At 60.5% G+C, this 227,488-nt stretch carries 204 protein-coding genes, 2 tRNA genes and 12 pseudogenes (2 of these 218 cut by a window edge); 133 read left to right on the top strand and 85 right to left on the bottom strand.

The annotated features are described in order from the left end of the window. The 11 genes from AB4N33_RS16405 to AB4N33_RS16355 all read left to right on the top strand — a co-directional run. A protein-coding gene (locus AB4N33_RS16405; protein WP_476457765.1) for a response regulator crosses the window boundary here: on the top strand, window positions 1–154 show its 3' end. The gene continues 2,147 nt to the left of window position 1, outside the view; only the last 154 of its 2,301 coding nucleotides appear in the window; the start codon falls outside the window, past its left edge; its stop codon occupies window positions 152–154. Then, the gene (cheB, locus tag AB4N33_RS16400; RefSeq protein ID WP_476457764.1) at window positions 151–1,161 is read left to right on the top strand and encodes a chemotaxis-specific protein-glutamate methyltransferase CheB; all 1,011 of its coding nucleotides are present in this window, start codon (window positions 151–153) and stop codon (window positions 1,159–1,161) included. Before AB4N33_RS16405 ends, cheB begins: the two co-directional genes overlap by 4 nt. A 45-nt stretch (window positions 1,162–1,206) precedes the next feature. Beyond that, window positions 1,207–2,211, top strand: a complete 1,005-nt coding sequence (locus tag AB4N33_RS16395) for a diguanylate cyclase domain-containing protein (RefSeq protein ID WP_476457763.1) — start codon at window positions 1,207–1,209, stop codon at window positions 2,209–2,211. Between the two features lie 133 nt (window positions 2,212–2,344). Continuing rightward, a protein-coding gene (gene prfB / locus AB4N33_RS16390) for a peptide chain release factor 2 (protein WP_099093329.1) occupies window positions 2,345–3,440 on the top strand; the annotation gives its coding sequence in 2 pieces (ribosomal slippage) (window positions 2,345–2,416 and window positions 2,418–3,440; 1,095 coding nt in all). 112 nt (window positions 3,441–3,552) lie between these two features. Continuing rightward, window positions 3,553–5,055: a lysine--tRNA ligase gene (gene lysS / locus AB4N33_RS16385; RefSeq protein WP_476457762.1), complete on the top strand. Its 1,503-nt coding sequence runs from the start codon at window positions 3,553–3,555 to the stop codon at window positions 5,053–5,055. A 122-nt stretch (window positions 5,056–5,177) separates the two neighbouring features. Next, entirely contained in the window at window positions 5,178–5,879 is a 702-nt protein-coding gene (locus tag AB4N33_RS16380) for a TetR/AcrR family transcriptional regulator (protein WP_460117637.1), read from the top strand. A gap of 22 nt (window positions 5,880–5,901) precedes the next feature. Then, window positions 5,902–6,036 (top strand): hypothetical protein, encoded by a 135-nt coding sequence (locus AB4N33_RS16375; protein ID WP_460140149.1) that lies wholly within the window; start codon window positions 5,902–5,904, stop codon window positions 6,034–6,036. Continuing rightward, window positions 6,033–6,587, top strand: coding sequence for a hypothetical protein (locus tag AB4N33_RS16370; RefSeq protein WP_476457761.1), 555 nt, complete (start codon window positions 6,033–6,035; stop codon window positions 6,585–6,587). The genes AB4N33_RS16375 and AB4N33_RS16370 overlap by 4 nt, the downstream gene beginning before the upstream one ends. A 33-nt stretch (window positions 6,588–6,620) precedes the next feature. Next, window positions 6,621–7,898 (top strand): flavohemoglobin expression-modulating QEGLA motif protein, encoded by a 1,278-nt coding sequence (locus tag AB4N33_RS16365; protein ID WP_460117631.1) that lies wholly within the window; start codon window positions 6,621–6,623, stop codon window positions 7,896–7,898. A 143-nt stretch (window positions 7,899–8,041) separates the two neighbouring features. After that, window positions 8,042–8,956 (top strand): alpha/beta hydrolase, encoded by a 915-nt coding sequence (locus tag AB4N33_RS16360; RefSeq protein ID WP_460117629.1) that lies wholly within the window; start codon window positions 8,042–8,044, stop codon window positions 8,954–8,956. After that, entirely contained in the window at window positions 8,953–9,282 is a 330-nt protein-coding gene (locus AB4N33_RS16355; protein WP_476457760.1) for a hypothetical protein, read from the top strand. Before AB4N33_RS16360 ends, AB4N33_RS16355 begins: the two co-directional genes overlap by 4 nt. A 55-nt stretch (window positions 9,283–9,337) precedes the next feature. Here the strand turns inward: AB4N33_RS16355 and AB4N33_RS16350 are convergent, their stop codons facing one another. The 4 genes from AB4N33_RS16350 to AB4N33_RS16335 form a co-directional block, all read right to left on the bottom strand. After that, complete coding sequence (locus AB4N33_RS16350; protein ID WP_476457759.1) at window positions 9,338–10,759, bottom strand: metallopeptidase domain-containing protein; 1,422 nt, start codon at window positions 10,757–10,759, stop codon at window positions 9,338–9,340. Between the two features lie 211 nt (window positions 10,760–10,970). Then, a complete protein-coding gene (gene lptF, locus AB4N33_RS16345; RefSeq protein ID WP_460117624.1) occupies window positions 10,971–11,765 on the bottom strand; it encodes a lipotoxin F family OmpA-related lipoprotein LptF in 795 nt (264 codons plus the stop codon). 45 nt (window positions 11,766–11,810) lie between these two features. Then, window positions 11,811–12,221 (bottom strand): DUF4398 domain-containing protein, encoded by a 411-nt coding sequence (locus tag AB4N33_RS16340; protein ID WP_476457758.1) that lies wholly within the window; start codon window positions 12,219–12,221, stop codon window positions 11,811–11,813. Between the two features lie 340 nt (window positions 12,222–12,561). Next, the gene (locus tag AB4N33_RS16335) at window positions 12,562–12,906 is read right to left on the bottom strand and encodes a pilin assembly protein (RefSeq protein ID WP_476457757.1); all 345 of its coding nucleotides are present in this window, start codon (window positions 12,904–12,906) and stop codon (window positions 12,562–12,564) included. 214 nt (window positions 12,907–13,120) lie between these two features. Between AB4N33_RS16335 and ppc the strand changes: the two genes are divergently transcribed. The 7 genes from ppc (at window position 13,121) to AB4N33_RS16300 (ending at window position 20,432) form a co-directional block, all read left to right on the top strand. Continuing rightward, window positions 13,121–15,751: a phosphoenolpyruvate carboxylase gene (gene ppc, locus AB4N33_RS16330; RefSeq protein ID WP_476457756.1), complete on the top strand. Its 2,631-nt coding sequence runs from the start codon at window positions 13,121–13,123 to the stop codon at window positions 15,749–15,751. Window positions 15,752–16,038: 287 nt separating this feature from the next. Next, complete coding sequence (gene adk, locus AB4N33_RS16325) at window positions 16,039–16,686, top strand: adenylate kinase (protein ID WP_460117616.1); 648 nt, start codon at window positions 16,039–16,041, stop codon at window positions 16,684–16,686. A 93-nt stretch (window positions 16,687–16,779) separates the two neighbouring features. Continuing rightward, the gene (tsaB, locus tag AB4N33_RS16320) at window positions 16,780–17,454 is read left to right on the top strand and encodes a tRNA (adenosine(37)-N6)-threonylcarbamoyltransferase complex dimerization subunit type 1 TsaB (protein WP_476457755.1); all 675 of its coding nucleotides are present in this window, start codon (window positions 16,780–16,782) and stop codon (window positions 17,452–17,454) included. 259 nt (window positions 17,455–17,713) lie between these two features. After that, window positions 17,714–18,019: a hypothetical protein gene (locus tag AB4N33_RS16315; protein ID WP_460117612.1), complete on the top strand. Its 306-nt coding sequence runs from the start codon at window positions 17,714–17,716 to the stop codon at window positions 18,017–18,019. After that, the gene (locus tag AB4N33_RS16310; protein ID WP_476457754.1) at window positions 18,019–18,879 is read left to right on the top strand and encodes a DUF72 domain-containing protein; all 861 of its coding nucleotides are present in this window, start codon (window positions 18,019–18,021) and stop codon (window positions 18,877–18,879) included. Before AB4N33_RS16315 ends, AB4N33_RS16310 begins: the two co-directional genes overlap by 1 nt. A 33-nt stretch (window positions 18,880–18,912) precedes the next feature. Further along, complete coding sequence (locus tag AB4N33_RS16305) at window positions 18,913–19,734, top strand: isocitrate lyase/PEP mutase family protein (RefSeq protein WP_476457753.1); 822 nt, start codon at window positions 18,913–18,915, stop codon at window positions 19,732–19,734. Between the two features lie 2 nt (window positions 19,735–19,736). Further along, window positions 19,737–20,432 carry an extensin-like domain-containing protein gene (locus tag AB4N33_RS16300; RefSeq protein ID WP_476457752.1) on the top strand — a complete coding sequence of 232 codons (696 nt, stop codon included), beginning with the start codon at window positions 19,737–19,739 and terminating at the stop codon, window positions 20,430–20,432. Window positions 20,433–20,435: 3 nt separating this feature from the next. Here AB4N33_RS16300 and AB4N33_RS16295 read toward each other — a convergent pair whose 3' ends face one another. After that, complete coding sequence (locus tag AB4N33_RS16295; protein ID WP_476457751.1) at window positions 20,436–21,056, bottom strand: energy transducer TonB; 621 nt, start codon at window positions 21,054–21,056, stop codon at window positions 20,436–20,438. Window positions 21,057–21,149: 93 nt separating this feature from the next. Between AB4N33_RS16295 and AB4N33_RS16290 the strand changes: the two genes are divergently transcribed. Further along, window positions 21,150–21,932, top strand: a complete 783-nt coding sequence (locus AB4N33_RS16290; protein WP_460117603.1) for a class I SAM-dependent methyltransferase — start codon at window positions 21,150–21,152, stop codon at window positions 21,930–21,932. Between the two features lie 74 nt (window positions 21,933–22,006). On the opposite strand, the gene AB4N33_RS16285 is transcribed toward AB4N33_RS16290, so the two are convergent. Continuing rightward, window positions 22,007–22,660 carry a TetR/AcrR family transcriptional regulator gene (locus tag AB4N33_RS16285; RefSeq protein ID WP_460117602.1) on the bottom strand — a complete coding sequence of 218 codons (654 nt, stop codon included), beginning with the start codon at window positions 22,658–22,660 and terminating at the stop codon, window positions 22,007–22,009. Between the two features lie 94 nt (window positions 22,661–22,754). On the opposite strand from AB4N33_RS16285, the gene AB4N33_RS16280 reads away from it, so the two are divergent. The 3 genes from AB4N33_RS16280 (at window position 22,755) to AB4N33_RS16270 (ending at window position 28,376) form a co-directional block, all read left to right on the top strand. Continuing rightward, window positions 22,755–23,855, top strand: coding sequence for an efflux RND transporter periplasmic adaptor subunit (locus AB4N33_RS16280; RefSeq protein ID WP_476457750.1), 1,101 nt, complete (start codon window positions 22,755–22,757; stop codon window positions 23,853–23,855). Between the two features lie 6 nt (window positions 23,856–23,861). Next, window positions 23,862–26,927 carry an efflux RND transporter permease subunit gene (locus AB4N33_RS16275; RefSeq protein WP_476457749.1) on the top strand — a complete coding sequence of 1,022 codons (3,066 nt, stop codon included), beginning with the start codon at window positions 23,862–23,864 and terminating at the stop codon, window positions 26,925–26,927. Between the two features lie 102 nt (window positions 26,928–27,029). Continuing rightward, entirely contained in the window at window positions 27,030–28,376 is a 1,347-nt protein-coding gene (locus AB4N33_RS16270; RefSeq protein ID WP_476457748.1) for a Fic family protein, read from the top strand. Window positions 28,377–28,420: 44 nt separating this feature from the next. Here the strand turns inward: AB4N33_RS16270 and AB4N33_RS16265 are convergent, their stop codons facing one another. Genes AB4N33_RS16265 through plsB form a run of 3 tightly spaced genes read right to left on the bottom strand, consistent with a single transcriptional unit; the run spans window position 28,421 to window position 32,091 of the window. Continuing rightward, complete coding sequence (locus tag AB4N33_RS16265; RefSeq protein WP_460117594.1) at window positions 28,421–29,110, bottom strand: DUF4197 domain-containing protein; 690 nt, start codon at window positions 29,108–29,110, stop codon at window positions 28,421–28,423. Between the two features lie 26 nt (window positions 29,111–29,136). Then, entirely contained in the window at window positions 29,137–29,535 is a 399-nt protein-coding gene (locus tag AB4N33_RS16260) for a YbaY family lipoprotein (RefSeq protein ID WP_476457747.1), read from the bottom strand. Between the two features lie 51 nt (window positions 29,536–29,586). After that, complete coding sequence (gene plsB / locus AB4N33_RS16255; RefSeq protein ID WP_476457746.1) at window positions 29,587–32,091, bottom strand: glycerol-3-phosphate 1-O-acyltransferase PlsB; 2,505 nt, start codon at window positions 32,089–32,091, stop codon at window positions 29,587–29,589. 234 nt (window positions 32,092–32,325) lie between these two features. Here plsB and AB4N33_RS16250 point away from each other — a divergent pair, with 234 nt between their 5' ends. Next, window positions 32,326–32,535, top strand: a complete 210-nt coding sequence (locus AB4N33_RS16250) for a cold shock domain-containing protein (protein ID WP_192302536.1) — start codon at window positions 32,326–32,328, stop codon at window positions 32,533–32,535. Between the two features lie 128 nt (window positions 32,536–32,663). Here the strand turns inward: AB4N33_RS16250 and AB4N33_RS16245 are convergent, their stop codons facing one another. The 4 genes from AB4N33_RS16245 to AB4N33_RS16230 all read right to left on the bottom strand — a co-directional run bounded on the left by AB4N33_RS16245 (window position 32,664) and on the right by AB4N33_RS16230 (window position 37,880). Then, the gene (locus AB4N33_RS16245) at window positions 32,664–33,041 is read right to left on the bottom strand and encodes a hypothetical protein (RefSeq protein WP_476457745.1); all 378 of its coding nucleotides are present in this window, start codon (window positions 33,039–33,041) and stop codon (window positions 32,664–32,666) included. A 75-nt stretch (window positions 33,042–33,116) separates the two neighbouring features. Then, complete coding sequence (locus tag AB4N33_RS16240) at window positions 33,117–33,926, bottom strand: putative RNA methyltransferase (RefSeq protein WP_460117586.1); 810 nt, start codon at window positions 33,924–33,926, stop codon at window positions 33,117–33,119. Beyond that, complete coding sequence (dapE, locus tag AB4N33_RS16235; RefSeq protein ID WP_460117584.1) at window positions 33,926–35,077, bottom strand: succinyl-diaminopimelate desuccinylase; 1,152 nt, start codon at window positions 35,075–35,077, stop codon at window positions 33,926–33,928. Before dapE ends, AB4N33_RS16240 begins: the two co-directional genes overlap by 1 nt. 211 nt (window positions 35,078–35,288) lie before the next feature. Further along, window positions 35,289–37,880, bottom strand: a complete 2,592-nt coding sequence (locus AB4N33_RS16230; protein ID WP_460117582.1) for a glycosyltransferase — start codon at window positions 37,878–37,880, stop codon at window positions 35,289–35,291. A gap of 218 nt (window positions 37,881–38,098) precedes the next feature. Here AB4N33_RS16230 and tcdA point away from each other — a divergent pair, with 218 nt between their 5' ends. Then, window positions 38,099–38,908: a tRNA cyclic N6-threonylcarbamoyladenosine(37) synthase TcdA gene (gene tcdA, locus AB4N33_RS16225; protein ID WP_460117580.1), complete on the top strand. Its 810-nt coding sequence runs from the start codon at window positions 38,099–38,101 to the stop codon at window positions 38,906–38,908. Between the two features lie 124 nt (window positions 38,909–39,032). On the opposite strand, the gene AB4N33_RS16220 is transcribed toward tcdA, so the two are convergent. The 4 genes from AB4N33_RS16220 to AB4N33_RS16205 form a co-directional block, all read right to left on the bottom strand. Then, on the bottom strand, window positions 39,033–39,437 hold the full coding sequence (locus tag AB4N33_RS16220) for a SufE family protein (RefSeq protein ID WP_476457744.1): 405 nt from the start codon (window positions 39,435–39,437) through the stop codon (window positions 39,033–39,035). Next, window positions 39,434–40,639, bottom strand: coding sequence for an aminotransferase class V-fold PLP-dependent enzyme (locus AB4N33_RS16215; protein WP_476457743.1), 1,206 nt, complete (start codon window positions 40,637–40,639; stop codon window positions 39,434–39,436). Before AB4N33_RS16215 ends, AB4N33_RS16220 begins: the two co-directional genes overlap by 4 nt. Window positions 40,640–40,795: 156 nt before the next feature. Continuing rightward, window positions 40,796–41,830: a 2,3,4,5-tetrahydropyridine-2,6-dicarboxylate N-succinyltransferase gene (dapD, locus tag AB4N33_RS16210; protein ID WP_476457742.1), complete on the bottom strand. Its 1,035-nt coding sequence runs from the start codon at window positions 41,828–41,830 to the stop codon at window positions 40,796–40,798. Between the two features lie 32 nt (window positions 41,831–41,862). Then, entirely contained in the window at window positions 41,863–42,225 is a 363-nt protein-coding gene (locus AB4N33_RS16205; RefSeq protein WP_282316696.1) for an ArsC family reductase, read from the bottom strand. 171 nt (window positions 42,226–42,396) lie between these two features. Between AB4N33_RS16205 and AB4N33_RS16200 the strand changes: the two genes are divergently transcribed. Further along, window positions 42,397–44,028, top strand: coding sequence for a Na+/H+ antiporter (locus tag AB4N33_RS16200; RefSeq protein WP_460140133.1), 1,632 nt, complete (start codon window positions 42,397–42,399; stop codon window positions 44,026–44,028). Window positions 44,029–44,140: 112 nt separating this feature from the next. Here AB4N33_RS16200 and dapC read toward each other — a convergent pair whose 3' ends face one another. From dapC to map, 3 genes are all read right to left on the bottom strand, one after another. Continuing rightward, a complete protein-coding gene (dapC, locus tag AB4N33_RS16195) occupies window positions 44,141–45,340 on the bottom strand; it encodes a succinyldiaminopimelate transaminase (protein ID WP_476457741.1) in 1,200 nt (399 codons plus the stop codon). Window positions 45,341–45,484: 144 nt separating this feature from the next. Beyond that, the gene (locus AB4N33_RS16190; RefSeq protein ID WP_460117567.1) at window positions 45,485–48,187 is read right to left on the bottom strand and encodes a [protein-PII] uridylyltransferase; all 2,703 of its coding nucleotides are present in this window, start codon (window positions 48,185–48,187) and stop codon (window positions 45,485–45,487) included. Between the two features lie 61 nt (window positions 48,188–48,248). Then, window positions 48,249–49,031, bottom strand: a complete 783-nt coding sequence (gene map / locus AB4N33_RS16185; protein WP_476457740.1) for a type I methionyl aminopeptidase — start codon at window positions 49,029–49,031, stop codon at window positions 48,249–48,251. A 372-nt stretch (window positions 49,032–49,403) separates the two neighbouring features. Here map and rpsB point away from each other — a divergent pair, with 372 nt between their 5' ends. The 23 genes and pseudogenes from rpsB to ispD all read left to right on the top strand — a co-directional run bounded on the left by rpsB (window position 49,404) and on the right by ispD (window position 75,510). Continuing rightward, window positions 49,404–50,141: a 30S ribosomal protein S2 gene (rpsB, locus tag AB4N33_RS16180; RefSeq protein ID WP_460117564.1), complete on the top strand. Its 738-nt coding sequence runs from the start codon at window positions 49,404–49,406 to the stop codon at window positions 50,139–50,141. Between the two features lie 188 nt (window positions 50,142–50,329). Next, window positions 50,330–51,193, top strand: coding sequence for a translation elongation factor Ts (tsf, locus tag AB4N33_RS16175; protein ID WP_460117562.1), 864 nt, complete (start codon window positions 50,330–50,332; stop codon window positions 51,191–51,193). A gap of 209 nt (window positions 51,194–51,402) precedes the next feature. Beyond that, window positions 51,403–52,146 (top strand): UMP kinase, encoded by a 744-nt coding sequence (pyrH, locus tag AB4N33_RS16170; RefSeq protein WP_024779012.1) that lies wholly within the window; start codon window positions 51,403–51,405, stop codon window positions 52,144–52,146. Further along, window positions 52,143–52,700, top strand: coding sequence for a ribosome recycling factor (frr, locus tag AB4N33_RS16165; RefSeq protein WP_460117561.1), 558 nt, complete (start codon window positions 52,143–52,145; stop codon window positions 52,698–52,700). The genes pyrH and frr overlap by 4 nt, the downstream gene beginning before the upstream one ends. A 13-nt stretch (window positions 52,701–52,713) precedes the next feature. Then, complete coding sequence (uppS, locus tag AB4N33_RS16160) at window positions 52,714–53,469, top strand: polyprenyl diphosphate synthase (RefSeq protein WP_460117559.1); 756 nt, start codon at window positions 52,714–52,716, stop codon at window positions 53,467–53,469. Next, window positions 53,469–54,275: a phosphatidate cytidylyltransferase gene (locus AB4N33_RS16155; RefSeq protein WP_460117557.1), complete on the top strand. Its 807-nt coding sequence runs from the start codon at window positions 53,469–53,471 to the stop codon at window positions 54,273–54,275. The genes uppS and AB4N33_RS16155 overlap by 1 nt, the downstream gene beginning before the upstream one ends. Next, window positions 54,272–55,462 carry a 1-deoxy-D-xylulose-5-phosphate reductoisomerase gene (gene ispC / locus AB4N33_RS16150; RefSeq protein WP_476457739.1) on the top strand — a complete coding sequence of 397 codons (1,191 nt, stop codon included), beginning with the start codon at window positions 54,272–54,274 and terminating at the stop codon, window positions 55,460–55,462. Before AB4N33_RS16155 ends, ispC begins: the two co-directional genes overlap by 4 nt. Before the next feature lie 53 nt (window positions 55,463–55,515). Next, window positions 55,516–56,868, top strand: coding sequence for a sigma E protease regulator RseP (gene rseP, locus AB4N33_RS16145; RefSeq protein WP_476457738.1), 1,353 nt, complete (start codon window positions 55,516–55,518; stop codon window positions 56,866–56,868). Window positions 56,869–56,942: 74 nt separating this feature from the next. Then, the gene (gene bamA / locus AB4N33_RS16140) at window positions 56,943–59,318 is read left to right on the top strand and encodes an outer membrane protein assembly factor BamA (protein WP_476457737.1); all 2,376 of its coding nucleotides are present in this window, start codon (window positions 56,943–56,945) and stop codon (window positions 59,316–59,318) included. Window positions 59,319–59,362: 44 nt separating this feature from the next. Further along, window positions 59,363–59,866, top strand: a complete 504-nt coding sequence (locus tag AB4N33_RS16135) for an OmpH/Skp family outer membrane protein (protein ID WP_368557317.1) — start codon at window positions 59,363–59,365, stop codon at window positions 59,864–59,866. Window positions 59,867–59,868: 2 nt separating this feature from the next. Next, window positions 59,869–60,924, top strand: coding sequence for a UDP-3-O-(3-hydroxymyristoyl)glucosamine N-acyltransferase (gene lpxD, locus AB4N33_RS16130; RefSeq protein WP_476457736.1), 1,056 nt, complete (start codon window positions 59,869–59,871; stop codon window positions 60,922–60,924). A 108-nt stretch (window positions 60,925–61,032) separates the two neighbouring features. Then, a complete protein-coding gene (fabZ, locus tag AB4N33_RS16125; RefSeq protein WP_110966659.1) occupies window positions 61,033–61,473 on the top strand; it encodes a 3-hydroxyacyl-ACP dehydratase FabZ in 441 nt (146 codons plus the stop codon). Further along, complete coding sequence (gene lpxA, locus AB4N33_RS16120) at window positions 61,470–62,246, top strand: acyl-ACP--UDP-N-acetylglucosamine O-acyltransferase (RefSeq protein WP_460117549.1); 777 nt, start codon at window positions 61,470–61,472, stop codon at window positions 62,244–62,246. Before fabZ ends, lpxA begins: the two co-directional genes overlap by 4 nt. A gap of 2 nt (window positions 62,247–62,248) precedes the next feature. Further along, window positions 62,249–63,379, top strand: a complete 1,131-nt coding sequence (gene lpxB / locus AB4N33_RS16115) for a lipid-A-disaccharide synthase (RefSeq protein ID WP_460117547.1) — start codon at window positions 62,249–62,251, stop codon at window positions 63,377–63,379. Window positions 63,380–63,390: 11 nt separating this feature from the next. After that, a complete protein-coding gene (gene rnhB, locus AB4N33_RS16110) occupies window positions 63,391–64,017 on the top strand; it encodes a ribonuclease HII (protein WP_460117546.1) in 627 nt (208 codons plus the stop codon). A gap of 77 nt (window positions 64,018–64,094) precedes the next feature. Further along, window positions 64,095–67,615 (top strand): annotated as a pseudogene (gene dnaE / locus AB4N33_RS16105) (DNA polymerase III subunit alpha). A gap of 137 nt (window positions 67,616–67,752) precedes the next feature. Continuing rightward, the gene (locus AB4N33_RS16100; protein WP_368557323.1) at window positions 67,753–68,700 is read left to right on the top strand and encodes an acetyl-CoA carboxylase carboxyltransferase subunit alpha; all 948 of its coding nucleotides are present in this window, start codon (window positions 67,753–67,755) and stop codon (window positions 68,698–68,700) included. Between the two features lie 134 nt (window positions 68,701–68,834). Then, window positions 68,835–70,163 (top strand): tRNA lysidine(34) synthetase TilS, encoded by a 1,329-nt coding sequence (tilS, locus tag AB4N33_RS16095; RefSeq protein WP_476457735.1) that lies wholly within the window; start codon window positions 68,835–68,837, stop codon window positions 70,161–70,163. Between the two features lie 274 nt (window positions 70,164–70,437). Next, on the top strand, window positions 70,438–72,069 hold the full coding sequence (locus AB4N33_RS16090; RefSeq protein WP_460117540.1) for a CTP synthase: 1,632 nt from the start codon (window positions 70,438–70,440) through the stop codon (window positions 72,067–72,069). 5 nt (window positions 72,070–72,074) lie between these two features. Then, window positions 72,075–72,920 carry a 3-deoxy-8-phosphooctulonate synthase gene (kdsA, locus tag AB4N33_RS16085; protein WP_460117538.1) on the top strand — a complete coding sequence of 282 codons (846 nt, stop codon included), beginning with the start codon at window positions 72,075–72,077 and terminating at the stop codon, window positions 72,918–72,920. A 157-nt stretch (window positions 72,921–73,077) separates the two neighbouring features. Further along, on the top strand, window positions 73,078–74,367 hold the full coding sequence (eno, locus tag AB4N33_RS16080; RefSeq protein WP_476457734.1) for a phosphopyruvate hydratase: 1,290 nt from the start codon (window positions 73,078–73,080) through the stop codon (window positions 74,365–74,367). 160 nt (window positions 74,368–74,527) lie between these two features. Then, entirely contained in the window at window positions 74,528–74,806 is a 279-nt protein-coding gene (ftsB, locus tag AB4N33_RS16075; RefSeq protein ID WP_008028992.1) for a cell division protein FtsB, read from the top strand. Further along, the gene (ispD, locus tag AB4N33_RS16070) at window positions 74,803–75,510 is read left to right on the top strand and encodes a 2-C-methyl-D-erythritol 4-phosphate cytidylyltransferase (RefSeq protein WP_476457733.1); all 708 of its coding nucleotides are present in this window, start codon (window positions 74,803–74,805) and stop codon (window positions 75,508–75,510) included. Before ftsB ends, ispD begins: the two co-directional genes overlap by 4 nt. Window positions 75,511–75,672: 162 nt before the next feature. Here ispD and AB4N33_RS16065 read toward each other — a convergent pair whose 3' ends face one another. Then, window positions 75,673–76,572: a LysR family transcriptional regulator gene (locus tag AB4N33_RS16065; RefSeq protein WP_460117532.1), complete on the bottom strand. Its 900-nt coding sequence runs from the start codon at window positions 76,570–76,572 to the stop codon at window positions 75,673–75,675. A gap of 107 nt (window positions 76,573–76,679) precedes the next feature. On the opposite strand from AB4N33_RS16065, the gene AB4N33_RS16060 reads away from it, so the two are divergent. From AB4N33_RS16060 to rpoS, 8 genes and pseudogenes are all read left to right on the top strand, one after another. Then, window positions 76,680–77,792, top strand: a complete 1,113-nt coding sequence (locus AB4N33_RS16060) for an S-(hydroxymethyl)glutathione dehydrogenase/class III alcohol dehydrogenase (protein ID WP_460117530.1) — start codon at window positions 76,680–76,682, stop codon at window positions 77,790–77,792. 91 nt (window positions 77,793–77,883) lie between these two features. Beyond that, on the top strand, window positions 77,884–78,729 hold the full coding sequence (gene fghA / locus AB4N33_RS16055; protein ID WP_460117528.1) for an S-formylglutathione hydrolase: 846 nt from the start codon (window positions 77,884–77,886) through the stop codon (window positions 78,727–78,729). A gap of 43 nt (window positions 78,730–78,772) precedes the next feature. Then, window positions 78,773–79,246, top strand: coding sequence for a 2-C-methyl-D-erythritol 2,4-cyclodiphosphate synthase (ispF, locus tag AB4N33_RS16050; protein ID WP_010462780.1), 474 nt, complete (start codon window positions 78,773–78,775; stop codon window positions 79,244–79,246). Next, window positions 79,243–80,301, top strand: a complete 1,059-nt coding sequence (gene truD, locus AB4N33_RS16045; RefSeq protein WP_476457732.1) for a tRNA pseudouridine(13) synthase TruD — start codon at window positions 79,243–79,245, stop codon at window positions 80,299–80,301. The genes ispF and truD overlap by 4 nt, the downstream gene beginning before the upstream one ends. Then, window positions 80,289–81,038 carry a 5'/3'-nucleotidase SurE gene (surE, locus tag AB4N33_RS16040; RefSeq protein WP_460117525.1) on the top strand — a complete coding sequence of 250 codons (750 nt, stop codon included), beginning with the start codon at window positions 80,289–80,291 and terminating at the stop codon, window positions 81,036–81,038. The genes truD and surE overlap by 13 nt, the downstream gene beginning before the upstream one ends. A 38-nt stretch (window positions 81,039–81,076) precedes the next feature. Then, on the top strand, window positions 81,077–81,712 hold the full coding sequence (locus AB4N33_RS16035; RefSeq protein WP_476458831.1) for a protein-L-isoaspartate(D-aspartate) O-methyltransferase: 636 nt from the start codon (window positions 81,077–81,079) through the stop codon (window positions 81,710–81,712). 211 nt (window positions 81,713–81,923) lie between these two features. Next, complete coding sequence (locus AB4N33_RS16030) at window positions 81,924–82,781, top strand: peptidoglycan DD-metalloendopeptidase family protein (RefSeq protein ID WP_476457731.1); 858 nt, start codon at window positions 81,924–81,926, stop codon at window positions 82,779–82,781. 105 nt (window positions 82,782–82,886) lie between these two features. Next, a pseudogene (gene rpoS / locus AB4N33_RS16025) lies at window positions 82,887–83,895 on the top strand (RNA polymerase sigma factor RpoS). Window positions 83,896–84,453: 558 nt separating this feature from the next. On the opposite strand, the gene fdxA reads toward rpoS, so the two are convergent. Next, entirely contained in the window at window positions 84,454–84,777 is a 324-nt protein-coding gene (gene fdxA, locus AB4N33_RS16020; RefSeq protein ID WP_123465120.1) for a ferredoxin FdxA, read from the bottom strand. A 142-nt stretch (window positions 84,778–84,919) separates the two neighbouring features. Beyond that, window positions 84,920–87,485: pseudogene (gene mutS, locus AB4N33_RS16015) on the bottom strand (DNA mismatch repair protein MutS). Between the two features lie 211 nt (window positions 87,486–87,696). Between mutS and AB4N33_RS16010 the strand changes: the two are divergent. The 22 genes and pseudogenes from AB4N33_RS16010 to recX all read left to right on the top strand — a co-directional run bounded on the left by AB4N33_RS16010 (window position 87,697) and on the right by recX (window position 104,458). Further along, window positions 87,697–88,431 (top strand): LexA family transcriptional regulator, encoded by a 735-nt coding sequence (locus AB4N33_RS16010; RefSeq protein ID WP_460126806.1) that lies wholly within the window; start codon window positions 87,697–87,699, stop codon window positions 88,429–88,431. 505 nt (window positions 88,432–88,936) lie between these two features. Continuing rightward, the gene (locus AB4N33_RS16005; protein ID WP_476457730.1) at window positions 88,937–89,284 is read left to right on the top strand and encodes a phage holin family protein; all 348 of its coding nucleotides are present in this window, start codon (window positions 88,937–88,939) and stop codon (window positions 89,282–89,284) included. A gap of 21 nt (window positions 89,285–89,305) precedes the next feature. Further along, the gene (locus tag AB4N33_RS16000) at window positions 89,306–89,830 is read left to right on the top strand and encodes a hypothetical protein (RefSeq protein WP_476457729.1); all 525 of its coding nucleotides are present in this window, start codon (window positions 89,306–89,308) and stop codon (window positions 89,828–89,830) included. A 3-nt stretch (window positions 89,831–89,833) separates the two neighbouring features. Then, complete coding sequence (locus AB4N33_RS15995) at window positions 89,834–90,445, top strand: phage baseplate assembly protein V (protein ID WP_460140125.1); 612 nt, start codon at window positions 89,834–89,836, stop codon at window positions 90,443–90,445. A 10-nt stretch (window positions 90,446–90,455) separates the two neighbouring features. Further along, on the top strand, window positions 90,456–90,788 hold the full coding sequence (locus tag AB4N33_RS15990; RefSeq protein ID WP_476457728.1) for a phage baseplate protein: 333 nt from the start codon (window positions 90,456–90,458) through the stop codon (window positions 90,786–90,788). Then, entirely contained in the window at window positions 90,785–91,780 is a 996-nt protein-coding gene (locus AB4N33_RS15985) for a baseplate J/gp47 family protein (RefSeq protein WP_476457727.1), read from the top strand. Before AB4N33_RS15990 ends, AB4N33_RS15985 begins: the two co-directional genes overlap by 4 nt. Continuing rightward, the gene (locus tag AB4N33_RS15980) at window positions 91,777–92,412 is read left to right on the top strand and encodes a phage tail protein I (protein WP_476457726.1); all 636 of its coding nucleotides are present in this window, start codon (window positions 91,777–91,779) and stop codon (window positions 92,410–92,412) included. The genes AB4N33_RS15985 and AB4N33_RS15980 overlap by 4 nt, the downstream gene beginning before the upstream one ends. After that, window positions 92,413–93,618 (top strand): annotated as a pseudogene (locus tag AB4N33_RS15975) (phage tail-collar fiber domain-containing protein); the annotation flags it as partial. Between the two features lie 284 nt (window positions 93,619–93,902). Further along, window positions 93,903–94,604 (top strand): tail fiber assembly protein, encoded by a 702-nt coding sequence (locus tag AB4N33_RS15970; protein WP_476457725.1) that lies wholly within the window; start codon window positions 93,903–93,905, stop codon window positions 94,602–94,604. A 95-nt stretch (window positions 94,605–94,699) separates the two neighbouring features. Next, window positions 94,700–94,909, top strand: a complete 210-nt coding sequence (locus AB4N33_RS15965) for a hypothetical protein (RefSeq protein WP_460140120.1) — start codon at window positions 94,700–94,702, stop codon at window positions 94,907–94,909. Between the two features lie 2 nt (window positions 94,910–94,911). Beyond that, window positions 94,912–96,078: a phage tail sheath protein gene (locus tag AB4N33_RS15960; RefSeq protein WP_460140119.1), complete on the top strand. Its 1,167-nt coding sequence runs from the start codon at window positions 94,912–94,914 to the stop codon at window positions 96,076–96,078. Next, window positions 96,078–96,584, top strand: a complete 507-nt coding sequence (locus AB4N33_RS15955; protein WP_460117499.1) for a phage major tail tube protein — start codon at window positions 96,078–96,080, stop codon at window positions 96,582–96,584. The genes AB4N33_RS15960 and AB4N33_RS15955 overlap by 1 nt, the downstream gene beginning before the upstream one ends. A 191-nt stretch (window positions 96,585–96,775) precedes the next feature. Next, window positions 96,776–97,345, top strand: a complete 570-nt coding sequence (locus tag AB4N33_RS15950; RefSeq protein WP_460117497.1) for a phage tail assembly protein — start codon at window positions 96,776–96,778, stop codon at window positions 97,343–97,345. A gap of 128 nt (window positions 97,346–97,473) precedes the next feature. Beyond that, window positions 97,474–99,531 (top strand): phage tail tape measure protein, encoded by a 2,058-nt coding sequence (locus tag AB4N33_RS15945; RefSeq protein ID WP_476457724.1) that lies wholly within the window; start codon window positions 97,474–97,476, stop codon window positions 99,529–99,531. Further along, window positions 99,531–99,914, top strand: coding sequence for a phage tail protein (locus tag AB4N33_RS15940; RefSeq protein WP_460117494.1), 384 nt, complete (start codon window positions 99,531–99,533; stop codon window positions 99,912–99,914). The genes AB4N33_RS15945 and AB4N33_RS15940 overlap by 1 nt, the downstream gene beginning before the upstream one ends. Then, complete coding sequence (locus tag AB4N33_RS15935) at window positions 99,907–100,119, top strand: tail protein X (RefSeq protein ID WP_460117492.1); 213 nt, start codon at window positions 99,907–99,909, stop codon at window positions 100,117–100,119. Before AB4N33_RS15940 ends, AB4N33_RS15935 begins: the two co-directional genes overlap by 8 nt. Before the next feature lie 9 nt (window positions 100,120–100,128). Beyond that, window positions 100,129–101,181 (top strand): phage late control D family protein, encoded by a 1,053-nt coding sequence (locus AB4N33_RS15930; RefSeq protein ID WP_476457723.1) that lies wholly within the window; start codon window positions 100,129–100,131, stop codon window positions 101,179–101,181. Beyond that, on the top strand, window positions 101,178–101,741 hold the full coding sequence (locus tag AB4N33_RS15925) for a glycoside hydrolase family 19 protein (protein WP_476457722.1): 564 nt from the start codon (window positions 101,178–101,180) through the stop codon (window positions 101,739–101,741). The genes AB4N33_RS15930 and AB4N33_RS15925 overlap by 4 nt, the downstream gene beginning before the upstream one ends. Beyond that, the gene (locus tag AB4N33_RS15920; protein ID WP_476457721.1) at window positions 101,723–102,259 is read left to right on the top strand and encodes a lysis system spanin subunit; all 537 of its coding nucleotides are present in this window, start codon (window positions 101,723–101,725) and stop codon (window positions 102,257–102,259) included. The genes AB4N33_RS15925 and AB4N33_RS15920 overlap by 19 nt, the downstream gene beginning before the upstream one ends. A gap of 80 nt (window positions 102,260–102,339) precedes the next feature. After that, window positions 102,340–102,840 carry a CinA family protein gene (locus AB4N33_RS15915; RefSeq protein WP_460117484.1) on the top strand — a complete coding sequence of 167 codons (501 nt, stop codon included), beginning with the start codon at window positions 102,340–102,342 and terminating at the stop codon, window positions 102,838–102,840. 83 nt (window positions 102,841–102,923) lie between these two features. Then, complete coding sequence (recA, locus tag AB4N33_RS15910) at window positions 102,924–103,982, top strand: recombinase RecA (RefSeq protein WP_460117482.1); 1,059 nt, start codon at window positions 102,924–102,926, stop codon at window positions 103,980–103,982. Window positions 103,983–103,990: 8 nt separating this feature from the next. After that, complete coding sequence (gene recX / locus AB4N33_RS15905) at window positions 103,991–104,458, top strand: recombination regulator RecX (protein ID WP_476457720.1); 468 nt, start codon at window positions 103,991–103,993, stop codon at window positions 104,456–104,458. 41 nt (window positions 104,459–104,499) lie between these two features. On the opposite strand, the gene AB4N33_RS15900 is transcribed toward recX, so the two are convergent. Further along, the gene (locus AB4N33_RS15900) at window positions 104,500–105,618 is read right to left on the bottom strand and encodes an LOG family protein (RefSeq protein ID WP_460117479.1); all 1,119 of its coding nucleotides are present in this window, start codon (window positions 105,616–105,618) and stop codon (window positions 104,500–104,502) included. Window positions 105,619–105,953: 335 nt separating this feature from the next. On the opposite strand from AB4N33_RS15900, the gene AB4N33_RS15895 reads away from it, so the two are divergent. After that, window positions 105,954–106,148, top strand: a complete 195-nt coding sequence (locus tag AB4N33_RS15895; RefSeq protein WP_460117477.1) for a hypothetical protein — start codon at window positions 105,954–105,956, stop codon at window positions 106,146–106,148. A 1-nt stretch (window position 106,149) separates the two neighbouring features. Here AB4N33_RS15895 and AB4N33_RS15890 read toward each other — a convergent pair whose 3' ends face one another. Next, window positions 106,150–106,575: a PA3611 family quorum-sensing-regulated virulence factor gene (locus AB4N33_RS15890; protein ID WP_460117475.1), complete on the bottom strand. Its 426-nt coding sequence runs from the start codon at window positions 106,573–106,575 to the stop codon at window positions 106,150–106,152. Between the two features lie 186 nt (window positions 106,576–106,761). Here AB4N33_RS15890 and AB4N33_RS15885 point away from each other — a divergent pair, with 186 nt between their 5' ends. From AB4N33_RS15885 to AB4N33_RS15875, 3 genes are all read left to right on the top strand, one after another. Further along, window positions 106,762–107,505: a tRNA-uridine aminocarboxypropyltransferase gene (locus AB4N33_RS15885; protein ID WP_460117473.1), complete on the top strand. Its 744-nt coding sequence runs from the start codon at window positions 106,762–106,764 to the stop codon at window positions 107,503–107,505. Between the two features lie 197 nt (window positions 107,506–107,702). Further along, the gene (gene erdR, locus AB4N33_RS15880) at window positions 107,703–108,353 is read left to right on the top strand and encodes a response regulator transcription factor ErdR (RefSeq protein WP_460117471.1); all 651 of its coding nucleotides are present in this window, start codon (window positions 107,703–107,705) and stop codon (window positions 108,351–108,353) included. Window positions 108,354–108,428: 75 nt separating this feature from the next. Continuing rightward, on the top strand, window positions 108,429–108,791 hold the full coding sequence (locus AB4N33_RS15875; RefSeq protein ID WP_460117469.1) for a diacylglycerol kinase: 363 nt from the start codon (window positions 108,429–108,431) through the stop codon (window positions 108,789–108,791). On the opposite strand, the gene AB4N33_RS15870 is transcribed toward AB4N33_RS15875, so the two are convergent. Further along, window positions 108,788–109,714: a LysR family transcriptional regulator gene (locus AB4N33_RS15870; protein ID WP_460117468.1), complete on the bottom strand. Its 927-nt coding sequence runs from the start codon at window positions 109,712–109,714 to the stop codon at window positions 108,788–108,790. The two genes, AB4N33_RS15875 and AB4N33_RS15870, sit on opposite strands and share 4 nt — an antisense overlap. Before the next feature lie 136 nt (window positions 109,715–109,850). On the opposite strand from AB4N33_RS15870, the gene fpr reads away from it, so the two are divergent. Continuing rightward, complete coding sequence (fpr, locus tag AB4N33_RS15865; RefSeq protein WP_003184787.1) at window positions 109,851–110,630, top strand: ferredoxin-NADP reductase; 780 nt, start codon at window positions 109,851–109,853, stop codon at window positions 110,628–110,630. Between the two features lie 175 nt (window positions 110,631–110,805). On the opposite strand, the gene tsaA is transcribed toward fpr, so the two are convergent. From tsaA to rimO, 6 genes are all read right to left on the bottom strand, one after another. Next, window positions 110,806–111,501, bottom strand: a complete 696-nt coding sequence (tsaA, locus tag AB4N33_RS15860) for a tRNA (N6-threonylcarbamoyladenosine(37)-N6)-methyltransferase TrmO (RefSeq protein ID WP_476457719.1) — start codon at window positions 111,499–111,501, stop codon at window positions 110,806–110,808. A 166-nt stretch (window positions 111,502–111,667) separates the two neighbouring features. Then, window positions 111,668–112,438, bottom strand: coding sequence for an SDR family oxidoreductase (locus tag AB4N33_RS15855; protein WP_460117463.1), 771 nt, complete (start codon window positions 112,436–112,438; stop codon window positions 111,668–111,670). Between the two features lie 158 nt (window positions 112,439–112,596). Then, on the bottom strand, window positions 112,597–113,064 hold the full coding sequence (locus tag AB4N33_RS15850) for a YehS family protein (protein WP_460117462.1): 468 nt from the start codon (window positions 113,062–113,064) through the stop codon (window positions 112,597–112,599). Window positions 113,065–113,137: 73 nt separating this feature from the next. Beyond that, window positions 113,138–113,848 (bottom strand): rRNA pseudouridine synthase, encoded by a 711-nt coding sequence (locus tag AB4N33_RS15845; protein WP_476457718.1) that lies wholly within the window; start codon window positions 113,846–113,848, stop codon window positions 113,138–113,140. A 148-nt stretch (window positions 113,849–113,996) separates the two neighbouring features. Further along, a complete protein-coding gene (locus AB4N33_RS15840; protein WP_476457717.1) occupies window positions 113,997–114,470 on the bottom strand; it encodes a GNAT family N-acetyltransferase in 474 nt (157 codons plus the stop codon). 111 nt (window positions 114,471–114,581) lie between these two features. Then, on the bottom strand, window positions 114,582–115,919 hold the full coding sequence (rimO, locus tag AB4N33_RS15835; RefSeq protein WP_460117456.1) for a 30S ribosomal protein S12 methylthiotransferase RimO: 1,338 nt from the start codon (window positions 115,917–115,919) through the stop codon (window positions 114,582–114,584). Between the two features lie 275 nt (window positions 115,920–116,194). Between rimO and AB4N33_RS15830 the strand changes: the two genes are divergently transcribed. After that, window positions 116,195–118,096 (top strand): potassium transporter Kup, encoded by a 1,902-nt coding sequence (locus tag AB4N33_RS15830; protein WP_476457716.1) that lies wholly within the window; start codon window positions 116,195–116,197, stop codon window positions 118,094–118,096. Between the two features lie 421 nt (window positions 118,097–118,517). After that, window positions 118,518–118,808 (top strand): type II toxin-antitoxin system Phd/YefM family antitoxin, encoded by a 291-nt coding sequence (locus tag AB4N33_RS15825; protein ID WP_460117452.1) that lies wholly within the window; start codon window positions 118,518–118,520, stop codon window positions 118,806–118,808. A gap of 187 nt (window positions 118,809–118,995) precedes the next feature. Here the strand turns inward: AB4N33_RS15825 and AB4N33_RS15820 are convergent, their stop codons facing one another. The 6 genes from AB4N33_RS15820 to AB4N33_RS15795 form a co-directional block, all read right to left on the bottom strand. After that, on the bottom strand, window positions 118,996–119,295 hold the full coding sequence (locus tag AB4N33_RS15820; RefSeq protein WP_476457715.1) for a DUF3077 domain-containing protein: 300 nt from the start codon (window positions 119,293–119,295) through the stop codon (window positions 118,996–118,998). Window positions 119,296–119,820: 525 nt separating this feature from the next. Then, complete coding sequence (locus tag AB4N33_RS15815; protein WP_460117448.1) at window positions 119,821–121,110, bottom strand: virulence factor family protein; 1,290 nt, start codon at window positions 121,108–121,110, stop codon at window positions 119,821–119,823. After that, complete coding sequence (gene mprF / locus AB4N33_RS15810) at window positions 121,110–123,752, bottom strand: bifunctional lysylphosphatidylglycerol flippase/synthetase MprF (RefSeq protein ID WP_476457714.1); 2,643 nt, start codon at window positions 123,750–123,752, stop codon at window positions 121,110–121,112. Before mprF ends, AB4N33_RS15815 begins: the two co-directional genes overlap by 1 nt. Then, window positions 123,733–123,993, bottom strand: a complete 261-nt coding sequence (locus tag AB4N33_RS15805; protein ID WP_476457713.1) for a hypothetical protein — start codon at window positions 123,991–123,993, stop codon at window positions 123,733–123,735. The genes mprF and AB4N33_RS15805 overlap by 20 nt, the downstream gene beginning before the upstream one ends. A gap of 35 nt (window positions 123,994–124,028) precedes the next feature. Further along, window positions 124,029–124,105: transfer RNA gene (locus tag AB4N33_RS15800), tRNA-Met, on the bottom strand. 194 nt (window positions 124,106–124,299) lie between these two features. Continuing rightward, window positions 124,300–124,376: transfer RNA gene (locus tag AB4N33_RS15795), tRNA-Met, on the bottom strand. Window positions 124,377–124,677: 301 nt separating this feature from the next. On the opposite strand from AB4N33_RS15795, the gene dinB reads away from it, so the two are divergent. Next, on the top strand, window positions 124,678–125,739 hold the full coding sequence (gene dinB / locus AB4N33_RS15790) for a DNA polymerase IV (RefSeq protein WP_476457712.1): 1,062 nt from the start codon (window positions 124,678–124,680) through the stop codon (window positions 125,737–125,739). Window positions 125,740–125,839: 100 nt separating this feature from the next. Here dinB and AB4N33_RS15785 read toward each other — a convergent pair whose 3' ends face one another. From AB4N33_RS15785 to AB4N33_RS15770, 4 genes and pseudogenes are all read right to left on the bottom strand, one after another. Continuing rightward, window positions 125,840–126,793 (bottom strand): hypothetical protein, encoded by a 954-nt coding sequence (locus AB4N33_RS15785; RefSeq protein ID WP_460117440.1) that lies wholly within the window; start codon window positions 126,791–126,793, stop codon window positions 125,840–125,842. Between the two features lie 17 nt (window positions 126,794–126,810). Continuing rightward, the gene (locus AB4N33_RS15780) at window positions 126,811–128,526 is read right to left on the bottom strand and encodes a proline--tRNA ligase (protein WP_476457711.1); all 1,716 of its coding nucleotides are present in this window, start codon (window positions 128,524–128,526) and stop codon (window positions 126,811–126,813) included. A 143-nt stretch (window positions 128,527–128,669) separates the two neighbouring features. After that, a pseudogene (locus AB4N33_RS15775) lies at window positions 128,670–130,230 on the bottom strand (AmpG family muropeptide MFS transporter). Window positions 130,231–130,272: 42 nt separating this feature from the next. Beyond that, window positions 130,273–130,626 (bottom strand): MGMT family protein, encoded by a 354-nt coding sequence (locus tag AB4N33_RS15770; protein WP_476457710.1) that lies wholly within the window; start codon window positions 130,624–130,626, stop codon window positions 130,273–130,275. Between the two features lie 163 nt (window positions 130,627–130,789). Between AB4N33_RS15770 and AB4N33_RS15765 the strand changes: the two genes are divergently transcribed. Further along, window positions 130,790–131,797, top strand: a complete 1,008-nt coding sequence (locus AB4N33_RS15765; RefSeq protein WP_460117432.1) for a DUF481 domain-containing protein — start codon at window positions 130,790–130,792, stop codon at window positions 131,795–131,797. Between the two features lie 118 nt (window positions 131,798–131,915). Here the strand turns inward: AB4N33_RS15765 and AB4N33_RS15760 are convergent, their stop codons facing one another. Beyond that, window positions 131,916–132,125: a cold-shock protein gene (locus AB4N33_RS15760; RefSeq protein WP_002554837.1), complete on the bottom strand. Its 210-nt coding sequence runs from the start codon at window positions 132,123–132,125 to the stop codon at window positions 131,916–131,918. A gap of 352 nt (window positions 132,126–132,477) precedes the next feature. On the opposite strand from AB4N33_RS15760, the gene dcd reads away from it, so the two are divergent. Next, complete coding sequence (dcd, locus tag AB4N33_RS15755; protein ID WP_192302454.1) at window positions 132,478–133,044, top strand: dCTP deaminase; 567 nt, start codon at window positions 132,478–132,480, stop codon at window positions 133,042–133,044. Between the two features lie 103 nt (window positions 133,045–133,147). Continuing rightward, on the top strand, window positions 133,148–133,357 hold the full coding sequence (locus AB4N33_RS15750) for a hypothetical protein (protein WP_017336784.1): 210 nt from the start codon (window positions 133,148–133,150) through the stop codon (window positions 133,355–133,357). A gap of 94 nt (window positions 133,358–133,451) precedes the next feature. On the opposite strand, the gene pdeM is transcribed toward AB4N33_RS15750, so the two are convergent. From pdeM to AB4N33_RS15700, 10 genes and pseudogenes are all read right to left on the bottom strand, one after another. Beyond that, window positions 133,452–134,117 carry a ligase-associated DNA damage response endonuclease PdeM gene (pdeM, locus tag AB4N33_RS15745; RefSeq protein ID WP_476457709.1) on the bottom strand — a complete coding sequence of 222 codons (666 nt, stop codon included), beginning with the start codon at window positions 134,115–134,117 and terminating at the stop codon, window positions 133,452–133,454. Next, a complete protein-coding gene (locus AB4N33_RS15740; RefSeq protein ID WP_476457708.1) occupies window positions 134,117–136,603 on the bottom strand; it encodes a ligase-associated DNA damage response DEXH box helicase in 2,487 nt (828 codons plus the stop codon). The genes pdeM and AB4N33_RS15740 overlap by 1 nt, the downstream gene beginning before the upstream one ends. Before the next feature lie 205 nt (window positions 136,604–136,808). Further along, window positions 136,809–137,573 (bottom strand): ABC transporter ATP-binding protein, encoded by a 765-nt coding sequence (locus AB4N33_RS15735; protein ID WP_368557388.1) that lies wholly within the window; start codon window positions 137,571–137,573, stop codon window positions 136,809–136,811. 13 nt (window positions 137,574–137,586) lie between these two features. Continuing rightward, entirely contained in the window at window positions 137,587–138,705 is a 1,119-nt protein-coding gene (locus AB4N33_RS15730) for a succinylglutamate desuccinylase/aspartoacylase family protein (RefSeq protein WP_476457707.1), read from the bottom strand. Window positions 138,706–138,714: 9 nt separating this feature from the next. Next, window positions 138,715–139,425: an ABC transporter permease gene (locus AB4N33_RS15725; RefSeq protein ID WP_460117424.1), complete on the bottom strand. Its 711-nt coding sequence runs from the start codon at window positions 139,423–139,425 to the stop codon at window positions 138,715–138,717. Beyond that, entirely contained in the window at window positions 139,422–140,150 is a 729-nt protein-coding gene (locus tag AB4N33_RS15720) for an ABC transporter permease (RefSeq protein WP_460117422.1), read from the bottom strand. Before AB4N33_RS15720 ends, AB4N33_RS15725 begins: the two co-directional genes overlap by 4 nt. 56 nt (window positions 140,151–140,206) lie before the next feature. Next, on the bottom strand, window positions 140,207–140,989 hold the full coding sequence (locus AB4N33_RS15715) for a transporter substrate-binding domain-containing protein (RefSeq protein ID WP_460117420.1): 783 nt from the start codon (window positions 140,987–140,989) through the stop codon (window positions 140,207–140,209). A 207-nt stretch (window positions 140,990–141,196) separates the two neighbouring features. Then, window positions 141,197–142,885, bottom strand: coding sequence for an ATP-dependent DNA ligase (locus AB4N33_RS15710; protein ID WP_476457706.1), 1,689 nt, complete (start codon window positions 142,883–142,885; stop codon window positions 141,197–141,199). After that, window positions 142,882–143,903, bottom strand: a pseudogene (locus AB4N33_RS15705) (ligase-associated DNA damage response exonuclease). The gene AB4N33_RS15710 and the pseudogene AB4N33_RS15705 overlap by 4 nt, the downstream one beginning before the upstream one ends. Before the next feature lie 193 nt (window positions 143,904–144,096). After that, a pseudogene (locus tag AB4N33_RS15700) lies at window positions 144,097–146,546 on the bottom strand (penicillin acylase family protein). Between the two features lie 170 nt (window positions 146,547–146,716). Between AB4N33_RS15700 and AB4N33_RS15695 the strand changes: the two are divergent. Further along, window positions 146,717–147,274: a cysteine hydrolase family protein gene (locus AB4N33_RS15695; RefSeq protein WP_476458830.1), complete on the top strand. Its 558-nt coding sequence runs from the start codon at window positions 146,717–146,719 to the stop codon at window positions 147,272–147,274. Window positions 147,275–147,458: 184 nt separating this feature from the next. On the opposite strand, the gene AB4N33_RS15690 is transcribed toward AB4N33_RS15695, so the two are convergent. From AB4N33_RS15690 to AB4N33_RS15675, 4 genes are read right to left on the bottom strand one after another with little or no spacing between them, the layout of a single operon-like run. Beyond that, a complete protein-coding gene (locus AB4N33_RS15690) occupies window positions 147,459–147,668 on the bottom strand; it encodes an SEC-C metal-binding domain-containing protein (RefSeq protein WP_476457705.1) in 210 nt (69 codons plus the stop codon). After that, window positions 147,665–148,159 (bottom strand): LEA/WHy family protein, encoded by a 495-nt coding sequence (locus tag AB4N33_RS15685; protein ID WP_460117411.1) that lies wholly within the window; start codon window positions 148,157–148,159, stop codon window positions 147,665–147,667. Before AB4N33_RS15685 ends, AB4N33_RS15690 begins: the two co-directional genes overlap by 4 nt. Window positions 148,160–148,205: 46 nt before the next feature. Continuing rightward, window positions 148,206–148,682, bottom strand: coding sequence for a YchJ family protein (locus tag AB4N33_RS15680; RefSeq protein WP_476457704.1), 477 nt, complete (start codon window positions 148,680–148,682; stop codon window positions 148,206–148,208). 4 nt (window positions 148,683–148,686) lie between these two features. Continuing rightward, a complete protein-coding gene (locus tag AB4N33_RS15675; protein ID WP_460117409.1) occupies window positions 148,687–149,184 on the bottom strand; it encodes a DUF6231 family protein in 498 nt (165 codons plus the stop codon). 189 nt (window positions 149,185–149,373) lie between these two features. Between AB4N33_RS15675 and AB4N33_RS15670 the strand changes: the two genes are divergently transcribed. The 4 genes from AB4N33_RS15670 to AB4N33_RS15655 all read left to right on the top strand — a co-directional run bounded on the left by AB4N33_RS15670 (window position 149,374) and on the right by AB4N33_RS15655 (window position 152,055). After that, on the top strand, window positions 149,374–150,069 hold the full coding sequence (locus AB4N33_RS15670) for a PA1041 family peptidoglycan-binding anchor lipoprotein (protein WP_460117408.1): 696 nt from the start codon (window positions 149,374–149,376) through the stop codon (window positions 150,067–150,069). A gap of 89 nt (window positions 150,070–150,158) precedes the next feature. Beyond that, on the top strand, window positions 150,159–150,878 hold the full coding sequence (locus AB4N33_RS15665; protein WP_476457703.1) for a PA1041 family peptidoglycan-binding anchor lipoprotein: 720 nt from the start codon (window positions 150,159–150,161) through the stop codon (window positions 150,876–150,878). Between the two features lie 147 nt (window positions 150,879–151,025). Further along, window positions 151,026–151,304 (top strand): DUF1145 domain-containing protein, encoded by a 279-nt coding sequence (locus AB4N33_RS15660; RefSeq protein ID WP_460117406.1) that lies wholly within the window; start codon window positions 151,026–151,028, stop codon window positions 151,302–151,304. Next, window positions 151,297–152,055: a collagen-like protein gene (locus AB4N33_RS15655; protein ID WP_460117405.1), complete on the top strand. Its 759-nt coding sequence runs from the start codon at window positions 151,297–151,299 to the stop codon at window positions 152,053–152,055. Before AB4N33_RS15660 ends, AB4N33_RS15655 begins: the two co-directional genes overlap by 8 nt. 288 nt (window positions 152,056–152,343) lie before the next feature. Here AB4N33_RS15655 and AB4N33_RS15650 read toward each other — a convergent pair whose 3' ends face one another. Continuing rightward, window positions 152,344–152,808 (bottom strand): CopD family protein, encoded by a 465-nt coding sequence (locus AB4N33_RS15650; protein ID WP_476457702.1) that lies wholly within the window; start codon window positions 152,806–152,808, stop codon window positions 152,344–152,346. A 366-nt stretch (window positions 152,809–153,174) separates the two neighbouring features. On the opposite strand from AB4N33_RS15650, the gene dinG reads away from it, so the two are divergent. From dinG to pdxH, 5 genes are all read left to right on the top strand, one after another. Then, window positions 153,175–155,319: an ATP-dependent DNA helicase DinG gene (gene dinG, locus AB4N33_RS15645; RefSeq protein ID WP_476457701.1), complete on the top strand. Its 2,145-nt coding sequence runs from the start codon at window positions 153,175–153,177 to the stop codon at window positions 155,317–155,319. A 95-nt stretch (window positions 155,320–155,414) separates the two neighbouring features. Next, a complete protein-coding gene (locus tag AB4N33_RS15640) occupies window positions 155,415–157,895 on the top strand; it encodes a beta-agarase (RefSeq protein WP_476457700.1) in 2,481 nt (826 codons plus the stop codon). A gap of 153 nt (window positions 157,896–158,048) precedes the next feature. Continuing rightward, window positions 158,049–159,194 carry a serine hydrolase domain-containing protein gene (locus tag AB4N33_RS15635; protein WP_460117400.1) on the top strand — a complete coding sequence of 382 codons (1,146 nt, stop codon included), beginning with the start codon at window positions 158,049–158,051 and terminating at the stop codon, window positions 159,192–159,194. Window positions 159,195–159,307: 113 nt separating this feature from the next. Continuing rightward, entirely contained in the window at window positions 159,308–160,411 is a 1,104-nt protein-coding gene (locus tag AB4N33_RS15630; RefSeq protein ID WP_460140101.1) for an OmpA family protein, read from the top strand. A gap of 24 nt (window positions 160,412–160,435) precedes the next feature. After that, the gene (gene pdxH, locus AB4N33_RS15625; protein WP_460117397.1) at window positions 160,436–161,083 is read left to right on the top strand and encodes a pyridoxamine 5'-phosphate oxidase; all 648 of its coding nucleotides are present in this window, start codon (window positions 160,436–160,438) and stop codon (window positions 161,081–161,083) included. Window positions 161,084–161,088: 5 nt separating this feature from the next. Here the strand turns inward: pdxH and AB4N33_RS15620 are convergent, their stop codons facing one another. Continuing rightward, a complete protein-coding gene (locus AB4N33_RS15620) occupies window positions 161,089–161,325 on the bottom strand; it encodes a hypothetical protein (RefSeq protein WP_460117396.1) in 237 nt (78 codons plus the stop codon). A 167-nt stretch (window positions 161,326–161,492) separates the two neighbouring features. Here AB4N33_RS15620 and AB4N33_RS15615 point away from each other — a divergent pair, with 167 nt between their 5' ends. After that, on the top strand, window positions 161,493–161,957 hold the full coding sequence (locus AB4N33_RS15615) for an outer membrane lipoprotein (RefSeq protein WP_460117395.1): 465 nt from the start codon (window positions 161,493–161,495) through the stop codon (window positions 161,955–161,957). 152 nt (window positions 161,958–162,109) lie between these two features. Here AB4N33_RS15615 and nhaA read toward each other — a convergent pair whose 3' ends face one another. Further along, window positions 162,110–163,300 carry a Na+/H+ antiporter NhaA gene (gene nhaA, locus AB4N33_RS15610; RefSeq protein WP_476457699.1) on the bottom strand — a complete coding sequence of 397 codons (1,191 nt, stop codon included), beginning with the start codon at window positions 163,298–163,300 and terminating at the stop codon, window positions 162,110–162,112. A 235-nt stretch (window positions 163,301–163,535) separates the two neighbouring features. On the opposite strand from nhaA, the gene AB4N33_RS15605 reads away from it, so the two are divergent. Next, the gene (locus tag AB4N33_RS15605; RefSeq protein WP_476458829.1) at window positions 163,536–164,633 is read left to right on the top strand and encodes a PLP-dependent cysteine synthase family protein; all 1,098 of its coding nucleotides are present in this window, start codon (window positions 163,536–163,538) and stop codon (window positions 164,631–164,633) included. Between the two features lie 116 nt (window positions 164,634–164,749). Here AB4N33_RS15605 and AB4N33_RS15600 read toward each other — a convergent pair. From AB4N33_RS15600 to AB4N33_RS15590, 3 genes and pseudogenes are all read right to left on the bottom strand, one after another. Continuing rightward, window positions 164,750–166,361, bottom strand: a pseudogene (locus AB4N33_RS15600) (NAD(P)/FAD-dependent oxidoreductase). Between the two features lie 95 nt (window positions 166,362–166,456). Further along, entirely contained in the window at window positions 166,457–167,122 is a 666-nt protein-coding gene (locus AB4N33_RS15595; protein WP_476457698.1) for a COG3650 family protein, read from the bottom strand. A 59-nt stretch (window positions 167,123–167,181) separates the two neighbouring features. After that, window positions 167,182–167,781, bottom strand: a complete 600-nt coding sequence (locus AB4N33_RS15590) for a short chain dehydrogenase (RefSeq protein ID WP_476457697.1) — start codon at window positions 167,779–167,781, stop codon at window positions 167,182–167,184. 105 nt (window positions 167,782–167,886) lie between these two features. On the opposite strand from AB4N33_RS15590, the gene AB4N33_RS15585 reads away from it, so the two are divergent. Next, window positions 167,887–168,795 carry a LysR family transcriptional regulator gene (locus AB4N33_RS15585; protein ID WP_476457696.1) on the top strand — a complete coding sequence of 303 codons (909 nt, stop codon included), beginning with the start codon at window positions 167,887–167,889 and terminating at the stop codon, window positions 168,793–168,795. Window positions 168,796–168,931: 136 nt separating this feature from the next. Here the strand turns inward: AB4N33_RS15585 and AB4N33_RS15580 are convergent, their stop codons facing one another. The 5 genes from AB4N33_RS15580 to AB4N33_RS15560 form a co-directional block, all read right to left on the bottom strand. Further along, a complete protein-coding gene (locus AB4N33_RS15580) occupies window positions 168,932–169,633 on the bottom strand; it encodes an ABC transporter ATP-binding protein (protein ID WP_460117389.1) in 702 nt (233 codons plus the stop codon). Next, entirely contained in the window at window positions 169,634–170,401 is a 768-nt protein-coding gene (gene livG, locus AB4N33_RS15575; RefSeq protein WP_460140096.1) for a high-affinity branched-chain amino acid ABC transporter ATP-binding protein LivG, read from the bottom strand. Next, window positions 170,398–171,651 carry a high-affinity branched-chain amino acid ABC transporter permease LivM gene (locus tag AB4N33_RS15570; protein WP_460117387.1) on the bottom strand — a complete coding sequence of 418 codons (1,254 nt, stop codon included), beginning with the start codon at window positions 171,649–171,651 and terminating at the stop codon, window positions 170,398–170,400. The genes livG and AB4N33_RS15570 overlap by 4 nt, the downstream gene beginning before the upstream one ends. Further along, entirely contained in the window at window positions 171,635–172,570 is a 936-nt protein-coding gene (livH, locus tag AB4N33_RS15565) for a high-affinity branched-chain amino acid ABC transporter permease LivH (RefSeq protein ID WP_476457695.1), read from the bottom strand. The genes AB4N33_RS15570 and livH overlap by 17 nt, the downstream gene beginning before the upstream one ends. 228 nt (window positions 172,571–172,798) lie before the next feature. Then, window positions 172,799–173,926 carry a branched-chain amino acid ABC transporter substrate-binding protein gene (locus AB4N33_RS15560; protein WP_476457694.1) on the bottom strand — a complete coding sequence of 376 codons (1,128 nt, stop codon included), beginning with the start codon at window positions 173,924–173,926 and terminating at the stop codon, window positions 172,799–172,801. A gap of 339 nt (window positions 173,927–174,265) precedes the next feature. Between AB4N33_RS15560 and AB4N33_RS15555 the strand changes: the two genes are divergently transcribed. Beyond that, window positions 174,266–174,571 (top strand): DUF2288 domain-containing protein, encoded by a 306-nt coding sequence (locus AB4N33_RS15555; protein WP_460140095.1) that lies wholly within the window; start codon window positions 174,266–174,268, stop codon window positions 174,569–174,571. Between the two features lie 274 nt (window positions 174,572–174,845). On the opposite strand, the gene AB4N33_RS15550 is transcribed toward AB4N33_RS15555, so the two are convergent. Beyond that, window positions 174,846–177,044 carry a hypothetical protein gene (locus AB4N33_RS15550; protein ID WP_460117384.1) on the bottom strand — a complete coding sequence of 733 codons (2,199 nt, stop codon included), beginning with the start codon at window positions 177,042–177,044 and terminating at the stop codon, window positions 174,846–174,848. Window positions 177,045–177,241: 197 nt separating this feature from the next. Here AB4N33_RS15550 and AB4N33_RS15545 point away from each other — a divergent pair. Continuing rightward, window positions 177,242–178,137: pseudogene (locus AB4N33_RS15545) on the top strand (NAD(P)-dependent oxidoreductase). Window positions 178,138–178,261: 124 nt separating this feature from the next. Here the strand turns inward: AB4N33_RS15545 and AB4N33_RS15540 are convergent. Together AB4N33_RS15540 and AB4N33_RS15535 are read right to left on the bottom strand one after the other, a co-directional pair. Further along, a pseudogene (locus tag AB4N33_RS15540) lies at window positions 178,262–180,061 on the bottom strand (putative bifunctional diguanylate cyclase/phosphodiesterase); the annotation flags it as partial. Between the two features lie 387 nt (window positions 180,062–180,448). Further along, complete coding sequence (locus AB4N33_RS15535) at window positions 180,449–180,814, bottom strand: YkgJ family cysteine cluster protein (RefSeq protein WP_460117381.1); 366 nt, start codon at window positions 180,812–180,814, stop codon at window positions 180,449–180,451. Between the two features lie 275 nt (window positions 180,815–181,089). Between AB4N33_RS15535 and AB4N33_RS15530 the strand changes: the two genes are divergently transcribed. After that, the gene (locus AB4N33_RS15530; protein ID WP_476457693.1) at window positions 181,090–182,439 is read left to right on the top strand and encodes a spinster family MFS transporter; all 1,350 of its coding nucleotides are present in this window, start codon (window positions 181,090–181,092) and stop codon (window positions 182,437–182,439) included. 153 nt (window positions 182,440–182,592) lie between these two features. Here the strand turns inward: AB4N33_RS15530 and rapA are convergent, their stop codons facing one another. Next, the gene (rapA, locus tag AB4N33_RS15525; protein WP_460117379.1) at window positions 182,593–185,439 is read right to left on the bottom strand and encodes an RNA polymerase-associated protein RapA; all 2,847 of its coding nucleotides are present in this window, start codon (window positions 185,437–185,439) and stop codon (window positions 182,593–182,595) included. A 220-nt stretch (window positions 185,440–185,659) separates the two neighbouring features. Here rapA and AB4N33_RS15520 point away from each other — a divergent pair, with 220 nt between their 5' ends. From AB4N33_RS15520 to ccoM, 3 genes are all read left to right on the top strand, one after another. Next, on the top strand, window positions 185,660–186,001 hold the full coding sequence (locus AB4N33_RS15520) for an aspartate-semialdehyde dehydrogenase (RefSeq protein ID WP_460140092.1): 342 nt from the start codon (window positions 185,660–185,662) through the stop codon (window positions 185,999–186,001). 118 nt (window positions 186,002–186,119) lie between these two features. After that, window positions 186,120–186,284, top strand: coding sequence for a hypothetical protein (locus AB4N33_RS15515; protein WP_460117377.1), 165 nt, complete (start codon window positions 186,120–186,122; stop codon window positions 186,282–186,284). Window positions 186,285–186,426: 142 nt separating this feature from the next. Further along, the gene (ccoM, locus tag AB4N33_RS15510) at window positions 186,427–186,543 is read left to right on the top strand and encodes a cytochrome c oxidase subunit CcoM (RefSeq protein ID WP_460117376.1); all 117 of its coding nucleotides are present in this window, start codon (window positions 186,427–186,429) and stop codon (window positions 186,541–186,543) included. A gap of 269 nt (window positions 186,544–186,812) precedes the next feature. Here the strand turns inward: ccoM and AB4N33_RS15505 are convergent, their stop codons facing one another. Both AB4N33_RS15505 and AB4N33_RS15500 read right to left on the bottom strand, forming a co-directional pair. After that, on the bottom strand, window positions 186,813–188,288 hold the full coding sequence (locus AB4N33_RS15505) for an inorganic phosphate transporter (protein WP_460117375.1): 1,476 nt from the start codon (window positions 188,286–188,288) through the stop codon (window positions 186,813–186,815). 375 nt (window positions 188,289–188,663) lie between these two features. Continuing rightward, window positions 188,664–188,864: a hypothetical protein gene (locus AB4N33_RS15500; RefSeq protein WP_476457692.1), complete on the bottom strand. Its 201-nt coding sequence runs from the start codon at window positions 188,862–188,864 to the stop codon at window positions 188,664–188,666. A gap of 669 nt (window positions 188,865–189,533) precedes the next feature. On the opposite strand from AB4N33_RS15500, the gene pcaR reads away from it, so the two are divergent. The 7 genes and pseudogenes from pcaR (at window position 189,534) to AB4N33_RS15465 (ending at window position 195,671) form a co-directional block, all read left to right on the top strand. Then, a complete protein-coding gene (pcaR, locus tag AB4N33_RS15495) occupies window positions 189,534–190,376 on the top strand; it encodes a pca regulon transcriptional regulator PcaR (RefSeq protein WP_368557436.1) in 843 nt (280 codons plus the stop codon). Between the two features lie 218 nt (window positions 190,377–190,594). Then, a complete protein-coding gene (locus AB4N33_RS15490; protein WP_476457691.1) occupies window positions 190,595–191,452 on the top strand; it encodes a CoA transferase subunit A in 858 nt (285 codons plus the stop codon). Continuing rightward, window positions 191,452–192,231 carry a CoA-transferase subunit beta gene (locus tag AB4N33_RS15485; RefSeq protein WP_460117372.1) on the top strand — a complete coding sequence of 260 codons (780 nt, stop codon included), beginning with the start codon at window positions 191,452–191,454 and terminating at the stop codon, window positions 192,229–192,231. The genes AB4N33_RS15490 and AB4N33_RS15485 overlap by 1 nt, the downstream gene beginning before the upstream one ends. Then, on the top strand, window positions 192,228–193,433 hold the full coding sequence (gene pcaF / locus AB4N33_RS15480; protein WP_460126802.1) for a 3-oxoadipyl-CoA thiolase: 1,206 nt from the start codon (window positions 192,228–192,230) through the stop codon (window positions 193,431–193,433). The genes AB4N33_RS15485 and pcaF overlap by 4 nt, the downstream gene beginning before the upstream one ends. Before the next feature lie 115 nt (window positions 193,434–193,548). After that, a complete protein-coding gene (locus AB4N33_RS15475; RefSeq protein ID WP_460117371.1) occupies window positions 193,549–194,853 on the top strand; it encodes an MFS family transporter in 1,305 nt (434 codons plus the stop codon). A 69-nt stretch (window positions 194,854–194,922) separates the two neighbouring features. Next, window positions 194,923–195,009, top strand: a pseudogene (locus tag AB4N33_RS15470) (hypothetical protein); the annotation flags it as partial. Window positions 195,010–195,020: 11 nt separating this feature from the next. Continuing rightward, complete coding sequence (locus AB4N33_RS15465) at window positions 195,021–195,671, top strand: alpha/beta fold hydrolase (protein WP_476457690.1); 651 nt, start codon at window positions 195,021–195,023, stop codon at window positions 195,669–195,671. A 269-nt stretch (window positions 195,672–195,940) separates the two neighbouring features. Here AB4N33_RS15465 and emhC read toward each other — a convergent pair whose 3' ends face one another. The 3 genes from emhC to emhA are packed head-to-tail and all read right to left on the bottom strand — an operon-like array spanning window position 195,941 to window position 201,723. Next, window positions 195,941–197,401 carry an efflux RND transporter outer membrane subunit EmhC gene (gene emhC, locus AB4N33_RS15460; protein ID WP_460117369.1) on the bottom strand — a complete coding sequence of 487 codons (1,461 nt, stop codon included), beginning with the start codon at window positions 197,399–197,401 and terminating at the stop codon, window positions 195,941–195,943. Then, complete coding sequence (gene emhB / locus AB4N33_RS15455) at window positions 197,398–200,562, bottom strand: efflux RND transporter permease subunit EmhB (RefSeq protein WP_460117368.1); 3,165 nt, start codon at window positions 200,560–200,562, stop codon at window positions 197,398–197,400. The genes emhC and emhB overlap by 4 nt, the downstream gene beginning before the upstream one ends. A gap of 3 nt (window positions 200,563–200,565) precedes the next feature. Beyond that, window positions 200,566–201,723: an efflux RND transporter periplasmic adaptor subunit EmhA gene (gene emhA, locus AB4N33_RS15450; RefSeq protein ID WP_460140087.1), complete on the bottom strand. Its 1,158-nt coding sequence runs from the start codon at window positions 201,721–201,723 to the stop codon at window positions 200,566–200,568. Window positions 201,724–201,988: 265 nt separating this feature from the next. Here emhA and emhR point away from each other — a divergent pair, with 265 nt between their 5' ends. Further along, entirely contained in the window at window positions 201,989–202,621 is a 633-nt protein-coding gene (gene emhR, locus AB4N33_RS15445) for an efflux system transcriptional repressor EmhR (protein ID WP_460117366.1), read from the top strand. 295 nt (window positions 202,622–202,916) lie between these two features. Here the strand turns inward: emhR and AB4N33_RS15440 are convergent, their stop codons facing one another. From AB4N33_RS15440 to AB4N33_RS15430, 3 genes are read right to left on the bottom strand one after another with little or no spacing between them, the layout of a single operon-like run. Beyond that, window positions 202,917–203,966: an alkene reductase gene (locus AB4N33_RS15440; protein ID WP_460117365.1), complete on the bottom strand. Its 1,050-nt coding sequence runs from the start codon at window positions 203,964–203,966 to the stop codon at window positions 202,917–202,919. 21 nt (window positions 203,967–203,987) lie between these two features. Next, window positions 203,988–205,151, bottom strand: coding sequence for an MFS transporter (locus tag AB4N33_RS15435; protein WP_476457689.1), 1,164 nt, complete (start codon window positions 205,149–205,151; stop codon window positions 203,988–203,990). Window positions 205,152–205,175: 24 nt separating this feature from the next. Further along, window positions 205,176–205,478 carry an ArsR/SmtB family transcription factor gene (locus tag AB4N33_RS15430; RefSeq protein ID WP_460117363.1) on the bottom strand — a complete coding sequence of 101 codons (303 nt, stop codon included), beginning with the start codon at window positions 205,476–205,478 and terminating at the stop codon, window positions 205,176–205,178. A 169-nt stretch (window positions 205,479–205,647) separates the two neighbouring features. Here AB4N33_RS15430 and AB4N33_RS15425 point away from each other — a divergent pair, with 169 nt between their 5' ends. After that, window positions 205,648–206,226, top strand: a complete 579-nt coding sequence (locus AB4N33_RS15425) for an acyl carrier protein phosphodiesterase (protein WP_476457688.1) — start codon at window positions 205,648–205,650, stop codon at window positions 206,224–206,226. Between the two features lie 117 nt (window positions 206,227–206,343). Here the strand turns inward: AB4N33_RS15425 and AB4N33_RS15420 are convergent, their stop codons facing one another. Both AB4N33_RS15420 and olsB read right to left on the bottom strand, forming a co-directional pair. Continuing rightward, a complete protein-coding gene (locus AB4N33_RS15420) occupies window positions 206,344–207,135 on the bottom strand; it encodes a lysophospholipid acyltransferase family protein (RefSeq protein WP_476457687.1) in 792 nt (263 codons plus the stop codon). Then, window positions 207,135–207,890 (bottom strand): L-ornithine N(alpha)-acyltransferase, encoded by a 756-nt coding sequence (olsB, locus tag AB4N33_RS15415; RefSeq protein ID WP_460117360.1) that lies wholly within the window; start codon window positions 207,888–207,890, stop codon window positions 207,135–207,137. The genes AB4N33_RS15420 and olsB overlap by 1 nt, the downstream gene beginning before the upstream one ends. 155 nt (window positions 207,891–208,045) lie before the next feature. On the opposite strand from olsB, the pseudogene AB4N33_RS15410 reads away from it, so the two are divergent. From AB4N33_RS15410 to AB4N33_RS15390, 5 genes and pseudogenes are all read left to right on the top strand, one after another. Further along, window positions 208,046–208,932: pseudogene (locus AB4N33_RS15410) on the top strand (acyl-CoA dehydrogenase middle domain-containing protein). A 181-nt stretch (window positions 208,933–209,113) separates the two neighbouring features. After that, the gene (locus AB4N33_RS15405; RefSeq protein ID WP_476457686.1) at window positions 209,114–210,208 is read left to right on the top strand and encodes a serine hydrolase domain-containing protein; all 1,095 of its coding nucleotides are present in this window, start codon (window positions 209,114–209,116) and stop codon (window positions 210,206–210,208) included. Beyond that, the gene (locus AB4N33_RS15400; protein ID WP_476457685.1) at window positions 210,205–210,534 is read left to right on the top strand and encodes an amidase; all 330 of its coding nucleotides are present in this window, start codon (window positions 210,205–210,207) and stop codon (window positions 210,532–210,534) included. Before AB4N33_RS15405 ends, AB4N33_RS15400 begins: the two co-directional genes overlap by 4 nt. A 57-nt stretch (window positions 210,535–210,591) precedes the next feature. Continuing rightward, the gene (locus AB4N33_RS15395; RefSeq protein WP_476457684.1) at window positions 210,592–211,191 is read left to right on the top strand and encodes a YceI family protein; all 600 of its coding nucleotides are present in this window, start codon (window positions 210,592–210,594) and stop codon (window positions 211,189–211,191) included. A 1-nt stretch (window position 211,192) separates the two neighbouring features. After that, window positions 211,193–212,350, top strand: a complete 1,158-nt coding sequence (locus AB4N33_RS15390; protein WP_476457683.1) for a phospholipase D-like domain-containing protein — start codon at window positions 211,193–211,195, stop codon at window positions 212,348–212,350. A 172-nt stretch (window positions 212,351–212,522) separates the two neighbouring features. Here the strand turns inward: AB4N33_RS15390 and bglX are convergent, their stop codons facing one another. Continuing rightward, window positions 212,523–214,814 carry a beta-glucosidase BglX gene (bglX, locus tag AB4N33_RS15385; RefSeq protein ID WP_476457682.1) on the bottom strand — a complete coding sequence of 764 codons (2,292 nt, stop codon included), beginning with the start codon at window positions 214,812–214,814 and terminating at the stop codon, window positions 212,523–212,525. A gap of 249 nt (window positions 214,815–215,063) precedes the next feature. Here bglX and AB4N33_RS15380 point away from each other — a divergent pair, with 249 nt between their 5' ends. From AB4N33_RS15380 to AB4N33_RS15365, 4 genes are all read left to right on the top strand, one after another. Continuing rightward, a complete protein-coding gene (locus AB4N33_RS15380) occupies window positions 215,064–215,672 on the top strand; it encodes a LemA family protein (RefSeq protein ID WP_460140078.1) in 609 nt (202 codons plus the stop codon). Between the two features lie 91 nt (window positions 215,673–215,763). Beyond that, entirely contained in the window at window positions 215,764–216,513 is a 750-nt protein-coding gene (locus tag AB4N33_RS15375) for a TPM domain-containing protein (protein WP_460117352.1), read from the top strand. A gap of 28 nt (window positions 216,514–216,541) precedes the next feature. After that, window positions 216,542–217,159 (top strand): TPM domain-containing protein, encoded by a 618-nt coding sequence (locus tag AB4N33_RS15370; protein ID WP_460117351.1) that lies wholly within the window; start codon window positions 216,542–216,544, stop codon window positions 217,157–217,159. A 227-nt stretch (window positions 217,160–217,386) separates the two neighbouring features. Further along, window positions 217,387–218,604: a class I SAM-dependent methyltransferase gene (locus AB4N33_RS15365; protein ID WP_476457681.1), complete on the top strand. Its 1,218-nt coding sequence runs from the start codon at window positions 217,387–217,389 to the stop codon at window positions 218,602–218,604. 145 nt (window positions 218,605–218,749) lie between these two features. Here AB4N33_RS15365 and AB4N33_RS15360 read toward each other — a convergent pair whose 3' ends face one another. Then, window positions 218,750–219,640, bottom strand: a complete 891-nt coding sequence (locus AB4N33_RS15360) for a DMT family transporter (RefSeq protein WP_476458828.1) — start codon at window positions 219,638–219,640, stop codon at window positions 218,750–218,752. A gap of 280 nt (window positions 219,641–219,920) precedes the next feature. On the opposite strand from AB4N33_RS15360, the gene AB4N33_RS15355 reads away from it, so the two are divergent. Continuing rightward, window positions 219,921–220,502: a DJ-1/PfpI family protein gene (locus tag AB4N33_RS15355; protein WP_476457680.1), complete on the top strand. Its 582-nt coding sequence runs from the start codon at window positions 219,921–219,923 to the stop codon at window positions 220,500–220,502. 13 nt (window positions 220,503–220,515) lie between these two features. Beyond that, window positions 220,516–220,821 (top strand): ribbon-helix-helix domain-containing protein, encoded by a 306-nt coding sequence (locus AB4N33_RS15350; protein ID WP_460117348.1) that lies wholly within the window; start codon window positions 220,516–220,518, stop codon window positions 220,819–220,821. A gap of 183 nt (window positions 220,822–221,004) precedes the next feature. Here the strand turns inward: AB4N33_RS15350 and AB4N33_RS15345 are convergent, their stop codons facing one another. Then, complete coding sequence (locus tag AB4N33_RS15345) at window positions 221,005–222,024, bottom strand: DUF4917 family protein (RefSeq protein ID WP_476457679.1); 1,020 nt, start codon at window positions 222,022–222,024, stop codon at window positions 221,005–221,007. 156 nt (window positions 222,025–222,180) lie between these two features. On the opposite strand from AB4N33_RS15345, the gene yiaY reads away from it, so the two are divergent. The 5 genes from yiaY to AB4N33_RS15320 form a co-directional block, all read left to right on the top strand. Further along, window positions 222,181–223,329 carry an L-threonine dehydrogenase gene (gene yiaY / locus AB4N33_RS15340; RefSeq protein WP_460117346.1) on the top strand — a complete coding sequence of 383 codons (1,149 nt, stop codon included), beginning with the start codon at window positions 222,181–222,183 and terminating at the stop codon, window positions 223,327–223,329. Window positions 223,330–223,399: 70 nt separating this feature from the next. Next, window positions 223,400–224,308, top strand: a complete 909-nt coding sequence (locus AB4N33_RS15335; RefSeq protein WP_476457678.1) for a LysR family transcriptional regulator — start codon at window positions 223,400–223,402, stop codon at window positions 224,306–224,308. A gap of 175 nt (window positions 224,309–224,483) precedes the next feature. Continuing rightward, the gene (locus AB4N33_RS15330; protein ID WP_476457677.1) at window positions 224,484–225,677 is read left to right on the top strand and encodes a CaiB/BaiF CoA transferase family protein; all 1,194 of its coding nucleotides are present in this window, start codon (window positions 224,484–224,486) and stop codon (window positions 225,675–225,677) included. Beyond that, window positions 225,674–226,600, top strand: coding sequence for a hydroxymethylglutaryl-CoA lyase (locus AB4N33_RS15325; RefSeq protein ID WP_476457676.1), 927 nt, complete (start codon window positions 225,674–225,676; stop codon window positions 226,598–226,600). The genes AB4N33_RS15330 and AB4N33_RS15325 overlap by 4 nt, the downstream gene beginning before the upstream one ends. A gap of 78 nt (window positions 226,601–226,678) precedes the next feature. Next, a protein-coding gene (locus AB4N33_RS15320; RefSeq protein ID WP_476457675.1) for an MFS transporter crosses the window boundary here: on the top strand, window positions 226,679–227,488 show its 5' portion. Its footprint extends 522 nt past the window's final position; only the first 810 of its 1,332 coding nucleotides appear in the window; its start codon is at window positions 226,679–226,681; its stop codon lies off the right edge, out of view.

Genomic DNA, 227,488 nt, shown 5'->3' with positions numbered 1-227,488 from the left:
GCTGCCGGTCATGGTGGTGTCGTACAAGGACAGGGAAGAGGACCGACGTCGTGGACTGGACGCTGGAGCCGACTATTATCTAGCCAAAGCCAGTTTTCATGACGATGCCCTGCTTGATGCAGTGGTTGAGCTCATCGGAGGAGCAAGGGCATGAGGATCGCAATCGTCAACGATATGCCCCTGGCGGTAGAGGCGCTGCGTCGCGCACTGGCGTTCGACCCCGCCCATGAAGTGGTCTGGGTGGCCGCCAATGGCGCCGAAGCGGTGCAACATTGTGCGCGAAATACCCCGGACCTGATCTTGATGGACCTGATCATGCCGGTCATGGACGGCGTCGAGGCCACTCGGCGGATCATGGCTGAGTCACCGTGCGCCATCGTGATCGTCACCGTCGACCGCCAGCAGAACGTGCATCGTGTGTTCGAGGCCATGGGGTATGGGGCTCTGGATGTGGTAGATACCCCCGCGCTGGGTGCCGGCAACCCTCAGGAGGCTGCCGCACCTCTACTGCGCAAGATCATGAACATCGGCTGGCTGATTGGCGACCGTGTCAATCGCGAACGCCAGACGCCAACCCCATCGCGCGGCAGCCCCTCGCGCCAGCGCCTGATTGCCATCGGCTCCTCTGCGGGCGGGCCGGCGGCGCTGGAAGTGCTGCTCAAGGGCTTGCCGCGGGATTTTTCGGCGGCGATCGTGCTGGTGCAACACGTCGACCAGGTGTTTGCTGCCGGCATGGCCGAATGGCTCAGCAGCGCCAGCGGCCTGAATGTGCGTCTGGCCCGCGAAGGTGAGCCGCCCCAGCCTGGTGCCGTACTGCTGGCAGGCACCAATCATCACATTCGCCTGCTGAAAAATGGCACGCTGGCCTACACAGCCGAGCCGGTCAACGAGATCTATCGGCCCTCGATCGATGTGTTTTTTGAAAGCGTCGCCAGTTACTGGAATGGTGACGCCGTGGGGGTTTTATTGACCGGAATGGGGCGCGATGGCGCCCAGGGGCTTAAACTCCTTCGTCAACAAGGTTACCTGACCATTGCTCAGGACCAACAAAGCAGTGCGGTGTATGGCATGCCGAAGGCGGCCGCGGCCATCGATGCCGCCGTGGAAATTCGCGCTCTGGACAAGATAGCGCCGCGTTTGCTGGAGATTTTCCCTAAATGACTACATTTCGCAGCACTTCTGGTCCAGATGATCAGGTGACCGCATATGAGTGATCTACAACTCGACGACTTCAAGACGGGTGACGAAAAAGCAGCGATGGTCCTGCTGGTGGATGATCAGGCCATGATCGGCGAAGCCGTTCGCCGGGGGTTGTCGAGCGAGGAAAACATCGATTTCCACTTTTGTGCCGACCCGCACCAGGCGATTGCCCAGGCGGTCCGCATCAAGCCAACCGTGATCCTTCAGGATCTGGTCATGCCCGGCCTTGATGGCCTGAGCCTTGTGCGCGAGTACCGCAATCATCCGGCCACCAAGGACATTCCCATCATCGTCCTGTCGACCAAGGAAGACCCGCTGATCAAGAGCGCGGCGTTCGCGGCCGGGGCCAACGATTACCTGGTCAAGCTGCCGGACAACATCGAACTGGTCGCGCGTATCCGCTATCATTCGCGCTCCTACCTCACCCTGCTGCAACGGGACGCGGCCTACCGTGCGTTGCGAGTCAGCCAGCAGCAATTGCTCGACACCAACCTGGTGCTGCAACGCCTGATGAATTCTGATGGCCTGACCGGGTTGTCCAACCGCCGTCACTTCGACGAGTATCTGGAACTGGAATGGCGGCGTTCACTGCGTGACCAGAGTCAGTTGTCGCTGCTGATGATCGACGTGGACTACTTCAAGTCCTACAACGACAACTTCGGCCACCTCGAGGGCGACGAAGCCCTGCGCAAGGTCGCCAACGCAATTCGCGACGCCAGCGCCCGCCCGTCTGATCTGCCGGCCCGTTATGGCGGAGAGGAGTTCGCGCTGGTCCTGCCCAACACCTCACCGGGCGGCGCCCGACTCGTGGCGGAAAAACTGCGTCAGACCGTGGCCGGGCTGAAAATTCCGCACATTGCGCCGAGCGAAGGGGCCAGCCTGACCATCAGCATTGGCCTGTCGACCCTGACGCCGCAGCCCGGCGACGATTGCCGGCAACTGATTTCGGCGGCGGACAAGGGGCTCTACCAGGCCAAGCACAATGGCCGTAATCAGGTCGGCATCGCCTGAACCTCACCTTTCTCCCCTCACACACTCTGTGGGGGGGAGAGGCGGGCGTTTTCGGCCAAGCGGACTGCCGCTGGCAGTCGTTTGGCGTTATACTCGCCGGCTTTCAAAAGTTCGCCTACGAGTGCTGCCCGCCATGGAAATCAACCCGATCCTGAACACTATCAAGGACTTGTCCGAGCGCTCCGAAACCATTCGGGGGTATCTTTGACTACGATCAAAAGCATGAGCGTCTGACCGAGGTCAATCGCGAGCTTGAAGATCCGAGTGTCTGGAACAAACCTGAATACGCCCAGGAGCTGGGCCGCGAGCGTTCAGCGCTGGCGCAGATCGTTGATACTCTCGACGAATTGAACGCGGGCCTGGCCGATTGCCGTGACCTGCTGGACATGGCTGTCGAGGAAAACGACGAAGGCGCGGTGGGTGATGTCGTCGCCGAGCTGGCCCGCCTTGAAGAAAGCCTCGCCAAGCTCGAATTCCGCCGTATGTTCAGCCACGAAATGGACCCGAACAACGCCTATCTGGACATCCAGGCCGGTTCCGGTGGCACCGAAGCCCAGGATTGGGCGAACATCTTGCTGCGCATGTACCTGCGCTGGGCCGACAAGCGCGGCTTCGACGCGACCATCATGGAACTGTCAGCGGGTGAAGTCGCCGGCATCAAGGGCGCGACCGTTCACATCAAGGGTGAATACGCCTTTGGCTGGCTGCGTACCGAGATCGGCGTGCACCGCCTGGTGCGCAAGAGCCCGTTCGATTCCGGCAACCGTCGCCATACGTCCTTTTCTGCGGTGTTCGTTTCCCCGGAAATCGACGACAAGGTGGAAATCGAGATCAACCCGGCAGACCTGCGCATCGATACCTATCGCTCGTCCGGTGCCGGCGGTCAGCACGTAAACACCACCGACTCGGCCGTACGTATCACCCACGTACCGACCAACACCGTGGTCAGTTGCCAGAACGAACGTTCCCAGCACGCCAACAAGGACACCGCCATGAAAATGCTGCGGGCCAAGTTGTACGAGCAGGAAATGCAGAAACGCAACGCCGCTTCCCAGGCGCTGGAAGACACCAAGTCGGATATCGGCTGGGGCCACCAGATCCGTTCCTACGTACTCGATGCTTCGCGGATCAAGGATCTGCGCACTAACATCGAACGCAGTGACTGCGACAAGGTGCTCGACGGCGACATCGACGAATACCTGGAAGCCAGCCTGAAGTCCGGGCTGTAAAGATGAGTAACGCTGGCTGCTGATTCACCGCAGCCCATGTGGGAGCGGGCCTTGCCCGCGATCCCCGGCCGCAGGCTGGGGACAATGAACCTGTGATGGAATTTCTAAAGACATGAGCGACCTTCAACTCGACCCGCAAGCCCTGCAACAGGAAGAAAACTCCCTGATCGCCCTGCGCAAGGAAAAGCTGGCTGCCGAGCGCGCCAAGGGCAACGCCTTCCCGAACGACTTCCGCCGTGACAACTACTGCGAAGATTTGCAGAAACAGTACGCGGACAAGACCAAGGAAGAGCTGGAGGAGGCTGCAATCCCGGTCAAGGTTGCCGGTCGCATCATGCTCAACCGTGGCTCGTTCATGGTGATCCAGGACATGTCCGGTCGCATTCAGGTCTACGTCAACCGCAAGACCCTGTCCGAAGAAACCCTGGCCGCCGTGAAAACCTGGGACCTGGGCGACATCATTGCCGCCGAAGGCACCCTGGCGCGTTCCGGCAAGGGTGACCTGTACGTTGAAATGACGAACGTACGTCTGCTGACCAAATCCCTGCGTCCGCTGCCGGACAAGCACCACGGCCTGTCCGACACCGAGCAACGCTACCGCCAGCGTTACGTTGACCTGATCGTCAACGAAGACGTGCGCCAGACGTTCCGCGTGCGTTCCCAGGTTATTGCGCATATCCGCAGCTTCCTGATGAAGCGTGACTTCCTGGAAGTCGAAACGCCGATGCTGCAAACGATTCCTGGCGGCGCGGCGGCCAAGCCGTTCGAAACCCACCACAACGCACTGGACATGGAAATGTTCTTGCGCATCGCGCCTGAGCTGTACCTCAAGCGCCTGGTGGTTGGCGGGTTCGAAAAAGTGTTCGAGATCAATCGCAACTTCCGTAACGAAGGCGTTTCGACTCGTCACAACCCGGAATTCACCATGTTGGAGTTCTATCAGGCGTACGCTGACTACGAAGACAACATGGACCTGACCGAAGAGCTGTTCCGTGAGCTCGCGCAATTGGTTCTGGGCACCACCGACGTACCGTATGGCGACAAGGTTTTCCACTTCGGCGAGCCGTTCGCGCGTCTGTCGGTGTTCGACTCGATCCTCAAGTACAACCCCGAGCTGACCGCTGACGACCTCAACGACATCGACAAGGCGCGTGCCATCGCCAAGAAAGCCGGTGCCAAGGTGCTGGGCTTCGAAGGCCTGGGCAAGCTGCAGGTCATGATTTTCGAAGAGTTGGTCGAGCACAAGCTGGAGCAGCCGCACTTCATCACCCAGTACCCGTTCGAAGTGTCGCCGCTGGCGCGTCGCAACGACGACAACCCGAACGTCACCGACCGTTTCGAGCTGTTCATCGGTGGTCGTGAAATCGCCAACGCCTATTCCGAGTTGAACGACGCGGAAGACCAGGCCGAGCGTTTCATGGCGCAGGTGGCCGACAAGGACGCCGGCGACGACGAAGCCATGCACTACGACGCCGACTTCGTTCGCGCGCTCGAGTACGGCATGCCGCCGACCGCGGGTGAAGGCATCGGTATCGACCGTCTGGTGATGCTGCTGACCAACTCCCCGTCGATCCGAGACGTGATCCTGTTCCCGCACATGCGGCCACAAGCGTAAATGGAAGCCGCCTCTGAACCAGGCGGCTTTTTTTGCTACGGACGGGCGGCAGCTGCAAGCTTCAAGCGCAAAGCTGCAAGCCAGCTCCGTGCGTTTTGAACTTGTAGCTTGGAGCTTGAAACTTGTCGCCTCGTTCTTCCGATATCGCCACTGCGGTCGCCGAAAGTGTTCAGTACCAGGGGCGCAAGGCCAGCCGCCAGGGCAGTGAGCAGCGTCGTCAGGACATTCTGGATGCGGCCATGCGCATTGTTGTGCGCGACGGCGTGCGTGCCGTGCGCCATCGTGCGGTTGCGGCGGAGGCCGCTGTACCGCTCTCGGCCACCACTTACTATTTCAAGGATATCGACGACCTGCTCACCGATACCTTTGCTCAATATGTGGAGCGCAGCGCGGCGTTCATGGCCAAGTTGTGGGTGAACAACGAAGGTTTGTTGCGAGAGATGGTGATCAGCGGCGACGGCAGCCCCGAGTCACGCTCGCAACTGGCGGACGATATTGCGCGGTTGATGGCCGACTACGTTCATCGTCAACTGATCAACCGACGTGAACATTTGATGGCTGAGCAGGCGTTCCGTCAGGAGGCGCTGTTGAACCCGCGCCTGGCCGAATTGGTGCGCTCCCATCAGCAGATTCTCCTGCAGGGTTCGTGTCAGCTATTTGAGGTATTGGGCTCCCGGGAACCACTGCAGGATGCCAAAGTGTTGACGGCGATTATCGGACGGATGGAATATCAGGGTCTGCTCAACGAAGCAGAGCCCGATGCCGAAACCGAAATGCTCGGCATACTCACGCGTTATATGCATTTGGTGCTCGCTTCGGTTTAATCCCTATTCTGTAGGAGCGAGCATGCTCGCGATGGACGTCAACGATTACGCGGGCAGCCTGACACCCAGCGGTGTCCAGTCGTCCATCGCGAGCATGCTCGCTCCTACAGATGGACGGGGGAGAGAGGCGTACATTCCACAATGGAGTATCGAATGAAAGCCTGGCGCGTGGTTGTGATTGCCTTGTCGTTCCTGCTGCTCAGTGGCTGCCTGGTGACCTTCAAGGAGCCACTGCCTGCGAACGACCCCGCGCCGAAGGGCATGCTTGGGAAATGGACCAGTACCAACGCCTGGGGAGAGCCGCTGAGTCTTGAGCTGGCGCGTGTCGGCGATAATCGCTATCAGGCAGTCAGCTACTTCAAGGCACGGCCCCGGGAACGCGAAGCCTATCCTTTCACCGTTTCGCGGCATGGCAGTCGCTGGTACCTGTCGGCGAAGGTGCCCGCGCAGTTCGGTGGCCACTTCACCATTGCCGGTTTCGAAATCACCGACAAAAATGAACTGGTGGTCTACAACCTCGACCTTGAGCAGATCAAACAGGCCCTGGGGCAGAAAGTCCTTAGCGGCGAAGGGTTCCAGACCGACGATGGTGACGGTGTGTTGATCACCACCGGCATGGACCAGGTCTTCGCCTACCTCGACGATCCGGCCAATTCCGATGTGTTCGTCGAGGCCGTGCGCTACCAGCGTCAAGCCAAAGCCAAATAACCCAGTACGCAACGGTTTCTACAGGAGTTTCGGGTGGACGATTACCAGCAAACGATCCGTGTTTTGTCCGATCGCATCGTTCTGGCGCAGACGCCGATCCGCGTCCTCGATGCGGTGAAGTGGGACGAGAACATCCGCAAGGGTTTCCTCAAGGCCAAGGGCAAGGAAATGCCGGCGGTGGACCGCGACTACTACCTCAATCGGCCGCTGTCCTTCGATTCGAGCAAAGTGAAACTGGAATTCCAGAACATTGAGCGCGACATTACTCGCCAGCTCGGCCAGTTCAACCCGGTCGGGCAGATCATGCGGCGTATGTGCAAGGAATACCGCATGGTGGTGCGCATGCTCGAGGCACGTGGCACCGAGGATTTCGGCCTGATTTCCCAGGAGCTGTACGGCGCGGCGTCCGATGCGTTTCATGCGGGTGACCCGACACTGTCCGACCTGGGCCTGATGCTCTCCGACTACCTCAACAACATCGATGGCCGGGGCGACTTGAAGGACGAACCGAAAGTCCTCACCGCCAAGGACGCCGTGAACCTGTTACAAACCCGTTTGAGCAGGGTGTTTGGCGAGGCCGAGGAAACCATCCGGGTGTTCGAGTCCGACGGCATTGTCGCGGACGCGGCGGCGGGCGCCGACTACATCAAGATCCGCACCGACGCCATGTTCAACGAGCGTGATGTGCGCGCCCTGGAAGTGCACGAAGGGCTGGTGCACGTCGGCACTACGCTCAACGGGCTGAACCAGCCGATCTGCACCTTCCTGTCCAAGGGCCCGCCCTCGTCGACGGTGACCCAGGAAGGCCTGGCGATCCTCATGGAAATCATCACGTTCGCCTCCTACCCGAGTCGCCTGCGCAAGCTGACCAACCGCACCAGGGCCATTCACATGGTGGAAGAGGGTGCGGATTTCCTGCAGGTTTTCGAGTTCTTCCGTGAGCAGGGCTTCGAGATGGCGGAAAGCTACGGCAACGCCAGTCGGGTTTTCCGTGGTTCGGTGCCCAATGGGCTGCCATTCACCAAAGACTTGTCCTACCTCAAGGGCTTCATCATGGTTTACAACTACATTCAGTTGGCCGTGCGTAAAGGTAAGCTGGAGCAAGTACCGCTGCTGTTCTGCGGCAAAACCACCCTGGAGGACATGCGGACCTTGCGTCAGCTGGTCGACGAAGGTCTGGTGGTGCCGCCCAAGTACCTGCCCGAACAGTTCCGCGACATGAACGCGTTATCAGCGTGGATGTGTTTCTCCAACTTCCTCAACCACCTCAGCCTGGACCGGATCGAGGCGGATTATTCGAACATTTTGTGATTTCTTCACACCCTGTAGGAGCGGGCTTGCCCGCGATGACTGACTAACATTCAGCACGCCACTTGGCTGATACATTGCGATCGCGAGCAAGCTCGCTCCTACAGGGAGCGGTTCCAACCCATTTCATTGCGAGGTTCCAACGGATGAGAATCCTCGGCATCATCTGCCTGCTCCTGACCCTCGGCGGTTGCAGTTCGCTGCTGTTCTATCCCGAACCCGGCCAGTTGTTCACCCCGGAAAAAGCCAAGCTCGAATTTCGTGACGTCACCTTGACCACCGCCGACGGCCTCAAGCTGCACGGCTGGTGGCTGCCGGCGAAAGAAGGCGTCGAGGTCAAGGGTACGGTGCTGCATCTTCACGGAAACGGCGGCAATTTGCCGATGCATTTGGGGGGCAGTTACTGGCTGCCGGAGGAGGGTTATCAGGTCCTGCTGATCGACTATCGCGGTTACGGATTGTCTGAAGGCCAGCCAAGCCTGCCGGCGATTTACCAGGATATCGATGCCGCGTTCAAGTGGCTGGACGAAGCGCCACAGGTTCGAGGAAAACCACTGGTCCTGCTCGGTCAAAGTCTCGGTGGCTCGATGGCAGTGCACTACCTGGTCCAGCACCCCGAACGACAAAAGCAGCTCAAGGCGTTCGTCCTCGACGGCGTGCCCGCCAGTTACCGCAGTGTCGGCCAGTTTGCGCTGAGTCATTCCTGGCTGACCTGGGCTTTCCAGGTGCCGTTATCGTGGCTGGTGCCTGACGGTGACAGCGCAATCAACTCCATGGCGCAACTCAATGGTGTGCCCAAGCTGATCTATCACAGTATCGACGATCCGATCGTGCCTCTTTCCAACGGCATTCGACTATATCAAGCTGCGCCGCCGCCACGCGTGCTGCAACTGACCCGAGGCGGGCATGTACAGACTTTCGCCGACCCGGTTTGGCGCAAAGTGATGCTTCGTTATCTCGACGATCCGCAACATTTCAACGGCCTGCGTCGGTTGGGGGAAATCCCCAACTACCCGGCCCCCGAACATTCAAAAGATGAACCACCAGAGAGTCCGCAATGAGTGAAGAACGTAACGCCATCCCGCTGATCATCACCGGCATCTGCACCATCCTCGGCACTGTCGCGGCGCTGTGGTGGTACGGCTACCTGCACTTTGCCAAGCCGGAGGATGCGTTGCTGCTCAGCGACTTCACCATGCTCAAGACCGTGCCGGGTGAAGACTACAAGGTCTCCCTGCAACCGGCCGCGCAAGTGGCGCAGTGCATCGATGGCGTGCTGGTGATGTTCGACACCGAACAGAAAGGCCTGACTGGCGTACTGGTCAATAACAAGAAACAGGCCGTGCGCTGCATGGGCCAGGAAACGCCGCAGAAGCTGGCGCCGTAAGGGCTGCTCTGCCCCTCTTGGGGGACGAAGAGGGGCAGGCGCGGTGGGTCGTTGGTCAGGGCACGACTTCAAAATTGCGGAAAGTGGCGAGCGACGCGCTGCTACCCATTGTTTGCCATGCCTGCGCATTGTATTTCCCGGATATCAACTCGGGCAGTGTGGCGGCCCAGTTGCCGTGGGCATCGGCGCTCACCTTGATGTCTTTCCAGTTGCTGCTCCCTGCCACTCTGTAGGAAAGGTTGATGAGTGCGCCGGGTCGACTTGTGCCTGAAAAAACAACAGGGCTGGACACCGGTGCCGCGCCCGCCGCCGGTACTCGTATGGTGGGCGCACTGAGGGCAGAAGCGCATCGAGTCAGCGTACTGCCCACGGACACTGCAACGACTGCGCCGCTGTTGGTGGCCGAGCAGACTTCAATGGTCGTGCCCGTTTCGTCATCGCGAAAACGCTTGCCGCCGACAAACGTTGGATCTGCCGTCGAGCTTGTTTCCGGTGTGCCATCAACCTGGGTGTTATCCACGCTAGCGGCCATTGTGGTGTATCTGATCCATACGCCGTTGACCCGGTTATCGTCCACCGGGAAATGGTCAAACGGGGTCGGGGCACGGAATTCCATCGCCAGTTGCGCGGGTTTCAGTCCAGGTCGATTGATGAGGTAGAGCTGCGCCCCTGGCGCGCCAAGTTTTGTCAGGCGATAAAGCCCACTCTGCGTAATCACTGCCGTTTGCGCTTTGTCCAGCCAAGCCGAATACCAGCGGTTATTGGCGGGGTATAACGTTCCTCCCCCGGAGACAGAGTCGCCCGTGTCACCGTAAGAAATGGGGGTACACCCCGTCGGCGCTGTAACTGTGTCTCCTGCTCTCGGGCATTGGGTAAACGTAGTTCCGTGGGAATAACCCAGGCTGTGCCCGAATTCGTGCTTGTACACGTGAGGGCTTCCCGGCTGACCGTATACGCCAATGAACCTGCCCGGCTTCCACGCAGATGCGTTACCACCGCATTGGATGACACTGATGACAAAATCGAATGTGTCGGCATCCAATCCGTTCGCCCTGGCGGCCTTGTGGCCTTCCTCGGCGGCAAGATTGATGGGCATGGGCGATCCAGTCTTGCAAATCTCCGGCATGGGCCCCGAGGTGTGCTGGATCACCTGTCCGGTGAGTGTCATTTTGCCGCCTGATGCAGCGCTGACGTAGGACTGCAATGAATCGGGGTCCGGGGATAGGGTGTGTTTTTTAACCAGCTCATAGTTCAGCAGGCTGCCGTCCTGCCAATGCGTAACGGTGACCAGCATGGTTTTCGTGCCGACATTTGGGCGCTGATTGACCTCCGGTTTCGGTAGCGGAACGTCGCTGGGAATGAAGTCCCTTTCGTCGTACGTAAACTCGGTTTCGGGAAGAGGCGGTCTGTCGACGTGTATGCAGCCAGTCAGGATCAACGTCGTATACAGGGTTGATAAAACGATCCGCGCTCGCATGGCTGAGCTCCTGGTTGCATGTCACCGATGGGAGTGTCAGTGATACGTCCAATAACCGGGTTCGCCTACTGTCACAAATGACAGGTGACGACCAGCGGTAGGTTCCGACCTGAATGTCAGCTCACCTCTGCACATAGACTCGTCGAGTGATATCAAACAAAAAGCCCCGCCTGATCAAGTCAGGCGGGGCTTTTTGATTTGCGCCGGTACGTTACTGAGCGTTGGCACTCACTGCCGAACGCGGCATCACCGGCTGGTTGTCGTTGGAAATGGTGACTTCCACGCGACGATTCATCGCACGGCCTGAAACGGTGGAGTTCTCCGCTACCGGGTATTCCTTGCCGTAACCCTGGGCGACGATGCGCGCAGGATCAACGCCCATCTTAACCAGCGCAGTGCGCACGGAAGCCGCGCGACGCTCGGACAGCGACTGGTTGTGCGATGCGGTACCGGTGCTGTCGGTGTAGCCTTCGACAATCACCTTGCGATCAGGGTTTTCCTGAAGGTACTGCGCCAGTTTGTTGATGTTCACCAGACCGCTGGATTTCAGGTCGGCGCGGTCGGTGGCAAACAGTACATCACCGAAGGTCACGAGCGTACCGCGATCGGTCTGCTTGGCGTTGAGGCTGTCCTGCAACTGTTTGATCTGCTGATCGCGCGCATCCAGGCGGGCTTGGGCGCGTTGGGCCGCAGCGTTTTTCAGATTGGCTTCAGCCGTGCGCAGGGCAATGGTCTGCTTGGCAACTTCGACACGCTGGTTGGTCAGGTAGGCCAACTGGTCGACCTTGCTCTCGTCTTCGCGGTCCAGATAAGCCTTGTCGGCCTTGTCCAGGTAGTCGCTGGCTTCCTTGGTTTCAAGCGCCGCCACTTTGCTTGCCTGGGGGTTGGCTTGCAGGCCGCTGTAATTGGTACGGGCCTGTTCAAGGTTGGCGTTCGGCGGGGTGGAGCAAGCGGCCAGTGCAACGCTGGCGGCCAGGAGGGCGGGGATCATCAATTGATTACGCATGGTTTCGTCCTTTTAAGTCGAGAAAGAAGTACGTCGAAGCGGCGCTTACTGCACAGTGCGCTGGCTTTCCTGACGCAGTTCCTGAACCCCTTTCTGAGAGTCCTTCACCGCCTGCTCGGCCTTGACAGCCTGGGCTTTGCGCTCGGCTACACGAGCGTCCCACTCGGCCTGTTCGGCGAGCATGCGAGCCTGGTCGTACTTCTTGTCGTGCATGGCGATTTCAGCTTGCTTGAGCTTGTCCTGCGCGTCCTTCATTTCCACCGCGGCGAACTCGGTGCCGCCGGCGCTGACGGCATTGTTTACCGCCGATTCGGTCACGGCGTATTGCTCGGTTGGCGGGTTACCGGCACAGCCGGCCAGGACCAGGCTGCTGCCGATGGCCAGTGCAGCCAGCTTGAAGCTGCGCAGAGGGTTGGATGAGGACTTGGCAGTGATTTTCATGGTCTTCAACTCCATTGGGATAACTCCTGAACAACTGAAAATCCATCCTGGGTGTGGAGCCGCAACCAACATTTCGAGGCGTTTTAAAACGGCCGTCCCAGGCGTGGTTACTGGTTACGACCGAAGGCATTTTTTAAAAGTTCAGAGAAGATGGCCCGTTGCCCAAAAAAACTTTGACCGAATGGACAAGGCTCTAAAACGGGAACTTTGGCGATGTGGCGGGGTATTGGGACTCTGTAGGAGCGAGCATGCTCGCGATGGAGGATCAGGCGACGCGGGCAATCTGAGGCCCTGCGTCATCGTTGACGACCATCGCGAGCATGCTCGCTCCTACAGGGAAGGGAGGGGTTAAAAATCAATGCTTCTGCTTGTCCTCTCCCGACGCCAGGTCATGCAGATGGCGACGTGAAAGGGCAAGAAAACGCGGCGTTGGCCCGACGTCTTCGTACAAAGGATCGCCTTCTTCATCGGTGGCGACCACGGTCGAGCCCTTGACGTACGGGAAGCTTTTTTCCAGCTCCTCAAGAGCGGCGCCGATCAGTTCGCCGAGCAATTCTTCGGGGTGCCGTTTGGGGTACATGTCTACGATTGCCGCCAGTCGCGCGGCGGCTTCCACATCCAGGTGAATCGAGTAGCGGGTGTCAGTCAGATGTCCCTTGCCAGTTTCTTCCCAATGTTGGGCCAGCTCGCGGATTTTCATAAATACCTCTATTGCGCGCCTGCTCGCAGCAGGCCAGTAAGTGTCCGGTCGTGACCGGCGAAAGCCGTGATACGGCTTACTCTTAAGACTAGCTGTTGCGCTTAAGGTTTAAAGTCCCTTCGTCGTCTGCTTGTAAGTCGCGCTTTGCGGCGGCACTCTTGATGCACAAAGCAGCTCATTGCAAGACCCTGGATCTTTCGCTGGAGAACGGCTGATGACTGATATTGATGCACGCTTGCGCGAAGACGTTCACCTGCTGGGCGAACTGTTGGGCAACACCATTCGTGAACAGTACGGGGATGGTTTTCTCGACAAGATCGAGCAAATCCGCAAAGGCGCCAAGGCCGATCGGCGTGGTTCCATGGACGAGGAACTGAGCGCAAGCCTCAACCAGTTGAGCGAAGACGAGTTGTTGCCGGTGGCGCGGGCGTTCAACCAGTTTCTCAACCTGGCGAACATCGCTGAGCAATATCAACTGATTCACCGTCGAGATGATTCGCAACCGGCACCGTTCGAGGCGCGAGTGTTGCCCGAGTTGCTCACCCGCCTGCTTGCCGAGGGCCATGGCGCCGAATCCCTGGCGCGGCAATTGGGACGACTGGAAATCGAGTTGGTGCTGACCGCCCACCCCACGGAAGTTGCGCGCCGCACACTGATCCAGAAGTACGATGCCATTGCTGCGCAACTCGCGGCCCAGGATCACCGCGACCTGACCAGCGCCGAACGTGAGCAGATTCAGTCAAGGCTGCAGCGACTGATCGCCGAAGCGTGGCACACCGAAGAAATTCGTCGCACCCGTCCGACGCCGGTGGACGAAGCCAAATGGGGCTTCGCAGTGATCGAGCATTCGCTGTGGCACGCGATCCCGAATTATCTGCGCAAGGCCGACAAAGCCCTGCAAGACGCGACCGGCCTGCGTCTACCGCTGGAGGCCGCGCCGATTCGATTTGCTTCATGGATGGGCGGTGACCGCGACGGCAACCCCAACGTCACCGCCGCCGTGACGCGCGAAGTGTTGCTGTTGGCACGGTGGATGGCCGCTGACTTGTACGTGCGCGATATCGACCAGCTCGCCGCCGAGCTGTCGATGCAACAGGCCAACGATGCGCTCAAGGCCAAGGCCGGCGACAGCGCAGAACCTTATCGGGCCGTGCTCAAGCAATTGCGCGAGCGGCTGCGCGCCACTCGCAACTGGGCGCATGCCGCCCTGACTAGCGCGACACCGCCGCCGGCTGATGTGTTGCAAAACAACCGCGACCTGCTCGAACCGCTGGAGCTTTGCTTCCAGTCGCTGCACGAGTGCGGCATGGGCGTGATCGCCGATGGTCCGTTGCTCGATTGCCTGCGCCGGGCGGTGACCTTCGGCCTGTTCCTGGTGCGTCTGGATGTGCGCCAGGATTCGTCGCGCCACTCGGCGGCGATGACCGAAATCACGGATTACCTGGGCCTGGGTCGCTTCGAGGACTGGAGCGAGGACGAGCGCATCGCCTTCCTGATGCGTGAGCTGAACAATCGTCGACCGTTGCTGCCCGCACATTTCAAACCGTCGGCCGACACTGCCGAAGTGCTTGCCACTTGCCGGGAAGTGGCTGCCGCGCCGGGTGCATCGTTGGGCTCCTACGTTATCTCCATGGCCGGCGCCGCTTCCGATGTGCTGGCCGTGCAATTGCTCCTCAAAGAAGCCGGTGTGTTGCGGCCGATGCGCGTAGTGCCGTTGTTCGAAACCTTGGCTGACCTCGACAACGCCGGTCCGGTGATAGAAAAACTGTTGCTGTTGCCGGGTTATCGCGCGCGCCTGCAAGGGCCGCAGGAAGTGATGATCGGTTACTCCGACTCGGCCAAGGACGCCGGCACCACGGCTGCCGCGTGGGCGCAGTACCGGGCCCAGGAGCGTCTGGTGGACATCTGCCGTGAACAACAGGTCGAGTTGCTGTTGTTCCACGGTCGCGGCGGCACCGTCGGCCGTGGCGGCGGACCGGCGCACGCGGCGATTCTGTCGCAGCCGCCCGGTTCGGTGGCCGGGCGTTTCCGCACCACAGAGCAAGGGGAAATGATTCGTTTCAAATTCGGCCTGCCGGACATCGCCGAACAGAACCTTAACCTGTACCTCGCCGCAGTGCTCGAGGCGACCTTGCTGCCGCCCCCACCTCCGGAGCCCGCCTGGCGCCACTTGATGGATGAATTGGCGGCAGACGGTGTCCGCGCATACCGGGCCGTGGTGCGGGAAAATCCGCAGTTCGTCGAGTATTTCCGTCAGTCCACCCCGGAGCAGGAATTGGGGCGCCTGCCGCTCGGCAGTCGTCCGGCCAAGCGGCGAGCGGGCGGGATCGAAAGCTTGCGGGCGATTCCATGGATCTTCGGCTGGACCCAGACCCGTTTGATGCTGCCGGCCTGGCTCGGCTGGGAAGCGGCGTTGAGCAAGGCGCTCGAGCGCGGTGAAGGCGAACTGCTGGGACAGATGCGCGAGCAATGGCCGTTCTTCCGCACACGCATCGACATGCTCGAGATGGTGCTGGCCAAGGCCGACACCGACATTGCCCGCTCCTATGACGAGCGGCTGGTCGAGCCGGACCTGTTGCCATTGGGTGCGCAGTTACGCGACCTATTGTCGCAGGCGTGCTCGGTCGTCCTCGGGTTGACCGGTCAGTCGCAACTACTGGCACATAGCCCAGACACCTTGGAATTCATCCGCTTGCGTAACACCTACCTCGACCCGCTTCATCTATTACAAGCCGAATTGCTGGCGCGCTCGCGGCGCCAGGAAGTGGCGCTGGACAGCCCGGTGGAACAGGCGCTGCTGGTGTCTGTGGCGGGGATTGCCGCCGGTTTGCGCAATACCGGCTAGAGTTTTTGCTGTGGGCACGGGTATCCGGCGCAGGCGTCGGATGCCCGTGTCTGGCTGCGCAAAAAATGCGGTCAGGCGACAGTTAATGATGGGGTTGCGACTTGGGGAACCGCGCCAAAAGGACGCAGCAGACAGCGGTTTCTCCGACTTTCGGCGGCTTTGTGGGCGCAGCCTGCTGTGTATCTTGATCAGCCTTTGGCCGTTTGGGCGGTCACGACCCTATTTTTGAGATTGGCCCCACGAGGCGAATCTGACGTTATCTATATAAAAAATTGAGGAGCACATCGATGCGCGTCATTCTGCTGGGAGCTCCCGGGGCCGGTAAAGGTACTCAGGCTAAGTTCATCACCGAGAAATTCGGCATTCCGCAAATCTCCACTGGCGATATGCTGCGTGCGGCGGTCAAGGCCGGCACCGAGCTGGGCATCAAGGCCAAGAGCATCATGGATGCCGGCGGCCTCGTCTCCGACGACCTCATCATCGCACTGGTCAAGGACCGCATCGCCCAGTCCGACTGCGCCAACGGTTTCCTGTTCGACGGTTTCCCGCGCACCATTCCCCAGGCTGAAGCCCTGGTGACGGCTGGTGTGGAACTGGATGCGGTGGTCGAAATCGCCGTTGAGGACGAAGAAATCGTCCAGCGTATCGCCGGTCGCCGTGTACACGAGGCAAGTGGCCGCGTGTACCACATCGTCTACAACCCGCCGAAAGTGGCTGGCAAGGACGACATCACCGGTGACGAACTGGTGCAGCGCAAGGACGACACCGAAGAAACCGTGCGTCATCGCCTGTCGGTCTACCATTCGCAGACCAAACCGCTGGTGGCGTTCTACCAGAACCTGTCGGCGGCCAATGGCAAGCCGAAGTACAGCCATATCGAAGGTGTGGGTTCGGTCGAAGCGATCACTGCCAAGGTGCTTGCGGCCCTTAGCTGAAAAGTCTGATCAGCTGCATCATCCACGGCCCGCTTGCGGGCCGTTGTTGTTTATACTGGCGCACTTTTTCTGACTCTCTTTACGGATACATCGATGAGTACCTTGCTGGCCCTGGACACCGCGACCGAAGCTTGCTCCGTTGCCTTGCTGCACGACGGCAAAGTGACGAGCCATTACGAGGTGATCCCGCGCCTGCATGCGCAGAAACTGCTGCCGATGATCCAGCAATTGCTCGCCGACGCCGGGACCACGTTGCTAGCGGTGGACGCCATCGCGTTCGGTCGTGGGCCTGGCGCCTTCACCGGGGTGCGCATCGCCATTGGTGTGGTGCAGGGGCTGGCGTTTGCCCTGGACCGGCCGGTGTTGCCGGTCTCCAATCTTGCGGTGCTGGCGCAGCGCGCCTATCGCGAACATGGCGTCAGCCAGGTTGCCGCTGCCATCGATGCGCGCATGGATGAAGTGTATTGGGGTTGCTACCGCGAAACGGCGGGGGAGATGCGCCTGGTGGGCGCTGAAGCCGTGTTGCCGCCGCAAGTCGCGGCGTTGCCGGCCGATGCCAGCGGCGACTGGTTTGGTGCGGGCACCGGTTGGGGTTATGCCGAGCGCATTGCCGTGGACCTCATTGGTCAGGATGCGGGCATGTTGCCCCATGCCCAAGACTTGCTGGCCCTGGCCCGATTCGCCTGGGAACGTGGGGAAGCAATCGTGGCGGATGAGGCACAGCCGGTTTATCTGCGGGACAAGGTGGCGACGCCCAAGGCGCGTTGATTCGCGGGTATCGAGGCGGCCTCATCGCGAACGAGCCCGCTCCCACAGGTTTTCAGTCGGGCACAGGATGTGTGTTCGCATCGATCCCTGTAGGAGCGGGCTTGCCCGCGATGGCTATCTAATGGCAAACGCGTCAATCGTCGTTTTATAACCTTGGTTTTAAACCTTTTGTCTTTTCTGTGTTCTAGTTATCACTCGGCTGTTTGCGAAGTGCACTAAGTGCCACTAGACTGCCATCATTGATACCGAGCATGACATTATGCGCATAGACGGCCTTTCCACTCCTTCGTATCCCATCAAGCGCAAGCCTCGCAAAGGGCGTGTGGTTGAGGACGAGTCCGTCGATATCGAAGGCGAGCTGGAAATCCCTTCCGAGGAGCAAATGGCTGCTCGCGCTGCCAAGGCTACCGCGCAACGTCTGAGCAACCTGCCGGCCCGTCAGCAAGACATGATCTACCACCGCGCCATGAGCAAAAGCGTGGCGATGGCCCTGGCCAGTTACCTCAGCACGGCGGGCTTCGTCGATTGGGATGCGGATGTGCTGGGGCTCGACCTGTACATCTGATGCCGCTGCCCTACTTCATCGGCTGCCCGTCCTGGAGTGAAAACGCCTGGCGTGATTACCTTTATCCCCAGGACGCCAGACCCGCCGATTTCCTCTGCCTCTACTCTCAAGTCTTCAATGCCGTGGAAGGCAACACGACGTTCTACGCGAGCCCGGCTGCCAGCACCGTGCAGCGCTGGGCCGAGACCATGCCGGAACACTTCCGCTTCACCGCCAAGTTCCCGGGCGACATCAGCCACGGCGGTGACCTGCGCGACCAATTGACCGCCACCGAGACCTTCCTGCAACTGCTCAGCCCCTTGGGTGACCGGGTCGCGCCGCTGTGGTTGCAGTTGTCGAAAAGCTTCACGCCGCAACGTTTGCATGAGCTGGCGGCGTTTATCGATGCGGTGGATCGGCCGTTGGCCATCGAAGTACGACATGACGCGTTCTTCGCCAAGGGCGATGCCGAGCGCAGCCTCAATCGCTTGTTGCTGGACCGTGGTGTCGAACGCATCTGCCTCGATCCGCGTGCCTTGTTCAGCTGCACCTCGACCGAGCCTGCGGTGATCCACGCGCAATCGAAGAAGCCCAGGGTTCCTCCGCGCCCGGCGGCTTTCACACAATGGCCGCAAGTGCGTTTCATCGGCCATCCGCAACTGGAAGCCAACGACCCGTTCCTGGTGCCTTGGGTCGAGAAAATCGCCCTGTGGATCGAAGAGGGGCGCACGCCCTATATCTTCCTGCACACCTCGGACAACGTGTTCGCGGCGAAACTGGCACAGCGGTTCCACGCACGGCTGATGGAGCGTTTGCCTGGCCTCCCGCCGCTGCCTGAGCTATACAGAGAACCCGCCGCCGAACAACTTGGCTTGCTCTGAGGCGGATCCGTTCCCCTTTCCAGGAGCCTGCCAATGGATGCGCAAACCCGTCGAGCCCAGGCGTTCAAAGCACTGCACGAACGCAACGAGGCTTTTGTCATCCCCAACCCGTGGGACGCCGGCTCGGCAAAAATGCTCGCTAGCCTGGGTTTCGAGGCGCTGGCAACCACCAGTGCCGGTTATGCCTTTTCCCGTGCCCGTCCCGATGGTGGGCTGACGCTCAAGCAGACCCTGGAGAATGTCCGAGCGATCGTCGCCGCTACCGAATTGCCGGTGGCGGTGGATCTGGAAAACGGTTTTGCCGACGACCCGGTCGAATGTGCGCAGAGCATCTTGCAGGCGGCCGCCGCTGGCGCGGTGGGAGGCTCGATCGAAGATGCTACAGGTCGCCCGGATACCCCCATCTACTGTTTCGATCATGCGGTGGCCCGGATCGAAGCCGCTGTGGCGGCGGCCCGCAGCCTGCCGTTTACGTTCATGGTGACTGCCCGGGCCGAGAATTTCCTGCGCGGCAATCCCGATCTGGACGATACGATCCGCCGCTTGCAGGCCTTTTCCGAAGCGGGCGCGGATGTGCTGTACGCGCCGGCGTTGCGCAGCCCTGAAGACGTGTTGGCCGTGGTGCGCGCCGTGGCGCCGAAGCCGGTTAACGTGTTGATGTCCGGCGGGTTGAAGCTCACGGTCCAGCAACTGAGCGAAATGGGCGTCAGGCGAGTCAGCGTCGGTTCGGCGCTCGCCCTGGCGGCGTTGGGTGAATTTTATCGTGCGGCTGAAGAGATCAAGACCTCGGGCACATTCACGTTTACCTCGCGGTCCATGCCCTACGCACAGGCCAATCAATTGTTCGAAGGCTGACGATGCGGTTCTTGCAGGTGCTGTTGGTGCTGGTGTTGATGGGAAGCGCTGCGTCGTTGAGTGTGTGGCGTGGCTGGATCGCGCTGCCGCCAGAGTGGAATCCTTGGGCACCACTGGACGTGAAGGCCGAACCGAACCTGCTGACCCGCTATAAGCTGATGCGCCTGCGAGACGATCCACAGCTTTGCGCCCAGGCCCTGGACAGTTCCGGCCTGCGCGTGGCGCCCCAGGCCGACAGCCCGGACGCCAAGTGTCCTCTGACCGATGCCTTGCGGGTGCAGGGTGGTGATGTGGCGCTGAGCAGCAGTTTCCTGGCCAGTTGCCGACTGGCGGTGTCGTTTGCCCTGTTCGAGCACCACGCACTGCAACCGGCGGCTCGGGCGGTCTATGGGCAAGCCGTCAACCGCGTCGATCACCTCGGCAGTTTTGCCTGTCGCAATGTCTATGGGCGCGAGAATGGCCGACTCAGCCAGCATGCCACCGCCAATGCCCTGGATATCGCCGGTTTTCGCCTGGCCGATGGCCGCACGATCAATGTACTCAAGGATTGGTCGAAGGATAATCAAGACGCACGCTTTCTACGCCAGGTCCGTGATGCGGCGTGCGACGTGTTCAGTGTGGTGTTGAGCCCCGATTACAACGCCGCCCATCGCAATCACTTTCATCTGGATGTCGGGCCGTGGTGGGTGTGTCGCTGAAATTTACGCGGCGATGCGCAGGTTCTGCAGGACGATCGGGCGTGCCCAACCGATATCAAAATCGAAGTTTTTCTGCTGCTCCGCCAGTTCTTCAGGCGGGTACGGCGGGAACGGTTTGTCCAGCAGGTCCAGTTCGAACTCGGCGATTGGCAAATGCAGCGGACGCGGTTGAGCGGCGGCGCCAGGAACCGGCAGTGCTTGACCGTTGGCCAGCACGATAGGGCGAACCCAACCGCTTTCGAAGTCCTGCTGTTTCTGTTGCGCGACGATTTCATCCGCCGGGAACGGTGGGAATGGTTTGTCGGCCAGGTCCATTTCGAACTCGGCAATCGGCAGGAACAATGGCTCGGGTGGCTTGACCTCGGTTTCCGTGACGTTGCATTCACGCTGGGCAATGATGTGTGCCAACAGCTCGCTGCCAACCGTGGGCTCCTCCGGGCTCTCAAGGTCGACCGGCGGAAAGTCGAGAGAAGCCGGCACCACATCGCCCGACTGCTCGGCCAGCGCCTGGGCAAAAAAATCTTGCCACAGGTGACTGACGCCGCTCAGTGCCTGGGAATTTCGCAGGCCAAAATCGCCGTAGGGCGAGATGTAGCCAATCGATGTGGGTTGAATGTTGGACATTTTTTTCTGTAGAGGCTCGGCTCTGGCAAAATGCTCGTTAGTGTTGTTATCGGCCGATTCTGCCGATCATTAATTTTTTGAGCGTGTTTTCCCATGATTGAGCAACCGGCGGCGTGCCGCATCCATGTCGAAGCCCTCGATACGGCGTTCCAGCCACAGGCCGAGCAATGGGCCGAGCGCCTGGGCTTGCCCCTGAAAGTCACTGAAGGTGAATTCGCCTTGCAGGTTGGCGAGCAGGGGTTGCAGTTGCAACAGCTCGGGCCGGATGCGCCAGGTCCGGTGCGGGTGGATTTCGTCGAGGGAGGCGCGGCCCACCGTCGCCTGTTCGGCGGCGGCACCGGGCAAATGATCGCCAAGGCGGTTGGCATCGCTCAAGGCGTGCGTCCGCGGGTGCTGGATGCGACGGCAGGTCTTGGCAAGGACGCATTCGTGCTGGCAAGCCTGGGTTGTGAAATGAGCCTGATCGAGCGTCAGCCGTTGATAGGCGCGTTGCTGGAGGATGGCCTGGCGCGGGGCGCGGAGGATTTCGACGTGGCGCCGATCGTGGCGCGCATGCGCCTGCTCAAGGGCAACTCCATCGACGTCATGCGCAACTGGGAAGGCGAGCCGCCGCAGGTGATCTACCTGGACCCGATGTTCCCTCACCGGGAGAAAACCGCGCTGGTGAAAAAGGAAATGCGCCTGTTCCGCCCCCTGGTGGGTGATGACCCGGACGCACCGGCCTTGCTCGAAGCGGCACTGGCCCTGGCCAGCCACCGGGTAGTGGTCAAGCGCCCACGAAAGGCGCCGTGCATTGCCGGGCCGAAGCCGAGTCATGCTTTGGATGGGAAATCCAGTCGGTATGATATTTATCCCAAGAAAGCGCTCAAGCTATAAGCTGCAAGCTGCAAGCTGCAAGCTGCAAGCTGCAAGCTGCAAGCTGCAAGCGGGCCTTAGCTTGCCGCTTGCAGCTAACCGCTCGCAGCTGCCTCCCTCCCATAAGCCCGCATGAACAACCCCACCACCTCCTGCACATGCGCCTCCGCTGCTTCCCCGGTCAGGGGTTCGCCACAGCCGTACAACAAGCGGAAATTCCCCGCTCCCTTGAGCAGGCAAAAGAAATGCTCGGCGGCATTGCGCGGTTTGTCGATGCGCAGGGCGCCGCTCTGATCCACTTTGGCCAGTAGGCGCTCCATGCCCAGCAGCATCCGCTCCGGGCCGGCTTCGAAGAAAATCTGCGAGAGTTTCGGGTCCTGGCTGCCCAGCGTCATCATCAAACGGTGCAGGTTTACTGACTCATCGCTGTTGATCAGGTGATGAAAGCCGCGGGCGATGTTCAACAGCACCGATTCCACGGCGATGCCGTCCGGTAATTCGAAAAACAGCGGCGGCAGCTGTTCTTCGCACTTGGCCACCACCGCAGCAGAGAACAGTGTCTCCTTGTCGTTGAAATGGCTGTAGACGGTGAGTTTTGACACGCCCGCTTCTCCCGCCACAGCATCCATGCTGGTGTTCGCATATCCATTGCTCAGAAACAGGGTTTTCGCCGCATCAAGGATCGCCTGGCGCTTGGCCAGATCCTTGGGACGGCCCGGACCGATGGATGCTGAGGGATTGTTCGACATTATTCGCTTTTATTACTGGACTGGTGAGTTTGCTATTAATAACATACTGGCCAGTATAATTATTCCAAGCACCATTGGCGAAAGGTCACTCACCATGTACCGCTATGTCGCATACCTCGCATTGCCAGCCAGCCTGGCGTTTTTATTGTCCGGATGCGGGCATGAGGAGGCGCCCCAGGTCACCGTCAGACCGGCCATGGTGGTTCAGCCAGAGCCTTCGGCGCAGGCTCTGGAGAGTTATCCCGGTGAAGTGCGGGCTCGCTATGAGCCAGAGTTGGCCTTCCGTATCGGCGGCAAAGTCAGCCGACGACTGGTCGAGGAAGGGCAGCGGGTCAAGGCCGATCAGCCGCTGGCGGAACTTGATCCCCAGGACGTTCGCCTGCAACTCGAAGCGACTCGCGCCCAGGTCGCTGCAGCCGAAGCTAACCTGAACATGGTGCGGGCCGAACGTGACCGTTACAAAACCCTCATGGATCGCCAGTTAGTCAGCCGTTCGCAGTATGACAATGCGGAAAACCTTTACCGATCCGGTGAAGCGCGCGTGAAGCAGATCAAGGCTGAATTCAACGTCTCGAACAATCAAGCCAGCTATGCGGTGCTGCGTGCGCCCCAGGATGGCGTGGTCGCCAAGCGTTCGGTGGAAGTGGGGCAGGTGGTCGCTGCCGGCCAGACCGTTTTCACCCTGGCCACCGATGGCGAGCGCGAAGTGCTGATCAGTTTGCCGGAACAGAATTTTGGTCGCTACAAGGTCGGACAACCCGTGTCGGTTGAGCTGTGGACCCAACCTGACCAACGCTTTAGCGGGCGTATTCGCGAGCTGTCACCAGCGGCCGATCCAAAATCCCGCACGTTTGCTGCGCGCATTGCTTTCACCGCTGGCAAAGTTCCGGCCGAGTTGGGCCAGAGCGCCAGGGTCTTCATCCAGACCGCCGATGTCGTGGCACTGTCGGTGCCGCTCTCTGCCCTGACCGCCGAAAACGGTGCCACCTACGTGTGGGTGCTCAGTGCCAATAACACCTTGAAGAAATCTCCGGTCCGGGTCGGTGCATTCGGCGAGAAAAGCGTGCCGGTGCTGGAAGGCCTGAATGCCAGTGATTGGGTGGTGGCGGCTGGTGTCCATGTGCTTCACGACGGGCAGCAGGTGCGTCCGGTGGATCGCTCCAACCGCGTGGTCAATCTGGCGGATAAGGAGTAATCCCCGATGGGCTTCAATCTTTCCGAATGGGCGCTGCGTAATCGCCAGATCGTACTGTTCCTGATGCTGCTGCTGGCGATAGTCGGCGCGCTTTCCTACACCAAGCTCGGTCAGAGCGAAGACCCGCCGTTCACCTTCAAAGCCATGGTGATCCGTACCATGTGGCCCGGCGCCACTGCCGAGGAAGTGTCTCGCCAGGTCAGTGAACGCATTGAAAAGAAACTGATGGAAACCGGTGAGTACGACCGGATCGTGTCGTTTTCCCGGCCGGGCGAATCGACTGTGACGTTCGTGGCCCGGGACTCCATGCACTCGGTGGATATCCCCGAACTCTGGTATCAGGCACGCAAGAAGATCAGCGACATTCGCCATACCTTGCCGCCGGGTATCCAGGGGCCGTTTTTCAACGACGAGTTCGGCACCACTTTTGGCAACATCTACGCGCTGACCGGTGAAGGATTCGATTACGCGGTGCTGAAGGACTACGCCGACCGCATCCAGATCCAGCTGCAACGGGTCAAGGATGTCGGCAAGGTCGAGCTGCTGGGGTTGCAGGACGAGAAAATCTGGATCGAACTCTCCAACGTCAAGCTCTCCACCCTGGGTCTGCCGTTGGCTGCGGTGCAGCAGGCGATCGAAGAGCAGAACGCGGTGTCCACGGCCGGTTTCTTCGAAACCAGCAGCGAACGACTGCAACTGCGGGTCTCGGGAAATTTTCAGACGGTTGATGAGATCAATAACTTCCCGATCCGGGTCGGTGATCGTACGTTCCGCGTATCTGATGTCGCCACGGTTCATCGCGGCTTCAATGATCCGCCAGCACCGCGCATGCGCTTCATGTCCCAGGACGCTATCGGTCTGGCTGTGGCCATGAAGGACGGGGGCGACATTCTGGTGCTGGGCAAGGCGCTGGAAATCGAGTTCGCCCGCATCCAGAAAAACCTCCCGGCCGGTATGCAATTGAGCAAGGTGTCCGACCAGCCTGCTGCCGTGAAAACCGGCGTCGGTGAGTTTGTCCGCGTGCTGGTCGAAGCGCTGGCCATCGTCCTGCTGGTGAGCTTTTTCTCGCTCGGGGTGCGTACCGGCATGGTCGTCGCGCTGGCGATTCCGCTGGTGCTGGCAATGACATTCGCCTGCATGTATTACCTGGGCATCGGCCTGCACAAGATTTCTCTCGGCGCACTGGTGCTGGCGCTGGGCCTGTTGGTGGACGACGCGATCATCGCCGTGGAAATGATGGCGATCAAAATGGAACAGGGCTTCGACCGGGTCAAGGCGGCGAGTTACGCCTGGACCAGTACCGCGTTTCCGATGCTCACCGGGACGCTGATCACGGCCGCTGGGTTCCTGCCTATTGCCACCGCGCAATCGGGGACCGGCGAATACACCCGTTCGATCTTCCAGGTGGTCACCATCGCGTTACTGGCGTCGTGGATCGCTGCCGTGGTGTTCGTGCCGTACCTGGGGGAAAAACTCCTGCCGGACCTGGCGAAAATTCACGCAGCCAAACATGGTGCCGGCCAGCCCGATCCTTACGCCACTCCTTTTTACCAGCGTGTCCGAGGGTTGGTGGAGTGGTGCGTGCGCTGGCGAAAAACGGTAATAGTGGCCACGGTGGTGTTGTTCATTGCCTCCATTGTGTTGTTTCGTTTTGTGCCGCAACAGTTCTTCCCGGCTTCAGGGCGACTGGAGTTGATGGTCGACCTGAAACTGGCCGAGGGCGCATCGCTGAGCAACACCGCCGACGAAGTCAAACGCCTTGAAGGCTTGCTGAAAGATCACGCCGGCATCGACAACTACGTGGCCTACGTTGGCACCGGGTCGCCGCGTTTCTACCTGCCGCTGGATCAGCAGCTGCCGGCGGCGAGCTTCGCCCAGTTCGTGGTGCTGGCCAAGTCCATCGAAGAACGTGAGACCCTGCGCACCTGGCTGATTGAAACGCTCAACGAGCAGTTCCCGGCCCTGCGCTCGCGCGTGACACGCCTGGAAAACGGCCCGCCGGTGGGTTATCCAGTGCAGTTCCGGGTCACTGGCGAACACATCGAGGAAGTCCGTGCCCTGGCCAGGAAAGTCGCGGCCAAGGTCCGCGAAAACCCCCATGTGGCCAACGTCCACCTGGACTGGGAAGAGCCGAGCAAAGTGGTTTACCTGAACGTCGATCAGGACCGCGCACGCGCGCTGGGCGTGAGCACCGCCAACCTGTCGAAGTTTTTGCAAAGCTCGCTGACCGGTTCCAGCGTCAGCCAGTACCGCGAAGATAACGAGTTGATCGAGATCCTGCTGCGCGGCACGGTGCACGAGCGCACCGAGTTGTCGTTGCTGCCAAGTCTTTCCGTGCCGACCGACAACGGTCGCAGCGTGGCGCTGTCGCAGATCGCCACGCTGGAGTACGGCTTTGAAGAAGGCATCATCTGGCACCGCAACCGCCTGCCCAACGTCACCGTACGCGCCGACATCTACGGCAAGGAACAACCGGCGACCCTGGTGCAACAGATCATGCCGACGCTGGATCCGATCCGCGCCGAATTGCCCGACGGCTATCTGCTGGATGTCGGCGGTACCGTGGAAGATTCTGCCCGAGGACAGAACTCGGTCAAAGCCGGCGTGCCATTGTTCGTCGTTGTTGTGCTGACGTTGCTGATGCTGCAACTGCGCAGTTTCTCACGCACGGCGATGGTGTTTCTTACAGCACCCTTGGGCCTGATCGGCGTGACCCTGTTCCTGATGGTGTTCCGTCAGCCGTTCGGCTTTGTCGCCATGCTGGGGACCATCGCTTTGTCGGGGATGATCATGCGCAACTCGGTGATCCTGGTTGATCAGATCGAACAGGACATCGCCGCCGGGCTCAAGCCGTGGCAGGCAATCATCGAAGCCACCGTGCGCCGCTTCCGACCGATCGTGCTGACCGCGCTCGCCGCCGTGCTGGCGATGATCCCGCTGTCACGCAGCGTGTTCTTCGGGCCGATGGCCGTGGCCATCATGGGCGGCCTGATCGTCGCCACGGCGCTCACGTTGCTGTTCCTGCCAGCCCTTTATGCCGCGTGGTTTCGAGTAAAAAAAGAGCCGACGTGACCGCCGCTCCTACAAATGTTTCAGAAACCTCTGATATTGAGTCAAAGAGGTCCGAATGCTGTACTCAAGCCTCGGTTTCATGAGGTTTTGAGACAGCATTTGATGAAAAGACCACCGTTGTTGAAAGGACCCACTGATCCGGTGTTCGACCTGTTGGGGCGGTCGCCCCACAAGGAGCGCCTGACGGATTACCTGTTGCTGCTCATGCCCCTCGACGAGCAGGGACGCTATCGTCCGTTCGACGAGTTGCGCTACCGCTGGGCTCCGGGTCTGGATTCCCACCTCTGCTGGGCACTGGTCAAGAAGGCGCGGGCTGTGCAGTACTCCCGCTTGTTGCCCTTGGGCGAGCCGCTTCAATGGGGACACTACCTGCTCACGCCGTTGGCGCAGAAGGCGATCTCTGCGGTGGACCGGCAAGCGACAACAGCGGCGCTGGAATTCATGACCAGTCAGATCGGCGAGCATGCGCATTTCAGCTACCTGCTCAATGATTTGATCGAAGACGAAGCCATCAGCAGCAGTCAGCTCGAAGGTGCAGCGACCACCACGCGGGTGGCCAAGGACATGCTCAAACGCAAACGCCAGCCCCGAACACCGGATGAGCGGATGGTGATCGGCAATTACAAAATGATGAACTACGCCTGGGAGAAGCGCGATGAGTCGCTGAGCATCGAGCTGATTTCAGCCATGCACCGGGTAGGCGTCGAGGGTATCGATGACGCCCAATACTCGCCCGGGACATTCAGGAACAACGATGAGGTGGTGGTGCAGGACGGTGAGGGCAACACCGTGCATGTCCCGCCACAGGCAGCGGGTCTGGTGTCTCGATTGCAAAGGTTGGCCAACTGGATCAACCATTGCCACGACGACCCGGAGCAGGCGGATTATCTTCATCCGCTGATCAAGGGAATCGCACTGCATTTTGCATTGGGCTACGAGCACCCTTTTCGCGACGGCAACGGCCGGGTCGCCCGTGCGCTGTTCTACTGGTTCATGTTCAAGAATGATTTTTCTGCCTTTCGCTATATTGCGATCAGCATCCTGCTGCGCAATGCGCCGGTGAAATACGGACGCTCATATCTGAACAGCGAGGCGGACAATCTCGACCTGACGTACTTCATCGACTTTCAATGCTCGGTCATTTTGCGGGCCGTACGGGGTTTCGCACAGGCTTATCGCGAAAGCCTGGCGTACGCCGACCGCTTTGACGACTGGTTGCTGGCGTCCGGTTTTTTTCACCGGTTGAGCGAAAAACAGCGAGCTGTTTTCCAGGTGGCGAAGAGTGGAATGGCCAAGGAGTTTACGGCCGTCAATGTGAAAGAGAACCTGGACTGCTCATACAACACGGCAGCGGCAGCGCTGAATGGTTTGGTCGAGTTGAATGTGTTCGAGAAACGCAAGATCGGGCGCGAGTGGGTGTTCTTCCTGCGGCCCGGTGGGGGAACCTGAGCTGGAGCGAGTGAACTCGCTCCAGCAGTTGGGTTTCGAGGTGCTTAGAGGGTACCGAATACCTTCTTCGCCAGGCTGGTCGCGGCGGCTGCCGGGTTTTTGCGGATGGTTTCTTCCTGTTTGCCGATCATCTCGAACAAACCGTTGAGCGCCTGCTCGGTTACGTAGCTTTCGATGTTGGCGCTCTTGGCATCCACGACGCCCATGGTCGCCGCCTGGCCAGCGAACGAGTTGTACTGTTTGGCCAGACCCACCTGGTCGGTGGCCTGCTTGACGATCGGCAGGAACTTGGCGCGGATCTGCTCGCGGCTGGTCTTGTTCAGGTATTGGGTGGCCGAGTCGTTGCCGCCGCTCAAGATGCCCTTGGCGTCTTCGACGGTCATCTTTTTCACTGCATCGACCAGGATCGGCTGGGCCTGTACCACTGCCGTTTCCGCTGCCTTGTTCATGCTGGTTTCCAACTGTTCGACCTGCTCACCCATGCCGAACTGTTTCATCTTGCTGGCAACCTTGCCCAGCTTGCCCGGCAGTTCGATCTTCACATCAGGGTTGTTACTGAAACCGCCCGGCGTGCCGAGTTGTTTGACGGCCAGTTGCGCGCCCTGGGTGAGGGCGTCCTTGAGGCCGCCGCTGGCGTCTTGCTGCGACAGGTCACTGAGCGACAACGCCATGGCGCTGGCGCTGATCATCAAACCTGCGCACAGGCCGGCGAAGCGAAGGGTAGGGCGGAGCATGGCAACTTCCTTTTGTAAAAAGACACTTAGCGGGCCGCGTCGACGCGAACCCTCACAGGTTGGGGATCGGAACCGTCCAGTCGCACGGCGTGATTCTCGGTGGTGATGAACAACAGTTTGCCATCAACTTCGATGCGAGCGTTGATCGAGTAACGATGATTAGGCTCGACCTTGAGTGGGTCGTAGTTCAGGCGAAAGGGCAGTGGCACTTGGCCTTTGACCGGGCCTCGCTGTTCGTCGATGACCTTGGCGGGGGCATCGGCGAGCGAAATGTCCTGCAGGCTCACGCTCAGGACCGCCGTGGGAGGCAGGGCAATGCGTTGCAGGTAAAACACTTCGCCATCGAGTGACGCCTTTGGCGCCGGGGTCGGGTGTTGGCAGGCGCTCAACAATACGGCGGCTGCGATCAGGGGCAGTTTGTTCATCGGACGATCTCCGTATCAAGGGTGCCAGCGGCAACTGGCACCCTGTTCAATTTAGACGTTTTGTTCGGCCCCAGCGGTTTGATCGGCTGCATCTTCACTGCGATGCAACGCCACCTGGCGGATCGACAGGCGAATTTCCGCCGGCAGCACACGCTTGGCCGCACCTTCGGCCAACTCGCCGAGCAGCTCGTGATAGCTCAGCTTACCGGCCGCGTCGCGCCGCAGCACATCCAGGTCGAGCATCGTCTGGATGAAGTGGCGGAACAGGCTCTTGTCAAAAAACTCAGGCGCGTTCAGGCCATGCAGGATCGACAGGCGCTGGGCCATCACGGTGCACAGATCTTCCAGTTCTTCGGCGCTGATGCTGTTCTGGCCGCTGTTGAGCAGCAGCGAAACGGTCATGTAGAAGCGTTGCAAGGTCTGGGCGATGCTTTTGGACAGCAGGGTCAGCAGCACGAAATGCCGCGAACTCGGTGCCGGGCGCAGGTAGACGTTATTCTCGAAGCGCAGCAGGCCTTGCTCTACAAACGCCTCGAGCCATTGATCGACCACTGCATCCAGCTCGTCCAGCGACCAGCGAATGAACAGCTCCGATTGCAGGTATGGATACAGCGCACGGGTGTAGCGCAGGATTTGCTCGCGGCTCATGCGCGACGTGCTCTGGAAGAAGCTCGCCAGCAATGACGGCAACGCGAAGATGTGCAGGACGTTGTTGCGGTAGTAGGTCATCAGGACGGCATTTTGCTCGTCCAGGTACAGAATCTTGCCCAGCGCGTCGCTCTGTTCGGACAACAGGTCCATGTCTTTCACGTGCTGGATCAGCGCACGGCCATCGCCTTCGGGCAGGGTGGTATGCGGCGAATAAGGCACCTTGCGCAGCAGCGCCAGATACAGGTCCAGCACCCGCGCCATCGCACGGTCGTCCAGCGCCAGGCGACTGGTGGACAGCAGGGCCAGTGCCACCAGGTTGACCGGATTGATCGCCGCCGCTTCGTTGAGGTGCTGCGCGACTTTTTCGCCGAGGCGGTTGGTGGTTTCGTTGAGCCAGGCCGGTTTGAACTGCGGGCCCAATTCCTGTTGGCGCCAGTCTGGCTGTTCGCTGTCGAGGAATTCGGCGAGTTTGATAGGTTCGCCGAAGTTCACCGCCACCTGGCCAAAGCGTTGCTTGAGTGCGCCGATGACTTTGAAGATGTCAAAGATCGATTCTTTTTTCTTGCTGGCGCCGCGCAACTCGCCAAGGTAGGTCCGGCCTTCCAGTACGCGCTCGTAGCCGATGTACACCGGCACGAACACGATGGGCATGCGCGAAGAGCGCAGGAAGCTGCGCAATGTAATCGCCAGCATCCCGGTTTTAGGTTGCAGCATGCGCCCGGTGCGCGAGCGGCCACCCTCGACGAAGTACTCCACCGGGAAACCCTTGGTGAACAGGGTGTGCAGGTATTCATTGAACACCGAGGTGTAAAGGGGATTGCCCTTGAAAGTGCGGCGCATGAAAAACGCCCCGCCGCGCCGCAGCAGGCTGCCGATCACCGGCATGTTGAGGTTGATGCCGGCAGCGATGTGCGGCGGCGTCAAGCCGTTACGGAACAACAGGTAGGACAGCAGCAGGTAGTCGATATGGCTGCGATGGCACGGCACGTAGATCACTTCGTGCCCCGGCGCAACCTGTTGCACGCCTTCGATGTGGTTGACCTTGATGCCGTCGTAGATCTTGTTCCAGAACCAGCTCAGCACCACTTCCAGGAAACGGATCGCAGTGTAGGTGTAGTCCGAGGCAATCTCGTTGGCATAACGCAGGGCCTGGGCCTTGGCTTTCTCCTCCGATAGGTTTTCGCGCTCGGCCTCGTCAAGGATCGCCTGTTTGACCAATGGCTGATTGATCAGGCCTTTGACCAGATTACGACGGTGGGAAATGTCCGGGCCGATCACCGCCGCCTTGAGGTTGCGAAAGTGCACGCGCAGGACGCGTTGGGCCATGCGCACGGTGCGCTCGTGGCCCTTGTTGTGCTCGATCAGCTCGCGAAGGTGAATGGGGGCTGAGAATTGCACGCGGGTCTTGCGTCCCAGCACGATGATGCTGAGCAGCCGACGCAGTCGCCCGGTGACCGCCCAGCTGTCGGCGAACAACAGCTTCCACGGGCTCGACTCGCTGTCCGGCGACTGGCCCCAGAACACGCTGACCGGAATGATCTGCGCGTCTTCGGCGGCGTTCTGGCTGAGGGCGCTGACCAGGCGGGTCAGGGTGGGCGGCGCGCCGCGTTTATCCTGGCGGCCGAGCCAGTCCGGGTCCGGCGTCAGGTAAAAGAACGCGGCCGGCTCCAGCAGGTTGCCCACCGAGACCGGCAGTACCGGACGGGGCAAACCGGCCTTTGTGCACTCGGTGTCGACCACGGCGAGGTCGGTCATCGAAGGGTTTTGCAGGACGTAGAACACCGGACGACTGCGGTCGAGATTGAGAGTGAACGACGACTGGTTGATGGTTTCGGAGCGAACCCAGAGATAAAGCAGTCGGCGCAGGGTGCCAAACACAAGACGGCGGAACGGGGAACGGGTCATACGGCTTCTGCATGAGGAAATAAAAACGAGCATATGCTCGGATGGCCGATAGTGTGCCGTATTCGCCTAAAATCGGCAAAAAAGCGGTCAAGTAAACTTCTTTTGAGAGTTTCCATGTGTGTCATATACTCGAGGCTCCGTCGCGCTGCCTTCATTAGGCCATCATGTGCGACCGGTGTTCCCGAGGCTTTCCTGCGAAAAGCCCGTTCAATAATAAAAAAGGAGTATGAACAGATGGCAACACGTGAAACCGGCAGCGTGAAGTGGTTCAACGATGCCAAGGGGTATGGCTTCATCCAGCGCGAGAACGGCGTGGATGTGTTCGTGCATTACCGCGCGATCCGTGGCGAAGGCCACCGTTCGCTGACCGAGGGTCAACAGGTCGAGTACGCGGTGGTGGAAGGGCAGAAGGGGTTGCAGGCTGAGGATGTGGTGGGGTTGTAAACCTGACACGCATCACTCTGTAGGAGCGAGCATGCTCGCGATGGTCGTCAACGATGACGCTGGCGTCCTGATACCCTGCGGTGTCAGATCTACCATCGCGAGCATGCTCGCTCCTACAGGGGGTTAGTTCACGCGGTCTTCCAGGTGATCTCTTCCTCACCATCGGCACTGATGCGAATCCACCGATCCGCCGTCTCTTCACCTTCTTCCTCGACCCAACTGCCGGGCGCGCAACGCACTTCGACGTTCAGCGCGGCAAACGCGGCGCGGGCGCAGGCGATGTCGTCGTCCCACGGGGTCTGGTCACTTTCCAGGTACAGGCTGTTCCATTTGCCGACGGCTTTGGGTAGCCAGGTCACCGGCACGTTGCCGGCCTTGCACTTCCAGGTCTGGCCCTTCTGCACCCAGTCGCTGCACGGGCCCAGTGCTGCACCGAGCCAGGCTGCGACGGTCTTGTGGTCGACGTCGGCGTCTTTCAGGTAAATCTCGATATCGGGTTGGCGCATGGATGTCCTCACTGCGGGTCTGAAAAATCCATTCGCGGATTCAGTTGGCCTCAAGCCGTTGCTCAAGGCCCAATATTATTGAAGTACAAAGTAATCGTAACGCATCGACACCGTGACCTCGAACGGTTCAACCTGTTCGATCACCGCTGCTCGGCGTTCGGCGCTCGCGCGCCAGCCGTGGGGTGTCATGGCCAGCAGGTTCGCCCGGTCCTGGCCACTGGCAAGGGTCAGCTTGAATTCCAGGGTTTCGCTGTGGTCCAGCGCCATGCCCTCGGGCACCAGAGCCAGATGCTTGTCGTCGGTGTACTCGCGCACTTCGTCATACAGGCGTTCGCGCAGCTCCATCAGGTGGCCGCTGGTAGGGCCGACCTTCATCAGGCCGCCACCACGACTGAGCAGGCGTTTGGCCTCTTCCCAATCCAGCGGGCTGAAGACACTGGCGAGAAACTGGCAGCTCCCCGAGGCCAGCGGCACCCGCGCCATGCTGGCGATCAACCAGGTCAGCTTGGGGTTACGTCTGCAAGCACGTTTCACCGCTTCGCGCGAGATGTCCAGGGCGTAGCCGTCGGCATCAGGCAACGCATCGGCGATCTGCGCCGTGTAGTAACCCTCGCCACAACCGATGTCGAGCCAGCGCTGCGGCGCGTAGTGCCCCGCCAGTTCGGCCAGACGCTTGGCAACCGGCGCGTAATGGCCGGCGTTGAGAAAGTCGCGCCGGGCCTCGACCATTGCCTGGTTATCCCCAGGGTCACGGCTGTTCTTGTGCTGCACCGGCAACAGGTTCAGGTAACCCTGTCGAGCACGGTCGAAACGATGCCCGGCGGGGCACGCCACGCCGTTGTCCACCGCGTTCAGCGGTTCGTTGCAAATCGGGCAGGCGAGCATCAGGCGAGCAACTTGACGAGGGTCTGGTAGTAGATTTCGGTCAGTACATCGAGGTCGGCGGCCAGCACACGTTCGTTGACCTGGTGGATCGTCGCGTTGACAGGCCCCAGCTCGACCACTTGCGTGCCCATGGTGGCGATGAAGCGTCCGTCGGAAGTGCCGCCGCTGGTGGATGCCCTGGTTTCACGACCGGTAATGTCCTTGATGCTTGCCGATACGGCATCCAGCAGGGCACCCGGTTCGGTGAGGAATGGCAGGCCCGACAGCGCCCAGTCGATGTGCCAGTCCAGGCCATGCTTGTCGAGGATGTCGGCGACGCGTTTTTGCAGGCCTTCGACGGTGGACTCGGTGGAGAAGCGGAAGTTGAACACCGCCACCAGGTCGCCCGGGATCACGTTGGTCGCACCGGTGCCGGAATTGACATTGGAAATCTGGAAGCTGGTCGGCGGGAAGAAATCGTTGCCGTGGTCCCAGTGCTCGGCGGCCAGTTCAGCCAGGGCCGGAGCGGCGAGGTGAATCGGGTTCTTCGCTAGGTGCGGGTAGGCCACGTGACCTTGCACGCCGTGCACGGTCAGCTTGGCGCCCAGGGAGCCGCGACGGCCGTTCTTGACCACGTCACCGACCAGAGTGGTGCTCGACGGTTCGCCGACGATGCACCAGTCCAGACGCTCCTTTCGCGCAGCCAGGCGTTCAACCACGGCTTTGGTGCCATGGTGCGCCGGACCTTCTTCGTCGCTGGTGATCAGGAACGCGACCTTGCCCTTGTGATCCGGGTAGTCGGCGACGAATCGCTCGGCGGCTACCGTCATGGATGCCAGGCTGCCTTTCATGTCAGCCGCACCACGGCCGCAGAGCATGCCGTGCTCATCGATAACGGCGTTGAACGGATCGATCTGCCAGGCCGCCACCGGGCCGGTCGGCACCACATCAGTGTGACCGGCAAAGCACAGCACCGGGCCATCGTGTTTGCCGTGGGTGGCCCAGAAGTTATCCACATCCTCGATGCGCATCGGTTCCAGCTGGAAACCGGCATCGCCCAGGCGCTGCATCATCTGCTTCTGGCAATCGGCGTCGACAGGGGTCACGGATGGACGGCGGATCAGGTCGATGGCCAGTTGAAGGGTCGGCGAAAGGTCGGCGTGGGCCGTCATGAAAAACTCCGGAAGCGGTATATGTGGGAGCGGGCGTGCCCGCGATTGCGGTGGATCGGCCAACATAACGGTTGAATGTTGCACCGCCATCGCGAGCAAGCCCGCTCCCACAGGTATTGGTTCAGGCCATAGCCTGCAAGGCACGCAAAATGGCGGTTATCTTAAAGCAAAACGGCGGCCATTGGCCGCCGTTTAGTCCTTCGGCGAATAATTAGACTGCCGGCGCCACTTCGACTTCGGCGGCCGGTTTAGGCAGCGAGGACAGGAACGCCATGATCAGCGCCGCCACGTAGGGCAGTGACTGCACGAGCAACATGGCCACCCAGAAACGCATGTCATTGCTCGGCAGGCCATTCACCAGGAAGATCCCCAGTGCCGCGCCCCACAACAGCAGCATGATGAACACCTCTTCACGCGCTTCCGAGATTGCTACCCAGAAGCCATGGTTGTCGGCATTTTTCGGCGTACGGAAGAACGGAATGCTGCTGGTGAAGAAGCCATACAGCACCGCTTTTGCGATCGTGTGCGACAACGCGAGTCCGGCCAGCGCGGCGCAGAATGCATCCTTGAGGTTCACCCCTACGGCGCGGCGGTACAGGAAGATGATCTTGCCGACCTTGAACACGAACAGCGCCAGCGGTGGGATTGCGAAAATCAGCAACGGCGGGTCGACCCGTTGCGGCACGATGATCATTGCCGCCGACCACAGCAAGGCGCCCACGGTGAAGAAGATGTTCATGCCATCCGCCACCCACGGCAACCAGCCCGCCAGGAAGTGATAGCGCTGGCCACGGGTCAGCTCGGTGTCCTTGCCGCGCAGCAAGCTGGCGGTATGACGCTTGATGATCTGAATCGCCCCGTAGGCCCAGCGGAACCGCTGTTTCTTGAAGTCGATAAAGGTATCGGGCATCAAGCCTTTGCCGTAGCTGTCGTGGTAATACGCCGCCGACAGGCCTTTCTCGAACACCCGCAGGCCCAACTCGGCATCTTCGCAGATGCACCAGTCGGCCCAGCCCAGTTCCTCGAGTACTGAACGGCGAGTCATGGTCATGGTGCCGTGCTGGATGATCGCGTCGCGATCGTTGCGGGTGACCATGCCGATGTGGAAGAAGCCCTTGTATTCCGCGTAGCAAAGCTTCTTGAAGGTGCTTTCGTTCTGGTCGCGATAATCCTGGGGCGATTGCACCACCGCGATTTTCGGATCGGCGAAGTGCGGCACCATGTGCTTGAGCCAATTGGGGTCGACGCAGTAGTCTGAGTCGATCACCGCAATCACTTCGGCGTCCTTGGCGGTGTGCGGAATCAGGTAATTGAGGGCGCCGCCCTTGAAACCGGCCAGCGGCGCGACATGGAAGAACTTGAAACGCGGGCCGAGGGTTTCGCAGTAGTCGCGCACCGGTTCCCAGACCGCCGGGTCCTTGGTGTTGTTATCGATGATCAGGACTTCGAAGTCCGGATAGTCGAGGTTGGCCAGAGCATTGAGGGTCTGTTTGACCATGTCCGGTGGCTCGTTGTAGCAGGGCACGTGAATCGACACTTTCGGGCGGTAGCTCGAATCACCGACCACTGGCAAAAACTCCCGCCGGCGTTTGTGAATCCACACCGCCTCTGCCAGTTCATGGGCCTCGGTGAGCAACACGATAAACACCCCTAGAGCGCCGAGTGCCAGCAAGAATCCGACCGTCAGGCTGAACCAGGTGCTGTATTGCTGGCTGTAGTCGTAACCGATCCACACCAGCACCGAACCGCACAGGAAGGCGATGAACGTCAGGAAGGTCCGGCCACGCTGGCGCAGGGCCGAGCCGTCGATCATCAGCAAGGTCAGTGAGAGCAGCGCCAGCACCACCGAACCGATGGCCAATACCCGCCATTGCGGGATCGCCACCACCGGGCCTTCGAAGTTGAATTTTTGCTGGCGTGCGGCGTTGAACACGCCCCAGTAAGCGCCCACCGAGCCTTCGTCACTGGCCTTCCACGGCTGGTCGAACGCTTCGATCACAAAATAGTTGAAGCCTTGGCGGTTGAGCTTGTTGACCAGGGTACGCAGGTAGATCGCCTGGTCTGCTGGCGATGCATCGGCACCGCCACGCATGCGGCCGTTGCTCGGCCAGCCCACCTCGGACAGCAGCAGCGGTTTTTTCGGGAACATTTTTTTCAGGTCGCGGGCGCGATCAAGTACGAACTGCCCGGCCTTGTCCATCGGGATGAACTCCCAGTACGGCAGCACGTGGGCGGCAATCAGGTCGACGTGTTTGGCCAGTTCCGGGTTTTCTTCCCACACGTGCCACTGTTCGGAAGTCGTGACCGGCACCTTCACGGCGGCCCGCACGCGATCGAGCAGTACGCTGAGTTCTGCTGCGGTAATTTCCTTGCGGAAGATCGCCTCGTTGCCGACCACCACGCGCACGACGCTGCGCGAGGAATTGGCGATTTCGATCGCTCGGGTGATTTCCCGTTCGTTGCGTTCCTGGTCCGGGCTGATCCAGATGCCCAGGGTCACGCGCAGGCCGAATTCCTCAGCGAGCTTGGGAATGTCTTGCAAGGTGCCATCGACTGAGTAAGTGCGGATGTTGTCCGTCAGCTTGCTCATGATCTCCAGGTCACGGCGCATCTGGTCGTCGTTCGGGTACTGTTCTTTTTGTGGGAACTGGCCTTGTTGGAACGGCGAATAGGAGAAGCCGGAAATCTGTTCGGGCCAGTTGGGGGTGGTGACCGGGCGATTGATCAGCGCCCAGAAGCCGGTGAACAAGGCCGCGATGGCGAGCACCACAACCAGGTTGAGTCCAAATTTACGCGATGACATAGCTATTTCAGGTTCCGGAGGCTGTGGAACGGAGGAACGGTCGGCAGTGCACCGAGGGGGCGCATCCTACACCGTGCTTCCCCAAGCCGTACAACAGACGGGGAAAAGCCTGATATTGGGCAATCCTGTTTCGCATTAGTTCTGACACTTGTCGTTTGCCGCTTAAAACTTGCTGCTGTGAAGCCCTATAATGCGCGCCGGTTTTTGAGGTAACGGTCATGAGCACAGAAGATCCACGGTTTGCAGGCATTGCCCGGTTGTACGGCATCGACGGTCTGGAGCGCCTGCGTGCGGCCCATGTGGCGATTGTCGGAGTCGGCGGCGTCGGTTCCTGGGCGGCGGAAGCCATGGCCCGTTGCGGTGTTGGCGAGATTTCGCTGTTCGACCTCGATGACGTCTGTGTCAGTAACGCCAACCGGCAACTGCACGCGCTGGACAGCACCGTGGGTAAACCCAAGGTTGAGGTCATGGCCGAACGCCTGCGCGGGATCAACCCCGATTGCACGGTGCATGCCGTGCCGGATTTCGTCACCCGCGAGACCATGGCCGAATACATCACGCCGAACATCGATTGCGTGATCGACTGCATCGACAGCGTCAACGCCAAGGCGGCACTGATCGCCTGGTGCAAGCGCCGCAAGATTCAGATCATCACCACGGGCGGGGCCGGTGGGCAGATCGACCCGACGCTCATTCAGGTCTGCGACCTCAACCGAACGTTCAACGACCCGCTGGCCTCGAAAGTGCGCTCGACCTTGCGCCGCGAGTACGGCTTTTCGCGCACCGTAACCCGTCATTACAGCGTGCCGTGCGTGTTTTCGACCGAACAACTGCGCTACCCGAAACCCGATGGCAGCATTTGCTTGCAGAAGAGTTTTGTCGGTGATGGCGTCAAGCTGGACTGCGCCGGTGGCTTTGGCGCGGTCATGATGGTGACGGCGACGTTCGGCATGGTCGCGGCGACCAAGGCGGTGGACAAGATCGTAGCCGGGGTGCGGCGGCCGGCGGATCGGGTTAAGCAGGTCTGAGCGCAAACGCCTCCTGTAGGAGCGAGCATGCTCGCGATGGACATCAACGATGACGCTGGGCTCCTGATACCCCGCGGTGCCCTGACCTCCATCGCGAGCATGCTCGCTCCTACAGAGATAACGGTCAGCCCGCCAACTCATTCATCCGCTGCAACACCGCATTCAAGCCATTACTGCGCGAAGGTGATAGCTGGCGGCTCAATCCCAGCTGATCGAACCAATCCGGCAAATCCACTTGCCGTAGCTCATCCGCCGATAACCCGTTGACCCGCGCCAGCAACAACGCCACCAGGCCACGGATCAGCCGGGCATCGCTGCTCGCGGTGAACTGCCAGTGGCCATCGTGCAGCGAGCCCACCAGCCACATCAAGCTTTCACAGCCGTGCACGCGGTTGGCGTCGATTTTGTCCTCATCGCTCATGGTTGGGAGACGGTCGCCCCATTGCATCAACAGGCGCGCACGTTGTTCCCAGCCCGCCGCGCCCTGGAAGGTTTCCAGGGCGTTAGCAGCGTCCGGCGGGAGGCTCATCGCAGCAACTCCAAAGCTTGGTCCAGCGCGGTGAAGAACCGCTCAAGGTCCTCGGAATCGTTGTACATCGCCAGGGACACCCTGATGGCGCCGGCCAGCTCGAAGCTTTTGAGCAACGGCATGGCGCAGTGGTGACCGGCGCGCACGGCAATGCCTTGTTCCGTGAGCAAATGCGCGAGGTCAGCGTTATGCACGCCCTCCACGACAAAGCTCGCCAGTGCCAATTGCGGCTTGCCTAGCAGGCGCACGCCGTCGCGCGCTTCAAGGCCTTTGAGCAGGCAGTCATGCAATGCGGCTTCATGGGCCGAGACGGCCTGCTGATCAAGGCCTGCGAGGTAATCCAGGGTGGCGCCCAGGCCGATCACGCTGGAAACCGGCGGCGTGCCGGCTTCGAATCCCAGCGGGGCAGGGCGAAAGCGTGCGTGCTGGTAATCCGCATCCAGTACCATTTCTCCGCCGAACTGCCAGTGACGCAGTTTGCTGAGTGCATCTTGGCGCGCGAACAGCACCCCCAGGCCATCCGGTCCGTAGAGTTTATGGCTGGAAAACACATAGAAGTCGCAACCCAGCGTCTGCACGTCGTGGCGGCCATGGACCACGCCCTGCGCGCCATCGACCACGGTCAACGCATCGTGTGCCTTGGCCATCGCCAGCAAGGCGGGCAGCGGTTGCCAGGCGCCTAATACGTTGGACAGCTGACTGATGGCCAGTAAACGGGTTTTCGGACCGATCAACGAGGCAGCCGCGTCCAGGTCGATCAAACCGTCGGCATCCAGCGGCAGGATCACCAGTTTAGCGTCACGACGCTGGGCCAATTGCTGCCAGGGCAGCAAGTTGGCGTGGTGCTCCAGGGCGCTGACGACAATTTCATCGCCCGGATTGAAAAGGTGCTCCAGGCCGTAGGCCAGGAGGTTCAGCGCAGAGGTCGCGCCATGGGTAAAGATGATCTGCCCGACATCGCCGGCATTGAGCCAATGGGAGACCTTGCGGCGGCTGGCCTCGAACGCCTGGGTCGCATGCGCACCTGGGAGATGCTGAGCACGGTGCACGTTGGCGGCGCCATTGGCGTAGTAATGCGCCAGGGCGTCCAGAAGGGCTTGAGGCTTCTGCGCGGTGGCGGCGTTGTCCAGATAGGTCTGGTCCTGCCGTTGCAGAGCGGCGATGGCCGGAAAATCGGCGCGCCAGGGGGAGAGAATCATCATGCTATGAAGCCCTGCCGGGAAGTACGCCTCTCCCCTGTAGGAGCGAGCATGCTCGCGATGGTCGTCAACGATAACGCGGGGTATCAGGTAGCCAACGTTGTCTGGGCGTCCATCGCGAGCATGCTCGCTCCTACAGAAGAGGAACGAGCGTGACGCTTAGTTGTGAGCGTGCAGCGCTTCGTTCAGTTCGATCGCCGATTTGTGGGTCTTGCATTCCACGGCGCCGGTTTCCGAATTGCGGCGGAACAGCAGGTCGGTCTGGCCGGCCAGCTCACGGGCTTTCACCACTTTGACCAGTTGGTTCTTCTCGTCCAGCAGCGCCACTTTGGTGCCAGCGGTAACGTACAGGCCCGACTCGACAGTATTGCGGTCGCCCAATGGGATACCGATACCGGCGTTGGCGCCGATCAGGCAGCCTTCGCCGACCTTGATCACGATGTTGCCGCCGCCCGACAGGGTGCCCATGGTCGAGCAACCGCCGCCCAGGTCCGAACCTTTGCCAACGAATACCCCCGCCGAGACGCGGCCTTCGATCATGCCCGGACCTTCGGTGCCAGCATTGAAGTTGATGAAACCTTCGTGCATCACGGTGGTGCCTTCACCCACGTAGGCGCCCAGGCGCAGACGCGCAGCATCAGCGATACGCACGCCGGCCGGTACCACGTAGTCGGTCATTTTCGGGAATTTGTCGACCGAGAACACTTCCAGCAACTCACCGCGCAGGCGGGCTTCGAGTTGGTGTTCGGCCAGTTCGGCGAGGTCGATCGCGCCCTGGCTGGTCCAGGCGACGTTCGGCAGCAGCGGGAACACGCCGGTCAGGTTCAGGCCGTGGGGCTTGACCAGGCGGTGGGACAACAGGTGCAGCTTGAGGTAAGCCTCAGGCGTGGAGGTCAGCGGTGCGTCTTCGGCCAGGATGGTAGCAACCAGCGGCTTGTGGCTTTCGGCCAGGCGGGTTAGCAGGGCCGCTTGTGCCGCGTCCACGCCTTTGATGGCTTCGGCCAGTTGCGAGGCTTGTGCATTGGTGAAGGCGATGGCCTGGTTGCCGTCGGTGTAGCCCAGAACCGGCGCGATGGCCGCGATCAGGTCAGCCGAAGGGTTGAGCAGTGGCTGGGCGTAAAACACTTCCAGCCAGGTGCCTTGACGGTTTTGAGTGCCGACGCCGAAGGCCAGGCTGAACGCAGTAGTGGACATGTAAATACCTCTAGAAAAATGGACGGGCAGGCTTACTTGAGCGCTGCCGCGTAGATATCTGGCTTGAAGCCAATCAGGGTTCGGTCACCGAGATCGAGCACAGGGCGCTTGATCATCGAGGGTTGAGCGAGCATCAGTTCGATGGCTTTCGACTGGTCGAGATCGGCTTTGCGTTCGTCGTCGAGCTTGCGAAAGGTCGTGCCTGCACGGTTCAACACCACTTGCCAGCCGTGCTCGTCGCACCACTGGGTCAGGTGTTCACGGTCGATTCCGGCCGTTTTGTAATCGTGGAAGTCATAGCTGACAGCGTGTTCATCGAGCCAGGTGCGCGCCTTTTTCATGGTGTCGCAGGCCTTGATGCCGAAAAGGTGCAACGTTTTACTTGAAACGGTCAAGGAATTGCCCCCTTTACAGGTGCTGGAGAAAAAAGGTGAAGGATTATGCCATGACCGGACGGTTCTGCGGCGCTTGAGGGATAACGTGCGACATTGGTGTAAAGGTCAGACGTTAGTCTAAGCGGCTAATATGGCACTTCTATGCTGTTGATTGTCCGGGAACCCCGCTTTATGCAAACTGCCTACACCGTCCTGATCCTGTTGATGCTGGTCAGCGTTTCGCGCCTGGTCGGACGAGTGATTCCACTGCCCCTGCCGCTGGTGCAGATCGCCGCCGGCGCCTTGCTTGCCTGGCCGACCCTCGGGCTGCATGTGGCACTGGATCCCGAATTGTTTCTTTTCCTGTTCCTGCCGCCGCTGTTGTTCTCCGACGGCTGGCGCATGCCCAAGCGCGAGCTATGGCGGCTGCGCGGGCCGGTCCTGACTCTCGCCGTTGGTCTCGTGCTGTTCACCGTGGTGGGCGCCGGTTATTTCATTCACTGGTTGTTGCCGACCATCCCGCTGCCAGTGGCGTTTGCCCTGGCCGCGGTGTTGTCGCCGACGGACGCTGTCGCCGTGTCGGCCATTGCCCAGAATCGTTTACCAACACCGTTGATGCACATGTTGCAGGGCGAGGCCCTGATGAACGATGCCTCGGGCCTGGTGACGTTCAAGTTCGCCCTCGCGGCAGCGCTCACGGGTGTGTTTTCCCTGGCCGATGCCAGCGTCACCTTCGTGTTGGTGGCCATCGGCGGTCTCGCCGTCGGGGTGGCGCTGAGCTGGCTGGTCGGGCGCTTGCGCTCGTGGATGATTGCGCGGGGCTGGGACGATCCGGCCACCCACGTGGTGTTCATGTTGCTCCTGCCGTTTGCCGCTTACGTACTGGCCGAGCGGCTCGGCGCTTCGGGCATCCTGTCGGCCGTGGCGGCGGGAATGATGCAGAGCTGGCTCGACTTATTGCCGCGCCAGACCAGCACTCGATTGCTCAACCGCAGCGTCTGGTCGTTGCTGGAGTTTGCCTTCAACGGCCTGATCTTCCTGCTGCTCGGCCTTCAGTTGCCAGACATCATCAAAGCCGTGGTCAGCCATGAAACGTCCGTTTGGCCGACGCTGCTCTACCGTTGTTTTGACGTGGTAGCGATCTTCCTGGTCCTGCTGGTGTTGCGTTTCGTCTGGGTGCAGAGCATCTGGCGTCTGTCGGGATTGTTGCGGCGCTGGCGTGGCAAGGGCGAAATGGTCAATGTGCCGACGGCGCGCTCGTGCTGGTTACTGACGGTGGGTGGCGTGCGCGGTGCGGTGACGCTGGCGGGCGTGATGTCCGTGCCGATGTTGATGGCGGGGGTGGCGTTCCCGGAGCGCGACCTGCTGATTTTCATCGCCGCCGGGGTCATTCTGCTGTCGTTGATTGCGGCCTGTATCGCCTTGCCATTGCTGTTGCGCGGCATCGCCATAAGCCCGGACGATCAGCGTCGCAACGAAGTGCGCGATGCCTGGCGCAAGACTGCCGAAGCAGCGATCCATGCGCTTGAGGCCGAAGAGGCCAAACCCCAGGACGCGGCCGAGGCGGCGCTGGCCGCCGAAGTGAAGGCGCGGATCATGTCCGAGTATCGCCATCAACTGGAAGTGTTCAACGATTCGGCAGAAGCCCAGGCACTGGCATTCCAGATGGACTTGCTGGAGCGGCGGCTGCGATTGAATGCGCTGCGGGCACAACGGCTGGAGTTGTACAAGCTCAGGCGTCATCACCAGATCGGTGATGACGTATTGCGAGAGGTGCTGGGGGAGTTGGATTTGAGCGAGGCCAATCTCGGCCAGGTCAAATAGCGTGCCTTCCCTGTAGGAGCGAGCTTGCTCGCGATGCGGTGGACCAGTCGACCTGTGTATTGACTGATACGCCGCCATCGCGAGCAAGCTCGCTCCTACAGGGGGCGGTGGCTTACTTGCGACGCTGGATGAAATCGCGAATGCGCTCGGCCGCCTCGACGCATTCCGCCAGCGGCGCAACCAGCGCCATTCGGACACGGCCGGCGCCCGGATTGACGCCATCGACGTCGCGCGACAGATAAGAACCCGGCACCACGGTGACATGCTCCTGTTCGAACAGGTCACGGCAGAACGCGGTGTCATCACCGGCTACGTTTGGCCATAGGTAGAAGCTGCCATCCGGGCGCTGCACGTCCAGCACCGGGCTGAGGATCTCCAGGACGGCGTCGAATTTCTCACGATACAGCGCCCGGTTGGCGCGTACGTGCACTTCGTCGTTCCAGGCCTCGACGCTGGCCAGTTGCGTTTGAACCGGCATTGCGCAGCCGTGGTAGGTGCGGTACAGCAAAAAGCCCTTGAGGATGTCGGCGTCACCGGCAACGAAGCCCGACCGCAGGCCCGGCAGGTTGGAACGCTTGGACAGGCTGTGGAACACCACGCAGCGCTTGAAGTCGCTGCGACCCAGTTCCGCGCAGGCGCTGAGCAGCCCCGGCGGCGGGGTTTGTTCGTCGAAGTACAGCTCGCTGTAGCACTCGTCTGCGGCGATCACGAAGTCATGCTCGTCGGCCAGGGCGATCAGCTTCTTCAGGGTTTCAACCGGGATCAGCGCGCCGGTCGGGTTGCCTGGCGAGCACAGGAACAGGATCTGGCAGCGTTTCCAGATGTCCGGGGATACCGCGTCGAAATCCGGATTGAAGCCGTTTTCGTCCAGGCACGGCAGGTAATGCGGCTTGGCGCCTGCGAGGAACGCGGCCCCTTCGTAGATCTGATAGAACGGGTTCGGGCTGACCACCAACGCGTCGTCACCCCGGTTGACCACCGTCTGAGTGAATGCGAACAACGCCTCGCGCGTGCCGTTGACTGGAAGCACGTGGCGCGCCGGGTCGAGCCAGCCCGCTGGAACGTTGAAGCGTCGCTCGCACCAGGCGGCGATGGCTTCACGCAGTTCCGGGATGCCGAGGGTGGTCGGGTACACGGCCATTTTTTCCAGGTTGCTGGCCAGGGCTTCGGCCACGAAGCTCGGTGAGCGGTGTTTGGGCTCACCGATGGACAGGGCGATCGGGCGCTTGTCCGGGTTTGGCGTGACGCTGCCGAGCAGGGCGCGGAGCTTCTCGAACGGGTAGGGCTGCAACTGGGACAAGGCGTTGTTCATCGGTCGATCTCGTTCTATGGCATTGCCCCTTCATGTAGGAGCGAGCTTGCTCGCGATGGTGGTGTATCAGTCAAATTACCGGTGACTGACCCACCGCCATCGCGAGCAAGCTCGCTCCTACAGGAGGCGTGGCGGTCTTTAAAGTCAGATACTGATACGCGAAAGCTTGATATCCGGTTCCTGGTTGACGCTCAGTTGCTCGACGATCGCATCCTGCAAACGGCTGCACAGCAGCGGGTCGGACAAAGGCTGGTTGTTGGCGTCGGTGATGAAGAACACGTCTTCCACCCGTTCGCCCAGGGTCGCAATCTTGGCGTTCTGCAGCGACAGGTCGAACTCGAGGAAAATCGTACCGATGCGTGCCAGCAGGCCGGGGCGATCCGGGGCGCTAAGTTCCAGCACGGTCACTGGCCGCTGGGCGTCGTTGTGGATCGTCACCTGTGGCGCGAAGGCGAAGTGCTTGAGCTGACGCGGCACGCGGCGCTGGATGATCGTCGGGTAGTCGTCCGGATTTCGCAGGGCATCGGTCAGGCCGTCGCGGATCTGCTTGACCCGCGCCGGGTTGTCGCCGATCGAGTCGCCGTCAGTATCGAGCACGATGTAGGTGTCGAGGGTGAACTGGCTGGTCGAGGTGATGACGCGGGCATCGTGAATGTTCAAGTTCAACTGGTCCATCGCGGCCACAGTCACGGCGAAGAAATCGTGCTGGTCCGGGGCATAGATGAAGATCTGCGTACCGCCCTCGAATTCGCGCTGGGTGGTTTCCTTGATCAACACCAACGGGCCGCCGTCGGCCGGCTGTTGCAGGATTGCATCGGTGTGCCAGGCGACGTCGCCGGCGGTGTGGCGCAGGAAATAGTCATCGCCCAACTGCGCCCACAACTGTTCGACATCGTCCGGATCGGTGCCGCCGCGCACCAGGATGTCCAGGGCAGCGCTTTGTGTCTGGCGAATCTGCTCCTCGCGGTCGACCGGGTTTTCCAGGCCACGGCGCAAGGCACGCTTGGTTTCGGTGTAGAGCTGGCGCAACAGGCTGGCTCGCCAGGAATTCCAGAGCGTCGGGTTGGTGGCATTGATGTCGGCGACCGTCAGCACATACAGGTAGTCGAGATGGGTCTCATCACCCACGATCTGCGCAAAATCGTGGATCACTTGCGGATCGGACAAGTCCTTGCGCTGTGCGGTGGTCGACATCACCAGGTGGTTCTGCACCAGCCAGACGATCAGGCGACTGTCCCACACCGGCAGTTGATGGCGCTGGCAAAATGCCTCGGCATCCACCGCACCGATTTCCGAATGGTCGCCGTGACGACCCTTGCCGATGTCGTGATACAAGCCAGCAAGGTAGATCAACTCGGGCTTGGGCAGCTTGCCCATGAGTTTGCTGGCGAGCGGGAATTTTTCCGACACCTGGGTGTACTGCAACTTACGCAGGTGTTTGATCAGGTTCAGGGTGTGCGCATCGACCGTATAGATATGAAACAGGTCGTGCTGCATCTGTCCCACGATGAAGCCGAACTCCGGCAAGTAGCGTCCGAGAATGCCGTAACGGTTCATCCGTCGTAGATTGCGGTGAATGCCGATCTTGCACTTGAACAGCTCGATGAACAGGCTGGTGTTGCGAATGTCGTTACGGAAATCATCGTCGATCAGGTGGCGATTTTCCCGCAACAGGCGAATCGTGTCGGCGCGCACGCCTTTGATTTCCGGCTGCTGGGCCATCAGCACGAAGATCTCCAGCATGGCAAATGGCGTGCGGCGGAACACGTTGTCGTTGCGTGCCTCGATATAGCCGTCGTGCAGCTGGAACCGTGCGTTGATCGGTTGCGGTGGCGCCTCATCTTCCGGGGCGAGGATCACTTCTTCGAAGTGCTGGATGATCAGGTCGCTGAGCTGGGCGATGCTCATGACCACCCGGTAATACTGCTGCATGAAGTTTTCGATGGCCTGCTTGGCGTCGTCGCCTTCAAACCCGAGCAGTTTGGCAATGGTGCGCTGGTGATCGAACAATAGGCGATCTTCGGCGCGTCCGGCGAGCATGTGCAGCGCATAGCGCACTTTCCACAGGAACTCCTGGGATGAGGCCAGCAGCGCGTTCTCGCTTTCCACCAGGAAGCCTTCGCCAGCCAGCGCTCGAAGGTTCAGGGTGCCGTATTGGCGACGCGCCACCCACAAAATGGTCTGGATATCGCGCAGGCCGCCGGGCGAGCCCTTGACGTTCGGTTCCAGATTGTATTCGGTGTCGAAGTACTTGTGATGGCGGGCCTTCTGTTCGGCATGCTTGGCCAGAAAGAAGTCCTTGCTCGGCCACATGTGCTCGGTGCTGGTGACATCCAGCATGCGTTGGCGCAAACGCTCGGGGCCAGCAATCGTGCGGCTTTCCATCAGGTTGGTGATAACCGTCAGGTCGGCGCGTGCCTCGATGGCGCATTCGTCGACGGAGCGAACGCTTTGACCGACTTCCAGGCCGATGTCCCACAATAGCGTGAGAAAACGCTCGATGGAGTCCCTGAAAACTTCGTGGTCGGCACTGTCCAGCAGGATCAGTAAATCGATATCGGAATAGGGGTGCAGCTCGCCTCGACCGTAGCCGCCAACCGCGACCAGCGCGATATCGGCGTCTTCACTCCAGTCGAACTGCTCCCAGGCCTTTTGCAGGATGTTATCGACGAACCAGGCACGATCCTCGATCAGCCGGCGAATCTCCCGACCTGCACGAAAACGCCCGTCGAGTACCTCGCGAGCCTGGCGGATCGCCTTCTTGAAAGCCGCGATCGGGCTGGACTTCAGGGCCAGTTCAGCCTGGAACTGGCCACGGTCGAAGAGTTCGGGGTCCACCTGCGGCATCGATTGGCTTTCCTTTCTATAAAGGCTGTCTATAAAGGCTGTCTATTGAGGCTGGGAGGGATCAGCCGGAAACACGGGCGATGGTGTCATCGCTGCGCAGGGTGAAGATCTCGTAGCCGGTTTCAGTCACCACCAGCGTGTGTTCCCACTGCGCCGAGAGCTTGCGGTCCTTGGTGATTGCAGTCCAGCCATCGCCCAGCACCTTGGTGTCGGCCTTGCCCTGGTTGATCATTGGCTCGATGGTGAAGGTCATGCCGGCTTGCAGTTCCATGCCGGTGCCCGCACGCCCGTAGTGCAGGATCTGCGGCTCTTCATGGAACACTTTGCCGATGCCGTGGCCACAGAACTCGCGAACCACCGAGAAACCGTTCTTTTCAGCGTGCTTCTGAATGACTTCACCGATGTCGCCCAGGCGGCAGCCGGGTTTTACGATCTCGATGGCCTTGTACATGCATTCCTGGGTCACCTGCGACAGGCGCTCCGCCCACACCGGTACGGTGCCGACGTGGAACATGCGGCTGGTGTCGCCGTGGTAGCCGTCCTTGATGACAGTGACGTCGATGTTCAGTGTGTCGCCATCCTTCAACGGCTTCTCGTTGGGGATGCCGTGGCAGACCACGTGGTTGATCGAAGTGCAGATCGACTTCGGGTAGCCCTTGTAGTTGAGCGGGGCGGGAATGGCCTGCTGCACATTGACGATGTAGTCGTGGCAGATGCGGTCCAGTTCCTCGGTGGTGATGCCCGGCTTGACGTGCTCGGCAATCATTTCCAGCACATCGGCGGCCAGTTTGCCGGCGACACGCATTTTTGCGATGTCCTCGGGGGTTTTGAGGGTGACGGTCATACAGGCTCTCTCTACGCTCGATGGCGCTTGCTAACACGGAATGGGCAATGTGCGATGAAGTCCGCTGCCCTGAAAAACCCGATTCTACCAGACGATCAGCGCAAACCTGCGTCTGAGTAAATCGCATCTCTTTATAGATAGGCGCATTCCTGAGCGATTCCAAGGGGCTGCGAGCGGGTGCGCGTCAGGAATCGAGAATCCGGGTTCCGTTTTTGCAAGGCTTGTGATATAAAATGCGCCGCTTTCCGGGGATACCCCGAAAGGCTTAAATCCACACACGTGTCGACACGATGACCTGGGTGCCTTCAGCTGATGCTGCTGGTTGGTCATTGGGATACGTGGAGGCCAAACCCGACTTATTAAGGAACTATCATGTCCCAAGTCAACATGCGCGATATGCTGAAGGCCGGTGTGCACTTCGGTCACCAGACCCGTTACTGGAACCCGAAAATGGGTAAATACATTTTCGGCGCGCGTAACAAGATCCACATCATCAACCTTGAAAAAACCCTGCCAATGTTCAACGAAGCTCTGACTTTCGTAGAGCGCCTGGCCCAGGGCAAAAACAAGATTCTGTTCGTCGGCACCAAGCGTTCCGCTGGCAAGATCGTTGCTGAAGAAGCAGCACGTTGCGGTTCGCCGTACGTCGATCACCGCTGGTTGGGCGGCATGCTGACCAACTTCAAAACCATCCGTGCTTCCATCAAGCGTCTGCGTGACCTTGAAGTGCAAGCCGAAGACGGTACTTTCGCCAAGCTGACCAAGAAAGAAGCGCTGATGCGCACTCGCGATCTTGAGAAGCTGGATCGTTCCCTGGGTGGTATCAAGGACATGGGCGGTCTGCCAGACGCTCTGTTCGTTATCGACGTTGATCACGAGCGCATCGCGATCACCGAAGCCAACAAGCTGGGCATCCCGGTTATCGGCGTAGTCGATACCAACAGCAGCCCGGAAGGCGTTGACTACATCATCCCAGGCAACGATGACGCCATCCGCGCCATCCAGCTGTACATGGGTTCGATGGCTGACGCTGTAATCCGTGGTCGCAACAACGTTGGCGGCGGTACCGAAGTTTTCGTTGAAGAAGCTCCGGCAGCTGCAGCTGAGTAATTGACGCCCTGGCGTTGACTCAGTAAGCAAAAGGGGGCTTGGCCCCCTTTTTGCCACCTCGAAAACCATTTGTCGGCGCCCACTGCCTTATTTGTAACGTGCGGCAGCTAACAAGGGTGGTTCGGGAAGAATTGAACGCCCGTTCGATCGGGTGGAATGGTTGAAAACCTATCCAAGAGGAATTTGAAATGGCAGCAATTACTGCGGCGCTGGTCAAAGAACTGCGCGAGCGTACCGGCGAAGGCATGATGGATTGCAAGAAGGCCCTGGAAAAGGCCGACGGCGACATCGAAAAAGCCATTGATGACATGCGTGCTTCGGGCGCCATCAAGGCTGCTAAAAAGGCTGGCAACGTTGCCGCTGAAGGCGCAATCGCCATCAAGGCTGACGACAAGTCTGCCGTACTGCTGGAAGTGAACTCGCAGACCGACTTCCTGGCCCTGCAAGACGACTTCAAGAACTTCGTTGCAGCCAGCGTTGAAAAAGCTTTCGCTGACAAACTGACCGACGTAGCTCCGCTGATCGCCGCTCAAGAGTCGGCTCGTGAAGCCCTGGTGGCCAAAGTTGGCGAAAACGTCAACATCCGTCGCCTGATTCGCGTTGAAGGCGATGTGGTAGGTACCTACCTGCACGGTAACAAAATCGGTGTTGCGGTTGTCCTGAAGGGCGGTGACGTTCAGCTGGCCAAGGAAATCGCCATGCACGTTGCAGCAAGCAACCCTGAGTTCCTGCTGCCATCGCAGGTTTCGCCAGAAGCCATCGAGCGTGAAAAAGCTGTCTTCCTGCAACTGAACGAAGACAAGATGAAAGGCAAGCCAGCCGAAATCGTCGAAAAGATGATCGCTGGTCGTATCACCAAGTTCCTGGCTGAGGCCAGCCTGGTTGAGCAGGCGTTCGTCATGAACCCAGAGCTGACCGTTGGCGCCCTGGCCAAGAAAGCCGGTGCTGAAATCGTTTCCTTCACCTACTTCAAGGTTGGCGAAGGCATCGAGAAGCCAGTTGACAACTTCGCTGAAGAAGTTGCTGCACAACTGGCTGCTGCCAAGCAGTAAGACGGTTTTTTAACTGTCGCCCAGAAGAGGCTGCCCGCTCACGCGCGCAGCCTCTTTTCAGATGGGGACCAGATTTTTATTGGTTTCCCTTTGGAACTGGCTTACAAAGCCATGTTCCGATGGCGCTGAAGCAGCGCCAACCAGAGTGAACAGCCAGCTGTAAACAGCTCGCAAAGAATTTTTTACATACGCCGCAGGAGAGATTCGCAATGGCTCAGCAGGGCAGTGGTTATCAGGCTCGCTATAAACGCATTCTACTCAAGCTCAGCGGCGAGGCCCTGATGGGCTCGGAAGAGTTCGGGATCGATCCGAAAGTCCTGGACCGCATGGCGCTGGAAGTCGGCCAACTGGTCGGTATCGGCGTTCAGGTCGGTCTGGTGATCGGTGGTGGCAACCTGTTTCGCGGCGCGGCATTGAGCGCGGCGGGCATGGATCGCGTCACGGGCGATCACATGGGCATGCTGGCCACTGTGATGAATGCCCTGGCCATGCGCGACGCGTTGGAGCGTGCCAATATCTCGGCCATCGTGATGTCAGCCATCTCGATGGTTGGCGTGACCGACCACTACGACCGTCGCAAGGCCATGCGTCACCTCAATGCCAAGGAAGTCGTCATTTTTGCGGCCGGCACGGGCAATCCGTTCTTTACTACGGATTCTGCCGCCTGCCTGCGCGCGATTGAAATCGATGCTGACGTCGTGTTGAAGGCGACCAAGGTCGATGGCGTCTACACTGCCGATCCATTCAAGGACCCGCATGCCGAGAAGTTCGATCATCTGACCTACGATGAAGTACTGGATCGCAAGCTGGGTGTGATGGATCTGACGGCTATTTGCCTGTGTCGCGACCACAAGATGCCGTTGCGCGTATTTAACATGAACAAGCCCGGCGCCCTGCTGAACATCGTGCATGGCGGCGCTGAAGGCACCCTGATCGAGGAAGTCCAACAATGATCAACGAAATCAAGAAAGACGCTCAAGAGCGCATGCAGAAGTCGGTCGAGTCCCTGTCCCACAACTTCGGTCGTATTCGTACCGGTCAGGCGCATCCGAGCATTCTGGAAGGCGTGATGGTGCCTTACTACGGCGCTGACACCCCGATCAAGCAAGTGGCGAACATCACCGTCAAGGACGCGCGTACCCTGCAGGTCGTTGCTTTCGAGCGCAACATGCTCGGTGCCGTCGACAAGGCCATCGGCAGTGCCGGCCTGAACCTCAACCCGACCAACCTGGGTGAGTTGCTGCTGATCTCCATGCCCGCCCTGACCGAAGAAACCCGCAAGGGCTTCACCAAGCAGGCCCGTGATGTCGCTGAAGATGCCCGTGTTGCCGTGCGCAACATCCGTCGCGACGCCAACAGCCAGCTCAAGGATCTGGTCAAGGAAAAGGAAATCAGCGAAGACGAAGAGCGTCGCGCGACTGGCGAGATCGATGATCTGACCAAAAAGTTCGTAGCTCAAATCGACGCTAACCTGGCGCTGAAAGAAAAAGACCTGATGGCCGTTTAAGGGTCGCTTTTTCATGGAAAAGAACAAGCAGGTTGCGCCGTCCGCAGTGCCGCGCCATGTCGCGATCATCATGGATGGCAATAATCGCTGGGCGAAAAAACGCTTTATGCCGGGTGTTGCCGGGCATAAAGCGGGAGTGGATGCAGTTCGCGCCGTTATTGAGGTCTGCGCCGAGGCCAAGGTCGAGGTGTTGACCCTGTTTGCCTTCTCCAGTGAGAACTGGCAGCGTCCGGCCGATGAAGTCAGTGCGCTGATGGACCTGTTTTTCAAGGCCCTGCGCCGTGAGGCCAAGCGCCTGAACGACAATAACATCAGTCTGCGCATCATTGGCGATCGCTCGCGCTTTCATCCGGAGCTGCAGGCGGCTATGCGTGAGGCTGAGGCCATGACGGCGGGCGCCAATCGCTTCGTCCTGCAGATCGCTGCCAATTACGGCGGTCAGTGGGACATCGCGCAAGCCGCACAGCGTCTGGCTCGGGAAGTTCAGGCTGGCCATCTGCGTCCGGACGACATCACACCCGAACTGTTGCAAACCTGCCTGGCGACCGGTGACCTTCCGTTGCCGGACCTGTGCATTCGCACCGGTGGCGAGCACCGCATCAGCAACTTCCTGCTGTGGCAGCTCGCCTATGCCGAGTTGTATTTCTCCGACCTGTTCTGGCCGGACTTCAAACACGACGCCATGCGCAATGCGCTGGCCGATTTCGCATCTCGCCAGCGCCGCTTCGGTAAAACGAGCGAGCAGGTCGAGGCTGGAGCCCGGGTTTAATGCTTAAACAACGAATCATTACCGCACTGATCCTGCTGCCGATTGCCTTGTGCGGATTTTTCCTGCTTCAGGGGGCAGGCTTTGCACTGTTCATTGGCCTGGTCGTGACTCTCGGTGCCTGGGAGTGGGCGCGCCTTGCCGGTTTTACCGCTCAATCGATGCGCGTCGCATTCGCGGCGGTGGTCGCGTTGATGTTGTTTGTCATGTACATCCTGCCGGGGATGGCGCCCTGGGTGTTGGGCGCTTCGGTGCTGTGGTGGGGCGTGGCAACCTGGCTGGTGCTGACCTATCCACGTTCCAGCGAGCATTGGTCCAGTGCCGCCTGCAAGCTGGTGATCGGTTTGCTGATCCTGCTGCCGGCCTGGCAAGGCCTGATCCAGATCAAGCAGGAGCCTTTGGGTAACTGGTTGATCATGGCGGTGATGGTGCTGGTCTGGGGGGCTGACATCGGTGCCTATTTTTCCGGTCGGGCATTTGGCAAGCGCAAGCTCGCGCCGCAGGTCAGTCCTGGCAAGAGCTGGGAGGGTGTGTATGGTGGCCTGGCATTGAGCCTGGTTATCACCTTCGTTGTCGGGCTGGTGCGTGACTGGAGCTTCGCCCAGATCATCATGGGCCTGCTCGGTGCCGCTGTGATTGTATTTGTCTCGGTGGTGGGCGACCTCACCGAAAGCATGTTCAAGCGCCAGTCCGGGATCAAGGACAGCAGTAACCTGCTGCCAGGACATGGTGGTGTGCTCGATCGCATCGACAGCCTGACGGCTGCAATCCCTGTCTTCGCCGTACTGTTGTGGATGGCCGCGCCATGAATCGTCCCCAGCAGATCACTGTACTGGGTGCGACGGGCTCGATCGGCCTGAGCACGCTCGATGTCATTGCCCGCCATCCGGACCGTTATCAGGTTTTCGCCCTGAGCGGCTTTGCTCGCCTGAGTGAGTTGCAAGCACTTTGCGTACTTCACGCGCCGCAGTTTGCCGTAGTGCCTGAGCCGGATGCGGCCCGAGTCCTGCAGGAAAACCTGCGTGCAGCCGGTTTGACTACGGTGGTGCTGGTGGGTGAGGAGGGCCTGTGTCAGGTTGCTTCCGATCCTCAAGTCGATACGGTCATGGCCGCGATTGTCGGTGCGGCGGGTTTGCGTCCTACGCTGGCTGCGGTGGAGGCGGGCAAGAAGATTCTCCTGGCCAACAAGGAAGCCTTGGTCATGTCCGGTGCGCTGTTCATGCACGCGGTACGCAAGAGCGGCTCGGTACTGCTGCCGATCGACAGCGAGCACAACGCGATTTTTCAATGCATGCCGCGGGATTTTTCCCGAGGTCTTGGAACCGTCGGGGTGCGCCGGATATTGCTGACGGCCTCCGGCGGTCCGTTCCGGCAGACGCCTTTGGCTCAATTGTCCGATGTTTCTCCCGATCAGGCCTGTGCCCATCCGACGTGGTCGATGGGGCGCAAGATTTCCGTGGATTCGGCGAGCATGATGAACAAGGGGCTGGAGCTGATCGAAGCCTGCTGGCTGTTCGATGCCAAGCCGTCCCAGGTTGAGGTCGTGACACACCCGCAAAGCGTGATTCATTCGCTGGTGGACTATGTGGACGGTTCTGTTTTGGCGCAGTTGGGTAACCCCGACATGCGCACGCCGATCGCCAACGCGCTGGCCTGGCCGGAGCGCATCGATTCCGGTGTAGCGCCGCTGGACCTGTTTGCGGTGGCGCGACTGGACTTCGAGGCGCCCGACGAGGATCGTTTCCCTTGCCTGAGACTGGCCCGCCAGGCAGCCGAGGCCGGCAATAGTGCGCCGGCGATGCTCAATGCGGCCAATGAAGTGGCTGTCGCGGCGTTTCTGGACGGGCGGGTTCGCTATCTGGAAATCGCGAGTATCATCGAAGAAGTGTTGAATCTCGAGCCTGTGGTTGCGGTGGATGATCTCGAGGCGGTGTTCACGGCTGACGCGAAAGCGCGAACCTTGGCACGTCTCTGGTTGAGTCGGCACGGGCGATGAGTGTCATCCGGCATCGAGTCGGATCGCGCTGGATAGGAATGCGGAGAAAGTAGATGAGCGCACTCTATATGATTGTCGGCACCCTGGTAGCGCTGGGTGTGCTGGTTACCTTTCACGAGTTCGGCCACTTTTGGGTCGCGCGTCGCTGTGGGGTCAAGGTGCTGCGCTTCTCCGTGGGCTTCGGTATGCCGCTGTTGCGCTGGCATGACAAGCAAGGCACTGAATTCGTGGTCGCTGCCATTCCTTTGGGTGGCTACGTCAAGATGCTTGACGAACGCGAAGGTGAAGTGCCGGTCGATCAGCTCGATCAGTCGTTCAATCGCAAATCCGTCCGTCAGCGCATCGCCATCGTTTCGGCCGGGCCGATCGCCAACTTTCTGTTGGCACTGGTTTTTTTCTGGGTGCTGGCGATGCTCGGCAGCGAGCAGGTGCGTCCGGTCATCGGCGCGGTCGAGCCTGCAAGTATTGCCGCCAAGGCAGGTTTGGCCCCGGGCCAGGAAATCGTCGCCATTGATGGCGAGCCGACATCGGGCTGGGGCGCGGTGAATCTGCAGCTGGTTCGTCGTCTTGGCGAGAGCGGTACGCTCAAGGTGCTGGTTCGCGAGCAGGGCTCCACCATTGATACGCCTCGTGACTTGGCGTTGGACAGTTGGCTCAAGGGCGCGGATGAGCCCGATCCAATCCGCTCCCTGGGTATTCGCCCTTGGCGTCCGGCCTTGCCGCCGGTCCTGGCTGAAATTGATCCAAAAGGCCCGGCGCAGGGTGCAGGCCTGAAGACCGGTGACCGCTTGCTGGCCCTTGATGGCAAGGCCGTCGATGACTGGCAGCAGGTCGTCGACACCGTTCGTACGCGTCCGGATACCAAGATTTTGCTGCGCGTCGAGCGTGATGGTGCTCAAATCGACGTCCCTGTGACACTGGCCGCTCGCGGGGAGAGCAAGGCACCCAGTGGTTACCTGGGCGCCGGGGTGAAAGCGATCGACTGGCCGCCGGAAATGATCCGCGAGGTCAGTTATGGGCCTCTGGCCGCGATCGGCGAGGGTGCTCGTCGTACTTGGACCATGAGCATACTGACGCTCGATTCGCTTAAGAAAATGTTGTTCGGCGAGCTCTCGGTAAAAAACTTGAGTGGACCGATAACCATTGCTAAAGTGGCGGGCGCTTCTGCCCAGTCGGGCGTCGCTGATTTCCTGAATTTCCTTGCTTATCTGAGTATTAGCCTGGGGGTTCTGAATTTGTTGCCCATTCCTGTACTGGATGGGGGGCATTTGTTGTTCTATCTGATCGAGTGGGCGCGTGGTCGTCCCTTGTCGGATCGGGTACAGGGTTGGGGGATACAGATCGGCATCAGTTTGGTGGTCGGGGTGATGTTGCTTGCCTTGGTCAACGATTTGGGTCGTCTGTAACACTTCGCTGAATTGCGAATCTGCCGCATTTTGCGGCAGTTTGTTTATTGCCAGTTGGAATAAGAAAGGACTTCATGAAACGTCTGCTGCTAACTGCGGTTTTCTCCGTATTGATGATCGCCGAAGTTCACGCCGAGTCCTTCACCATCTCTGATATTCGCGTCAATGGCCTCCAGCGGGTCTCCGCGGGTAGCGTCTTTGGTGCATTGCCGTTGAACGTCGGTGAACAGGCTGATGATCGTCGCCTGGTGGAGTCCACTCGCGCGCTGTTCAAAACCGGGTTCTTTCAAGATATCCAGCTGGGCCGCGATGGCAACGTCCTGGTCATCACGGTAGTCGAGCGCCCGTCGGTCGCCAGTATCGAGATCGAAGGTAACAAGGCGATTTCCACTGAAGACCTGATGAAAGGCCTCAAGCAGTCCGGTCTGGCCGAAGGTGAAATCTTCCAGCGCGCGACCCTCGAAGGCGTGCGTAACGAGCTGCAGCGTCAATATGTCGCCCAGGGCCGCTACTCGGCTACCGTCGACACCGAAGTGGTACCGCAACCGCGTAACCGTGTCGGCCTCAAGGTCAACATCAACGAAGGCACCGTTGCTGCCATCCAGCACATCAACGTGGTGGGCAACACCGTTTTCCCCGATGAAGACCTGATCGATCTGTTCGAACTCAAGACGACCAACTGGCTGTCGTTCTTCAAGAACGATGACAAGTACGCTCGTGAAAAACTGTCCGGTGACCTGGAACGTCTGCGTTCCTACTACCTGGACCGTGGCTATATCAACATGGATATCGCTTCGACCCAGGTGTCCATCACCCCGGACAAGAAGCACGTCTACATCACCGTCAACGTCACCGAAGGCGAGAAGTACACCGTTCGTGACGTCAAGCTCAGCGGCGACCTGAAAGTGCCTGAAGACCAGGTCAAGTCGTTGCTGCTGGTGCAGAAAGGCCAGGTGTTCTCGCGCAAGCTGATGACCACCACCTCCGAACTGATCACCCGGCGCCTGGGTAACGAAGGTTATACCTTCGCCAACGTCAACGGCGTGCCTCAGCCTCACGATGACGACCACACCGTAGACATCACTTTTGCCGTCGATCCGGGCAAGCGTGCCTACGTCAACCGCATCAATTTCCGTGGCAACACCAAGTCCGAAGACGAAGTGCTGCGTCGTGAAATGCGTCAGATGGAAGGCGGCTGGGCTTCGACCTACCTGATCGATCAGTCCAAGACCCGACTTGAACGTCTGGGCTTCTTCAAGGAAGTCAACGTCGAAACCCCGGCGGTTCCAGGCGTCGATGACCAGGTCGACGTGAACTACAGCGTTGAAGAGCAGGCTTCCGGTTCGATCACTGCCAGCGTCGGTTTCGCCCAGAGTGCCGGTTTGATCCTCGGTGGCTCCATCACTCAGAACAACTTCCTCGGTACGGGTAACAAGGTCAGCATCGGCTTGACCCGCAGCGAATACCAGAGCCGCTACAACTTCGGTTATGTCGACCCCTACTGGACTGCCGACGGCGTGAGTCTGGGTTACAACGCCTTCTATCGCACCACTGACTACAAAGACCTCGACGTCGACGTTGCCAGCTATGCCGTAGATAGCCTGGGTGCGGGCGTGAGCGTCGGTTATCCGATCAGCGAAACGTCGCGCCTGACCTTCGGCCTGACAGCGCAGCAGGACAAGATCAAGACGGGCCTGTACACCGTTGACGAGATCTTCGACTTCGTTAACAAGGAAGGCGACAACTACCTGAACTTCAAGGCGTCGGCCGGTTGGTCCGAGTCGACCCTGAACAAAGGTGTACTGGCGACCCGTGGCCACTCCCAAAGCCTCGTACTGGAAACCACGACGCCTGGCAGCGACCTGTCGTTCTTCAAACTCGACTACCGTGGCCAGTTGTTCCAGCCGCTGAGCGACAACTACACCATGCGCCTGCACACCGAGCTGGGCTATGGCGATGGCTACGGTTCGACCGATGGCTTGCCGTTCTATGAAAACTACTATGCTGGTGGTTTCAACTCGGTTCGTGGCTTCAAGGACAGCACCCTGGGTCCTCGCAGTACGCCGAGCCGTGGTACCAATCCGGGCACCGCGTTCGACCCGGACCAGGATCCCCTGCCATTCGGTGGTAACGTGTTGATCCAGGGCGGTGTCGAGGTGCTGTTCCCTCTGCCGTTCGTCAAGGATCAGCGCTCCCTGCGTACCTCGGTATTCTGGGATGTGGGTAACGTGTTCGACTCGCAGTGCAAGGACACCACCAATGCAAACGGTTCGTCGTCCAACACCAAGTGTAATGACATCAGCTTGAGCAACATGGCCAGTTCTGTGGGTGTGGGCGTGACCTGGGTCACCGCACTGGGGCCTCTGAGCTTCGCGTTGGCCATGCCAATCAAGAAACCGGATGAAGCTGAAACTCAAGTGTTCCAATTCTCCCTCGGCCAGACGTTCTAAGCGTCTGACCCAAGATAACGACAACGGATTTGTAGGAGTGCATCGTGCGTAAGTTGACTCAATTGGTTCTGCTGGCTTCCGTACTGGTCGCAGGCCCGGCGTTTGCCGACATGAAAATCGCCGTCCTGAACTATCAAATGGCGCTGCTGGAGTCTGACGCGGCCAAGAAATACGCCGTCGATGCCGAGAAGAAGTTCGGTCCGCAACTGACCAAGCTCAAGACACTGGAAAGCAGTGCCAAAGGCATCCAGGACCGTCTGATGGCCGGTGGCGACAAGATGCAGCAAGGCGAGCGCGAGCGCCTGGAGCTTGAATTCAAGCAAAAGGCCCGTGACTTCCAGTTCCAATCCAAGGAGCTGAACGAAGCCAAGGCCGTTGCTGACCGTGACATGCTCAAGCAGCTCAAGCCGAAACTGGATAGCGCAGTCGAAGAGGTCATCAAGAAAGGTGCTTATGACCTGGTCTTCGAGCGTGGTGCAGTGATTGATGTCAAACCTCAGTATGACATCACTCGCCAGGTTATCGAGCGCATGAATCAGCTGAAGTAATCATGACAGCGACTATAAAGCTCGGCCAATTGGCCGAGTTCCTCGGCGCCACCTTGCGTGGCGACGCAGAGAAGCAAATTACTGGGCTAGCCACTTTGCAAGAGGCTGGCCCAGCTCAGTTGAGCTTTCTGGCAAATCCTCAATACCGTAAATACCTGACGGGCAGTCGGGCCGCAGCGCTGTTGCTGAAGGCTGCTGATGCCGAAGGTTTTGCGGGTGATGTGCTTATCGTGCCCGATCCTTATCTGGCGTACGCACGGATTTCCCATCTGTTCGACCCCAAGCCCAAGGCAACTACCGGGGTTCACCCGACGGCGGTCGTCGCGCCGGATGCAGTGGTTGACCCCACCGCCAGCGTGGGTGCCTTCGCTGTTATCGAAAGTGCAGCGCGTATAGGTGCCGACGTGACCATCGGGGCGCATTGCTTTATCGGTGCGCGCAGCGAGGTTGGTGAGGGTGGCTGGCTGGCCCCGAAAGTCACGCTTTATCACGATGTGCGCATAGGCAAGCGTGTGGTGATTCAGTCGGGCGCAGTTCTGGGTGGCGAAGGCTTCGGCTTTGCCAACGAGAAAGGTGTCTGGCAGAAAATCGCCCAGATTGGTGGTGTTCTGGTAGGTGATGATGTGGAGATCGGCGTCAATACCGCTATCGACCGCGGAGCACTGGCCGATACCATCATTGGTAATGGCGTGAAGCTCGACAACCAGATCCAGATCGCCCACAACGTGCAGATCGGTGATCACACCGCCATGGCTGCCTGTGTGGGGATTTCCGGCAGCACCAAGATCGGCAAGCATTGCATGCTGGCGGGTGGCGTTGGGCTGGTGGGACACATCGAAATTTGCGACAAGGTTTTCATCACCGGGATGACCATGGTGACCCATTCGATTACCGAACCGGGTTCCTATTCTTCCGGTACGGCCATGCAGCCGGCTGCCGAATGGCGCAAAAGCGCGGCACGCATCCGCCAGCTTGATGACATCGCACGCCGGCTCAAGCAACTGGAAAAGCGAACAGGGGAAGTGACCCCTGGCAGTAATGCTTCATCAGATGCCTGATACCATTTCCACATCAAGTGCATACGGCCGCTAGACTGCCTCCTTGATTTGCTAGAGGAACGCGCGTCAGTCGCGCGTTCCCAATCTTTACATAGGCTTCCCCCCGACATGATGGACATCAACGAGATTCGCGAATACCTGCCTCACCGTTACCCGTTCCTGCTGGTGGATCGGGTCGTGGATCTGGATGTGGAAGAGAAGCGCATTCGCGCCTACAAGAATGTCAGCATCAACGAACCGTTCTTCAATGGCCACTTCCCCGCGCACCCAATCATGCCGGGCGTGCTGATCATCGAAGCGATGGCACAGGCTGCCGGTATCCTGGGTTTCAAAATGCTCGACGTGAAACCGGCCGACGGCACCCTGTATTACTTCGTGGGTTCCGACAAGCTACGCTTCCGCCAGCCAGTGTTGCCGGGCGACCAGTTGATCCTGGAGGCCAAGTTCATCAGCTGCAAGCGCCAGATCTGGAAATTCGAATGCCAGGCCTCGGTTGACGGCAAGCCCGTCTGCTCGGCTGAAATCATCTGTGCGGAACGCAAGCTATGAGTTTGATTGACCCTCGTGCAATCATCGATCCGACGGCCGTACTGGCCGACGGCGTCGAGGTTGGCCCTTGGTCGATCATCGGCGCAGGTGTGGAAATCGGCGAGGGGACAGTCATTGGGCCACATGTGATCCTCAAGGGCCCTACCCGGATCGGCAAACACAACCGCATCTACCAGTTTTCCTCGGTGGGCGAAGATACGCCTGACCTGAAATACAAAGGCGAAGAAACTCGCCTGGTGATTGGTGACCACAATGTCATTCGTGAAGGCGTGACCATTCACCGTGGCACCATTCAGGACCGTTCGGAAACGACCCTGGGTGATCACAACCTGATCATGGCCTATGCCCACATCGGCCACGATAGCGTCATTGGCAATCACTGCATCCTGGTCAACAACACTGCATTGGCTGGGCACGTGCACGTGGAAGACTGGGCGATCCTGTCCGGTTTTACCCTGGTTCACCAGTACTGCCATATTGGCGCCCACAGTTTTTCCGGCATGGGCACGGCCATTGGCAAGGACGTTCCAGCCTACGTCACCGTGTTTGGCAACCCGGCTGAAGCGCGCAGCATGAACTTCGAGGGCATGCGCCGCCGTGGTTTCAGTGAAGAGGCGATCCACGCTCTGCGCCGTGCCTACAAGGTGGTGTATCGCCAGGGCCTGACGGTTGAGCAGGCGCTCGCCGAGTTGACCGAGCCTGCTGCCCAGTTCCCCGAAGTCGCAGTGTTCCGCGATTCGATCCAGTGCTCGACCCGCGGCATTACCCGCTGACCATGGCTACTCTGCGTATTGCGCTGGTGGCCGGTGAGGCTTCCGGTGACATTCTGGGTGCTGGTCTCATGCGTGCGCTCAAGGCTCAACATCCGCAAGTCGAGTTCATAGGCGTTGGCGGTCCGCTGATGCAGGCCGAAGGCCTGACTTCGTACTTCCCGATGGAGCGTCTCTCGGTCATGGGCCTGGTGGAAGTGCTCGGTCGACTGCGCGAGTTGCTCAAGCGCCGCAAGCAATTGATCGCCGACCTGATCGCCGCGAAGCCGGATGTGTTCATCGGCATTGATGCCCCGGACTTCAACCTCAATATCGAACTCAAGCTGCGTCAGGCCGGGATCAAGACCGTGCACTACGTCAGTCCGTCGGTGTGGGCATGGCGACAGAAGCGCGTGCTGAAGATCCGCGAAGGCTGCGACCTGATGCTGACGCTGTTCCCGTTCGAAGCAAAATTCTATGAAGAGAAGGGCGTCCCGGTGCGGTTTGTCGGGCATTCCCTGGCCGATGCGATTCCGTTGGAAGCCGATCGTGGCGCCGCACGTGCAGCACTGGGTTTGCCTGACGGCCCCCTGGTTGCGCTGATGCCTGGCAGTCGCGGTGGCGAAGTGGGGCGTTTGGGGGCATTGTTCCTCGACACCGCCCAGCGCCTGCGCGCCATGCGTCCGGGTGTACGGTTCGTGATGCCTTGCGCCAGCCCGGAGCGCCGCCAGCAACTGGAAGCGTTGCTGGTGGGCCGTGACCTGCCACTGACCCTGCTTGATGGCAAATCGCATCTGGCGTTGGCCGCCTGCGACGCGGTCTTGATCGCATCCGGCACCGCAACCCTTGAAGCGCTGTTGTACAAGCGGCCGATGGTTGTTGCCTATCGTCTGGCGCCGCTGACGTTCTGGATTCTCAAGCGCATGGTCAAGAGTCCCTACGTGTCGTTGCCGAATCTGTTGGCCCAGCGTCTGCTGGTGCCCGAGTTGTTACAGGACGATGCCACGGTCGAGGCGTTGGCCCAAACGCTCTCGCCGCTGATCGAAGGTGGCGAAGAGCAGACCCGCGGTTTCGACGAAATTCACCGGACTCTGCGTCTGGATGCCTCCAACCAGGCTGCGGACGCAGTGCTGAAACTGATCGGCCAAGGACAATGACCAGGAAAAACATGCAAATGGGTCTGGATTTTACCCTCGTCGCCGAAGTCGAAGACCTGGTGGCCGGCGTTGATGAAGTCGGCCGCGGCCCCCTGTGCGGTGCCGTGGTCACGGCGGCGGTGATTCTCGATCCGAACCGTCCCATCCTCGGGCTGAACGATTCGAAGAAGCTCACCGAAGCGCGCCGCGAAAAGCTCTACGACGAAATCTGCGAGAAGGCCCTGAGCTGGTGTATAGCGCGCGCCGAAGTCGAAGAAATCGACGAGTTGAACATTCTCCATGCCACCATGTTGGCGATGCAGCGTGCGGTCGAAGGCCTGCACATTCAACCAAAACTGGCGATGATTGACGGTAACCGTTGCCCGAAGTTGTCCATGCGTGCTGAAGCGGTGGTGCAGGGCGATGCCAAGGTGCCGGCCATTGCGGCAGCATCGATCCTGGCCAAGGTCAGCCGGGACCGTGAAATGGCGGCGTTCGAACTGATTTACCCGGGGTATGGCATCGGTGGCCACAAAGGCTATCCGACGCCCGTTCATCTGGAAGCGCTGTCGCGCCTGGGGCCGACCCCCATCCACCGTCGCTCGTTCGCCCCTGTGCGATCGGCGTACGAGGCACGCGAAAGCCTGATCGAGAGTTAGTCACGAGGCTGATTTTTTTTGCCAAGGCCCGGTACAATCCGGGCCTTGTTGTTTTTACGTTTCTGAACAGGATCACTATGCCGGCTTCATTCGTTCACCTGCGCCTGCACACTGAATTTTCCCTGGTCGACGGTCTTGTGCGGATCAAACCGCTGGTCAAGACCCTGGTTGCCATGGGCATGCCTGCCGTCGCGGTGACCGACCAGAACAACATGTGCTCCCTGGTCAAGTTCTATAAAAATGCCATGGGTGCGGGGATCAAGCCGATCTGCGGCGCCGACTTGTGGCTGGCGAACAAGGACCCGGATGCCCCGCTGAGCCGCATCAGCCTGTTGGTGATGAACCCGCTGGGTTATCGCAACCTGACCGAGTTGATCTCCCGAGGCTTTCTAGATGGCCAGCGTAACGGCATGGTCATCGTCGAGCGTGAGTGGGTAGCAGAGGCCAGTGAAGGCCTGATCATGCTGTCGGCGGCGAAAGAGGGCGAGATCGGACAGGCCCTGGTCAGCGGCAACCCTGAAGAAGCCGAAGCCCTGGCGCGCGAATGGATGGCGGTATTTACGGACCGCTTCTATCTGGAAATCCAGCGCACCAATCGTGTCAACGATGAAGAGCAATTGCACGGCGCGGTGGCATTGGCCGATAAACTCGGCGCGCCTCTGGTGGCGACCAACGATGTGCGCTTCATCAAACAGGGCGACTTCGAAGCTCACGAAACCCGGGTCTGCATCGGCGAGGGGCGTGCGCTCGACGACCCTCGGCGCTCAAAGAACTACAGCGACCAGCAGTACCTCAAAAGCGCCGAGGAAATGGCTGAGCTGTTCAGCGACATACCCGAAGCGCTGGAAAATACCGTCGAGATTGCAAAGCGCTGCAACATCGACGTGAAGCTGGGCAAGCACTTCCTGCCAGACTTTCCTACCCCCAATGGGATGGGGATTGACGATTACCTGCGCCACGTTTCCTACGAAGGCCTGGAAGAGCGTCTGGCGGTGTTGTGGCCCAAGGACACCACGCCCAACTACGAAGAGAAGCGCCAGGTCTACCTCGACCGCCTGAAATTCGAACTGGATATCATCATCCAGATGGGGTTCCCCGGTTACTTCCTCATCGTTATGGACTTCATCAAGTGGGCCAAGAACAACGGTGTACCGGTGGGCCCGGGCCGGGGATCGGGTGCTGGATCGCTGGTGGCCTACGTGCTGAAGATCACCGATCTCGATCCGCTGGCCTATGACCTGCTGTTCGAACGTTTCCTCAACCCGGAACGGGTTTCCATGCCCGACTTCGACGTCGACTTCTGCATGGACGGGCGCGACCGGGTGATCGAGTACGTGGCGGATGCCTACGGTCGAAACGCGGTGAGCCAGATCATCACGTTCGGCACCATGGCCGCCAAGGCGGTAGTGCGAGATGTGGCGCGGGTGCAGGGCAAGTCCTACGGCCTGGCGGATCGCCTGTCGAAGATGATTCCGTTCGAAGTCGGCATGACCCTGGAGAAAGCCTACGAGCAGGAAGAAATCCTCCGTGATTTCCTCAAGGTCGATGAAGACGCCAAGGAAATCTGGGACATGGCGCTCAAGCTCGAGGGCGTCTGCCGTGGTACCGGTAAACATGCCGGTGGTGTGGTGATCGCGCCGACCAAGCTCACCGATTTCTCACCGATTGCCTGTGATGAAGAAGGCGGCGGCCTGGTGACCCAGTTCGACAAGGACGACGTGGAGGCCGCCGGCCTGGTGAAGTTCGACTTCCTTGGCTTGCGGACTCTGACGATCATCAAGTGGGCGATGGAGACCATCAACCGCGAACAGGCCAAACAAGGCCTGGATGACCTGAACATCGATTTCATCCCGCTCGATGACAAGAAAACCTACGACCTGCTGCAAAAAGCCGAGACCACGGCGGTGTTCCAGCTTGAATCGCGGGGCATGAAGGAGCTGATCAAAAAACTCAAGCCCGACTGCCTCGAAGACCTCATCGCATTGGTGGCGCTGTTCCGTCCGGGCCCTTTGCAATCGGGCATGGTGGACGACTTCATCAACCGCAAACACGGTCGCGCCGAGCTGGCCTACCCGCATTCGGACTACCAGTACGAAGGCCTGAAGCCGGTACTGGCACCGACCTACGGCATCATCCTGTACCAGGAACAGGTGATGCAGATCGCCCAGGTCATGGCCGGCTACACCCTCGGCGGCGCGGACATGCTGCGTCGAGCCATGGGTAAGAAAAACCCGAGGAAATGGCCAAACAACGCGGCGGTTTCATCGAGGGTTGCGCCAGCAATAATATCGATGCCGACCTGGCCGGTAACATTTTCGACCTGGTGGAAAAATTCGCCGGTTATGGCTTCAACAAATCCCACTCCGCCGCTTATGGTCTGGTGTCATACCAGACTGCATGGCTGAAGACGCACCACCCGGCGCCTTTCATGGCGGCGGTGCTCTCGGCGGATATGCACAACACCGACAAGGTCGTGACCTTGATCGAAGAAGTGCGCAGCATGAAGTTGCGCCTCGATGCGCCGGATGTGAACGCGTCGGAGTTCAAATTCACCGTGAACGACGAGGGCCGGATCATTTATGGCCTGGGGGCGATCAAAGGGGTGGGTGAAGGCCCGGTCGAGGCAATCACCGAGGCTCGGCAGGATGGTCCGTTCAAGGACCTGTTCGACTTCTGCGCCCGTGTCGACCTCAAGCGCGTCAACAAACGGACCCTTGATGGTTTGATTCGTAGCGGTGCCCTGGATCGTCTGGGCCCCTACTTTCACGACGAGGTGAAAGCCTATCAGGCAAACATCGACCGTAATCGCGCGGTGTTGCTGACGGGCCTGGAAGAGGCCATCAAGGCCGCCGAACAAACCGCCAGGACCCACGACAGTGGGCACGCGGACCTGTTCGGCGGGTTGTTTGTCGAGGAAGACTCCGATGTCTACGCCAATCATCGCAACGCCAAGGAACTGACCCTCAAGGAACGGCTCAAAGGCGAGAAGGACACGCTGGGCCTGTACCTGACCGGGCATCCAATCGACGAATACGAAGGCGAGATCCGACGGTTTGCCCGTCAGCGCATCATCGACCTGAAGCCCGCGCGCGACACCCAGACCGTGGCGGGCATGATCATCGCCCTGCGGGTGATGAAAAACAAAAAGGGCGACAAGATGGGATTCATCACCCTGGACGATCGCTCGGGTCGCATTGAAGCCTCGCTGTTCGCCGATGCGTTCCATTCGGCGCAAGCGCTGTTGCAGACTGATGCAATGGTGGTGGTCGAAGGTGAAGTGAGCAACGACGACTTCTCCGGTGGCTTGCGGCTGCGGGTCAAGCGGGTGATGAGCATGGAAGATGCGCGCACCAACCTGGCCGAAAGCCTGCGCCTGAAAGTCCAGACCGAGGACCTCAAGGGTGATCAGCTACGCTGGTTGGGCGACCTGTTCAAGCGTCACCGAGGTGCGTGCCCGATCACCATGGAGTACACCAGCCCCGATGCGAAGGCTTTGTTGCAGTTTGGTGAAGGCTGGCGGATAGACCCGGCGGATGCGTTGATTCAAGCCTTGCGTGACCAGTTCGGGCGAGACAACGTCTTCCTCCAATACCGATGACGGGCAGTGCCATCACTTTGCCCTGATCCAAACCGATTTTTAATCTCGACCTGAACGCGCCTCTCCCTTAAGGTAGGGCGCGAATAGACAACCGGCCGGCCCAAGCTCTCTTGGTGGTCGACCCAAGACGGACGCCTATGAACCCGAATTTTCTAGATTTCGAACAGCCGATCGCCGACCTGCAAGCCAAGATCGAAGAGTTGCGCTTGGTCGGTAACGACAATTCGCTGAATATCGGCGATGAGATCTCCCGCCTGCAGGACAAAAGCAAGACCTTGACCGAGGACATCTTCGGCAAGCTGACCAGCTGGCAGATCGCGCGTCTGGCGCGTCACCCCAAGCGCCCGTACACCCTGGATTACATCGAGCACATCTTCACCGAGTTCGACGAGTTGCACGGCGACCGTCATTTCTCCGACGACGCTGCCATCGTTGGCGGTGTTGCCCGTCTGGATGACCAGCCGGTGATGATCATCGGTCACCAGAAAGGCCGTGAAGTGCGCGAGAAGGTTCGCCGCAACTTCGGCATGCCGCGTCCGGAAGGCTACCGCAAGGCCTGCCGCCTGATGGAAATGGCCGAACGCTTCAAAATGCCGATCCTGACCTTCATCGACACGCCGGGCGCCTACCCTGGCATCGACGCCGAAGAGCGCAACCAGAGCGAAGCGATCGCCTGGAACCTGCGCGTCATGGCTCGCCTGAAAACCCCAATCATCGCCACCGTGATCGGTGAGGGTGGTTCCGGTGGTGCACTGGCCATTGGTGTCTGCGATCAGTTGAACATGCTGCAGTACTCGACCTACGCCGTGATTTCCCCGGAAGGTTGCGCATCGATTCTGTGGAAAACCGCCGAAAAAGCACCGGATGCCGCCGAAGCCATGGGTATCACTGCCGAACGCCTCAAAGGCCTGGGTATCGTCGACAAGGTCATCGGTGAGCCATTGGGCGGCGCTCATCGCGACCCAGCCGCTGCCGCCGCCTCGATCCGTGCCGAACTGAGCTCGCAACTGGCGATGCTCAAGAAGTTCGATAACGAGGCACTGCTGGCCCGTCGTTATGAGCGTCTGATGAGCTACGGCCTGTAACAGGCTTCGCTTCATCCTTGTGGGAGCGGGCTTGCTCGCGATGGCGGTGTGTCATACAACATCTGTGTTGATTGATACACCGCCATCGCGGGCAAGCCCGCTCCCACTTTTGTTTGGTGTATGCACAGATTGATATGAGCCAGCCCATGCCTGATTTAGCCACCCGGCTTCTGCGCACTCTCGCTCCGTGGCGCAATGCCGCAACCTGGCGCATCGCCTTCTCCGGTGGCCTCGATTCCACCGTTCTGCTGCACCTGCTGGCTTCGCTGGCTCAATCCCATTCTTTGCCGCCCCTTGCGGCCATCCACATTCATCACGGGCTTCAATCCGTCGCCGATGCCTGGCCGCAACACTGCCAGTGGGTGTGCGACGGCCTGAGTGTGCCTCTCCAAATCGTCCGTGTTCAGGTCCAGCCCGGCGCCAGCCTCGAGCAAGCAGCCCGCGCCGCTCGGTATACGGCGTTTATTGAGGCCACCCTGGCTGATGAGCTGCTGCTGACCGGCCAGCACCGTGACGATCAGGCCGAAACCCTGTTGTTCCGCTTGTTGCGCGGGGCGGGGGTCAGGGGGTTGTCCGGGATGCCGCGCCAGCGTTCGTTGGGGCAGGGCAATCTGCTGCGCCCGCTGCTCGATGTCTCGCGAGTGGAACTGGAGGCTTACGCGCTCGAGCATCACCTGAGCTGGATCGAAGACCCCTCCAATCAGGATCGGCAATACTCGCGCAACTTTCTGCGCCACCAAGTGATTCCCCTGATGTCCGAACCCTGGCCGCAGGCAGTGGCGAACATGGTCCGCAGCGCGGCGCATCTGAGTGAAGCCCAGGCCTTGCTGGATGAACTGGCGCTTATCGACCTGGCACAGGTGAGCACCATCGGTGAATTCGATTGGCTCGGTGTGCCTTCGCTTGAGTTGTCGCCGCTGGCATCGCTGTCCGAGGCTCGCCAGCGCAATGCCCTGCGCTATTGGCTCGGTGCGCGGACACGCCTGCCGGACACTGACCATTGGTCGGGTTGGCAGGATTTGCGCGATGCCTCAGGTGATGCCCATCCGGTATGGCGACTGGCTGACGGTGAACTGCATCGGGCGGGAGGACGGATCTGGTGGCTGTCGGGAGGTTGGCTAAGTCCGCCATCGGCTGTCGGGGACTGGACTGATCCTTCGCAGCCCCTGCCGTTGCCGCATAACGGTATGCTGATGTTCGCGGGCCCGGCGCCTGAGGGGCCCCTGCAGATTCGCTATCGGGAAGGAGGGGAGGTGATGCGCCTGCCTGATCGCGGTCACCGGGATTTGAAGCGCTTGCTGAACGAGCGAAGTGTTCCTGGATTTGTCCGTGGCAGATTGCCGCTGCTGTATGGCGGCGAGCATTTGTTGGCGGTGGCCAGCCTGCCGGGGTTGAACGGCCATGTGCAGGCCGGTTGGCTTTTGCATTGGCAGCCACCTGGCGAAGATCAAGGTTTGAGCTGAAAGGGGCTTTCCGGTAGACTACGCTCCCTTCTTGATACAACTTCTGTGGATTCGCCTGAATTGCAGGAGTTGCCGATTACCAAGCAGTCTTTGCTGGGCGATTCCAAAAAATGTGTAGCGAACAACGAACCGGAGTTTCATCTCCCGGTCTGTCACAACGCGGCGGTTTTTTTGAAAGGTGCACTGTGATTAATGCAGGTGATCGGGGGCTTCGGCCTTCCTTCGCTTTCCCCGGCGGCTCGGACCGCTTTAACGCAGACTTCTAGGGTTTTTCATGACGCGCTACATATTCGTCACGGGCGGTGTTGTTTCTTCTTTGGGGAAAGGCATTGCATCGGCATCATTGGCGGCCATCCTGGAGGCGCGGGGGCTTAAGGTCACCATGCTGAAGCTGGACCCGTACATCAACGTCGACCCGGGCACCATGAGCCCGTTCCAGCACGGCGAAGTGTTCGTCACCCATGACGGCGCCGAGACCGACCTGGACCTGGGCCACTACGAGCGGTTCATCCGCACGACCATGACCCAGAACAACAACTTCACCACCGGCCGTGTCTATGAGCACGTGCTGCGCAAAGAGCGCCGTGGTGATTACCTGGGCGCGACCATCCAGGTCATTCCGCACATTACCGACGAAATCAAGCGCCGGATCATCAAGGGCGCTGGCGATGCCGACGTGGCGATGGTCGAGATCGGTGGCACCGTGGGTGACATCGAATCCCAGCCGTTCCTCGAAGCCATCCGCCAGTTGCGTTTCGAGGTCGGCGCCAAGCGCGCGATGCTGATGCACCTGACCCTGGTGCCGTACATCGCCACCGCCGGTGAAACCAAAACCAAGCCAACCCAGCACTCGGTCAAGGAACTGCGTTCCATCGGCCTGCAACCTGACGTGCTGGTCTGCCGCTCCGATCACCCGATCGACGTTTCCTCGCGTCGCAAGATCGCGCAATTCACCAACGTTGAAGAACGTGCGGTGATCGCGCTGGAAGACGCCGACACCATCTACAAGATCCCGGGCATTCTGCACTCGCAAGGCCTGGATGATTTTGTCGTCGAGCGTTTCGGCCTGCAATGCGGCGGTGCCGATCTGTCCGAGTGGGACGCCGTGGTCGATGCCAAGCTCAACCCGGAGCACGAAGTCACCATCGCCATGGTCGGCAAGTACATGGAACTGCTGGATGCCTACAAATCGCTGATCGAAGCGATGAGCCATGCCGGTATCAGCAATCGCACCAAGGTGAACCTGCGCTACATCGACTCCGAAGACATCGAAAACCAGGGTACCGCGCTGCTCGAAGGTGTCGACGCGATCCTGGTTCCAGGCGGCTTCGGTCTGCGTGGCGTGGAAGGCAAGATCACCGCCGTTCAGTACGCTCGCGAGAACAAGGTCCCGTACCTGGGTATCTGTCTGGGCATGCAGGTGGCGGTGATTGAGTTCGCTCGTAACGTCATGGGCTGGAAAGACGCCAACTCCACCGAGTTCGATCGCACCAGCGGTCATCCGGTCGTGGGTCTGATCACCGAGTGGGAAGACGCCACCGGCGCCGTCGAAACCCGTACCGAAACCTCCGACCTGGGCGGCACCATGCGCCTGGGTGCCCAGGATTGCCTGCTCGAAGCCGGCTCGAAGGTTCACGACTGCTATGGCAAGGACGTGATCGTCGAGCGTCATCGTCACCGTTACGAAGTGAACAACAACCTGCTGCCGCAAATCATGGAAGCGGGCCTGAAAATCTCCGGCCGTTCCGGTGATGGTGCGCTGGTAGAAGTGGTCGAGGCTGCGGATCACCCATGGTTCGTCGCTTGCCAGTTCCACCCTGAGTTCACCTCGACGCCTCGCGACGGTCACCCGTTGTTCAGCGGTTTCGTCAAGGCTGCCTTGGCTCAACACCAGAAGAAGGCTTGAACCTTATGGCGCAGAAGATCATCCGTGTAGGCGATATCGAGATTGCCAACGACAAGCCAATGGTGCTGTTCGGTGGCATGAACGTGCTGGAAAGCCGCGACATGGCGATGCAGGTCTGCGAAGAGTACGTAAAGGTGACCGAGAAACTCGGCATCCCTTACGTATTCAAGGCCAGTTTCGACAAGGCCAACCGTTCCTCCGTGACCTCTTACCGGGGCCCCGGCCTGGAAGAGGGCATGCGGATTTTCCAGGACATCAAGCAAGCCTTTGGCGTGCCGATCATCACTGACGTGCATGAACCTGAGCAGGCCGCGCCCGTCGCTGAAGTCTGCGACATCATCCAGCTGCCGGCCTTCCTGTCGCGCCAGACTGACCTGGTGGTCGCGATGGCCAGGACTGGCGCGGTGATCAACATCAAGAAAGCCCAGTTCCTCGCCCCTCAGGAAATGAAACACATCCTGAACAAGTGCGTGGAAGCGGGTAACGATCAGTTGATCCTCTGCGAGCGCGGTTCGAGCTTCGGCTACAACAACCTGGTCGTCGACATGCTGGGTTTCGGCATCATGAAGCAGTTCGAATACCCGGTGTTCTTCGACGTGACCCACGCGCTGCAAATGCCCGGTGGTCGCTCCGACTCCGCTGGCGGTCGCCGTGCCCAGGTCACCGACCTGGCCAAGGCCGGCATGAGCCAGTCACTGGCTGGCCTGTTCCTCGAGGCCCATCCGGATCCGGATAACGCCAAATGCGACGGCCCTTGCGCCTTGCGCCTGGACAAACTGGAGCCATTCCTGGCCCAGCTCAAGGCTTTGGACGAACTGGTGAAGAGTTTTCCGACGGTAGAAACCGCGTAATCCTCAATTCTCCGGTATCGTATCGCACGATTTAACGCTCAGGCCCTCGGGCCTGGGCGTTATCGTCCGCAAGTCTGCCCCGCTGCACATCACTTGCCGACGGTAGAAGTTTTCCTCTAGCTGCGTCGTTTTCGTCAACTTTGGAGTGTTTACAACAATGGCTAAAATCGTCGACATCAAAGGTCGTGAAGTTCTCGACTCCCGTGGCAACCCCACCGTGGAAGCGGACGTGCTTCTCGATAACGGCATCATCGGTAGCGCCTGCGCGCCGTCCGGTGCTTCCACTGGCTCGCGTGAAGCGCTCGAGCTGCGTGATGGCGACAAGAGCCGTTACCTGGGCAAAGGCGTCCTGAAAGCCGTTGCCAACATCAACGGCCCGATCCGCGACCTGCTCAAGGGCACCGATCCAAGCGACCAGAAAGCGCTGGACCTGGCGATGATCAAGCTCGACGGCACCGACAACAAAGGTTCTCTGGGCGCCAACGCTATCCTCGCCGTTTCCCTGGCCGCAGCCAAGGCCGCCGCCCAGGACCAGGACCTGCCACTGTACGCACACATTGCCAACCTGAACGGCACCCCGGGTGTCTACTCGATGCCGGTTCCGATGATGAACATCATCAACGGCGGCGAGCACGCCGATAACAACGTCGACATCCAGGAGTTCATGGTTCAGCCGGTTGGCGCCAAGTCTTTCTCGGAAGGCTTGCGCATGGGCACCGAGATTTTCCATCACCTCAAAGCCGTGCTGAAGGCCCGTGGCCTGAGCACTGCCGTGGGTGACGAAGGTGGTTTCGCACCGAACCTGGCGTCCAACGAAGACGCGCTGAAAGTCATCTCCGAAGCCGTGGCCAACGCCGGTTACAAGCTGGGCACCGACGTGACCCTGGCACTGGACTGCGCCGCCAGCGAATTCTACGAAGACGGCAAGTACAACCTGTCCGGCGAAGGCCAGGTTTTCACCGCGGAAGGTTTCGCCGATTACCTCAAGGGGCTGACCGAGCGTTACCCGATCATCTCCATCGAAGACGGCCTGGACGAATCGGACTGGGCAGGCTGGAAGATCCTCACCGACAAGATCGGCGAGAAGACCCAACTGGTCGGGGACGACTTGTTCGTGACCAACACCAAGATCCTGAAAGAGGGCATCGATAAAAAGATCGCCAACTCGATCCTGATCAAGTTCAACCAGATCGGCACCCTGACCGAAACCCTGGAAGCCATCCAGATGGCCAAGGCTGCTGGTTACACCGCCGTCATCTCGCACCGCTCGGGCGAAACCGAAGATTCGACCATCGCCGACCTGGCGGTGGGCACTTCGGCTGGCCAGATCAAGACCGGTTCCCTGTGCCGTTCCGATCGCGTCTCCAAGTACAACCAACTGCTGCGTATCGAAGAGCAGTTGAACGGCAAAGCCAAGTACAACGGCCGCAGCGAATTCCGCAGCTGATGTAAAAAAAACAACGGATTATGTCGAAAAACTCGCTACAACGAGGTTTTAGGCACTAATCTGATGCCTTGAAAGCACAAGCCTGGATCATCCAGGCTTCGTGCTATCAGACCTTTTGTTTTGTTATGGCTGTCTTTTTTCACTGGATACCCGGATTTCGATGCGCAGTCCCAATTGGTTGTTTCTCGTCTTGCTTCTGCTGCTGGCTGGCCTGCAATACCGCCTATGGGTGGGAAACGGCAGCCTGGCGCAAGTGGCCGAGCTGACTCAGCAGATCGCGGATCAGCACGCTGAAAACGAAGGGTTGCTGGAGCGCAATCGGGTGATGGACGCCGAAGTCAGTGAACTGAAAAAAGGCATGGAGACCGTTGAAGAGCGGGCTCGTCATGAGCTGGGCATGGTCAAGGACGGTGAAACCCTTTACCAGTTGGCTCAATGAGCACCCCACTACCGGCCTTCTGGGCCGTGATTCCTGCCGCGGGCGTTGGTGCCCGTATGGCCGCGGACCGTCCCAAGCAATATCTGCAATTGGGCGGGCGCACAATTCTCGAACACAGCCTTGGCTGTTTCCTTGATCACCCGGCCCTCAAGGGGTTGGTGGTCAGTCTTGCTGTCGACGATCCCTACTGGCCCAACCTCGCTTGCGCCGGTGATTTGCGCATTCAACGGGTTGACGGTGGCGCCGAACGTTCCGGCTCGGTGCTCAATGCCTTGTTGCACTTGCATGCACTGGGCGCAGGCGATGAAGATTGGGTGCTGGTACACGATGCCGCACGGCCCAATCTAAGTCGTGACGACCTGGACACGTTGTTGTCCGAGCTGGCTGACGATCCGGTCGGTGGCCTGCTGGCGGTTCCGGCTCGCGATACCTTGAAACGCGTCGACAAGCACGGTCGGGTGGTTGAAACCGTGGATCGCAGCGTGATCTGGCAGGCGTATACGCCGCAGATGTTCCGCCTCGGCGCGTTGCATCGGGCGTTGGCCGACAGCCTGGTGGCGGATGCGGTCATTACCGACGAGGCGTCGGCCATGGAGTGGGCGGGGCAGGCACCGCGGCTGATCGAAGGCCGTTCCGATAACCTCAAGGTCACTCGACCCGAGGACCTGGAGTGGTTGCGGCAGCGGTGGGCTAACAGGTACTGATTGTGTGGCTGTGGTGTCAGGTCTGCCGCCATCGTCGGAACGCCGCCCGGAGCAAGCTCGCTCCTACAGGGCTCGCGTCGAACTCAACTCTGTAGGAGCGGGCTTGCTCCGGGCGGCGTTCCGACGATGGCGTCGGTCCTGCCAACCCAATATTCTGCTGACTCACTCCCCTCGATACTCAGGCCGCTGCGCCAACCCTTCCTTCAAGTAATCCACCAACTTGCGCACCTTCGGCGACAGATGCCTTTGCTGTGGATAGAGCGCCCAAACCGCCGTGTTCGGGGGCTGATGCGCTTCGAGCAATGAAATCAGCGCCCCACTTTTCAGGTGCTCAAGCACGTAATAGTCCGGCAACTGACACAGCCCCACCCCCTGCAGCGTCGCATCCAGCACGGCTTGCCCACTGTTGCAGCGCCAGTTTCCCTGTACACGCTGCGAAAACTCCCGCCCGTTCTGCTCCAGTTGCCAGAGGTCCGAGCTGCCGACCAGGCAGTTATGGCGGCTCAATTCCGAAAGGCTATGTGGGCGACCGTAACGCTCCAGGTAGGACGGCGAGGCGCACAGGTACATGCGTCGCGGCGCCAGTCGCGTGGCCACCAGGCGTGAGTCCTGCAAGCGGCCGAGGCGGATCGCCAAGTCCAGCCCTTCATGGACAAGGTCGAGCTGACGGTTGCTCAGTTCGATGTCGATGCGCAGTTGCGGATACAGGCCCATGAAGCGCGTGACCAGCGGCACGATGAAGCGCTCGCCGTAGGCCACGGCGCAGGTCATGCGCAGCATGCCCTTGGGTTCGCTGGTCAGATCGCCGACCGCACGCAGTGCTTCTTCGCGGCCATCCTGCAAACGCTGGCAATGTTGCAGGAAGGTTTGCCCGGCCTCGGTCAATGTGACACGGCGAGTGCTGCGGTAGAGCAGGCGAGTTTGCAAGCGCTCTTCGAGTCGTACGATCTGGCGACTGATGTGGGAAGAAGAAACTCCGAGCCGCTCGGCGGCCGCCGTGAACTGGCTGCACTCGGCAACGGCCACAAATTCGTCGATGCCTTCCCAGCGATTTTCAGACATCTGTGATTATCCCTATAGGGCAATAATGTTTTGCTTTTGTCTGGATTATTCACTGTAGTGCAGTGGATTACACTGATTGTCTCGTTTTTATTCACTGGAGCATTCACATGATCAAGTCCCGCGCCGCCGTAGCCTTCGAGGCCAAGAAGCCCCTCGAAATCGTAGAAGTCGATGTCGCCATGCCCAAGGCCGGTGAAGTGCTGCTGCGCGTAGTGGCCTCCGGTGTTTGCCACACCGACGCCTACACCCTGTCGGGCGCTGATCCGGAAGGTATCTTCCCGTCGATTCTGGGCCATGAAGGTGGCGCCGTGGTCGAAGCCATTGGTGAAGGCGTGACTTCCGTCGCCGTGGGCGATCATGTCATTCCGCTGTACACCCCGGAATGCCGCCAATGCAAATTCTGCCTGTCGGGCAAAACCAACCTGTGCCAGGCGATTCGTGCGACCCAGGGCAAGGGCCTGATGCCGGACGGTACTTCGCGTTTTTCCTACAAAGGTGAAACGATTTTCCACTACATGGGAACCTCGACTTTCTCCGAGTACACCGTGCTGCCGGAAATTTCCGTGGCCAAGATTGCCAAGGAAGCACCGCTGGAAAAAGTCTGCCTGCTGGGTTGTGGTGTGACGACGGGCATCGGCGCCGTGTTGAATACCGCCAAGGTGAAACCAGGTGATACCGTGGCGATTTTTGGTCTCGGCGGCATCGGTCTTTCCGCCGTGATCGGCGCGGTCAAAGCCAAGGCGGCACGGATCATTGCCATCGACATCAACCCGGCCAAGTTCGAAATCGCCAAACAATTGGGTGCAACCGATTGTGTAAACCCGAAAGACTTCGACCGTCCGATCCAGGAAGTCATCGTCGACATGACTGACGGTGGCGTCGACTTTTCCTTCGAGTGCATCGGCAATGTGCAACTCATGCGCGCGGCGCTCGAGTGCTGCCATAAGGGCTGGGGTGAGTCGGTGATCATTGGCGTGGCCGGTGCCGGCCAGGAGATCTCAACCCGTCCTTTCCAACTGGTGACCGGTCGCGTTTGGCGCGGTTCGGCATTCGGTGGGGTACGCGGCCGGACCGAGTTGCCAAGCTACGTGGAAATGTCCGAAACCGGCGAAATCCCGCTGGATACCTTCATCACCCACACCATGGGCCTGGAAGATATCAACAAGGCCTTCGACCTGATGCATGAAGGAAAAAGCATCCGCTCCGTCATTCATTTCTAAGAAGCGGCCGTGAGCGACAGGCTGCAAGCTGCAAGTGAGGGCGTCTCTGCTTGCAGCTTCCGGCGTGTGGCTTGCTGCTGGGAGAGCATCCATGAATCTAGAAAATATCTCCTGCCAGAAAAGCTTCGGCGGCTGGCACAAGCGTTATCGTCATCGCTCTGAAACGCTGGGATGCGACATGGTATTTGCCGTCTACCTGCCGCCGCAGGCGGAGCAAGGGGGCAAGTTGCCGGTGTTGTACTGGTTGTCCGGCCTGACCTGCACCGATGAAAACTTCATGCAGAAGGCCGGCGCCATGCGCATGGCGGCCGAACTGGGGCTGATCATCGTTGCGCCGGACACCAGCCCGCGCGGCGCCGATGTGCCGGGTGATCCGGACGGTGCCTGGGATTTCGGTCTCGGTGCCGGGTTCTACCTGAACGCCACGCAGGAACCCTGGTCGCGACACTATCGGATGCATGACTATGTCGTGCAGGAATTGCCTGCCTTGGTCGAAGCGCATTTCCCAGCGTCGGACAAACGCGGCATCAGCGGTCACTCCATGGGAGGGCATGGTGCGCTGGTCTGCGCGCTGCGCAACCCGGGGCGTTACCTCTCGGTGTCGGCGTTTTCACCGATCAACAATCCGATGGACTGCCCATGGGGACAGAAGGCCTTTTCCCGATATCTGGGAGAGGACCGTTCCAAGTGGCGGGAGTGGGATGCCTGTGCGTTGATCGCCGAGGCTGGTGAGAAGCTGCCGCTGTTGGTTGACCAGGGTGATCGCGATGATTTCCTGAGCAACCAGCTCAAGCCTGAGGCGTTGCAGCAGGCAGCGAAACAGGCGGGTCATCCCCTGACGTTGCGCCTGCAACCGGGCTATGACCATAGCTATTTCTTCATCGCCAGTTTCATCGACGACCACTTGCAGCATCACGGACGCGCCCTGAACGCCTAATGCAGGTAGAATCACGCCCTGACAAAAATCGGGGCGTTTTTTTATGCGTATTGGCCACGGCTATGATGTGCACCGTTTCGCTGAAGGCGATTTCATTACACTGGGCGGCGTGCGCATTGCACACGGCTTCGGTCTGCTCGCCCATTCCGACGGTGACGTCCTGCTGCACGCCTTGAGCGATGCCCTGCTTGGCGCGGCTGCGCTGGGCGATATCGGCAAGCATTTCCCCGATACAGACCCTACATTCAAGGGCGCCGACAGCCGCGTGCTGTTGCGTCACGTTGTCGCGTTGATCCACGCCAAAGGCTGGAAAGTCGGCAACGTCGACAACACCATCGTTGCCCAGGCACCGAAAATGGCCCCGCATATCGAATCGATGCGCGCGCTGATCGCCGCGGATCTCCAAGTTGAACTGGACCAAGTGAACGTGAAAGCCACCACCACTGAAAAGCTCGGTTTCGTCGGTCGTGAAGAGGGCATTGCCGTGCACTCCGTTGCCCTGTTGCTGCGCGCATGAACGAACTGCAATTGCTTGGCCCCCGGGCCTATGGTGACGCCCTCGGTACGGCGGTGTTGAAGGCTATCGCCGAAGATTTCCAGGTCGATGAAGTCCTCGATATTCCCTTGAGCGGCGACGGTGAACACCTATGGATCTGGGTGGAAAAACGCGGCTTGAACACTGAAGAAGCCGCGCGCCGTATCGCCAAGGCTGCCGGTGTGCCGTTGCGTACTGTCAGCTATGCCGGGCTCAAGGATCGCCAGGCCTTGACCCGCCAATGGTTCAGCGTGCAACTGCCTGGCAAGGCCGACCCTGATCTGTCGGCGGCCGAAAACGATACCCTGAAAATCCTCAAGACCAGCCGGCACAAGCGCAAGCTGCAACGGGGTGCGCACTCGGCCAACGGCTTCACCCTGCGCCTGACGCAGTTCGACGGGGACAAGGCCGCCATCGAAGAACGCCTGCAGCGGATCGTCAAACAGGGCATCCCCAATTATTTTGGTGCCCAGCGTTTTGGCTTCGACGGCGGCAATGTGGTCGATGCCCGTGGCTGGGCTGCACGCAGGGCATTGCCAGAGCAGCGCAATGTGCGTTCGCGCCTGCTCTCCGCCGCTCGCAGCTTTCTGTTCAACCAGGTACTGGCGGCGCGCGTGGCGGATGGCACCTGGCAGCGGGCGCAGGTGGGTGACTTGCTGGCGTTCACCGACAGCCGCAGTTTTTTCCCGGCAGGAGAGGCCGAGTGCAGTGACCCGCGACTGGCCATTCTGGACCTCCACCCGACCGGCCCTCAGTGGGGCGAAGGTGACTCGCCGGCGGCGGGCGCTGTCCATGAACTGGAACAGGCCATCGCCGCGCGCGAAGCGGACTTGCGCGATTGGTTGATTAACGCCGGTATGAGCCACGAACGTCGCATCCTGCGGCTGCCCATTAGTGGGTTGACGTGGCATTATCCCGAGCCTGACATTCTGCAACTGGAATTCGTCCTGCCGGCCGGATGCTTCGCCACCGTATTGGTGCGTGAACTCGTCGATCTGGTGCCAGCAGGGCAGACGGACAGCCCATGCGTATTCTGATTTCTAACGACGATGGGGTAACCGCACCCGGTCTCGCCGCGCTTTATGCTGCGCTGGCGGATTACACCGAATGCGTGGTTATCGCCCCGGACCAGGACAAGAGCGGTGCCAGCAGTTCGCTGACGCTGGACCGTCCGTTGCACCCCCAAACATTGGCGAACGGTTTTATCAGCCTCAATGGCACCCCCACCGATTGCGTGCACCTGGGCCTCAATGGCCTGCTGGAACGTGAACCGGACATGGTGGTTTCCGGCATCAACCTGGGCGCCAACCTGGGGGACGACGTGCTGTATTCCGGCACGGTGGCCGCGGCCCTTGAAGGTCGGTTCCTGGAGCGTCCTTCGTTTGCCTTTTCGCTGGTTTCCCGACAGGTCGAGAATCTTCCTACTGCCGCCTACTTTGCACGCAAACTGGTGCAGGCCCACGCAGAGCTCGAGCTTCCACCGCGTACGGTATTGAACGTGAACATTCCCAATTTGCCGCTGGATCATATCCGTGGCATCCAGTTGACCCGTCTCGGCCATCGCGCCCGTGCGGCGGCCCCTATGAAGGTCGTCGACCCGCGTGGCAAATCCGGCTACTGGATCGCTGCAGCCGGCGATGCCGAGGACGGTGGTGCCGGCACTGATTTCCATGCGGTGATGCAGGGCTACGTATCCATCACGCCATTGCAGCTGGATCGCACCTTCAATGATGCCTTCCGCAGCCTCGATGGCTGGCTGGAGGGACTGCACTGATGGCTCGTGAACAAGACCCGATGCACCGCGGCATCGGCATGACCTCGCAGCGCACGCGCGAGCGTCTGATGCAGCGGTTGTACGAAGAAGGCATCAGCAACGCCAAGGTGCTGGAAGTGATACGTCGCACGCCGCGTCACCTGTTCGTCGACGAAGCGCTGGCGCACCGTGCCTATGAAGACACGGCGTTGCCGATTGGCAACAACCAGACGATCTCTCAGCCTTACATGGTGGCTCGCATGAGCGAGCTGTTGCTGGAGGCGGGGCCGCTGGACAAGGTCATGGAAATCGGCACCGGATCGGGTTATCAGACCGCGATCCTGTCACAACTCGTCGAGCGGGTGTTCTCCGTCGAGCGCATCAAGGTGTTGCAGGATCGCGCCAAGGAGCGACTGCTCGATCTCAACCTGCGCAACGTAGTGTTCCGTTGGGGCGATGGCTGGGAAGGGTGGCCAGCGCTGGCGCCGTACAACGGCATCATTGTGACTGCGGTGGCTACCGATGTGCCGCAGGCATTGCTCGATCAGTTGGCGCCGGGAGGACGACTGGTCATTCCGGTTGGCTCAGGCGAGGTCCAGCAATTAATGCTGATCATCCGCGAGGAGCACGGATTTTCCAGGCGAGTTCTGGGAGCGGTACGTTTTGTCCCGCTGCTCAACGGGCCACTGGCCTGAGCATTTGTTCAAGCGTGCTGAATTCTCTTCGATGGCCTCTGTCTTACAGCAGCATCGATCGGTTAAACGGGATTCAACGGCAGGCAGCAAACGTGTGCGCGAGGCCAACTCGATCCATTAAAGGTAAAGCCTGCACGGCCCGTTATACTTGCGACACTTCATGCCGCAACATGGCATTCCAACATTTCAGCCAGCACAAAGGGAGCGGCGGGTGAGTCTCACAGTCATAGCGCAGCGTATGGGTAAAACGAGCTTTCAGCGCCTGGTGACTGGCCTTGTCTTGAGCACCTTGCTGGTCGGTTGTTCCAGCAATAAATCCAGCGATGTGCGTGTCGTCGATCGCAACAATGCCGCCGCCCAGCGTCCGGCTGTGACCACGGGCCAGTATGTGGTTCGACCCAAAGACACCCTGTTCTCCATCGCATTTCGCTACGGCTGGGACTACAAGGCGCTGGCGGCGCGCAACAACATTCCTGCGCCCTACACCATTCACCCTGGTCAGACGATTCGCTTCGACGGGCGCACCGGATCAACGCCGGCACCGGTCGCGGTCGCGCCCGTTTCAGCACCGTCGTCGTCCAGTAAAACCACGGTCATTCGACGCCAGCCAAATGGCGCAACGACGACCACGACGGTGGTATCACCGTCTGTCGCAAACAAGCCTGCACCTGCTCCGATCCCCGCTCCAGGCCCGGCCCCGACCGGCTGGGGGTGGCCTTCTAATGGCATTTTAATTGGAAAATTCTCTTCAAACGGTAGTTTGAATAAAGGAATTGATATCGCCGGAGATTTGGGACAGCCTGTTTTAGCTGCGTCTGATGGGACGGTGGTGTACGCCGGGAGTGGCTTAAGGGGCTACGGCGAATTAGTCATCATCAAACACAGCGATACCTACGTCAGTGCCTACGGTCACAACCGCAGGCTGTTGGTTCGGGAGGGGCAGCAGGTCAAGGTCGGACAGACAATTGCCGAAATGGGGTCAACGGGTACGGACCGGGTGAAACTGCATTTTGAGATTCGCCGACAAGGTAAACCAGTAGATCCGCTGCAGTTCCTGCCACGTCGTTGATTTGTTTCCAGCCTGTTCCATCACGTAGAGGGAACAGGCTCCAGCGTTGCCAAGGATAAAGGCGCCGCTCGAGCTTGAGGTCGAACTCACCAAAGGACTATAACAATGGCTCTCAGTAAAGAAGTGCCGGAGTTTGACATCGACGATGAGGTTCTCCTGATGGAGACCGGCATCGGTATGGATTCGATGTCGAATGATGAAGGGGCGGCTCCACCTTCCGTTCGTGCCAAATCCAAACACTCCGCAACGTTGAAGCAACACAAATACATTGATTACACGCGTGCGCTCGATGCCACGCAGCTGTATCTCAATGAAATCGGCTTTTCCCCTCTGCTGTCCCCCGAAGAAGAAGTTCACTTTGCACGCTTGTCGCAAAGTGGTGATCCAGCTGGACGCAAACGCATGATTGAAAGCAACTTGCGGCTGGTGGTGAAAATCGCCCGTCGCTACGTCAATCGTGGCTTGTCGCTCCTGGACCTGATCGAAGAGGGCAACCTCGGACTGATCCGGGCGGTGGAGAAGTTCGACCCCGAACGTGGATTCCGCTTTTCGACCTACGCAACCTGGTGGATTCGTCAAACCATCGAGCGCGCAATCATGAATCAGACCCGGACCATCCGGTTGCCGATCCATGTGGTCAAGGAACTCAACGTGTACCTGCGGGCCGCACTGGGAACTGACGCAAAAGCTCGATCACGAACCCTCACCCGAAGAAATCGCCAACCTGCTGGAAAAACCGGTAGGAGAGGTCAAGCGCATGCTCGGCTTGAATGAGCGGGTTTCTTCGGTCGACGTCTCGCTGGGTCCGGATTCTGATAAAACCCTGCTGGACACCCTTACCGATGAGCGCCCGACCGATCCGTGCGAACTGTTGCAGGATGACGACCTGTCACAGAGCATTGATCAGTGGCTCTCGGAGTTGACCGACAAGCAGCGCGAGGTGGTGATACGTCGCTTCGGCCTGCGCGGTCATGAGAGCAGCACGCTGGAAGATGTAGGCCTGGAAATAGGTTTGACCAGGGAACGGGTCCGGCAGATCCAGGTGGAAGGCTTGAAGCGCCTGCGTGAAATCCTGGAAAAGAATGGCCTGTCGAGTGAGTCGCTGTTTCAGTAAGCGAGTCGCTTGAGCTGTCAGCCAAAAAGCCCCGAAATGATCGGGGTTTTTTTATGCCTGCTGCCCAGATACCTGATCCCCTGTAGGAGCAAGCTTGCTCGCGATGATTGCAAGGGCACCGCGCAGTGCCAGGCCGCCAGCGTTATCGATGAAGCTCCTACGGGTCACCTTTTCAGCGTCGCCTTGTACGCTTTTGCTTACTCTGTCGTAAGTGTTCGTTATTTTTACACCTTGGCGGATGCCTATCGAGCTCGTGTTCGAACGCTATCTGATTGAATAGGCAGGATATTTAAAAGAAAGCGCTCGCCATCAGTCTCTCTGGCCGACTGCCCGGGCCGGTTTGCGTCCATCGGGGAACGCTCTAGTATCGGGGCTGTGTCGACGGACTGACACGCCCTTCACGGACGAGGGGAATGGACATTGCTGGATGCAATTCATCAGGATGATGAAAAGGAACACAGGGAATAGGGAAAAAATGTGGGCGGGTCAAACCGCCCCTTTTTTTGTCTGCAGAAAAGCAAAAAGGCCCGCAAGGGGCCTTTCGGGAGCGCGGGGCGATCAGCGCTCGAGATCCTTGATCTTGCCTTTGACGCCATCCCACTCTTCGGCATCAGGCAGGGATTCTTTCTTCTCGGTGATGTTCGGCCAGACTTCGGCCAGCTCAACGTTCAGCTGAATGAATTCCTGCATGTCTTCCGGTACTTCATCTTCGGAGAAGATGGCCACGGCTGGGCATTCTGGCTCGCACAGGGCGCAGTCAATGCACTCATCCGGGTGAATCACCAGGAAGTTCGGGCCTTCGTAAAAGCAGTCCACCGGACAGACTTCTACGCAGTCGGTGTACTTGCACTTGATGCAGTTGTCGGTGACGACGAAGGTCATTTCTAATTTTCTCCTCAGGCGGCGGCAGCGGACCCCTTCACGTTGGGGTCGCCAGGTTCGGGAGCGATAGTCTGCAGACCAGGCTATTAGCCTGCAGCATCCCGAACCGCGCGAGATTCTAACAGCTTGAAGGCGAAGTGCGTTAGATCCGTGTCTTCAGTGTATAGAGCATTTCGAGCGCCCGACGCGGTGTCAGGTCATCGAGATCCAGTTTCGCCAGTTCATCCAGGACCGGGTGTGGCAGGCTGGCGAACAGATCGCTCTGCTGCGGCGCGACCGGTTTACCCTTGACGGGCTTGGGGGCTTCATGGGGCAGCGCGGTGGCTTCCAGGCGCCCCAAATGCTCACGGGCGCGCACGATCACTTCGCTCGGAACCCCGGCCAGCTGGGCCACTGCCAGGCCATAGCTCTGACTGGCAGGGCCGGGCAGCACGTGGTGCAGGAACACGATACGCTCGTTGTGCTCGGTGGCATTGAGGTGCACGTTGGCCACCAGCGGTTGGGCTTCCGGCAGCACCGTCAGCTCAAAATAGTGGGTGGCGAACAGCGTGTAGGCACGCAGTTGGGCGAGACGTTCTGCCGCAGCCCAGGCCAGGGACAGGCCGTCAAAAGTACTGGTACCGCGACCGACTTCGTCCATCAGCACCAGGCTACGATCGGTGGCGTTGTGCAGGATATTTGCGGTTTCGCTCATTTCGACCATGAAGGTCGAACGACCACCGGCCAGGTCGTCACTGGAACCGATCCGCGTGAAGATCCGATCCACCAGCGACAATTCGCAACTGGCCGCCGGTACGAAGCTACCAATATGGGCCAGCAGCACGATCAGTGCGGTCTGGCGCATGTAGGTGGATTTACCACCCATGTTCGGGCCGGTGATCACCAGCATCCGCGTATTGTCATCAAGGCTCAGGTCGTTGGCCACGAACGGCGTGGTCAGTACCTGCTCGACCACCGGGTGACGACCCTGGCTGATGCGCATGCACGGCTCGTCAACGAAGCGCGGGCAGTTGAGGTCAAGGTTGAGCGCGCGCTCAGCGAGGTTGCTCAGCACGTCGAGCTCGGCCAGCGCCGCCGCAGTGTCTTGCAGGGGCGGCAATTGGGCGATCAGGTCTTCGAGCAGGGCTTCGTAGAGCATCTTCTCGCGGGCCAGCGCACGGCTCTTGGCCGACAGCGCCTTGTCTTCGAAGGCCTTGAGTTCCGGCGTAATGAAGCGCTCGGCGCCCTTGAGCGTCTGGCGCCGAATGTAGTCCGCCGGCGCCGACTCGGCCTGCTTGCTCGGCAGTTCGATGAAGTAGCCATGAATGCGGTTGTAGCCGACTTTCAGATGCGACAGGCCGGTGCGTGCCTTTTCCCGGGCTTCCAGGTCGATCAGGAATTGCCCTGCGTTCTCGCTCAGCGATTGCAGCTCGTCGAGTTCGCTGTCGTAACCGGTTTTCAGTACGCCGCCGTCCCGGATGACCGCCGGCGGGTTGTCGATGATCGCTTTTTCCAGCAAGGCCGCCAGTTCCGGGTAGGTGCTGGTGGTTGTTGCCAGTTGGATGATGTGCGGCGTGTCCAGCTCGGCCATCGCAACCTGCAACTCGGGCAGGGCACCCAGCGCATCGCGCAGGCGGGCGAGGTCGCGAGGACGGGCGTTGCGCAGGCCGATGCGCGCGAGAATCCGTTCGATGTCACCGATTTCCTTGAGCTGCGGTTGCAGCCTTTCGAACCGGTAGCCATCGAGCAGACAAGTGATCGAGGTCTGGCGCGCCAGCAGCACGGTCAGGTCGCGCAACGGACGGTTCAACCAGCGGGTGAGCAAGCGGCTGCCCATCGCGGTCTGGCAACGGTCGACCACCGATTGCAATGTGTTGTCTCGCCCGCCGGACAGATTGACGTCCAGTTCCAGGTTGCGACGGCTCGCACCATCGAGCACCACGGTGTCGTCCAGGCGCTCATGGCGCAGGCTGCGCAAATGGGGCAGGGCGGTGCGCTGGGTTTCCTTGGCGTAGGCCAGCAGGCAACCGGCGGCGCCGATGGCCAGGGTCAGGTTCTCGCAACCAAAGCCCTTGAGGTCCTGGGTGGAAAACTGCTGGCAAAGGCTTTTCAGTGCCGAGTCGCGCTCGAAGTCCCACGGTGCACGGCGACGAACCCCACGACGTTTTTCCGCAGGCAAATCCTTCGGCCAATCATCCGGGATCAACAGCTCCACCGGGTTGATCCGTTCCAGTTCCGCCAGCAGGTTTTCCCAACCCTTGATTTCCAGCACCGAGAAGTTGCCGCTGGTGATGTCCAGCACCGACAGGCCAAACAGGCGCTCGTCGCCCAGTACCGCCGCAATCAGGTTGTCCCGGCGTTCATCGAGCAACGCTTCGTCACTGATGGTGCCCGGCGTGATGATGCGCACCACCTGTCGTTCGACCGGCCCCTTGCTGGTGGCCGGGTCGCCGACCTGCTCGCAGATCACCACCGATTCGCCCAGCTTGACCAGTTTCGCCAAGTAACCTTCCGCCGCGTGGTAAGGAATCCCACATCGGAATCGCCTGGCCGGCCGACTGCCCGCGGGCGGTCAGGGTGATGTCCAGCAATTTGGCCGCCTTCTTCGCGTCTTCGTAGAAGATCTCGTAGAAATCGCCCATGCGATAGAACATGAGCTGGTCTGGATGCTGGTTCTTCAGGCGCCAGTATTGCTGCATCATCGGCGTGTGCGAGGACAGATCGGACAGTGCTTTATTCATCGGGTATCAGACAGATTCGTTCAAAGGTGTGGGGTAAGGGCGGGGCATCGGCCCGGCTTTTTGCGCGATGGGCGCAAGGTTACCATGGGCAGTCCGCCCGACGCAGGCATGAAAGCCTCGGGAAACATATCCATCGTTATGCACTTATTATGCAAAACAGCATTTGTCTTCGCAAAAAAGATCAAGCACTATGCGCGATATGCAAAAACGCAATGTTTCTACCGTATTAAGAGCGCTGCTCGACCAGCACGGGATCTCCCCCACGGAGCTTCACCGTCGGACCGGCGTGCCTCAATCCACACTGTCGCGAATTCTCAGCGGCAAGATCGTCGACCCTTCGGACAAGCACATCTCGAAGATCGCCGAATACTTCGCCGTGAGCACCGACCAGCTTCGAGGGCGCGTGGATGTTGCTTCCTCCACGAGTGCCGGGCGCGATGAATTGCATTCGGAACTCAAGGACATAAGTCTGTGGGACGACGATACCCCCGTCGATGACGACGAGGTCTCGGTCCCCTTTCTTCGCGAGGTTGAATTGGCTGCGGGATCAGGAAGATTCGTCATCGAAGAAAGCGAGCGCTCAAGCCTGCGATTCGGCAAGCGCAGCCTGCGCCACAATGGCGTGCAGTTCGACCAGGCCAAGTGTGTCACCGTGCGTGGCAACAGCATGTTGCCGGTGCTGCGTGACGGCGCCACCGTGGGCGTCAACGCTGGCAAGAGCGGTATCGGCGACATCGTCGATGGCGATCTTTATGCCATCAACCACAACGGCCAATTGCGGGTAAAACAGCTGTATCGCCTGCCGACCGGCATTCGCCTGCGCAGCTTCAATCGTGATGAGCATCCGGATGAAGACTACAGCTTCCAGGAAATGCAGGAAGAGCAAATCGTCATCCTCGGTCACGTCTTCTGGTGGGGCATGTACGCCCGCTAACCCGACCCCTGTTAGATAAAACCCGCCATCTGGTGGGTTTTTTTTCGCCTGTCGGAAACCGTCAACGCCTTTGCCAGCAAGGCTTTCATGCATTCGCGCAAATCTAATGCATAAATAAATGCATTTGTGCATTGACTGTATATGCATCCATGCATATTCTTCGTCTCAAGCCGCTCGACAAAGCCGGCTCGAAACGAAGCTCTTTAGTTCCACCACAAGGCAGCGATGAACCGGCCTCAACGGTTCAGAGGGTTGGCAACTGACCCGGGTGTGCAGCGTAAAGCACCAAAAGCAGTTATCCGGCGGGCAGGGACCGCGGTCGGAAAAACAATTTGAATGGACCCGTACCGCGCCAGTCGCGCCGAAAGGTCAACAAGGAACAAAGGAACGCGAAGGACCGCATTACTGAAAATGCCTGGCGCGCAGCCAGGCATTTTGGAATGCCAACCATACGCATCGCTACAAGAAGCCAAACCGCTCATCAATCACTCCAAGGAGGCCCGACATGACAAACGAGCAACAAGCGTTGCTGGACATACCGATCTGGCTGGTCATCGTGCTGGCGCTGTTGGGTGGGGTGTCCGGCGAGATGTGGCGTGCCGACAAGGAGGGCGCTCGCGGCTGGTCGTTGCTGCGGCGCCTCGCCCTGCGCTCCGGCGCCTGCATGATCTGCGGGGTGTCGGCGCTCATGCTGCTGTACGCCGCTGGCCTGTCGATCTGGGTGGCCGGGGCGTTCGGTTGCCTCACCGCGATGGCCGGTGCCGATGTCGCTATTGGCCTTTACGAACGGTGGGCGGCCAAGCGCATCGGCGTGTGCGATGTGCCCCCGCCGGATTCCCGGCCCGATCAGTAATCCCGACACAGGAAGCCATGTATGCCCCTCGACATCGACAAACCGTCGCAGCTGCTGCTCGCCATCTCCCAAACCCTGGGGGCAGCCCACCTGGGTTTGAAAGTCGCAAGTCGCCAGCACTTCGACGGCACCTTCGACCAGGCCTGGGCCCTGATCGCCGTCGAAGGCAATACCTTCGGCAATCGCGCCAATGACGGTCGGATCGCCCACGTCCTGACGGTTTCACTGCAAGTCGTCACGGCGCCGACGCTGGACGATCCCGGTTTGGCCGCTTGCGATCTCGCCAGCGTGCTCAAGGGGTTGATCACCGATAGCCGCTGGGGTTTGGCGCGCAGCCAATGCGACCTGCCCGAAAACATCAACGCCTCGCCGTCGATCTTTCTCAACGATGCACTGGAATATTCCGCCTGGACCCTGTCGTTCAACCAGACGCTGTACCTCGGTGCGCTGCTGTTGGACGACCCGCTGGGCATCCCAAAATTCGCCAGGACCTGGGAAGTCTCGAACATCGACGACCCGGACCAATACACCGAGCTGGAGGACTGAGCCATGTTTGATGCGCTTTTACGCCAGCAGCTTGGCCCGATCATCGAGCGTCTGGCCGAGATGGAGACGGAGCTGGAGGACCTTTACCGGCGCACCGACAGCCTGTGCCGAATCGGCGTTTGCCAGGAAGTCGACGCCGCCAGCAACACCTGCAAGGTCAGCCACGGTGAGTTGCTGACCCCGGCGATTCGTTTTTTCAACCCCAGCGCCGGGGCACAAAGCGAGTCGCGGATTCCCACGGTCGGCGAGCAATGCTTGCTGCTCAACCATGGCGGCGGTGCGGGTGGCGCGCAATCGGTGGCGTTGTTCGGGCTCAACGGTAACCAGTTTCCTCCCGCCTCGACCCAGGCTTCGCTGACGCGTCGGCTTTATTCGGACGGGACGGAAAGTGGCTACGACGACGCCCGTCATGCCTTGCACTGGAAGAACGGCCCGGCGGCGTTCAGTGGCTCTCGTGAAGCGCTCGAGTTGAACCTCGGCCCCGCGAGCCTGCTGATCACTCCCCAGGTCATCGAGTTGCAACTGGGCGCGGTCGGCTTGCGACTCGACGCTTCCGGTGTGCACCTGAGCGGCCCGGTGGTGGATCACCAGGGCCGCGTCATCAGTACCGCATAAAGAGTCTCCCATGATCGGAATCGATAGAAACACCGGGGCGTCGGTCGACGATTGGCCGCAGTTTGTGCAGCGCGCCACCCGGGCACTGACCACGCCTTTGGGCACCCGGCAGAAGCGTCCGCTGTATGGCTCGCTGATCCCGGGCCTGCTGGGTCGCAACCTCGGCGACGACCTATTGCTCCTCGCCCAGAGCCACGCGGCGCAGGCCTTCTACAACGAACACAACGGCATCGCTGATTTCCAGCCGCAGGCGATCGTCGCCAGCCGTCGCGGCGCGGGTCTGGTGTTGCGCTTTGCAGGCACCTGGAACAACCGACAGCAAACCTTCGAGGTGGTGACATGAGCATGTTGATCCCTGGCCAGAACCAGTTGGCCGAGCCTTCGATCGTCACGGTGCAGGCGTTCGAAGACTTGCTCGCCGAGTTCAAGACGTTTGTCGTCGAGTACGTTGGCGCCCGCTCACCGCAAACGGCGGCAAAGCTCAAGATCAGCCTGGAAAACGAAAGCGAGTTGCTGACCCTGGCGCTTGAAGCCTTTTGCGTGCGGCTGCAATTGCACGAGCGCAAATACAACGCCCGCATCAAGCAGATGCTGGCCTGGTGGGCAACCGGCAGCAACCTGGATGCCCGGCTCGCCGACATGGGGCTGGAGCGGCAGTTGCTTGACCCTGGCGATCCTCAGGCCTTTCCACCGGTATTGGCGCAGTACGAGAGCGACGATGACGCCCGGTTGCGTTACTACCTGGCGCCCCATGCACCGGCCGCCGGTTCGCGCATGCAGTATCGGCGCGAGGTGTTCACCCTCGGTGAGCGTCCGGTGGTGAGGGTCGATACCCAGGCACCGGGCGAGGTGACGGTGACGTACAGCTTCGAGCCGGACGGATTTGCGGCGCAGGTCAAGGATGGCAATGGACGCCGTACGGCGCCCGGCGAGGTGATGGTCACGGTACTGGCCCGGGAGGGCGATGGCTCGGCCTCCGACGCGTTGCTCGACGGTGTTCGCCACCACTTCGCCCGTCCGGATGTGCGGCCGGAAACGGACCGCGTCACGGTGCAGGGTGCGCACATCCACAACTACAGGATCCGCGTGGTCGCGAGGATTAATCCCGGCCCCGATTCGGGGTTGACCAAGCTCGCTGCGCAAGCGCAACTGCGGGCGTATGCGCAAAGCTGTCATCGCCTTGAAGGGCGGGTCGATCCGAGCTGGATCGATTACACGCTGCACAGTGCCGGGGCGGTTCAAGTGGAGATACTCGAACCGCTGGAGCCGATCGTGACCACGGCGTTCGAAGCCCCTTACTGCACCGCTGTCGAGGTCGAGGTGCTGCCGTTATGAGTGACGAACAAACTCGCGCGAGCCTGTTGCCTTCCAACAGCTCAGCGCTGGAAAAAGCCCTGGATATCGGCTTTGGCGTACTGCTTGAGCGCATCGCACCGCCGTTTCCCGAGCTGATGAATCCGGCGCAAACGCCGTTTGCTTTTCTGCCGTACTTGGGCGCGGATCGTGGTGTCAGCGAATGGAGTTCCGAAGCGGCTGAGGCGGAAAAACGCCTGACCGTGGAGCTGGCCTGGCCCACGGCACGGGCGGCCGGGACGCGACAGGCGCTGGAAAACGCGGCCAAGGGCCTGCGTTTAAGGCCCGAGGTACAGGCCTGGTACGAACAGACGCCGATGGGGCCGCCGTACAGTTTTTCTGTGCGTGCATTCACCGAACAACCCTACAGCGCCGAAATCGATGCTCGCCTGGACCGTCGCCTGGCGGACGCCAAGAGCGAGCGCGACGTGTTGTCGGTGTCGGTCGGCCTGAACGCCTTCGGCAACCACGTCATCGGCGCCGCCACCGTGTGCGGCGAGCTGACGACGGTTTATCCCGTCGTTATCGAAGGGCTCGAAGTGTCGGGCGAAGCCTTCATGGCTGGCGCGCTTTACACCGTCGAAACCTCCACCATTTATCCACAGGGGTCCTGAATGGCCGACTATTACACCCTGCTCACCAACGCAGGAATTGCCTACGAAACCGCCTGCAAGGCGGCGGGCGTGCCGATCAAGTTGTCGCAGATTTCCGTCGGCGACGGCGGCGGCACCGTCTACAACCCGGCAGCCACTGCCACCGCGCTCAAACGGGAAGTCTGGCGCGGCCCCATCAACGCCTTGTTCCAGGACGAGAAGAACCCCAGTTGGCTGCTCGCCGAAGTGACCATCCCGCCAGAGGACGGTGGCTGGTATGTGCGCGAAGCCGGGATCTGGACCGACAGCGGCATCCTCTACGCCATCGTCAAATACCCGGAGTCGTTCAAACCGGTGCTGGCCACATCGGGCTCGGGCAAGGAGTTCTACATCCGCTCGATTTTCGAGACCAGCAATGCCGCCAACGTTACGCTGCTGATCGACGACACCGTGGTCAAGGCGACCCGGGCGTGGGTGATGAGCTACCTCGCCGAGGAACTGGCCAAGCTCGACGGCAAGCAATCGGTGCGTGTGGCAACCACCGACAACATCGTGCTCAGCGGTGCGCAGCAAATCGACGGCGTCGCGGTGGTGTCCGGACAGCGGGTGCTGGTCAAGGCACAAACCACGGCGAAGGATAACGGTATTTATATCGTGGCCAATGGCGCGTGGTTGCGTGCGGCTGACGCCAACACCAACGCCAAGGTGACCCCCAGCCTGACGGTGATGGTCGAGGAGGGCGCTGTTCACGGCGACTCGTTGTGGCACCTGGTGACGAACGGACCGATTGAACTGGGCACGACGGCGCTGGTGTTTGAAATGCTGGCGGGGCGGACCGGGATTCAAGCGGGGACGTACAAGAGCCTGACGGTGGATAAGTATGGTCGGGCGATTGCCGGTGACAATCCGACCACCGTCGCGGGTTACGGGCTGACCGATGTCTACACCAAGGCACAGGTCGAAGCCTTTGCGCTGAGCGTAGCGGGGGACCGGGTAGGTGAAGTCACGCACTTTGCCATGGCCGCGCCGCCTGCCGGTTTTCTGAAGCGCAATGGCGCGGCGGTTTCGCGAACGACCTATGCGGCGCTGTTCGCCCGTATCGGCACGTACTATGGGGCGGGTGATGGCGCCACGACGTTCAACTTGCCGGACTCCCGTGCACACTTCGATCGGGGCCTCGATGACGGGCGTAACGTCGACCCTGGCCGGGCGCTCGGCAGCGCACAGGCGAGTCAGAACGCTGCCCACGCACACACCGCCAGTGCGGCGGTGGCGGGCGCGCATACGCACGGTATCTGGATCAACCTGGATCGGGGGCCAGGGACCGAAGGCAATGCAGTCTGGGGTGACGAACCTTGGTATGGGTCGGCGGGAACGACCACCAGTTCCAACGGGGATCACACCCACACCATCACCATCGCCAGTTCCGGCGGCACGGAAGCCCGGCCACTCAACACGGCTTTTCTTGCCTGTATCAAATACTGATCAGCATCCTAATGGAGTTTTTGACAATGTCAGACGTACGCACGGCCGATATAGGCGAAGTGTCGTGGTGGCTCGCGGAACAAGTGACACCACCGACCATCTGCAATGTGCACCCGGTGACTGCAGAGTTCCTGGGCACTGCACCTGCCGACCCCAGCCCGCTGGAGCCCCACGTTTGGTTGATTCCTGCCCACGCTTACCGATGCGATCCGCCCGCGCGTGAGCCGGGTCACGTTGCCCTGAAGGTGGCTGGAGATGGCTGGAAGCAGGTGGCCGATTACCGCGGCCAGACCGTCTATGACACGACTACCGCAGAAGCTTATACCTGGGAGCAGTTGGGCGACTTGCCCGATGATTTCACCCTCGAAGCTCCGGTCACCCGGTTTGATAAATGGCAGGTCGACCAATGGATCGTCGATGAGGCCGCAACCACGCGCGCGCTGAAGAACAGGGCCACACGCAAAAAGGCCCTGTTGACCCAGCTCGGCGCGAACATGATCGCCACGTTGCAGAACGCGCTCGACCTCGGCATCGCCAACGATACCGAGGTCGCCCATCTCAAGGCATGGAAAATCTACGGCGTAGAACTCAATCGTGTCGAAACCATTGAGCGGGTGCCTCAGGACAGTGAATGGCCGACCAGTCCGAACGATGCTCTGGCGACTCACTGGCTCGTTTCCCAGGGATTTGACGATCCCCCCCTGGAGAGCTTCATCGTTTCCGGATAACGCCCCGTACTGTCGGGGCGTTTTCTTTTCCCCTGCAACCCTCACACCCCTAAGCCCCCTTTCCAGGGGGCTTTTTCATTCATGGAGAAACACCCATGGCAGAACGCCAAACCTACACCGTACTGCGTCCATTCCCCACCGGGGGTGGTCACTGGTCGAGCATCGGCCAGCAACTGAGTCTGCTGGGCGTCGAGGCCAGCGCGTTGCTGGGCGCCGGTCGCCTGGAGCTTGCAAAAACCGAAGCCGCCGAATCGGCTTCTCCGTCCACTGCGGCGAAAAAAGCCGCTGCCAAGAAGGCTGAATAACCATGGCTGAGGTTTTGAACTTCGAACACAACGGCATTACCGTCAATGCCAGCGAATCTCCCGAGGCCATGGGTGGCCTGGGTGACAACGTCATCGGCCTGATCGGCACCGCGCCGAAGGCCGACCCGCTGATCCCGCGCAATGCGCCGTTTCGCATCAACAGCTTCACCACCCAGGCGCTGCTTGACCCGACGGGTGCCGAGGAAGGCACGCTGTATCACGCGGTGTTCCAGATCCTCAAAGTGGTCAAGGTGCCGGTCTACGTGGTCATCGTCGAAGAGGGCGCGACCCCGGCCGACACGCTGAATAATGTCATCGGCGGAATCGACCCGCTGACCGGACGCAAGCTCGGCCTCGCTGCGTTGGGTGGCGTAGCCGAAGACCTGACCATCATCGGCGCGCCGGGCTTCACCGCCAGCAAAGCCCTGGCCGGGGAATTCGCCTCGTTTGGCAAGCGCATCAAGGCCCGTGTGGTGCTCGACGGCAAGGATGTCGCGGTGGCAGACCAAGTGGCTTACAGCCAGGAACTGGGCGGCGCGGAGCTGGGTTTCGATCGTTGCCTGCTGGTGCACAACATGCCGTCCGTGTACTCCAAGGCGGCGAAGAAAAACGTGTTCCTGTCGCCGTCGAGCCTGGCTATCGCCGCGCTGGCCAAGGTCAAGCAGTGGGAGAGCCCGGGCAACCAGGCGACCTTCGCCGAAGACGTGTCGCGCGTCGTCGAATACAACATCCTCGACACGTCCACCGAGGGCGACCTGCTCAACCGCTACGGCATCAGCTACTACGCCCGCACCATTCTCGGCGGCTTCTCGTTGCTGGGTAACCGCTCGGTCACCGGCAAGTTCATCAGCTACGTCGGCCTGGAAGACGCGATCAGCCGCAAGCTGGTCAAGGCCGGCCAGAAAGCCATGGCCAAGAACCTGACCAAGTCGTTCATGGACCAGGAGGTCAAGCGCATCAATGACTGGCTGCAAACCCTGGTCGCCGACGAAACCATCCCCGGCGGCAGCGTGTACCTGCACCCGGAACTCAACAGCGTCGAGAAGTACAAGAACGGCACCTGGTACGTGGTGATCGACTACGGCCGCTACGCGCCGAACGAACACATGATCTATCAACTCAACGCCCGTGACGAAATCATCGAGCAGTTCCTGGAGGATGTTCTCTAATGTTTACCAACCGCGTAAGACAGGCCATCGCGGCCACCCTGCAAGGCCTGCCGTTGTCGGCGACGGTGGAAAGCTTCACCCCGCCGAAGATCGAGTTCGCAATGGAAACGATGACGGGCGGGCGATTCATCGGCGAGGAAATGGTCAAGAACGGCGCGGTGCTCAGCGCCACGCTGGCCCTGCAAGGCATGGGACCGGAAGTCATGCTGGCGCTAGGGGTGAAACTCGGTGACGACATTCTGCTGAACGTGCGTGAAGCCGGTCAGGATCAGGATGGCAATACCTGGTTCACGTACCACACCGTCGGCGGCAAGCTGAAGTCCCTGGCCGAAGCCGTGATGAAGATGGGGGACAAGCCAGTCACTACCCTTGAACTCTCCTGCCGCACCTATAACCGTCTGGAAAACGGTATCCCGGTGATCGACATCGACGTGCGCACCCAGAAGTTCGTGCTCAACGGCGTCGACATTCTTGGCGATGCTCGCCGGGCAGTGTTGTTGCCTTAATCCTCAGTACCCACACGGACAAAACTGTGGGAGCGGGCCTGCTCGCGATGTCGCCGTGTCAGGCGCCTTCAATGGTGGCTGATCGACCGCTATCGCGAGCAGGCTCGCTCCCACAAGGATCTTCCCACAAAGGATCTTCCTGCAAAGGATCCCCCATAAGGTCCGGTTCTTCTTCACCCAGGAATTCTCCCATGACATGGACACCTCCCCTCCACACCCTGTTATCGCCGATCACCGCCGACGACGGTACTCAGATCGAACAGATCACCCTCAAACCCCTGCTATACGCCGCACAAAAAGAAGCCCTGGCCCGCGCCGGCGATGATGAAGACGATCAGTTTTTCGAGCTGGCGCTGCTGGCCACCGGGTTGTCGGTCAAGGAGCTCGACCAGCTCAAGCGCCCGGACTACGTGAGCATCGCGCAATACGTGCACGATATGTCGACGCGGCCGACGTCGTACTTTCTCGAGCCCGTGGGCGACGCTGAGCTTGATGCAGTGACGCTGCTGCAACCGCTTGCTGTTGCGGGCCGCACGCTGGCTGAGCTGAATCTGGAAATGCCGGTCCTGCGTGCAACCAAGGCGATGAAAAAACTCAAGACACCCAAGGAGCGCGCGGAATTCATCACCGCCCACTGCACCGGCCTGATGATCCCTGACCTGGCCCTGCTCACCGTGCCGGACTGGACGCAATTACAGGGGCGCATCGACGATTTTTTAAACAAACCGGCGGCCTTCTTTCAGAGCGCGACATCGAAGTAATCCTCGATGTGGTGCCGCTCATTTACCCGGTAAGTGAGGCACAGATTCTGGAGTGGGACGTCGGCAAGGCGTTGCGCCGCTACGACATCGCGATCACTCGCCTTGGCGTCAAACAGGAGTAGAGCGGGATGGTAGACAGTAAATACCCGCTGTCGGGCGCTGCGATGAACAGCATTTTGCTTTCGCAAGCCGACGGCACGACCGGGTCGACAGGGCTGGACAGCTTCAAGGGTCCGTTGTCGCAGTTGAGCCTGGACTTGACCATGGCCAGCCTGGACATCCGTTTGTTGATCACGGAGCAGGGAAAGCTGCGTCAAACCCTGGTGTCGTTGAATCTGGCCCTGTCGACGCAGCACTCGCTGCTCAAGGCCAGCGTGGCTTCACCTGCACCAGGTGCGGAGCCAAAGTCGGCACTCAAGGCTGAGGTCGAACAGCGCTCGCCACCGGCCGATCTGCGCTCGGCGATGGCGATGCAGACGGTCATGGTCGATCTCAATCAAAAATTGCAGTTGGACCCGGATCAACTGCAAGCGATGTCTGAAGACAACCTGAAGCTGGCCGCCGATAAACAGACCGCGTCCAGCGGTGCGACCGGTGTGCAACTGGCGCAGGCGCAACTGGCAGCGGTCGATGCAGGGCTGGTCCGGGACGTCAGTCCACAGGACTTGCGCCAGGTGCTGGCGGATTTCGCGCGCGACAGTACCTTGATGGCGTCGGCCTACCGGATCGACATCAAGGAAGCTGGCGCGATCATGAGCGGTTGGCGCACCACGCTGGGCCTTGATCGCGAGAAAAGTCTCGAGCTGGGGAACGCGGCCAATCGCCTGGGCACCAGCGTCAGGTTGAATGCGGCTGTGACGGACATCGGCGCCGTCGTACAGCGCGGCGGCGAGGCCGGCCTGGCGGCGGGCATGGCGCCGCAGCACCTGGCCGCTATCGCAGCCGCCTTGCTGGATGCTTCAGTGGGCAAGGACGAGGCGGCTGCTTCGTTGAGAACCCTGGGCACGACAATGGCCAAGGGTGGCAACGTGACGGCAGGGCAGCGAACCGCCTGGGCACAACTGGATATCGAACCGGGTGCTCTGGCCGCAAGAATGCGCACGGACGCGCCAGGCGCCATCAAGGATGTGGTGGCGGGGCTCAAGAACCAATCGATCGAACAACAGGGGGCGTTGATCAAGACGCTGTTTGACGGCGATGCGGGCATCAGCCAGTTGGTCAAGACGCCGCAGGTACTGGACACTGCCTTCAGCGTAGCGTCCGGCGAAGGTTCGATGGCCCTGACGGCTCAAGGCCGGGGGAACACGTCGCAAGCGCGCTGGAACGCCCTGGATGCGAGTTTGACCCGCCTCGATACGGCCATTGCCAGCGCCATGAGACCCTTCGACGACCTGGCAATGATCAGTGCCGACCTTGTCGTGAGCGGCTTCAGTTCGGTGGTGGAAACCCTGCCGAAAGTCGCGGCAACATTGACGTTGCTCGGCGCTGCGCTTGCGACCCCGCTGCGCACGACGATCGTGAAAAAGCTGGCGTCGGTGACCCACGCCACGATCACCCAACTGTCGAAACCGGATGTGGACATCCTGGCACCTTCGGGAGGGCCGCCAAACCCTCGTCCAACCCTGCGCAACCGGCTGACGATTTCCAGGGCCAGGGCCCGCACGTTCACCGGGAGGCTGGGGGCGCCGCTGGCGCTGGCGAGCGCCGGTTATGAGGGGCTCAAGGCCTTGCAGGCAGGTGATTACAAGGGGGCTGCCGGTGCTGCCGGGTCCGGTGTTGGCGGGCTGGCGGGTGGTTATGCCGGTGCTGCGACCGGCGCTTTGATCGGCAGTTTCATACCCGTGCTGGGTACCGCCGTGGGCGGCATTATTGGTGGCTTGGTGGGCAGCTACTACGGCAGCAGCCTGGGAGAGGATGCCGGGAAATCCGTCTACACCGCTGCGGATCGACTCAAGTCGCCGGACCAGGTCAGCAAGGAGCTGACCAGCACGGCGGCAGACAATCGCCCCGTCAACTATTCCCCGGTGATTCAGCTCAATGGCGCCGATCCGACAGACTCCGAGCGCTTGATCGAGAAAATCATGACCCATCTGCGCCAGCATTTTAACGGTGAGTTCATGCCGTTGATGATGAGCAACCCACTCGCTGTGCGCAGTGACGCGGCCTTGACCGATGGAGGTACGTGATGCGTCAGCAAATGGCGTTGGGCAGTTTTATTTTCGGCCTGTCGCGAAACTTCGTTTACAGCACGTTGGCACGCACTTCGGACGGCGGCTGGAAAACGATCGACATCCTCACCAGCAAACCCAAATCCAGCCAGATCGGCCAGGGGCAGCAGACTTTGACGATCACCGGCAGAGCGATGTACGCGACGGCGATGGACCGGCTCGATGAATTGCGGGAATTGCAGGCGTTGCGCATTCCGCTGCCCCTGGTTGACGGCATCGGTCGAAACTGGGGTTTGTGGCAGATCGCGAAGGTCACCGAAAACCAGGAGAGCGTCATTGATGACGGCACGGCCATGGTGATCGGTTGGGTGATTGAATTGACGGAGTTCGCCAATGCGTAGAGTTCGAAGTATTGCCGGTGACTCGGTAAACCTGTTGTTGTACCGCGAGCTGGAACGCTGTGACGATGCCGCCGAAGAAGCGCTGTGGCGCCTTAATCCGATGCTCGCCGAGCACCGGGCGGTATTGCCGGCGGGGGTGTGGATTGTGCTGCCGGAACCGGGCTCCAGACCCGCCATCGGTGCACCGGTATCGGCCTGGGATTAAGGAGGCGCTATGTCACTGGGTTTCACTCCCGCAGTGGAGATTTATGGGGCGAACGCCGCGTTGCTCAACGAGCGCCTGATTTCCTGGCAGCACGTCGATGCCGCCGGCATCGAGTCCGATCAACTGACCCTGAGCCTGGACCTGGAAGGGCTCGAAGGCTTGCCCAGTCTTGAGGGAAAAATCGGCCTCAGGGTCGGTTATCTGGAATCGGGCCTGATCGACAAAGGCCAGTTCGTCGTCACGCGACGTACGCCCACGCTGTTTCCCCTGCGCCTGACGCTGGTGGCCACGGCGGCGCCCTTCAGTGCGGCGGACCAGACCGGGTTCAAGCAGCGACGCTCGGTCAGTCACGGGCCCACCACGCTGGGGGCGTTGTTTCGCCAGTTGACCTCACGCCACGGGTTTTCGCCTCGGGTGGCTCCGGATCTGGCGCTGATCAAAATTGAACACGTCGACCAGTCCAACGAAACCGACATGGGTTTCCTGACCCGGCTGGCGCATCTTCACGACGCCGTCGCCAAACCGTTCAACGAGCTGTATGTGCTGGCGCGCCGGGGGCAGGCGAAATCGCTGTCAGGCAAGGTGCTGCCCGACGTTCTATTGTCGGTGACTTCCAATAATCGGCCAGGTGACCATGCGTTCACGTCGGCGACACTCGATGAAACCAGTCGGGCCAAGTACCAGGGCTGCAAGACGCGTTGGTGGGATGCGGCAGCCGGCAAGATGCGAGTCGAAGAAAGCGGCCTCGCGCCGTTCAAGACCGTTCGCCAGCGTTATCACAACGCGGACGAGGCGCGGGCAGCCGGTGAAGGCGAGGTGCGCAGGATGATGCGAGAGGCATTGAAGGTGAAGATCGAATGCCCGGGTCACCCCGGGTTGGCCGCCGAAGGGTTGATTCTACTCGACGACACCTGGCCGGACTTCATGCGCGGACGCTGGTCGATCGACAAAGTCATGGCCAGTGGCAGCCGGCAGCAAAGCTATCGCTGCAGCATCGAGGCAACCTGCCTGGATGCGCGCTCGGAGCCGGGGTTGGCGTCAATCGACGCGGTGACACGATGAACATTACGCAAACACAGCTCCAAGCGATCATGCCCGACGCCCGCGATCAAGCGGGCGTTTTTATTTCCGTGCTCAACGCCGCCATGAGCCGTTACGACATCGCCAGCCCCAAGCGCATGGCGGCGTTCCTGGCACAGGTCGGTCACGAGTCCGGGCAATTGCATTACCTGCGCGAACTGGGCAATGAGCAGTATTTGAGCCGGTATGACACGGGCCCTCTGGCCATGCGGCTGGGCAACACCCCAGCAGCCGATGGCGACGGTCAAAAGTACTGTGGTCGGGGCCTGATCCAGATCACCGGTCGCCGCAACTACCTGCAATGCAGCCAAGGGTTGTTTGGCGATGAGCGTCTGCTGGCTCGGCCGGAACTGCTGGAGCAAGCGCAATGGGCTGCACAATCCGCTGCGTGGTACTGGGCGCAAAACGGACTCAATGAGCTGGCCGACCGTGACCTGTTCAACAGCATCACCCGGCGCATCAATGGTGGCCTGAACGGCCTGCAAAATCGCTTGCAACTGTGGGCGCGGGCGAGGGCGGTGCTATGCCAACCTTCGGTTTGATGCCGTTGTCGTGGCGAGTGGCAGGCATTGGGCTGGTGCTGGCGATTCTTGTTGGCGGACCGGTGGCGCTGGCCTGGCGTTACCAGGATGCGCGTTACGCCCGACAACTTGCGCAGCAGGCGGGTGTGTATGCCGAATCACTCAACCAGCTGACCCAGGCCGCCGCCGCCCGACAACAGGCTGAACAGGAAAAACGCCAGGCGCTCGAGCAGCAATTGACGAGCAGCGAACACACCCACTACCGAGCATTGAGCGATGCCCAACGTGATCAGGATCGCCTGCGCGATCGTCTTGCCACTGCTGATGTGCGCTTGTCAGTCCTCCTCGAGGCCGCCGACGCTGGCGCAGGCTGCGCGATGCCCGCCACCTCCGGCACCGGCCGCGTGGATCATGGCCCCCCACGCGCCCGACTTGACCCGGCGCATGCTCAACGAATTATCGCCATCACCGACGCCGGCGACCGCGCGCTGATCGCGTTGCAGGCTTGTCAGGCGTATGTCCGCGCATTGATCCGCTAACATTTGGATCGACCCTGTCACTTGCAAGCGTGAGGCGCTCGTGTACGGTAGGTCTCATTGCGCCCCATCAGGAGAAGCCCGTGAAAGTAATCACCCAACTGGCCGCCGACCTTGGCAGGCAATTGCAGATCCTCAACGCCCATGTCTCCACCGCCGAGTCCTGTACCGGTGGCGGGATCGCTGAAGCGATCACTCGCATTCCCGGCAGCTCGGCATGGTTCGAGGCCGGGTACGTCACCTACTCCAACCTGCAGAAAAACCTGCAGTTGGATGTGCCGGTGGAGTTGTTCACCACAGTGGGGGCGGTCAGTCGTGAAGTGGTCGAGGCCATGGCCAGGGGCGCACAGGTAAAAAGCCGGGCGTTTTTTTCCGTGGCGGTCAGCGGTATTGCCGGGCCGGATGGCGGTTCGCCAAACAAACCGGTGGGCACCGTGTGGCTGGCCTGGGGCGTGGGCGAGCGAGTGTTCAGCGAGTTGCAACACTTCCCCGGTGATCGCGATGAAGTCCGCCGACAAACGGTGAAGGCCGCGCTAGAGGGGCTGCTACGGCATGTCTCGGCAGAAATCTCAAATCAGGGGTAGGCGAGCCTGAATCCCTGTGGAATAATACTGGCTACTTATACAGGTGTTGGCCGTCAGGCCTTATTGATTACGTGAGGACTTTAATGGACGACAACAAGAAGAAAGCCTTGGCTGCGGCCCTGGGTCAGATCGAACGTCAATTCGGCAAGGGTGCCGTAATGCGTATGGGCGATCAAGACCGTCAGGCGATCCCATCCATCTCCACTGGCTCTCTGGGTCTGGACATTGCACTCGGCATTGGCGGCCTGCCAAAAGGTCGTATCGTTGAAATCTACGGTCCTGAATCTTCCGGTAAAACCACACTGACCCTGTCGGTGATCGCCCAGGCTCAAAAAGCCGGCGCCACCTGTGCGTTCGTTGACGCCGAGCACGCCCTTGACCCTGAGTACGCCGGCAAGCTGGGCGTCAACGTCGACGACCTGCTGGTTTCCCAGCCGGACACCGGCGAGCAGGCCCTGGAAATCACCGACATGCTGGTGCGTTCCAACGCCGTTGACGTGATCATCGTCGACTCCGTGGCAGCATTGGTGCCCAAGGCTGAAATCGAAGGCGAAATGGGTGACATGCACGTGGGCCTGCAAGCCCGTCTGATGTCCCAGGCGCTGCGTAAAATCACCGGTAACATCAAGAACGCCAACTGCCTGGTGATTTTCATCAACCAGATCCGTATGAAAATCGGCGTGATGTTCGGCAGCCCGGAAACCACCACCGGTGGTAACGCGCTGAAGTTCTATGCATCGGTTCGTCTGGACATCCGTCGTACTGGCGCGGTGAAAGAAGGTGATGAAGTCGTCGGTAGCGAAACCCGCGTCAAGGTTGTGAAGAACAAGGTCGCTTCGCCGTTCCGCCAGGCTGAGTTCCAGATTCTTTACGGCAAGGGCATCTACCTCAACGGTGAGATGATCGACCTGGGTGTGCTGCACGGTTTCGTCGAGAAATCCGGTGCCTGGTATGCCTACAACGGCACCAAGATCGGCCAAGGTAAAGCCAACTCGGCCAAGTTCCTGGCGGATAACCCGGAAATTGCGGCGACCCTCGAGAAGCAACTGCGCGACAAACTGTTGTCTACTTCCGTGGTAGCGGATGCCAAGGCATCTGCGGTCAAAGAGACCGAAGACGATCTGGCCGACGCTGATATCTGATTGATCCGATGACCGCCGTACTCGATACACTCGTCGCGGTGCGGCGAACCGCAATGGACCTGCTCGCGCGACGCGAGCACGGTCGGGTTGAGCTGACGCGTAAACTGCGTCAGCGCGGCGCCCTCCCTGAAATGATCGAAACAGCGCTCGACCGGCTAACGGAAGAGGGCCTGTTGTCCGAATCCCGTTACCTCGAAAGCTTTGTCTCCTACCGTGCCCGATCCGGTTACGGCCCCTTGCGGATTCGCGAGGAGCTGAGCCAGCGTGGCCTGCAACGTAACGATATCGAACAGGCATTGCGCGAGAGCGGTATCGACTGGCAGGAACAACTTCAAGATACCTGGCGACGCAAATTTTCCGGGCATTTGCCGATAGACGTGAAGGAGCGTGCCAAACAAGGGCGCTTCCTGAGTTATCGGGGGTATTCCATGGACATGATCAGCCGCTTGTTCAGCGGTCGAGGGATGGACGATTGAATGAAACGGCTCGCTAGTGATAGCGGGCCGTTTTTTTTGCCTCACGTCACCTTCAAGGGTTCGCGGGTGCGCTGTGGAGCCAGGGGTGTGGACTGGGCCCAGTTTTCCGAGAGGTTGATGTAGTCCACCAGCTCCCGTAGTCGACCATGATTGCGCGCATTGAAGGTGAACGTCAGGCGCGCCAGGTGGCTGAACTGCGCGTCGTCCTGTTCTTCACCGCTGTAGGCGTGCTGGTGGAAGTGATCGCTCAGGCACAAGTCGGCGAAGGCGTGTTGCATGTGCTCCATCGCTTCGTCGCTGAGGGCGTGGTTCATGCGGATCACGAACTGATGCTTGAGCCAGCGGGTGGAGTGGAAGTTGCTGTAGAACTGGTTGATATGCTCTACCGCCTCTTCGACGGTGTAGACCAGGCTCACCAGCTTAAGGTCGGTGGGCAGGATGTAGCGATTTTCCTCCAGTTGATGACGGATAAAGTCCAGCGCGCCGTTCCAGAACTGGCCGCCTGGCGCATCCAGCAGCACCACCGGAACCAGCGGGCTTTTACCGGTCTGGATCAGCGTCAGCACTTCCAGCGCTTCATCCAGGGTACCGAAACCGCCAGGGCACAGGACCAGCGCATCGGCTTCCTTGACGAAGAAGAGCTTGCGGGTAAAGAAAAAGTGGAAGGGCAGCAGGTTGGTGGTGCCATTCACGGTAGGGTTGGCATGTTGCTCGAAGGGCAGGGTGATGTTGAATCCAAGGCTGTGTTCCAGCCCCGCGCCTTCGTGCGCTGCCGCCATGATGCCGCCGCCTGCGCCGGTGATCACCATCAGGTCAGAGCGGGCCAGTGCGGCGCCGAGTTCCCGGGCCATGGCGTATAGCGGGTGTTCCACCGGAGTACGGGCCGAGCCGAAAACCGTGACTTTACGCCGCCCCCGGTACTGTTCGAGTACACGGAACGCCTGCTCGAGTTCACGCAGGGCCTGCAGAGTGATTTTGGCGTTCCAGCGGTTGTGGTCTTCCTGGGCCATGCGCAGCACAGTCAGGATCATGTCGCGGTAGATCGGGAGGTTCGGGCTGTTGGGTGAAACCAGGCTGAGTTGTTCTTCGACCTTGCTGACGAGGTCGTGGCCGCTTTCTGCGAAATGACGGTTCAGGAGGTCATTCGGTTGGTAAGGCATCAATGTCTCCTTCCATTCAGGCAGTGTTCCTTGGGTAAAGGCGCATCGCAAGGCGTCAATTGGGCAGCCCCCTCGCCGCCCTTGATATGAATGTGGATAGAGTGAATCTAGACCCTCGCGATGGATTGCGCTGCTTGATCATTGCGCCGCAAAGTCTTTCCTGGCAACCGCTTATTGAATAATTGCAAGGTGCTATCACCGCTCGTCCGAACGTGCGCCGAGTGTTGAAGGGTCTGATTTACTAAATTACAGGTGTGACACGACAACTTTGCGTCAAAGGCAGGGCGCGCGATACGAGCGGGTGAGGATTTCAAAGTGCATGGAGGCGGTAGACCATGACCAGAATCATTCTGGAGATCGATACGCAACTGTATCGATTATTGGAGTCGTCGGCCGAGACCCATCATTTGAGTCTCGAGGAGGAGTGTTACCGACGTCTGGAGGGCGGGGAACGACGGTCTCAGTATTTGCAGGCCCTGGTCGCAGAATTGCGCGCCGAGGACGAGCAGCGGCGCGCCAATTCTCGATGAATCACTTTTTCTTCGCAGGCGCGGCTTTCGGGCAATCCGATTCCTGGAAGCTGGCCGAGCCGACCGGACGGTTGGTTTTTACCTCGGTGAAGTCGTAACGCATGACTGCGCCCTTGGCCATCAGCTTGCGGAACCCCGGGTTGTTGCAAACCGAGGAGCCAAGCTGGAAATACACAGTCTTGGGATCGGACCGCATCTTCTGGGCGTGGCTGCTCTGCACGCTCAAATGGTTGATCAGCACGTTGCCTTCGGCGGTATAACCCTGATCGAGAATGTCTTCGTTGATCGCCCGAGGCGTGCCGACGCTGCTTTGTGCGGCGACGTTGCGCAGCTCTCGGTTGAGATTCTGCTCACTCAAGGACGCAGCCTGAGCGTTGAAGGACGCCGCCAGCACAATGGCTGCGGTGGGAACGATAAGGCGCAACATGAAACTCTCCTGTTCAGTGACTGGTGCTTCGACCCGTCACGTGACTGTGCGTTCAGTGGCCGCGAATTATAGGGGAGGTGGTTGTTCCCGGTACAGGCTTGCGCGGGCGGCTCTGATAAACTGCCAGCCTTTCCTGCCCCGAGTACCGTTCGTGACGATTTTCCCTGTTTGCCGGTCTTGCCCACGATGAATCACGCCCCCAACGCCGTAGCCCGCTTGCGCGACCAGCGCGAGGAGGAGGGCATCAAGCCACTTCAGGCCCGTGGCTGGCGTGCGCCACGTTGCCATGACTGCCGGGTGATCGTGAGTCATTGTCTGTGCGCCTGGCGACCGCAGGTCCAGACCCGTTCCGGCGTGTGCCTGATCATGACCAACAAGGAAGTGTTCAAACCGAGCAACACCGGGTGGCTGATCGCAGACGTGGTGCGCGACAACCATGCATTTATCTGGTCACGCACCGAGCCCGACCCGCAACTGCTGGCATTGCTCGCAGATCCGCAATGGCAACCGTATCTGGTGTTCCCGGGGGAGTATGTCGAGCCGCAACGGGTGACCAACACGGTCGAAGTCGATAGCACCCGGCGGCCGTTGTTCATCCTGCTGGACGCGACCTGGACCGAGGCACGGAAGATATTCCGCAAGAGCCCGTATTTCGACGCGCTGCCGATTCTCAGCCTGCTCCCTGAAAAGATGTCGCGTTATCGCCTGCGCCGCTCCACCCGCAGCGAGCATCTGTGCACGGCCGAAGTGGCGGCCTTGTGCCTGGAACTGGCAGGCGATGTCGATGCCGCATCGGCGCTGAGCGCCTATTTCGACGTGTTCAGCCAACATTACCTGGATGCCAAGCACCAGTTGGAAATGAATGTCGGCACACCGGCCCATGCGGAGCTGATGCCCTTCGTGCCGAACAGCGCCGCTGCCACTGGTTGATTGTCGCCCATACTGCAAAGAACTGTAGCGCCCAGGCACCTTGACCACCCCGGTTTCGCTGGGCATGCTTGGCGCCGATCAGGATGCGGCACGCCGCATTTTTACGTGAACGGTCACGTATTCGGCGCCGAATGCGCCCTGTGGGTGCAGCTCCGTGGTTGTGCCTTAGTTGTTAGAAGAACAGGATCATTTGAAAAATGGCCACATACGAAATCCTGATTGCCGATGACCACCCGCTTTTTCGTAGCGCCCTGCACCAGGCGTTGACCATGGGCCTTGGCCCGAATGTGCGCCTGGTGGAAGTGGCCAGTATTGCCGAACTGGAAACCCGCCTCGATGAAAAATCCGATTGGGATCTGGTGCTGCTTGACCTGAACATGCCGGGTGCCTACGGATTTTCCGGGTTGGTACTGCTGCGTGGCCAGTACCCGCAAATTCCGGTGGTGATGGTCTCGGCCCAGGAAGAGGCCTCGATCATGGTCAAATCCCGTGAGTTCGGCGCCAGTGGCTTCATTCCCAAGTCCAGTGACCTGAGCGTGATCCAGAAAGCCGTACGGGCGGTGCTCGATGGCGATGTATTCTGGCCGCCCCAGGCATTTGAAGCGGTCAGCGTTTCCGAAGAGGCGAAAGCCGCGAGTGAAGGCTTGGCCAGCTTGACGCCCCAGCAGTTCCGGGTGTTGACCATGGTTTGCGAAGGGTTGCTGAACAAGCAGATTGCCTACGAACTGAGCGTGTCCGAGGCGACGATCAAGGCTCACGTGACGGCGATTTTCCGTAAGCTGAATGTGCGGACCCGCACCCAGGCGGCGCTGCTTCTGCAACAACTTGAGTCAATTTCGAGCCCGTGAGGCTTGGCGTCTTCACGCTTTTTTGACTTGGGTTGAACTAGCTTCTCCACTCTTTTTTGGTCAGTTGCCACGCTTATGTCCCCTTTTAAAGGCCAGACCGGCCTGAAACGCATCCTGAACGCCTCCGGTTACTCGCTGGACGGCCTGCGCGCCGCTTTCACCGGCGAAGCCGCTTTTCGCCAACTGGTGCTGCTCAATGTCATCCTGATCCCGCTTTCGTTCTTCCTGAACGTCAGCCGTGTCGAGCGAGCCGTGTTGATTGCAGTGTGTCTATTGGCCTTGATCGTCGAGTTGCTCAACTCGGCGGTGGAAGCGGCCATTGACCGCATCTCCCTTGAGCTGCACCCCTTGTCCAAAAATGCCAAGGACATGGGCAGTGCAGCCCAACTGGTGGCGCTGACCATGATCGCGCTGGTGTGGGGTGTGATCCTGCTCTAGGCGATGGGCGGCAAAACGATCTCGTCGCTGCGCTGAACACCTGCAGTGAAGGCGCGGCACAGGTCGAGGAATTCACGCATTGCCGAAGTCTGGTATTTCTGTTTGTGCCAGATGAAATAGAACTGCCGAGCCAGGTCCAGGTCCGGGGTCTCCACGGGCACCAGGCTGCCGCGGCGAAACGCGTCGCGCAGCGCCAGGCGTGAGATACAGCCAATTCCCAGTCCGGACTCCACTGCGCGCTTGATGGCCTCGGTGTGCTCCAGCTCCAGGCGGATGTTCAGAGCGCTGCGGTGGTGGCGCATGGCCTGGTCGAAGGTCAGCCGCGTCCCGGAGCCCTGCTCGCGCAGAATCCAGGCCTCAACGCTGAGCTCTTCCATGGTCGCGGTGCCACGGATCGCCAGGGGATGCTGTGGGGCGCAGAACACCACCAGTTCATCTTCGACCCAGCTTTGCACTTCGATATCCGGGTGGTTGCAATCACCCTCGATTAGACCCAGATCAATTTCATAGTGCGCGACCTGTTGCACAATGTTGGCAGTGTTCTGCACGTGCAGCTTCACCTGGCTCTCCGGATGGCGCTGCATGAAGCTTCCGATGAGCAAGGTGGCGAGGTAATTGCCGATGGTCAGTGTCGCGCCGACCGCGAGCGAGCCGAATCCCGACTTGCCGTTGAGCAAATCCTCGATCTCCTTGGATTGGTCGAGCAGTGCCACCGCTTGTGGCAGCAACTGTTTACCGAGTGCGTTAAGGCTCAGTCGTTTGCCGGCTCGGTCGAACAGCTGGCAGCTTGACTGACGCTCCAGCTCGGTGATTGAGGTGCTCGCCGCCGATTGCGAGAGATTGAGCAGGCCCGCAGCACGGGAAACGCTCTCCTGCTGGGCGACGGCAACGAAGACTTGAAGCTGACGGAGAGTAAATCGCATATCTATATAACCGATAACCCTTATCTTAATAATCCAGTTAACAGATATTGTCGTCGCGATTAGAATACGTTGCAATTGCGCACAGCACTTTCGCCAACGCTTCAGGCGCAGACCCATCTCCAGGAGTCCCACGTACATGAGCAACATGAACCACGAGCGTGTCCTCAGTGTTCACCACTGGAACGACACTCTGTTCAGCTTCAAGTGCACCCGCGATCCGGGCCTGCGCTTCGAGAACGGTCAGTTCGTGATGATCGGCCTGCAACAACCCAACGGCCGCCCGCTTATGCGTGCTTACTCGATCGCCAGCCCGAACTGGGAAGAGCATCTGGAGTTCTTCAGCATCAAGGTGCCTGATGGCCCGCTGACTTCCCAGTTGCAGCACCTGAAGGAAGGCGACGAGATCATCATCAGCAAGAAGCCTACCGGCACGCTGGTACTGGACGACTTGAAGCCTGGCAAACATTTGTACCTGCTCAGCACCGGTACTGGCCTGGCGCCGTTCATGAGCGTCATCCAGGACCCGGAAACCTACGAGCGTTTCGAAAAAGTGATCCTGTGCCACGGCGTCCGTTACGTCAACGAAGTCGCCTACCGCGAATTCATCACCGAGCACCTGCCACAGAACGAGTTCTTCGGCGAGGCGCTGCGTGACAAGTTGATCTACTACCCGACCGTGACCCGCGAGCCATTCGAAAACGAAGGCCGCCTGACCGACCTGATGCGCAGCGGCAAGCTGTTCCGCGACATCGGTCTGCCACCGATCAACCCGCAGGACGACCGCGCCATGCTGTGCGGCAGCCCGAGCATGCTCGACGAGACCAGCGAAGTGCTCAACAGCTTCGGTCTGACCGTTTCGCCGCGTATGCGCGAGCCGGGTGACTACCTGATCGAGCGTGCGTTCGTCGAGAAGTAACAGTCGCAGCATCCCGAAACCCGCGTTGCCTCACGGTAACGCGGGTTTTTTATGTCCATTGATCCCTGTAGGAGCGAGTATGCTCCGGGCGGCGTTCCGACGATGGTGGACCAGGCACCGCAGGGTGTCAGGCAGCCAGCGTTATCGTTAACGACCATCGCGAGCATGCTCGCTCCTACAGGGCGGGAACGACTTCCAGCACTCGAATCATCTCCGGCGTCGGGTAATGCCAGCGCACATCCACGTCCCAGAATTGCGCGCCGTATTCGCGCTCGGGGGCGGGCGTCTGGTAGGCCGGCCGTGGGTCCTGCGCCAGGCATTGCTCGATCAGCTCGGTCAAAGGCTCTGCCAGCCGCTGCGCATGGCCGTGGGCCTGTTGCAGCGCGTTCTCTGTCCACTCTACGGCAATCAGTTGCGGTGCTTCGCTGGCGATGCGGTTGCTGGCACCGTCGATGATGTCCGCGTAAGGCACATACGGCTTGATGTCGAGGATCGGCGTGCCATCCAAGAGGTCGATACCCGATATCCACAGGCGGTCGGCCTCGACCTTGTCCAGCTTCACCACCGATTGGCCGATGCCATTGGGCCGGTGCGTCGCGCGCGTCGCGAACACCCCCATGGACTTGTTACCGCCCAGGCGAGGAGGGCGGACTTTCAGCCGTGGCTTCTCTTCCAGGGCCTGATGGAACAGGAACAACAGCCACACATGGCTGACCTGCTCCAGCCCTTGCACCGCATCCCCCTGGTCGAACGGCGCTACCAGTTCCAGCACGCCACGGGCGGCCGGGGCCAGTTGTGGCTGGCGCGGGATAGCGAATTTCTCCTTGAAGCAGGAGCGCACGAAGCCGATGGGGGAAACGCTGTAGGTCATGGGGTTGTGGTTCGGGGGAAATTGAGTTGGGGATGATAACTCACATGACCTCATGATCGACGTTGGCTGGAAGGGCCTCTTCGCGGGCAAGCCCGCTCCCACAGTTTCTGTGCCCGCCAAATAACCCTGTGGGAGCGGGCTTGCCCGCGATGGGCGCCCCCGAAACTTAGAGACTGAACCCTCCATCCAACGGAATGATGTTCCCGGTCATGTAAGCCCCCGCCGTACTTGCCAGGCTGATCGCCAATGCCGCCATCTCTTCCTCTCGGCCCCAGCGCTTCATCGGGATCAGCGCCGTATCCTCGGCCAGCGCCTGCTCATCATTGCCGATGTGCTGGGTCATCTTGCTGGGGAAGCGCCCCGGTGCGATCACGTTGACGTTGATGTGCTGGCTCACCAGCTCCCGCGCCAGAATCCGCGACAACTGATGCAAGGCCGCTTTGCTCGGTCCGTAGGCGTAGGCCTCTTCACCAAAGGAAGAGATTCCGGCCACCGAGCCAATGTTGATGATCCGGGCGGGATTCTGCGTCGATCCGCCCTTGCGCAACAGCGGCAGCAATTGCTGGATGCAACTGAAGACTGACGTCACGTTGAGCTGCATGACCTTCTCCCATCCCTTGACCGGGTAACTCTCCAGTGGCGCGCCCCAGGTCGTGCCGGCGTTGTTCACCAGAATGTCCAGATGGGTGATTTGCTCCTCCAGATGCGTTGCCAGTTGCTGTACGCCTTGCTCGGTGGCGAGGTTGGCGGCCACACCGTGGCACTTGCCAAAAGCGCCCAATTCGTCAGCGGTTTGCTGGCACGCCTCGGCATCCCGGGCGCAGACATACACGGTGGCGCCGGCCTCGACAAAAGCCTTGGCGATCATCTTGCCGATACCACGGGTGCCACCGGTCACGAGGGCGGTGCGGCCTTGCAGGGAAAAGTACGGGTGCATGGCGAATCCTGAGAGCTGAGGGTCAGTACACCCTAGTCGTCAGCCGCGTGCAGCGCAGGGACTATTTTTGCGCGGAATGGGGGGCCATTCGGCCCAGCTGCAAGCTTTTAAGCTTCAAGCCGCAAGAACACGCTTGCTGCTTGCAGCTTAAGGCTGCCTTACGCTCTCACGCGCAGCGTGAGCCCCTTGAGAAAGTTGCGCAGCAACTGGTCGCCACACGGGCGGTAGTTGGTGTGGCCGAACTTGCGAAACAGCGCGCTCAGCTCCGGCTTGGACACCGGGAACTCGGCGGCCTTGAGGATGGCGTGCATGTCATCCTCCTTGAGCTCGAACGCCACGCGCAGCTTTTTCAGGATGATGTTGTTGGTGACCGGTACTTCGATCGGCTGCGGCGGACGGCTTTCGTCCTTGCCACGCTTGAAGATCACCAGACCGTCGAGAAAGTGCGCCATGACCTCGTCCGGGCAGCGAACGAAGCCTTCTTCGTCTTCTTCCTTCTTGTCCAGGTACGCCTTCAGGTCATCAAGCGCCACGTCCATGCCGCCAAGCTTGATGATCTCGATGACTTTCTTGTCGCTGATGTCGAGCATGTAGCGCACGCTGCGCAGTACGTCGTTGTGAATCATGGTGTGCAATCCTGATATCGGCAGTGGGCAGCGCGCTTGAGGCGGTGCCGGAATGTTGGGGGCTTGAGAAGTGTTAGAACTTCTCTTTGCCCGACAGGTAACGCCATTGGCCCAGCGGCACTTTGCCGATGGACACGCCGCCGATGCGAATACGGCGGATGGCGACAGCCTTCAGGCCAACGGCCTGACAGAACAGGGCGATCACGCCCAGTTGGGGGTTCTTCAGGGCAAAGCGCAGGCGGTTTTCGTTCTGCCAACTGGCCTTGACCGACGGCAGTTCCTTGCCTTTGTAAGTCAGGCCGTGCTGCAAGCGGTTCAGGCCGTGCTCGATCATGTCGCCTTCGACATCGACCACATATTCCTGTTCGATCTTCGCGGCGTCGGCGGTGAGCTTGCGCAGGATTTTCCAGTCCTGGGTAAACACCAGCAGGCCGCTGGCGTTGGGTTGCAAGTCGGCGCTGGCGGTCAGGCGCAGAAAATGCCCGCGCAAGGGTCGTTTGCCGAAGCGATGTTCTGCGCTCAGGGTCTCGGCGCCCAGGGTCGCCATGGCGGTTTCCACGTCCATGCCCGGTTCGACGTTGAGCAAGAGGGTCACCGGTTCCGGCGCCGTGGCCTTGGCCTCGGGGTCGAGCACAACGGTCTGGGTGCCGACCTTGAACTGCGGCTCATCGATGACCTCGCCGTCCACGGTGACCCAGCCGCCCTCGATGAACAGCTCAGCCTCCCGACGGGAGCAACCGACCAGTTCAATGAGGCGTTTGGAGAGGCGAATCGGGTCAGTCATGACAGGGCCGTAACAAAAAAGGGGTGGGCATTGTACCTGCCTTTTGTGGGAGCGGGCTTGCTCGCGATGGCGGTAGTGCAGTCAATTGATTCGTTGAATGACACAGCGCTATCGCGAGCAAGCCCGCTCCCACAGGGGAAACCGTGTGTCAGGCCTTGCGCGTCAGTTGCTCGGGCTGGCGCAGTCGCATGTGCAGCAGCGGGTACGGCTGCCCCATGCCATCGACCTCGGAGCGGCCCATCACCTCGAAACCCTGCTTGACGTAGAACCCCAGCGCTTGCGGGTTCTGCTCGTTGACGTCCAGCTCATCGGCGTTCAGGTGATCCAAGGCGTAGCGCAGCAACTGCTTGCCCAGACCCTGGCCACGGTGCGCCGGGTCGATGAACAGCATTTCGATCTTGCCTGCCGCAACCCCGGCGAACCCGGTGATGCGCTGGCGTGAATCCCGGGTGCAGATCAACATCACCGCGTCGAGGTAGCGGGTCAGCACCAAATCCTTCAACAGCTCGATGTAGCTGTCGGGCAAAAAATCATGGGTGGCGCGGACAGAGTCTTCCCAGACTCGGGTCAACTCCAGGTAATCACTTTGTTTCGGCGTGTGGATGACCGAATGTTGGCGCATGGCCAGAGGCCCCTTTGGCAGTGGAGAGTGCGTGTCCTTTCTCTCCATACGATAGCCGTAAAAAAGCCCCGCATCTCGTGCAGAGAGCGGGGCTTTTCGACTTTTTTGCGCTTAGATCTGTTCGGCCCAGAGGTCGTACTCGTCGGCGTCGGTGACTTTGCACCAGACCTTGTCGCCAGGCTTGAGGTTGCTGCCGTTGTCGATGAAGACGTTACCGTCGATTTCCGGGGCATCGAAGAAGCAACGGCCGACTGCGCCTTGCTCGTCGACTTCATCGACCAGCACTTCAATTTCACGGCCGATGCGCATTGCAAGGCGCGCCGAGCTGATGGCTTGCTGGTGTGCCATGAAGCGCTCCCAACGATCCTGCTTGACCTCGTCCGGAACGATTTCCAGGTCCAGGTCGTTGGCCGGGGCACCGTCCACCGGCGAATACTGGAAGCAGCCGACGCGGTCGAGCTGGGCTTCGGTCAGCCAGTTGAGCAGGTACTGGAAGTCCTCTTCGGTTTCGCCGGGGAAGCCGACGATGAAAGTCGAGCGGATGATCAGGTCCGGGCAGATTTCACGCCAGTTCTTGATACGCGCCAGGGTCTTGTCTTCGAAGGCTGGACGCTTCATCGACTTCAGTACTTTCGGACTGGCGTGCTGGAACGGGATGTCCAGGTACGGCAGGATCTTGCCAGCGGCCATCAGCGGGATCAGCTCGTCGACGTGCGGGTATGGATAAACATAGTGCAGACGTACCCAGACACCGAGGGTGCTGAGGGCTTCGCAGAGTTCGGTCATGCGGGTTTTCACCGGCGCGCCGTTCCAGAAACCAGTGCGGTATTTCACGTCGACGCCGTAGGCGCTGGTGTCTTGCGAAATGACCAGCAGCTCCTTGACCCCGGATTTGACCAGGCGCTGGGCCTCGTCGAGCACGTCACCCACCGGACGGCTGACCAGCTTGCCGCGCATCGACGGGATGATGCAGAAGCTGCAGCTATGGTTGCAGCCTTCGGAAATCTTCAGGTACGCGTAGTGGCGTGGGGTCAACTTGATGCCTTGTGGTGGCACGAGGTCGATCAGTGGATTGTGGTCCTGTTTGGGTGGCACGACTTCGTGCACCGCATTGACCACTTGCTCGTACTGCTGCGGACCGGTCACTGCCAGCACACTTGGGTGCACGTTGCGGATGTTGCCTTCTTCCACGCCCATGCAGCCGGTGACGATCACCTTGCCGTTTTCCTTGATGGCTTCGCCGATCACTTCCAGCGATTCGGCCTTGGCCGAGTCGATGAAGCCGCAGGTGTTGACCACCACCACATCAGCATCCTGGTAAGTGGACACGACGTCATACCCTTCCATGCGCAGCTGGGTCAGGATGCGCTCGGAGTCGACCAGTGCTTTCGGGCAACCCAGGGATACGAAGCCAACTTTTGGATTCGCTGGCGCAGGAGTGGTGGACATGTCTAACCTCGGTATAGGTGCTGCCCGGCCTTCAGGGCGGGCGACAGACGGGCGCTTGGGCGCCTCTGATCAAAAAGTGCGCAATTCTAGCGATGGTACGCGCGCTTGACCAGCTTTATGCAGGGAAAAACGACGAGTGCTGCGCTATGCTTCGCGCCTTTACGCTTTAGCGATTTTTACAGTCAAGAAAACGTCTGTAACAGCACGTAAAATATCCGATGCTGCATGCAGGGCATGGCGCTTCTTCGGTTCAGTCTGGGTTTTAGGGGTGGTGGATGGGGCAGGCAAGTAGTCACGCGGCAGACGCCGGGCATTCGGCCGCAAAGCCGATCGGCATGTTGGTTGCGGCAGTCGGGGTGGTTTACGGCGATATCGGTACGAGCCCGTTGTACACCCTCAAGGAAGTGTTTTCCGGAGGCTATGGCGTACCCGTCACCCATGACGGCGTGTTGGGCATCCTCGCCCTGATTTTCTGGTCGCTGATCTGGGTCGTCTCGATCAAGTACATGATGTTCGTCCTGCGTGCGGACAACCAGGGCGAGGGCGGAATCATGGCCTTGACCGCCCTGGCTCGTCGGGCGGCGGCCGGGCACCCGAAGCTGCGCACCTTGCTGGTGGTCTGCGGCTTGATCGGTGCGGCGCTTTTTTACGGGGACAGCATGATCACCCCGGCGATTTCCGTGCTGTCGGCGATTGAAGGGCTGGGGCTGGCCTTCGATGGCATCGACCACTGGGTGGTGCCGCTCTCGCTGATCGTGCTGGTGGCGTTGTTCCTGATCCAGCGCCACGGTACGGCGCGCATCGGCATCCTTTTTGGGCCAATCATGGTCACCTGGTTTGTAGTGCTGGGGGCGCTGGGAGTCTACGGGATCCTGCAATACCCGCAGGTGTTGGAGGCAATGAACCCGATATGGGGCGTGCGGTTCTTCATTGTCCATCCAGGCATGGGTGTAGCGATCCTCGGGGCGGTGGTGCTGGCGCTGACCGGTGCCGAAGCGCTGTACGCCGACATGGGCCACTTCGGCCGCAAGCCGATTGCCCGTGCCTGGTTCATCCTGGTGCTGCCGGCGCTGGTGCTCAACTACTTCGGTCAGGGCGCATTGCTGCTCGGTGATCCGGAGGCGGCGCGCAACCCGTTTTATCTGTTGGCGCCGAGCTGGGCGCTGATCCCGCTTGTCGGCCTGTCGACCCTGGCCACGGTGATTGCCTCGCAGGCGGTGATTTCAGGCGCCTTTTCCCTGACCCGACAAGCCATTCAGCTGGGTTACATCCCGCGCATGCACATCCAGCACACTTCAAGCGCCGAACAGGGCCAGATCTACATCGGTGCGGTGAACTGGTCGCTGATGGTGGGCGTCGTCCTGCTGGTGCTCGGCTTTGAGTCGTCCGGCGCCCTGGCCTCGGCCTATGGCGTGGCGGTGACCGGGACCATGCTGATGACCACTATCCTGGTATCCGCCGTGATCCTCTTGCTGTGGAAATGGCCACCGCTGCTGGCGGTCCCGTTGCTGCTCGGCTTCTTGCTGGTGGACGGCCTGTACTTCGCCGCCAACGTGCCAAAAATTGTCCAGGGCGGCGCCTTCCCGGTGATTGCCGGTATCGCCCTGTTCATATTGATGACCACCTGGAAGCGCGGCAAGCAGCTGCTGGTGGAGCGTATGGACGAAGGCGGGCTGCCTTTGCCAATCTTCATTGCCAGCATCCGTGTGCAACCTCCGCACCGCGTCCAGGGCACCGCCGTGTTCCTCACGGCTCGCCCGGACGCCGTGCCCCACGCGCTGTTGCATAACCTGTTGCACAACCAGGTGCTGCACGAGCAGGTGGTGCTGCTGACCGTGGTCTACGAAGACATCCCACGGGTACCGCCCACCCGGCGCTTCGAGGTCGAAGCCCACGGCGAAGGCTTCTTCCGGGTGATCCTGCACTTCGGCTTCGTCGATGAGCCGGACGTGCCGCAGGCGCTGAAGTTGTGCCACCTCGAAGACCTGGATTTCAGCCCGATGCGCACCACCTACTTCCTGAGCCGCGAAACCGTCATCGCCTCCAAACTGGAAGGCATGGCCCGCTGGCGCGAAGGCTTGTTCGCCTTCATGTTGAAGAACGCCAATGGCAACCTGCGCTTCTTCAACCTGCCGCTGAACCGGGTGATCGAGCTGGGGACGCAGGTGGAGATGTAGCGCTTGCTCCCCACAAAAGCCCCCGTTGCCTCATCGGTAACGAGGGCTTTTTGTGGGGCGACGTACATTCCCTGTAGGAGCGAGCATGCTCGCGATGGTCTTCAACGATGACACGGGCAGCCTGATACCCCGCGGTGCCCCGGCCTCCATCGCGAGCATGCTCGCTCCTACAGGGAATGGGATCGAACCGAGACTATCCCGTCAAAAACAAGCGCAACAGACATCAAAGTGCCCCAAAAGCGAGATTCGGAGTTGACCTACAAGGTCCTGGGGCGTCATCCGATATTTTGATGTCGGAAATAAACGCACCCTTCGCTGCGCCCATGCAAGCTCGGCTGTCTCGCTTGCGATGCGCGATATTCAGCGCGATACTCTATGCATAATTGTGCGTGGAAATTCGCGTAAGCAAAGAGAGGCAAACATGACGGCATTACTAGAGCGCGCGGACCAGGCCATATCGGTCACTGCGATGGTCAGGGGGTTCAGCGCAAGGCTCAAGGACATCTCCAGCCGCGCCACAGAGCGCCTGGTGATTTTCAAGGACAACCAACCAGCTGCGGTCATCATCAACGTCGATGCCTATCAGGAAATGCTCGACGAACTTGAAGACCTTCGGATTGAGGCCGCTGCGAGGGAACGGCTCAGCGGTTTTGACCCAGCCAAGGCAGTAAGCCATGACGCGATGCGGGCACGGTACGCCAAGAAGGAATGAGGTTCAGCAAAACCAAAAGCCCCCGTTGCCGAATAGGTAGCGGGGGCTTTTGTCGTTCGGTGAGGCTCTCTGTAGGAGCGAGCTTGCTCGCGATGGAGGTCCCGGCACCGCGGGGTGTCAGATTGCCCGCGTTATCGTTGACGACCATCGCGAGCAAGCTCGCTCCTACAGGGGAATCGATCAGCCGTTATTTTTGCGTTTCGTCTTTTTTGCGTGCAGGCGAGGGCGTCAGCACTTTCACCACATCATCCACCAAGGCTTTGCTCATTTGCGCCAGGTAATGCGCGGCCCAGGCGTGTCGGTCGGAATCTCGGCCGTAGGCGGCGTCTTCGGTCAGGCCCTTGGCGAGGAACAGGAAATCGGAGGCCATGGACAGTGCGTCGCTCAAGGGGACGTCGCGGGTGACGTGGAACAGGGGTTGGTTGGCGCAGTAGATGAGGGGCGTCAGGCCGATGGTTTTGAGTTCTGTGGGTGAAGGCTTGCTCATGTGAATCTCCTAAGCTGAGAGAGCCGCCCCATTCGTTTCCAAGCAAATGGGTGGCAGCTATGCGCAGGTTGGAAACCGGGAGCTTAGGAAACCGGCACGTCCGAAGACGTCCCACGCACAGCCGCCATGAGAGAAGATCGCAGACGCGAAGGTCTGTCGTCATGCAGGGCACGTTGTTGCTTAAGCTAGTCGGGTTTCCAAGCCCGATCGCTGAAACGTCAGCGACGAACCGAGACTATCCCGTCAAAAACGAGCGCAACAGACATCAAAGTGCCCAAAAAGCGAGATTCGGAGTTTGCCTACAAGGTGCTGGGGCGTCATCCGATATTTCGGTTTCTGAATAAATCAAACACAACAAAAAGCCCCCGCTGCCGAGCTGGCAAGCGGGGGCTTTTTGTTGTGCACGTTCCTCTGTAGGAGCGAGCTTGCTCGCGATACGGCCCAGGCACCGCGGGGTGTCAGGTCGCCCTCGTTATCGTTGACGATCATCGCGAGCAAGCTCGCTCCTACAGGGGGTGGGGCGGATTACTCTTCGGCCACCTTGGTCTGGCGCTTCTCGATCACGTCGACAAGGCGTTGGGCCAGTTTCGGGTAGTTTTCGTCGAAGTGGTGGCCGCCAGGCAGTTTGATCGCTTCGCCCACGGCGGTTTTGTCGGTGCAACCGCTTTCGTCGGTTTCTTCTTCGCCGTAGATGCACACCACTTTTTCAGCCGGCAGCTTGGCCATTTCCGGGCCGGTGGCGGCTTCTTTACCAGCGTTGCCGAGCCAGCCTTCGACTTCGATTTCGAAGCTGCCGGTGCGGGCGAAGGCCAGCAGGATGATTGCATCGACGCGCTGCTGCTCCGACTCCGGCAGGCGGTTGTAGATGGCGGGCAGGACGTCGGCGCCGAAGGAGTAGCCAGTCAGGATGAAGCGCTTGGTGCCCCATTTCTGCCGGTAGTGCTGCATCAGTTCGGTCAAGTCCAGGGCGCTTTGCTCCGGGCTCTTGTGCTGCCAGTAGTAGCGCAGGGTGTCGATGCCGACCACCGGATAGCCGATCTTGGCCATTTCGCCGGCCACGTCGCGGTCCAGGTCGCGCCAGCCGCCGTCGCCGGAAAGGAACAGGGTGACGGTGTCTTTCGCCTGGCCGGCCGGTACTTCGACCACCGGGATCTGCAGGCCGCCGGCTTCCTTGTCGCCGCCAACGAGGATTTTGCGCAGTTCGTTGTTCAGCACTTGCGGCAGGTTGATGTCGTAGTCGCTGATGCTGGTTTCTGCGTTCGGTTGATCGCGCACGAAGCCCGCGCTCGCGTCGTCCGGGTTGTCGTTCCACGCCACCAGCCAGTGGCCGTGGGAGGCACTTTTCGGCAGCAGGTGCGTGCAGCCGGGTTTTTCCAGCGCCAGATCAACGGAAACGGCCTGGGCCTTGTCGTCTTTCTGTTCCGACAACCAGCGCCAGGCCAGCACGGCGCCGGGGCCGATGCCGCTGACCAGGGTCGCTGGGCCCTTGAGCTCGCGCAGTCCCGTTTGCAGGGCGCGGCTTTGCAGCAGGCATTCCTTGGGCAGGATCACCTGGACGATCTGCGCCGAGCCGCTGCGGCTGAGCGTGGTCAGTTGCTTGTCGTTGAGTTTCTGTTCTTCGGTCACCGCCACCAGCACTTGTGCGCGTGGCGTGTTGCCGGGGATGACGCGGGTCAGGACGGTCCCGTCGGCCGCAGTCAGTTGTTCGAGGGTCGGTTCTGGCGCCGGGCGTTTGAGGTACCAGTATCCGCCACCGAGGATCAGGGCCAGCACGATCAGGGTGCCCAAAACGTAGCGCAAGGAGCGTTGAATCATCAGCGTTTCACCAATCCAGTCAAGCCGCCCGCAATCAGGGCGGCAGTGTCGGCCAAGGCTACCAGCGGATCGAGTCCGGCGGGTACGGCCATATAACGGGGTTCCCAGTCAGGCTGGAACTTGTCTTTGAAGCGGCGCAAGCCTTGGAAATTGTAGAGCTGCTCACCACGGCGGAAGACCATCGAGCCCAGGCGCTGGGTCAGCGGTGCACCGCGACGGGGTTGCAGCCCCGACAGGGGAACCATGCCCAGGCTGAAACGCGCGTATCCGTGACTCTTATAATGTTGGATCAGGCCGACCATCATGAACTCCATGGTCAGCTTGGGGGCGTCGGGGTGGGCACGCATCAGGTCAAGGCTGGCCAAGTCATGGCCGTAGGTCTCGAGCAGGTTGGCGAATGCCACCGGGCGCCCTTCGAAGCGAATCACCGCGACGCGGAAATATTTGAGGTAGTCATCGCTGAAACGACCGAGGGAGAACCCTTTCTCGCGCACGTTCTTGCCGGTCAGCCACGCATCGGAAATCACCTTGAGCTCATCCATCGGCGCCTGGCCCGGTTCGAAGATTTCCAACGACAGGCCGTCGCGTGTGCCTCGGTTCCAGGTGTAGCGCAGGTCCTTCATCTCCTTGCCCTTGGCTTCGAGATCGAAGCGCTGCAGATCGACCCGGGCTTCTTCACCGAGCTTGATCGCGGTCAGGCCGATGTCCATGTAGTACGGCAGGTTCTCCGCACGCACCTGATAGAACACCGGACGAGCGTGGTGCAGGTCGCACAGGTCGCGGAACTGCCAGATCATTTCCGCCCGTTGCTGGGTCGGGCCGATCGGGTCGTACAGGGCCACCAGGCTGCGCCCGCGACGGGCGTACATCAGGAACGCCTCGTCGTTGGGGTGGAACAGCAACGCCTTGTCACCGGTCAGCGCCAGTCCGCCGTCCGGTTGGGCCGAGGCCATGAGGATTTTGTGTGCACGTTTCAGTTCGTCGGACGTCGGCAGGTGAATGATCGGTCGCGCGGTGCGCAGTAGCCAGGTCAGGGAGACGATCATCAGCAGCACAGCGGCGCCAAGCAGCGATCGCAGACCACGGGGGGCATCGGCGTCGAGGGTGAACTGCCACCACAGTTGATGGCTGTAGGGCACGTCCTGGTAGGCGAACAGCAGCAGCCAGATCGAAGCGCCGAGCACGCACAGACTTGCCACCAGAAACAGCGGTGAAAACGGCAATTCGGTCAAGCGACTGGGGCGATAGAAGGAGCGGCGAAATACACCGAGCAGTGCGGCCGTCAGGGTCATCAGGCTGGCTTCTTCCCAGTCAAAGCCCTTGAGTAGCGACAGCACCGCACCCACCAGCAACAGAATGGTGGTCAGCATCCACGCGGCGGACAGACGCCGCCGCAGGCCTTGGGCGAGCAACAGGCATAGCACCCCAACCAGGCTGGCGCCGAAGTGCGAAACGTCGACCAGTCTGTGCGGGATCAGAAAACCGATGTGTTCCAGGCGCGTGTCGATTTCCGGGGTCACGCCGGAGAAGAGGAGCACCACGCCAGACAGAAATACCAGCACCGCGAGGATGGGGGCCGCCAGGCCAGACGCTGCGCGCAAGGACTGGCGGGTCTGGAACAGGCGCTGACCTTCGTTGATCAACAGCAGAAGGCTCGCCACCAGCAATGGCAACACCACGTAGATCAGGCGATAGAGCAGCAGGGCGGCGGCCAGCGGCGCGGCGCCGAGTTTGTCGGCGAACGCGGCCAGCAGGATAGCCTCAAACACGCCAACGCCGCCGGGGACGTGACTGAGTACCCCGGCAGCGAGTGCCAGCAGATACACCAGCAGGAACGCACCGAAAGGCGGCGCCTCCGGCAGTAACAGATAGAGCACCGTCGCGGCGGCGGCCACGTCGAGCGCGGTAATGACCAGTTGCAGGAAGGTCAGGCGACGGCCGGGCAAGCGCAACGTACGGCGGCCGATCTTGACCAGCAGGCTGTCCCTGAAAGGTTGCTCGGCAAGGCGACGGCGATAAACGCCAATGGCCAGTACGCAGAAGAGCAGCAGAACCGCGAGGGCAACCGAACCGAGCAGAGTCTGGGACAGACCCAGGGCCGTGGAAGCGCCTGACAGGTTGCTCAATGTGGCCAATGCTGCCAGCGGTGGTAACGCGCAGCCGAGAGAAAGACTGGCAAACAGCGTCATGCGCGCGACATCTGCCGCGCCCAGGCCATGACGCGCGTACAACCGATAGCGGACCGAGCCGCCGGAGAGCATCGACAGGCCGATGGCGTTGCCGATGGCGAAGGCCGTGAAGCCGCCCAGCGCAAGGATGCGTGGTGCCAGCGTCACACCGGCATATCGGCTGGCCGACCATTCGTAACCCAGCAGAATCACGAAGCCCACCGCAGTCGCCGCGAATGCACCCAGTAAAGCAGGTTTGGGGATATCGAGAATCGAATCGTGCAGAGCGTATAGATCGAGTTCGCTCAGCAGGTGGCGACAGGCAATCAGCGCGATCGCGAACAACAGCAAGGTGATCGCCAGGCCGATCGGCTGACGATACTTGCTGACCAGATCAAGCAGGCGCAAACGCTCGGCCTTGATAGGTTGTGTCGCGGTGACGGGGTCTTGTGGATCAGACGAGTTGGCGCGCATCAATCACCTCTTGGATTGTGCGCGACAGGATGGGGGTATCCAGCCAAGTAACCAATCCCTGTAGAAAAAAATAATCACAAATTTTAACGCTTCTCACCGCTGTTCGGCGATGGCGTGTCATCTGGCTTACACGTTGGACCTGCACATCAGGATAGCCTGATCCCGGCAGGGCGTTATCGGTGAGCGCATCATAGAAGAATGACAGGTCATTGTTGCGAAAGGACTTTTTCAACAGACACAAAAAAGGCCACTCTTTCGAGTGGCCTTTCTTGATGTTGGTTGCGGGAGCCGGATTTGAACCGACGACCTTCGGGTTATGAGCCCGACGAGCTACCAGGCTGCTCCATCCCGCGTCTGTGAGGCGGCATTCTATAGAAGAACGACAGGGTGTCAACCGTTAATATGCCGCTGAGTCAAATAAGTGCTGAAAAGCGGCAAACGGTCGCAGGGCTGGCTTAAGTTTCGGAATCAGAACGATTTATCGTGTAGAGCAGAAAACAGGCGCGCACAAAAAAGGCCATTCTTTCGAATGACCTTTTTTGATGTTTGGTTGCGGGAGCCGGATTTGAACCGACGACCTTCGGGTTATGAGCCCGACGAGCTACCAGGCTGCTCCATCCCGCGTCTGTGAGGCGGCATTCTACAGAGGAACGCGGGTGTGTCAACCCTCAAGCAGTAAAAAACCCTTTTTGGTTCAATTGGTTAGCTTGGCTGGTAAACGGTATAAAGGGCGCAGGGGCCGCAGGAGCAAGGGTTTCAGCTCTATTGGTGGCGATCTTTTGATTGAAAAAATAAATTCATCTGCGAATTTTCCCACCGATCAGAAAGAACATTCAGACTACTGGTGCTATATACAGTTGTCGGTGAGATACTGCCAGCCCGTGAGGCCTTGTCTTCTTTTCTCCGCCATGAACACTGCTTTTCCATGACTCAGCGAAAAATCATCCACGTCGATTGTGACTGCTTCTACGCCGCCATCGAGATGCGTGACGATCCGCGCCTGGCCGGCAAACCCCTGGCGGTGGGTGGCTCGGCGGATCGGCGCGGGGTGATTGCCACTTGCAACTATGAGGCCCGGGCCTATGGCGTGCGCTCGGCCATGTCGTCCGGACATGCGCTGAAGCTGTGTCCGGACCTGACTATCGTCAAGCCCCGTATGGACGCCTACCGGGAAGCGTCGAAGGAAATTCACACGATCTTTCGCGTTTACACCGATCTGATCGAACCGCTTTCCCTGGATGAGGCTTATCTGGACGTGTCCGACAGCGCCCACTTCAATGGCAGTGCCACGCGTATCGCCCAGGACATTCGTCGACGGGTTTCCAACCAGTTGCACATCACGGTCTCGGCGGGCGTTGCGCCCAACAAGTTTTTGGCCAAGATTGCCAGCGACTGGAAGAAACCCAATGGCTTGTTCGTCATCACACCCGATCAGGTCGATGACTTTGTCAGTGGATTGCCCGTCAGCAAGTTGCACGGCGTCGGTAAAGTGACCGCCGAAAAACTGAGCCGCCTGGGTATTGTCGATTGTTCTCAACTGCGCGAATGGGACAAGTTGGCCCTGGTGCGCGAATTCGGCAGTTTTGGCGAGCGACTGTGGAGCCTTGCCCGAGGGATTGATGAGCGGTTGGTACACAACGACAATCGGCGTCAGTCGATCAGCGTCGAAAACACCTACGACACAGACTTGCCGGATCTTAAGAGCTGCCTGGCCAAATTGCCCGAATTGATGGAAACACTGGCCGGACGCATGGCGCGGATCGACAACAGCTATCGACCGGGCAAGCCGTTCGTCAAAGTGAAGTTTCATGACTTCACTCAGACCACCATGGAACAGGCCGGGGCAGGGCGGGACCTGGGCAGTTTTCAGCTGTTGCTGACCCAGGCATTCAATCGCGGTGGCAAGCCCGTGCGGTTGTTGGGGATTGGAGTGCGGCTGGAGGATTTGCGGGGCGGGTTCGAGCAGATGGAGTTGTTTGAACGGTAGATTTGCGGTGCTCTTCGGGGCCTGATCGCGGGCAAGCCCGCTCCTGCAGGTTTCACCGATCTCCTGTAGGAGCGGGCTTGCCCGCGATGTTTTTTAGGGGTTAGTTAACCCCAGGATCCGCCACCAACCGCCCACCATCCCTGGCCAGTGACTTCATGAACTCGGTCTGCAATTCGGGATCGTTGCGCGTCAGTTCAATCAGGCTCTGCTCCAGCTCGCTGGCTTCTTCTTCCAGGCCCAGCTCCGACAGGCGCTTGACCCGGTGCACCCACTGGCTCACTTCACCGTCTTCGAGGTCGTCGTAAATCAGCCCGTGGGCTTCCAGCAGCTTGCCGCGCAGCGAACTGCTGACAGCCAGAGACGAGTCGGTGTGGACGTCGTCCTGGCTGTCTTCGACGCTGATCAGCAAGCGCGTCAGGTGATTGATGTCGCGCTCGGCGAACGGGCTGTCCAGCAGGTTCAGGCGCAATACGCCGTTCTTGTCGGTACTGAGCTCGAACGTTTCCTTGCCCGCCTTGACCTCAACGGGGCGCTCGCTCCACGGCAGGCTCGAGTACTCGGTGCGCTTGTCGCGCTGGACTTCGTCGATGCCGGCGAGGTTCTGCTGCGCCCGGCCATGGGACGGCGCATTCATGAACGGGTTGAGCCCGGCGATGCCGTAGCTGAACCAGTCCTTGGTAACACTATCAGGCAGGTTGCCGAGGGCGAACACGTTGACCACGTTCGCGCCGACGCCGGCCACCACAGCCACCGCGCCCAACGGAATCTCGTAGACTTCCCGCCAGGGCTGGTAAGGCGTGTAGCGATCGTAACGCCGCGTCACTTCGAACTCGGTGACTTCGAAGGTCTTTTGCTCGTGGATCTTCACCCGGCGTTGCGGCAGCTCAAGCACCTTGGGCTCACCGACATCGATCTGCAGGCGGTGGTCGAGCAGTTTGCGCTCGACACGTTCCTCGTGCTCGCTGCGTTGCGACATGTGGTTGGCACAGCCGCTGACCAGCAGGGCGCCGCACAGGGCGGCGCCACCGAGGCCTAAGGTGTTTCGCTTGAACATGACGTCTCTATCTGGTTTCAGCGGCGGATACGGGCCTGAAGGAACGACAGCACGTCAGCGACCGGCAGCGCTTGCGGCTCGGCCTCGGTACGGCTCTTGTATTCCAGGTTGCCTTCGGCGAGACCGCGGTCACTGACCACGATCCGGTGAGGAATGCCGATCAGCTCCATGTCCGCGAACTTGATGCCCGGGCTGGTTTTTTTGTCGCGGTCGTCCAGCAGCACTTCGAAGCCGGCGGCGGTCAGTTGCGCGTACAACGTGTCGGTGGCTTCGCGAACCTGCTCTGTTTCGTAGCGCAGCGGTACCAGGGCGATCTGGAACGGCGCCAGGGCGTCGCTCCAGATGATCCCTTTGTCATCGTTGTTCTGCTCGATGGCGGCGGCGACAACGCGGGATACGCCGATGCCGTAGCAGCCCATTTCCAGGGTCACCGGCTTGCCGTTCTCGCCCAGCACTTCGCACTTCATCGCCTGGCTGTACTTGTTGCCCAGCTGGAAGATATGTCCGACTTCGATGCCGCGCTTGATTTCCAGGGTGCCCTTGCCGTCCGGGCTTGGGTCACCGCTGACCACGTTGCGCAGGTCGGCCACGGTCGGAACCGGCAGGTCGCGCTCCCAGTTCACGCCGAAGTAGTGCTTGTCGTCGATGTTCGCGCCAATACCGAAATCGCTCATCAACTCGACGGAGCGGTCGATGATGATCGGCAGTGGCAGGTTCAACGGGCCGAGCGAGCCGGCGCCGGCGCCAATGGCGTCACGCAGTTCGGCATCGCTGGCCATGACCAGCGGGCTGGCCACGCCTGGTTGGTTGGCGGCCTTGATTTCGTTGAGTTCGTGATCGCCGCGGATGATCAGCGCGATCAGCTTGCCTTCTTCTTCGGCGTGCACGATCAAGGTCTTGATGGTCTTTTCAATCGGCAGATTGAATTTTTCCACCAGTGCGGCAATGGTCTTGGTGTCCGGGGTGTCCACCAGACGCAGCTCTTCGGCTGGCGCTGGGCGGGATGTTTCCCGTGGCACGGCCTCGGCTTTTTCGATGTTCGCCGCGTAGTCGGAACCGTTGCTGAACACGATGTCGTCTTCGCCGGACTCGGCCAGCACGTGGAACTCATGGGAGCCGGCGCCGCCGATGGAACCGTTGTCCGCTTCAACCGGACGGAATTTCAGGCCCAGGCGCGTGAACACGTTGCAGTAGGCCTGGTGCATGCGGTCATAGGTGACCTGCAGCGACGCCAGGTCTGCGTGGAACGAATAGGCATCCTTCATGATGAATTCGCGGCCGCGCATCAAACCAAAGCGTGGACGGATTTCGTCACGGAATTTGGTCTGGATCTGATACAAGTTGATCGGCAGCTGCTTGTAGCTGCTCAACTCGTTGCGCATCAGGTCGGTGATCACTTCTTCGTGGGTCGGGCCGGCGCAAAAGTCACGACCGTGGCGATCCTTGAAGCGCAGCAGTTCGGGGCCGTATTCTTCCCAACGACCGGATTCCTGCCACAGCTCAGCCGGTTGGGTGCTCGGCATCAACACTTCCAGAGAGCCTGCTGCGTCCATTTCTTCGCGCACGATGGCTTCGACCTTGCGCATCACTCGCAAGCCCATCGGCAGCCAGGTGTACAGGCCGGAGGCGAGTTTGCGGATCATGCCAGCGCGCAGCATCAGCTGATGGCTGATCACGACCGCATCGGAAGGCGTTTCTTTCTGTGTGGCAAGCAAAAATTGACTGGTGCGCATGGTTGGCCGCTATCGATTGCTGATGACGAGAAATGACGGGGCATTGTACGGGCGTGTTCCGCTGACGTACAGGCGTACGGTCGCTGGCATGGCGGGCGGCCGGGAATCTGCGCGCCCGTTGCAATGCTTGTTGCGTATAAGCCTCAGGATTCTTCTGCGACTTGCGTGGGGGCGGGCTCGGGCGTAGGTGTCGGACCTTCGCGGCGGCTCTCCTGGAACCAGTGCAGGGCAATCAAAACCAGCGTCGGAACACCGAGCAGCGCGGTGATCAGGAAGAAATTGTGATAACCGAACTTTTCCACCATGACCCCTGAGTAACCACCGATCAGGCGCGGCAACAGCAACATGATAGAGCTGAGCAAGGCGTATTGAGTGGCGGAGAACTTGAGGTTGGTCAAGCTCGACAGGTAGGCGACGAATGCCGACGTCGCCAGGCCCGAGCTGAAATTGTCCAGGGAAATGGTCACGATCAGCATGTTCAGGTTGGCGCCCATGTCGGCGAGCATCAGAAACAGCAGGTTGGTCGCCGCTGACGCAGCGCCGCCGATGAACAGGATCGGCAGGATGCCGAATCGCACGATCAGCAGGCCGCCCATGCCGGCGCCGACGAGGGTCATGATCAGGCCGAAGATCTTGCTGACGCTGGCGATCTGATCCTTGGTGAAACCCTGGTCGATGTAGAAAACGTTGGCCATCACGCCCATGACCGTGTCCGACATCCGATACGTGGCGATCAGCCCGAGCAGCAGCAGCGCTTGCCAGCGGTAGCGCAGGATGAAGTCGTTGACCGGCGTCAGTACCGGCGCGAGGGCCACGGCGTCCCATGGATGACAGGCACAGGGCGGTGAGCGTGATGTAGAGGATGGCACGCAGGAACGCGCGATCTTCGAGCAGCAGGTCGAGCACGCTGACACCGCCGAACAGCACACTGGCGAAGTCTGTGTTGTACAGCTGCGTAAAGGTTGCCGGCACGGAAACCAGCAGCACGATCAACACGAAGACCGAGGCCAGTTGATGCACGAAGCTGTAGCGCCCGGCCTGAAGTTGTGTGCGTAACGGCACCGGCGGCTCGCGCATGAACAGCGAGGTCAAAAGCGCCGGCACCATCAGTGCGCCAAACAGCAGGTAAGTGCCGGCCCATGCCGAGTGCTTGTAATTGAAGCCCGTGGAGCCAAAACCCTCGGCAAAGTACAGCGCACCGGCCGTAGCCAGCAGTGCCGCCACTCGATAACCGGACATGTAGCTGGCAGCGAGCGCAGCCTGGCGGCTGTCATCGGCGATTTCCAGGCGATAGGCGTCGACTGCAATGTCCTGCGTCGCCGAGGCAAAGGCCACGACTACTGCGATGGCGATCAACCAGGAGAGGTGTTTTTGTGGGTCGCAGAATCCCATGCCGATCAGACCCAGGATCACCAGCGCTTGCGAGAGCACCAGCCACGAGCGTCGACGGCCGAGTTTGCCGAGCAGCGGCAGGCGCCATTGGTCGAGGAGCGGCGACCAGACCCATTTGAAGGCGTAGGCCAGGCCAATCAGGCTTGCATAGCCGATGGTTTCGCGAGCCACACCGGCTTCACGCAACCAGACCGACAGCGTCGAAAACACCAGCATGTAAGGCAGGCCGGCGGCGAAACCAAGCAACAGCAGCACAAGTGTCGAAGGGCTGGCATAGGCAGCAAGCGCGGCGCGCCAGGTTTTACGGGGCATGGGCTGAAGTCTGCCTCAAAATTCGGAAACAAAGCGCGCACTCTAACCGCTGTGCTCTACCGGGCGCCAGCCATGACGCTGAATATCAACACGATTATTCAGGACACTGATGCCTTCGTCGCGTAATCGTGCCCGCTGTTCATCACCTGAAGGGCTGCCCGCAGGAAGGCTGATCCGGCCGCCCGCGCCCATCACCCGGTGCCAGGGTAGCTTGGTGTCTGCGGGCAGTTGGCTCAAGGTCCGGCCGACCCAGCGCGCCGCGCGTCCCAGCCCCGCCAGCTCGGCAAGCTGACCATAACTCACCACTTTGCCCTCCGGGACTTGCGCCAGGGTCAGATAGAGCGCCGTGCGTCGGATTTGCGCAGCGCTTTCGGTTTCGGCGGTGGGTTCGGCCACGTCGTGCTTCCTGAAAAAGATTCACATCACCGTTCGTAGGGTAATGCGCTGATCGGCAATTGAGAAATGAACTCAATAGAAAACGTCGGGTCAGTCGTTGCTAGGGTCTTATCCCTGCGGATAATGCCGACTTTTTTCGCAAACTTGAGCCTTTATTTTGCTTATGGTTTCCAGAACTCTGCTGTGCCTCGCTGTCCTCGGTGCTTCCACACCCCTGCTCGCCGATACCGTCTGGTTAAAGAACGGTGACAAGCTGAGCGGCAAGATCACCTTGTTCGATGGCGGCAAACTCTTGATCCAGACCGAGTACGCCGGAGCGGTGCCGATCGACTGGAAACAGGTGAAAACCCTGGAGAGCGATCAGCAATTGCTGGTCAAGCAGGACGCCTACACCGGCGAGAAAGCCAAGTCGCTGAAGTCGGCGGAAGACGGCAAGGTTACCCTCGCCAATGGCGACGGACCAAAGACCGTTGAATTGGCGAGTATCCAGCAAATCCTCAAGCCCAAGCCGGTTGTCGAGGACCTGGTGTGGAAGGGCAACATCGACGCGGCGCTGGATTACCAGCGTGCCGAAAAAGACACCGATGACTACGACATCGACTTCAAGACCACCGCACGTCATGGCCGTTGGCGTCATATCGCCGAAGGCGAATACAACCGCGAGTTCCAGGATGACGTGGTGACCACGGACAACTGGCGCGCCGAATACTCCCTGGATCGCTTCCTCACCGACAAATGGTTCTGGCAGGGCAGACTTGTCTACAAGCGTGACAAGGTGGAAGAGCTGTCGCGCCAGCGCACCGTCGGCACAGGTCCTGGTTACCAGTTCTGGGATGATGAACTGGGTGCGTTCTCGCTCGGTTCGCTGATCAACCGCACCGACTATCAATTTGATGATGGCAGCAAGGAGAACTTCTACTCCGTGGCCATGAAGTGGGACTACAACCGCTACCTGATTGGCAAGAAAGTCGAGTTCTTCACCAACGGCGAAGTGGGCAAGCCTCTGTCCGGCGTGGCCGAATACGCGCTGGATGCCGAAATGGGCCTGCGCTACAAGGTCACGGACTGGGCGTCGCTCAACCTCAAGGCCGAGCGTGACATCATCGACGGCACCAATGACGCCGATCTGGACAAGACACGTTACACGGCAGGGTTTGGCGTGACCTGGTAGGCCACTCAAACAAAAAAATCGCGACCCAATGGTCGCGATTTTTTTGCCCGACGAAAACACTCGAGCACAAAAAAGCCCCGCTTTTGAGGGCGGGGCTTTTTACTAAAGCAAGGACAAGTTAGATAACTTGTACTTCTTCAGCTTGCATGCCTTTCTGACCGCGGGTAGCGATGAAAGAAACCTGTTGGCCTTCTTTCAGGCTTTTGAAGCCGTCGGATTGGATAGCTTTGAAGTGAACGAACAGGTCGTCACCGGATTGTGGAGTGATGAAGCCGAAGCCTTTTTCATCGTTGAACCACTTAACGGTACCGGTTTGGCGATTAGACATGGTGTAACTCCTTGAACAAAGATAACTGCGACTCAGGAAGAACCCTGGTCGAGACTGAGTGCAAAGAGCAGGAAAAATTCTTGTAGATGGTTGGATCGAAATTCAACATATCGTGTAGAGATTCTCAGTGACACAAGCAGCACAGTGGCGCCACCTTAACCCTTTTTCTGGAACGTGCCAATGCTTCTTGCGAAGGTTTCTGGGTTTTCGTGACTGACGGTGCGCCGCAATGGCGTAATGCCCCCACTTTTGCACTGGATCGCCGAGAATTGCGCCCGGACTTTGAACCCGGGGCGCGGCCCCGGTAAGATGCCGGACAGATTTTTCACCCTCGCTATTTCAGGACATCGCCATGAGCATCAAATCGGACAAGTGGATTCGCCGCATGGCGCAGGAACACAACATGATCGAGCCTTTCGTCGAGCGCCAGGTGCGCGGCGAGAGCGACAGTCGGGTGATCTCCTTCGGCGTGTCCAGCTATGGCTACGATGTGCGCTGCACCAATAAATTCAAGGTGTTCACCAACATCAACTCGGCCATCGTCGACCCGAAGAACTTCGACGCCGGCAGCTTTGTCGACATCGAAAGCGATGTCTGCATCATCCCGCCGAACTCCTTCGCGCTGGCCAGCACCGTCGAATACTTCCGCATCCCGCGCAACGTATTGACCATCTGCCTGGGCAAGAGCACCTATGCCCGCTGCGGCATCATCGTCAACGTCACCCCGCTGGAACCGGAGTGGGAAGGTCACGTAACCCTCGAGTTCTCGAACACCACCAACCTGCCGGCGAAAATTTACGCCAACGAAGGTGTGGCGCAGATGTTGTTCCTTGAATCCGACGAAGAATGCGAAGTTTCGTACAAGGACCGTGGCGGCAAATATCAGGGCCAACGCGGTGTAACCCTGCCGCGCACCTGATCCTTTCGTCCAGTTCGCGGGAATTCCTGAGCGGGTAGACACTCTATTGGGTGTACTGCCCGGCGCTCGCACAGTGCGCCGGGCCTTTGCTCAGGAGTGCTCTATGAAGATCGATCCGCGAATAAGTGCCGAACTGGCAAGGCTTGAGCCCAATCAGGTTGGCGTTTTGGCCTGGTCCTTATTGGCACATCCTCCGATCAGCATGGCAGGGGGCATCCCCGGTCAGCCTGACCCCGACACACCCAATGAACAACCCACTGAACCGGGTGAGCCAACACTGCCGGATGAGCCGCCGCCTGCGCCTGTGGCGTAGCCGCGCCCCCTGTGGGAGCGAGCTTGCTCGCGATAGCGGAGTGTCAGTCAGCGTGGATACTTCTGACATATCGCTATCGCGAGCAAGCTCGCTCCTACAGAGAGTCACCGACGGGCCATATCTCGTTATCGCCGATAACGAATATTCGACTCCGCTCATCCCGCTCCACCTGATAACCCCCGGTAAAGGCGCCAAACGCGGGCAGCAGGCTGACGCATTCGCCAAACCTGAAGCACGCCAGTCGCAAGCGCTGTCGGCCACGTCCCTGGAGTCGATACACCGGATGCACATGACCGGCCAGCACATGCCGTTGGGGATGGGGTGTGGGCTCATGTTGCAGGGCAAACGGTCCCAACAACATCGGCTCCGGCACCACGCGAATGTCCAGTGAAGCCGGTGGGTCGCCCGCCCGTTTGTCGTGGTTGCCGCGAATCAACGTCATCGGCAGGTCGCGGTGTCGTGCGCGCCACAGGGCCAGGGCGCTGAGTGTGGCGTCGGCATGGGAGCCGGGGCCGTGGAGGAAATCCCCGAGGAAAATCAACTGGCGACACGGCAGGGCGGCCAGGAGCGCATCGAGCACGGCGATGTTGCTTGAAGTGGTGCCCTTTGGCACCGGCTGGCCGAGGCTGCGATAGGCGGCGGCCTTGCCGAAGTGGACGTCGGCAATCAGCAACGCCTCCTGTGCCGGCCAGTACAGGGCTTTTTCCGGCAGCAACCATAGTTCCTCGCCAGCCAGTCGTACGGGGTAGGGCGTGTTCATCAGGCTTTTCCGGTCTCGGCAGTTTTCTCAAGGTCGCTGACCATGCGTCTTATGCGGTCAGCGAGTTTTTCCGAGCTCATGCTCTCGCGCATGCGTTCCACCAGCAGAGGGAAGCCGAGGGGCGTGGGGCGTTTGACTGCATGCACATCGAGTCGCAGGCGACTGATGTGCGTCAGCGTCTGTTCCAGGCGGTCGATATCCAGTTCATTGCGCAGCACTTCTTCCCCGGCTTGCGCCAGCAACAGGTTGCCTGAGTCGTATTGCTTGAACACTTCATAGAACAAGCCGCTGGAAGCCTGGACCTGACGCGTGCTCTTGGGCGCACCGGGATAGCCGGCGAACACCAGCCCGGCTATCCGCGCGATCTCGCGAAATCGCCGCAGCGCCAGCTCACCGGCGTTCAGGCTCGCAAGCACGTCGTGCAGCAAATGGTCGGGACTGAGCAGGGACGAATCAAGGACACGTGACCATTCCACATAGGTCGCGCTCAGCAGCTCCAGTCCGTAATCATTGACCGCAATGGAAAACGTCACGGGCTGCTGCTGGCTGACGCGCCACGCCAGAAGACTGGCCAGCCCCAGGTGTACCTGGCGTCCGGCAAAGGGGTAGAGAAACAGGTGCCAGCCTTCGCGTGATTTCAGGGTTTCGGCCAGCAGACTATTTGTAGTCGGCAATCCTGACCAGCGTTGTTGCACCTCCAGCAGTGGTCGCAATGCCTGCATTTCCGGGCCACTGAACTCGCCTTGCGCCGCAGCACTGAAGCGTGCGACCACCGCCTGCGCCAGTTCGTTGGAAAGCGGCATGCGCCCACCGTTCCAGCGCGGCACCGCGGCTTTCTTCACCGTGCTGCGCTTGACGTAGGCGGTCATGTTTTCCACACGGACCAGTTCCAGCAGGCGTCCGGCAAAGAGAAAGCCGTCACCGGGTTTGAGCCGGGCGATGAAACCTTCCTCCACGCTGCCCAGTTGCTTGCCGCCACCGCCCTTGCTCCAGAACTTCAGATGGATGCTCGCGTCGCTGACAATCGTGCCGATGCTCATGCGATGGCGCCGAGCCAGTCGCGCATCCGGTACACGCCAGACGCCCTGTTCATCCGGTTCGGCCCGGCGGTAATCCGGATAGGCTGTCAGGGAAAGCCCGCCGTGACGTACGAACGCAAGCGCCCACGCCCAATCTTCGCGGGTGAGGTCGCGGTAAGCCCAGGCCGTTCGAACTTCTTCGTACAGCTCATCGGGCAGAAATCCACCGCCCAGCGCCATGCTGACCAGATGTTGCACCAGCACATCCAGTGGTTTATACGGCGATTCCCGAGGCTCGATGCGGCGCTGCGCGACGGCGTCCTTTGCCGCGGCGGCCTCTATCAGTTCCAGGCTGTGGGTGGGCACCAATGTCACCCGCGACACTCGCCCCGGTGCATGGCCAGAGCGGCCCGCCCGCTGCATGAGGCGCGCCACGCCTTTGGCGGAACCGATTTGCAGCACCCGTTCTACCGGTAAAAAATCTACACCCAGGTCCAGGCTGGAGGTGCAGACCACGGCTTTGAGCTGACCGTCCTTGAGTGCCCGCTCCACCCAGTCGCGGGTCTCCCGTGACAACGAGCTGTGATGCAGGGCAATCAACCCGGCCCAATCCGGTCGTGCGTCCAAGAGCGCCTGGTACCAGATCTCCGATTGCGCGCGGGTGTTGGTGAACACCAGGCTGCTCGGGCTCGATTCAACCTCTACCACGACTTGGGGCAACATCTTCAAGCCAATGTGGCCGGCCCAGGGGAAGCGCTCGATGGCGGGCGGCAAGAGGGTGTCGACCTGCAACGTCTTGCTGCTCTGGCCCTGCACGCTGACCCCGCCACCCTGTGGGATCAAAACCTGTTCGGCGTGGGCCTGATTGCCGAGCGTCGCGGAAATGCCCCACACGATCAGTTGCGGGTTCCACCGCCGCAGACGGGCGAGAGCCAGTTGCAACTGAACGCCGCGCTTGTTGCCGAGCAATTCGTGCCACTCGTCAACCACGACCATGCGCAAGGTCGATAAGGCGGTGTGCGAGTCAGCGCGGGCCAGCATCAGCGTGAGGCTTTCCGGTGTGGTAATCAGCACAGTGGGCAGGCGCCGGCTCTGGCGTGCACGTTCACTGCTGCTGGTATCGCCTGTGCGCAGGCCGACGCTCCATGCAATCTGCAAATCCGCCAGCGGCGCTTCCAGTGCCCGGGCGGTGTCGGCGGCCAGAGCGCGCATGGGCGTGATCCACAGTACCGTCAGCGGTTCGGCCGGTGGTTTGCGTTTACGGGGTTTTTCCACGGCAGCGAGGGCAGAGGCGAATCGGTTGAGCGCGGCGAACCACACTGCGTAGGTTTTACCGGCGCCGGTGCTGGCGTGCAGCAATCCCGACTGGCCCTGTTTGACGGCGGCCCACACTTGTTTCTGAAAGGCGAAAGGCTTCCAGCCGCGAGTAGTGAACCAGTGCTTTGCGTAGTCGGGGGAGGTTCCCATGCCGGCGGCGTGTGCTCTGAAGGTGTTCTTTCAGAGACCGCGGGGGGTGGAGGGTGGTTCTACTAAAGTTGTGATGAGGCACAGGATCCTCTGTAGGAGCGAGCATGCTCGCGATGGAGTCATTGACACCGTTGGGTGTCAGGCAGCCAACGTCATCGTTGACGAACCTTCGCGAGCATGCTCGCTCCTACAGGGGGGAGTGTGTTTATTTTAGGTTACCGCTGAGAAACTGCTTCAACCGTTCACTCTTCGGATTGCCCAGCACTTCTTCCGGCGCGCCTTCTTCCTCGACCAGTCCCTGGTGCAGGAACAGCACCTGGTTCGACACCTTGCGGGCGAAGCTCATTTCGTGGGTCACCATGATCATGGTGCGGCCTTCTTCGGCCAGGCCCTGGATCACCCGCAGCACTTCACCGACCAGCTCCGGGTCGAGGGCCGAGGTCGGTTCGTCGAATAGCATCACTTCCGGCTCCATGGCCAGTGCGCGCGCGATGGCCACCCGTTGCTGCTGGCCACCAGACAGGAACGCTGGATACTGGTCCGCTACCCGTGCGGCCAGGCCAACCTTGTCGAGGTAGCGGCGGGCACGTTCCTCGGCTTCCTGCTTGCTGCAACCCAGCACCCGGCGCGGGGCCATGGTGATGTTTTCCAGCACGGTCATGTGGCTCCACAGGTTGAAGTGCTGGAACACCATGGCCAGGCGGGTGCGAATCCGTTGCAGTTCGTCGGCGTCCGCCACGTGCATGCCGTGGCTGTCCTTGACCATGCGGATGTTCTGGCCGTCCAGGGTCATGGCGCCGTCGTTGGGCTGTTCGAGAAAGTTGATGCAGCGCAGGAAGGTACTCTTGCCCGAACCGCTGGCGCCGATCAGGCTGATGACGTCGCCGGTGTTGGCCTTGAGCGACACACCCTTGAGCACCTCATGATCGCCATAGCTTTTGTGCAGGCCTTCAATGGTCAGTTTGTACATGGAGCAGGCATCCTCAAGGCGAAAGTAGGTAACCGCTGCGGTAGGCTTCGGTGCCCGCGACATGGGCGATCACCATGCCGGCAGTGGCCATGCGCCGCAGTGAACGGGCGTACATCAGCCCGGCGATGGTGCAGTGAACAGGGATAACGCGATCGGTGATCGGGTCGATGATCTCGGCGATCAGTTGCCCGGCTTCCAGGTATTCCCCCGGCATGGCCGTGAACACCAGTAAGCCGCCAGCCGGTGTTGCCACGGGCTCCACGGCCGCCAGTGGCGTGGCCGGGTACGGCAGCTCCGGCAGGGGCAGCGGTTCGCCGGCAATGGCGCCGAAATGAATCAGGTAATCGAGCAGCGCCTGGCAGTCGAGACTGGCCAGCGGGTGATTGACGTCACCCTGGCCGCGCAGCTCGACGGTCACGCTGAAGCTGCCCATCGGTATCTCGAAGCGCTCGCCGAAGCGCTCTTGCAATTGCCACCACAGCAGGGTGAAGCACTCGTCGAACGACTGGCCGCCAGAGTCGGTGGCCAACAGGCTGGCTTCCGAGCCGATATAGCGCGCCAGGGGTTCGACCTTCGGCCAGGCCTGCGGCGTGGTGTAGAGATGCGCGACCGCCTCGAAGTCGCAATGCAGGTCGAGCACCATATCGGCGTCGCAGGCCAGGCGTTGCAGGACCAGTCGTTGCGATTGCAATTGGGTGCTGGCGCTTTGGCGGTCCAGGGCACTGCGCAGGCTGCCGCGGATCAGTTCGAGGTTGCGCTGGGGATCGTCGCTGAGCTGGTCCTCGATTTCATTGCCGACTTCCTCGCTCAAATCAACGAACCAGCGGTTGAAGTTCTGCCCGCTCTCCAGCTCGTAGCGGCCTAACGGTACGTCCATCAGGATTTGTTCCAGGCCGACCGGGTTGGCCACTGGCACCAGCACGATTTCGCTGCGCAGGCGGCCGGCGGCTTCAAGCTCCGCCAAGCGCTGCTTGAGGTGCCAGGCGACCAGCATGCCGGGCATTTCATCGGCGTGCAGGGACGCCTGGATGTAGATTTTGCCGCTGGCCGCCTGTGGGCCGAAGTGAAAGCTGTGGATCTGGCGTGCGGTGCCCGGCAGCGGTGCCAGCAGGTCATGGATCTGGTGGTGCATGTGCGTGTCCTAGTGGGTCGGCCCGAGAAAGGCCAGCCATCGGCGTTCGGCGAGGCGGAACAGGCCGACCAGCGTAAAGGTGATCGCCAGGTAAATCAGCGCGGCGATGCCGAACGACTGGAAGGTCAGGAAGGTCGCCGAGTTGGCGTCCCGCGCGACCTTGAGGATGTCCGGGATGGTTGCGGTGAACGCCACGGTGGTCGAGTGCAGCATCAGGATGACTTCGTTGCTGTAATACGGCAGCGAACGGCGCAGGGCCGACGGCATGATCACGTAGGCATACAGCTTCCAACCGGTCAGGCCGTACGCCTTGGCCGCTTCGACTTCGCCATGGTTCATGCTGCGGATTGCCCCGGCGAAAATCTCCGTGGTGTAGGCGCAGGTGTTCAGGGCAAAGGCGAGGATGGTGCAGTTCATCGCGTCGCGAAAGAAGCTGTCGAGCAAGGGCTGCTCGCGCACGGCGGCCAGGCTGTAGATGCCGGTGTAGCAGATCAGCAACTGGATATACAGCGGCGTGCCTCGGAACAGGTAAGTGTAGAACTGCACCGGCCAGCGGATGTAGAAGTGGCTGGATACACGGGCGATGGACAGCGGAATCGAGACGATGAAACCGATGAAAATCGAGGCGCTGAGCAGCCACAAGGTCATGGCGAGGCCGGTGATGTTCTGGCCGTCGCTATATAGGAAGGGTTTCCAGTATTCCTGCAGGAGTTCGATCATCGTACAGCCTCCCGAGTACCGGCGGCGTAGCGGCGTTCCAGCCAGCGCAGGACCATGTTGGAGGCACTGGTGATCACCAGGTAGATCAAGGCGGCGAGCACCAGGAAATAGAACAGTTGATAGGTGCTTTTACCGGCGTCCTGCGCGGCCTTGACCAGATCGGCCAGGCCGATGATCGAGACCAGTGCGGTGGCCTTGAGCATCACCATCCAGTTATTGCCGATACCTGGCAGGGCGTAGCGCATCATCTGCGGGAACACCACGATCCAGAACCGCTGGCCGCGCTTGAGTCCGTAGGCAACGGCGGCTTCGACCTGGCCCCTTGGCACTGCGAGGATCGCGCCACGAAAGGTCTCGGTGAAATACGCGCCATAGATGAAACCCAGGGTCAGGACCCCGGCGCTGAACGGGTTGATCTCGATGTATTCCCATTCCATGTAATCGGTGAACGAGGTCAGCCAGGTTTGCAGGCTGTAGAAAATCAGCAGCATCAGGACCAGGTCCGGTACGCCGCGAATCAGGGTGGTGTAGCACTGGGCAGGCAAGCGCAGCAGTTTGACTTTTGACAGCTTGGCACTGGCGCCCAGCAGGCCGAGCAATACGGCCACCAGCAGCGACATCGCTGACAATTTGATGGTCATCCAGGTGCCTTCCATCAGCAATGGACCGAAGCCCTTGAGGCTGAAGGCTGAGAGCCCCAGATTTTGTAGGAGGTTTTCGAACATAAATCAGCAACCTGATCGGAAGAAAAAAGCGCCCATCGCGAGATGGGCGCCTGGCATTATTTGCCGCTGTACAGATTCAGATCGCCAAAGTGTTTCTTCTGGATGGTGGCGTAGGTGCCATCATCGTGTAACGCTTTGATACCTTTATCCAAAAGCGCTTTCAGCTCGGTGTTACCTTTCTTAATGCCGACAGCGGTTTTGGAAGGCAGAAGTTCGTTGTCGACTGCCTCGCTGACGTCATAGTCGGCACCCTGCGGCGACTTGAGGAAGCCCAGTTCGGCTTGCAGCATGTCCTGGATCCCGGCGTCGAGACGGCCGGAGGTCAGGTCGGCATACACCTGATCCTGGTTCTGGTAGGCCTGGGTTTTCACACCGGCCTTGTCCAGCACGGCTTTGGCGTAGGCTTCCTGGATGGTGCCTTGCTCGTAGCCGACGGTTTTGCCCTTGAGCGAGGCGACGTCTGCCGTGACGCCCGAGCCTTTCTTGAACACGTAGGCGGTTGGGCCGGAGAACAGCTCGCTGGAGAAGTCGATGACTTTTTCGCGGGCAGGGGTAACGGTCATCGACGAGATCACACCGTCGAATTTATTGGCCTTGAGGCCCGGAATCATGCCGTCGAAATCGCTCTCGACCCACTTGCACTTGACCTTCAGCTCGGCGCAGATCGCGTTACCCAAGTCGATATCGAAACCTACCAGGCTGCCGTCAGCCGCTTTCGACTCGAATGGCGCGTAGGAAGGGTCAACACCGAAACGCAATTCCTTGTATTCCTTGGCCAGCGCGGAGCCAGCCGTTACGCACAACGCCAGTGCAGACAGGGTCAGCAATGCTTTTTTCATTATTCAATCCCTAAGAACCAATATGAGCGCTTGTGGCGCAGAATTATTGTTACTGGAAGCGTAAGACCTAATGAAAGTAGCAATTTCCGAACCAGAGTGGCGAACAAGCGTTTAAAAGGCTTTTCAGGAAATTGCCGGATGGGATTAGTGCACGAAAATGGGCGTCGTGAATAGGGTGCACCGTTTTGGGGGTGGGGATGTCGGCGGTCAGGCCAACAAATCCTGCAACGTCCCCAGATTGTCAGCCTCTTCGATGGTCTTGTCCTGACGCCAGCGCAGCATGCGGGGAAAGCGAACGGCGATGCCGCTCTTGTGGCGCTTGGACAGGGCGATGCCTTCGAAGCCCAACTCGAACACCAGGCTGGGTTTGACACTGCTGACAGGGCCGAACTTCTCGATCGTGGTCTTGCGCACGATGCTGTCGACCTGGCGCATTTCTGCGTCGGTCAGCCCCGAGTAGGCCTTGGCAAAAGGCACCAGGGTGCGTTCGCTGGCGTCGGGCGGACCGTCCCACACGGCGAAGGTGTAATCGCTGTAGAGGCTGGCGCGGCGACCATGGCCGCGTTGGGCGTAGATCAGCACCGCATCGACGCTGAACGGGTCGACCTTCCATTTCCACCAGGTGCCCATGTCCTTGGTCCGGCCAACGCCATACAGCGCGTCGCGGGCCTTGAGCATCATGCCCTCGACGCCGAGACTGCGGGAGGCTTCACGTTGGCGGGCGAGGTCGAACCAGTCTTCGCTGGTCAGCACGGGGGAAGGCAGCAGCACCGGGTTATTGCACTGGACGATGACCTGTTCCAGTTGCGCGCGGCGTTTGGCTTGAGGTTGGTTGCGCCAATCCTCGCCCTGCCATTCCAGTAAGTCGTAGGCGAGAACCACCACCGGCACCTCGTCGAGGATCTTTTTGCCCAGGGTCTTGCGGCCGATGCGCTGCTGCAGCAGGGCGAACGGTTGCACGGCGGGTGCGGACGGCGCCGCTGGATCGAAGGCGTCCTCGGTGTCGGGCCGGGTGTTTTTCCACGCCACGATCTCTCCGTCGATCACCGTGCCGTCGGGCAAGCCATGGATCAGGCTGTCGAATTCGGGAAAGCGTTCGGTCACCAACTCTTCACCGCGCGACCAGACCCACAACCGCCCCTCGCGCTTGACCACCTGGGCGCGGATGCCGTCCCACTTCCATTCCACCTGCCACTGGCTGGCCGGGCCGAGCAGGGCTTCGAACTGTTCGACGGGGTGCGACAGCGCGTGTGCCAGGAAAAACGGGTAGGGCTGGCCGCCGCGCTGGGCATGTTCGTCGACGGATTCGGCGGCGATCAGCTTCAGGTAACTGGCTGCGCTCGGACGGTTGGACAGGTCGGTGTAGCCGACCAGCCGCTGGGCCACGCGTTTGCTGTCCAACTGCGCCATCGCCGCCAGGGCGCGGGTGACCAGCAGCTTGGAGACACCCACGCGAAAGCTGCCGGTGATCAATTTGATGCACAGCATCAGGCTCGGGCGATCCAATTGTGCCCAGAGCGAGGGCAGGCGCTCGGCAAGTGTTTCAGGGGTTTCACCGCGCAGCGGCAGCAGTTTTTCCTCGATCCACAGCGCCAATCCATCGGTGGAGCTATGGGGCGCCTCGGGCAGGACCAGCGAGATGGTCTCCGCCAGATCGCCCACCGCTTGGTAACTCTCCTCGAACAGCCACGGCGACAGGCCGGAGTAGGTGACCGCCAGCTCGCGCAGGACGCGCACCGGCACCAGTTGCCGAGGTCGGCCACCCGACAGGAAGTACACCGCCCAGGCGGCGTCTTCAGGCGCGGCGTGCGCAAAATAGCGCTGCATTGCCGCAAGCTTGGCGTTGCTCGACGTCGTGGCGTCGAGGTCGGCGTACAGCTCGGCAAACGCTTTCATGGCAGCGCCTCGGCGGTGGTTGACTGTTCTTCTTCATCGTCACCGTATTCGGTGTTGAAGCCCTGCGCATCGAGCCCCTGCTCGCGCAGGTGGCGGACCAGCACGCCAATCGATCCGTGGGTCACCATGACCCGCTCGGCGCCCGTTTGCTCGATGGCCCAGAGCAGACCGGGCCAGTCGGCGTGGTCGGACAGCACAAAGCCGCGGTCCACGCCACGTCGGCGCCGTGTACCGCGAAGGCGCATCCAGCCACTGGCAAAACCATCGCTGTAGTCGCCGAAACGGCGCATCCAGGTGCTACCCCCGCCGAAGGCGGCGCGAGGACCAACGCCTTGCGCATCATCGGATCGTTTTTCTGGACTTCGCCGGCGTAGATCGTCGGCGGGATATGGATGCCGCCTTCGCGATAAACACGGTTCAGTGGCTCGACGGCGCCATGCACCAGGATCGGGCCGAGGCTGGCATCGATGCCGTGGAGAATCCGCTGGGCTTTACCGAACGAGTAGCAGAACAGCACGCTGGCCTTGTCCTGGGCGGCATTGGCTTGCCACCACTGATTAATCTCGGCGAAAACTTCTGCCTGGGGTTGCCAGCGATAAATCGGCAAGCCGAAGGTCGATTCGGTAATGAAGGTGTGGCAGCGTACCGGTTCGAACGGAGCACAGGTGCCGTCCGGTTCGATCTTGTAATCACCGGAGGCCACCCAGACTTCACCGCCGTATTCCAGGCGTACCTGTGCTGAGCCGAGCACATGGCCAGCGGGATGGAAGCTCAAGGTGACGCCGTGATGTTGCAACCGTTCGCCATAGGCCAGGGTTTGCAGGTCGATGTCCTGGCCCAGTCGCGCACGCAGGATGCCCTCGCCGGGCGCGGCGGCCAGGTAGTGCTGGTTGCCGCTGCGAGCGTGGTCGCCGTGGGCGTGGGTGATGACCGAGCGCTCGACCGGCCGCCACGGGTCGATGTAGAAATCCCCGGCCGGGCAGTACAAACCTTCGGGACGTGCGATGACAAGGTCCATGGAGTGACCACGATGGAGGACTTGTTAGCTAAGAGGCGGGGGTGGGGCGGGAAGTTCTATCGGGATTTTCAGGTGACTGTGCTGAACCTGTGGGAGCGGGCTTGCCCGCGATAGCGTTAGGTCAGTCAACATATTCGTCGCTGACACATCGCTATCGCGGGCAAGCCCGCTCCCACAGAAGGGGGGGTACAGCTCACTTACCAGGCGTCAACGTCAGCCGCTTCGTCCCGTACACCTTGTCGAAGTTCTGCGGTTGCATCGGCAGGCTCATGTATTGGCCCTTGAGCCACGGGTCCACGCTATCGAGGTAGTGCGGGCTGGCCGGGTTGCCGGATTGGCCGGTTCCGTTCTGGCCCATCAGCGGTTCGGCCTGGCCGAAGTCGACGATAAAGCGCATGGCCGGAGCCTGAGTGGTGTTGAAGTCTTCACCCCAGGCGAACGCCGCCATGTTCAGCGTGGTGTGGTCGCCGCCGGCGGCGACGGGGGCACGCACGGTCTGGCCGCTGGCGTTCTTCCATTCGTAGCGGTGCAACTTGCCCCACTGCCAGGCCCTGCGATCACCGCCCAGTTGGCTGTCGCCGGCGCTGATGGCCGCCGCCAGACTGCGGGCGAGAATGGCCGGTTTGTCTTCTTTCTGTGGTGTGCGGGTGTCATCCCAGAAAGGGCTGTCTTCGCGGCCGAGCAGGTGGTCGGCCTGGGCGGCGTAAGACAACTTGCCATTGGCAATGAAGGCTTTCCACGCAGGGCTGGTTGGCGAGCCGAGCTCATCGAGGAATATCTGCTTGGCGCTCTCCTGCAGAAACAGCTCGTAAATCGCCGCATCGGCGGAGGTCGGTGTGAGCTTGCCGTCGAACGCCATCAACCGGCCCAAGGCTTCGCGAGCCTTGCCGCGATCCGCTTCCGGCAAGGCCTCGATCGCCTGTTTCAGCGGCTGGGCCATGCCCGGTGCGCTGAACATCTGCTTGAGTTTCGCGGCGAAGGTGGTGGTCTGGTCATATTGCATGGCGATCACGCTGCGGCTGTCGTGTTTGCCCACGCCGGCCAGTTCCGCCAGGCGCTCACCACGCTCCGGAGCCGCCCAGGAGTTGGACAACTGCATGCCATAGCCGTGAGGAATCACGCGCTGGTTGGCTGTGCCGAGCCAGCCTTGGGCAGGGTCCTGATCGTAGGGGTGCAACATCGGATCGGCGTAACCGTCCCAATCGTAGCGTCCTTCCCATCCCGGCGAGGGCAGCAGGCCTTCGCCTTCGCGGCGATTGGGGTAGCGGCCGGTCACTTGCCAGCCGATGTTGCTGGCGTCGGCGAACACCAGGTTGAGCGTGATCGCCCGGATTTCCCGGCTGGCGTCCGACGCTCTCTCGACATTCTGCGCGCGGGACAGGTCGAAAAATGCATCCAGGGATTTGTCATCGGCAAAGCTCGGCGTCTGCAAGGCCAGGCCGAAACCGTTGCCCAACGCGGTGCCCTGGGCACTGTTGAGCAGCGGGCCGTGGCGTGTTTCATACACCGCTTCGCGGATTGGCCGCTGACCTTTGACGAAATAGGTTTCGTTGCGAACAATCACCGGTTGCCATTTGCCGCCGGCTTCGTAGGTCAAGCTGTTGCCCTGGCGTCGGATTTTTCCAGGAACAGGTCCTGGTTGTCGCCCATGACCGACGCGGTGCTCCACGCCACCTTGCCGTTGAAACCACCCAGTACCATCGGCAAACCGGCAATCGTCACGCCGGAAGCCTGGTACTTCGGTGAGCGAATCTGCACGTAACTGAACAACGATGGCACGCCCAACGGGCCGTGGCTGTCGCTGGCCAGCAGGCTTTTGCCACTGCGGCTGCGTTGCGGCGCGATTGCCCAGTTGTTGGACGAGGTGGCGCCCAGCAGATTCAGGCTGGACAGTTGGCCGGTGGCTTTGTCGAGTTCGGCGAGTCCAGCAATTGCCCCGTTGAGCTTGAGGCCCTTGAGTTTTTCCGCTTCGGCGTCTGGCAGTTTCTCGTCAGGGGCGGACGGCGTGAGCCATGGCAGTTTGTCGGCAGTCAGCGATTGGGCGAGTACCAGCGAGGCGATTTCCTCGGGCAAATTCGCCGACTGGCTGAAGTTGAGCAGACAGAAGATCAGCGCCGAATCTTCAGGTTTCCAGTATTCGGGCTTGTAGCCGCTGGCGGCGAGGTCGGCCGGTAGCTTGTCGCGGTAGCGGAACAGGTAGGCGTTGACCCCGCGGGCGTACACCTCGAAGAAGCGCTTGAGCCGCGGCGAAGAGGCCTTGTACAGCTCATCGGCACTTTTCTTCAGGTTAACGGCGCGCATGTAGCGGTCGGCGTCGAGCAGATCGGCACCGGACATTTGCGCCAAACGACCCTGGGCCAGCAGGCGCAGGGTGACCATTTGCGTGATGCGATCGCTGGCGTGCACGTAGCCGAGGGCGAACAGCGCATCGTGGAAGCTGTTGCTTTCGATCAGCGGCATGCCCATGGCATTGCGGCGCACCGAAACGTTCTGCGCCAGGCCCTTGAGCGGTTGCACGCCAACAGCGGGCACCAGGCTGTCCTGGGCATTGAAAGTCTGACACCCGCTGAGGCTCAGGACACCGGCCACTGCTGCGGCAACGCCGAACCGGGGAAGAAAATGTGTAAGGGCTGGCGAGGCCATGGCAAGGCTCCTGCGGGGGTAGCGTCAGTAAAGGCGCTACGTTAGTGAGCACGAGGTGACCGCGCAAGCGGGGCAGCGGGTTATTTCAAGATTTGTCGGACGAATGCTTGCCTGTGGCGGGGGTTGATGCTCAAGTGCCGGACATTCAAGACCTTGCAGGGGAAATCGGCATGGAGCTCAAGGCTGACGCAGCATTGATCATCATCGATCAGCAGAAAGGCATTCTGGAACCACGGCTGGGGCGGCGAAACAATCCACAGGCTGAAGAGCGCATGCTTGAACTGATCGGGGCTTGGCGGCGTACCGGGCGGCCGCTGTTTCATGTGCAGCATTTGTCGCGTTCGCCGGAGTCGGTGTTCTGGCCGCAGCAATCAGGGGTGGAATTTCAGCAGCGCTTCGCGCCACTGGCCGGTGAGCAACTGATCCAGAAGCAGGTGCCGGATGCTTTTTGTGCTACCGGGCTGGAGGCTCGCTTACGCGAGGCGGGGATCGAGCAATTGGTCATCGTCGGTGTGGCGACGAACAACTCGGTGGAGGCCACTGCGCGAACGGCCGGGAACCTGGGGTTTGACGCGTGGGTGGCGCACGATGCGTGCTTTACCTTCGACAAGGCGGATTACTTCGGCCAGCTACGCAGCGCTGAGGAAGTGCATGCGATGTCGTTGGGGAATTTGCACGGGGAGTATGCGACGGTGGTGGGAACTGCGCAGATTTTGGCTGCTGTCTGAATGTGGTGGTGGCTGTCAGGCCGCCTTCGCGAGCAAGTCGAATCGTCGCACCGCCGCTTCCATAGGGATTGATGGTGTACACAAAATCTTTGATTAACACCGAACCCTGTGGGAGCGGCGGTGCGACGATTCGACTTGCCCGCGATAGCGGTCTAACCGGCGAAGCAATTCTCGGCCCGAAGCATCAAGCCCCGTGGCACTTCTTGAATTTCTTGCCATTGCCGCAAGGGCAAGGGTCGTTGCGACCGACATCTTTCAGGGCGTTGCGTGCAGGCTCCTGGGGAGCGTGGTTGCAGTGCGGGCCGTGGACGTGGCCATGGTCGTGATCATGGTGATGGTCGTGATCGTGATCGTGGTTGCAATCAGGGCCATGAACGTGGGGTTGCTGGGTCATCGGGTGTGCTCCGGAATTAAATCGGCGGGGATTATCACGCCATTGCGCGCCAGGTGCACGTAGTGCGCGATGAATAAACCGGTTTCCAGCTCACCTTCCAGTCGATAGGGGATGGCCTGGTCGGATTTTTCCAGCAGTTTCACCAGTTCGCGCACCTTGGGCCACAGGTTGGTGCGAATCGGCACCTTGAAAAATCCGCTGCGCTTGGGTCCCACGGTAAACCAGTGCTCGTGCTCGCCTTCCGCCAGCAAAATGTTGCCCAAGTGTATGCGGTATTCGAGACCCCGGACGGTCAGGTCATTGTCCGCGGGGTTGTCCACCCGAAAATACAGCTCGAAGCGTTGCTGCATCAGCCTGGCCTGGACGACTTCGACCTTGACCAGGTGCACCGCAGGGTCCGGCGCGTCGTCGCCGAACCACGACGCGCAGCCGCCAAGCCCAAGCAGCAGGGGCAAGGTGAACAACAACTGTGCGAACCGATGGCTGATCATGGTGGCATGTCTCCCTTGAGCCCCAGTCTAGTTCGTCACCGATCACTCAACTGGCAAAATACCCTGCGCAGCATTTCTTGAACTTCTGCCCGCTGGCGCAGGGACAGGAATCGTTGCGGCCCGCCTTGAGCGTCACGGTGGGATCGATGAAGTACCAGCGCCCGGCGTTTTGCACGAATGAAGAACGCTCGCGATGACTGTGTTCACCGCTGCCGTCATGCCAGCGTGCAGTGAACGTCACGAAAGCGTGTTCCGGTTGACCACCGAACACCTCGGAGCTTTCGACCTCAAGACCCAGCCAGGTGCTTTGCGCGCTCCAGTCACTGATCGATTGTCGGTCCAGTCCCGACTGTTGTGCGGGCAGAGTGGTCGCCACCAGGTAATCGACCAGGCCCAATACGTAGGCGCTGTAGCGCGAACGCATCAAGGCTTCGGCGCAGGGGGCCGGGTGGCCGGCGTGGAAATGGCCGCAGCAGGCGTCGAGGAGTGTGCCGCTGCCACAAGGGCAAATGGATGTACTCATTGCGTTACCACCAGTATTTCCCGAAGTTTTCCGGATTGGCCCAGAAGCGAGAGTTGAGCCAGTCGGGGACTTGTTTGTAATCAAGCAGATCGTAGGTGAACAAGGTCAGCACCTGTTCGTCGCGCTGGAAGCGTTCGCTGGCTTGCAGGGCCAGGGAGAAAAAGTCGGTGTCCTGCCAGCCGCTGGCGGACACATCGGCGATCACCGCCAGGCGACTGGCATTGAGGTTGCGAATCCCCCCGAGCAGATTCAGACCGTCGCGCTTGGGTAAATGTTCGAGGCAATCGACCACCAGCGCGAGGTCGAAACGACGTGCTGCCAGTTCGGCCGGCAACGGTCCGGGCGCGGCGTGGGCAATGCAGGTATCCGGGTGCGCGAGCCGGAAGGCCTCAAGCGCCGGGAACTCGCTGGCGCCGATCACCAACAGGCGCAGCGGGGCATAACGATCAAGCAAAGCGGCCAGCGCCTGCTGCGGCGTGCGCGAAGAGATTGCTGCAGTCATCAAAGATCCTCAATCAGAATGCCAAGACTAGCGCGCCCAAAGGCCCAGATATAGAGCGGCCAGACGCCACATGGGACGACCTGCCGTGAATACGGGACAAAACTGCAATGGCCTATTGCTGGCGGAGATTAAAACTCGGGTCTTTACTCCCTGAATCGGTTCTAAGCCGATCCTTCAGGAGAAAACTAGATGAGCATAGTTCGGACAGCACTACCCTTGGTTCTGCTAACCAGTGTGTTGACTGGTTGCGCAGGTTTGCAGAAAACCGACTGGCCGACCTGTGCGGCTGTCGGCGGTGTCGTGGGCGCGGGGCTGGGCGCGACGGAGAGCTCGGCCTGGGCCGGCTACGGTGCCCTGCTGGTTGGCGGTACGGCCGCAGCTTATTGCTGGGTACATGGTGATGGCGACGAGGACGGTGATGGCGTGCCGGACAGCCGTGACAAGTGCCCGGGTACGCCTCGAGGCGTGAAAGTCGATGCCGATGGCTGCCCACCACCTGTGCCTGCGCCAGTGGTTGAAGAAGTGGTTGTGGTCAAGGAAGAAACCATTGTCATCCGTGATGTTCACTTCCAGTTCGACAAAGCCACCCTCACGGGTGCTGACAAACAAGTCCTGGATAAGGTCGCCACTCGCCTGAAACAGGAAAACAGCAGCGCTCAATTGACCGTGACCGGTCACACCGACAGCGTCGGCAGCGATGCCTACAACCAGAAACTGTCGGATCGCCGCGCCCATTCGGTGGTGGAGTACCTCGTCGAAAGTGGTGTGCCACGCAGCAGTTTCGTGTCTGTGACCGGTGCGGGTGAGAGCCAGCCGGTAGCCGACAACAAAACCGCTGACGGCCGTGCACAGAACCGTCGCACGGAAATCAAAATCAACCGCTGAACCCCTCGCATCCGCGGCTTGTGCAGTCGCGGATGCGGGTCTTTACTCCTGTGTAGCCGGCATCGGCCGGTAACACAGGAGCTTTCCATATGAGCGTACTCATTCGGACCGTCTTGCCGGTCATGCTGCTTGGCAGCCTGCTGACCGGTTGCGCCACTCACAGCGATGGCACTGCCCCCCTCAACCAACGCACTTGGCCGATCTGTAGCCTCATCGGCGGGCTGGTGGGTGGCGGCTTGGGCGCCATTGAAAGTGGTGGGTGGGCGGCCGGTGGTGCGGCGCTCGGCATCTTGAGCGGCGGCCTTATCTGCTACGCCCAGGACGGTGACGAAGACGGAGACGGCGTATTCGATCGGCGCGATCGTTGCCCTGACACACTGTCCAACACCCCAGTCGATCATCGCGGCTGCCCGTTGCCGCAATACCCTGCCAGCCAGAAACCGGCCGAGCCTGCTCCTGTGGAAGTCATCACCCTGAGCGATGCCGGTGCCGTGTTGTTCGCCTTCGACAAGGCCGACCTCACGCCGGCGGCCCAGGATCAACTCGATCAAGTGATGCCCAGGTTGCAAAGCCCTGACGTGAAGACCATCAAGATCATCGGGCACACCGACAGCAAGGGTTCTGACGCCTACAACCAGGCGCTGTCCGAACGCCGGGCCAGCAGCGTGGCGGCTTACCTTTTGGGCATGCACATCGCGCCGGAGAAAATCACCAGCGAAGGTCGCGGCGAGAGCGAACCGGTCGCCGATAACGAAACGGACGAGGGCCGGGCGAAAAATCGCCGGGTGGAATTGCACCTCAATCGCTGAGGCCCGCGCTAGAGCCGTCGGATCGTTCCTACAGGCGATTCGACGGCCATCGTGCAATCTTCATGAAGTATTTTCCATTGCCCTCTGGCTTATCCCGCGTGGAAGCCGTTACTGTGCGCAAAAGAATAATTCTCACCGGAGGAGCGTATGAAGGTGTTCTGGGGGCTGGGGAAGCTGTTGACCCTGCTGTTCTGGGCGGTGGTGCTGGTCAATGTGTTGACCCCCTTTGTCTATCCGTTGCACGTACTGGTCAATCTGGCCGGCGGCTTGCTGGCGGCCCTTCATCTTCTCGAGGCGGTATTCTGTTTTCGCAGCCTTCGCGGTCGTACCCACCCCTGGCGCGATCGACTGAAGATCCTCTTTTTTGGTGTTTTTCACCTGCAAACCATTCCGGCGCCCGCCGAAACTAAGGCTTCCCATGCGTAAACTCTGTCTGCTTGCCGCACTTATCAGCCCGTTCGCCTGTGCCCAGGTGGTCAGCGTCGAAACCAACTCCCTGATGCGCCTGCCCAACGCCACCAGCACGTTGAAGCTGGAGCGCCTGGAGGTGGCCGATTACGGTACTTTGCTGGTGCCTTCCAATGTCACCGAAGTCAGTGTGGATGAACTGCATCTGGGGCGTGAGGCGCGGATTGCCATTGTGCCCGGCGAAAACGCCCTTGAATTGAAGGTCAATCGCGCGCAGCTGTCCGAGGGCAGTCAGATCACTGCACGTGGCGCTCCGGGTACTTATCAGAAGGCGGCCCGGGCAGGGCGTAATCTGAATCTGCAGATCAAGACGCTGGACGCGCCGCTGCTGTCGGTTGATGCCCGTGGCGGTACCGGGGCTCCGGGGTTTGTCGGGCTCGATGGCGCCAATGGCCAGGCTCCGGGCTGCACCTGGGGGCAGGCGGGTCGCGGGTCCGATGGCAGCAACGGCAGTGACGGGCAACCGGGCGCGCCGGGTGCACTCGTTCGCCTGGCCCTGCCGCAGGATTACCCGGCCGAGCGGATCAAGGTTCAGGTCGACGGCGGTGCCGGCGGCTTGGCCGGGGCTGGCGGCAAGCCGGGGGCGGGTGGCAAGGCCAAGGGCTGCCTGATCTACAAGACCGATGGTGGGAAGAACGGCAAACCAGGGGTGGATGGACAGCCTGGCGTGGCGGGCGCTGCGGGTTCGGTGACGGTGCAGCGGTTGTAATCCGCGGGGTTGCTGTACCTGTCTGGGAAGGCTGGATCTGTGGGAGCGGGCTTGTCGAGGCGTCGAACCGTCGCGATGGTCGTCAACGATGACGCTGGCCACCTGACACCCCGCGGTGCCCCGACCACCATCGCGGACAAGTCCGCTCCTACAGAAATCAAAATCGACGCGATCCCCTGTAGGAGCGAGTTTACTCGCGATGGTCGTCAACGATGACGCTGGCCACCTTACACCCCGCGGTGCCCCGGCCACCATCGCGAGCAAGCTCGCTCCTACAGGGGGGCGGTATTAGAAGGTCGGTCTGGCCGCGGCAATCGCCACCAGCACCAATCCGATAATCAAATTGATCCCCACCAGCCGGCGAATCCTCCCCAGCACCGCCGCGCCTGCCGGCCAATCCTGCGCCGTCACTGCCGTACGCAGCTCTGGCAACATCAACGCCTGTATGCGGATGAACAACGCGGTCATCACCAGATACAGCCCCATCATGATCTGCACATAACGCGGCGCTGCCTCGAAACCGCTGTATTGCAGATGGATCATGCCCACGCCGCTGATCGGCAGCAGCACGACCGCGACCCAGACCCAGCGGAAAAAACCTTGAAACACTTCTACCCACAGCTTCAGTCGGGCAGGGCCTTCCAGGGCCTTCACGGCGGCGGGGCGCAGGACCATCCAGGCGAAGAACATGCCGCCGACCCAGACCAGGGCGGACACGACATGCAGGGTGTAGACAAGGCTAAAAGGTGTCATTCGGGTACTCCGTTCTGCGCGGGATTGATTAGCGGGGTATGATAGCGACCGATTTGGGGGCGTTCTCCACTAATTTCCCCGTCGCGCCGGGTCTGCTGTTGTGCAGGGCAAGGCGCGAGAAGCGTGGTTTGGTCATTCCAAATAAGCTTCGAGCAACGCAGCCCTGCGCAACAGCAGACCCGGCCCTTCGGGTTGTGCCTTAAAAAGGGCCAGGCTGCGTTGCAGGCCTTGGAAAGGGAGCAACCATTCCCCGCGGCCTGCGCCTTGCCTGGCCCGTTTTAAGGCGACAACGCGGCGGGGAAATCAGTGGAGAACGCCCCCAAAACCACTGAAAATTTATCCAGCGTTTTTAGCGCCCGACAATTCATGATCAGCACTGAACTCAAAACCACGATCCAGGGCGCCTATTCGCGTTTTCTCGAAGCCAAGAGCCTCAAGCCGCGCTACGGCCAGCGCCTGATGATCGCCGAAGTCGCCAAGGTGCTCGGTGATATCGACACCGACGATGAAGGCCGGCGCAGTGGCGAGCCCGCGGTTGTCGCGGTGGAAGCCGGCACCGGTACCGGTAAGACCGTGGCTTACAGCCTGGCCGCGATCCCGACCGCCAAGGCCGCCGGTAAACGCCTGGTGATCGCCACCGCGACCGTCGCCCTGCAGGAGCAGATCGTCTACAAGGACCTGCCAGACCTGATGCGCAACAGTGGGCTGAACTTCAGCTTTTCGCTGGCCAAGGGCCGTGGCCGCTACATGTGCCTGTCCAAGCTCGACATGTTGCTCCAGGAAGGCCATGCGCAAACCGCCACGGCGCAGCTGTTCGAGGAAGAAGGCTTCAAGATCGAGGTGGATGAGGCCAGTCAAAAGCTGTTTACCAGCATGATCGAGAAGCTCGCGGGCAATAAATGGGACGGCGATCGCGACAGTTGGCCCAACGCCCTGGAAGATGCCGATTGGGCGCGCCTGACCACCGATCACAGCCAGTGCACCAATCGCCATTGCCCGAATTTTGGCCAGTGTGCCTTCTACAAGGCCCGCGAAGGCATGGGCAAGGTCGACGTGATCGTCACCAACCACGACATGGTCCTGGCCGACCTGGCCCTGGGCGGCGGCGCGGTATTGCCCGATCCGCGCGACACCCTCTACGTGTTCGACGAAGGTCACCACCTGCCCGACAAGGCCATCGGCCACTTCGCCCACTACACGCGCCTGCGCTCCACGGCCGACTGGCTGGAGACCACCGCCAAGAACCTCACCAAGCTGCTGGCGCAACACCCGTTGCCCGGCGACTTGGGCAAGTTGATCGAACAGGTGCCGGAGCTGGCCCGGGACATCAAGACCCAACAACAATTCATGTTTACCGCGTGCGAACAAGTTGCCGATTTCAAGCCCGGCGAAGACGTCGAGGGCCGAGAGCGACCGCGTCATCGCTTCACCGGTGGGGTGATCCCCGAGCACATGCGCGAGATGGGCATCGAATTGAAAAAGGGCTTTGCCCGTTTGACCGACCTGTTCACCCGGCTTACCGATCTGCTCAAGGAAGGCATGGACGGCGAGGTCAACATTGGCATCGCCAGTAATCAGGCCGAAGAGTGGTATCCGTTGTTCGGCAGCCTGTTGTCCCGTTCCTCGGGCAACTGGGAGTTGTGGACCGCGTTCACCGTCGAAGACCCGGAAGACAACCCGCCAATGGCGCGCTGGCTGACCCTGGCCGAAAGCGGTTCGCTGTTTGACATCGAGGTCAACGCCAGCCCGATCCTCGCGGCGGAGATGCTGCGGCGCAACCTGTGGAACGTGGCCTATGGCGCGCTGGTGACCTCGGCAACCCTGACGGCACTCGGCACCTTCGACCGCTTCCGCATGCGCGCTGGCCTGCCAAAGAAAGCCGTGACGGCAGTGGTCCCAAGCCCTTTCCACCATGCCGACGCCGGCGTGCTGCGAGTACCGAACCTCAACGCCGACCCCCGTGATGCGGCGGCGCACACCGCAGCGATCATTCGCGACCTGCCGGAGTTGGTGGAAGGTTCACGCGGTACGCTGGTGCTGTTTTCCTCGCGTAAACAGATGCAGGACGTGTTCGATGGCCTTGACCGTGACTGGCGCAAGCAAGTGTTCATTCAAGGCAACCTGTCCAAACAGGAAACCCTGAACAAGCACAAGGCGCGGGTCGATGGTGGCGATTCCAGTGTGCTGTTCGGTTTGGCGAGTTTCGCCGAAGGTGTCGATCTGCCTGGCGCCTACTGCGAGCACGTGATCATCGCCAAAATCCCGTTTTCGGTGCCCGATGACCCGGTCGAAGCGGCGTTGTCCGAATGGATCGAAGCGCGGGGCGGCAATCCGTTCATGGAAATATCCGTGCCCGACGCCTCGCTGAAGCTGGTCCAGGCCTGCGGCCGCCTGCTTCGCACGGAAGAAGACCGCGGCACTATTACCTTGCTCGACCGGCGCCTGGTCACCCAACGCTATGGCAAAGCCATCCTCAATGCATTGCCGCCTTTCCGTCGTGAAATTTCCTGAAGACCCGGTGGGCAAATCTGCCCGCCGTGTTGTCTATCTCTCTGTCATCGCTTTTCCACTGGCCTTCATGGGTCGTTAGGGAGAACTTCGTTCTTATGATCCGCCGTTCGTTGCCCGCTGTATTCGCCGTACTCCTTGCCACCCCCGTTTGGGCGGCATCAGCCGGCCAGCAGACGCTGTTCAACTTTGTCCGTCCCGCCGATGTGGTCCAGGTGGCGACTCAGGACGCCAGCCTGCCGCAATCGAATGCCGAGCAGACGCCGGAAGGCGAGGTGCTGCGGCGGGTCACGTTCAATCCGGCGGCGCAACCGACGCTGCGCCTGACGCCGCAAACCGGGGCCTGGGACTGGTCGCAGTCGGGGATGATGAGCCTGCGGATCCAGAGCGCGATGAACTGGGCCGTGACCGTCTACGTGAAAATCCAGAGTAACAATGGCCAGACATTGGTCAGTCGCGTCGACCTGCCAGCCGGCCCGGCGCAGACGCTGCTGGTGCCGTTGCAACCGAGTACGCCGCTGAACCTGGGCATGAAGGCCGGTCCACCCATGCCGATGACCATTGACGGCCAGCGCGTGTTGCTCGCCAGCAGTACCGGTGAACTGGATCGCAGTCAGGTGGTGTCGGTAAGCCTGTCGATGGATCAACCCAAAGCTGCGCAGAGCATCCTGCTGGAACGTTTCGGGGTGCAGGATGGCGAGGCCGTGATTCAAGCTGCCTACGGCGCACTGGTGGATACCTACGGGCAATCGACCCGGGCCCGGTGGCCGGAAAAAATCAGCAGCGACGAGCAGCTCAAAAGCGCCCTCGCCAAGGATCAGCAACAGATCGGGACATGGCTGGCCGAGCGTCAGAAGGCTGCGCTCGATAAGTTCGGCGGTTGGACCAAGGGCCCGACGTTCCACGCCAGCGGTTTTTTCCGCACTGAAAAACGCGAGGGTCGCTGGTATCTGGTGACGCCGGAAGGGCACCCGTTCTATTCGCTGGGCGTCAACACCGTAGCGCCGGATGTCAACCAGACCTACGTTGCCGGCCGCGAGTGGATGTTCGAATCGCTGCCCAAACCCGACGAGCCACTGGCCAGTCATTACGGGGAGGGCAACAACCAGGGCGGTAATGGCGTCGACCAGGGCCGTGGTTACAACGCAGGCCGCTGGTATGACTTCTACGGCGCCAACCTGCAGCGCCTGTATGGCAACCCTTGCGCGCCGGCCAGTGATACCAAGGCCGGGGTCGCCGAAGCGGCCAAGGCCGATGCGGTGCAAGCGTCCACCGAGAAAGCTGTCGAGCAGCCTGTGGTCCCGTCCGCCAGCGAATCCGGTGTGGCCGAAGCCGCCAGGACGGGCGCCGAGGACGCGAGCCGCGCCAAATCGGTTGAGCCCTGCACCGCCGTGATTGATCAAAAGCGCTGGGCCAGCCACACCCTGGATCGCCTGCAAGCCTGGGGTTTCAACACCCTTGGCAATTGGAGCGCTCCGGTGCTGGGCAACGCCGATCGTGTGCCCTACACCTTGCCGCTGTCCATCGTCGGCGATTACGCCAGCATCAGCACGGGAGCCGACTGGTGGGGTGGGATGCCGGATCCGTTCGACCCGCGTTTTGCCATGGCCACCGAGCGTGCCGTGGCGATCGCCGCTCGCGATCATCGTGACGATCCATGGCTGATCGGTTACTTCGCCGACAACGAACTGGCCTGGGCGGGGCCCGGCGATGATCCCAAAGCCCGTTACGCGCTGGCTTATGGCACCCTGAAATTGACCACCGACGTCCCGGCCAAACGGGCATTCCTCAAGCAACTGCGCGATAAGTACCGCAACCAGGCTGGCCTGTCGAAAGCCTGGGGTATAGAACTGCCCGCCTGGGAGTTGATGGAAGACCCCGGTTTCGAACCGCCACTGCCGAGCGCTGAGCACCCGGAAATCGAAAACGACTTCAAGTATTTCCAGAAGGTCTTCGCCGAAACGTACTTCAAGACCATCTCCGACTCGCTGAAATGGCACGCTCCGAACCAGTTGTTGCTGGGCGGTCGCTTCGCCGTCAGTACCCCGGAAGCCGTGGCATCCTGCGCGAAGTATTGCGACGTGTTGAGTTTCAACATGTATACCCTGCAACCGCAGGACGGTTATGACTTCGCCAGCCTGCGCAGCCTCGACAAGCCGGTGTTGATCACCGAGTTCAATTTCGGTTCGGCCGATCGCGGTCCGTTCTGGGGCGGCGTCACGCAGTTGTCCAGGGAGGAAGATCGCGGGCCGGCTTACGCCCATTTCCTCAAGCAGGCGCTGAGCGAGCCGTCGATTGTCGGCGTGCACTGGTTCCAGTACCTCGACCAACCGGTGACCGGTCGCCTGCTGGATGGCGAGAACGGACACTTTGGCCTGGTAGGCATTACCGATATTCCGTTCCAGGGCTTTGTCGACAGCGTGCGCAAAGCTAACCTGGCGGCCGTCGATCAGTTGGGCAAGGAGGCAGAAAAGCTCAAATCCGAAGCGGACAAGGCCAGTCATGATGCCGAGGGGGGGCGCCAGGGCGAGGCCAAGGGGGCAGGGCATGCCGGTGGGCATTCGGGGAATGGGCATTAAGGCCTGAAACCGATCTGATCGTTCCCAGCGGAGCGTGGGAACGATCACAACCCCACCCCCAAACCGACCGCCCAGCCCAACCCTGTTCCCAAAACCCTCAATGGCTGGAACAATGCCGGCCAGTTTGTTCAAGGTATGTCCGAGGAAGGCAGGGTGCAGATTCAGGGTCATTACGAACTCCGGTTCGAAGCGGTGCGTGAAGCGTTTGCCGCGTTGTTCGACGATCCCCAGGAGCGTGGTGCGGCGCTGTGTATCCAGGTTGGCGGCGAAACGGTCGTTGATCTCTGGTCCGGTACTGCCGACAAGGACGGTCTGGAGGCCTGGCACAGCGACACCATCGCCAACCTGTTTTCCTGCACCAAGACCTTTACGGCTGTCACCGCTCTGCAACTGGTCGCCGAAGGCAAGCTGCAACTCGACGCGCCGGTTGCCCGCTATTGGCCCGAGTTCGCGGCGGCCGGCAAGGAGTCGGTGACCCTGCGCCAGTTGCTCTGCCATCAGGCCGGCCTGCCAGCGTTGCGCGAGCTGCTGGCCCCGGAGGCGTTGTACGACTGGCAAACCATGGTCGATGCCCTGGCCGCCGAGACGCCCTGGTGGACACCGGGAACCGCGCACGGGTATGCCGCCATCACCTATGGCTGGCTGGTGGGCGAGTTGCTGCGTCGTGCCGACAATCGCGGACCCGGAGAGTCAATCGTGGCCCGCGTGGCCAAACCCCTGGGGCTGGATTTTCACGTCGGTCTGGCGGATGAGGAATTCCATCGTGTGGCGCACATCGCCCGTGGCAAGGGCAATGTCGGCGACGCCGCAGCCCAGCGCCTGCTGCAGGTGACGATGCGCGAACCGACGGCCATGACCACGCGGGCTTTCACCAACCCGCCATCGGTCCTGACCAGCACCAACAAGCCCGAGTGGCGGCGTATGCAGCAACCGGCGGCCAACGGCCACGGCAACGCGCGTAGCCTGGCCGGTTTTTATGCGGGATTGCTCGATGGCAGCCTGCTGGAAAGCGAAATGCTCGAGGAGCTGACCCGCGAACACAGCATCGGTGAGGACAAGACTTTATTGACCCGGACCCGTTTTGGCCTGGGATGCATGCTCGATCAGCCTGACGTGCCCAACGCAACCTACGGGCTTGGTCCGCGGGCGTTTGGCCATCCGGGCGCCGGTGGCTCCATCGGTTTCGCTGACCCGGAACACGATGTCGCCTTCGGTTTTGTTACCAACACGCTGGGGCCATACGTTTTGATGGATCCGCGCGCGCAGAAACTCGCACGGGTACTGGCCACTTGTCTGTAAAACACGCTCACGGGTTCCAGGGCCGGAACCCGGAGGCCTTTATGTTCTCCAATCGTCTGTTTATCCGGGTCCTGCCGGCCTGTTTTTCATGATCACTTTTTTGTGGATATCCAATGTCATTCAATAAAACCACCCTCGCAATGGCCCTGTGCGTCGCAGTCACCGGTTGTGCACAGAACCCAAAAAATGATTCCGACGGCGGCAGTTGGTGGTCGTTCGGCTCCTCGGACAAAGTCGCGGCGAAAGAGCCGGCTCCTGCTCCTGCCCCGGTAAAACCGGTTGCCGCAGCCCCGGTGGCGAAGGCCGAAAGCTCCAACCCTTGGTACTGGCCGTTCGGTTCCGAAGAGGCCCTGGACAAGAAACCCGAGGTAAAACCTGAAGCCAAACCGGTGGAAGTGGCCAAGGCCAAGGCCGAGGCCGAGTCCAGTGGCAAGTGGTGGTGGCCTTTCGGTGGCAAAGAGCAGAGTACGGCCAAGGCTGTGCCGATGCCCGACCCGAAAGTGACCCAGGCCTGGCTCGACGATTACGAGCCGCGCTTGCGAACCGCGATCAAGGACAGCAAATTGGAATTGGAGCGCCGTGAGGATGTGCTGGTGATCACCGCGCCGGTCGAAGGCTCGTTCAACCCGGACCGTCCGGCGATGTTGTTGCCAGTGACCCTGGGTCCGTTCACTCGCGTGGCGAAAATTCTCGAAGTTGATCCGAAAACTGCGGTGTTGGTCCTCGGCCACAGCGACACGTCGGGTGTCGCTGCAGCCAACCAGAAACTCAGCCAGGAACGCGCGCAAGCGGTGGCGGCGATCTTCCGTCTAAGCGGCTTGCAGCGTGATCGCCTGATGCTGCGCGGCATGGGCAGCGACGCTCCGCGTGCGGCCAACGACAGCGTAGAGGGCCGTGCCCTTAACCGTCGTGTTGAAATGTTGGTGACGCCGCAAAACACCATGGTCGCGCTGCTGAGCAAATACAACATGCCAGCCCCGGCACCGGTCAAAATGGTTGCGGCCCAGGACGTCAAGCCAGTGGCCAAGCCTGTCACTCCGGCACCAGCCACGAAGAAAGCCGACGTGCCAGCCACGAAAAAGGCGCCGGCCAAGAAAGCTGCTGCCAAGGCCCCCGCCAAGAAAGCGCCGGCTAAAGCACCCGCGAAAAAGACCACGCCGGCCAAGGCGGCCACCACTGACAAGAAAGTCGCCGCTGCTGATGCGGTAAAAAAGTGATTCGTTAATCAAAAGGAATGCGCCATGACCCAGGGCCTGGCTGATATGCGTCGCGATTACACCCGTGATGGCCTGACCGAGGCGCAAGCCCCGGCCGAGCCGTTTGCGCTGTTCCACCAGTGGTTTGCCGACGCGGTGAAAACCGAGCAGGCGCCGGTGGAAGCCAATGCCATGACCCTGGCCACCGTCGACACGGACGGCCGGCCGCATTGCCGCATTCTTCTGCTAAAGGGCCTGGACGAGCAGGGCTTCACGTTTTTCACCAACTACGAGAGCGCCAAAGGTCAGCACCTGGCCGCGAACCCGTTTGCGGCCATGACTTTCTTCTGGCCGGCCCTGGAGCGCCAGGTGCGCATTGAAGGGCGGGTGATGAAGGTTACGCCCGAGGAGTCGGATGCCTATTTCCAGGTCCGGCCACTGGGCAGCCGCCTCGGTGCCTGGGCTTCTCCGCAAAGTCGGGTGATCGCCGATCGTGGCGAACTCGAAGCGTTGCTCAGGAGCACCGAGCAACGCTTCAGCGATACGCAGCCTCATTGCCCCGAACACTGGGGTGGTTATCGCCTGCTGCCGGAACGCATCGAGTTCTGGCAGGGCCGTTCGAGCCGTCTGCACGATCGTATAAACTACCGTGCGCAGGGCGCCGACTGGATTCTTGAACGTCTGGCACCCTAGGCAGTCTACCGACCGGGATAGTCTGCCGCAGCGGCTTCCAGCCATTGGGGCAGGTCTCGACGCTTGATTTTCTGTGTCTGGGCGTTAGCCAGTTGCTGGAGCATGAAGAGTTTCTTATGCTCGTCGTCACCTGCCAGCGACAGCGCGAGATCACGGTCCATCCAGCGTTTGATCCTTACGTATATCCACCAGTGGAAATACAGACCGGCGACGGTGGTGACGACAATGATGAAGTAATCCATGGCATTCCCTGGTTGAGCGGCGCATATTCGGCCAAATGCCGCTACGGTATGCAAAGTGCGTGGTCACGCTGTACCTGGCCTGAATCAAACCCATTTTATCCGGGCCATGCCGTGACATGCGTCAAGCTGCGGAGTTTAATGAATACTTGTCCTTTGGAGTTGATGCTATGCGTAAGTCTGTTCTGCTAATTGCTTCCTTTTCCACGATGGCGATGTTGCTCACTGGCTGCCAATCGAGCTTGACCGGTGACTCCTACTCCCGTGACGAAGCGCGTCGCGTGCAGACGGTTCGCATGGGCACCATCGAAGCGCTGCGTCCGGTGAAAATCGAAGGCACCAAGACCCCTATCGGCGGCATCGCCGGTGCAGCGGTGGGTGGTGTCGGTGGCAGCGCCATTGGCGGCGGCAAGGGCAGCATCGTCGCTGCCGTCATCGGCGCAGTGGCCGGTGGCCTGGTGGGTTCTGCCGCCGAAGAAGGCCTGACCCGCACCCAGGGCGTGGAAATCACCGTGCGCGAAGACGACGGTAGCATGCGCGCCTACGTGCAACAGGTTCAGGAAAATGAAGTCTTCCGTGTGGGCGAGCGCGTACGCATCGCAACCGTGGACGGCACCAGCCGCGTGACGCACTAAGCGCACCTGCGGGTCACGAAAAACCCCGATCAGCGAGAGCTGGTCGGGTTTTTTTACTTCTGTTTTTTACTGCCGGTTGTTGCGACTGATCGTTCCCCGCTCTGCGTGGGAACGATCATCAAAAGGGGTTCATCCGATGAGGCGGCGCGCCATTACGAGGACGACACCACCGCGTTCCTGCGACTCGCGGCCGCCGTCATCGAATAACCGATCAAGGCTGCCAGGATCGAGCCGGTGAGAATCCCCATGCGGTCCATGCCGGCGTATTCGCTGGCACCGGGGACGAAGGCCAGGGACCCCACGAACAGGCTCATGGTGAAACCGATGCCGCAGAGAATCGCCACACCCAGTACCTGCCCCCAGTTGGCGCCCTGGGGCAGGGCGGCCATGCCGGATTTTACGGCGAGCCAGGTCAGGCCGAACACGCCGATGGTCTTGCCCAGCAGTAGCCCCAGTGCGATGCCCATGGGCACGTAATGGGTGAAACTTTCGACGGTCACGCCACTGAGCGACAGGCCGGCGTTGGCGAAAGCGAACAGCGGCAGGATACCGTAGGCGACCCACGGATGCAGGGCGTGTTCCAGTGTCAGTAGCGGGGAGGGCTCGGCATTTTTTGTGCGCAGGGGGATGCAGAAGGCCAGGGTCACACCCGCCAGTGTGGCGTGAACACCGCTCTTGAGCACACACACCCACAGGATCAGGCCGATGATCATGTACGGTCCCAGCTTGACCACGCCAAGCCGGTTCATCGCGATCAATGCGACGATGCAGGCAGCCGCCAGCGCCAGGGAAAGGGTCGACAGGGCGCCGGAGTAGAAAATCGCAATGATGATGATTGCGCCCAGGTCATCAATGATTGCCAGGGTCATCAGGAACAGCTTCAGCGACACCGGTACCCGCTTGCCGAGCAGGGCCAGGACGCCGAGGGCGAAGGCAATGTCGGTGGCGGTCGGAATCGCCCAGCCACTGAGCGCAGCGGGATTGTCGCGATTGAGAAACCAGTAGATCAGTGCCGGTACGACCATGCCGCCGATGGCCGCCGCCCCGGGCAGCACAATCTGCGAGGGTTTCGCCAGTTGGCCATCGAGCACTTCGCGCTTCACCTCCAGGCCGATCAGCAGGAAGAACAATGCCATCAGGCCGTCGTTGATCCACAGCAGCAGAGGTTTGGCGATCTTGAGTGCGCCGATCTGTACCACCACGGGGGTGTCCAGCAAACCGTTGTACAGCCAGGACAGGGACGAGTTGTTGATGATCAGGGCCAAAACGGCGGCCGCAATCAACAGCAGGCCGCTGGCAGCTTCCAACTGAAAGAAACGGGTGAAGGTGCTACGCAGAGGCAAGGTCGCTCTCCATCGAATAATCAAAAAGGTGGCACACCCTAACCCGTACCGTTAGTTGTTAAAACAAAAGTTATATTCTTTTTTGTTATATGCGGGTGGGGCATGAACCGGCGACACGGACTTGAGCCTAGCAGTTGCCCGAGGTATTGAGGCTCAGCTGTATCTGTGCGCGATGTCGGATATTTCCTAAGCTTGCGGGCTGAGCCTTGCGACAAGGCCGCCTTGACGAGAAGCCATCATGAGCGACAACCGACAGTGGGTCCGGGAAGCGATTCGAATCATCGAAGCCGACTTCCAGCGCAGCGCCGACACGCATCTCATCCCATTGCCCCTGCCGGGTTATACGGGCATCGAGCTGTATTTCAAGGACGAATCCAGCCACCCCACCGGCAGCCTGAAGCATCGGCTGGCGCGCTCGTTGTTCCTGTATGCATTGTGCAATGGCTGGCTGAAACCGGGTGCGCCTGTGATCGAAGCGTCCAGCGGTTCGACGGCGATTTCCGAGGCGTACTTCGCCCGCCTGCTTGGCTTGCCGTTCATTGCGGTGGTGCCGGCGAGCACTTCCAGGGAGAAGATCGCGCAGATCGCCTTCTACGGTGGCAAAACCCACCTGGTTAATGATCCGACCCAGATCTATGCCGAGTCCGAGCGCCTGGCCCGCGAGCACGACGGCCACTTCATCGACCAGTTCACCTACGCCGAGCGCGCTACCGACTGGCGGGCGAACAACAACATTGCGGAATCGATCTTCCATCAGATGCGCTTCGAGCGGCACCCCGAGCCGAGCTGGCTCATCTCCAGCCCCGGCACCGGGGGCACCACCGCCACGCTGGGCCGTTACGTGCGTTACCGCCAGCACAACACCCGCGTACTGTGCGCCGATGCCGAGCGTTCAGTGTTTTTCGATTATTACCAGACGGGCGATGCCAGCCTGCGCCTGGACCATGGTTCGCGTATCGAAGGCATTGGTCGGCCGCGGGTCGAGGCGTCGTTCCTGCCCAAGGTCATCGATGCGATGGTCAAGGTGCCGGACGCCCTGTCCCTGGCGGCCATGCATTACCTGGCCGAGCGGCTGGGGCGACATGTCGGTGGATCGAGCGGCACCAATCTGATCGGCGCGTTGATGGCGGCGCAGCAGATGGCGACGGCGGGAGAGTCGGGGTCGATCGTGGCGATCCTGTGCGACAGCGGCGAGCGTTATGCCACGACTTACTACGATAAGAAATGGCTCAAGGCCGAGGGCTATGAATTGACTGGGTTGATAGCGGCGGTGGCGGCGGCGGTCGAGCGCGGGGAAGCGCTGCCGGCGAGTGTGTTGCGAGCGAATATCTGATTGAAACCCCTGTAGGAGCGAGCTTGCTCGCGATGGCGGTGGGGCAGTCAGATTGATTTCGACTGATACACCGCCATCGCGAGCAAGCTCGCTCCTACAGGGGGATTTGTGTTGTGTCAGGAGGCCAGGCCCAGAATATCCCGCGCCACTGCCTCGGCGATGCGAATGCCGTCCACACCTGCCGACAAGATCCCGCCGGCATAACCTGCGCCTTCGCCCGCCGGGAACAGGCCCTTAACGTTCAGGCTCTGCATCGACTCGTTGCGGGTGATGCGCAGTGGCGACGAGGTGCGGGTTTCGATGCCGGTCAGTACCGCGTCATGCAGCGAATACCCGCGGATCTGTTTCTCGAACGCAGGCAGGGCTTCGCGGATCGCTTCGATGGCAAATTCCGGCAAGGCCAGCGCCAGATCGCCCAGCGCGACACCGGGTTTGTACGACGGTTCGACACTGCCCAGCGCCGTGGACGGTTTGCCGGCAATGAAGTCGCCGACCAGTTGCGCCGGGGCTTCGTAGTTGCTGCCGCCGAGCACATACGCGTGGGACTCCAGACGCTCCTGCAACTCGATACCCGCCAGTGGCCCGCCCGGGTAATCGACTTCCGGGGTGATGCCGACGACGATCCCGGAGTTGGCGTTACGCTCGTTGCGCGAGTACTGGCTCATGCCGTTGGTCACCACCCGATTGGGTTCTGACGTGGCAGCGACCACGGTGCCGCCCGGGCACATGCAGAAGCTGTAGACCGAACGACCGTTCTTGGCGTGGTGCACCAGTTTGTAGTCGGCGGCGCCAAGCTTCGGGTGACCGGCGTACTTGCCCAAACGCGCGCGGTCGATCAGCGATTGCGGGTGCTCGATGCGGAACCCCACCGAGAACGGCTTGGCTTCCATGAACACGCCGCGACCATGGAGCATGCGGAAGGTGTCGCGGGCGCTGTGACCCAGCGCCAAGATGACGTGTTTGGAGTGAATCTGCTCGCCGCCGTGCAGTTCAACGCCGACCAATTGGCCGTCCTCGATCAGCACGTCCGTTACCCGCTGCTGGAAGCGCACTTCGCCGCCCAGCGCGCGGATTTCCTCGCGCATGGTTTCCACTACGCCGGTCAGGCGGAACGTACCGATGTGCGGCTTGCTGACGTAGAGGATTTCTTCCGGTGCGCCGGCCTTGACGAACTCGTGCAGGACTTTGCGGCCGATGAATTTCGGGTCCTTGATCTGGCTGTAGAGCTTGCCGTCGGAGAAGGTCCCCGCGCCGCCTTCGCCAAATTGAACGTTGGACTCGGGGTTGAGCACACTTTTGCGCCACAGGCCCCAAGTGTCCTTGGTGCGCTGGCGCACATCGGGGCCACGCTCGAGGATGATCGGCTTGAAGCCCATCTGCGCCAGCAACAGGCCAGCGAAAATCCCGCAGGGGCCGAAGCCGACCACGACCGGGCGTTGCTCGAGATCGGCCGGCGCGTGGCCGACCATTTTGTAGCTGACATCCGGCGCCACATTGACGTTACGGTCATCGGCGAACTTGCGCAGCAGCGCGGCCTCATCCTTTACGGTGAGGTCGATGGTGTAGATGAAGCACAGTTCGGAGGACTTTGCGCGCATCGTAGCTGCGCTTGAACAAGGTGAAATCGAGCAGGTCATCGCTGGGGATACCCAGGCGCTGGACGATGGCCAGGCGCAGGTCTTCATCGGGATGGTCGATTGGCAGCTTGAGTTCGGTGATTCGTAACATGGCGGGATCCGGTTCGCGGGGCGCACAACTGCGCCAGGGCGTTTGAAGGCCGCGATTATAAGCCTCAAAGGCGCCATCCCGTGAGGCTTAAACGATCAGTCGTTGCGCGATCCGCCGAAATACCCGCAGCCCCGTTGGACCTGGCCGTCGATACGCAACTCGGCGCTCATGTGCTGAACGCTGCCGGTGCTGCTGTCGACGCAGCGTTGCGGCGCGACCCACAGTTCGATGTGCTGGCCGTTGGCTTCGGTGCTGAGGTTGAAGCGACCGTCGCCCAGTTGCTCTTCAACATAGGGAACTGCCAGGGGCGGTTGCCCTGCGCGATCGATGACCATGCCTTTGCCGCTGACCTTCACGTTCCATTCCGGGCCGTGACCGGCGGCACGCAGGATCAGCAGTTTGAAGTTCGGATCGTCGCAGGCAACGCCCGAACGCTCGACGCGGTACAACTGCACCAGGTCCAACCGGCTCTCGCCACCGCTGGCGACGACCTGCCCACGCACATCGGCGAACAGCTTGCCTTGGGCATCGGCCAGGCTTGCGGCTTCCTGCAGGATGCTGGTGCCGCCGATGTCGTTGACCACCAGGATGCGTTGCTCATTGCACGGCTGGAACACCAGTTTGCCATCGAGCGCCGTCAGTTGGCCCTGCATTCGGGTCTGACCCACGTGAGAAGCACCTTCCTGTGGTCTTTCGAGTAACTGGCAAGCGGCGAACAATGGAAGCAGGGCAACGAGGACTAAGGAACGGGCGACACGCATCTTTGGCTCTCCAGACAAGTGCCGCCACGTTACTCAGCCTGACCGTTCATCACAAGGGCTCAGCCCACATGAAAGGTCTGACCCGTCTGAAGGCCTTCCACGCTTTTGGCGTAGGCAAGCGCCACATCGGCTGCCGGAGCCGGCTTGTAGCCGCGGAAGTACGGCGCGTATTTGCCCATGGCTTCCAGCAGTACGGTGGGGCTGACCGAGTTCACCCGCAGGCCACGCGGCAGTTCAATGGCGGCGGCGCGCACAAAGCTGTCGAGGGCACCGTTGACCAGGGCGGCTGAAGCGCCGCTGCGGATCGGGTCGTGGCTGAGCACGCCAGTGGTGAAGGTGAAGGAGGCACCGTCGTTGGCGAACTCACGACCGATCAGCAGCAGGTTGACCTGGCCCATGAGTTTGTCCTTGAGGCCCAGGGCAAAGCTTTCTTCGCTCATTTCAGCGAGCGGGGCGAAGGTCACGTTGCCGGCCGCGCAGACCAGTGCGTCGAACTTGCCGGTCTTTTCGAACAGCTTGCGAATCGAGGCGCTGTCGCTGATATCCACCTGCAAGTCACCGCTGGTGCGGCCGATGCGGATGATTTCGTGACGCTCGGACAACTCTTTGTCGACAGCCGAACCGATGGTGCCGCCGGCGCCGATCAGAAGAATTTTCATGGGGGTGATCCTCGTGTGGGTTGAAAGTGGTTTCAGTTTAGAGTGGTTTTTTCTGCGGATAAGCGCGCTAATGGGCAACCTTTGGTTTTCTATTGGAAACAATCCATGAGCGAAATGGACGATCTGGCGGCGTTCGCGGTGTTGATCGAGGCGGGCAGCTTCACGCTGGCGGCGCAGCAACTGGGCTGCAGCAAGGGGCAGTTGTCCAAGCGCATCAGCTTGTTGGAGTCGCGCTTCTGCGTGGTGCTGCTGCAACGCACCACGCGCCGCCTGAGCCTCACGGCGGCGGGCGCGGCGCTATTACCGCAGGCGCAGGCACTGATGGTGCAGGTGGAACGGGCACGTCAGGCATTGGCGCGGCTGAAGGACGACATCGCCGGACCCGTGCGTATGACCGTCCCGGTTTCCCTGGGCGAAACTTTCTTCGATGGCTTGTTGCTGGAGTTTTCCCACCAGTACCCGCAGGTTCAGATAGAACTCGACCTCAGCAATGACTACCGGGACTTGTCCCGCGAGGGTTTTGACCTCGCGGTGCGTTCCGAGGTGGGCAATGACGAGCGCCTGGTGGCGCGCCCATTACTGGCCTGGCACGAACTGACCTGCGCCAGCCCGGCCTACCTCGAACAGCATGGCGAACCGCTGTTGCCGCAGGATCTGGCGCAACATCGCTGCCTGCTCAACAGCCACTACAGCGGCCGCGAAGAGTGGCTCTATCACCAGCAGCACGAGTTGTTGCGGGTGCGTGTCTCGGGACCGTTCGCCAGCAACCATTACAGCCTGCTCAAGAAAGCTGCTCTGGCGGGAGCGGGGATTGCACGGTTGCCTTCTTACCTGTTGCAGGAAGAATTGGCTGACGGGCGTTTGCGTTGGTTGTTGCGCGACTTCCAGACCCGGCGTATGCCGATGTACCTGGTGCATCCGTATCAGGGCGGGTTGCCCAGGCGGACGCAGGTATTGGCGGATTACCTGATTGGCTGGTTCAAGAGGAGTGGGGAGGCGTTGGATCGGTTGTAGCCACTTGATCCGTGAATTCCCCTTGTGGGAGCGGGCTTGCTCGCGAATGCGGTGGATCAGTTGATATCAACTCGACTGATACACCGCATTCGCGAGCAAGCCCGCTCCCACAGGGGGCGTTGTTTAGCGCAACCGCTTATCCCCCCAAGTACGCCTCGCGCACTTTCGGGTCGGTCAGCAGCGCTTCCCCGGTGCCTTGCATCACCACACGGCCGTTCTCCAGAACGTAGGCACGGTCAGCGATTTTCAGCGCCTGGTTGGCGTTCTGCTCGACCAGGAACACCGTCACGCCATCTTTGCGCAGCTGTTCGATGATGTCGAAGATCTGCTGGATGATGATCGGCGCCAGGCCCAGCGAGGGCTCGTCGAGCAGCAACAGCTTCGGCTTGCTCATCAGCGCACGGCCGATCGCGAGCATTTGCTGTTCGCCACCGGACATGGTGCCGCCGCGTTGGCTGAAGCGCTCCTTGAGGCGCGGGAAAAGCTCCAGGACCTTGTCCATCTGTTCCTGATAGTCGCCCTTGTCGGTGAAGAATCCGCCCATGGACAGGTTTTCTTCGACGGTCAGGCGAGCAAACACTCGACGACCTTCCGGCACCACCGCGATGCTCTTGCGCATGATCTGCGACGAACTCTGGCCGACGAGTTCTTCGCCCAGGTAGCGGATGCTGCCGCTGTGAGCCTGCGGCGAACCGCAGAGGGTCATCAGCAGGGTCGACTTGCCCGCGCCGTTGGCACCGATCAGGGTGACGATTTCACCCTGGCGGACTTCGACGTTGACGCTGTGCAGGGCCTGGATCTTGCCGTAGAAGGTGGAAACGTTTTCGAACTGCAGCATTTACGCTTCCCCCAGGTAGGCTTTGATCACTTCAGGATTGTCGCGGATCTGTTGTGGCGTGCCATCTGCCAGGGGCGTGCCCTGGTTGATCACGACGATGTGGTCGGAAATGCTCATGACCAGTTTCATGTCGTGTTCGATCAGCAGCACGGTCACGTTGTGCTCTTCACGCAGCACACTGATCAGCGCCTTGAGGTCTTCGGTTTCCTTCGGGTTCAGGCCGGCAGCCGGTTCGTCGAGCATGAGGATCCGCGGACGGGTCATCATGCAGCGGGCGATTTCCAGGCGACGTTGCTGACCGTAGGCCAGGGTGCCGGCCGGACGGTTGGCGAACTCGGTCAGGTTGACCTTGTCCAGCCAGTACGCGGCGAATTCCATCGCCTCGCGCTCGCTCTTGCGGAACCCCGGAGTCTTGAACAGCCCCGACAGGAAGTTGGTATTCAGGTGGCGGTGCTGGGCGATCAACAGGTTCTCGACCGCCGTCATGTCCTTGAACAGGCGCACGTTCTGGAACGTACGCACCACGCCCTTGAGCGCAATCTTGTGGCCCGGCAGCGCCTGGATGGGCTCGCCGTCCAGCAGGATGGTGCCGCCGCTCGGTTTATAGAAACCGGTCAGGCAGTTGAACACTGTGGTCTTGCCGGCACCGTTGGGGCCGATCAGGGCAACCACTTGTTTCTCTTTCACGGTCAGGGCCACGCCATTGACCGCCAGCAAACCGCCGAAGCGCATGCTCAGGTTTTCAACTTTAAGGATCTCGCGGCTCATTTGCGCAGCTCCATGTGAGGACGTTGCATGGGCAGCAGACCTTGAGGTCGCCAGATCATCATCAGCACCATCAGGGCGCCGAACATCAACATGCGGTACTCACTGAACTCGCGCATCATTTCCGGCAACAGGATCATCACCACGGCAGCCAGGATCACGCCCAGTTGCGAGCCCATGCCACCCAGCACGACGATGGCGAGGATGATCGCCGACTCGATGAAGGTGAAGGACTCCGGGGTCACCAGGCCCTGACGGGCGGCGAAGAAGCTGCCGGCGAAACCGGCAAACGCAGCGCCCAGGGTGAACGCGGAGAGTTTGATGATGGTCGGGTTCAGGCCCAGGGCTCGGCAGGCGATCTCGTCTTCGCGCAGGGCTTCCCACGCGCGACCGATCGGCATGCGCAACAGGCGGTTGATCACGAACAGCGCGGCCAGGGCGAGCAACAGCGCAACCAGATACAGGAACACCACCTTGCTCACCGGGTTGTAGGTCAACCCGAAGTACTCGTGGAAAGTCTGCATGCCTTCGGCGGCGGAGCGGTCGAAGCTCAGCCCGAAGAACGTTGGTTTTGGGATGTTGCTGATCCCGTTCGGGCCACCGGTGAGGTCGGTGAGGTTACGCAGGAACAGACGGATGATTTCACCGAAACCCAGCGTCACGATGGCCAGGTAGTCACCGCGCAGACGCAGCACCGGAAAGCCCAGCAGGAAGCCGAAAGTGGCCGCCATCAGGCCGGCGATCGGCAGGCAGATCCAGAAGCTCCAGCCGAAGTAGTGCGACAGCAGCGCGTAGCTGTAGGCACCCACTGCGTAGAACCCGACATAGCCCAGATCGAGCAAGCCAGCCAGACCGACGACGATGTTCAGGCCCAGGCCCAGCAACACGTAGATCAGGATCAGGGTAGCGATGTCCACCGCGCCGCGAGAACCGAAGAATGGCCAGACCAGCGCCACCACGATCAGGCCGATGATGATCCAGCGCTGGGTGCGCGGCAGGGTCAGGAACTGGCTGACCTTGGGCGACACCAGCGGACCACGGTTGGAGCGAAACAGTGCACCGACCTGTTGAGTGAACAGGACCCGCAGGAACATCAGCACCGAGCACAGCGCGATGATGGTCAGCGTGACCGGACCGGTGCCATGCACTTCAAGGTTGATCCCGACGATGCTCAGCTTGAGACCGAGGACGGGGAATGCGACAGCCCAGACCAGCAAGGCACTGAACAGCGCTTGTTTAAAATACTTGTTCATACTTTTCAACCTCCGGACGGCCCAGGATGCCGGTCGGCCGGAACAACAGAACCAGCACCAGGAGACCGAATGCCACGACGTCCTTGTATTGGTCGCCAAAGATGTCGGCACCGAACGCTTCGGCCACCCCCAGCACCAGCCCGCCGAGCATCGCGCCCGGGATACTGCCGATGCCACCCAATACCGCTGCGGTGAAGGCCTTGAGGCCCACCAGGAAACCGGCGTTGGGGTTGATCACGCCGTATTGCATGCTCAGCAGCACCGCAGCGACAGCCGCCAGCGCAGCACCGATCACGAAGGTCAGGGCGATGATGTTGTTGGTGTTGATGCCCAGCAGGTTGGCCATCTTGATGTCTTCGGCACAGGCGCGGCAGGCGCGACCCAGGCGGGAGCGAGAGATGAACAGCGTCAGGCCAAGCATGGCGACCAGCGTCACTACGAAGACCAGGATCTGCATGTAGGAAATCAGGACTTCTTCAGCGCCACCCGGGCCGAAGGAGAAGCTCCCCGGAATCAGGTTGGGGATGGATTTGTCCTTGGAGTCCTGGGACAGCAATACAGTGTTCTGCAGGAAAATCGACATGCCGATGGCGGAAATCAGCGGGATCAGACGGTTGCTGCCACGCAAGGGGCGATACGCAACACGTTCGATACTGTAGCCATAGGCACTGGTAACAACGATCGACGCGATGAACGCGGCGGTCATGAGCAGCGGCAGCGAGTGGATACCCATCATGGCCAGCCCGGCAAGGGCGATGAAGGCCACGTAGGAACCAATCATGTAGACCTCGCCATGGGCGAAGTTAATCATTCCAATGATGCCGTAAACCATTGTGTAGCCAATGGCTATCAACGCATACGTGCTGCCAATGGTCAGTCCATTAACCAGCTGTTGGAAAAAATGATAGATCTCAGGCATTACAGCGCTCCTAAAAACCCGATACGCATTTCACTGGTGGAGTCATGTTCCGGCCCATTGCTGTGTTCTTCGAGCACATTTGCACGGGGCGTTTGCCAGCGAACCGCTGGTGACGGTTTTAAGATTTTCAGGTGAACCAGCGCCCGGATCGCGGGTGTCTGGCCCATAAACCTCGTAAAACAAAGCCCACTGCTTGCACAGTGGGCTTCTCGATCGTTGGAGCAGGTCTTACTGAGGGGAAACTTCGGTTTTCGGTTTGCCGAAGTGCCATTCGTAGACCACGAATTTGAAGTCTTTCAGGTCGCCCTTGGCGTCAAACGACAGCTCGCCGGTAGGGGTTTTGAAAGTGCCCGCGTGGATGGCTTCTGCCACTTTGGCGGTGTCTTCGCTCTTGGCGGACTTGATGCCTTCGGCAATCAGCTCGACAGCGGAGTAGGCCGGGAATACGAACGGACCGCTTGGATCCTTGCCGTCAGCCTTGATGGCGTCAACGATGGCCTTGTTCTCGGGATCAGCGTCGAACGACTTCGGCAGGGTGACCAGCAGGCCTTCGGAAGCGTTCTGGGCGATTTGCGAGATGGAATCGTTGCCGACGCCTTCCGGACCCATGAACTTGGCGTTCAGGCCTTTTTCCTTGGACTGACGCAGGATCAGGCCCAGCTCTGGGTGGTAGCCGCCGTAGTAGACGAAGTCGACGTTGGCTTGCTTGAGCTTCTGGATGATCGAGGAGAAATCTTTGTCACCGGCGTTCAAGCCTTCGAAGACGGCGACTTTCACGCCTTTGCCTTCCAGGGTTTTCTTGACTGCGGTGGCGATGCCTTCACCGTACTGTTGCTTGTCGTGCAGGACGGCAACGGTTTTCGGCTTGACGTGGTCGGCGATGTAGTTGCCTGCGGCCGGGCCCTGGGCGCTGTCCAGGCCGATGGTGCGGAAGATCAGCTTGTAGCCACGGTTGGTGATGTCCGGGCTGGTGGCAGCCGGGGTGATCATGATCACGCCTTCGTCTTCGTAGATGTCCGAAGCTGGCTGGGTGGAGCTGGAGCACAGGTGACCGACTACGTACTTGACGCCGTCGTTGACCACTTTGTTGGCCACGGCTACCGCTTGTTTAGGGTCGCACGCGTCGTCGTATTCCTTGGCTTCAAGCATCTTGCCGTCGACGCCGCCCTTGGCGTTGATGTCCTTGATGGCTTGTTTGGCGCCGACGAACTGCATGTCGCCGTACTGGGTCACAGGGCCGGTTTTAGGGCCGGCGATACCGATCTTGATGGTGTCAGCTGCGAACGAATGGCTGGCAACCCCGGCCAGAACCATAGCGGCAAACAGTTTGGAAATCTGCTTAGTAGCCTTTGTCATAGTGCTCCACTCTTACTGTTGTAATTTTTATAGTCCTGGCGCCGAAGCAGCAGAACCGGGTCGGATATTTACGCCATCCTCCGGAAAATGCCCTCGGCAACTGTACCGGTACAGTGTAGAGCGCCGATTGTCAGCCTGGGAAGCTGGCGTCGGGGGGCAAAATCAGAGGGTGTCGCGTTTATGAAAGAAAAAGACAGAAATGCGGCGGGGCTTACAGCTGTTTAAACAGCAATCCTTGGCGCTCCTGCAGTTTTCAATCGGCGATGCATTTGCTTCCGGGTTTTTCTGCCAGACCACCGACGTTATCATTCATGTCGATTTCTTTTCCGGACAGGACCCATGACTGAAGAACCTAGCACCCTCTATGCCAAGCTGCTTGGTGAAACCGCATCTATTTCGTGGAAAGAGCTGGAGCCCTTCTTCGCCAAGGGTGCCCTATTGTGGGTCGATCCTGAGCTGGATTTGATCGCGGCGGCCGAGGCCGTGGCCACGGATGATGGCGAGAAAGTGGCTACCTGGCTGGCTGCTGACCAGGTCACCAAGCTGTCTGAAACGCGGGCTCTGGATCTATTCGAGCGTGATCCAGCGTTGTGGGCGGTGGTGGTTTCGCCGTGGATTATGATCCAGGAAAGGGCGGGGAAGTAATACGTTGCACTTTGTTGGTGCGTTGCGTTTCGGGGAGAAAGTGTGTAGCCGAGTAGCGTGATGGCACGTTGCCGTGAAGAAAGGCCACAGCTTCACGGTGACGTAAACGTAACGGGCACAGTTGAGGGTGCTGATTGCGAGCTGCTTAATTGTTTCTGGATGTTGTTAATTCGTTGAATTCAAGGGCCTCATCGCGGGCAAGCCCGCTCCCACAGGTTTTCTGTGAACGACACAAAACCTGTGGGAGCGGGCTTGCCCGCGATAGGCGCGCCGGTTAGTGAGCAGTCTTGCCCGTGTGGTTATTCAGCGAAATGACCTTGGTCTTGCCAATACGGTGACGGTAAATCTCGCGCAGGTACTTGATCGCCTTCTTCACGCAATCACGCGACAGGCGAATGTCGTTGATCGAGACGAACTTCTCCTTGTCGTTGATCAGCTCACGGTACTTCTTCTCGTACATTGGCTTGATCGCGTACCAGTTGGTATCGAGGATCTTCGCCGGGTTCTCGAACTCGTTGAGCAGGTCGTCGATCATCCCTTCGTTGAATTCATCCTGGGTGATGAAATCGAGGATCGAGTTGTCCAGGGTTTCGTCGAAGCGGTACGGGTTCTTGGCGAAGCAGCGCTTGATGAACGCCACGATCAGCGTCAGGAAGTCGTCCGACAGGCACGGGCTCTTGGCAATCAATGTCGTCAGCGACAGGTTGGCCGAAGCGCCGATCACCAGCGCGTAACGTTTGAGCGTGGTGTTCGGGAACAGGCTGTTGAGATGAGTCTTCAACCGGTTCAGGTCCATGTAGGACAGCTTGTAATCCTTGGGCAGGGAGACGATCGACACCACCGATGAGCAGTTCTTGAAGAAGTGCAGGTCGTGCAGCGCGGCCGCGTCGTAACCGGAATTCTTGTACTGCTCGAGCGAGGCACGGTAGCGCTTGGATTCGATCGGCAGCAGGCTGATACCTTCGATGGCCTGGGTCACTTTGTTGAAGTGCGGCAGGTCGATGGAGCGGAAGAACAGGTCGTCGATGTTCAGGCGCTGTGGCTCTTTTTCGAACACCTTGAATTTATCGCTGCTCGGCGGCGGGGTTTCCGGCACCACAGACTCGGCGTAGGCAATCGCCACGGGGCCGGCCAGACTCATGAACAGGTCGTTGGCGTCCAGGCGAATGGTTTCGCCGATGTCGATGCCGGCGCGACGGAAATAGTTCTGGTCGTAGTCGGTGGTGACCGCCTGCGCCGTCAGGATGTTGAAGATCTGCTGCGAGATGTACTGGTTCGCATGCTTCTCCATCGCGTTGACGTCGATGTTCTGGATGTTGCCGTCATCGTTTTCTTCGGCGTAACGCATGATGTCGTTGGAGATCAGCATCATTGCGTTCCATGGGCGGATGCGGCCCATGACACTGGCTTCACTGCTGTCTTCGTTAGCGAAGTTGTAAGAGAAGTCCCACTCTTCCGACAGGTATTTACACAGCAGGCGACCGGCGTTGATGTGCAGTGCCTCGGACATTTCGCTGCGGTGATCGGAAATGTTCGGCAGCACGCAGATGCCGCTGGTGAAAATGGGTTCGAATACAAACGAATGACCGCTCTTGCCGTCGTGTTCGTCCATCGGCTTGGTGTCGAACGTCTTGTTCATGTACGAATGCTGCTGGGCGAGGCCGAACTCCGAAGCCATGCCCGAACCGGTACCGCCACCGGCGCTGAAGATCGAGAAGTACAGGCGCGACTGGTTGGCCTTGATGCCGCAGCTGTCGATCAGGTACGAGTGAATCATCTTCCAGTCTGGACTGGAGAAACGCTGGGTGTCCTTGTTCAGGATGATCTTGGCCAGGTACTGGCCGAGGATCGGCGCGTTACCCGCACCGCCGGCGTGAACCTCCGACAGGTCCATGATTTTCATTTTGCTGTAGTCGCGCAGGAAACCGCTTTTTTCGCCCTTGCGGGAGAAGCGGATGCGACCGGCGATGTCTTTGTCGAGGTCGCCGAGCATGACCAGCGGCTCGACGAGGAACACTGGCTTGGTGGCCTTGTTCGGAATCAGTCGCAGGCTGGAGCGGATCCATTGCGCCGGGCTGTAGCCTTTTTCGGCGTGGCGTTTGTCCGGCGACAGGCGATCTTCGTTGTTGAATTCATTGAGGTAGAACTTGCGGGCGTTGTACACCAGCTCCGCGACATCCAGCGCAATGTTCGAACCGCAGCGGCCGAGGCCGATCAGGCACACCGACGGAAACTCCTGGGTGCTGTACTGTTCGCTGTCGCCTTCCAGATGCGGCGGACGTGGGAACACCAGGTCGCGCAGGCCATCGAGGTTGTCGAGGATGCGGTCGGTATTGGTCTCGGTGAAGTAAAGGTACTGCTGGGTAGCCAGTGGGCGCGACGGCGTCAATGGTTTCGACGGTGCGGGGCTGTTGGCCGCTGGGCTGGGCGTCAGATCGGATATGGCGGGAGCCGGGTTATTTTTGGAAGTCATTGTGCGCCATGTACCTGGGCTGGTCGGTAGGGCGGCGGATTGCGCCGGACCGTCACGGTTGGGTTCTCGCGTCTTTATTCAGCGCGTCATTGGCCCAAGCATCAGGGGTTTGGCCTGAGCATCGCTCGGGGGAAATCCTTTCCTAGTCATGATGAATCGGCCAATATTCGGCGATCTTTAATCGAAAAGAAGGCTAAATGATGTCAACCCTACCATCGTTGGGCTTCGCCGGAATTGGCCTGATGGGGCTGCCAATGTGCCGGCGTTTGCTGGCGGCGGGGTATCCGCTGACCGTGTGGAACCGCAACCCGGCGAAGTGTACGCCGCTGGTCGAAGCCGGCGCGCGACACGTTGCCACACCGGCCGAGCTGTGCAAGCACGCCGATGTGTTGATGACGTGTCTGGCAGACACGGCGGTGGTGCGGCAGGTGGTGTTTGGTCCGGAGGGTATTGCCGAGGGTGGGAAACGTGGCCAGTTGCTGGTGGATTTTTCCAGCCTTGAGCCCACCGCGACGCGGGAAATGTCGGCGCAGTTGGCCGAACAGACGGGCATGGGTTGGCTCGATGCTCCGGTGTCTGGCGGAGTGGTCGGTGCCGAGGCGGGTAGCCTGGCGATCATGGTCGGCGGCACGGCGGCGGATCTTGAGCGGGTCAGGCCGGTGTTGCTCAGCCTTGGCCAGCGTGTCACCCATATGGGCGACGTTGGCGCTGGGCAGGTGACCAAGGCGTGCAATCAAATGATCGTGGCCTGTAATGCCCTGGTCATTGCCGAAGTCGTGGCGCTGGCAGAGCGCTCAGGTGTAGAGGCGGCCCTGATTGCCGAGGCGCTGGCGGGTGGCTTTGCCGATTCCAGACCTTTGCAGATCCTGGCGCCGCAGATGGCCGACAGTCGTTTTGAACCGGTGAAATGGCATGTGCGCACGCTGCTCAAGGACCTCGACACCGCAGTGAAATTTTCCCGCGAACAGGGCTCGGCCACGCCCATCAGCGGATTGGCCGCACAACTGATGCGCCTGCATGGGGGCCAGGGTTTTTGGAAAAGGATCCGTCGACGTTAGTGCAGATGTACCGTGAGCCAGGGTCAGAGGACTGAAGGCGTGGCCGCGCTGGCGCTGGTCGATGTCGTTCAACACCTGGCGCAGCTCGGTGAGTGGCACCGGGCGGGCGAGCAGATATCCCTGCACCAGATCGCACCCGTTACGCTCGAGGAATGCATATTGTTCGGGAGTTTCCACGCCTTCGGTCACCACCTGTAAGTGCAGGGTGTGGGCCATGACGATGATCGCCTGGACGATTTCCATGTCCTGGCTGGCCTTGGGGATGTCTTGAATGAACGATCGATCGATCTTCAGCGTGTTCAGCGGCAGGCGCCGCAGGTAGGCCAGGGACGAGTAACCGGTGCCGAAGTCGTCGATCGACAGCGAAACACCGATTGCGCGAATCTGCCTCATCAACACCAGTGACTCGGTGATGTTGTCCATCAGCGCGTTCTCGGTCACCTCCAGTTCCAGCCGCTGTGGTGCAACCCCGGCCGAGCGTAGTGCGTGTTCGATTTCATCGGCCAGGTCTTCCCGGGCCAGGTTGAGCGGTGAGCAATTGACGGCAATGTGCAGGGCGTCGAATCCCTGGCTCGACAACTCGGCGAGGTCCTCGCAGGCTTTGTGCAGGACCCAGTTGTCCAGCTCGGCGATCAGGCCGTTGGCTTCGGCGATGGCGATGAAACGATCCGGTGTCAGCAACCCATGCGCGGGATGTTGCCAGCGGATCAGCGCTTCAAGCTTGGTGACCTGGCGGCTTTTCAGGTCATAAATCGGTTGGTAATGCAGCATGAGTCCGGTGTTTTCGCGCAGGGCATGACGCAGTTCTTCTTCGAGCTGCAAATCCAGTGAGGCCCGGCTTTTCAAGTTGGGGTTGAAGAAATTCAGGCCGTTACGGCCGCCGCCCTTGGATTGGTAGAGCGCCAGGTCAGCGTGCTTCAGCAGTTCTTCGCAGGTCGTGCCATCCTCGGGAAACAGGCTGATGCCGATGCTGGTGGTCATGACCATGCGCCGTCCGGCCAGTTCGATTGGCTCCTTCATTTTCAACATGATGCGCTGCGCCATATGCCGCGCCTCCTCGCGATCGCGCAGGCTGATGAGCAGGCAGAACTCATCGCCGCCGAAGCGCGCCACCACATCCTCCTGGCCGCGCACCGAACCTTTGATGTGGCTGGCCATGACGGTGAGCAATTCATCGCCGGCAGCATGGCCCAGGCTGTCGTTGATTCGCTTGAAGTGGTCCAGGTCGAGGAACATCACCGCAAGCATGCCGCCCTCCGTGGTCTTCTGAAGCAACTTCTCGGCGAAAATCTGGTTGAAGCCTCGGCGGTTGATCAGACCAGTCAGGGCGTCGTAGTTCGCCGCGTGTTGCAGCGACAGGCGTGCCTCATCCAACTGGCCCAGCAGTGTGTTGACCCGCAGCAGGTCGCGGTCCTTGTGCTGCAGTTTCTTGTCCGACAGTGCAGCACTGATACTACTGCCGATGATCAGCAAGGCAATGACCGCCACTGTGATGCCCAACTGCTGGTGACTGTTGTCAGCGGCCAATTCCACGGGGCTGTCGGCGGGGAGTACCAGAGTGAAAGCGGTCATGCCTGTGAAATGCATGCTGATGATGCCCGCCCCCAGGACCAGGCTGGCGGTGAGTTTGATCAGTTGATGTTGCGAACCGTCACGCAGGCGACTGGATATCAACAGGGCGGCAAAACTCGCACCAATGGCGATCACGATGGAAAGACCGAACAGCAACGGTTGGTAGTACGCCACCGCGTTCGAACGCATGGCCGACATGCCCAGGTAATGCATGGTGGCGATGCCCAGGCCAATGCAGATCGAGGCCTGCACGTATTGCCTGATGCTCAGGCGCGGGTGGCTGAGGGTGTACATCGCCAGCCAGGAGGCGAACAGGGCGATCAGTAGCGAGGCCAGCGTGATCGGCAGTACATAACGAATCTCGATGGGCGCCTGGAACGCCAGCATACTGATGAAGTGCATGGCCCATATTCCGCCAGCCAGGCAACCGGAGCCGACCCAGCGCCAGATTCTTCGGGACGCAGGTTTGTCCGCGTGAGCGATGCGCTCGGCCATGTCCAACGTCGCGAAACTGCCGGCGCAGGCGACCAGAAATGCCAGCAGGACCAACAACGGATCATGGAAGCAATCGAGAATGACCTGCCCGCTCTCAGGCAGTGCAGAAGTGAAGTGCAGGCTCAGCCAATCCATTGCATGCCCCATGTATTCTCCCTGACCGGCGCAAGGACGCCGGTGAATTCAGGGAGTATAGAAGGCATGCGAAACCAGCAAGGCGTGATGGCACTTTGGTTTCTAAGATTTTGGAATAGAGCCAATAACCATTCGTGCTGAAGATCAGGCGCTCTGCGCCACGATCAGGTGAGCTGGAGCTTCAAGCGGCAGCAAGCCGAAAGCCGCGCGTGCCGCGTCGCAGTCGGTGTTGACCTGGCCATCGACCCAGGAGGCCTCGAATTCCCGGCAAGGGCTCGAGCGCTGTTCATAGATCGTACATTTCACTTCGCTGCCCACTTCTCCCTCCAGGCTGATGCAGCGTGGGCTTTTGCAGTTGGTGCCCAGCATCGCGACCCGGCTCGGGGTGATCTGCTCGACAAGTTCATCGGGCACTGTCCCCCCTGATGAAGCGCATTCACCCCAAAAAAAAGACACGCGAAAATGTGAACAGCAGGCACCGCAATTCAAGCACGGACTGGCTTCGGACATGGGTAGTCATCTAAGGAGGAGTGGGGAGGTCGCCGGGAGGGCCGACGAGAGCGCTATTCTAGGCTTCGCCAGCCACTTGAACAGGGGGTGGCAGAGGTATTTTTAAACGGCTGGACGTGCGGTCAATGCCGGCGCTTGCTCCCTGTGCACATTGTGCCTGGTTGCCATGAACGGGTATCAGCCTTACGAATAATTACAGACAGTTGTGGCAGGCCTGTCTAGATTGCAGTTTCCGGGGGAAGTGACGCCCCAATAACAATAAAAGAGACGGACCCATGCAGAACTCGACCCAAGCGGCGAATGCCTGGCGCATTCTGTTCCTGCTGTTCCTTGCGAATCTATTCAACTTCTTCGACCGCACCATCCCGGCCATCATTATCGAGCCGATCCGCATGGAGTGGAGCCTCAGCGACTTCCAGTTGGGGATCATCGGCACCGCATTCACCATCGTCTATGCCATTGCCGGCCTGCCCCTGGGGCGCATGGCCGACACCGGTTCGCGCGCCAAACTGATGGGCTGGGGCCTGGCCGCATGGAGCGGTCTGACCGCAGTGAACGGTATGGTGGGCAGCTTCTGGACTTTCCTGCTCGTGCGCATGGGCATCGGCATTGGTGAGGCCAGTTATGCGCCCGCCGCCAATTCACTGATCGGCGATCTGTTTCCCGCCCATCGCCGGGCGCGAGCCATGGGCATTTTCATGCTCGGTTTGCCATTGGGCCTTTTGCTGGCGTTCTTCACCATTGGCTGGATGGTCAAGGCGTTCGACAGCTGGCGCGCACCGTTCTTCATCGCGGCCGTGCCGGGGCTGCTCCTGGCGGTGTTCATGTTCTTCATCAAGGAGCCAAAACGCGGCGCTGCGGAAAGCGTACAGGTCTCGCAGGAGCCCGTGGACCGGCCAATCCGTCGGGTGCTGGCGGTGCCGACCTTTCTGTGGCTGGTCATGGCGGGGTTGTGTTTCAACTTTGCGACCTACGCGTGCAATTCCTTTCTGGTGCCAATGCTGCAGCGTTACTTCCTGATGCCGTTGCACGAAGCCGCCGTGGCAACCGGCGTCATCGTGGGCGTCACCGGGCTGATCGGCCTTACCCTGGGCGGTTGGGTCGCGGACAAGATTCACCAGCGGGTGGCGAGCGGACGCCTGCTGTTTGCCGGGTTCAGCCTGATCATCTCGACCCTGTGCACCGCTTGGGCGCTGCATGCCGGACGCATTGAAATCGGCGTGTTCGTGGCCGTGTTCAGCGTGGGCTGGCTGTTCGCCTACAACTTCTACACCTGCGTGTACACGGCCATCCAGGACGTGGTCGAACCGCGCTTGCGGGCGACGGCCATGGCGTTGTTCTTCGCTGGGTTGTACCTGCTGGGCGGTGGTTTGGGGCCAGTGGTCGTGGGCGGCCTGTCCGATCACTTTGCCCATTCGGCCATGCTGGTAGCGGGTGCCGAGCAGATGACCGAGGCGTTCAAGGCCGTCGGCTTGCATGATGCGATGTATTTGATCCCGGTGGCGTTGTTCCTGACGATGGTGTTCCTGTTCATGGCGTCGCGGTGTTTTGTGCGTGATGCCAAGCGGATGAAGGAGGGGTTGCAAGGGGTGGCCAATCCCGAGGTCGAAGGCGTCACGGCCTGACCCCCTGTAGGAGCGAGCTTGCTCGCGATGGCGGCTCAGACACCGCTGGGTGTCAGGCAGCCAGCGTCATCGTTGACGACCATCGCGGGCAAGCCCGCTCCTACAAACAAAAATGCCCGCATCGCTGCGGGCATTTTTGTGGGGGAGGGAGGGTTAGCCCGCTACCAGTACCCGGATCGCTTCCAGCCGAAGCGCCGCCTTGTCGAGCATCGCCAAGCCTTGCTCGCGTTGATTGCGCAAGGCAACCAGTTCGCTGTCCCGCACGGTCGGGTTGACGGCTTGCAGCGCAGTCAGGCGCGCCAGTTCTTCATCGGTATCGGCGGCCAGGCGACGTTTTGCCTCGGCGACACGCTCGGTGTGGCGCGGCAGGATTTTCTCTTCGCCGGCGTTGATCCGTGGCGTCAGTTGGTCGCGCTGGGCCTGGATGAACTTGTTGGCGCTGGCACGCGGCACGCTTTCCAACTGGTCGTTGAGGGTTTCAAACGATACCCGGGCTGAAAGGTCGTTGCCGTTGGTGTCCAGCAGGCAGCGCAGGGCGGCCGGTGGCAGGTAGCGGCCCAGTTGCAGTGAACGCGGGGCAACCACTTCGCTGACGTAGAGCAGTTCGAGCAACACGGTGCCCGGTTTGAGCGCCTTGTTCTTGATCAGTGCCACGGCGGTGTTGCCCATGGAACCCGACAACACCAGGTCCATGCCGCCTTGCACCATCGGATGTTCCCAGGTGATGAACTGCATGTCTTCGCGAGACAGCGCCTGGTTGCGGTCGTAGGTGATGGTCACGCCTTCGTCATCGCCCAGCGGGAAACTGGCGTCGAGCATTTTCTCGCTCGGCTTGAGGATCAGCGCGTTCTCTGAATGGTCTTCGCTGTCGATACCGAAGGCATCGAACAGGGTTTCCATGTAGATCGGCAGGGCGAACTGGTCGTCCTGTTCGAGAATCGCTTCCACCAGCGCTTCGCCTTCGCCAGCACCTCCGGAGTTGAGCTCCAGCAGGCGGTCACGGCCGGTGTGCAGCTCGGCTTCGAGGCGTTCGCGCTCGGCCCGGGCTTCGTCGATCAGCGTCTGCCACTCGCCGTCGTCGGCATTTTCCAGCAGAGGCAGCAGGCGCGGGCCGAACTGATGCTGTAAGGCGTTGCCGGTCGGGCAGGTATTGAGGAATGCGTTCAAGGCTTCGTGGTACCACTGGAACAGGCGCTCTTGAGGGCTGGTTTCCAGATAGGGCACGTGCAACTGGATGGTGTGTTTCTGGCCGATCCGGTCGAGACGGCCGATGCGCTGCTCCAGCAGGTCCGGGTGCGACGGCAGGTCGAACAGCACCAGGTGGTGCGAGAACTGGAAGTTGCGACCTTCACTGCCGATTTCCGAACAGATCAACACTTGCGCGCCGAATTCTTCGTCGGCGAAATAGGCGGCGGCGCGGTCGCGCTCGAGGATGTTCATGCCCTCGTGGAACACCGTGGCCGGGATGCCGGAGCGTACGCGCAGGGCGTCTTCAAGGTCCATCGCGGTTTCGGCGTGGGCGCAGATCACCAGCACTTTGGTGCGCTTGAGCATCTTGAGCGTGTCAATCAGCCACTCGACGCGTGGGTCGAATTTCCACCAGCGTTCTTCTTCGTTGGCGTCCGGTTGGGCCTGGAAGCTGACCTCCGGGTACAGCTCGGCGTGATCGCCCAGTGGCAGCTCGAGGTATTCGTCCGGCGACGGCAGCGGGTACGGATGCAGTACGCGCTCCGGGAAACCCTGCACAGCGGCGCGGGTGTTGCGAAACAGCACGCGGCCAGTGCCGTGACGATCGAGCAGCTCGCGCACCAGGCGGGCACTGGCTTCGGTGTCGCCATCGTTGACCGCGGTCAGCAGGGCCTCGCCCTCGTTGCCGAGGAAACCCTGGATGGTCTGGTGTGCTTGAGGCGACAGGCGACCCTTGTCCAGCAGTTCCTGAACCGCTTCGGCCACCGGGCGATAGTTATCGCTCTCGGCGCGGAAGGCGTGCAGGTCATGGAAACGGTTCGGGTCGAGCAGGCGCAGGCGGGCGAAGTGGCTGTCCTGCCCGAGTTGCTCCGGAGTGGCGGTGAGCAGCAGTACGCCGGGAATGACTTCGGCCAATTGTTCGACCAGCGAGTATTCGGGACTGACCTGGTCTTCGTGCCAGACCAGGTGGTGAGCTTCGTCGACCACCAGCAAGTCCCAGCCGGCGGCGAACAGCGCGTCCTGGGCCTTTTCGTCGTCAACCAGCCACTCAAGCGCCACCAGCGCCAATTGGGTGTCTTCGAACGGGTTGGTGGCATCGCTTTCGATGAAACGCTCTTCGTCGAACAACGCGACCTGCAGGTTGAAACGGCGGCGCATTTCCACCAGCCACTGGTGCTGCAGGTTTTCCGGAACCAGGATCAGCACGCGGCTGGCACGACCCGAGAGCAGTTGGCGATGGATGACCAGGCCGGCTTCGATGGTCTTGCCCAGACCCACTTCATCGGCCAGCAGAACCCGTGGCGCGATACGGTCGGCGACTTCACGGGCGATGTGCAACTGGTGGGCGATCGGTTGTGCGCGCACGCCACCCAGGCCCCAGAGCGAGGACTGCAACTGACGGCTGGTGTGTTCCAAGGTGTTGTAGCGCAGGGCGAACCAGGCCAGCGGGTCGATCTGCCCGGCGAACAGGCGATCGCTGGCCAGGCGGAACTGGATGAAGTTCGACAGCTGGGTTTCCGGCAGGGTGACTGCTTCGTTTTGCGCGTTGAGGCCGTGGTAAACCAGCAGGCCGTCGACGTCGTCGACTTCCTGTACGGTCAGTTTCCAGCCTTCGAAGTGGGTAATGGAGTCACCGGGCGAAAACCGCACACGGGTCAGGGGCGCATTCCGAAGCGCGTACTGGCGAGTCTCGCCAGTGGCCGGGTAGAGCACGGTCAACAAGCGGCCGTCCTGTGCCAGAACGGTGCCTAAACCCAGCTCTGCTTCGCTGTCACTGATCCAGCGTTGCCCCGGTTGATACTGCTGCGCCATGCTGCCTGACTCCCACCTTGAAAAAGCGGGCTATCTTAACGGAATGAGGGCTGGAGGGCCAAAGGACTCTCGGAAAAACTCACTGTCTCACCTTAGTTCAATACTTGATACGCCCGTAGCTCGGGGCACTTGTGAGTGCCAATCGGGTCACAGTTTGCGACCGATGGCTCAAGTCGCCATCCCCGCAGCCGAAAACCCGATGACAGGAGACAATAAAATCATGCTGCCACCGATGCTTCCCTTGAGTGCCGTGCCGGTTACGTCACAGCACGACCCGATCCGCCAGCGACCGGATATCCCACCCGTGGTGCCGGTGCAGGAAAGCTCCAACGAAAGTACCATCGACCTGCAGCAACGAGACCCTGAGGAAGCGGCTTATCAGTTGCGCGAGGAACAGCGCCGCAAGCAGGAGCAGCAGCGCCGTCGCCAGGAAGCCGATGAATTTCCTGAGGAACACCTGGCGATCCCCGGGGTCGACCTCAACGCTGACAACACCGTACCGGTCAAGCCGTTGATCGATGACGAGCCGCGTCAAGGCATGTGGGTCGATATCCAGGTCTAGCCGGTGGTAGCCGTCCAATTCGCATCCGGTATCGAGTTCGGGCAATAGACCACTGGCCATGGGCCTCGCCAGAACGCATTATTGGCGTAACGACACTTCACATGATGCGCTGAACGCCATGAGCCAAGACGACAAGTTGATCGACCTGAATGCCGAACGTGCCAAGCGCGTGCACGATCTCAACGAAAAACGCCTGAATGAAGTCCGCCAGGCATTCGAGCAGGCAATGCCGTTGGGAAAAACCGGCAAAAAGAAACCGAAGAACAAGCCGAAAAAGCGCTAATCCCCCCGTATTTATTGATGTAGGTCAGTTTCCTCCCTCCTTTGCGCCCAACCTCGGGCGATATTGATCCCGGTCAATTTCCTCCCCTGCCTGATTGGTTAACTTAGACCCATCGCAACAAGGCAAGCGCAGGAGGCCAGTCATGTTTTTCGACAACGTGGTGTTCGCCGGGGTGCTGACTGTCAGCCTCATGGTCTGTTTTTTTGCAGGGTTTGGATTTTTTATCTGGAAAGACGCACACAAGCGGAAAAAACCGTAGTTCTTTCTTGATGCAATGAGCACGCAAGGCATTTTGGGCAACTTCGGTTGCCCTTTTTTTTTCCTAAGAAATTTGCTGCTCGCGCTGCCCCCTGTAGGAGCGAGCTTGCTCGCGATGGCGATTAATCAGTGACATATAGGCTGACTGACACACTGCTATCGCGAGCAATCGAGCGTCGACCGGCTGCTCCTACAGGGGGCGGTGTCGCACTGTAGAGACAAAAAAAGGCGCGAACCTCTCGGAACGCGCCTTTTTCATTGCAGCATCTATCAGCTAGCCAGCGCCTTCGACGCCAGCCAGAACAGACCGGCCGACAGGCCTACGGTCGCTGGCAGGGTCAGCACCCAGGCGAGCAGGATGGTCTTGACCGTGCCGCTTTGCAGGCCGGCCTTGTTGGCGACCATGGTGCCAGCCACGCCCGAGGACAGCACGTGAGTGGTAGAGACCGGCAGGCTGAAGATGTTGGCCATACCGATCAGGCTCGCGGTGGTGATCTGCGCCGACATGCCCTGGGAGTAGGTCATGCCTTGCTTGCCGATCTTCTCGCCGATGGTCAGTACCACGCGTTTCCAGCCAACCATGGTGCCCAGGCCCAGGGCCAGTGCTACCGCCAGGATCACCCAGAACGGTGCGTATTCGGTGGTGGCGGTCAGGTCCTTGCGCAGTTTGTCCAGGTCCGCTTTTTCACGTGGGGCCAGGCCTGGTAGCTTGCTGACTTTCTTGGCGGTGTCATCCAGGCACAGCAGGTAGCGACGTACTTCGATACGGCTTTCCGATGGCAACGAGTGGTAGTCCGCTACGCCCTTGAGAGTATCGAGCAGGGCGTTGATGGTCGGTTCGGTCTGTTGCGGATTGCAACGGAATTTCTCCGGCAGATCGCCTTCCACGCTTTTGCCCAGGGCCAGGAACTCACCCAGGGTATCGCCATTGCGCTTGTAGAACTGGCTCAGGTGCAGGGTGGCGTCGCGAGTACGTTCGATCTGGTAGGTGGTGCTGCCCAGGTCGAGTACGAATTGCGCCGGGACGATACCGATCAGCACCAGCATGATCAGACCGATGCCTTTCTGGCCATCGTTGGAACCGTGTACGAAGCTCACGGCCATGGCCGAAATCACCAGGACCAGGCGGTTCCAGAATGGCGGATGCTTCTTGTCGTCGAGCTTGCGACGCTGTTCCGGCGTCTTGTGCATCTTGGACAGCGGGCGCCACCATTTCAGACCGATCAGGATCAGGGCCGCGACCAAAAAACCGGCCATGGGCGAGAACACCAGAGACGCACCGATATCGATCGCTTTCTGCCAGTTCACGCCATCGGCCAGCGGGATGTCGTTGATCAGGGCGTTGGCCAGGCCGACACCGAGGATCGAGCCGATCAGCGTATGGGAACTGGAGGCCGGGATACCGAAGTACCAGGTGCCCAGGTTCCAGGCGATCGCGGCAGCCAGCAACGAGAACACCATCGCCAGGCCGTGACCGGTATTGACGTTGATCAGCAGCTCCACCGGCAACAGGTGGACGATGGCGTAGGCCACGCCGACGCCGCCCAGCAGAACACCGAGGAAATTGAACACACCGGAAAAGAACACCGCCAGGTGCGGCGGCATGGCTTTGGTGTAGATAACGGTGGCAACCGCGTTAGCGGTGTCATGAAAGCCGTTGATGAACTCGAACGCGAGGACAAAGGTGAGGGCGAGCAAGAGGCTCACAAGCACCCAAGCATCCAGTCCGGTGAATAAATCGATCATGAAGGTTTTCTGACCCGGTCATAAGGGGGCGCGATTATGCCAGAAAAGACGGGTAATCGATGCACTAGCTGCTCATCGGTAACATTCTTCATTGATTTTTTTTGTCACATTGCCCCCGGATTGGTGCGCCTGCCGGCTTGCCCAAGCTCTTGAATTTCCAGGATTACCGCGCAAAAACAGGGGTTTCACACACCGTTGGGGGCGGTGTAAAGGCTTGTATGAAATATCTGAGAAGGGGACCAGACGTAAGCCAATTTCTCACCAGATAGATGAGATGACCGCTGCCCGCTCGTAGCGGGCGCGAATGGCAACATCGATGCACGCCGCTTTCAACGGTTGCAAATGCAGGCCCCGAAAGGACCCAGGCCGACGGGCTTATGGCTCTTCGGATCTGAGTTCCTTTTCCATCTTCTGCAGTTCCTGGTTAAAAGCTTGATCCTGAACGGTGGCGCGTTTACGCCATGGTTTGCGTTCCGGCTCGGGCTGAGCGGCGTAAGTGGTGATTTCTCCGCCGTAAACTTCCTTGTAACGTTGTTCCTGGCGCTCTAATTCGGCGCGCAGTTCTTCTTTCGTCACAGTGCTACCTGTATGGGTTGAGATGGATTCTGGTAAATCGCGCTGCATCCAATGTATCGACCGCGCTCGGTGAAAAATCAGTGCCGGGGTCGGCATTGTTTCAAGACACGGCGATCAATACTTCCATGTTGCAGGCGGCCACGGCACCAGAGCAAAACAGCTGACGTAGCATCAATTTCCTGATTAGCGAGCGCGCTGGCGGGACATTCGCGAATGAGCGTCAGGCACTGCTTTGGGTAACGGCGATTGAACATCGAGTTACCGGTGGCGGAACCGGCCAATCAGAAAAGCCAGTCGCCACTGACCTGCATTATAGCGACCGATTTGAAGAACACTATCGCCAAAGAGTTAAAAATGGATCTTGATGTGTGATGGGCTTTATAACTTGAAACTCTTTGCTTCCAATGTCCGCGATGTCTTTCTGACGCCATTAAGCTGTTTAACTTCAGACATTATATGAGGGGCTTTAATTCCCTTATCAAGGGCGAGCAAGTGCATGTAAGAGAACGGCGAAATCCGGCTGGACACCCCCGGTTCACACGTTGAGGTCGATTGCGATTATCGGGCGACGGTTCGATAATCGCCCAATCGTAATGGAGGTTGGCTTGTGCAAGAGGCATCGAGCCGCTTGTAATAGCCGTCGCCGAGCCGCGTGGGAAAAAGACCGATATGAATGATCAACTGCGCAACTCCTTCGCTTCCGTAGCGCCGCCGATTGTTGCGTCGCCCGCCAAGCGGATTCAGGCCATGACCGGCGATCCCGACTTCATGACGTCCCTAGCCCGTGGCCTGGCCGTAGTGCAAGCGTTCCAGGAGCGTAAACGGCACCTGACCATTGCCCAGATCAGCCACCGTACGGAAATTCCCCGCGCTGCCGTGCGACGTTGCCTGCACACCCTGATCAAGCTCGGCTACGCCACCACCGACGGGCGCACGTATTCGCTGTTGCCCAAGGTACTGACCCTGGGTCATGCCTATTTGTCCTCGACGCCCTTGGCGGTGTCGGCCCAGCCCTACCTGGACCGCATGAGCGAGCAACTCCACGAGGCCTGCAACATGGCCACGCTGGAAGGTGATGACATTTTATACATCGCCCGGTCGGCGACGACTCAGCGCCTGATTTCCGTTGATCTTTCCGTGGGCGGGCGCCTGCCGGCCTATTGCACATCCATGGGCCGCATCCTCCTGGCAGCGCTGGACGACACTTCCTTGCGTGAATACCTCGACCACGCTGACCTGCAAGCCAAGACCAGTCGAACCCTGCACACCCCCGAGGCATTGCTCGAATGCCTGCAAGAAGTCAGGCAACAAGGCTGGTGCATCGTCGACCAGGAACTGGAACAGGGCCTGCGCTCCATCGCCGTGCCGGTGTACGACGCTTCCGGCCAAGTGGTGGCGGCACTCAACGTCAGCACGCATGCCGGACGAGTCAGTCGAAGCGAGCTGGAACAGCGTTTTCTGCCGGGGCTGCTCGCGGCCAGCCGCAACCTTAGCGCCCAGTTATTTGCGTAGGTCGGTTCAGCGTATTTGTCCTGTCGCCTGCGCCGGGCGGCGTTCCGAGGTGCTTTTAAAGGATCAGTAGCAAGGTAACAATCTGTTCGATAAACGAACACTTAGTCGATTATCGGATTGTTTGGCTTTTTAGGCAGGCTTAACCTTCAGTCATCCGGCGCGCGCATCGCGCCTTGTTCATCCACTGTCGGTTCAAACAAAAACGGGAGCCTGCCCCCATGGCTGAAATCCTTTCGCTGCACGACGCGGTGAAGCAATTCGTCAACGACGGCGATACCGTCGCGCTCGAAGGCTTCACTCACCTGATCCCTACGGCGGCCGGTCATGAAATCATTCGTCAAGGCAAGAAAGACCTGACACTGGTTCGGATGACGCCTGACCTGATCTACGATCAACTGATCGGCGCCGGTTGCGCTCGCAAGCTGATTTTCTCCTGGGGCGGCAACCCGGGCGTTGGCTCCCTGCACCGTCTGCGTGATGCCGTCGAGAAGCAATGGCCACACGCTTTGGAAATCGAAGAACACAGCCACGCCGACCTGGCCAATGCCTACGTGGCTGGCGCTTCCGGTCTGCCGTTTGCGGTGCTGCGTGCCTACGCCGGCTCCGACCTGCCGAAGGTCAACCCGCTGATCAAGTCCGTGACGTGCCCGTTCACTGGTGAAGTGCTGGCGGCGGTGCCTTCGGTTCGGCCGGACGTCACCGTGATCCATGCGCAGAAAGCCGACCGCAAAGGCAACGTGCTGCTCTGGGGCATCCTCGGCGTGCAGAAGGAAGCGGCCTTGGCGGCCAAGCGCTGCATCGTCACCGTGGAAGAACTGGTCGATGACCTGAATGCGCCGATGAACGCCTGTGTCTTGCCGACCTGGGCCTTGAGTGCTGTCTGCCATGTGCCCGGTGGCGCTCATCCGTCTTATGCCCACGGCTACAACGAGCGCGACAACCGCTTCTATCAGGCCTGGGACCCGATTGCCCGCGATCGTGAAACGTTCACCGCGTGGATCAACGAGTACATCCATGGCTGCGCTGACTTCAGCGAGTTCCAGGCCAAGCTGGCCGCTGCTTCGGAGGCGAAGTAATGACTTACACCACCAATGAAATGATGACCGTCGCCGCTGCCCGTCGCCTGAAGAACGGTTCGGTGTGCTTTGTCGGCATCGGCCTGCCCTCCAAGGCGGCCAACCTGGCACGGCTGACGTCTTCGCCCGACGTGGTCCTGATCTACGAGTCGGGACCGATTGGTGCCAAGCCAAGCGTGTTGCCGCTGTCTATCGGTGACGGTGAGCTGGCGGAAACCGCCGACACCGTAGTCCCGACCGGTGAGATTTTTCGCTATTGGTTGCAGGGCGGGCGCATCGACGTCGGCTTCCTCGGCGCGGCGCAGGTCGACCGCTTCGGCAACATCAACACCACGGTGGTGGGCGACTATCATCAGCCGAAAGTACGCTTGCCGGGTGCCGGTGGCGCGCCGGAAATCGCCGGTTCCGCCAAGAGCGTGCTGATCATCCTCAAGCAGTCGGCGCGTTCCTTCGTCGACAAGCTGGACTTCATCACTTCCGTTGGCCATGGCGAGGGCGGTGATTCGCGCAAACGCCTCGGCCTGCCGGGCGCAGGTCCCGTGGGCATTATCACGGACCTGTGCATCATGGAACCGGAGGAGGGGACCAACGAATTCGTAGTCACCGCGTTGCACCCGGGCGTGACCCGCGAACAAGTGAGCGCCGCTACCGGCTGGCCGATCCGTTTCGCCGACACTGTCGAGGTCAACGTCGAACCTAGCGCGGTGGAGCTGCAGGCGCTGCGTGATCTTGAGGCTCGCACCGCAGCCGCCCACGGCCAGGCACCCGGAGAAGCATAATGCGCGACGTTTATATCTGTGACGCGATTCGTACCCCCATTGGCCGTTTCGGCGGCGGCTTGGCGGCGGTTCGCGCCGATGACCTGGCTGCCGTGCCGATCAAGGCCCTGATGGAACGCAACCCGTCGGTAGACTGGACCGCCGTGGACGAGGTGTTCCTCGGCTGCGCCAACCAGGCCGGCGAAGACAACCGCAACGTGGCACGCATGGCACTGCTGCTGGCGGGCCTGCCGGACAGCATTCCGGGTGTGACCCTCAATCGCCTGTGCGCTTCGGGCATGGATGCGATCGGCACGGCTTTCCGCGCCATCGCCAGTGGCGAAATGGAGTTGACGATCGCCGGTGGCGTCGAATCGATGTCCCGCGCGCCGTTCGTGATGGGCAAGGCCGATGCGGCGTTTTCGCGCAACATGAAGCTGGAAGACACCACCATCGGCTGGCGCTTCATCAACCCCCTGATGAAAGCCCAGTACGGTGTCGATGCAATGCCGCAAACCGCTGACAATGTGGCAGACGATTATCAGGTGTCCCGCGCCGATCAGGACGCGTTCGCCTTGCGCAGCCAGCAACGCACCGCTGCCGCCCAGGCGGCAGGTTACTTCGCCGAAGAAATCGTCGAAGTACGAATTGCCCACAAGAAGGGTGAGACCGTGGTCAGCCAGGACGAACATCCGCGCGCCGACACCACCCTGGAGGCGCTGAACAAACTGAAACCGGTCAACGGCCCGGACAAGACCGTCACCGCCGGTAACGCTTCAGGCGTTAACGACGGCGCGGCGGCGTTGATCCTGGCCTCGGCCGAAGCCGTGAAGAAACACGGCCTGACACCCCGCGCCAAAGTGCTGGGCATGGCCAGCGCCGGTGTGGCGCCGCGTGTGATGGGCATTGGCCCGGTGCCGGCGGTGCGCAAACTCACCGAGCGCCTGGGGGTGGCGGTCAGCGATTTCGACGTGATCGAACTCAATGAAGCCTTTGCCAGCCAGGGGCTGGCGGTGCTGCGTGAGCTGGGGATTGCCGACGACGCTCCCCAGGTCAACCCGAACGGTGGCGCCATCGCCCTGGGCCATCCGCTGGGCATGAGTGGTGCGCGCCTTGTGCTGACGGCGCTGCACCAACTGGAAAAGAGCGGCGGCAAGAAGGGGCTGGCGACCATGTGTGTCGGTGTTGGCCAAGGTTTGGCATTAGCCATCGAACGCGTCTGACGCTCGGCATCGGGCACGCCAGCTCACACAGGGTTTTAATCGCCTGGCCAATTGAGGAACGGGGGTGTTGCAAAGTGTGTCTAGACTTTCAATGTCCCCAAAGAGTGAACAAACAATGACTATCCCCTCAGCGACTACTGAGCACTACACCGGCGAAGAGCGCAGCAAACGGATTTTTGCGATTGTCGGTGCTTCGTCGGGCAATCTCGTCGAATGGTTCGATTTCTACGTCTACGCCTTTTGCGCGATCTATTTTGCCCCGGCGTTCTTCCCCTCGGACAACCCCACCGTGCAACTGGTGAACACCGCAGGCGTGTTCGCTGCCGGCTTCCTGATGCGCCCGATTGGCGGCTGGATTTTTGGCCGTGTCGCTGACAAGCATGGTCGCAAGAATTCGATGCTGATTTCGATTCTGATGATGTGCTTCGGCTCGCTGCTCATTGCCTGCCTGCCGACCTACAGCAGCATTGGCGTATGGGCACCGATCCTGCTGCTGTTCGCCCGTTTGCTCCAAGGGTTGTCGGTGGGGGGCGAGTACGGCACCACGGCCACCTACATGAGCGAAGTCGCGCTCAAGGGCCAGCGCGGTTTCTTTGCTTCGTTCCAGTATGTGACGCTGATTGGCGGGCAGTTGCTCGCCGTGTTGGTGGTGGTGATCCTGCAGCAGTTCCTCAGCGAAGATGAACTGCGTGCCTACGGCTGGCGTATCCCGTTCGTGGTCGGTGCGTTGGCGGCCTTGATCTCGCTGTTCCTGCGCCGCTCCTTGAAAGAAACCACCAGCAAGGAAATGCGCGAGAACAAGGATGCCGGCAGCATCGCGGCGCTGTTCCGCGATCACAAGGCGGCGTTCATTACTGTGCTTGGCTACACCGCCGGTGGCTCGCTGATTTTCTACACCTTCACCACCTACATGCAGAAGTACCTGGTCAACACCGCCGGCATGCATGCCAAGACCGCCAGTTACATCATGACCGGTGCGCTGTTCCTTTATATGTGCATGCAGCCGTTCTTCGGCATGCTCGCCGACAAGATCGGCCGACGTAACTCGATGCTCTGGTTCGGCGCACTGGGTACGCTGTGTACCGTGCCAATCCTGTTGACTCTGAAAAGCATCAGCAGCCCGTTCCTGGCCTTTGTGTTGATCACGTTGGCGCTGGCCATCGTCAGCTTCTACACCTCGATCAGCGGGCTGGTGAAAGCCGAGATGTTTCCGCCTGAGGTGCGTGCACTGGGCGTCGGCCTGGCGTATGCGGTGGCCAACGCGATCTTCGGCGGCTCGGCGGAATACGTGGCGCTGAGCTTGAAGGCCGGTGGCATGGAAAACTCCTTCTACTGGTACGTTACGGTGATGATGGCCGTGGCATTCCTGTTCAGCTTGCGTCTGCCGAAGCAGGCGAAATACCTGCATCACGACCTTTGATCCATCTGCGTGGGCCTTCAAGGCCCACGCTTTCAGTAACGGCCTATGAACCAGCGACCGGCCAATCAATTGCGATGCCTGCTGGACCCTGCCCATTACCTCGGCCACGCGCGCGCCTGGGCCGAGCTCGCGGTGGCCGAACATTCTGCTCCCTGAAGGAGATTGCTGTGGCTTTCGTACAACTCGCCGATGGCGAACTGCATTACCAACTCGATGGGCCAGTGGATGCACCGGTGCTGGTGCTGTCCAACTCGCTGGGCACCGACCTGCACATGTGGGACGCGCAGATCGCCGCGTTCACCGAGCACTTTCGTGTGTTGCGCTTCGACACCCGTGGCCACGGCCAGTCGCTGGTGACGCCGGGGCCGTACAGCATCGAACAGCTGGGGGCTGACGTGCTGGCCCTGCTGGATGCCTTGCACATCGAAAGAGCGCATTTCTGCGGGCTGTCGATGGGCGGCCTGATCGGTCAGTGGCTGGGCATCAATGCCGGCCATCGCTTGAACAAACTGGTGGTGTGCAATACGGCGGCGAAGATCGGCGATCCATCGATCTGGAACCCGCGAATCGAAACCGTGCTGCGCGATGGTGCGGCCGCCATGGTCGCCTTGCGCGATGCATCGATTGCGCGCTGGTTCACCCCGGACTTTGCCGAGGCCCACCCGGCGACGGCAAAAAAATCACCGACATGCTTGCCGCCACGTCGCCGCCAGGTTATGCCGCCAATTGCGCAGCGGTGCGCGATGCCGATTTCCGTGAGCAACTGGCCTCGATCAAGTCGCCGCTGTTGGTCATCGCGGGCACTGAGGATGCGGTAACTCCGCCGTCCGGTGGGCATTTTATCGAGGAGCATGTCCCAGGTGCCGAATACGCCGAGTTCCACGCGGCGCACTTGTCCAACGTTCAGGCCGGTGACGCGTTCAGCGAGCGGGTCATGGCGTTCTTGACGGCCCGTTGAGGGGCGATTTGTAGGCTAAAAACAACGTGGGGTTGAATCGCGGGATGGCCGGCGCTACCCCATAAAAACTTTCCCACGGACAACAAAAAAGCCCACCAAACGGTGGGCTTCATGCCTCTCAGCGGTCTATCAGAACAACCGCATCTTCGGCGCTTCTTCCTTCAACGGCTCAACCTTCGCCGTCTGCTCGTTCCAGCCACCGCCCAGTGCCTTGTACAGGTTCACGGCACTGGTCAGTTGCGCCAGACGATCGGTGATCAACGCCTGTTCGGCGCTGAACAGCTGACGCTGGGCATCGAGGAAGGTCAGGTTGCTGTCGACGCCAATGCGATAACGACGCTCGGCCAGGCGGTAGTAATCCTGGTTGGCGGTGACGAAATCACGTTGTGCCTGCAACTGCTCGGTGTAGGTCTGGCGGGCGGCCAGGCCATCAGCGACTTCCTGGAAGGCCGTTTGAATGGACTTCTCGTAGTTCGCCACGCCGATGTCTTTCTGGATCTTCGAGTAATCCAGGCTGGCGCGCAGGCTGCCGGCGTTGAAGATCGGCAGGTTGATCTGCGGCTGGAACAGCCAGGTGCCCGAGCCGCCCTTGAACAGGCCCGACAGGTCCGGGCTCAGGGTCCCGGCATTGGCGGTCAGGCTGATGCTCGGGAAGAACGCTGCGCGTGCCGCGCCGATATTGGCGTTGGCCGCTTTCAGGTTGTACTCGGCTTGCAGGATGTCCGGACGACGTTGCAGCAGGTCCGACGGCAAACCAGGCGGTACGTCGCTCAGCAGATCGTCAGACAGCGGCTTGCCTTCTCGCAGATTGGCCGGAATGGACGTGCCGAGCAGCAGCACCAGGCTGTTTTCATCCTGGGCGACCTGGCGAGTGTAACGGGCCAGTTGCGCACGGGCGTTTTCCACCGAGGTGCGCGACTGCGCCAGGTCCAGCGCCGAGGCGACGCCCACTTCGTTGCTGCGCGAGGTGAGCTTGTAGCTCTCCTCGAACGCACCCAGGGTGTCCTGAGTCAGCTTGCGCAGTTCTTTATCGGCCTGCCAGGTCAGGTAGGCATTCGCCACACTGGCCACCAGGCTGATTTGCGTGCTGCGACGGCCTTCTTCGGTAGCGAAGTACTGTTGCAAGGCTTGTTCGCTCAGGCTGCGAACCCGACCGAACAGGTCAAGTTCATAGGCGCTGATGCCGACGGTGGCGGAGTAGGAACTGGTGATCCCCGCCTGACCGGTCTGCGATGCATCCGCCGGAACCCGCTGACGGCTGCCGGTGGCGTTGGCGGAAACGGCCGGGTACAGGTCGGCACGCTGGATGCGGTACTGCGCGGCGAACGCATCGATGTTCAGTGCCGCGACGCGCAGGTCGCGGTTGTTTTCCAGGGCAACCTGAATCAACTGTTGCAGGGCCGGGTCATGGAAAAACTGCTTCCAGCCTTGCTCCGCAGCTGCCTGGGCAGGCGCCTGGGCCGGCGAGTACGCCGGACCTTGCGGGTACTGAGCCTCAACCGGCGCTTGTGGCTGCTGGTAGTCAGGGATCAGCGAGCAGCCGCTCAGCACGAAGGCGGCGACTGCGATGGAGAGTAGCGACTTGCTCATTGGCCAGCCTCTTTGGAAGATTCGAATGCAGCGTCCTGGTCGGCGATCTTGCGCTGGCCAATGGACGATACGGCGACGAAGAACAACGGGACCCAGAAGATCGCGAGTACGGTGGCGGTGATCATACCGCCAATTACCACAGTACCGATTGCATGTTGGCTGCCGGAGCCCGCACCCGTGGAAATCGCCAGCGGTACAACGCCGAGGATAAACGCCAGCGAGGTCATGATGATCGGGCGCAGCCGCATGCGGCAGGCTTCGATCGCCGCATCGGCGAGGCTGCGGCCCTGCTCATGCAGTTCCTTGGCGAATTCGACAATCAGGATGGCGTTTTTCGCCGCCAGACCGATGGTCGTCAACAGGCCCACCAGGAAGTACACATCATTGGACAACCCGCGCAAGCTGGTGGCCAACAGGGCACCGATAATCCCCAGCGGTACCACGAGCACCACCGCAATCGGGATCGACCAGCTTTCGTACAACGCCGCCAGACACAGGAACACCATCAGCAACGACAGGGCGAACAGCGCCGGTGCCTGGGAACCTGCCAGGCGTTCTTCATACGACAGACCGGTCCAGGAAATGCCCACGCCCGCTGGCAGTTTCTTGGCAATGGCTTCGACTTCTGCCATGGCTTCACCGGTGGAATAACCCGGTGCCGGGGCGCCGAGGATTTCGACCGCTTCCACACCGTTGTAGCGCGACAGCTTCGGCGAACCGTAGATCCACTCACCCTTGGCGAACGCCGAGAACGGCACCATGGTTCCGGCGCTGTTGCGCACGTACCACTTCTGCAGGTCTTCAGGGCTCATGCGCGAGTCCGGCTGGCCTTGTACGTACACTTTCTTCACCCGACCGCGGTCGATGAAGTCGTTGACGTAGCTACTGCCCAGGGCAATCGACAGAGTGCTATTGATGTCGGCGATGGTAATGCCCAGGGCACTGGCCTTCTCGTCATCGATTTCCAACTGGTATTGCGGTTCGTCGTTCAAACCGTTCGGACGCACTTGCGTCAGCACCTTGCTCTGGGCCGCCATGCCCAGGAACTGATTGCGTGCTTCCATCAGTTTCTGGTGACCCAGACCGGCACGGTCCTGCAGGAACACGTCGAAACCGGTGGCATTACCCAGCTCCAATACCGCAGGCGGTGCGAAGGCGAACACCATGGCGTCACGGAAGGTGAAGAAGTGCTGTTGGGCACGGGCTGCCACCTTGAACACGCTGTTGTCGGCGTTACGATCACCCCATGGCTTGAGCATGATAAATGCCATGCCGGAGCTCTGGCCACGGCCGGCGAAGTTGAAGCCGGTCACGGTAAACACCGAGTTCACGGCATCACCTTCACCACCATCCTTGCCTGGTCGCAGCAGGTATTCACGCATCTGGTCCACGACCACTTGTGTGCGCTGGGCAGTGGAACCTGCCGGTGTCTGCACCTGGGCAAACAGTACGCCCTGGTCTTCCTCGGGGAGGAACGAGGAAGGAATGCGCATGAACAGCCAGATCATACCGATGACGATGATTACGTAGGCCAGCAGGTAGGGCGCCTTGTGACGCAGGATGTTGCCGACGCCACGCTCGTAGCTGTTCACGCTGCGGTCGAAGTTGCGGTTGAACCAGCCGAAGAAGCCGCGCTTGGACGTGCCGTGATCACCTTTGGCAACCGGCTTGAGCATGGTCGCGCACAGGGCCGGGGTGAAGATCAGGGCAACCAGCACCGACAGGGCCATGGCCGAGACGATGGTGATGGAGAACTGCTTGTAGATCACACCGGTGGAACCACCGAAGAATGCCATCGGCAGCAGTACCGCCGAGAGCACCATGGCAATACCGACCAGGGCGCCCTGAATCTGACCCATGGATTTTTTCGTGGCTTCCTTGGGTGACAGGCCTTCTTCGCTCATCACCCGCTCGACGTTTTCCACCACGACGATGGCGTCGTCCACCAGCAAGCCGATGGCCAGCACCATGCCGAACATGGTCAGGGTGTTGATGCTGAAACCGGCTGCGGCGAGGATACCGAACGTACCCAGCAATACCACCGGCACGGTCATTGTGGTGATGACCGTGGCGCGGAAGTTCTGCAGGAACAGGAACATCACCAGGAACACCAGCACGACGGCTTCGACCAGGGTTTCAACCACGCTCTCGATCGAGGCGGTCACCACGGGCGTGGTGTCGTACGGGAACACCACTTCCATCCCTTGCGGGAAGAAGGGCTTGAGGTTATCGATGGTGGTACGCAGGGCTTTTGCCGTGTCGAGGGCGTTGGCACCGTTGGCCAGTTTTACCGCCAGGCCGGAAGCCGGCGCGCCGTTGAACTGGGCGTTGATGCTGTAGTTCTCGCCACCCAGACCGACGTCCGCGACGTCCTTGAGGCGTACCTGCGAGCCGTCCTTGTTGACTTTGAGCAGGATCTTGTCGAACTGCTCGGCGGTCTGCAAGCGAGTCTTGCCGATGATCGTCGCGTTCAACTGGGTGCCGGGCAGGGCAGGCAAGCCGCCGAGTTGGCCGGAAGACACCTGGACGTTTTGCGCGGCGATGGCGGTCTTCACGTCGACCGGGGTCAGGTTGAATTTGTTCAACTTGGCCGGATCGAGCCAGATGCGCATGGCGTACTGCGAACCGAACACCTGGAAGTCACCGACACCAGCGGTCCGGGAGATCGGGTCCTGCATGTTGGACACGATGTAGTTGGACAGGTCGTCCTTGGTCATGCTGCCGTCGCGGGAGACCACGCCGATCACCAACAGGAAGTTCTTCACGGCCTTGGTGACGCGGATACCCTGCTGCTGCACTTCTTGCGGCAGCAACGGGGTGGCGAGGTTCAGCTTGTTCTGGACCTGGACCTGCGCGGTATCGGAGTTGGTGCCTTGCTCGAAGGTCGCGGTGATGGTCATGGTGCCGTCGGAGTTACTTTCCGAAGACACATAACGCAGGTTGTCGATACCGTTGAGCTGTTGCTCGATGACCTGCACCACAGTGTCCTGCACGGTTTGCGCGGAGGCACCCGGGTAGGTCACGGAAATGGCGATCGCCGGAGGCGCAATGCTCGGGTATTGGTTGATCGGCAACTTGAGGATCGATAGAGCCCCGACCAGCATGATCACCAGGGCAATGACCCAGGCGAAAATCGGACGGTCGATAAAAAATTTCGACATGGTTTACTCCCCTTTGCCGCTGGAAGCCTTGTCAGCTGCCTGAGCGGGGGCCGGGTTCTTCGCGCCGACGTTGGTCGCTTCGCTGGCTTTGACTTCAATGCCAGGTTTGACGTATTGCAGACCTTCGGTGATCAGACGATCGCCGGCTTTAAGACCGTCTTCGATCAGCCACTGGTTGCCGACGGTGCGGCTGGCCTTGAGCTGACGCAGTTCGACCTTGTTGTCGGCGCCGACGACCATCGCGGTCGGGCTGCCCTTGAGGTCACGGGTCACGCCTTGCTGCGGCGCCAGGATCGCCGCGCTGTTCACGCCGGCTTGCAGCTGCGCATGGACAAACATGCCTGGCAACAGCGTGTGATCCGGGTTCGGGAATACGGCGCGCAGGGTCACGGAACCGGTGGTCTGGTCAACCGAGACTTCGGAGAACTCGAGCTTGCCGTCCAGTTTGTACTGGCTGCCATCCTCGAGAGTGAGCTTGACCGCCGCTGCGTTGTCCCCGGATTTCTGCAGGCGACCGCTTTCCAGGTCGCTGCGCAGCTTCAGCAATTCCACCGAGGACTGGGTGACGTCGACGTAGATCGGGTCCAGTTGCTGGATCACCGCCATCGCATCGGTCTGACCGCTGGTGACCAACGCGCCTTCGGTCACGCTGGAGCGGCCGATACGGCCGGTGATAGGCGCATAGACCTTGGTGTAGCGCACATTGATCTGCGCGCTTTGCAAGGCGGCTTCCGATTGCAGGCGATTGGCCAGGGCGGTGTCGTATTCCTGGCGGCTGACGGCCTGTTCGTTGACCAGCTGCTTGTAGCGATCAGAGATCGATTTGGTCTGTTGCAGGTTGGCTTCGGCGCTTTTGAGCGTCGCCTCATACACAGCCGGGTCGATCTGATACAGCTGCTGGCCAACCTTGACGTCGCCGCCTTCCTTGAACAGGCGCTTGAGAATGATGCCGTTGACCTGTGGGCGAACTTCGGCGATGCGGTAGGCGCTCGTGCGTCCCGGCAAATCCGAGGTCAGGGTGAAGGCTTGAGGTTGCAGGGTGACGACGCCGACCTGAGGCGGTGGAGCGGCGGGCGCCGCCTCTTCCTTTTTACATCCGCTGAGCAGCGATGCAAGGGCGACGGCGGCGACCAGAGCGGTAACAGCTGGCTTGAATTGCATGAAAATCCTCGGGTCAGGCGCGCAAATTGCGCACAGGAAATGTGAAAGGTAAAAAAATCGGCGCTGAGTGGATAAGTAGCTTGCTAAGAAATATACTTACGTTCATGGTTGTTTGTAAATACCTTTGGTGCGTATCCTAGCCCTTACAAAAGCTGTTTCAAAGCTCGAATTTGTAGGTCGGGGACGACGCCCAAGAGCGCTCGCCCCTATTTATTCAGCGCCTGTTCAAGCACTGCTGAAGCACCCTGATTGAGGTTGTACTGCCATGGTCCGTCGTACCAAAGAGGAAGCTCAGGAAACCCGTAGCCAGATACTCGAAGCGGCCGAGAAAGCCTTTTACGAGCGGGGCGTTGCGCGCACCACACTGGCCGACATTGCGACCCTGGCCGGCGTGACGCGCGGCGCCATTTACTGGCATTTCAGTAACAAGGCGGACCTCGTGCAGGCCATGCTCGATACGCTGCATGAGCCGCTGGATGAAATGGCCAAAGCCAGCGAAAACGAAGATGAACCCGACCCTCTGGGCTGCATGCGCAAGCTGCTGATTCATTTGTTTCATCAAGTTGCGCTGGACCCGAAAACCCGGCGCATCAATGAGATTTTGTTTCATAAGTGCGAGTTCACCGATGAAATGTGCGACCTGCGCCAGCAGCGGGTGGACGCCTGCCTCGAATGCAATGTACGCATCGGCCTGGCGCTGCGAAATGCTGTGAATCGCGGGCAACTGCCGCAGGACCTCGACACCGTGCGTGCCGCGATCAGTCTGCATGCGTTCATTGATGGCATCCTGTATCAATGGTTATTGGCGCCCGACAGTTTTCAACTGCACACCGAGGCCGAGCGTTGGGTCGACACCGGGCTGGACATGCTGCGCCTGAGCCCCAGCCTGCGCAAATGAAACAAAATTCGTGATGGGGTGCTGTTATATACGGCCGATGGCCATGTTGACAGCCGGTAAACGGCGTATTTTGTAGGAATTTTGTGTCGCTTTGCCGCGCCCCACACTACGCATCCTCTGTAGGAGCGAGCATGCTCGCGATGGTCGTCAACGATGACGCTGGTATCATGATGCCCCGCGGTGTCCGAGCTACCATCGCGAGCAAGCTCGCTCCTACAGGGGAGGGCACAGCTTCAAACAATTAAAAAAGCCCCGGCTCTTTCGAGTCGGGGCTTTTTGCGTTACGGGTTCTGCCTTACAACGTCGGGTAGTCGATGTAACCCACCGGCCCTTTGCCGTAGAACGACTCTGGGCGTGGCTCGTTGAGCGCCGCATCGGCCTTCAGGCGCGCCGGCAGGTCCGGGTTGGCGATGAACGGGATGCCAAAGGCCACCGCGTCGGCTTTACCGCTCGCCAGCCAGGCGTTGGCGCTGTCCTTGGTGAAGCGTTCGTTGGCGATGTAGGGACCGCCGAACGCTTCCTTGAGGGTCGGGCCAAGGCTGTCGGCACCTTCCTGCTCACGGGAGCAGATGAACGCGATGCCACGCTTGCCCAGCTCGCGAGCCACGTAGGTGAAGGTTTCCGCCAGGTTGTCGTCGCCCATGTCGTGGGAGTCGGCGCGTGGCGCCAGGTGCACACCGACACGGCCTGCGCCCCAGACGTCGATCGCGGCGTCCGTGACTTCGAGCAACAGGCGGGCACGGTTTTCCAGGGAGCCGCCGTATTGGTCGGTGCGCTGGTTGGTGCTGCTTTGCAGGAACTGGTCGAGCAGGTAGCCGTTGGCACCGTGGATTTCCACGCCGTCGAAGCCGGCGGCCTTGGCGTTTTCTGCGCCAGTGCGATAGGCCTCGATGATCTCGGCGATTTCATCGGTTTCCAGGGCGCGAGGGGTTGGATAGTCGGCCATTGGACGCACCAGGCTGACGTGGCCCTTTGGCTGGATGGCGCTTGGCGCAACCGGCGCTTCACCGTTCAGGTATGACGGGTGGGATACCCGGCCGACGTGCCACAGTTGCAGGAAGATCTTGCCGCCTGCGCCGTGGATCGCCTTGGTGATGTTGGTCCAGCCACGCACCTGGTCGTTGGACCAGATACCCGGGGTGTCCGGGTAGCCGACGCCCATCGGGGTGACCGAGGTGGCTTCGCTGAGGATCAGGCCCGCCGAAGCACGTTGCACGTAGTACTCGGCCATCAGCGCGTTGGGCACGCGACCTTCGTCGGCGCGGCAGCGGGTCAGCGGCGCCATGATGATGCGGTTGGACAACTCGACGTCGCCGAGTTTGATTGGATCGAAAAGAGTCGTCATTTGAAAATCCTTCGTTAGGTATCAGTGAGTAGCAGCCAGCTCGGGATTACCGTTCTGGCGGAAAGTGATCAGGGTGGCCAAGAGGGCGAGTACTGCCAGAGCAGCGGCCGCGAGGGGCACGTTGGCCAGGCCGAAACCGTGGGCGATGACGCTGCCGCCGACCCAGGCACCCAAGGCGTTGCCGACGTTGAAAGCGCCGATGTTCAGGGTCGATACCAGGTTGGGTGCGGCCTTGCCGTAGGTCACCACGTTGACTTGCAGGGCGGGCACTGCGGCAAAGCACGCGGTGGCCCATAGGAACAGGGTGATCTCGGTGGGGATCAGCGCGACGCTGGTCCAGGTCAGCACTGTGGACACCACCGCCATGGTGATGAATACCCCGATCAACGTGGCGGCCAGCCCCTTGTCTGCCAGCTTGCCGCCGATGATGTTGCCGACAGTCAGGCCCAGGCCGATGAGCATCAGGGTCCAGGTGACGCCGCGAGGCGAGACACCGGTCACTTCGCCCAGCAACGGCGCGACATAGGTAAAGAGGGTGAACACCGACGCGGCGAAAAGCGCGGTCATGCTCAGCGACAGCCAGATGCCAGCGCCTTTGAGGGCGCGCAGTTCGGCGCGCATGTCGAGTTTTTCTTCGTCGCGCTTGGCCGGCAGGAATCGGATCAGGCCAATCAGCGCAATCACGCCGATCACGGTCACCGCCCAGAAGGTCGAGCGCCAGCCGGCTTGTTGTCCGAGCGCCGTGCCCAGCGGCACGCCGAGGACGTTGGCCAGGGTCAGGCCGGTGAACATCAGGGCCACGGCCGAGGCGCGTTTGTTGGCGGGCACCAGGTTGGCGGCCACCACCGAGCCAATACCAAAAAAAGCGCCGTGACACAGGGCGGTAATCACACGGGCGAACATCAGCACGTTGTAATCAGTGGCCAGGGCGCATAACAGGTTGCCGATGATGAAAATGCCCATCAACACGACCAGTGCAGCCTTGCGTGGCAATTTGGCGGTGGCCAGTGCCATGAACGGCGCACCGATGGCCACGCCCAGGGCGTAGCCGGTCACCAGCCAGCCGGCGCCGGGGATCGACACACCGAGGTCGGCCGCCACTTCGGGCAGCAGGCCCATGATGACGAACTCGGTGGTGCCGATGGCGAAGGCGCTCAAGGCCAGAATGAGTAGCGAGAGGGGCATTGTTGATTCCTTGACCCTGAAGGTTCAGAGCTCTTTGCTGAAGGCGCTGAGGAAGGCCTGGATGGTTTCCTCGTTGCGTTTGAAGAAGTGCCACTGGCCGACTTTGCGGCTGCTGATCAGGCCGGCGCGTTGCAATGTCGCCAGGTGCGCGGACACCGTGGACTGCGATAAACCGCAACGTTGATCGATCTGCCCGGCGCAAACGCCATGTTCATTGCTGTGGCTTTGGTCAGGAAATTCGACGGAGGGATTTTTGAGCCAGTGCAGGATGTCTCGCCGTACCGGGTGAGCCAGGGCTTTTATTATTTCGTCGAGGTCAATCTTCATGGCTTGGGGCCTGTCATGTGTAAAACGTTATATCGCGATGAAGCGAAATTTAAATCGTTACATCGCGATACACAAATATGATTTTGTTCTGGCGAACGCATATTTCGCTATATCGGGTTATAACGATATGAGGTGTCAGGGCAACACCGGGCGGTGCTAAGCTGCGCCCATGAACTATCTCGCACATCTTCACCTCGGTGGCCAGCGTCCCGGTCAATTGCTCGGCAGTCTGTATGGCGATTTCGTCAAGGGACGGCTGCAAGGGCAATTTGCGCCGGAGGTCGAAGCGGCTATCCAATTGCATCGTCGCATTGACGTGTTCACCGACCGCCATCCGCTGGTGGATGTGGCGCTGTCGCGCTTTACACTGACCCGCAGGCGCTACGCGGGAATCGTGTTGGACGTGTTTTTCGATCACTGCCTCGCGCGGGACTGGGCTTCGTACGCCGACCGGCCGCTGGAGCTGTTCACCTCAGACGTGTACAGGGTGCTGTCCAGTGAGCGGCAATTGCCCGAGCGTCTGGCGCGGATTGCGCCGTACATGGTGGCGGATGACTGGCTGGGATCGTACCGCGAGTTCGAAGTGATGGAGCAGGTGCTGCGGGGGATTGCGCGGCGGCTGACACGGCCGGAGGAACTGGCGGGGGCGATGCACGAACTGCGCGAGTTGTATGAGCCGTTGAGCGAGGACTTTCGGCTGTTTTATCCGCAGTTGCAGGAGTTTTCAAAGATCTCACAGACAGCCTAGGTACCTGTGGGAGCGGGCTTGCCCGCGATGGCGGTGTATCAGTCAAAGAGTTGTCGACTGGTCCACCGCTATCGCGGGCAAGCCCGCTCCCACAGGGTTCCAAGTGTATTCAAAAAATCAAGCCGCGATGGCGGGGCGCATCGGCGCTCGTTGAGTTTCCGGGATCGTCCCGAACAATGCCTTCTGCACCGCTTGCTGCGCTTCGAACGCCAACACGGCGCGTTCCCGGCCTTCGCAGGCGATCGGCTTGAGCAGGTGAATCTCCACGTCGCCGCGATCGTTGGCGAACAGGCGCATCAAGTGCGAGAGCAGATCGTCGTCACCAATGAAAGGGGCCAGCGAGCATGCCTGGCCTTCACGCAGATAACGGATGGCCACCGGTTGCAGCTTCACTTTGGAATCGATGGCCGCCGACAGCAAGCGGCCATGGAAGGTGCGAAGCGAACGGCCATCGGTGGTGGTGCCTTCCGGGAACATCAGCAGTGGATGGGCCTGTTCGAGGTGGCGCGTCATCTGCTTGCGGATCAATTGACTGTCACCCGAGCCACGACGGATGAACAGGCTGCCAGCCTTCGCCGCCAGCCAGCCCGCCACCGGCCAGGTACGGACTTCGGCCTTGGACAGGAACGACAGCGGCGCGAGCATGCCCAGCAGCGGGATGTCGGTCCAGGACACGTGGTTGCTGACCCAGAGCATCGACTCCTTTGGCAACTCTCCGTGTACGGTCACGCGAAAGGGCAGGGCGTTGCTCAGGCGCGCCATGAAAAAGCGCGACCAGCGCTGTCTGCGAACCATGGAATGCGCCATGCCCAGGCGTTCGAACATTCCGAAGACACTGGCCATGCCCAACCCCAGCGTTACAACCCCCAGCACGCGCGCGATTCGCGCGTACACCCGTAGGCGGCCCATCACACGGCCGCCTTGAAGTGCTTGGCATAACGCGGGCAGAGTTCGTCGCGCTTGAGCAGGATGAACACGTCGGCCACCTGGAAGTCCTCGTCCCAACACGGCTCGCCACAGATTTTCGCACCCAGGCGCATGTAGGCCTTGAGCAGTGGCGGCATTTCGGCAATCACGTTGGACGGGATGTCCAGGGATGGCAGCGGGTTCTTCGGTTCGGCGCGCAGGTGTTCGGTGCACAGGTAGCGTTCACGCAGGCGTTGCATGATCGCATGCGCCTGGACGCCGCCGTCCTGCATCGGGATGCTCGCGCACCCCATGAGATAGCTGTAGCCACCCTCGTTCAGCACTTCGGCCAGTTCTCCCCAGAGCACGGCGATGGTGCCGCCGTTGCGGTAAGCCGGGTCGACGCAAGTACGGCCGATCTCCAGGATCGGGCCCTTGAGGTGAATGAGGCCATGCAGGCTGAACTCTTCTTCGCTGTAAAACTTGCCCAGGCTGCTGGCTGCCGTGTGGTCAAGGAGGCGGGTGGTCGCCACCAGGCGCCCGGTGTTCAGGTCGCGTACGCCGATGTGGGCGCAGTGAACATCGTAGTCATCCATGTCCAGACCCAGCTCCGCGCCTTTGAGCTTGGCGTCGAATTCGCCGCTGAACACGTTGAAGCGCAAGGCCTGGGCTTCCTGCAGGGCTTTTGCGCCGACCAGGCGTTCGGCTTGCAGGCGGCGTTCATTGCCGGTGCCGTTGATGCGGGCAATCTGAGTCATGGCGAATCTCCGTGCGGGCTGCTCACCCGTCTTTGGGTTACAGCGGATCGACTTTCTTTGTCCAGCCTTGTTGTGCAAAGTCAGGCTATGTAGCCCCGGTGTCATCGCCGTTAAGCTTTGGTGATGCTTATATGACAGCCCACAAGGAGCCTCTTATGCCCTGGCAAGCCCTGTTGCAACGCCGTGATCGCTGGCCCGCCAATCCGGACCTGGCGGAGGGTTTTGCGAACCTGTTGCTTGAATTGAAAGCCGTCACACCCTTTGAACTGGCGGTGGTCGGTGGGCGCCTGATGGCGACACCCGGGCTGGCATTTCTGGTGGGCTACCAGGCGGCCCTGCGCATGCTCTGGCCGAGCGCACCGCAGAGCTTGGGCGCTTTGTGTGCCACCGAGCAGCGCAGCCTGCGCCCGGCCGATATGCAAACCCGCCTGAGCGAGCTGCGCCTGAGCGGACGCAAGGACTTCGTCACCGCCGGTGATGCCGCCGACTGGCTGCTGATTGCTGCTCGCAGCGAAGAGCCCGGCGCCGATCCGCGCCTGAGCCTGGCGGTGGTTTATGCTGGCGAGGCCGGCGTGCAAGTGGAAAAACTGCCGCCGATCCCGCTGATGCCCGACATCAGCCATGGCCGCCTGCTGCTGGATAACGCCCTGTGCGAACTGCTTGCAGGGGATGGCTGGGACGCCTACGTCAAACCGTTTCGCACCCTTGAAGACATCTATGTGCTCAGTGCCATGACCGCTTGGTTGTATGGCGTAGGCCAGGACAGCGACTGGCCGCAGGCACTGCAACTGCGCTTGCTCGCGCTGCTGGCCGGCTGCAGTGAAGTCAGCCGCCAGGCGCCCGACAACCCCGCCGGGCATGTGTTGCTGGGCGGCTTGTTTGCACAGTTCGACGCGCTCAAGGCCGAAGTGAACCAGGCCCTGGCCGACGGACCGCCAGAGTGGGCCGCGATGTGGCAGCGCGATCAGGCGGTGATGGAGTTGGCGGCGGGCGCGCGGGGAAGCGGTTGGCCAAGGCTTTGGCTGGATCTTCGCTGGATTGACGGGCCCCATCGCGGGCAAGCCCGCTCCCACAGGTTCAGTGGTGTTCATAAATTTTGTGAACATCCCAAAACCCTGTGGGAGCGGGCTTGCCCGCGATGGCGGCCTAAAGACTGACAAATATTCCAAAACTGTCATCAACCTCAGCTAGCCTCACCAGGTCCATTCCCCAGAGCCCCCGCCATGTTCAAAGGCGTGTCCCTGTTGTTCCTGTTGCTGGTGAGCCTTACCGCCCAGGCCGAAACCTGGCCCGGCGAGCAATGGTCCATCACACCAACTCCCGGCGGCCCGGCCCTTCAAGCGCTTGAAGCCTACGCTTTCCCACCTCGCGACGACGTCAGCAGAAAGGGCGTTCGCACCGACGCTTTGCTGGTGATCCGCGATGGGCGATTGATCTACGAACGCTATGCGAGCCCCACCACCGTCGACACCCCGCACCTGACCTGGTCGATCAGCAAGAGCCTGATGGCCACGGTGCTCGGCGTGGCCTACGCCGAGGGTCGGTTCAAACTCGAGGATCCGGCAGCGAAGTTCTACCCACCGCTGGCCGGGCACCCGAAGCTGACCCTGTCCGACCTGTTGCACTGGGCTTCTGGCCTGGACTGGCAGGAGGATTACGAATACGCGCCGCTGAAGTCCTCGGTGGTGGCAATGCTTTACACCCGTGGCCATCAGGACATGGCACGGTTCACCGCCGAGCATGACGCGTATGCGCCACCTGGCCAGGCCTTCCGTTACTCCAGCGGTGACAGCAACCTGCTGGCGGCGGCATTGAAAACCATCGTCGGCCCGGCCCGATATGCGGACTATCCCTGGACCGCGCTGTTCGAACCGCTGGGCATCCGCCATGCCGTGTGGGAAACCGACGCCACCGGCACCTTCGTCGCCTCGTCCTACGCCTACCTCACGGCCCGCGATCTTGCTCGCGTCGGTCTGTTGATGGCCCGCGACGGTCGTTGGGGTGACCGGCAATTGCTACCCGCGGACTGGGTGGCCTTCAATCGCCAGCCATTCGCACGTTACCAGGCCCACCAGGACGAAGCGGTGCCGGGCGGCCACTGGTGGCTCAACCGTGATGCGGACGGCGCGGCGCGTCCGTGGCCCGATGCGCCGCCAGACACCTTCGCCGCACTCGGCCATTGGGGCCAGGCGATGTACGTGATTCCCAGCGAGCGCCTGGTGATCGTGCGCTACGGCGATGATCGCGACGGCAGTTATCGCCACAACGAATTGCTCAAGCGAGTGCGCCAGGCTTTTGCCGGGACGGTGCAACCATGAAGCGTCGCCATTTTGTTCGCCGTCGACCGTTTACCGCATTGGGGGCGTTCCTGCTGATCGCCTTGCTCGGCTGGATCTGGCAGGAGCGTGTGGCGTTGTGGGCTTTCCCCGACATCATCAGTGCCTACACCGCCAAGGAATATTGCTCGTGCCGTTATGTGATGAACAACGACGCGCAGTATTGCCGGGGTTATGTGAAACAGTGGCTGCCCGTCAGCGGTTTCACCGATGATTCTGCCTCCAAACGTGTCTCGGTCGAGGGCCTTGGGCGCAGTAACAGCGCGCAATGGCTGGGCGAGCGCCAGGGTTGTCGCTTGAATCCTTGAGCAACCGGCTCGTGGGCGGTTATGGTTCGTGCAGGTTTATCTGCCCCACGAGTCTTTATGTTCAAGCGGTCACTCTGCAAAGTCTGTAAAACCCTCGCCGTCGTGCTGTTGGTGGGCACCACGTTCTCGGCCCAGGCCAACTGGTATCTGGACGGCGAGTCGTCGCGGCTATCGTTCGTCAGCACCAAGAACGCCAACATTTCCGAAGTCCAGCGGTTCCTGGTACTGCATGGCAAGGTCAGCCCCAAGGGCGTGGCCGAGGTCGAGGTCGAGCTGGATTCGATCAACAGCGGCATCCCGTTGCGCGATGAGCGCATGCGCAAGGATCTGTTCGAGATCGAGCGTTTCGCCGAAGCGCTGATCAGCGCGCAAATCGACTTGGGGCCGATCAACGATCTGGCCAACGGCGCCCAACTCGAACTGCGCCTGCCGGTCACCGTCAACCTTCATGGCAAGCAACATCAATACAACGCCGAGCTGCTGGCCACCCGTCTGGATGACCGGCGTTTTCAGGTGGTGACGCTAGAGCCGCTGGTGATCAACGCGGCGGATTTCGATCTGGCGCCGGGTCTGGAATCCTTGCGCAAGGTCGCCGGTTTGTCAGCCATCAGTCTGTCGGTGCCGGTGGGTGCGGTGCTGATCTTCACGGCGCGCTGACATGCAAGGCGCGATTTTCCCCTGGCGCGATGGCAATCGCTTCGAACTGCTGATCGACGGTCCGCAGTTTTTCCCCCGCATGCTGGTCGCCATTGCCCGCGCTGAGGAGCAAGTCGAGCTGGAGTTATATCTGGTAGAGGCGGGCGAGTGCGCCGAGGCGATGGTCCAGGCGTTGGTCCAGGCCGCCGAACGCGGTGTACGGGTTCGCTGCCTGTTCGATGATTACGGCAGCCTCGCCTTCACCCTGATTCTGCGTCAGCGATTGATGGCGGCAGGTGTGGAGTTGCGTTTCTACAACCGCCTGAGCTGGCGGCGCTGGGTGGGCAATTTCTATCGCGACCATCGCAAGTTATTGCTGGTCGATCAGTGCCTGGCGGTGGTGGGCGGGACCGGGGTCACTGATGAGTTCTGGCTGCCGAGTGAAAACACCAGCCAATGGCACGAGGTGATGGTGGAAATCACCGGTCCGCTGGTGATCGACTGGCAGTTGTTGTTCGATCGCCAGTGGATCGCCAACCGCCATCGGCGTGCCTGGCGACCGTCGGCGCATTTCGGTCTGCCGCGACTGCCCCGGGTGCCATCGACGGGCGAGGGCATGGGGCGGGTGGCCTACGCCGACGCCCGCCAGCACCGGGACATCCTGCAGTCGCTGGTACGTGCCTTGAACAGCGGCCAGCGGCGCGTCTGGCTGGCGACGCCGTACTTTCTTCCCACCTGGAAAGTGCGCCGCTCATTGCGCCGCGCGGCCGGTCGCGGCGTCGATGTGCGTCTGTTGCTGACTGGCCCGCGCACCGATCACCCGTCCGTGCGTTACGCTGGGCATCGTTACTACCCGCGTCTGCTCAGGGCCGGGGTGAAAATCTTCGAATACCAGCCCTGTTTCCTGCACCTGAAAATGGTGCTGGTGGATGAATGGGTGAGCATCGGCTCGTGCAACTTCGACCACTGGAACCTGCGCTTCAACCTGGAAGCCAACCTCGAGGCGCTGGACCCCAGCCTGACCCGGGCGGTGGTGGCCAGTTTCGAGAGCGATTTTGCGAAGAGCGAGGAAGTCAGTCTGCAGGACTGGAAACGCCGGCCGTTGTGGCGGCGGGTCAAGCAGCGGATTTGGGGATGGGTGGATCGGGTGGTGGTGAATCTGTTGGATCGGCGGGGGTAGGGCTAACGCCAGAAATCTTCAGTTGGAAAACCACTGTGGGAGCGGCGGTGCGACGATTCGACTTGCCCGCGATGGCGGCGGAGCAGTCAACACAGATGTTGAATGTGACGGCCTCATCGCGGGCAAGTCGAATCGTCGCACCGCCGCTCCCACAGGTTTGGTTTAGACCGAGTTACAACAACTCAAAACTCTGCTGCGTCACATCCTGCGAATCCAGGCCGATCTGCACATTGAACTTGCCCGGCTCGGCCGCGTACTTGAGCTGGCTGTTGTAGAACTTCAGGTCATCCTCGCTGATGCTGAAGTGCACGACTTTCTGTTCGCCGGCCTTGAGCATGATTTTCTGGAAGTTCTTCAGCTCCTTGATCGGGCGGATCATCGAGCCGGTCACGTCCTGGATGTACAGTTGCACCACGGTCTCGCCGTCACGCTTGCCGGTATTTTTCACCGTGACGCTGGCGTCGAGCTTGCCGGACTTGTTCAGGGTGGTCGCTGACAGCGCCATGTCGCTCAGGCTGAATTCGGTGTAGCTCAGACCGTAGCCGAATGGGAACAGGGGGCCAGTAGTGTCATCGAAATACTGCGAGGTGTAGTTGCCCGGTTTGCCCGGCGTGAATGGCCGGCCAATGCTCAGGTGGTTGTAGTAGGTCGGAATCTGCCCCACGGAACGCGGGAAAGTGATCGGCAGCTTGCCCGACGGGTTGTAGTCGCCGAACAGTACGTCGGCAATGGCGTTGCCGCCTTCGGTGCCGCTGAACCAGGTTTCCAGGATGGCGTCGGCCTGCTGGTTTTCTTCGAGCAGCGACAGCGGACGCCCGTTCATCAGCACCAGCACCAACGGTTTGCCGGTGGCTTTCAGCGCGCGGATCAGCTCACGCTGGTTTTGCGGGATGTTCAAATCGGTTCGGCTCGATGACTCGTGGGACATGCCACGCGACTCACCGACGGCAGCGACCACCACATCAGCGTCTTTGGCGGCTTTCACCGCTTCGTCGATCAGCACGTTCGCCGGGCGTGGATCATCCACCACTTCCGGGGCATCGAAGTTGAGGAAGTTCAGGTAATCGAGAATCTTCTTGTCGCTGGTGATGTTGGCGCCACGGGCGTAAATCAGGTTGGCCTTGTCGCCAATCACGTTGCTCATGCCATCGAACAAGGTCACCGATTGCGCCGGACGACCGGCAGCCGCCCAGCTGCCCATCATGTCGATGGGAGCCTTGGCGAGTGGGCCGACCAGGGCGATTTTCGCGGTTTTCTTCAGCGGCAGGGTTTCGTTTGCGTTTTTCAACAGCACCTGGCTGCGCCGGGCCACCTCACGGGCATCGGCGCGGTGCAGGCGGCTGTCGGCGTAGGTGTCGGCCGGATCATCCTCGGCCTTGCCGATGCGCAGGTACGGGTCCTTGAACAGGCCCATGTCATACTTGGCGTCGAGCACCGCACGCACGGCGTTGTCGATGTCGCTCTGCTGGATTTCGCCGGACTTGAGCAGCCCCGGCAGTTCCTTGCCGTACAGGGTGTCGTTCATGCTCATGTGGATGCCGGCCTTGATCGCCAGCTTCGCCGCCTCGCGACCATCGCGTGCAACGCCGTGCTTGATCAGCTCGAAGATCGCGCCGTGGTCGCTGACCGCCAGGCCCTTGAAGCCCCATTCCTTGCGCAACAGGTCGTTCATCAGCCAGGTGTTGGCAGTGGCTGGTACGCCGTTGATCGAGTTCAGCGCGACCATCACCCCGCCAGCGCCGGCATCGATGGCGGCGCGGTAAGGTGGCAGGTAATCCTGGTACATCTTGACCGGGCTCATGTCGACCACGTTGTAGTCGCGACCGCCCTCCACTGCGCCATACAGGGCGAAGTGCTTGACGCTGGCCATGATGCTGTTGGCAGCGTTGGCACCGGTGCCCTGGAACGCCTTGACCATCACCCCGGCGATGCGCGACACCAGGTAGGTATCTTCTCCAAAGCCTTCGGAGGTCCGGCCCCAACGCGGGTCACGGGAAATGTCGACCATCGGCGCGAAGGTGATGTCGAGGCTGTCAGCCGCGGCTTCTTCGGCGGCAACGCGCCCGGAGCGGCCAATGGCGTCCATGTCCCAGCTTGACGCCAGCGCCAGCGGGATCGGGAAAATGGTGCGGTGGCCGTGGATCACGTCATAGGCGAAGAACATCGGGATCTTCAACCGGCTGCGCATGGCCGCGTCCTGCATCGGACGGTTTTCCGGGCGGGTGATCGAGTTGAACGTGCCGCCGATGTTGCCCGCGGCGATTTCCTTGCGGATCAGCTCCCGGGGCATTTCCGGACCGATGCTGATCAGGCGCAACTGGCCGATTTTTTCATCGAGGGTCATCTGCTTCATCAGGTTGCTGATGAAGGCGTCCTTGTTCTCCAGCGGCGGGGGAGTCGTAGCGGCCAATACGTTATGACTGGCCAGGCTGACGAGCAGTCCCAGCAAACACAGCTTCTTCATGAATAGTTTTCCAGGGCCTAAACGGCAGTGAATACGCACCGATCGGCCAAAATTTAGGGAGTGGCTATTGTTGTTCAGGTAATGTTGTTCAGATAAATGCAGCAAACTTCTGCAGTGTTTTTGTACTGGAGCATCTTTTAGCCCATTGGCTCGATGCATTCCAGTGTGGCGGGAGATTATGCCCGAAGAGTCGGTCAGAAGGTCGCTGGTTGATTTTTCAATGGACGATACAACGGAGCGTCAAATCAAATGAATGTTCAACGAACCACCCGAGCGAGCCTGCGCGTCGCCGCCCTGATCTGGCTGGCCAGCCTACTGGCCGGCTGCGGCATCAACAACATCCCCACCCTCGACGAACAGGCCAAGGCCGCCTGGGGCCAGGTGCAGAACCAGTATCAGCGCCGTGCCGACCTGATTCCAAATTTGGTGGAAACGGTCAAGGGCTATGCCAAGCACGAAGAGGAAACGCTGACGGCGGTGATCGAGGCCCGGGCCAAGGCCACCTCCATTCAGGTGGATGCCAGCACCCTGGACAATCCTGAACGCCTCAAGCAGTTCCAACAGGCTCAGGACCAGTTGACCGGCGCCCTGAGTCGTTTGATGGTGGTGTCCGAACGTTATCCTGATCTCAAGGCCAACCAGAATTTCCTGGCGCTGCAATCGCAACTTGAAGGCACCGAAAATCGGATTGCCGTGGCCCGCCGTGATTTCATCCTGGCAGTGCAGAAGTACAACACCGAAATCCGTACCTTCCCGGGGCGCCTGTGGCACACCGTGATGTACAGCGATTTGCCGATCCGTGAAACGTTCGAAGCCACTACTCCAGATGCGGACAAAGCGCCGCAGGTGAAATTCTAGGAAGTAGCCACACAAGCAGCGCTGACGACTCAGCCCGCTTTGACTTGTCGCTCGCAGCTTGAAGCTTGCCGCTGCTCTTATGAGGTTGCCAATGCGCGTGTTGAAAGTGGGCCTGGTGCTGTTGTTGTGGGTGTTGGCCCTGACGGCCCGGGCCGAGTTGAGTTTTCCGGCTTTGACCGGACGGGTGGTGGACAACGCCCAGATGATCGAGCCGTCGGTGCGCGAGCAGTTGACGCAACAGCTTGCGGCCCACGAAAGCGCCACGGGCGAGCAGTTGGTGGTGGTGACAATCCCCAGCCTGCAGGGCGCCGAGATCGCTGATTTCGGTTATCAGTTGGGCCGCCATTGGGGTATCGGCCAGAAGGACAAGAACAACGGTGCGCTTCTGATCGTTGCTCGGGATGACCGCAAGTTGCGCATCGAAGTGGGTTATGGCCTGGAAGATCGCCTGACCGATGCGCAGAGTTCGGTGATCATCAATCAGGTGATTACCCCGGCGTTCAAGGCCGGCAATTTCAGCAAGGGCATCAGCGACGGGGTCGCCGCCATGCTCGTGGTGCTGGGCGGCAGCCCGCTGGATGAGCCGTCGACGATCTACGAGTCGAACAGCGGGCAGGACGACTTCGTTGCCCGTCATCCAGGGATCTTCGTGTTTCTGGTGATGCTGTTCATCCTGACCCTCTTTGTCTTGCAGATGCTCGGCATCCTGCCGGCCGGCCGGGGTGGCTCGGGTGGCTCTGGGGGTGGTTTCGGCGGTGGTGGTTTTGGCGGCGGTGGAGGCGGGGGCTTCAGCGGCGGCGGAGGCAGTTTCGGGGGCGGCGGTTCGTCGGGCGGCTGGTGATAACAATAAATGATGAGCACTTCTAGACATGGCATTACTGACTGAACACGAACAACGCAAAGTCGCCGAGGCGATTGCCCGGGTCGAGCGCGACACCGACGCCGAACTGGTGACGGTGCTGGCGGCCCGCGCCGATGACTACGCGTACATCCCGTTGCTGTGGGCCAGCCTGTTGGCACTGGTGGTGCCGGGTGTCGTGCATTACCTGACCGGCTGGCTGACGATGCACAGTCTGCTGCTGGTGCAATGGGGCACCTTCATTGTGTTATGCCTGCTGTTGCGCCTGCCGAAGATCACCACCCACCTTGTGCCCCGCAAGGTCCGCCATTGGCGCGCCTCGAACCTGGCGCGCCGGCAGTTCCTGGCGCAGAACCTGCACCACACGGTGGGCAGCACCGGCATGCTCATTTTCGTCTGCGAGGCTGAGCGTTATGTGGAGATCCTGGTGGATGAAGGAATTTCCAGTCGGCTGGACAACCAGCATTGGGAATCCATCGTCGCAGCGTTCACCCAGCAGGTGAAACAGGGGCAGACTTTGCAGGGCTTCGTCACCTGCGTCGAGGCGTGCGGCGAGTTGCTCAAGGTGCATGTGCCGGTTACCCATGTGCGCAATGAGTTGCCGAATCGTTTGGTGGTGCTGGGCTGAACCGGATTTTATAAAGGATCCAATCCCTGTGGGAGCGGGCTTGCCCGCGATAGCGGTAGGACAGTCACCAACATTGTTGAAGGTCAGATTGCAATCGCGGGCAAGCCCGCTCCCACAGGTGAAGCCAAATTCGACAGGCCATTCGTAAATAACTGCGTGTCCTGCGCCGCCATCCCCCCTAAAATGCCCTCCATTCCCGATTCTCCGCGACCGAGGCCGTTTTTTTCATGTCTGTTACCGCCACACCCGCCAGCCTCGCGCCGGACCATCACGCCCAGTTCATCCACCTGCTGCAAGGCAGCCTCGACGCCAACGCCTTTATTAAACTGGTGCTGGCCAAGCACGTCGGCAGCGAAACCGACCTGCAACGGGTGATCATCAAGCAACTGACGGTCAAGGATCAGCCCTGCCTGTCCTTCGTCTACCGCTACAAGACGCGAGATATCACCAAGAACCTGCCGTTGGCCGAAGGTGTGGCGAGCATTGCCGAGCTGTTGCCGGCTTCGTTCAAAAATGCACATTTATTGTCACTGACCGACGAAGCACAGCTCGAATACAGTAAAAAGGGCAAGTCTTCACTGTTCAAGAGCAAACCTCAGCAATTGCGTGAAGTGCCGTCTACCGGTCACAACCGTGAAAAAAATCGCTTTCTGGACCTGACCCGGCCGTTTCTCGCCGACCTGGGCGTGACGAACAGCAAGCACGAGCTGATCCCGGCGATGTCGCGCAAGTGGAAGCAGATCAACAAATTCATCGAAGTGTTCAGTCATGCGCTGACGTCGTCCCCGCTGGCGCTGGATCAGCCGGTGCGGGTGGCCGATTTCGGCTCGGGCAAGGGCTACCTGACGTTCGCGATCCACGACTACCTGCGCAACACCCTCAACGCCCAGGGCGAAGTGACCGGCGTCGAGCTGCGTGAAGACATGGTCACCCTGTGCAACGCCGCTGCCGAAAAGCTGGAGCATCCCGGTCTGGTGTTCAAGTGCGGTGACGTGCGCAGTGTGGCGCCGAGCGAGCTGGAGGTGATGATCGCCCTGCACGCCTGCGACATCGCCACCGATTATGCGATCCACACCGGCATTCGCTCCGGCGCGTCGATCATCATGTGCTCGCCTTGCTGCCACAAGCAGATCCGCCTGCAAATCCAGAGCCCGGTGCTGCTCAAGCCGATGCTGCAATACGGCCTGCACCTGGGCCAGCAAGCCGAAATGGTCACCGACAGCCTGCGTGCGTTGTTCCTCGAAGCCTGCGGCTACGAGACCAAGGTGTTCGAATTCATCTCACTGGAGCACACCAACAAGAACAAGATGATCCTGGCGGTCAAACGCCCGGAGCCGGTCGACCCGGCGCAGTTGTTGGTGAAGATTCAGGAATTGAAGGATTTCTATCACATCAGCGAGCATTGCCTGGAGACGTTGTTGCGGGCGGATGGTTACCTGAACTGACTGGCTGATACCCCCTGTGGGAGCGGGCTTGCCCGCGATGGAGGCACAGACACCGCTGGGTGTCAGGCAGCTAGCGTCTTCGTTGACGACCATCGTCGGAACGCCGCCCGGAGCAAGCTCGCTCCTACAGGTACAGGGGAGCGGGTCAGGTAGTGGCGACGGGGGTGGGCTTCACCGCCGTCCTGCGCCCCAGCATCACTGTGATGATCACCCCCACCGCAAACACCCAAGTGATCGGCTCGACGTGTTCGCCAAAAAACAGTGCCGAAAACGCGATGGTGAAGAAGATCTGCAGCAGTTGGATCTGACTGACCCGGGCAATGCCGCCCATCGCCAACCCGGCGTACCAGGCAAAAAAACCGATGAACTGCGAGAACAGCGAAACGTACCCGAACGCCCACCAGGTTTTCGCCGAGACTTCGCCCTGATGTTGCAGCGCCAGGTACAGCACGGGTCCGATCAGCAGGGGTGTCGACAGCACCAGCGCCCAGCAGATCACCTGCCAACCGCCCATCTCCCGGGCTAATCGGCCACCTTCGGCGTAACCCAGCCCACCCAGGCCAATGGCTCCGATCATCAGCAAATCACCGGCTTGAATGCTGCCTGCGCCGCTGATCAACGCGTAACCCAATACCAACGCACTGCCCAGCGCAGCACAGGCCCAGAAGGCTTTCGATGGGCGTTCATGAGACAGCCATGCGGCGTACAGTGCCACGCACAGCGGTTGCAGCCCGTTCACCAGGGCCCCATGGGAGGCCGGCAGGGTTTGCATGGCCCAGGCCGAGAGTACCGGGAAACCCAGGATCACCCCGGCGATCACCAGACTCAGGCCTTTGACCTGTTGCCACGTCGGCCACTTCTCCCGGCGCCACAGCAACAGCAACGCCGCCGGCACCGCCGCGAACAATGCACGACCGAGGCCGTTCAGCAGTGGATGCAGTTCCTGCACCACGACCCGGGTGAAGGGCAGGGTGAGGCTGAAGATGATGACGCCGAGCAGGCCGAGGGCCATGCCGGTGTTTTCGCGCGAGGACATGATGAAGGACCAGGGTTCGGGGGTGGCAGGTAAGGTCTCCATCTAGCCATAAACCTGGGGGTTTACCCTGTTACAGCTAGGCACAGAGTTATCCGTACAGTTTGAGGACGCCATCGCGGGCAAGCCCGCTCCTACATTTTGGAATGCATTCTCCTGTGGGAGCGGGCTTGCTCGCGATGAACGATGACGCGGTCCAGGGTAGTAACAGGCTATTACCCACCCCGCTGGATAACGACTACCTTCAATACTCCCAAGCATTCCCCCCAGAGGAGTTCTCCCCATGGCTGCCAAGAAAATCCTGATGCTGGTCGGCGATTACGTCGAAGACTATGAAGTGATGGTGCCGTTCCAGGCGTTGTTGATGGTCGGCCACACGGTGCATGCCGTCTGCCCCGACAAAACCGCTGGCCAGACTGTGCGCACGGCGATCCATGACTTTGAGGGCGACCAGACCTACAGCGAAAAGCCTGGCCACCTGTTTGCACTGAACTTCGATTTCGCCAAGGTGGCCGAGGCTGACTACGATGCGCTGGTGATCCCAGGCGGTCGTGCGCCGGAATACCTGCGGTTGAACGAAAAGGTCCTGGAGCTGGTACGCGCCTTCGACAAGGCCGGCAAACCGATCGCGGCGGTGTGCCATGGCGCCCAGTTGCTCGCGGCGGCGGGGATTCTCGAAGGTCGCGAATGCAGTGCGTACCCTGCCTGCGCTCCAGAAGTGCGTTTGGCGGGCGGCACGTTCATCGAAATCGCGGTGACGGATGGCCACGTTCAAGGCAATCTGGCCACGGCGCCTGCCTGGCCGGCGCATCCGAACTGGCTCGCCGGTTTCCTCCGGTTGCTGGGCACCAAAATCACGCTGTAACGAGGGCTTCTCCATGTGCGAGCTGTACGTCAAGGCTGACCCGATTCTCTACGAATCACGCTCGCGCTCGTTGCGCATCTGCGGCGTGGTGACCACGCTGCGCCTGGAGAATCAGTTCTGGGACATCCTCAGCGAAATCGCCGAGGTCGACGGCATGACCACCAACCAGTTGATCACCAAGCTGTATGAAGAGGTGATGGACTATCGCGGCGAAGTGGTGAATTTTGCATCGTTCCTGCGGGTCAGTTGCACGCGCTACCTGAGCCAGCGGCGAGTGCCGGTGCCTGAGCTGGCGGTGGTGCGGTCTGGGGTCAAATAGCCGAAATCGAGTCGACCCCATCGCGAGCAAGCCCGCTCCCACAAGTGGTTGAGTGTTCGCATCTCTCTGTGGGAGCGGGCTTGCTCGCGAAAGCGGTGTATCAGTCAATGAAGATGCCAACTGACCGTTTGCCTTCTTTGAAACGCTGCCCGGAGACAAGCCCGGTTTCACAGTTGATCGAGATTAAACCTCCACCGGCACCGCCAGCTTCGGATGACCCAGCGCATGGGTCTTGGAATCGAAGAACCGCAGCGCTGACCCCGTTCCTTCGAACACCTTGGCGTAATGGCGCTTCTGGTGCTGGATGAACGCCTGGCTGCGGGGATAGATCGAAATCGCCACCAACGCCGGTTTCGCGTGGCGCAGCGCATCGATGAGATGCTGATCCTGCTCATTCAGCCCGTGCCCGAAAATGCACAGGCCTGCGTCTTGCTTCATCAGCTGGTCAAGGCAGAACGACAGGTAGTCCGAGCTGCGAATCGTCTTGAGCTTGTCCGCGCTCGTCCCTTCGTTGACGAAGAGCGGCACATCGTCCAGCGTCTTGATCGTATTGTTGATCGCGAAGCTGCCCAGTAGCGTGCCTTCGGTCGAGGTCATCCTGCGCGCGGTGCCGTCCTGGTTGCGCACCAGGTGCAGGCCACCGTGCAGGTACAGCACACGGGTTTTATCGGTGGCGGTGGCGCTCAGGTCGAAGCCCGGCTCCGTGCCCTGGAACAGATCGGTGAGGGTGTCCGGCTGATGCTGGATCGCCCAGTGGGTCAGCAGGTCGTAATTGGTGGTGAACACTGACGAGTAGCGGCTCAGCTCCTCGTTGATCGTCGCCAGCGTGGCCGGCTCCACCAGCCGCCATGGGATGTGCACCGCGTGGACGCTGTTGATCAGCGCTTCCTTGATCGCGTAATAGCGATTGCGCGGCGCGGCGGAGCTGACCGCCAGGGCCTTGTTCACCCGGCTGGTGGTTTTCAGCGCGCCCAATACCTGCTCGAAGCTGCGGGTCTGCAGCGCGTCGAACACGCTCAGTTCGGAGGCGCTCAGGGGCTTTTCCTCGACAGTGCGCGCATTCTCGAACAGTGAGTCGTAGCCGAAGTCGTCCCACACCGCGCGGCTGGCGCCGTTACCCAGCAGCAGGCCGTTGATGGACGTGCTGGCGCGCAAGGCGTTCCAGTCTTCTAGTTGGGCGTCGACATCCTGGAAATCGGTCATTGCGGTGCTCGTTTCAAAAGCCAAAGGTCTGATGGGTGGCGACTTTATCACGACCGGTCCTTGAGCCAGATCAAGTCAATCATTGGCCAATCGGCGGATTCTTCAGGTTACCGCCGAATCGAACAGGCGAAACGGCCCAGACCTGGAGACTCGTTCATGAGCAGCACCTTTTTCATCCCCGCCGTGAATATCATGGGTAACGGTTGCCTTGACGAAGCAATGGACGCCATCCGCAATTACGGCTACCGCAAGGCGCTGATCGTCACTGATGCCGGGCTGGCCAAGGCCGGGGTGGCGGCAATGATTGCCGAGAAGCTGGCGCTGCGCGATATCGACTCGGTTGTTTTCGATGGCGCCAAGCCCAACCCAAGCATCGCCAACGTTGAAAGCGGCCTGGGCCTGCTCAAGGAAAGCCGTTGTGATTTCGTGGTGTCCCTGGGTGGCGGTTCGCCCCACGACTGCGCCAAAGGCATCGCCCTGTGCGCGACCAATGGTGGGCAGATCCGCGATTACGAAGGCGTGGATCAGTCGACCAAACCACAATTGCCGTTGATCGCCATCAACACCACCGCCGGCACCGCCAGCGAGATGACCCGTTTCTGCATCATCACCGACGAGTCCCGCCACGTGAAAATGGCCATCGTCGACCGTAACGTCACGCCGCTGCTGTCGGTCAATGACCCGGCGCTGATGATTGCCATGCCCAAGAGCCTGACCGCCGCCACCGGCATGGACGCGCTGACCCACGCCATCGAAGCCTACGTGTCGACGGCGGCGACGCCGATCACCGACGCCTGCGCGTTGAAGGCCATCACCCTGATCAGCAACAACCTGCGCCTGGCCGTGCGCGACGGCAGCGACATCGGCGCGCGGGAGAACATGGCGTACGCCCAGTTCCTGGCGGGCATGGCGTTCAACAACGCGTCCTTGGGTTACGTGCACGCCATGGCTCACCAACTGGGCGGTTTCTACGACTTGCCCCATGGCGTGTGCAACGCCGTGCTGCTGCCCCATGTGCAAAGCTTCAATGCGATGGTCTGCGCCGACCGCCTGACCGATGTCGCCCACGCAATGAGCGCCGACATTCGTGGCGTCACCCCGGAAGAAGGTGCCCAGGCCGCCCTCGCGGCCATCCGCAGTCTGGCGAAGGACGTCGAGATTCCTGCCGGCCTGCGTGCCCTCGGTGCGCGTCTCAACGACATCCCGACCCTGGCCAGCAACGCCCTGAAAGACGCCTGCGGTCTGACCAACCCACGGGCGGCGGATCAACGGCAGATCGAGGAAATTTTTCTCAGCGCGTTTTGACCCGCGCGCGGTTCGGGTGCAAAGGACGCTATGCTGCGTCCTCGCCCGAGCCGAAATCGCCGAGTCCCCGATGCTGCAAAAAAGCCTGATCCGCCGCCTCGACCTGATCACTCTCCAGTTGTTTGTCGCCGTCCACGAAGAAGGCACGCTCACCCGTGCTGCAGCTCGTGAAGCCATCGCGGTGTCGGCGGCGAGCAAGCGGCTTATGGAGCTGGAGGAGGCGTTTGGCATCAGTCTGTTCGTGCGCCAGGCCAAAGGCATGACGCTCACCCCGGCCGGGGAGACGCTGTTGCATCATGCCCGGCAGATGTTGTTCAACGTCGAGAAAATGGGCCTGGAACTGGGTGAGCACAGCCACGGCGTTCGCGGTTATGTCCGGATGCTCGCCAACCTGTCGGCGATCATCCAGTTTTTACCGGAGGACCTGCGCGACTTTTCCGAACGTCATTCCCAGGTCAAGACTGACCTTGAAGAACGTCCCAGCAGCGGGGTGATCCAGGGCGTGCTGGATGGCGTGGCGGACCTGGGCATCTGTTCCAGCGACAGCGACGTCAAGGGCCTGCACAGCGTGTTGTATCGCGAGGACCAGTTGGTGGTGTTGATGCTGCCGAATCATCCGTTGGCCCATCACACCCGCCTGGCATTCGCCGATACGCTGGACAGCGATTACGTCGGCCTGCACTCCGCCAGCTCCATCAACATGCGCACCCACGCCGCCGCGCGCCACGCCGGCAAAGTGCTGCGCCTGCGTATTCATGTGCCGGGTTTCGACGCGATGTGTCGCATGGTCCAGGCGAACATGGGCCTGGGGATCATGCCGCAGAAAGCCTACGAATTGTTCGGCCGGGCGCTTGGCCTGCATGCCGTGCCGTTGACTGATGATTGGTCGCACCGGGCGTTGATCCTGGTCGTGCGCGATGAGGCGAGGTTGTCGCCGGTGAGTCGATTGTTGTTTGAGCATTTGCGGGAGCAGGCCTGATTTTTGGGTTGGATTTCCCGGCCCCTTCGACTTGCTCGCGATGAGGCCCTGAGGCCGGAACAATCCTCCAGAGCGTTCGCATTTCACGAACGCCCCTTGCCAACTGAAGGTTGGATTCCTGGCGCCACCGTCCTCTAGCCTTGGAGCCAATTCCAAGAACAAGAGGTACCCCGCGATGACTGCCCCTTTAAGTGCAATCAAAGTGATCGAAATCGGCACCCTGATTGCCGCGCCGTTTGCCGCGCGCATGCTCGCCGAATTCGGCGCCGAGGTGATCAAGATCGAAGCCATGGGTCAAGGTGATCCGTTGCGTAAATGGCGCAAGCTGCACCAGGGCACTTCGTTGTGGTGGTATCTGCAATCGCGCAACAAGAAATCCCTGGCACTGAACCTCAAATCCAGTGAAGGCATCGACCTGGTCAAGCAACTGGCGAGCAGCGCCGACGTGCTGATCGAAAACCTGCGCCCGGGAGCCCTCGAAAAGCTCGGCCTGGGCTGGGACGTTCTGCATGCCCTCAACCCCAATCTGACCCTGGTGCGCATCTCCGGTTATGGCCAGACGGGCCCTTACCGTGACCGTCCGGGGTTTGGCGCCATCGGTGAGGCCATGGGCGGCATTCGCTACACCACCGGTACGCCGGGTTCGCCACCAGCACGAGTGGGCGTCAGCCTCGGCGATTCGCTGGCATCGTTGCACGCTGTGATCGGCGCCCTGATGTCGCTGTTGCGGGTCAAGACCGGGCAGGGCGGCGGGCAAGTGGTCGATGTATCGCTGGCCGAAAGCGTGTTCAATGTCATGGAAAGCCTGGTGCCGGAATACGACATGCTTGGCCATGTGCGCGAGCGCAGCGGTGGGGCCTTGCCGGGCATCGCGCCATCCAACACCTACCTGACCGCCGACGGCGCCTATGTGGTGATCGCCGGCAACAGCGATCCGATCTACAAGCGCCTGATGGAAGTGATCGGTCGTCGCGATCTCGCCGACGCGCCGGAGTTCGCCCATAACGACGGACGCGCCGCCCGCAGCAACATGCTGGACGCCGCCATTACCCATTGGACCAGCAGCCTGCCGATCGACGACGTGCTGGCGGCCCTGGAAGCGGCCGAGGTGCCGGCCGGGCGCATTTATTCGGTGGCCGACATCGTGGCCGACCCGCACTATCGGGCGCGGGACATGCTGCTCAACGCCGACCTGCCCGGTGGCCTGCAGGTGAAAATGCCAGGCATCGTGCCCAAACTCTCCGAAACCCCGGGTGGCGTTAACTGGTCCGGGCCGAGCCTGGGCCAGCACACCGACGGGATTCTGGCCGGCCTGGGCCTATCCGAACTGGACATCGAACGCTTGAAAACCCAAGGGGTGGTGCAATGATCACTGACTTTTCGCAAACCCTGGTCGTCCAGGAAGTCTCGCCCCGCGACGGCTTGCAGATCGAACCGACCTGGGTGGAAACCGCCGACAAGATCGCGTTGATCGATCAGCTGTCGCTGGCCGGTTTCAGTCGCATCGAAGCGGGTTCATTCGTGTCGCCCAAGGCCATCCCGGCCTTGCGGGATGGCGAAGCGGTGTTCACCGGCATTGCCCGGCAACCGGGGGTGATCTACGTCGCCCTGATCCCTAACCTCAAGGGGGCACAACGGGCGCTGGCAGCAGGCGCCGATGAACTGAACCTGGTGATGTCCGCGAGCCAGACGCACAACCTGGCGAACATGCGCATGCGCTGCGAAGACTCGTTGGCAGCGTTCGGCGAAATCGTCCAGTTCGCAGGTAGCACCCCGGTGCGCCTCAACGGCAGCATCGCCACCACGTTCGGCTGCCCCTTCGAAGGCAAAATCGATGAGGACCGTGTGCTGCAAATCGTCGACGCCTATCAGGAACTCGGCATCACTGGCATCACCCTGGCGGACACCACTGGCATGGCCAACCCGCGCCAGGTCGATCGCCTGGTGCGGCGGGTGCTGCAACGGGTGGCCGCCGCGGACTTGACCCTGCACTTCCACAACACCCGCGGCCTGGGCCTGTGCAACGTGCTGGCCGCCTACGAGGCCGGTGCCAGGCGCTTCGATGCCGCCCTCGGCGGCCTGGGCGGCTGCCCGTTTGCGCCGGGCGCTTCGGGCAACATCTGCAGCGAAGACCTGGTGAACCTGTGCGACGAAGTCGGCATCCCCACCGGCATCGACCTTCCTTTGCTGCTCAAGTTGTCACGCGGTCTGCCAGCACTGTTGGGGCATGACGTGCCGGGTCAACTGGCCAAGGCCGGACGCAATTGCGACCTGCACCCGATACCGGCCTGATCGACGGCCCTTTCAAGCCTCACAACCAGACAACAAAAACAATCGGACACCCACGGGAAGTCCGCCTGGAGAAACACTATGAGCCTCAATGTACTGGAGGCGGGCATGAGCCCGTCCGTCAATCACGACGCAGAAAAAGCCCTGGTCAGCAAAGTCGCGTGGCGACTGATGCCGTTGATCATGGTCTGCTACCTGTTCGCATTCTTCGATCGTATCAACATCAGTTTCGCCAAGTTCCAGATGCAGGCCGACCTGAGCCTCAGTGATACCGCCTATGGCCTGGGCGCCGGACTGTTCGTGGTCGGCTACGTGATCTTCGAAGTGCCGAGCAACATGATGCTGTACAAGGTCGGCGCGCGGCGCTGGATCTCGCGAATCATGATGTCCTGGGGGCTGGCCACCGCACTGATGGTGTTCGTCACCAGCGAATGGCAGTTCTACGCGTTGCGCTTCCTGATCGGTGCGATGGAGGCCGGTTTCGCCCCCGGTGTGCTGTATTACCTCACGCTGTGGTTCCCGCAGCATTATCGTGGGCGCATTACTTCCATGTTGTTCCTTGCGTCTGCGTTCGCCGGGCTGGTCGGCGCGCCATTCTCCGGGCTGGTGTTGCAGCATCTGGATGGTGTGATGCAGATGCGCGGCTGGCACTGGCTGTTCCTGCTCGGCGGTGTGCCGTGCATCGGCCTGGGTGTACTGGTGCTGACCCTGCTCAAGGACCGCATCGAAGACGCCCACTGGTTGACGCCTTCGGAGAAAACCCTGCTGGCCAGTCGCATTGCCCACCATGAACCGCACAAGAGCGGCGGCTCTTTGCTCGCGGCGCTGCGCATTCCCGGCTTCCTGACCTTGGGTTTGATCTACTTCCTGATCCAGGTGGCGTCCTACGGC

The sequence above is a fragment of the Pseudomonas sp. S1_E05 genome (genome assembly GCF_056337105.1).
Note: the sequence above shows the minus strand (reverse complement) of the source record. Positions and strands in the feature narration are given on the sequence as shown.

Excerpts from the sequence above, each read along its gene's own strand:
- cheB (WP_476457764.1), top strand. The coding sequence starts at position 151 with ATGAGGATCGCAATCGTCAACGATATGCCCCTGGCGGTAGAGGCGCTG.
- AB4N33_RS16395 (WP_476457763.1), top strand. The coding sequence starts at position 1,207 with ATGAGTGATCTACAACTCGACGACTTCAAGACGGGTGACGAAAAAGCA.
- lysS (WP_476457762.1), top strand. The coding sequence starts at position 3,553 with ATGAGCGACCTTCAACTCGACCCGCAAGCCCTGCAACAGGAAGAAAAC.
- AB4N33_RS16375 (WP_460140149.1), top strand. The coding sequence starts at position 5,902 with ATGCTCGCGATGGACGTCAACGATTACGCGGGCAGCCTGACACCCAGC.
- AB4N33_RS16370 (WP_476457761.1), top strand. The coding sequence starts at position 6,033 with ATGAAAGCCTGGCGCGTGGTTGTGATTGCCTTGTCGTTCCTGCTGCTC.
- AB4N33_RS16360 (WP_460117629.1), top strand. The coding sequence starts at position 8,042 with ATGAGAATCCTCGGCATCATCTGCCTGCTCCTGACCCTCGGCGGTTGC.
- AB4N33_RS16355 (WP_476457760.1), top strand. The coding sequence starts at position 8,953 with ATGAGTGAAGAACGTAACGCCATCCCGCTGATCATCACCGGCATCTGC.
- AB4N33_RS16350 (WP_476457759.1), bottom strand. The coding sequence starts at position 10,759 with ATGCGAGCGCGGATCGTTTTATCAACCCTGTATACGACGTTGATCCTG.
- lptF (WP_460117624.1), bottom strand. The coding sequence starts at position 11,765 with ATGCGTAATCAATTGATGATCCCCGCCCTCCTGGCCGCCAGCGTTGCA.
- AB4N33_RS16340 (WP_476457758.1), bottom strand. The coding sequence starts at position 12,221 with ATGGAGTTGAAGACCATGAAAATCACTGCCAAGTCCTCATCCAACCCT.
- AB4N33_RS16335 (WP_476457757.1), bottom strand. The coding sequence starts at position 12,906 with ATGAAAATCCGCGAGCTGGCCCAACATTGGGAAGAAACTGGCAAGGGA.
- ppc (WP_476457756.1), top strand. The coding sequence starts at position 13,121 with ATGACTGATATTGATGCACGCTTGCGCGAAGACGTTCACCTGCTGGGC.
- adk (WP_460117616.1), top strand. The coding sequence starts at position 16,039 with ATGCGCGTCATTCTGCTGGGAGCTCCCGGGGCCGGTAAAGGTACTCAG.
- tsaB (WP_476457755.1), top strand. The coding sequence starts at position 16,780 with ATGAGTACCTTGCTGGCCCTGGACACCGCGACCGAAGCTTGCTCCGTT.
- AB4N33_RS16315 (WP_460117612.1), top strand. The coding sequence starts at position 17,714 with ATGCGCATAGACGGCCTTTCCACTCCTTCGTATCCCATCAAGCGCAAG.
- AB4N33_RS16310 (WP_476457754.1), top strand. The coding sequence starts at position 18,019 with ATGCCGCTGCCCTACTTCATCGGCTGCCCGTCCTGGAGTGAAAACGCC.
- AB4N33_RS16305 (WP_476457753.1), top strand. The coding sequence starts at position 18,913 with ATGGATGCGCAAACCCGTCGAGCCCAGGCGTTCAAAGCACTGCACGAA.
- AB4N33_RS16300 (WP_476457752.1), top strand. The coding sequence starts at position 19,737 with ATGCGGTTCTTGCAGGTGCTGTTGGTGCTGGTGTTGATGGGAAGCGCT.
- AB4N33_RS16295 (WP_476457751.1), bottom strand. The coding sequence starts at position 21,056 with ATGTCCAACATTCAACCCACATCGATTGGCTACATCTCGCCCTACGGC.
- AB4N33_RS16290 (WP_460117603.1), top strand. The coding sequence starts at position 21,150 with ATGATTGAGCAACCGGCGGCGTGCCGCATCCATGTCGAAGCCCTCGAT.
- AB4N33_RS16285 (WP_460117602.1), bottom strand. The coding sequence starts at position 22,660 with ATGTCGAACAATCCCTCAGCATCCATCGGTCCGGGCCGTCCCAAGGAT.
- AB4N33_RS16280 (WP_476457750.1), top strand. The coding sequence starts at position 22,755 with ATGTACCGCTATGTCGCATACCTCGCATTGCCAGCCAGCCTGGCGTTT.
- AB4N33_RS16275 (WP_476457749.1), top strand. The coding sequence starts at position 23,862 with ATGGGCTTCAATCTTTCCGAATGGGCGCTGCGTAATCGCCAGATCGTA.
- AB4N33_RS16270 (WP_476457748.1), top strand. The coding sequence starts at position 27,030 with ATGAAAAGACCACCGTTGTTGAAAGGACCCACTGATCCGGTGTTCGAC.
- AB4N33_RS16265 (WP_460117594.1), bottom strand. The coding sequence starts at position 29,110 with ATGCTCCGCCCTACCCTTCGCTTCGCCGGCCTGTGCGCAGGTTTGATG.
- AB4N33_RS16260 (WP_476457747.1), bottom strand. The coding sequence starts at position 29,535 with ATGAACAAACTGCCCCTGATCGCAGCCGCCGTATTGTTGAGCGCCTGC.
- plsB (WP_476457746.1), bottom strand. The coding sequence starts at position 32,091 with ATGACCCGTTCCCCGTTCCGCCGTCTTGTGTTTGGCACCCTGCGCCGA.
- AB4N33_RS16250 (WP_192302536.1), top strand. The coding sequence starts at position 32,326 with ATGGCAACACGTGAAACCGGCAGCGTGAAGTGGTTCAACGATGCCAAG.
- AB4N33_RS16245 (WP_476457745.1), bottom strand. The coding sequence starts at position 33,041 with ATGCGCCAACCCGATATCGAGATTTACCTGAAAGACGCCGACGTCGAC.
- AB4N33_RS16240 (WP_460117586.1), bottom strand. The coding sequence starts at position 33,926 with ATGCTCGCCTGCCCGATTTGCAACGAACCGCTGAACGCGGTGGACAAC.
- dapE (WP_460117584.1), bottom strand. The coding sequence starts at position 35,077 with ATGACGGCCCACGCCGACCTTTCGCCGACCCTTCAACTGGCCATCGAC.
- AB4N33_RS16230 (WP_460117582.1), bottom strand. The coding sequence starts at position 37,880 with ATGTCATCGCGTAAATTTGGACTCAACCTGGTTGTGGTGCTCGCCATC.
- tcdA (WP_460117580.1), top strand. The coding sequence starts at position 38,099 with ATGAGCACAGAAGATCCACGGTTTGCAGGCATTGCCCGGTTGTACGGC.
- AB4N33_RS16220 (WP_476457744.1), bottom strand. The coding sequence starts at position 39,437 with ATGAGCCTCCCGCCGGACGCTGCTAACGCCCTGGAAACCTTCCAGGGC.
- AB4N33_RS16215 (WP_476457743.1), bottom strand. The coding sequence starts at position 40,639 with ATGATGATTCTCTCCCCCTGGCGCGCCGATTTTCCGGCCATCGCCGCT.
- dapD (WP_476457742.1), bottom strand. The coding sequence starts at position 41,830 with ATGTCCACTACTGCGTTCAGCCTGGCCTTCGGCGTCGGCACTCAAAAC.
- AB4N33_RS16200 (WP_460140133.1), top strand. The coding sequence starts at position 42,397 with ATGCAAACTGCCTACACCGTCCTGATCCTGTTGATGCTGGTCAGCGTT.
- dapC (WP_476457741.1), bottom strand. The coding sequence starts at position 45,340 with ATGAACAACGCCTTGTCCCAGTTGCAGCCCTACCCGTTCGAGAAGCTC.
- AB4N33_RS16190 (WP_460117567.1), bottom strand. The coding sequence starts at position 48,187 with ATGCCGCAGGTGGACCCCGAACTCTTCGACCGTGGCCAGTTCCAGGCT.
- map (WP_476457740.1), bottom strand. The coding sequence starts at position 49,031 with ATGACCGTCACCCTCAAAACCCCCGAGGACATCGCAAAAATGCGTGTC.
- rpsB (WP_460117564.1), top strand. The coding sequence starts at position 49,404 with ATGTCCCAAGTCAACATGCGCGATATGCTGAAGGCCGGTGTGCACTTC.
- tsf (WP_460117562.1), top strand. The coding sequence starts at position 50,330 with ATGGCAGCAATTACTGCGGCGCTGGTCAAAGAACTGCGCGAGCGTACC.
- pyrH (WP_024779012.1), top strand. The coding sequence starts at position 51,403 with ATGGCTCAGCAGGGCAGTGGTTATCAGGCTCGCTATAAACGCATTCTA.
- frr (WP_460117561.1), top strand. The coding sequence starts at position 52,143 with ATGATCAACGAAATCAAGAAAGACGCTCAAGAGCGCATGCAGAAGTCG.
- uppS (WP_460117559.1), top strand. The coding sequence starts at position 52,714 with ATGGAAAAGAACAAGCAGGTTGCGCCGTCCGCAGTGCCGCGCCATGTC.
- AB4N33_RS16155 (WP_460117557.1), top strand. The coding sequence starts at position 53,469 with ATGCTTAAACAACGAATCATTACCGCACTGATCCTGCTGCCGATTGCC.
- ispC (WP_476457739.1), top strand. The coding sequence starts at position 54,272 with ATGAATCGTCCCCAGCAGATCACTGTACTGGGTGCGACGGGCTCGATC.
- rseP (WP_476457738.1), top strand. The coding sequence starts at position 55,516 with ATGAGCGCACTCTATATGATTGTCGGCACCCTGGTAGCGCTGGGTGTG.
- bamA (WP_476457737.1), top strand. The coding sequence starts at position 56,943 with ATGAAACGTCTGCTGCTAACTGCGGTTTTCTCCGTATTGATGATCGCC.
- lpxD (WP_476457736.1), top strand. The coding sequence starts at position 59,869 with ATGACAGCGACTATAAAGCTCGGCCAATTGGCCGAGTTCCTCGGCGCC.
- fabZ (WP_110966659.1), top strand. The coding sequence starts at position 61,033 with ATGATGGACATCAACGAGATTCGCGAATACCTGCCTCACCGTTACCCG.
- lpxA (WP_460117549.1), top strand. The coding sequence starts at position 61,470 with ATGAGTTTGATTGACCCTCGTGCAATCATCGATCCGACGGCCGTACTG.
- lpxB (WP_460117547.1), top strand. The coding sequence starts at position 62,249 with ATGGCTACTCTGCGTATTGCGCTGGTGGCCGGTGAGGCTTCCGGTGAC.
- rnhB (WP_460117546.1), top strand. The coding sequence starts at position 63,391 with ATGCAAATGGGTCTGGATTTTACCCTCGTCGCCGAAGTCGAAGACCTG.
- AB4N33_RS16100 (WP_368557323.1), top strand. The coding sequence starts at position 67,753 with ATGAACCCGAATTTTCTAGATTTCGAACAGCCGATCGCCGACCTGCAA.
- tilS (WP_476457735.1), top strand. The coding sequence starts at position 68,835 with ATGAGCCAGCCCATGCCTGATTTAGCCACCCGGCTTCTGCGCACTCTC.
- AB4N33_RS16090 (WP_460117540.1), top strand. The coding sequence starts at position 70,438 with ATGACGCGCTACATATTCGTCACGGGCGGTGTTGTTTCTTCTTTGGGG.
- kdsA (WP_460117538.1), top strand. The coding sequence starts at position 72,075 with ATGGCGCAGAAGATCATCCGTGTAGGCGATATCGAGATTGCCAACGAC.
- eno (WP_476457734.1), top strand. The coding sequence starts at position 73,078 with ATGGCTAAAATCGTCGACATCAAAGGTCGTGAAGTTCTCGACTCCCGT.
- ftsB (WP_008028992.1), top strand. The coding sequence starts at position 74,528 with ATGCGCAGTCCCAATTGGTTGTTTCTCGTCTTGCTTCTGCTGCTGGCT.
- ispD (WP_476457733.1), top strand. The coding sequence starts at position 74,803 with ATGAGCACCCCACTACCGGCCTTCTGGGCCGTGATTCCTGCCGCGGGC.
- AB4N33_RS16065 (WP_460117532.1), bottom strand. The coding sequence starts at position 76,572 with ATGTCTGAAAATCGCTGGGAAGGCATCGACGAATTTGTGGCCGTTGCC.
- AB4N33_RS16060 (WP_460117530.1), top strand. The coding sequence starts at position 76,680 with ATGATCAAGTCCCGCGCCGCCGTAGCCTTCGAGGCCAAGAAGCCCCTC.
- fghA (WP_460117528.1), top strand. The coding sequence starts at position 77,884 with ATGAATCTAGAAAATATCTCCTGCCAGAAAAGCTTCGGCGGCTGGCAC.
- ispF (WP_010462780.1), top strand. The coding sequence starts at position 78,773 with ATGCGTATTGGCCACGGCTATGATGTGCACCGTTTCGCTGAAGGCGAT.
- truD (WP_476457732.1), top strand. The coding sequence starts at position 79,243 with ATGAACGAACTGCAATTGCTTGGCCCCCGGGCCTATGGTGACGCCCTC.
- surE (WP_460117525.1), top strand. The coding sequence starts at position 80,289 with ATGCGTATTCTGATTTCTAACGACGATGGGGTAACCGCACCCGGTCTC.
- AB4N33_RS16035 (WP_476458831.1), top strand. The coding sequence starts at position 81,077 with ATGACCTCGCAGCGCACGCGCGAGCGTCTGATGCAGCGGTTGTACGAA.
- fdxA (WP_123465120.1), bottom strand. The coding sequence starts at position 84,777 with ATGACCTTCGTCGTCACCGACAACTGCATCAAGTGCAAGTACACCGAC.
- AB4N33_RS16010 (WP_460126806.1), top strand. The coding sequence starts at position 87,697 with ATGCAAAAACGCAATGTTTCTACCGTATTAAGAGCGCTGCTCGACCAG.
- AB4N33_RS16005 (WP_476457730.1), top strand. The coding sequence starts at position 88,937 with ATGACAAACGAGCAACAAGCGTTGCTGGACATACCGATCTGGCTGGTC.
- AB4N33_RS16000 (WP_476457729.1), top strand. The coding sequence starts at position 89,306 with ATGCCCCTCGACATCGACAAACCGTCGCAGCTGCTGCTCGCCATCTCC.
- AB4N33_RS15995 (WP_460140125.1), top strand. The coding sequence starts at position 89,834 with ATGTTTGATGCGCTTTTACGCCAGCAGCTTGGCCCGATCATCGAGCGT.
- AB4N33_RS15990 (WP_476457728.1), top strand. The coding sequence starts at position 90,456 with ATGATCGGAATCGATAGAAACACCGGGGCGTCGGTCGACGATTGGCCG.
- AB4N33_RS15985 (WP_476457727.1), top strand. The coding sequence starts at position 90,785 with ATGAGCATGTTGATCCCTGGCCAGAACCAGTTGGCCGAGCCTTCGATC.
- AB4N33_RS15980 (WP_476457726.1), top strand. The coding sequence starts at position 91,777 with ATGAGTGACGAACAAACTCGCGCGAGCCTGTTGCCTTCCAACAGCTCA.
- AB4N33_RS15970 (WP_476457725.1), top strand. The coding sequence starts at position 93,903 with ATGTCAGACGTACGCACGGCCGATATAGGCGAAGTGTCGTGGTGGCTC.
- AB4N33_RS15965 (WP_460140120.1), top strand. The coding sequence starts at position 94,700 with ATGGCAGAACGCCAAACCTACACCGTACTGCGTCCATTCCCCACCGGG.
- AB4N33_RS15960 (WP_460140119.1), top strand. The coding sequence starts at position 94,912 with ATGGCTGAGGTTTTGAACTTCGAACACAACGGCATTACCGTCAATGCC.
- AB4N33_RS15955 (WP_460117499.1), top strand. The coding sequence starts at position 96,078 with ATGTTTACCAACCGCGTAAGACAGGCCATCGCGGCCACCCTGCAAGGC.
- AB4N33_RS15950 (WP_460117497.1), top strand. The coding sequence starts at position 96,776 with ATGACATGGACACCTCCCCTCCACACCCTGTTATCGCCGATCACCGCC.
- AB4N33_RS15945 (WP_476457724.1), top strand. The coding sequence starts at position 97,474 with ATGGTAGACAGTAAATACCCGCTGTCGGGCGCTGCGATGAACAGCATT.
- AB4N33_RS15940 (WP_460117494.1), top strand. The coding sequence starts at position 99,531 with ATGCGTCAGCAAATGGCGTTGGGCAGTTTTATTTTCGGCCTGTCGCGA.
- AB4N33_RS15935 (WP_460117492.1), top strand. The coding sequence starts at position 99,907 with ATGCGTAGAGTTCGAAGTATTGCCGGTGACTCGGTAAACCTGTTGTTG.
- AB4N33_RS15930 (WP_476457723.1), top strand. The coding sequence starts at position 100,129 with ATGTCACTGGGTTTCACTCCCGCAGTGGAGATTTATGGGGCGAACGCC.
- AB4N33_RS15925 (WP_476457722.1), top strand. The coding sequence starts at position 101,178 with ATGAACATTACGCAAACACAGCTCCAAGCGATCATGCCCGACGCCCGC.
- AB4N33_RS15920 (WP_476457721.1), top strand. The coding sequence starts at position 101,723 with ATGCCAACCTTCGGTTTGATGCCGTTGTCGTGGCGAGTGGCAGGCATT.
- recA (WP_460117482.1), top strand. The coding sequence starts at position 102,924 with ATGGACGACAACAAGAAGAAAGCCTTGGCTGCGGCCCTGGGTCAGATC.
- recX (WP_476457720.1), top strand. The coding sequence starts at position 103,991 with ATGACCGCCGTACTCGATACACTCGTCGCGGTGCGGCGAACCGCAATG.
- AB4N33_RS15900 (WP_460117479.1), bottom strand. The coding sequence starts at position 105,618 with ATGCCTTACCAACCGAATGACCTCCTGAACCGTCATTTCGCAGAAAGC.
- AB4N33_RS15895 (WP_460117477.1), top strand. The coding sequence starts at position 105,954 with ATGACCAGAATCATTCTGGAGATCGATACGCAACTGTATCGATTATTG.
- AB4N33_RS15890 (WP_460117475.1), bottom strand. The coding sequence starts at position 106,575 with ATGTTGCGCCTTATCGTTCCCACCGCAGCCATTGTGCTGGCGGCGTCC.
- AB4N33_RS15885 (WP_460117473.1), top strand. The coding sequence starts at position 106,762 with ATGAATCACGCCCCCAACGCCGTAGCCCGCTTGCGCGACCAGCGCGAG.
- erdR (WP_460117471.1), top strand. The coding sequence starts at position 107,703 with ATGGCCACATACGAAATCCTGATTGCCGATGACCACCCGCTTTTTCGT.
- AB4N33_RS15875 (WP_460117469.1), top strand. The coding sequence starts at position 108,429 with ATGTCCCCTTTTAAAGGCCAGACCGGCCTGAAACGCATCCTGAACGCC.
- AB4N33_RS15870 (WP_460117468.1), bottom strand. The coding sequence starts at position 109,714 with ATGCGATTTACTCTCCGTCAGCTTCAAGTCTTCGTTGCCGTCGCCCAG.
- fpr (WP_003184787.1), top strand. The coding sequence starts at position 109,851 with ATGAGCAACATGAACCACGAGCGTGTCCTCAGTGTTCACCACTGGAAC.
- tsaA (WP_476457719.1), bottom strand. The coding sequence starts at position 111,501 with ATGACCTACAGCGTTTCCCCCATCGGCTTCGTGCGCTCCTGCTTCAAG.
- AB4N33_RS15855 (WP_460117463.1), bottom strand. The coding sequence starts at position 112,438 with ATGCACCCGTACTTTTCCCTGCAAGGCCGCACCGCCCTCGTGACCGGT.
- AB4N33_RS15850 (WP_460117462.1), bottom strand. The coding sequence starts at position 113,064 with ATGATTCACAACGACGTACTGCGCAGCGTGCGCTACATGCTCGACATC.
- AB4N33_RS15845 (WP_476457718.1), bottom strand. The coding sequence starts at position 113,848 with ATGACTGACCCGATTCGCCTCTCCAAACGCCTCATTGAACTGGTCGGT.
- AB4N33_RS15840 (WP_476457717.1), bottom strand. The coding sequence starts at position 114,470 with ATGCGCCAACATTCGGTCATCCACACGCCGAAACAAAGTGATTACCTG.
- rimO (WP_460117456.1), bottom strand. The coding sequence starts at position 115,919 with ATGTCCACCACTCCTGCGCCAGCGAATCCAAAAGTTGGCTTCGTATCC.
- AB4N33_RS15830 (WP_476457716.1), top strand. The coding sequence starts at position 116,195 with ATGGGGCAGGCAAGTAGTCACGCGGCAGACGCCGGGCATTCGGCCGCA.
- AB4N33_RS15825 (WP_460117452.1), top strand. The coding sequence starts at position 118,518 with ATGACGGCATTACTAGAGCGCGCGGACCAGGCCATATCGGTCACTGCG.
- AB4N33_RS15820 (WP_476457715.1), bottom strand. The coding sequence starts at position 119,295 with ATGAGCAAGCCTTCACCCACAGAACTCAAAACCATCGGCCTGACGCCC.
- AB4N33_RS15815 (WP_460117448.1), bottom strand. The coding sequence starts at position 121,110 with ATGATTCAACGCTCCTTGCGCTACGTTTTGGGCACCCTGATCGTGCTG.
- mprF (WP_476457714.1), bottom strand. The coding sequence starts at position 123,752 with ATGCGCGCCAACTCGTCTGATCCACAAGACCCCGTCACCGCGACACAA.
- dinB (WP_476457712.1), top strand. The coding sequence starts at position 124,678 with ATGACTCAGCGAAAAATCATCCACGTCGATTGTGACTGCTTCTACGCC.
- AB4N33_RS15785 (WP_460117440.1), bottom strand. The coding sequence starts at position 126,793 with ATGTTCAAGCGAAACACCTTAGGCCTCGGTGGCGCCGCCCTGTGCGGC.
- AB4N33_RS15780 (WP_476457711.1), bottom strand. The coding sequence starts at position 128,526 with ATGCGCACCAGTCAATTTTTGCTTGCCACACAGAAAGAAACGCCTTCC.
- AB4N33_RS15765 (WP_460117432.1), top strand. The coding sequence starts at position 130,790 with ATGGTTTCCAGAACTCTGCTGTGCCTCGCTGTCCTCGGTGCTTCCACA.
- AB4N33_RS15760 (WP_002554837.1), bottom strand. The coding sequence starts at position 132,125 with ATGTCTAATCGCCAAACCGGTACCGTTAAGTGGTTCAACGATGAAAAA.
- dcd (WP_192302454.1), top strand. The coding sequence starts at position 132,478 with ATGAGCATCAAATCGGACAAGTGGATTCGCCGCATGGCGCAGGAACAC.
- AB4N33_RS15750 (WP_017336784.1), top strand. The coding sequence starts at position 133,148 with ATGAAGATCGATCCGCGAATAAGTGCCGAACTGGCAAGGCTTGAGCCC.
- pdeM (WP_476457709.1), bottom strand. The coding sequence starts at position 134,117 with ATGAACACGCCCTACCCCGTACGACTGGCTGGCGAGGAACTATGGTTG.
- AB4N33_RS15740 (WP_476457708.1), bottom strand. The coding sequence starts at position 136,603 with ATGGGAACCTCCCCCGACTACGCAAAGCACTGGTTCACTACTCGCGGC.
- AB4N33_RS15735 (WP_368557388.1), bottom strand. The coding sequence starts at position 137,573 with ATGTACAAACTGACCATTGAAGGCCTGCACAAAAGCTATGGCGATCAT.
- AB4N33_RS15730 (WP_476457707.1), bottom strand. The coding sequence starts at position 138,705 with ATGCACCACCAGATCCATGACCTGCTGGCACCGCTGCCGGGCACCGCA.
- AB4N33_RS15725 (WP_460117424.1), bottom strand. The coding sequence starts at position 139,425 with ATGATCGAACTCCTGCAGGAATACTGGAAACCCTTCCTATATAGCGAC.
- AB4N33_RS15720 (WP_460117422.1), bottom strand. The coding sequence starts at position 140,150 with ATGTTCGAAAACCTCCTACAAAATCTGGGGCTCTCAGCCTTCAGCCTC.
- AB4N33_RS15715 (WP_460117420.1), bottom strand. The coding sequence starts at position 140,989 with ATGAAAAAAGCATTGCTGACCCTGTCTGCACTGGCGTTGTGCGTAACG.
- AB4N33_RS15710 (WP_476457706.1), bottom strand. The coding sequence starts at position 142,885 with ATGAAAGCGTTTGCCGAGCTGTACGCCGACCTCGACGCCACGACGTCG.
- AB4N33_RS15695 (WP_476458830.1), top strand. The coding sequence starts at position 146,717 with ATGGAGCTCAAGGCTGACGCAGCATTGATCATCATCGATCAGCAGAAA.
- AB4N33_RS15690 (WP_476457705.1), bottom strand. The coding sequence starts at position 147,668 with ATGACCCAGCAACCCCACGTTCATGGCCCTGATTGCAACCACGATCAC.
- AB4N33_RS15685 (WP_460117411.1), bottom strand. The coding sequence starts at position 148,159 with ATGATCAGCCATCGGTTCGCACAGTTGTTGTTCACCTTGCCCCTGCTG.
- AB4N33_RS15680 (WP_476457704.1), bottom strand. The coding sequence starts at position 148,682 with ATGAGTACATCCATTTGCCCTTGTGGCAGCGGCACACTCCTCGACGCC.
- AB4N33_RS15675 (WP_460117409.1), bottom strand. The coding sequence starts at position 149,184 with ATGACTGCAGCAATCTCTTCGCGCACGCCGCAGCAGGCGCTGGCCGCT.
- AB4N33_RS15670 (WP_460117408.1), top strand. The coding sequence starts at position 149,374 with ATGAGCATAGTTCGGACAGCACTACCCTTGGTTCTGCTAACCAGTGTG.
- AB4N33_RS15665 (WP_476457703.1), top strand. The coding sequence starts at position 150,159 with ATGAGCGTACTCATTCGGACCGTCTTGCCGGTCATGCTGCTTGGCAGC.
- AB4N33_RS15660 (WP_460117406.1), top strand. The coding sequence starts at position 151,026 with ATGAAGGTGTTCTGGGGGCTGGGGAAGCTGTTGACCCTGCTGTTCTGG.
- AB4N33_RS15655 (WP_460117405.1), top strand. The coding sequence starts at position 151,297 with ATGCGTAAACTCTGTCTGCTTGCCGCACTTATCAGCCCGTTCGCCTGT.
- AB4N33_RS15650 (WP_476457702.1), bottom strand. The coding sequence starts at position 152,808 with ATGACACCTTTTAGCCTTGTCTACACCCTGCATGTCGTGTCCGCCCTG.
- dinG (WP_476457701.1), top strand. The coding sequence starts at position 153,175 with ATGATCAGCACTGAACTCAAAACCACGATCCAGGGCGCCTATTCGCGT.
- AB4N33_RS15640 (WP_476457700.1), top strand. The coding sequence starts at position 155,415 with ATGATCCGCCGTTCGTTGCCCGCTGTATTCGCCGTACTCCTTGCCACC.
- AB4N33_RS15630 (WP_460140101.1), top strand. The coding sequence starts at position 159,308 with ATGTCATTCAATAAAACCACCCTCGCAATGGCCCTGTGCGTCGCAGTC.
- pdxH (WP_460117397.1), top strand. The coding sequence starts at position 160,436 with ATGACCCAGGGCCTGGCTGATATGCGTCGCGATTACACCCGTGATGGC.
- AB4N33_RS15620 (WP_460117396.1), bottom strand. The coding sequence starts at position 161,325 with ATGGATTACTTCATCATTGTCGTCACCACCGTCGCCGGTCTGTATTTC.
- AB4N33_RS15615 (WP_460117395.1), top strand. The coding sequence starts at position 161,493 with ATGCGTAAGTCTGTTCTGCTAATTGCTTCCTTTTCCACGATGGCGATG.
- AB4N33_RS15595 (WP_476457698.1), bottom strand. The coding sequence starts at position 167,122 with ATGCGTGTCGCCCGTTCCTTAGTCCTCGTTGCCCTGCTTCCATTGTTC.
- AB4N33_RS15590 (WP_476457697.1), bottom strand. The coding sequence starts at position 167,781 with ATGAAAATTCTTCTGATCGGCGCCGGCGGCACCATCGGTTCGGCTGTC.
- AB4N33_RS15585 (WP_476457696.1), top strand. The coding sequence starts at position 167,887 with ATGAGCGAAATGGACGATCTGGCGGCGTTCGCGGTGTTGATCGAGGCG.
- AB4N33_RS15580 (WP_460117389.1), bottom strand. The coding sequence starts at position 169,633 with ATGCTGCAGTTCGAAAACGTTTCCACCTTCTACGGCAAGATCCAGGCC.
- livG (WP_460140096.1), bottom strand. The coding sequence starts at position 170,401 with ATGAGCCGCGAGATCCTTAAAGTTGAAAACCTGAGCATGCGCTTCGGC.
- AB4N33_RS15570 (WP_460117387.1), bottom strand. The coding sequence starts at position 171,651 with ATGAACAAGTATTTTAAACAAGCGCTGTTCAGTGCCTTGCTGGTCTGG.
- livH (WP_476457695.1), bottom strand. The coding sequence starts at position 172,570 with ATGCCTGAGATCTATCATTTTTTCCAACAGCTGGTTAATGGACTGACC.
- AB4N33_RS15560 (WP_476457694.1), bottom strand. The coding sequence starts at position 173,926 with ATGACAAAGGCTACTAAGCAGATTTCCAAACTGTTTGCCGCTATGGTT.
- AB4N33_RS15555 (WP_460140095.1), top strand. The coding sequence starts at position 174,266 with ATGACTGAAGAACCTAGCACCCTCTATGCCAAGCTGCTTGGTGAAACC.
- AB4N33_RS15550 (WP_460117384.1), bottom strand. The coding sequence starts at position 177,044 with ATGACTTCCAAAAATAACCCGGCTCCCGCCATATCCGATCTGACGCCC.
- AB4N33_RS15535 (WP_460117381.1), bottom strand. The coding sequence starts at position 180,814 with ATGTCCGAAGCCAGTCCGTGCTTGAATTGCGGTGCCTGCTGTTCACAT.
- AB4N33_RS15530 (WP_476457693.1), top strand. The coding sequence starts at position 181,090 with ATGCAGAACTCGACCCAAGCGGCGAATGCCTGGCGCATTCTGTTCCTG.
- rapA (WP_460117379.1), bottom strand. The coding sequence starts at position 185,439 with ATGGCGCAGCAGTATCAACCGGGGCAACGCTGGATCAGTGACAGCGAA.
- AB4N33_RS15520 (WP_460140092.1), top strand. The coding sequence starts at position 185,660 with ATGCTGCCACCGATGCTTCCCTTGAGTGCCGTGCCGGTTACGTCACAG.
- AB4N33_RS15515 (WP_460117377.1), top strand. The coding sequence starts at position 186,120 with ATGAGCCAAGACGACAAGTTGATCGACCTGAATGCCGAACGTGCCAAG.
- ccoM (WP_460117376.1), top strand. The coding sequence starts at position 186,427 with ATGTTTTTCGACAACGTGGTGTTCGCCGGGGTGCTGACTGTCAGCCTC.
- AB4N33_RS15505 (WP_460117375.1), bottom strand. The coding sequence starts at position 188,288 with ATGATCGATTTATTCACCGGACTGGATGCTTGGGTGCTTGTGAGCCTC.
- pcaR (WP_368557436.1), top strand. The coding sequence starts at position 189,534 with ATGAATGATCAACTGCGCAACTCCTTCGCTTCCGTAGCGCCGCCGATT.
- AB4N33_RS15490 (WP_476457691.1), top strand. The coding sequence starts at position 190,595 with ATGGCTGAAATCCTTTCGCTGCACGACGCGGTGAAGCAATTCGTCAAC.
- AB4N33_RS15485 (WP_460117372.1), top strand. The coding sequence starts at position 191,452 with ATGACTTACACCACCAATGAAATGATGACCGTCGCCGCTGCCCGTCGC.
- AB4N33_RS15475 (WP_460117371.1), top strand. The coding sequence starts at position 193,549 with ATGACTATCCCCTCAGCGACTACTGAGCACTACACCGGCGAAGAGCGC.
- emhC (WP_460117369.1), bottom strand. The coding sequence starts at position 197,401 with ATGAGCAAGTCGCTACTCTCCATCGCAGTCGCCGCCTTCGTGCTGAGC.
- emhB (WP_460117368.1), bottom strand. The coding sequence starts at position 200,562 with ATGTCGAAATTTTTTATCGACCGTCCGATTTTCGCCTGGGTCATTGCC.
- emhA (WP_460140087.1), bottom strand. The coding sequence starts at position 201,723 with ATGCAATTCAAGCCAGCTGTTACCGCTCTGGTCGCCGCCGTCGCCCTT.
- emhR (WP_460117366.1), top strand. The coding sequence starts at position 201,989 with ATGGTCCGTCGTACCAAAGAGGAAGCTCAGGAAACCCGTAGCCAGATA.
- AB4N33_RS15440 (WP_460117365.1), bottom strand. The coding sequence starts at position 203,966 with ATGACGACTCTTTTCGATCCAATCAAACTCGGCGACGTCGAGTTGTCC.
- AB4N33_RS15435 (WP_476457689.1), bottom strand. The coding sequence starts at position 205,151 with ATGCCCCTCTCGCTACTCATTCTGGCCTTGAGCGCCTTCGCCATCGGC.
- AB4N33_RS15430 (WP_460117363.1), bottom strand. The coding sequence starts at position 205,478 with ATGAAGATTGACCTCGACGAAATAATAAAAGCCCTGGCTCACCCGGTA.
- AB4N33_RS15425 (WP_476457688.1), top strand. The coding sequence starts at position 205,648 with ATGAACTATCTCGCACATCTTCACCTCGGTGGCCAGCGTCCCGGTCAA.
- AB4N33_RS15420 (WP_476457687.1), bottom strand. The coding sequence starts at position 207,135 with ATGGGCCGCCTACGGGTGTACGCGCGAATCGCGCGCGTGCTGGGGGTT.
- olsB (WP_460117360.1), bottom strand. The coding sequence starts at position 207,890 with ATGACTCAGATTGCCCGCATCAACGGCACCGGCAATGAACGCCGCCTG.
- AB4N33_RS15405 (WP_476457686.1), top strand. The coding sequence starts at position 209,114 with ATGTTCAAAGGCGTGTCCCTGTTGTTCCTGTTGCTGGTGAGCCTTACC.
- AB4N33_RS15400 (WP_476457685.1), top strand. The coding sequence starts at position 210,205 with ATGAAGCGTCGCCATTTTGTTCGCCGTCGACCGTTTACCGCATTGGGG.
- AB4N33_RS15395 (WP_476457684.1), top strand. The coding sequence starts at position 210,592 with ATGTTCAAGCGGTCACTCTGCAAAGTCTGTAAAACCCTCGCCGTCGTG.
- AB4N33_RS15390 (WP_476457683.1), top strand. The coding sequence starts at position 211,193 with ATGCAAGGCGCGATTTTCCCCTGGCGCGATGGCAATCGCTTCGAACTG.
- bglX (WP_476457682.1), bottom strand. The coding sequence starts at position 214,814 with ATGAAGAAGCTGTGTTTGCTGGGACTGCTCGTCAGCCTGGCCAGTCAT.
- AB4N33_RS15380 (WP_460140078.1), top strand. The coding sequence starts at position 215,064 with ATGAATGTTCAACGAACCACCCGAGCGAGCCTGCGCGTCGCCGCCCTG.
- AB4N33_RS15375 (WP_460117352.1), top strand. The coding sequence starts at position 215,764 with ATGCGCGTGTTGAAAGTGGGCCTGGTGCTGTTGTTGTGGGTGTTGGCC.
- AB4N33_RS15370 (WP_460117351.1), top strand. The coding sequence starts at position 216,542 with ATGGCATTACTGACTGAACACGAACAACGCAAAGTCGCCGAGGCGATT.
- AB4N33_RS15365 (WP_476457681.1), top strand. The coding sequence starts at position 217,387 with ATGTCTGTTACCGCCACACCCGCCAGCCTCGCGCCGGACCATCACGCC.
- AB4N33_RS15360 (WP_476458828.1), bottom strand. The coding sequence starts at position 219,640 with ATGTCCTCGCGCGAAAACACCGGCATGGCCCTCGGCCTGCTCGGCGTC.
- AB4N33_RS15355 (WP_476457680.1), top strand. The coding sequence starts at position 219,921 with ATGGCTGCCAAGAAAATCCTGATGCTGGTCGGCGATTACGTCGAAGAC.
- AB4N33_RS15350 (WP_460117348.1), top strand. The coding sequence starts at position 220,516 with ATGTGCGAGCTGTACGTCAAGGCTGACCCGATTCTCTACGAATCACGC.
- AB4N33_RS15345 (WP_476457679.1), bottom strand. The coding sequence starts at position 222,024 with ATGACCGATTTCCAGGATGTCGACGCCCAACTAGAAGACTGGAACGCC.
- yiaY (WP_460117346.1), top strand. The coding sequence starts at position 222,181 with ATGAGCAGCACCTTTTTCATCCCCGCCGTGAATATCATGGGTAACGGT.
- AB4N33_RS15335 (WP_476457678.1), top strand. The coding sequence starts at position 223,400 with ATGCTGCAAAAAAGCCTGATCCGCCGCCTCGACCTGATCACTCTCCAG.
- AB4N33_RS15330 (WP_476457677.1), top strand. The coding sequence starts at position 224,484 with ATGACTGCCCCTTTAAGTGCAATCAAAGTGATCGAAATCGGCACCCTG.
- AB4N33_RS15325 (WP_476457676.1), top strand. The coding sequence starts at position 225,674 with ATGATCACTGACTTTTCGCAAACCCTGGTCGTCCAGGAAGTCTCGCCC.